The sequence below is a fragment of the Achromobacter spanius genome (assembly GCF_002812705.1).
GTDB classification, from domain to species: domain Bacteria; phylum Pseudomonadota; class Gammaproteobacteria; order Burkholderiales; family Burkholderiaceae_B; genus Achromobacter; species Achromobacter spanius.
Window position 1 is genome coordinate 2,625,950 of sequence record NZ_CP025030.1, and the last position, 225,385, is coordinate 2,851,334.

Consider the following 225,385-nt stretch of genomic DNA (forward strand, 5'->3'; position numbering starts at 1 on the left):
TGGGCGGGGCGGCCTGTGCCGGGGCGCACGTCAAGGCCAAGGCCAAGGCGGCAAGGAGAGCGGTGGCGGGGGCGGCATTGCGGAGGGAGGCAGTGCGGCAAAACGCCCGACGTAGCGGGCGCAGCATGTCCATCAAGGCGGGCATAAAAAGGCGCAGCGAGGGCGCTGCGCGTCAAGAAACTTAGGGTTGGAAAAGCGGGGCAGAAACACCGGGTGGAGAAAAGTATAGCGGCGGCGGCTGACACTTAGCCCACGGCGGGCGCATCACTGGGAAAAGGAAACAGGGGACGTTGCCGGCATGCACATGCGTCACTGAATACGACCCTCATCCCCGCCATTGCCCGCATGCCGGATCAATCTCGGCGGGTGCGCCGTTCACCCAGACTTGCTCGTCATCGCATCGCGCGGCGGCCTCGGGGGCGACGTCGAAGGTGATGCACAGCGTTTGCGCCACGGCGGGGGTGTCGATGGGAAGTTCCCAGCTCAGGAACAACTGCGACAAGTCCTGCTCGGCCGGAAAGTCGGCTTCATCAAAACGGCTCCCATTGCGCGGCACCACGGCGTGGGGCTGGCAGGTATCGAAGACCAGCGCGGTGCCGCGCGCCAACGGGATGCGATGGCCGGTGCCCGGGAAGTGCACGTCCAGCCCCTTGTCTTCGCTCAGGAAAAGATTGCAGAAGGCCGCGCCGCCATATTGCCCGCCGTCGTGGTGGTAGCGCGCGCCCCGGCAGGCCATCAAGGCCATGTCGCTGTGCGCCAGCACGTCTTGCCAGCCCAGCGCGCGCGTCCAGTCCTGCATGGCCTGGACGCAGCGGGCGGTCTCGGGCCAGCGCGCCTGCGTGCGCGCCAGGGGCATCTGCTCGACATCGCCCGCGTCCAGCATCAGGCGGGATGTGATCTCGCGCTGCCAATCGGCCACGAGCCGTGGCGAAGGGGCGGGTATATCCAGGGTGGCGGTCAGCACGTGCGTGCTGACACTGCGGCTGCGCAGCACGGCGCCGCTGCGGAAGAATGAAGTTAACAAGTCTGGCATGTCGGGTTGCCTTATCCCCCGCGATTCTCGTACGCCGCTTGCCCGCCGTTGCTGTCGTCCATGGCGGCTTGGGCGCGCGCGATCAGGTGGCGCTTCAGGCTGGCCAGCGCGTCCGGGGCCCAGTCCGGCGCGCCCGTCACGGCCAGCCAGGCGTCCACATAGTGCTGCGGCGCGTAGACGTGGCCAAAGCCGATGGGCGTCTCGGTGCTGACGGACATGTCCAGCGCCAGTTGCAGCATGGTCACCACCGGCACCCAGCGCAGTTCGGGCGACACGTCGGGGCCGTAGGGCGGGTCCATCCACGCGGGGCGGCGGTACAGGTCGCGGAAGTCGAAGAAGGTGATGGCGTCGCTGGCGTATTGCAGGAACACGATGCGCATCGGCCCCCAGGGCGTGTCGGCCGGCACGGGCGAACCGTGCTGGTTCATGAAGCGCACGAACGCGCCGTCACGAAATTGCGGCAGCCAGGCCGGCGACTCGGGGTTGCGGGCGTCGGTAATGGTGCGCCACACGCGGCTTTCAAATGGAGGGCCGCTCCAGAGCGCGCCCTGGATGGGGTCTCCGATCATTTCGAAAAGCTCGGCCGACCGCGCGGAGTTCATGGCGCCCAGGCTCAAGCCATGCAGGTACAGCTTGGGCCGGCTGGCCTTGGGCAACGTCGTCCAGTAGCCGTAGACCTCGGCGAACAGCGCGCGCGCCGCTTCCGAGCCGTATTCGGGCTGGGCCAGTAGCGACAGCGGGCTGGACAGGTAGGAATATTGCAAGGCCACGCTGGCCACGTCGCCATGCAGCAGGTATTCCAGCGCGTCCATCGCGGCGGGGTCGATCCAGCCCGTGCCGGTGGGTGTCACCACCACCAGCGTGGACCGCTCGAACGCGCCCACCCGTTTCATTTCCGCCAGCGCCAGCTTGGCGCGGGCGGCGGGCGAGTCGGCGCCGGGCAGGCCCACGTAGACGCGAATCGGCTCCAGGGCGTCACGCCCCGTCTGCGCGCGGATCTCTTCAGCGCTGGGGCCCGAGGCAATGAATTCCCGGCCGGCCCGGCCCAGTTGCTGCCAACTGATCAGGGACTCGGGGCCGCCCGTCTTGCCGGGCGCGGTGGGTTGCGGGCGATCGGGTTCCAGCAGCGCGTCGTACTCGCGAAACGAGGCGTCCAGCACGTGCAGCGCCGCGCGGAACAGCACGTTATTGGCCAGCGACCAGAAGATCACGATGGCAATGGCCGCGCCCGCCACATTGGCCACGCGCCGGGGCACCACGCGTCGCACCTGCGCGGCCAGCGCGCGCGTCACCAGCTTGAACAGCCGACCCAGCCCCAGCAGTACGGCAAAAGTGAGCAGGGCGGTCGCGCTGACCTTGAAAGGATGCGCGCTGGTCACGGGTTCCATGTCCATCAGCGCGCGAATGGTGTTCTGCCAATGGGCCGCGCGCCACAGGAACAGCACCAGCACGGCCAGGCAAGCCAGCGTGATCGTCGCGTTGACGATGCGCGCCGCGCGGCCCCGGGGTTCGGGCAGCTCCAGATACGCCCACAGCCAATGCCACAACACGCCCAGCCCATAACCCGCCGCAAGACAGGCGCCCGCCAGCACGCCCTGGGTCAGGTGGGTGCGGGGAACCAGCGTGGGGGTGAGCGAAGCCGCGAAGAACAGGGTGCCCAGCAGCAGGCCCACGCCAGACAGCGATTCCAGGTGCGACTGGAAAAATGCCGGCAGGCGGCGGTGGGGGCCTTGCGGCATGACGGGTCTCCGGGCGAGGGGGCGGCGGCCCTTATTATGCAAGCGAAAAGCCCGGCGGCAGGGCGGACGATGGGCGCGGGTCAGGAAATTTGTTTGCATCAGACGGACGACGATGCCTGCCCCCTATGCCGAATCGATTTAAAACTAATACAGTGTTCAGCAGACCCGTGGCGGCATCGCCACGAAGATTCACAATGAAAACAGGAGACGGGATGGATACGGTAAGCAAGCAAGGCAACAGCGTGGGCGCCGGCGTGCGCGAACAGGTCAGCGCAACGGAGTGGCAGGTGCGCACCGACCTGGCGGCCTTGTACCGGCTGGTGGCGCTATTCGGGTGGGACGACCTGATCTTCACGCACATCACCGCCAAGGTGCCCGGCACCGAGCATTTCCTGATCAACCCCTACGGCATGATGTTCGACGAGATCACCGCGTCCAGCCTGGTCAAGATCGACCTGCACGGCAACAAGGTGATGGATTCGGAATACGACATCAACCCGGCCGGCTTCACCATCCATAGCTGTATCCATGCGGCCCGCAAGGACGCGATGTGCGTGCTGCACACGCATTCCATCAACGGCGTTGCCGTGTCCGCGCAGAAGGCGGGCTTGCTGCCCTTGTCGCAGTTTGCGTTCATTGCGTTGCGTTCGCTGAGCTACCACGACTACGAAGGCCTGGCGCTGAACCCCGAAGAGCAGCCGCGCCTGGTGCACGACCTGGGCAGCAACAACTACCTGATCCTGCGCAACCACGGCCTGTTGACCGTGGGCCAGACCATGGCCGAAGCGTTCCAGGCCATGCACCGCCTGGAAGCCGCCTGCATGGCGCAAGTGCGGGCGCAGGCGGGGGGCGGCGAATTGGTCTTCATTCCGCCCGAGGTGCTGGCGCGCGCCGCCGTCGAATCCCCCGCCGACCGCGCCTACAAGGCGTCGCTGGCCTGGCCGGGCCTGCTGCGCCGGCTGGATCGTCGGAACCCTGGCTACGCGGAATAGTCTGTCTGATTCGCAGTCCGTGCAAAGGCCCCACCCGCGCACGGGCTTGTTCACCGGTGTATTCACCACAAGGAGACTTGATGAAGCTGATCCCGACCCTGCTGGGCGCAAGCGCGCTGGCCCTGTCGCTGTCCGCCGCCGCCGCGCCGGTCACCTACGACATCGACCCCTCGCACACCTATCCCAGCTTCGAAGCCGATCACTTCGGCGGCCTGTCCACGTGGCGCGGCAAATTCAACAAGTCGCAGGGCGTGGTGGTGCTGGACCGCCAGGCCCGCACCGGCACCGTGGAAGTCACCGTGGACATCAATTCGGTGGACTTCGGCCACGACGAAATGAACAAGCACGCGGTCGCGCCCGACATCTTCGACGCCGCCCGCTACCCGACCGCCACGTTCAAGGGCACCTTCACCAAGTTCGACGGCGACCGCCCCGAAGAAGCCACCGGTGACCTGACGCTGCGCGGCGTCACGCGCCGGGTGAAGCTGGACATCGACGACTTCAAGTGCATCAACCACCCCATGGAAAAGCGCGAGGTCTGCGGCGCCGACGTGTCCACGGAATTCAACCGCAAGGACTTCGGCCTGGACTTCGGGCTGGACATGGGCTTCAAGCCGGAAGTGGAATTGAAGATCCAGGTTGAGGCGGGGCGGCGGAAGTAGGGGCGGGTAGTCGCCCGCCATAACGGGTAGATATGTACGAAATATCAGACATTTAATTAAAAAATATCAAAAAAGTCTGTTTTATCGTACATTTTTACCCTCGCTAGGTGTACGGTATAGCCATCATCCGGCCGCCACGGCCCAGGAATGTCGCTTATGCCGTACTTTTCCACCGCCGTTTTCCCCGCGCAGTTCGGCGCGAATTTTCAGCGCGAACGCAAGCAGCGCAAGCTTAGCCAGGCTGCGCTGGCCGAGCGCGCGGGTGTGCCGCGCCAACTCATCATTCAGATAGAGAAAGGCGAGAACGTCGGCCTGCATGCCATCATGCGAGCGCTTGCCGCCCTGAACATGGGGCTACGCATCGACACGGCGGGCCTCAACTACGACGACGTGGAGCGCCTGGACGATGAGTAAGGCCGACAAGATCAAGCGCTTGGAGATCAGCACCCCGCAAGGCGAGTCGGGCTTGCTGGAAAAAGAATCCAGGTTCGTCTTCAACTACACCCACCCCGAGCAGGACCGCGAGGTGTCGTTGATCATGCCGCATCGCGCCGAAAGCTACGCCGATACCGCATTGCCGCCCATTTTTGCGATGAACCGCCCCGAGGGCTATCTGTACGAAAAACTCTGGGAGCGCTTTGGCAAAGCGGTGGCGTTGGACGATATGCGTTTGCTGGCGCTGACGGGCAGCAACCAGATCGGCAGATTGCGATACCGCGAACCTGGGCGCGAGATGCCACCGCTGCGCCCCGAGGTCGGGCTGTCGACGCTCTTGGCCAGCGGGGCCAGCGTTGAACTCTTCGACCATTTGGTCAGCGCTTATCTCACGTCCGGAATCTCCGGCTTCCAGCCCAAGGTGCTGATGCCGGATGCGGAAGGGGAACCGGGACAGGCCATCGTCGACAAGTCGACCACGTTCACGCCTGATCTCATCGTGAAAGCCGCCGGTGAGGACTATGCCTTTCTGGCGCAGAACGAGTTCCTGTGCATGAGCGCCGCGAAAAAAGCGGGCATTCGGGTGCCGGACTTCTGGCTGTCGGATGATGGGTCGCTATTTGTGATGCGTCGCTTTGACCTGGATGGCGGCCAGCCGCTGGGGTTTGAAGACATGGCGGTGCTGTTGCGCAAGACCGCTCGCGAAAAGTACCTGAGCGCTTACGAGACGATTGCGCAACTGATCGGCTTGTTGTGCGGCGCGAACCGCAACGAAAGTCTTGCCCGCTTTTTCGACTACGTGACGCTATCGGTCCTGGTGCGCAACGGGGACGCGCATCTGAAGAATTTCGGCCTGCTGTATCGCCACCCGGGCGCTGCGCCAGCCACCCTGGCGCCGTTGTTCGACGTCGTGACCACAAGCGTGTACGACTTTGAAGACCCGCAATCCGGGCGCATTCTGTCGGATCGCACCTTGGCGCTGAAGCTGAACAAGAAAAGGGAATATCCGACCCGTAAGGCGCTGCTGCAGTTTGGCCGCACGGTGTGCGGCGTCGCGCAGCCGGAAGCCGTCATCGACCGAATCGCCACCGCCATGCAAGAGGTGCTGCACGACGAAAAACATCGTGTCGACGGCGACTTCCTGGGTCGGATGCGCAAAGAGTGGGAAGGGGGCTGCGATGCGGTGCGGCCGGCCATGGTGTTCCAGGGTGGCCGCGCGTCGTAGCGCTTTACGGGTTCCCCTTCCGGGGTCTTGGGGCCTCGGGGCTTATTCCGACACGTCCGGTTCCACCAGCGTCGCCAACTGCATCAACGATTCCTGCCAGCCCAGGTAGCACATTTCGGTGGGAATGGCGGCGGGGATGCCGCTTTGCTCGATGGCGATTTCGGTGCCGCAACTGACCTTGCGCAAGGTCACCGTGGTGATCATCTCGCCCGGCATGTTGGGGTCGTCGAAGCGGTCTGAATAGCGCAGCTTTTCCGAGGGAACCAGTTCCAGGTATTCGCCGCCGAAGGCGTGGATCTGGTTCGACCCGAAATTGCGGAATGACATCTTGTAGATGCCGCCCACCTTTGCGTCCAGTTGGTGGACCTGGCAGACAAAGCCGTAGGGGGGCAGCCATTTGGCGACGGCGTCGGCCTCAAGGAAGGCGCGGTAGACGCGGTCGGGGGTGGCGCGCAGAACGCGGTGGAAAGTGACGGTGCCGGTAGTCATGGTGTGTTCGCCTTTGAAGTGAGTGGGTCGTACTGATACGACGAACAGACGACACCAGAATCGACAACGATTCGATCAGGGAAAACCCGGGCTGCGTAATCTGTCCACGTAAGCCGACAAGGCTTCGGCATGGGCGTGGTCGGCGCGCAGCCCGACGTGGCCGTCCGCGCGCACCACCAGCAGCACCATGCGGTTCACGTCCAGCAGCTCGGCGGCTTCAGGCGCCAGGTAGGCGTCCACCCCGGACACCTCGACGTTGGCCGTCAAGGCGACCACGATTTCGATGATGGCGCCGTCCGACAGCGGCGCCATGTCGCGCCGGGTCTGCGCCAGTTCTTCCTGCGGGGTGGCGCTGCCCCCGATCAACAGCGCGGTGTGGCCCAGGCGCCTGGCGTAGTCGTGCAGCTTGCCCGCGCCGCCCGTCGCGTATTCGATGGATAGATGGTCGGGCAGGCGCTGCCCGGGCCAGACGGCGTGCCGGGGCTCGCCCATGACGATGGGGGAATCGGCGTAATCGATGTCCAGCTCGGCTTCGGCTACGGCTTCGTGATGGCGCGTGGCAGGGTCGGCCAAGGCGCCGCGAATGGCGGCGTCGCGTTCCTGCCGGGCGGCGGGGTCCGACATCATCTGGGCGCTTTCGGCGGCATCGCCGGAAGCCATGACGTGGTCCGCCACCGGCCGCCGCTCGGCGTGATAGCTGTCAAGCAAGGCGTCCGGGCAATGCCCCTGGCAGACCAGCGCCAGCTTCCAACCCAGGTTGTAGGCGTCTTGCAGGCCGCTGTTCATGCCATGGCCCTGCGCGGGGCTGCACGTGTGCGCGGCGTCGCCCGCTAACAGGATGCGGCCATGGCGAAACCGCTGCGCCACCTTGGTGTGGCAGTCAAAGCGCGTGGGATGCGTTACGTCTTCAAAGCATGCGTCGGGCAGGTAGCCCTGCAAGGTGGCCAGCGCGTCGGCCACCAGGTCCGATTGCGGCGAGCTGGGCCGCAGATACACCCGCCAGCGGCGCCCCGGCAGGGCGGTAAGTATCACGGGCGTGGGATCCAGATAGGCGTAGTTGGCCTCGAACGAATCCGGCCAGCCGCTGATGGCGGCGTCGAACACGGCCCAGGGCTGATGGATGTCGTGGCCGTCTTGCCCGATGCCCATCAAGCCGCGCACGGTGCTGTGATGCCCGTCGCACCCCACCACCCACTGTGCGAATACCTTGGACTGGATGCCCGCGTGTTCCAGCGTGGCCAGCACGCCGTCGGGGCGCTCTTGCAAGCCGACCAGCGTGGTGGCGCGCGTGACGCTGCCGCCCAGCGCCTGCAGATGCTCGGTCAGGAGGGACTCGGTGACTTCTTCCGAGATGCCGATATTGAAGGGGTAGCGGCTGCCGCATAGCGCCAGATCGATGTCGCCCAACACTTGGCCGGCGGCATGAATGCGCGCGCGCCGTTGCTTGACGCCAGCCGCCAGCAGCGGTGTGGCGAGGCCCAGCGCGTCCAGGATTTCGATTGAGCGAGGGTGGACCACGGTGGCGCGGTCCCAATCCAGGGGGCGTTCGTGCGCGTCGATCAGCAGGCAGTCAACGCCGCGCCGTTGCAGCTCGGCGGCGGTGAGCAGGCCGGCGGGGCCTGCACCCACGATCAGAACGGTTGTCGCCATCATCCGGGCTCTCCTGTCGGGGCCTGCCTGCATCACGCAACGTTGCGTCACGCGAACTTAGTGCAGGCCAAGGGAAAGCGTCAACGATGTCGGCCCCCGCCTGACGGGCGAGGGCGGGCTTACCGGTTAAACCAACTTAGTACGTACCCATGTAGTCGCGCTTGCCGACTTCGATGCCGTTGTGGCGCAGGATCGCGTAGGACGTGGTGACGTGGAAGAAGAACTGCGGCAGGCCGTAGTGCAGCAGGTAGGCGCTGCCCGACAGCTTCTTTTCCTTGGGCGTGCCCGGACGCAGCACGATTTCCAGCGAGGCGCTTTGCGCGAATTGTTCCGGCGTGAACGCGCCCACGTGCGCCAGCGTCTTGGCGATCAAGGCTTGCAGGTCGGCAAACGTGGCCTCGCCTTCGGGCCAGGACGGCACGTCGGTGCTGGTCAGGCGCGACGTGATGCCACGGGCGAAGTCGGTGGCGATCTGCATCTGGCGCGACAGCGGGAACATGTCCGGGTACAGACGCGCGCCCAGGTAGGCGGCCGCGTCGATGTTCTTGGCGGTGGCGTGCGCTTCGGCCTTCTTCAGCACGTCGGACAGGGCGGACAGCATCTGCTTGATGACGGGAACGGAGGCGTCGTACAGGGGGTGGGTCATGGGGATTGTCTCGCTTGAACAAGGGAAGGCGGGCGCGGCAAGGGGCCGCGCGGCTGGGGCAAGACTACCAGCAATCGGCTACCCTCGTGCTGGCGCCCATTTTGTATTTTTAATGTATCTGTATCTAGCAAAACCAAGGGTTTGCCCGGGGTATATTCCCGCCTTTTCCCTGCGCTATAACGCTTTATGTATTTTTAATGTATTTACGATGATGAAAATTGCGCTGATTGGTTGTGGGGAAGTTGGCAGTTGCTATGCCGAGGCCTGGCTTGCGGGCGGACATCGGATCGTGGGCATCTGCGAATTGCGGCAAGACGCCCAGATGCAGGCGCGCGCGCAGTCGTTCGGCAGCGCGCTGTACGCGGAACCGGGCGCCTGGCTGCAAGAGGCGGACATGGTGGTCTCGGCCGTGTTCGGGCACGCCGCGCTTGCGGTCGCCCGGCAAGCCTTGCCGCATCTGCGCCCGGACGCGGCCTATGCCGACTTCACCACCGCAAGCGCGGCGGACATGCGCGCGGCGGCCGACGTTGCCGCGTCGGCGGGTATTCCATTTACCGACGTGGCCATCATGGGCGCCATCGCGCTGCTGGGCGCGCGCACGCCCTTGCTCTGCGCCGGAACGGGCGCGGAAGCGGTCGTGGCGTTCACCGCCGGATGCGGCGCGCCGGCCCAGGCCATCGCCGGGCAGGCGGGCGACGCGGTTCGGCTGAAGCTGTTGCGCAGCATCATGACCAAGGGCATGGAAAGCCTGGCCGTTGAATGCATGGTGGCCGCTGAAAGCATGGGCCTGCGGGCTTCCTTGTACGAGGTGTTGTCCGACATGGACCGCACGCCGCTCACCACCTTTGTGGATTCCTTCGTGCGTTCGCACGTGCTGCACGCGCCGCGCCGCCTGGCCGAGGTGCGCGAGGCTCGTGAACAACTGGTGGAAGCCGGCTTGCAGCCCTTGGTGCTGGATGGCGTGGAACGCCTTTTCGCGCGTACCACCCAGGGCATCGAAGCGGCGCGCGAGGCTGGTTCATTCAACGTGCCGGATTCGGTTGAAGCGCGCCTGGCCTGGTTGACGCCGCTTGCGCGGACGTCCTGACCGGGGCTGTTGTTCCGCCTCCGCACCGGCTTCCAACCCGGGCTTTCGACCCGCGCTGTAGCCCCAGGCCTCTGACCCGCGCCGCCCACGCGGCGCGATCGATCCAAGATTCAAGGACCGGCCCCAAAGAGGGCCGCCCGAACCATCCCATACAAAATAGTGAGGAAGACAATGACGTCCCTGAAAAAACTGCTGGTGGCCACCACGCTGCTCGTTTCGTCGGCCGCGGCCGGCGCCGCCGACATGGGCTCGGCCCCGATCACGCTGATCTCGCCCTTTCCCCCAGGCGGCGGCACCGACACGCTGACCCGCATGATCGGCACGGCCATCGCGCAGGACACGGGCTGGAATATCGTGGTGGAAAACAAGCCGGGCGCGGGCGGCAACCTGGCGCTGGACGCCACCGCGCGCGCCAAGCCGGACGGCCACACGCTGGTCATGGCGCAGACGGACAACATCGTGCTGAACCCGTGGCTCTACAACAAACTCAGCTACGACACCTTCAAGGACTTCAAGCCGGTGGGCCTGGTGGCGTCGTCACCCAGCGTGTTCGTGGTGGTGCCGGATTCGCCCTACAAGACGCTGGATGACGTGGTGAAGGCCGCCAAGGCGCGCCCCGGCCAGGTGTCGCTGGGCATTCCCGGCATCGGCGGCAGCGGCGATTTGATTGGCCATCTGTGGCGCAAGGCGGCGGGCATGGAACTGATGCACGTGCCGTATCGCGGCTGGTCGCAAGCGTTTCCCGATCTGGCCAGCGGCCGCATCGACCTCTACACGGGGTCCGTCGCATCGCTGCTGCCGCAGATCCGTGGCGGCAAGGTGCGCGCGCTGGCCGTGGTGGCGGACGCGCGTTCGCCCGCCTTGCCCGATGTGCCCACCTTCGCGGAAAGCGGCTTCAAGTCCATCAACCAGACCATCTGGTGGGGGCTGATGGCGCCGGGCAAGACGCCTGACGACGTGGTGGCCACGCTGAACAAGGCGCTGAACGCATCGCAGGCCAAGCCGGAACTGGTGAAGAAGCTGGAAGACGCCGGCTACAGCGTCATGGCGGGCACGCCCGCCGACCTGGGCAAGCGCCATCGCGCCGACCACGACGTGTTCGGCAAGGTCGTGCAGGAAGCCGGCATTCCGAAGCAATGACCCCAACATCGACAGCAACAGGAGCACCCCATGATCGGCTTTGACATCCACCCGCGCGCGCGTGCGGTCAGCAGCGAAGTGGTAGAGAAATTCCGCCCCATTCCGGTCGCCAACATCAGCGATTGCATGTGGCGCATCACGGCGGGGGGCGCGCGCCTGCGCCCCATGCACGACGGCACTGTGCTGGCCGGCCCCGCGCTGACGGTGCGTACGCGCCCGGGCGACAACCTGCTGGTGCACAAGGCGCTGGAACTGGCCCAGCCGGGCGACGTGGTGGTGGTGGACGCGGGCGGCGACCTCACCAACGCCATCATCGGTGAAATCATGACGACCTACGCGCAAACGCGCGGCCTGGCCGGCATTGTGATCAACGGCGCCATCCGCGATTGCGGCGCCATCCGCCGGGGTTCGTTGCCGGTGTACGCGGCGGGCGTCACGCATCGCGGCCCCTACAAGGACGGCCCGGGCGAGATCAATACGGTGATTGCGCTGGACGGCATGACGATCACGCCGGGCGACCTGATCCTGGGCGATGAAGACGGCCTGCTGTGCGTGCCGTATGAGCAGGTGGACGCGATCTATGCAGCGGCAACGGCCAAGATGGAAGTGGAAGCGCGGATGATGGCGCAGATTGCCGCCGGCACGTTGGACACCTCGTGGATTGACGCGCGGATGAAGGCGCAGGGCTGGAAGCCGTAAGCGCTGGGCTCTGATCAATAAGCGGGTGAAGGCCTGGGCTTCAGTCCCGCTTCAGCCCCAACCTGCGCAGCAGCCGGTCCATCACCGCGCCGCCGTAAGCCCACGACAGTACCGCCAGCACCAACATCGCCACCGTGAAGTAGGCGCGCGCGGCCAGCGGCACCGGGTTGTGTTCGGCAATGCTGCGCAGCGGCTCAATTCCCGTGAAATCGCTGGCGGCCAGCGCGCTGAACAACAGCGCCAGCACCGGCCCCGTGAAGCGCGGAGGCTCGCCGCGCGTGGTCGGGTCGCCTTGTGACGCCCACTGCGCCAGCCGGAACAACTGCACGACGATGGTCACAAGCGGAATGGCCACGGCAAGCAGCAGCACGAACAGGGCAACAAGAATCTGGGGCGAATACATAGGGGACTTCAGGAAAAGAGTCGGCGCAAAGCAATTGGCTTAATGCGCGGAATACGAAGACGAAGATGAAGATGAATACGAAGACGACGACGAATACCAAGACGTGAGCGACGAGAAATACGTGGGCACGACTAAGCGTCCGTCGGCGGCTTGCGCTGGCTGCGAAACAGCAGGTGCGTGGCCGTCAGGTGAAACCGCATGGCAATCTCGGCGCAAGCCGCGTCCCGCGCGCGCAAGGCCGCGATGATCTGCCGGTGGTGTTCCACGCTGCGCAGCATATCGTCCTGCGTGTAGAAGTAGAACGAGCCGATGATGATCGGCATGTCCAGCAGGTTCTCCACCATGTTGCGCACGCGCGCGGACTGCGCCGCGTCCAGCAACGCATGGTGGAAAAGGTTGTTGCAGTGCTGCACGCGCGCCACCTTGTCGGCGTCGTCCGACAGCACCGCGTCCAGCATGCGCTGGTTGATCTCTTCAAGCTGGTCGATCTGTTCGGGCGTGGCGCGTTCGGCGGCGCTGCGCGCGGCGTAGGGCTCCAGCAGCAGGCGCAGTTCGAACGCTTCGTTGATGTCGCGGTCCACCCAGCCTAAAACCTCGGCGCCGCGCCGGCCTTCGCGCTTGACCAGGCCATCGGTAACCAGCCGTTCGATGGCGCTGCGCACCGGTGTGCGGCTGACGGCAAGCTCGGCCGCGATGTGTTCTTCGCGCAGCCGTTCGCCGGGCAGGAACACGCCCGACATCAGCCGGCGGCGAAGTTCCGCATAGACAAGATCGCGGGCGCTGGTCATGGTGGCGCGGGTTTCCTGGGGGGCGGCAAAGAGTTCCAGACTATACCCGAAGGGGCGCGAGAATCTGGGCGAAATGGATGGTGATTCCGACGCCGCGGCCATCCAGTCCCGGCCCCCATTCCACCCGTGCGCCATGGCACGCCGCAATCTGCGCCACCAGCGACAACCCGATGCCGCTGCCCCGCTCGGTGGCGCCGGGCATGCGGTAGAAACGGTCGAACACGCGCTCGCGTTCGGCGACGGCAATGCCGGGTCCGTTGTCCGCCACGGTCAGGTGGGCGCCGCCTTGCGGCAGTGGGCCGCAGCCGACTTTCACGCAGCCGCCTTCGGGTGTGTAGCGCAGGGCGTTGTCCAGCAGGTTGCGCACCAGCACCCCCAGCGCGTCGACGTTGCCGGGGAGCGTGGTGGCGTGGGTGTCCAGGATGATGCGTTGCTGCTTGGTGTTGGCCAGCACTTCGCTGTCGCGCGCAATCATTTCCACCAGGTGGTCCAGCGGCACGGGCTCGATCTCGCCTTCGCCCTGTGCTTGCATGCGCGCCTGTTCCAGCAACTGTTCGGCCAGGCGCGACGTGCGCAACGCCACGTTGCGCAGTTGTTCCACCGCCTGGCCACGCGCCTGCTCGCTGTCGCTGCGCAAGGCCAGGTCCGCGTAGGCGCTTAGCGCCGCCAGCGGCGTGCGTAGTTCGTGCGCGGCGTCGGCCAGAAAGCGCCGTTCCCGGTCCAACGATGCCGACAGGCGTTCCAGCAAGCCGTTGATGGCGCCGACGAACGGCCGCAGTTCGCCCGGCATGCCCGAGGTGGGCACCGGCGTCAGGTCCATGCCGGTGCGGTTGACGATGGCGTCTCGCGCACGGTCCACGGGGCGGAAGGCGCGGCGTATCACCAGCCACGTCAGGCCCGTCAGCGTCAGGAAAAGTGCGCTGAAGAACCACAGCCCGTTCCACATGCGCGTCACGGTGTCGTCCTGCACTTGATCGATCGACTTGGCGAACTGCACCTGCACCAGCCCGTCCGCATCCGACAAGGCATAGACGCGCCAGGATTCGCCGCGCACCGTGACGTCCTGGAAACTGTCTTCAAAGCTCGGCACCATGGGGGCATCGGGCGCGGTCGGCGAGCGCACGATAAGCCGCTTGTCGGCCAGCGACCAGACCTGGAAGTTGGAGGTTTCCCCGTCGAAGTGGGTGGACGCTGGCAACTCGAAACGGTCTTCGTGCAAGGGCTCGGCTTGCAGCAGGCTGGTGGGCAAGGACAGCAGCACCTTTTGTGCGCCGTAGCGCACGCTTTGGTCCAGCATGCCGGTTTCGGCGCGCGTCTGCTGCACATAGACCAGCAAGACCGCAATCAGCCACGTGGCCAGCACGGCCAGCAGCAGGGTGATGGCAAGCCGTCGGCGCAGCGTCGTCATGGCGTCGCGCCCGCCACCATGCGGTAGCCCAGGCCGTGCTGCGTTTCGATCAGCCCGTCGCCCAGCTTGCGCCGCAATTGATGGATGTACACCGCCACGGTGTTGCTTTCGATGGTGCCGCTGCTGCCATAGACCGCCACTTCCAATTGGTCGCGGCTGACGGTGTGGCCCATGCGCTGCATCAGCGCCAACAGCGTGTGATATTCATGCGCGCTCAGGCTGACTTCCTGGCCACCTCGCTTGACGACGCGCCCCGCGGGTTCCAGCACCACGTCGCGGCAACGCAGCGCGGACACCACGCTGTTGCTGCTGCGCCGAAGCACGGCGCGCAGGCGCGCCAGCAATTCGTCCAGTTGAAAGGGCTTGACCAGGTAATCGTCGGCGCCCGCGTCCAGCCCCTGAATGCGTTCGCTGAGTCGGTCGCGCGCGGTAATGATCAGTACAGGGGTAGTGTCGAAACGGCCGCGCAGCGTCTTCAGCAGCGTCAGCCCGCTGCCGGCGGGCAAGCCCAGGTCCAGCAGCACGGCGTGATAGCCGTGATCCACCAACGCCAGTTGCGCCTCGGGCAAGGTGCGTGCCCAGTTCACGTCGGCCCCGTCTTCGGCCAGGCCCGCACGCAAGGCATCGCCCAGCATGGGATCGTCTTCGACAAGCAGGATACGCACGCACACTCCAGAGCGCCGCCGGGTACGGCGCGGTGGGGTCTTAAAGAAATATTAAAAGTTGATCAGGACAATGCAGGCCAATCCCGGGGCGCTTGCCCACGGCCACTGTCATGAACGAAAGGAAGCCCTGATGCGGATGGGTATAGTAGCAAGAGGCCTGATGGCCGGCGCGGTGTTTGGCGGCGCCGGCGCCGCGCAGGCGCAAGCCACGAACGGCATAGGATTAGGGGTCGGAGCCATTCCGGTCTATGAAGGGTCCAGCGAGTATCGCGCGCTGCCCGTGCCGCTCATCAACTACCATTCCGGCAATTTCTTCATCACGCCCCGCATGGGCCTGCCCGCCATGGGCTTGAAGACGTCCCTGGCGCCTGATCTTGACGCAGGCGTGTTCCTGGGCTTGAGCCTGGGACGCAAGGCCGACGACGCCGATCGCACCAAGGGCCTGGACGACATCAAGTTCCACGGCGCCTACGGGGCCTATGTGGAATGGCGGCCCGGCCGCTACTCGCTGGGCGCGGGCTACAAGCAGGCAGCGCGCAGCGGCTATGGCGGCACGCTGGAACTGCGCGCGTCCTACGCGGCGCTCAAGACCGAACAGCATACGGTGCAGGTGGGCGTCAGCACGGAATGGGCCAACCATGACGCCATGCAGACCTGGTTTGGCGTGACTTCATCGCAAGCCGCGCGCAGCCGCGAAGGCCTGTCGACGTATTCGCCATCGTCCGGCTTCAAGTCGGCGGCGCTGTTTACCAGCTGGTCCTATCGCATCAACCCAAGCTGGAGCACGGTGTCCACCATCGGCGTCAACACGCTGCTGGGCGACGCGCGCGACAGCCCGCTGACCGAGCGCAAAAGCAATGTGTTCGGCTCGGTGGGGGTGATGTACCGCTTCTGAGGGAAACCGTCGGGCAAACAGCGGGCCGCGCAGCGATACATCGTTCAATGGCGCGTTCAATCATTCAAGAAGGCGTAGAGGAGGCCGGATACAATTTCGGCGGAATATCCCTCGCCTTCTTGAGCCTTCCCATGCCCGACTTTCCGCCCGAATCCCAAGCCGTCCACAGCCCCACGACGCGCCACGCCATCTTTATCGTGGCCACGATCAACCCCGGCGCCGACGCCGCCGCCACCGTGCGGGCCTGGTGCGAAGACGTGGCGGCCCGTGTGCGTACCGTCAACACGCGCTCGCCCTTGGAAAACCTGTCCTGTGTGTGCGCGTTCGGCTCCAACGCCTGGGACGCCTTGTTCGGGCGGCCGCGCCCGGCCAACCTGCACCCGTTCCGTGTCTTCGGTGACGGCGAGCGCGTGGCCGTGTCGACCCCGGGCGACATCCTGCTGCACATCCGCGCCGACGCCATGGACCTGTGCTTTGAAGTGGCGACCTTGCTGATGGACGGCCTGGGCGACGCGGTGACAGTGGTGGATGAAGTGCACGGCTTTCGCTACTTCGATCGCCGCGCCATCATCGGTTTTGTCGACGGCACCGAAAACCCCGAAGGGCGCGAAGCCGTGCACTTCACCGTCATCGGCGATGAAGACGCCGAGTTCGCGGGCGGCAGCTACGTGCTGGTGCAGAAGTACCTGCACGACATGGCCGCATGGAATGCGTTGACCGTGGAAAGCCAGGAAGGCGTCATCGGGCGGCACAAGCTGTCCAACGTGGAACTGGACGACGACATCAAGCCGGCGTCTTCCCACAGCGCCTTGACCACGCTGGAAGAAAACGGCGAAGAAATCAAGATCCTGCGCGACAACATGCCATTCGGCCGGGCGGGCATGGGCGAATTCGGCACGTATTTCATCGGCTACGCACGTTCGCCCGCGCCGATCGAGCAGATGCTGGAAAACATGTTCGTGGGCCGTCCGGCGGGCAACTACGACCGCTTGCTGGACTACAGCCGCGCCGTGACGGGCGGGCTATTCTTCGTGCCCTCGGCGGATCTGCTGGAGGAACTGGCGTCGCGCCCCGCCGCGGCGGCCGTGGCGCAGGATGACGCCGCGCCGTTGGCGGCGGACGTGCCGGTTCAACAATAGGCGTCCCTGCGGGCGCGTCGGCCTATCAATAAGCGGCGCCCGCCATCCACGACCAAAGACCGATTGCGCGGCGCCTGCCTAAAGGTTCCGCTGCCCCTGCCGTAAGCCCATCGTGGCCGCCGCTTTCTCGTATTCGCTGGCGCGCCGCATCCCCGTGCCGTCCGGCATGGGTCGTGGCAGTCAGAAGGCAAGAATGAAAATCACCTCGTTGCGCAACCGCATTTTATTGATCACCTGCTTTACCGTTGTCGGCGCCCTGGTGCTGTCGGGCGTCACCACCTACCAGATCGTGCGCAGCAACATGATGGCGACCATCTCGGGCAACCTGGACGCCATCGCGGCCGGTAACGCCAGCGCCATCGAGCGCTGGTCGCACGACAAGGCCCAGGCCGTGACCGCCACCGCCGCCGTCGTCGAAAAAGGCGACCCGCGCGGCCTGACCAAACTGATGGGCGAGACCAACGGCTTTCCCATTTCGACCATCGGCTGGTCGGACAAGACATTTTTTTCAACCACGCAAACCGCGGCTGACTACGACCCCACCGCGCGGCCCTGGTACAAGAGCGCGGTGGCGGCGGGCAAGCTCACCGTCACCAAGCCGTATGGCGATTCGGGCACCGGCAAGCTCTACGTGGCCTTCACCGCCCCGATGATCCGGGGCGGGCAGACGACGGGCGTGCTGAGCGGCGCCGTGCCGCTGGACGGCATCCAGAGCATCATCCGCGCCATTCGCCCCACGCCGTCCAGCCTGGCGTTCGTGGTGGCGGCCGACGGCCAGGTCATCTCGCACGTGAACGACAAGCTGGCGTTGAAGCCGTCCACCGACGTGGCCCCGGCATTGACCGCCGCCGCGCTGACGGCCATGGCGCGCGACGGCGCCGAACCCATCACCGTCAACCTGGACGGCGAACCCAAGCTGATCAAGGCGCGCCACATACCCGGCACCGACTGGTCGCTGGTGATTGCGCTGGACCAGGCCGAAGCCACGGCCGGCCTGACGCAAGTGCTGAACGCCACGCTGATTTCGCTGGTGGTGCTGACCCTGGTGGCCGTGGGCATCGCCAGCGTGGTGACGTCGCGCGCCTTCAAGCGCCTGTCGGCCGTGCGCGACGCCATGGACACCATCGGTTCGGGCGATGGCGACATGACGCACCGCCTGGCGGTGGTGGGCCACGACGAAGTGGCGCAGATTTCCGCGTCGTTCAACGCCTTTGTCGACAAAATAAGCAAGGTGATGCTGGACGTGCGCGCGGGCGTGCATTCGATGTCGGCCGCCACGCGCGAGATCGACATGGGCAACCGCGATCTGTCCCAGCGCACGGAAACGTCGGCGGGCTCCTTGCAGGAGACCTCGTCGGCGCTGACGCAGATGACCTCCAGCGTGCGCCAGACGGAAGAAGCCGCTGAACACGCCAAGCGCCTGGCCACGGAAGCCAGCGTGGCGGCCGAGCGCGGCGGCAAGGTGGTGACGGATGCGGTGACGACGATGAGCGCGATTTCGCAGTCGTCGCAGCGCATTACCGAGATCATCAGCGTGATCGACAGCATTGCGTTCCAGACCAACATCCTGGCGCTCAACGCCGCCGTGGAAGCCGCGCGCGCGGGCGAACAGGGCCGTGGCTTTGCCGTGGTGGCGGGCGAAGTGCGCACGCTGGCGCAACGCAGCGCGGCGTCCGCGCAAGAGATCCGCACGTTGATCCAGGCCTCGGTTGAAAACGTGAAGAGCGGCACCGAGCGGGTGCAGGCGGCGGGTTCGACGATGAGCGAAATCGTGGACGGCATTGCCCGCGTGCAGCGCCTGGTGAATGAAATCCACGGCGCCATGACCGAGCAAAGCGTGGGCATCACCCAGATCGACCGCAGCGTGGCCGATATGGACCAGGCCACGCAACAGAACGCGGCCCTGGTGGAGGAATCCGCCGCGGCCTCGGCCATGCTGAGTGACCAGGCGCGCGTGCTGGCGGATACGGTGGGGCTGTTCAAGCTGCGTGGAGACGCGCAGGGGCAGGGCAATCAAGGCATGGGGAACCAAAGTCTGGGGAACCAGCGGCTGGCATTGGGGCACGCGGCATAAGCGCAGCCGTTCAGAGCAACCCCAGCGCAACCCCAGAGCAACCCCCAGACCGTTCCCCCCCCGGGGCCGGCTCGGCCCACCCCCGGGGAGTTGCCCGGCGGCGCGCTTGGCAGCAGAATCCGTCTACCGAGATCGAACCAAGGATGGATGAAGATGGCCGACGCCGCAACGCCCCAGGACGCAATGATCCCCTCCCGCTTGGGCCGCATCCACGCCCGCCGCTGGCCGGGCGCGGACACCCCCATCGTGCTCTTGCATGATTCCCTGGGCAGCGTCGGCCTGTGGCGCGACTTCCCGGCCCATCTGGCCCAGGCCACGGGCCGCGCCGTCATTGCCTATGACCGCCTGGGCTTTGGCCAGTCGGACCCCCACCCCGCCACGCTGAGCGCTGACTTCGTCTTCGCCGAGGCCGAAGACGCCTTCGCCGCCCTGGCCGACCACTATTCACTGTCGCGCTTCATCGCGTTTGGCCATAGCGTGGGCGGCGGAATGGCGGTGGCGATTGCCGCGGCGTTCCCGCAACGCTGCGTGGGCGTCATCACCGAATCCGCCCAGGAATTCGTGGAAGACCGCACGCTGGCCGGCATCCGCGAAGCCGGTGAACAATTTCAGGACCCCGCCCAGCTTGAACGCCTGAAGCGCTATCACGGCGACAAGGCGCAGTGGGTGCTGGATGCCTGGGTGCATACCTGGCAGTCGGCTGAATTCGCCGACTGGAACCTGGACGCGACCCTGCCGCGCGTGAGCCAGCCGCTACTGGCCATCCATGGTGAAAACGACGAGTACGGCTCCATGCGCCATCCGGAAAAGCTGACTGCGCTGGCGGCCGGGCCGACGCGGATGCTGGCGTTGGCGGGCTGCGGCCACGTGCCGCATCGGGAAACTGAAGCCGTGGTGCTGGAGGCGGTGCGAGCGTTTTTGGAACACCATCAGCTTTGATGCAGGGCCAGTTGGGGGGGCTGGGGTCATAGGCCGACCGCGCGGTTAATTTTTCGCCGCGCGTGCCGTTAACGCGTTAGAGACTCCAACAATAATCCGGGCAGGCACTGCCCCATGCGTATGGATGGCCCCCTATGACCGTCATCAGTTCGTTGGGAGGCGCAGCCGGCGTCACCCCCTTTAGTTCGCCTGTTACCGGTTCGTCTGCTACGGGTTCGCCCGCTACGGTGCTGCGCGCGGCGCAGACCGTGGCGCTGGACGGCGCGTCCTCATCCTCCGCCTCGTCCTCGTCCTCCGTGGTGTGGCTGGGTCAGGGGGCGTCCACGGCTGCCAGCTCCACCTACAACCAGGCCGGGGCCTTGCCCGACGCCATCGCCACGGCAATGACGAAGAGCGTGGAAGCTCGCAGCCCGGCCAGCCCGTTCGCGGACGTGGGGGCGGCGGTGCTGAACCGCTTCAGGACGGACGGCACGAATCACTCCCAGTGGGTGCCTTCCCCGCGCTGGGCAGCGTCGGCCGCCTCCGATGCCGGCACCCCCTCGCAGGCCGGGTTGCAAGCCGACCATGCCGTGTCGCTGCGCATCGCCACCGCCAGCGGCGTCAAGGTGAACGTCACGCTGGAAAGCGGCGCGCAAGGCATGGCCGTGCAGATCGACGTGGCCGAAGGGGAGTTGAACGAAGACGAACGCCGCGCCATCGCCGCCTTGTCGGGCGCGTTCCAGGATGCGCTGGACGGCCTGGCCGAAGAGCCGCCGCGCTGGTCGCTGACGAAGTTGGCCAACGGCAGTTCGCCCTTGCTGTCCTCGATCAGCCTGCGTCAAACCCGCATGGTGGACGGCGCCGAGCAGACCGTCGACTTTCAGGCGGATGCCAAGCAAAAGAGCCTGACCGTGTCCAGCGTCATGGGCGTGGTCAAGGTGGATTTGGACCTGACCCGCCCGGTTACGCTGGGCTCGGCCGAGCAACAGTCGGCCGCCGTCTCCAAATATCTGCAGCAGTTTGACCGCGCGCAGCGCCGGGGCTCGGGCGACGAGGCGCTGATGGGCACGTTCAAGGACGTGTTCTCGGCCATGCACACCAGCTACGGCGCGGCACAGGTTCCGGCGGCGGACACCAGCCTCCGCCGCTTGCCCGCCGCCGAGGCGCATCGCAGCCTGTTGTCCGGCCTGGCGGATTTCTCGGCGTCGATCGAGCAGGTGCGAGACGCCAGCAACCCGGCGCGCCCCAAGGAACTCGACGGCTTTTCGTTCCAGGCCTCGCAAAGCAGCCAGGTGTCGGGCAAGGCAGGTTGGGATCTGGCAGTCTCGCAAACGCAGCAGTCTGCGCTGACCGCCAGCTATCACCGGTCGCTGTCACCGGACGTGCAGTTGGCGCTGACCCAGGACGAGAAGTCGCAGAACTACCTGTACTTCCAGATTCATGACACGACCAACAGCAAGACGGACGTGGGCTATCAGGAAGGCGTGCTGGCGACGGCCACGCTGAACGAATCGCGCACGCAAAGCACGCAGGTGTCCAGGTTCATCAAGGGCAAGCAGGTCGACCAGTCCTTCACGCCGTCGTCCGAATCGAATTCGCGCAACCTGCTGTCTTTGGTGCAGGCAGCGAAGCTGGACGAAGCAGAGAACGACCCGATGGCCCCGCGCGACCAGGCGGAAGAGATCCTGCGCCGCAAATACCTGGGTCTGGCGCGCCAGGCCGCTGAGCTGCGGATGGGGTGATCCCGGGTCTGGATCGGGGCAGGGGGTGTCCTTTACTATGGCTCGATGAGCCCACGAAAGCCCCCCGCCAACCCTCGCGCCAAATCCCGCACCAAACCCCGCGCCGATGCCTGCATCCGCGTTCGCGGCGCGCGTGAACACAATCTGAAGAACGTCGATGTGGATATTCCCAGAGACGCGCTCGTCGTGTTTTCGGGGGTGTCCGGATCGGGCAAATCGTCGCTGGCGTTCGGCACGCTGTACGCGGAAGCGCAGCGGCGCTATCTGGAATCGCTGTCGCCCTATGCGCGGCGCCTGATCGATCAGGTGGGCGTGCCGGATGTCGACGCCATCGAAGGGCTGCCGCCGGCGGTGGCGCTGCAACAGCAACGCGGCACGCCCAACGTGCGCTCCACGGTGGGCAGCGTCACCACCTTGTCCAGCATGTTGCGCATGTTGTATTCACGTGCCGGCACCTACCCCGCCAATCAGCCCATGCTGTACGCCGAGGACTTCTCGCCCAACACGCCGCAGGGCGCCTGCCCCAATTGCCACGGCCTGGGCTACGTCTACGACGTGACCGAGGCGTCGATGGTGCCCGACCCATCGCGGACGATCCGCGAGCGTGCCATTGCGTCCTGGCCGCCCGCCTGGCACGGCCAGAACCTGCGCGACATCCTGGTCACGCTGGGCTACAACGTCGACATCCCGTGGCGCGACCTGAAAAAGAAAGACCGCGACTGGATCCTGTACACCGATGAGCAGCCCACGGTGCCCGTCTACGCGGGCTTCACGCCGGCCGAGACGCGCGCCGCCTTGCGCGCCAAGCAGGAACCCAGCTACATGGGCACGTACACGGGCGCGCGCCGCTACGTGATGCACACGTTTGCCACGACCCAAAGCGCGATGATGAAAAAGCGCGTGGCACGGTTCATGACGGGCGCGGCGTGTCCGGTGTGCGACGGGCGCCGCCTGAAGCCCGAGGCCTTGTCGGTGACGTTCGCCGGCCTGGACATCGGCAGCTTGTCGCGCTTGCCCCTGGCGCGGATTGCCGAGGTCCTGGCCCCGGCCGCGCGCGGCCAGTTCGATGCGCCCGCCACGGACGCCGCGCGCAGCCGCGCCACCACCCGCAAGGACAACGCGCGCCGCGTGGCGGCCGGCGGCTTGGCGCACACGGGCAGCACCGATGTGCGCCGCACGCCCGACCTGTCGCCGGAAAAACGCATCGCCGCGCAACGCATCGCGCACGATCTGGTCGAACGCATCGGTACCTTGCAGGCGCTGGGCCTGGGCTACCTGGCGATGGACCGCGCCACGCCCACGCTGTCTCCGGGCGAGCTGCAACGGCTGCGCCTGGCCACGCAGATCCGGTCCAACCTGTTCGGCGTCGTGTATGTGCTGGACGAGCCCTCGGCCGGCCTGCACCCGGCCGACGGACAGGCGCTGCACCGCGCGCTGGACCAACTGAAGGACGCGGGCAATACCCTGTTCGTGGTCGAACATGACCTGGACACGCTGCGCCGCGCCGATTGGCTGGTGGACGTCGGGCCGGGCGCGGGCCAGCATGGCGGGCAGGTGCTGTACAGCGGCCCGCCGGAAGGCTTGAAAAAAGTGCCCGCGTCGTTGACGGCGCGCTACCTGTTCAACGCCGCGCCGGCCGGCAGGGCAGCCGTGCGCGAGCCCTCGGGCTGGCTGTCGCTGCGCGGCATCCATCGCAACAACCTGCACGGCATAGACGCGCGCTTTCCGCTGGGCGCGTTCACGGCGGTGACGGGCGTGTCAGGCTCGGGCAAGTCCAGCCTGGTCAGCCAGGCGCTGGTTGAACTGATCGGCGAACATCTGGGGCAGGAACCGGTCGCGGAAGAAGCCGATGGCGATCTGCCGCAGGCCGATGGCCCGCCGCGCACGACCGGTCGCATCGACTCGGGCGCCGACGCCATCAAGCGCCTGGTGAACGTGGACCAGAAGCCCATCGGCCGCACGCCCCGATCCAACCTGGCCACCTACACCGGCCTGTTCGACCACGTGCGCAAGCTGTTCGCGGACACCCGCGCCGCCAAGTCGCGGCGCTATGGCGCGGGCCGCTTTTCGTTCAACGTGGCGCAAGGCCGTTGCGACACCTGCGAGGGCGAAGGCTTCGTGCACGTGGAACTGTTGTTCATGCCCAGCGTGTACGCGCCGTGCCCGGTGTGCCACGGCAGCCGCTACAACGCCAAGACGCTGGAAATCGAATGGAACGGCCGCAACATCGCCCAGGTGCTGGCGATGACGGTGGACGAGGCGCTGGCGTTCTTCAGCGAAGAACCCGTGGTGCAGCGCCCGCTGTCCCTGCTGCACGAGATCGGCCTGGGCTACCTGCGGTTGGGCCAACCGGCCACGGAACTGTCTGGCGGCGAAGCCCAGCGCATCAAGCTGGCCACCGAACTGCAACGCAGCCAGCGCGGCAGCACCCTGTACGTATTGGACGAACCCACCACCGGCCTGCACGCGGCCGATGTGGATAAGCTGATGGCGCAATTACATGGGCTGGTCGACGCGGGCAACACGGTCGTGGTCGTTGAACACGACCTGCGCGTGGTCGCCAACAGCGACTGGATGATCGACGTCGGCCCCGGCGCGGGCGAAGACGGCGGCCACATTGTGGCCGAAGGCCCCCCGGCGGACGTCAGCCGCAGCGGCAAGGGCGCCACGGCGCCATTTCTGAAACGGGTGCTGGCGGGCGGTTGATGGCGGGCGGGATCACCGGTATGATCGCCGCTGGTAACGTGTAAACGGAGCGGCGAAAGTCGTGCGTTGCCCCCGCCCCAAGAGGGTTGTCACCCAAGCGTGACGATAATCAAGAGGTCCGATTAGCAGGTTGAACTAGGCCCCGTCAGGGGCCTTTTTCTTTTTGAGCGATTCGTCCTCGCTCGCCGCGCCCGCTACAACTCGCTTTCCAGCGTCTTCTGCATGCGCTCCATGCTTTCCTGGCTGACTTGGATGACGCCCGTTCCGGGTTGGTCGATGTCGACGATGAAGGTCAGCACCAGCGCGATCAACGCGGCGAACAGGCCGGTTGATGTCAGCCGCCTGCGGGCGTGCAGGCCGGTGCCGTAGGCGATGAAACCCACCGAGCCGATGCTGACGATGAAGAGCAGGTAGAACACCGGTTCGGGTACATGGTTTTCCAGCGCCACGCGGCGTTTTTCGTTGACTTGCGCCATCTCGTTGATGGCCTGGATGAACATGATGGTGGCGATGGCCGGCGGGTTGTCGGCGTTGGCGGCCGTGATGGTGCGGATCTGGCGTTCGATGCGGCGCGTGGTGACGTTGGCGGCGTCGAAGCGGGCGGTGTCGTTTTCGGCGTCGTGCAGTTCCAGGGCGGCGTTGATGTATTCAAGCAGCAGGCGCGGCACCTGTTCGCGGGCGGCGGGGGCAATCAACTGGGACCGCCAGTAAGCGTTGCCGATGGCGTTGGCCTCTTCCAGCACCAGGTTCTTGCGCGCCTCGAACCGCGTGACGGACATGGCGAAGGTGAAGCCCAGCAGCAAGGCCAGCAGGCCGAGCAGGGCGGTTTGCAGTGCGGTGATGTGGGTCTTGTGCGCTTCGTCGGCCGGCTTGCGCTGCTTGCGGCCCAGCCGGAAGCAGAGCTCGATGACGCCCAGGAGAACGATGACGCCGATGAAGAAGAGATAAGACTCGTTGAAGTTCCTGAGCATGGCGCTCCCCGTCGGACAGTCGCCAGCGTATGCGGATTGCCTGGCGGCGGCAAGATCTGACATGCCCGATGGCTGTCAGCGAAACGCCAACATCTTGGAGTAAGGTGTCGGCTTTCCCCTCTGAAGACCCGCACGGAGCAGAACTTGAAAACCCGCAAACTCGGCCGTACCGACCTGGATGTCAGCCTGATTGGATTGGGCACCATGACCTGGGGTGAGCAGAATTCCGAGGCCGAAGCCCATCAGCAACTGGACTACGCGCTGTCGCGCGGCGTCAACCTGGTCGACGTGGCCGAGATGTACCCCGTGCCGCCCAAGCCCGAAACGCAAGGGCTGACCGAAACCTATATCGGCACCTGGCTGGCGCGCAGCAAGCGCCGCCAGGACATCGTGCTGGCCAGCAAGGTGGCCGGCCCAGTGCGCGACCCCAAGCGCCCCGGCCACATCCGCGACGGCAAGACCTTCCTGGACCGCAAGAACCTGACCGAAGCGCTGGACGCCAGCCTGAAGCGCTTGCAGACGGATTACCTGGACCTGTACCAGTTGCACTGGCCGGACCGCACCACCGCCACCTTCGGCCAGTTGAACTACCCCTGGGTGGAAGACGAGCACACCGTGCCGATCGAAGAAACCCTGTCCGTGTTGCAGGATTTCGTGCGCGCGGGCAAGGTCCGCCACGTGGGCGTGTCCAACGAAACGCCGTGGGGCCTGTCGCAGTTCCTGCGCCATGCGGACACCCAGGATCTGCCGCGCGTCGTATCGATCCAGAACGCCTACAGCCTGTTGAACCGCGTGTTTGAAATTGGGCTGTCTGAGTTTACCCACCACGAACAGGTGGGCCTGCTGGCGTATTCGCCGCTGGCGATGGGCATGCTTTGCGGCAAGTACCTGAACGGCGCCCGCCCCGAAGGCGCCCGCCTGACGCGCTACACGCGATTCACGCGCTACAGCAATCCGCAGGCCGAAGCCGCCACCGCCGAGTACGTGGCGCTGGCGCGCGAGCATGGCGTGTCGCCCACGCACCTGGCGCTGGCCTGGGTGAACCAGCGCCCGTTCGTCACCAGCAATCTGATTGGTGCGACGACGCTGGAACAGTTGAAGGAAAACATCGACAGCGTGGACGTGACGCTGTCGCCGGACGTGTTGAAGGCGATCGACGCGATCCACACGCGCTATCCGAACCCGGCGCCCTGATCTCGGCGCTGCCGTGTTCAGCCCGCGTTGCGCCTTGCCGCAGCGCGGGCTTTTTCATGGGCGGCAGGGATATGGCGATGGGACAGGAAGCTCCGCACCTACGCCTTGAGCGCCCGCCTCAAGTTCTGACGGGCACTTCCCACAGGCGATCAGGCTCGTAGTCGGCCTGTTCGCCTTTCTTGGCATAGCCCAGCGGGTTGGCGACGACGCGGCAGCCGTCCTTGACGTAGTCGTGCGCACAATGCAGGTGGCCGTGCATCCAGCAGTCGGCCAGCGGCAGCAGGTCGTCCAGTGCATTGCAGAAGCCCGCCGTGCCCGGTGTGACGCCGTAGCGCGGGTCGGCGCTGGCCAGCGTGGGCGCGAAGTGGGTGATGGCAAGGGTGGGGCCGTCGAACGGCGCACGCAGGGCGTCGCGCAGCCATTGCTGGCAGGCCAGGCCCTGTTCGCGCATTTGTTCGGCCATGAAGGGCGCGCCATGGCGGCGCATCTGCGCTTTTTCCAGATAGAAGTCGGCGGCGCGAAAAGCCTTGGCGCGCTTGGCCAAGGCCACCCCGATGGGGTCGCTGTCGGCGGCCAGCGCGTCGAAATCCGTCCACAGCGTGGTGCCGACCAGGCGCACGCCGTCGACGACACAGGTTTCGCGTTCCAGCCATTGGATGTCCAGCGCGTGGCAAAGCTCGCGCAGGCGGTCGTGGGCGTCGTCAAAATCCAGATTGTCGTATTCGTGGTTGCCGGGCACGAACACCACGGGCGTGGGCCAGCCGTTGCGGGGGGCGTAGCTACCCAGGCCGAAATCGTTGCTGGTCAGCTTGGAACCCTGGCGGTACGAACCGATATCGCCGGCCAGCACCAGCAGGTCGGCGCCGGGGATGGGGCTCGCCAGGAAAGTGGGGTCGGTTTCCAGGTGCAGGTCGGATAGCAATTGAATCTTCATGGGCGCTATCTTAGGTCACCCGCGCTCGGGCGGCATGCGCGCAAGGGCCTATCCATGCGACACTTTCCCGTCGAACCCATCACAGACATCCAGGAGAAACGCCCATGCGTATCGTGATCGCCACGGCCGCCGCCACTGCGGTGCTGCTCGCGGCCAGTGTGCAGGCGCAGTCGCAGCCGCAGCCGCGGCTGCAGCCGATCAATTGCGGCAACGCCGCCACGCAGACTGACATGAACCTGTGCGCCGACCAGGCCTACCGCAAATCGGACGCGGACCTGAACGACGCCTACCGGACGGTCATGAAGCGTCTGAAAGACGACACCACCAAGACCACGCAATTGCAAAGCGCGCAAAAGGCGTGGCTGTTTTTTCGCGATGCGGAATGTGCCTTCTCGTCCAGCGGCACCACGGGCGGCAGTGTTTACCCCATGGTGCTGAGCCAATGCCTGGACACGCTGACGCAGGCGCGCACCAAAGAACTGCGCGCCTATCTGAAGTGCGAGGAAGGCGACATGAGCTGCCCGGTTCCCGGCGGGCAATGATGACCGTTGAGGGCAACGTGGCGGCCAGGGAGCAAGACGCCGGGGCACTGGAAGCAGGTGCCCTTGAATCCGCGGGCCTGATCCTGGACGCGCAGGGCGACCCGCGCTGCTTCTGGCAGCCGTCCATGCCGGACTACCATGACCACGAATGGGGCCGGCCCGTGGGCAACGACCGCCGCCTGTACGAAAAGATCTGCCTGGAAGGCTTTCAGGCGGGCATGGCGTGGATCACCATCCTGCGCAAGCGCGAGGCCTTTCGCGACGCCTTCGACGATTTCGATTTCGAGCGCGTGGCGCGTTATACCGAGCGCGACGTGGAGCGCCTGATGGGCAACGCCGGCATCGTGCGCAACCGCGCCAAGATCGTATCCACCATCAACAACGCGCGGCGCGCCGTGGCGCTGGCGGACGAGACGGGTTCGCTGGCGGCGTGGCTATGGCGGCACGAGCCGAAGGCGGACGAACGCCCCCACACGGTGGACCTGGCCTACTGGAACGGCAACCCGGCATCAGCCGCATCGGCCGGCCTGTCGCGCGCCTTGAAGACGCGCGGCTGGACGTTTGTGGGGCCGACGACGATGTACGCTTTCATGCAGGCGGTGGGCATGGTCAACGACCACATGAGCGGCTGCGTCTGCCACGCGAAGATCGACGCCGCGCGCACGAACTTCCAGCGGCCGTGATGACCCCGATGTCGAACGCCTCCGATGCAACGCCGGCTTTTACGCCGGTCCCGCCGCGTCCCGCTTTTGTCCCTGTTCCCCCCGGCAGCCGCGTCGCCGTCATCGGCGGCGGCATCGCCGGCCTGGGCGCGGCTTGGCTGCTGTCTGAAAAGTTCTCGGTCACCTTGTTCGAAGCGGACGACCGCGTCGGGGGGCATACCAATACGGTGGACGCCACGGTCGGCGGCGTCAGCCACCCGGTCGACACCGGCTTCCTGGTGCATAACGACCTGACGTACCCGCACCTGGTGCAACTGTTCAAGCACCTGGCGGTTCCGGTGCACGCCAGCGACATGACGTTCAGCGTATCGCTCACGCAGCCCGACCTGGAGTGGGCGGGCACCAATCTGGGCACGGTGTTCGCGCAACGCCGCAACCTGCTGCGCCCCGCCTTCCTGGGCATGCTGCGTGACATCCTGCGCTTTAACCGCAACGCCGCCGCCTACCTGGCACGCAGCGGCCCGCACGCGCTGCTGGGCGATCTGCTGGACGCCGAAGGCTATGGCCAGGCCATGCGCGACTGGTATCTGCTGCCCATGGCCGGCGCCATCTGGTCCACGCCGCCCAGCATGGTGTTGGCGCAACCGGCCCGCAGCTTCTTGTCGTTCTGCCTGAACCACCGCTTGTTGCAGGTGGCGGGGCGGCCGCAATGGAAAACGGTCCAGGGCGGCGCGCGCCGGTATGTCGAGGCGATGTTGCCGCGCATTGCGCAGGTGCGGGTGTCCAGCCCGGTGCATAGCGTCAAGCGGCTGGCCGATGGCGTGGAAGTTCGCACCAGCGGCCACGTCGACCGGTTTGATGCCGTGGTGCTGGCCTGCCATGCGCCGACGTCGCTGGCGATGCTGGATGCCAGCGAAGCGGAACGCGAGGTGCTGTCGCGCGTGCGCTACCAGCCCAACGTGGCCGTGCTGCATACCGACACCGCGCTGCTGCCGCGCCGCCGCTCGGTGTGGTCGGCCTGGAATTACCTGGCCGGCCCCACGGCGGATGCGCCCATGTCGGTCAGCTACCTGCTCAATGTGTTGCAGCCGCTGCCTTTCAAGCAGCCCGTGGTCGTGACGCTGAACCCGCAGCGCGCGCCTGCGCCGGACACGGTGCTGGGCCGCTACGAGTACGAGCACCCCATCCTGGATGCGGATGCCGTCGAGGCGCAACGCCGGCTGCCCGACATCCAGGGCCGCGCGCGGGTGTGGTTCTGCGGCGCGTGGGCGGGGTATGGCTTTCACGAGGATGGGCTGGCGTCGGCCATTCGCGTGGCGGCGGACTTCGGCGTCAGCCCGCCGTGGGGCAATGCAACATGAACCGCACCCTGCCCGGCGCCGGCCTGATCGAACTGATGCGCGCGCGGGTGCTGCATGTACGCACCCGCCCGGTCGTGCACCGCTTTACGTATCCGGTGTTCTGCCTGCGGCTGCGCATCGACCAGGCCGAACGCTACGACGGCCGCGCGTCCTGGCTGTTCGGGGTCAACCGCCGCCGTCCGGTCGCCTTTCATTTTTCCGACCACGGCGCGCGCGACGGCGGCGACCCCATGGCGTGGTTGCGGTCGCGGCTGGAGATGGCGGGCGCGGACATCGACGTGGGCGCGGTGTGGTTGCAGTGCTTTCCGCGCGTGTTCGGCCATGTGTTCAACCCGGTCAGCTTCTGGCAGGTGCATGACACCGACGGCCATCTGCGCGTGCTGGTGGCCGAGGTCAACAACACCTTTGGCGAGCGCCATCAGTACGTGCTGCGCGCGCCGGACGGCGGGGTGATCCATGACGGGCAGGCGCTGCATAGCGACAAGGCGTTTCACGTATCGCCGTTTTGCCAGGTGACGGGCCGCTACCGGTTTCGCGTCAAAAGCGTCGGTGGCACGCAGATGGCCAGCATTGATTATTTCGATGACCCTGAGCAGGCGCAGCCGCTGCTGCACACCGAGATTCGCGGCGCGAGCGTGCCGCTTGCCGCCGGCGCGCTGTTGCGCGCGTTGGCGGCCATGCCGTTCATGACGCTGGGCGTGGTGTTCCGCATTCACTGGCAGGCGCTGCGCCTGTATCTGCGCAAGGTGCCGTTTCATCGCAAGCCGCCCGCGCCGCTTACCGAGGTGACGGTTCAGAGGTCCAGGAAAGTCGATTGATGGGGTGGTGAACGTCGCGGTGCTTGCTTTAGTTGCGCCTCGCAATTACATTGGTTGCGAACCGCAACTGATAGGCGCGCCCATGGACTTGATCGACTTTCCCTCCCAATCCCGTGAACAGACCATCCGCGACCTGCGGGAGTTTTCCCGCAAGCTGGTGCGCGAACTGGGCTTCATGCGGACCTCGTTGGCCGGCAGCGAACTGGCGCCGTCCGCCGTCCACGCCATTATTGAAGTGGGCCTGCAACCGGGCATCCAGGCGCGCGATCTCGCGGTGATCCTGCGGCTGGACAAATCCAACACCAGCCGCCAATTGGCCAAGCTGGAATCCGCCGGCCTGGTGGCCCGCGAGGTGGACCCCGAGGACGCGCGCTCTTCGCGCCTGACCCTGACCGAGGCGGGGCTGGCCTTGCGTGACCGCATCGACCAGTTCGCCACGGATCAGGTGTCGCATGCCTTGCGCCGGATGACGCCGGACGACCAGCAATCGCTGATCCGCTTCATGTCCCTGTACGCCGATGCGCTCTCGCGCGAGAACCCCAACCTGGCGCCTTCCACCGCCGCCATCAGCGAGCAGATCATCGAAGGCTATGTGCCCGGCTGCATCGGCGACGTTGCCGGCCTGCATGCGCGTTACTACGCGCAGGCTTCGGGCTTTGGCGTGTACTTCGAACGCAAGGTCGCCACGGAATTGGCGGCGTTTGCAGAGGCGCTGCCGGACCACGGCAAGGGCATGTGGCTGTATGCGGAAAATGGGCGCACGCTGGCATCCATCGTGATCGATGGCGATCCCGCTATCGGCCAGGCGCATCTGCGCTGGTTCATCGTGGACGAGTCCTTGCGTGGCCTGGGCGTTGGCCGCCACTTGCTTGCCCGCGCGCTTGCGTTTGCTGACGCGCACTACCGCGAGACCTACCTGTGGACCTTCAAGGGGCTGGACGCCGCGCGCCATCTGTACGAAGACGCGGGCTTTGTCCTGACGGACGAATCCGAAGGCCGGCAGTGGGGCAGCGTGGTGGTGGAACAGCGCTTCTTGCGTCGCCGGCCGTAGTTGGAAAATAGGATTCGGAATTCGGCTGCGCGTCAGAGCACGCTGATGCGCAGTTCGGCCAGCAAGGTGGCCGCCTGGGTCTTGGAAATGGTGGCGCCGGCCAGGCGCGCGGCGGCGGTCAGGTCAAGGCCGCTCAAGTCCACTTCGCGCAGGTCGGCGCCTTCAAAGCGCACGTTTTTCAGATTGGCGTTGCGCAGGCTACCACCGTGGAAGACGGCGTCGCGGAAATCGCTGCCGGCCAGGTCGGCGTCTGAAAAGTCCAACTGCATGATGTTGGTTTTGCGAAACGACACGCCGCGCAGCAGCGCGCCGACCAGCAGGCATTCTTCGACGGTCCAGCCCAGGCAGGCGATGCCATCGAAGTCGGAACCGGTCAGCTTGCAGCCTTGAAGGCGGGCGCCGGCCAGCCGCGCGCGGTGCCACTTGGCGTTGTTCAGATCGCAGTTCTGGAAGGTGGCGTCGCTGGCATCCGCCGACGCGAAGTTGGCCTGCCCGCCCCGGCAGCGCAGCCAGGTGGTGTCGGCCAGCGTGGCGCCCTGGAACGAGGCACCGGCAATGGCGCAGGCCGTGAAGCGCGCGCCGCGCAGATCCAGGCGGGAAAAATCGGCGTGTTGGAAATCGCAGTCGTGGAACGACAGCGCCTGGCCGGCCGCGTTCTCAATCAGGGCCAGCATGGCCTGGCGGTCTACTTCCTGGCCGGTGATGGCTTCAAATACGTCTTGCGTCATGCGGGGTGTCTCGGGTGTGCCTACTGAAAACCTATTGAAAAATTTCGCTTTCCACACAGAACGCCACCAGTTCCTGGTCGGTCTGCACGTTCAGCTTGCGCATCGCGGATATCTTCTGGCCGCTGACCGTCTTGACGCTGCGCTTGAGCGTCTCGGCCACCTGCATCATGGATTCGCCACGGATGAAGTGGCGCAGCACTTCGAATTCCTTGGGCGACAGGCTGTTGATGCGTTCGCCAATGAATTTGCTGCGCGAATCCACCGTGCCATCGCGCTGGAATCCCGGGGGATAGTACTTGCGGCCGGCTTGCAGCGTGTGCAGGGCCGTGACGATTTCAGCCAGGTTGTCGCGCTTGAGCACCACGGCGGCCACGCCCGCGTCATACAGGGCGGAAATGATCATGGGGTTGGACACCATGGTCAGCACCACCACCTGCGTTTTCGGGAAGCGCCGCGTCAGGAACTTGACCAGGCGGATGCCGTCGCCATAGGTTTCGTCGCCAGGCATGGAGTAGTCGGTGATGACCACGTGCGGCAGGTCGTGGGTCAAGTGTTCGACCAAGGCCGTGGGACTGGCCAGCAGCGCCGTGACTTCAACGCTGAGATCTTTTTCCAGCAAATCGCGCATGCCTGCGAGGACCAGCGGGTGGTCGTCGGCGAGGACTATTCGGAGTCGTTCCATTCGGGGGCGCCGGAGGGTGATCGTGGAGGTTGTCGGGGTCATTCTGTACCAAGACTCAAACTTGAGCCAGCAGGTTCCTGAGCTCGTGCGTCAGCCTGACCACGTCTTGAAACACCTCATCGTCCCCGCCGTCGCGCCTGAGTTTGGCCTCAACGGCCTGAAAGTCCGATGACAAGGTAGTCATTTTCACCATGACCAAGGCGCCCCGCATCCGATGCATGGTTTGCAGCGCAACCAGCACGTCGCGGCGGGTGACCGCCTGGTCAAGATTCGCCAGGTCGGTGTCCATGGTGTCCAGGAACAGGCGGCGGTATTTCTCGGGCACCAGCGGCTCGGGCGTGGCGTCGACAGGCACGGGCGGCGCGTCCTTGTAGGGTGACTCGTCGGACACGTAGGGCTCGTCCGGCACGTTCGGCACTTCCGGCAGATCCTGCACATCCAGTACCTCCGGAATATCGGACGCCGCGGGCACGTCGGGCATCTTGGCGCGCACGCGCGTGATGCCGCCCAGGTGGTGGCGCAAGGCGCTCAGCTCAATCGGCTTGACCAGCCAGGAGTTCATGCCCGCGGCCATGCAGCGTGCTTCCTCGTCGCGCATGGCGTTGGCGGTAACGCCGATGATGGGTTGGGCGTAGCCACGCGAGCGCAGTTCGCCCGTGAGTTCGTAGCCGTTCATCTTGGGCATGTTGACGTCGGTCAGCAGCACGTCATAGGTGGCCATGTTCCACATCGACAGCGCGTCCGCGCCGTTACCCGCCACCGTGACGGTGCAGCCCAGTTGTTCCAGTTGGTGGCGCAGCGTGGCCTGGTTGATGGGGTTGTCCTCGGCTACCAGCACGCGCAAATCCAGCGGATCCATGAGGGCGTTGGGGGCGGGCGCCGGTACGGGCGGATCGCCGCGCAGCAGGCGCGAAATACCGAACCCGATGCTGTCCAGGTCATGCCCGTCGATTCGTTCCGGCGCGCCGACGGCAGCCTCACGCGGATCGCCCGCCGACAGGAAGTGGCCCGTCCAGTTGGCGGGCGCGACGTCGGTGGGGCCCAGGATGTCGAGCAACACGTCGTCGGGTTCACCCCGGCCCAGGGGTTCGGGCGCGCGCTGGGCGTCGGCGCCCCAGCGGGTCAGCCACTGGCAAACGTTGTCGGTCAGCTCGCGGTGCGGGCTGCGCACGTAGATGCGGATGCCGTGCAGGTCGGGCTCGTCCACGGGCGGGCCGTCGGCCGGCTGCAAGGCCAGCTCGAGCGAAAAGCTGCTGCCCAGCCCCAGTTCGCTGGTGACGCGGATATGGCTGTCCATCAGCTTGGCAAGCCGGGCGCAGATGGACAGGCCGATGCCCGCGCCGCGCACGGTATGGCTGGCGCTGTCGATCTGGTAGAAGGGGCTGAAAAGCTGGGTCTGGTCTTCCTTGTCGATGCCGATGCCCGTGTCCACCACCTGCAAGGCCAGCACTTGGGTGCCGTCGGCGCGGTCCGAGCCGTGCAGGCGCACGATGACATGGCCGGACTCCGTGAACTTGATGGCGTTGCTGAGCAGGTTGCTGAGAATCTGCCGGATACGAACGGCGTCGCCCGTGACCCATGGCGCCACCGAGCCGTCCACGCAGGCAAAGAGCAACAGGCCTTTTTGCCGGGCCAGCGCGGCGAATGAACGTGCGCAGCTTTCCACCAGTTCACGCGGCCGGAACTGGCTGGATTCCAGCGCCAGTTGCCCGGATTCGATCTTGGTGATGTCCAGGATGTCGCTGATCAGTTGCAGCAGGATCACCGACGAATTCTGGATGCGCTCAAGGTGCTGGCGCTGCTCGGCATTCAGTTCGGTCATGCCCATGAGCTCCAGTGTGCCCAGTACGCCATACAGCGGCGTGCGGATCTCGTGGCTCATGGTGGCCAGAAAGGTGGACTTCGCTTCGCTGGCCTTGTCGGCGTCGCGTTTGGCCTGCGCCAGGGCGCGTTCGATTTCGGCCCGTGCGCTGATGTCCGCGAACGCGCACAGCACCACATCCTGCTTCTTGTAGCGCGTGGGCGAATAGGCCACGTACAAGGGGCGGCCATCGTCGGCGTGGAAGGTTTCGATGGTGCCGGGCGCAGAGGCCGTCAGCACCTGGTCCAGCAGCGGCCGGGCGGCGGGGGAATCGCGCAAGCCCTGGCCCGTGGCGGCGCCCAGCCATTCCAGCGCCAGGCTGTTGGCGAACAGCACGTCGCCATTTGCACGCGCCAGTACGCACAGCGCGATGGGCGCGGTCTGGATCAGGGTGCGGTTGAATTCTTCGCTTTCGGCGATGTCGCGGTGCGCGTTTTGCGCCGGCTCGATCACGCGCCGGGTGTACCAGCGCTGGTAGCCGATGCCGCCGGCAAGGCCCAGCAGCAACAGCAGCGCGGCGGTGATCGGCAGCCAGAGGTTGTCTTCGAAAAAATTGCGATAGCTGACGCGGTAGTACGCGGTCCAGATGCTGGTCGGGTCCGACACTTTCAGGATCAGGCCGTCGCGCGTGGCGCTCAGGCCGCTTTCGCCGGTGGCGGGGAGGGGGCCGTCGCCAAGCATCAGGCCGATGTCGCGATGGGTCAGCCAGAAGCCGTCGTATTGGATCGAGGGCAGCGCGCGGTCATAGATGTTGATCCGCGCGCGGCTGAGCAGCGTGGCGACGTAGACATCCGGTGCGCCGCCACCGCGGTTGGTCCATGCCGCGTCGGAAAAGCCGGCGTGTAGCAGCCCCATCATGCGATCGGGCAGCCCGGGCGGAGAAACCCACAGGATCTGCCCGTCGGCCGCGGCGACGCCGGGCGTGCCGGACGAGGGCATCGTCGAGGCGTCGTCGGCCGTTGCCGGGGCCAGTCGCGTGCGCACGGCGTCATTGACCAGCAGCAGGGTGTCTTCACTGAGCGGCTCGCCATAGCCCGGCTTGACGTTGATGGCCGGCACCGCAATGCCCAGGCTGTCCGTGCGGTTCACCAGGAACGCGGCGGCTGCCGGAAAGTAGGAATTCGCCCAGTACGTGCTGTAGAAATCCGCGAAGTAGCCCGCCGCTGCCGACACGGGGCTATTGGCCACGGGGCATTCCGACGGGTAATTGCAGAACAGCGAAAACGGCATGGCCACCAGCGCGTGCTGCCCGCGATAGATGCGCAGGCCCGGTCGGGTCGAATCCAGCGGCGTGGACAACTTGATGTGTTCAATGGGCGCGCGCCCGTCCAGGCGCTGGTTTTCCTTGCGGAACTGAAGCAGAAAGCCTTCTTGCTCGCGGATGTATCCAACAAGAACGGCGAAGTCCATCAACAGGCGGTCTTCTTCCTGCTTGATGATGCGCTGGGCGCCCCAGAGCAGGGCGCCGATCATGATGAGCGCGACGGGCAGAATGCCGAACAGCGCGATATTCAGCCGGCGCGAGGTACGTGCAATCCTGCTAAACGGCGTTTCCTGCATACGCGGGTAAGGATCCTATAGCGGGTGGGTGGCGTACGGGCGGGGTTCGTCAGCCAGCAAATCGGTGAAGTCATGGGCGTTGACCGCAGCGGATATCAGGAAGCCTTGGGCGAAATCACAGCCGATCTCGCGTAAAAACTCCAGGTCTTTTGTGTTTTCCACCCCTTCGGCGGTGACTTGCAGCCCCAATTGGCGGCCCAATTGCACGGAAGACAGCAAGGCCGCGGCGCGTACGCCGTCTGTCGCGGCGCCGCTGACAAAGGCGCGGTCGATCTTCAACTCGGTAAACGGCGTGGAGATCAGGGTGTACATCGAGTTGTATCCTTTGCCGAAATCGTCCTGCGCCAAACCGAAGCCTTTCAAGCGTAGCCGGCTTGCGCCCATATAGTAGTGCCCGGGTACCGATGTGGTGTCGTCTTCCAGCAGTTCGAAGGTGACATCTTCGAAGGGAACACCGCGCTGCGCGACCAGATTGTAAAGCTGGTCGGGCAAGTCAGGTTGATCCAGCAGGCGGGTGGGCAGATTGACCGACACGGGCATCCTGAACCCCAGGCGACGCCAATCAAGATAGGCGGCCAGGGCATCGTCCAGCATCCGGATGAGCAGGGCATGGTCCAGCCCGTGATGCCGCACCGCACCCAGGAACGAGGCCGGCAGCATGAAGCCGAATTCAAGGTGATGCCAGCGGGCAAGCGCTTCCGCGCCAACGATATGGCCCGTCGCCAGCGCTTTCTTGGGTTGGAACCACGCCTGGATCTGGCCGGTGGCCAGGGCTTTTTCAAGGGTGTGGCGGTCAAACAGAGGCGTGGACAGCAGCGGCAGCGTTTGCGGCAAGGTGCCATCCAGCTTTTCGTTGCATAGCCGCCGGGCCAGCGCCAGTGCCTGCTCGCGCGTGACGGGCTTGGTATAGGCCGCGATCACGGACAGGCCCTTTTCCTTGGCCATGAGGCTGACGCTGTTCATGATGCGGCGCGAGCACGCCGTGGTGATGGCCAGCATCGGGTTGCATTGCAGCCGGGCCAATTCATGGATGAACTGCACGCCGTCCATGCCGGGCATGTTGAGGTCCATCAACACCAACTGGTAGGAATGCTGGCGAACCATCTCCAGCGCCTCATGGGCCGAATTCGCCATGTCGACGTGCTCGAAGCCGGCCTCCAGGAACAGGCTGCGCATTTGCGCGCATTGAAACGCATGGTCGTCCAGGACCAGGACCTTGTACACGGAAAGCATCGTCAACTCCGGAGTTCTTTAACCGTTTGCAGCGTTTGACGCAGGATGGTCAGCGGCAGCGGCTTGACCAGCAGGCTGGTCATGCCGGCGCTCATGCCGCGCCGCTGCTCGTCGGGAAACGCGTTTGCCGTGACCCCAAGAACGGGCCGATCGTGGCCGCGCTTGCGCAGAATGCGCGTGAGCTCGTAGCCGTCGACCAAGGGCATGTTCAGGTCCGTCAGCACGGCGTCGAAATGCATCAGGTCGGGCAGATTCAGCGCTTCCTGGCCGTTGCCGGCCAAGACCACGGTGCAACCCATGTGCTCAAGTTGTTCACGCAGGATCAATTGGCTGATGGGGTTGTCTTCCGTGACCAATATCTTCAAGCCCAGGACTTCCGGCGCCGCCTTGGGATCGAACGACGTGCTGCGCGCCGCGCCGCCCTGGGCCAGGCGCACCGCATGGTGGATGCCGGCCAGGTTGTAGGCGCTTGCGAACCAGTTGCGGTGGCTGTCTTCTACCCGTGGGCGCAGGCCCGGCGGGTGCACGATGACCTGCGGGCCGATCCAGTTGGCGATCTTCTGCGCGTGCGGCCATGCCTGCAGCAGCACCGCGGGTTCGGAGGGCGTCACGCCGTTGGCGGGGTAGGGCAGCCCGACCGCGCCCCAGCGCCGCAACCAGTCGCACAAGTTATGAACGATTTCAGGCACCGCGCCCTGCACGTAGACGACCGTGTCGTCCAGCTCGGGGGCGGCGGTGTCCAGGGCTTCGGGCGCCAGCGGCAGGCGGACCTCGAAGGTAATGCTGGTGCCCAGGCCGGGTTCGCTGACGGCGTTGAGCCTGCCATTCATCATGTCCGACAGGCTTCTGCAGATCGACAAGCCCAGTCCGGTGCCAGGCAGCGTCACGCAGGTGTCGGCGTCCACCTGGTAGTACGGCTCGAACAAGCGGGCCTGATGTTCGGGCGCGATGCCGGAGCCGGTGTCGGCAATCTGGAAGCACAGGTCAACGCTGTCGCGGTTGCGGCTGTTGACCTTCAGGCGCAATACGATCTGCCCGGAATCCGTGAACTTGATGGCGTTGTTGGCCAGGTTGTCGAGAATCTGGCGGATGCGCGTGGCGTCGCCGATCACGGCCGGAGGAGTGTCGGGATCGGCCACGGCATAGCTGCGTACGCCCTTGGCGTGTGCGCGCGCCGCGAAACTGGCCACGACGTTGTTCAGAAGTTCAACGGGGGAAAAGGGAGCGCGTTCGAGCACGGTGTGGCCGGCCTCGATACGGGACAGGTCCAGCGTGTCGTTGATGGTGCGCAACAGCGTCGCCGATGACTGCTGGATGGTTTCAAGGTACTGCGCCTGCTGACCGCTCACGCGGGTCAGCGAGAACAGTTCAAGGGTGCCGAGAATGCCGTAGAGCGGCGTGCGGATCTCATGGCTCATGGTGGTCAGGAATACCGTCTTGGCCTGGTTGGCGGCTTCGGCGTCACGCTTGGCCTGCAGCAAGGATTGCTCGATCCGTTTCAACGCGGAAATGTCGCTGATGCCGCACAGCACCACCGCCTCGCCACGGTATGTGGTGGGGGCAAAACTCAGGTAGGCGGTGCGGCCATCGTTGAGCCGGTGTTCGCGGCCGGCCTCGTCGCCGTGGGATGACAGGATGTCAGTGCGCCAGCCCGGCGTGCCCTGGAACCAGCGGCGCGCCATGTCGTTGGATAGCACCACCGCGCGGTCCGAGCGCCGCAGCAGGCACAGGCCCACGGGCGCCACTTCAATCAGCTTGCGGTTCAGCGACACGCTGTCGGCCAAGGCCTCGTATTGGCGCAGCGCGGGCAGCACCAGGCGACGGCGGATGTAGCGCACCCGCAAGATGACCGTGATGATCAGCAACAAGGACGCAATGGCGGCGGTCTGGAAGGCCAGGGCGTTGTCGCGCAGCACGTGCGCCATCGGCGTGTAATACACCAGCCGCCAGCCATCTTCGCCGACCGATTTGCTCAGCACCAGGTAGTCGGGCAACCAACCCTTGCCCTGCAGGCCAAACGCATCTTCTCGGGTGGTGTGCGGCAAGGCCTGGTTGGTGGTGCCCGCGCCCGCGCTGCGCAGCACCGGCCGGCTCATTTCGTCGAACAGCACGTAGTCGCCCGCGCCCGAGCGCGGCGCGCTGATGGCGGATTCCACCCCATGGACCTCAAGGCCGATCCACGCAGCCTCCGGGTGGACGGCATCCAGAGGCGTGAACAGGAACAGGCGCTTGACGGTGTCGTGCGGCGGATGCAGCCAGACAATAGGGGGCAGCCCCTTGGTGGGCGCGCGGGTCTGCACGTCGGCCAGGGTCAGGGCGAGCCATTGCTGGATGGAAGGGGGAATGCCCGGCGAGGCAGGCTGGTCATGCGAACCCACCGGCATGGTATTGGCATGGCGCAGCGCGCTGTAGACGATGCGGGTGTTGGCCTGGGCGATGCGGCGCAAATCGCGCGGGGTCAGCACCAGCGCCCAGTCGTAGGCGTCCGGGCCTTCTTGCAGCGGCAACACTTCCACTTGACCCGTCTTGCCAAAATGGGTGGGGGTTTTGCTGATGGGGTCTTGGTTGGTATTGCGCACCGCGGAGGCGGAGATGGAACGCAAGAGGGATTCGCGCTGGTCGAAGAAGTGCTGCGCTTCGTAGGCCGCGGCGTTCATGTGGCGTCGGTAGTTGGACACCACGTTGCTGAACGCCCAATACAGGTAAAGGGTGGCGCCGGCCGCGATACAGACGAGCAGCGCCACTGCAAGAAAGTGCAGCAACAAGGAGGCGGCGCGCGGCGCGGCCTGGGGTTCTAGGGCGGGAGCGCCATGGTCTTCTACCAGCATTTGACGCATGGTAGAAACACCTGCTTACCCAGAGAATAAGAAGAATCTCAAAGTGGGGTACAGCGTAAAAACGGGTGAATTCCGCCCCCAGATACCGACTCTGAAGGTCATCCGCGAACGTCGCGGAAGTGGCTGTCGTGCATGCACGGTCAACCAGGGTAATTAAGAAATTTCTTGTTCTTTTGGCCGACGGCGTTGGGCACTATTCGTGAGATACCGGACTTCGCCAAGATGCTGCAGCGCGGCGGGTTCACACGTCGGGTGGCTTGCGTCACCACGGCGGTTAGACGTTAATCGAGAACAGCATGATATTGACCCGGATCCGCCCTCCTGCGCACCTCAACCTTCGGGTCACGCCATGAAAGACGACGCCCGCTCCTGGGCTCTGTCCGAAGAGTCCATCACGCTGCGCTTTCAACCCGTGTTCACGGCGCAGGGTCAAGTCCATGAATACGCCGTCATCGGACGTTGCCGGCCGTCTCCCTGGAGTGGCTTGAACCCCGTTGGGCAGGGCGCGGGCCTGCTGGCCGGCGTAGCCTTCTTCAAGCACTTCAAAACGCCCATCGAACTATCCTACGAGCACGCGCTGGATGTGCGCGGGACCGGCGACCTGGCCGAACGCCTGTGCGGCGAGCTGGGCATCGGCCTGCTGGACAGTTCGGTGTGGGTCAACAAGCACGCGCGCTACGACGATGCGCCGCCGCTGCTGATTCCCGCCAAGCGCATTACTTTCACCTTGCCCCTGACGGACCGCCTGTCGGATCACGCCGAAGTGCTGGCGCGTTATCCGGAATTCCAGGCCCGTCTGCGCGCGCGTCTGCTGCCCAGCGCCAGCCGAAGCAAGTCAACCGGCCATGGCACCTTGCGTGCCGACGGCCTGCATGTGCAAGTCCCGCTTGGCTTATCCGAAAACCGCGCGCTGCAAGGCCGCTTCTTTACCTTGATGGAACGTGCCTGGAGCGCCAACTTGCATGTGGTGGCGGGCGGCGTGGAAGACATTCGGGATTTCGCCTGGATGCGATTGCACAGCGATCTTCTCTTCCGAGGCGGCGCCTTGTCCGCGCCGCTCAGTTCCGAATGCCTGGGGATCTGGCTTCAAGCCGACAGCAACGCATGGCGGTCGTTCAATGCGTCCACCACACGCTTTGCCGGCGTTGAAGACGTCTAGCTGCTGGCCTCGGATTGCAGGCGGCCCAGAATGAAACCATCTACCGAACTGGTACGGCCACGCCACAGCGTCGGCTGTCCTGAAACGGGCGTGCCGTCGGCCATGAAGAACAAGGCATCGGCCAGGTGGATGTAATTGGGCAGCGGATCCGCCGGCTGAGGCACGCGGAAAACATCGCCCAGTTCTGCCAGCGAACGGCGCACGCCGTCGCGCGTGTCGGCGTCCAGCGTGTTAAGCGATCCCGTGAAGCTGGCGGCGAAGCGGTCGAAATATTCCGCGCCTGACACAATCGACCCGGACACCAGCATCCCGCCCATCTGCAACGTGACGCCGATGCTTTCAAGCTGGCTGCCGTTGTTCACCAGGTTGACCAAAAACTGAAGAAAGGCGTCCGCGCTGGGGGCGGGGTTTGCTGTGGCGCTGGAAGGTTCGATGGGCATGGCGGTGTCGTGGAAAAGGTCGTTGAAGACGCACAAGATACTCGAATCGCGCGAAAAATACCTACCAACCCCAGCAGGTACCCGCCGCCGGCTTGCCGCAAGCGCGGTAATGCACGGCGAACCACAGCTTGCCGGCGTTGCGTGGCGAGCCATCGGCCTTGACGTCAATGCGCGGCAGTTCTTCCAGCGCGTCGCGCTGATCCTTGATGGACACGCCCGCCGCCACGTTCGCGGCCAACGGAATGCGCCCCAGGCTGGCGGCCTGGCGATCGTCGAACACGATGTCGGTGTCGGCCAGCGCGCCCATCTTTAGCGAGGCATCGCGCACGGCGGCGGCGTAGCTGTCGTTCGCGCCCCCGGGCACAAGCGACGCATTGAGCGTGCTGGCCGCCAGGATCTGTGCGGGCGTGGCGGGCGCCACCATGCGGTACTGGTCCAGCGTGGGCAGTTGGCCGCCCGCGGCTTGCCGGCGCAGCCAGTCACCCCACAGGAATTCCGCAAACTCCGGCAGACTGCCGTTCTCGTAGGCGATGTCGCGCGTGAAGTACACCAGCGAGCGGTAGCGGTCTTCCTGCATGCCGCCCGCTTCGTCGGCGCTGGCCAAGCCCAGGCGGGTGGGCAACTGGTCGACGGTAATGGGTTGGTTCTGGCCGTCGCGCAGCCAGGCGCGGCGTTCATCGACCATGCGTTGCCAGAACGCGGCGGCGGTCGTCAGGTCACTGTAGTTGGCGTCCACCTTGACCCACACGGGAAGCTTGGGGCCGCCATCAAAAATTTCTCGCAATGACGAAAACGTGTGATGGCCATCGGTCAGGTACAGGTTGCCGTCCCAGCCCACCACCACGGTCTTCAAGTTTTCGGTGTGCGTGCCGGGCGCGTCCAGGCAGGTGAACGTGCTGGGGTCATCCAGGCGTGCCGCTTGGGCGGCCGCCAGGTCGGCAAACGCGGCCGCGCGCTCGGTGCCGCCCATGTCTTCGCAATAGTCGTCAAACTTCTTGCCGACGGTACGGTCCAGATAATCCAGTTTGCGGGCATCGTCGCCCGCCCAGGAACGGTTGAAGTCGCCTTGCCAGCGGCCCAGTTTGTAGTAGATCTGGTCGTAGCCGATGGCCGCCTGAGTGGGTCGCAATTCCTCGATGCGCACCTGGATGACGTCGCCGGCCTTGGTGTTCAGGTAGGCCGTGTTGCGCGTAGGAGCTTCGGCGGGTTGCTCAACCGGCGGCGCGGCAGCTTCGTTGTCATCGCCGCCGCCGCCATTGCACGCGGCCAGCGCCAGCGGCAGAAATAAGGCGGCCAGCAGGCGCGCGACAGGATGTAGTGGCAGGAAGCGGGCGGGTTGAGAAGTCATGGGGGCAGGGGCGATGTTGCGATAGAAAAGTATCCAATCATGACTGGATCGTGTTTCTTCCATATTGCACTGACCAGGATGGCGGACAGATTTCCCATCGGCGGGGGGCTTGTCCATAATCAGGCCTCGATTCAAACGGGAGGATACGGGCAATGGCAACCCTCAGACACTGGCGGGTAGTTTTCGTTTTGATGCTGGGCGCCCTGGGCTCGCAAGCCGGCGCCGCCGTGAATCCGGCAGCACAGTTAAGAGAGGCCGCCGCGCAAGGCGACACCGCGCGCGTGCGCGAATTGTTGGCGCAGGGCGTGCCGCTGGATGGGCGCGATGGCGAGGGCAACACGGCCCTGTTGCGCGCGACCCAAGGCAACCAGGTGGAAACGGCGCGCGTGCTGATCGAGGCGGGCGCGGACGTGAACGCGCAGAACCGCTTGCAGGACAGCGCCTACCTGCTGGCCGGCGCCCAGGGGCATCGCGAGATCCTTGATTTGACGTTGCGCCACGGCGCTGATTTGCGCAGCACCAACCGCTATGGCGGCACGGCACTGATTCCGGCCTGCGAGCGCGGGCATGTGGATGTCGTCAGGACCCTGCTGCAAGCGGGCGTGGACCCGAATCATGTGAACCGGCTGGGATGGACGGGGCTGCTCGAGGCCATCATTTTGAGCGACGGCGGCACCCGGCATCAGGCGATTGTTGCGCTGCTGATCGCGGCCGGCGCCGATGTGAATCTGGCCGACCGCGAAGGCCGGACGCCCTTGCAGCACGCCCGGCTGCGCGGGCAGGCAGAGATCGTGCAACTGCTGGAACGCGCGCAGGCGCGTTGAACGCTAGCGGGGCCCGCCGTGTTGGTTTGCACGGCGGGCCCCGCTTGGCAGACCCCGCTTAGAACTGGTGGCGGATGCCCACGCCAGCGGCGGTGCTCTTCAGGCCGTCGATGAACGCGTAGTCCGTACCGTACGAACCGTAGGCATACAGGTTGGTGCGCTTGGACAGGTCGTAGGTGTAGCCCACGCTGTAGACGTTCATGTTGGCGTCGCCGCCCGTCAACTTGTCATTGGACGGGGCCACGTGCTGCCACGACGCGAACAGGCTGCCGGAAGCGCCGGTGGGCAGGGTCGCGCCCAGCATGTAGGCGTTGGCCTTGAAACCGTTCACGAAGCGGTTGGTGCCGAATTCGTCGCTGAAGGGCGTATCGGCCGGCAGGTCCTGGCCAACGAACCAGCCGTCGGTGGTGCGGCCGTAGGCGGCGGCAAGTTTCACCACTTCCAGGTCGTAGGACACGCCCAGCGCGTATTGGCGCGGCGTGGCGTCGTTGTCGATCGTGGTGCTGCGGTTGGAACCGTTCAATTGGTCGTACGTCAGCGCCACGTTCAGCGGGCCTTGCACGTAGCGCAGGCCGGCGGTGATGCCGCGCGTGTTGTCGGCGGTGCGGAAGCCCGTCTGGTCGGCGTTCGTGTCGTCCGCGTTGAACGAGTAGCCGATCCCGAATTCAAAGCCATTCACCGACGGCGTGCGGTACATGACCATGTTGTCCCAGCGCATGGTGTTGGCCGCGCTGAAACCCAGGCCCAGGTTGGACTGGGTGTAGCTGGTGTAGAAGGGGTCGATGTCGGCCAGGTAGTTCGAGCCGATCGTGGCTTGGCGGCCGAAGTCCAGTTGGCCCCAGGCGTCGTTGGCCAGGCCGATGGTGGCTTGGCGGCCGAACAGACGGCCCGATTGGCCGCGCTGGCCGTTGGCGGAGTCAAAGCCGCTTTCCAGCTTGAAGACGGCGCGCAGGCCGTCGCCCAGATCTTCGGATCCGCGCAGGCCCCAGCGGGAGCCGGCCTGGATACCGTTGATCATGCCGAGCTTGCTACCGCTGTAGCCGTCGCCCTTGATTTTGTTGTAGCCGATACCGGTGTCGATGACACCATAGAGGGTGACTGACGGTTCTGCCTGCGCAATGCCTGTAAAAGCGGTCAGCATCGCGGCGGCGAGCAGCGTCTTTTTCATCCGGGAAACTCCTTGGGATTAGGGTGGGAAAAACAAAGGGAACAGCACGCTCGGCAGTGAGCCGAGCGGTGTTCCCGGCGGGAAGTATAAAACAAACCCGTTACTTTCTGCGTCATTTGCTGTTTATTGCCTGGGATGTTCCGGCTATTTCGCTTAATTCATGGCCGCTGAATTTCAGCCGATGCTGCGTCATCCTTGCGGAATTTGACGACCGCACGCCATAGTGGCATCTTGCCCCGAAGCTGCAAACCTGGAACCCGCCCGTGGACTACCCACTACCTCTTGTCACCGTCGACGCCGTCCTGCTTACCTTGCGGGCAGGCGTCCTGGAAATTGCCCTGCACCAGCGTGACCGCGCGCCGTTCAAGAACGCCATGGCCTTGCCGGGTGGCGTGGTGCACGTGGACGAAGACGGCGATACCGACGCCAGCATCCGCCGCGTCCTGCGGGAAAAGACCGGCTTTGAACCGCGCTACCTGGAACAGTTGCAGGTGTTCTCCGGCAAAGACCGCGACCCGCGCCAGTGGTCGCTGTCGGTCTCGTATGTGGCGCTGGTGCCGGCGGCGGAATTGGAAGCCGCCACGCAAGCCGACTTCCGTTTCATCAGTGTGGACGCGCTGCCGCCGCTGGCGTTTGATCACGCCGATATCGTCGCGGCCGCCGTCGCCCGCCTTCGCGGCAAGTCCAGCTATTCCACCTTGCCGTTTTTCCTGCTGCCCGAACGCTTCACGCTGACGGAACTTCAGCACACCTACGAAGCGATCTTGCAGACGCGGCTAGAGAAATCGAACTTCCGCCGCAAGATGGAAGCGTGGGGTGTGCTGGAAGCCACCGGCGATCAAGTGGGCGGCGCGCAGCGGCCCGCGCGCCTGTATCGCCTGAAGGACTTCACCCTGTTCGACCGTAGCGTCGGATAACACTGGGCGACCGCCATCCACTACTTAGTTGCATATAAACAATAAGTAGATTTATACTTGCCTCACTTAGTTTTGAAATGCCACTAAGGGCTGATCATGTTCACCATCACTGCGGTAGTAGAAGGACAACGCCACACCGGCACGCCGGCTGCGTTTGTATTTCCCGGCGGCGAAAGCCAGGTCACGGTGCCGGCCAACCTGCGGGCCCAGGCCGATGCCGCCAGCGCGTTCCGTATCCACGCCTTGCTGAAGTCGGCCGACGACGTCATGCAATTGCTGATGCTGACGGACGCCTTGCGCCGGTTGAACCCGGCGGTGCCGGTGCATTTGGACATGCCCTACGTGCCGTATGCGCGTCAGGACCGCGTCTGCAACCCCGGAGAAGCCTTGGGCGCCGCCGTGTTCTGCAAGCTGATCAATGATCAGCAATACGCCACCGTGACCGTGGTGGAACCGCACAGCGACGTGACCCCGGCGCTGTTGCAGCGCTTGCGGGTGGTGGACGCCGCGGCGTTCCTGAAGAACGCGTTGGCCGCGCCCGCCTTTGCCCACGGCGTCACGCTGATGGCCCCGGATGCCGGCGCCCGCAAGCGCGTGCAGGCCCTGGCCAAGACGCTGGGCGTGGCGGACGTGCGCTACGCCGAAAAGGTGCGCGACACGCAGACCGGCCGCATCACTGAAACGCGCGTGCCTGAGGATATTCCTGATCAGCCCGTGCTGGTCGTGGACGACATCTGCGACGGCGGCCGCACGTTCCTGGAACTGGCCGCCGCCCTGGGCGAAAAGACCCGTCAACCGCTGTACCTGTATGTCACGCACGGCATCTTCAGCAAGGGCTTGGCCGAACTGAACGCCCGCTACGCCGGCATCTTCACCGCGTACGACTGGACGGACGCCGAAGGCGCGAACGCGCCGGCGCTCGTGAATATTGAAAACTGAAATGCTGAAAACTGAAACGTCCAACACTGAACGTCTGGAAGGAACCCGCACCATGAATGCCCCCGAACCCCTCACCGTCAAGAACGGCATCAACCCCTTCCTGCAAGCGGACTTCTACAAGACGGGCCACCCGTTTCAATACCCCAAGGGCACCAACAAGATCCTGGCCAACTTCACGCCGCGCTCGGCGCGCCTGGCCCCGGTGCTGCCTGAATTGTTCGACGACAAGATCGTCTGGTTCGGCCTGCAAGGCTTCATCAAGGAAATCCTGATTGATCTGTTCAACCGCGAATTCTTCGGCAAGCCGGCAGGCGCCGCCGTGCGGCAGTATCAGCGCCGTGTGGATAACGCGTTGGGCAAGGGCGCGGTCACCGTGGACCACTTGCAGGCCTTGTACGAACTGGGCTATCTGCCGCTGGAAATCCGGTCGGTGCCGGAAGGCGCGCGTATTGATATCCGCGTGCCGCCCGTCACCTTCATCAACACGCACCCCGACTTCGCGTGGCTGGTGACGTATATCGAAACCCTGTTCAGTTGCGAATCGTGGAAGCCTTCCACGGTGGCCACCATCGCCTTTGAATACCGCAAGCTGTTGACGTATTTCGCCCGCCTGACGGGCAGCCCGATGGACTTCGTGAACTGGCAGGGCCACGACTTTTCCATGCGCGGCATGTCGGGCCTGTACGACGCCCGCAAGAGCGGCGCGGGCCACTTGCTGTCATTCACGGGCACCGACACGATTCCCGCCATCGATTATCTGGAAGACATCTACGGCGCCGACTCCGACCGCGAACTGGTCGGCGGCTCGGTGCCGGCCACCGAGCACTCGGTCATGTGCCTGGGCAGCAAGGAAGGCGAGATCGAAACCATTCGCCGCCTGGTCACGCAGGTGTACCCGGCGGGCATCGTGTCGGTGGTGTCGGACACCTGGGACTTCTGGCAGGTGGTGACGGATTTTGCCGCTGCGCTCAAGCCGGAAATCCTGTCGCGCCGGCCTGACGCCTTCGGCAACGCCAAGGTGGTGTTCCGCCCGGATTCCGGCGACCCCGTGAAGATCCTGACGGGCTACTTCTGCACCGATGTACCCAGCGTGGACGATGGCGCCGCGCTGGCCGCCGCCCGCCGCGACGGCGCAGAGGCCGTGCGCGATGCCGGCACTGGCGAGTATTGGCTGCTGGACGACAAGGCCCACGCCACCCAAACGCTGCGCGAGGCCGAGGTCAAGGGCGCCGTGCAGTGCCTGTGGGACCTCTTTGGTGGGGTAGAGACCGAGCGCGGCTACAAGCTGCTGGACCCGCACGTCGGCCTGATCTACGGCGACTCCATCACCTTGGCGCGTGGCCGCGACATTCTGGTCCGGCTCGAAAGAAAGGGCTTTGCGTCGGGCAACGTGGTGCTGGGCATCGGTTCCTACACCTATCAGTACCTGACGCGCGACAGCTTTGGCTGGGCGTTGAAGGCGACGTATGCCGAAGTCAATGGCGTGCCCGAAGAACTGGTGAAGGACCCGGTGACGGATTCCGGCGTGAAGCGTTCGGCCAAGGGTTTGCTGCGGGTGGAAGAAACCGCCACGGGGTATGTGCTGCACGACCAGCAAACGCCCGAGCAAGCGGCGGGCGGCGCGTTGGTGCCGGTGTTTCGCGATGGCCAGTTGCTGGTTGAGCAGAACCTGGCGCAGATCCGCGAGCGGCTGCAAGGCTCGTGGGTCTGCCCCGAGCCGGGCAGCATTGCCTGGCCGCTGCGCTGAACCCTTGCACTGAATTCCTGCGCCACCCATGAAAAAGCCGCGCCGCCCAAGAAGGGCGGCGCGGCTTTTTTCTACCGGCTTGGCGTCAGCCCTTGCCGCGTCCGCGCTTTTCTTCGCGCACGAAAATCACTACGCCAACAATGATCATCAGCGCCAGGGCATACCAGGTAATGGCATAGACCAGGTGATTGTTCGGGAAGGTCAGCACGGTCAGCCCGCCGACCGGCGCTTGGGCCGGGTCGCGGCTGGGGCTGGACGCGGCATCGGCATCAATGAAGTAGGGCGCCACGTCCGTCAGCCCGCGCGCCGCGGCGATGCCCGGCAGGTCACGCGAATACCAGAGGTTGGCGGCGGGGTCGTTGTTGCGCAGAAAACCGCTGCCCGGCTCGCCCATGCGCAGCAGCCCGGTGACGCGGGCCTCGGCGGCGGGCTGCGGGGGGGATACCGCCTGATTCTTGCGCCATTGCGGCAGCACGAAACCCCGGTTGACCAGCACCGTGCCGCCGCCATCGGCCAGTTGCAATGGGGTCATGACCCAGTAGCCGCTGCCCAGTTCGGTGGCGGCCTGCACCAGCGTCTGGCGGTCGTACTGGTAGGTGCCCGTTGCCGTCACGTGGCGGTATTCGGCGTTGCCGGCGGTCAGGCCGCGCCAGTCCGGCTTGCCCGGCGCCGGCGAAGTAGGCGCATGCGCGCGTTGCTGCACCTGCGAGATCAGCTCTTTTTTCCAGGCCAGGCGATGCACCTGCCAGGTACCCAGGGCGCACAAGCCCGCGAAGAGCACGGCAGCAACCACCCCCAGGATGACCAGGGTGGTTTTGCTGCGCGGTTTACGGGGGGAGTCGCTGCGTGTGGAGTCTTTTACCGCTGCCATCAGGGCATTTTCCGCATGTCGTGTATGGACATGGGCATCATATTGGAGTTCAAGTGATACATGATCCAGATTGATCCGCTGAGCGTGATTACGACCAGCACCAGCGTGAATATTAACGCCAACATGTTCCAGCCGCTTTCGGACTTGGTGTCCATGTGCAGGAAGTACACCAGATGGACCACGATCTGCACCATGGCGAACGCCAGGATGATCAGGGCGGTGGTGCGTGAATTCTCGAACACGCGGTCCATGACCAGCCAGAAGGGGATCGCGGTCAGGATGGCCGCCAGGATGAACCCCGTGACGTAGCTCTTCATGGTGCCGTGGCTGGCGCCGTCGTCGTCATGGTCGTCATGGTGGTCATGGCCGTGGCCATGGTGGCCGCGGTCAGCCAGGTTATCCATGTGCGAGCTCATGGCAGCACTCCCATCAGATACACGAAGGTGAACACGCCCACCCAGATCAGGTCCAGGAAGTGCCAGAACAGCGACAGGCACATCAGGCGGCGGCGGTTCTCGGGGATCAGGCCGTGCATGCGCACCTGGATCATCATCGTCACCAGCCAGACGATGCCGAAGGTGACGTGCAGCCCGTGCGTGCCGACCAGGGTGAAGAAGGCCGACAGGAAGGCACTGCGCTGCGGCCCCGCGCCCAGGTGGATCAGATGCGCGAATTCGTAGATTTCCAGCGCCAGGAAGCCCAGGCCCAGGATGCCGGTGATGCCCAGCCACAACTGCGTCGCGCCGATGCGGTTGCGCCGCATCTCCAGCATGGCGAAGCCGTAGGTAATGGACGACAGCAGCAGCAAGGATGTATTCACCGCCACCAGGGGCAGGTCGAACAGGTCGGCGCCGGACGGACCCGCCGCGTAGCTGCGACCCAGCACGCCGTAGACGGCGAACAGGCAGGCGAAGATGAGGCAGTCGCTCATCAGGTAGACCCAGAAGCCCAGCAGGGTGCCGTTCTTGGGATGGTGTTCGCCCGGGACGTAGAACACGGGCTCGGAGGGCGGCGCGGCGCCGCCTTGCAGGGTGGGGGCCAAGGTATCAGACATGTTTCGCTAACAACCTCGTGCGGGCGTCTTCTTCGCGCACGACCTCGGCGGTCGGCACGTAGTAGTCGCGCTTGTAGTTGAAGGTATGAATGATGGACACCAGGATCAGCGCCACGAACGACAGCACGGCCAGCGGCCACATGTGCCAGATCAACGCAAAGCCCATCACCACGCTGATGGCCGCCAGCACGATGCCGGCCCAGGTGTTCTTCGGCATGTGGATGGGAATGAAGCCCTGCTGCGGCCGCTCGTAGCCGTGCTGCTTCATCTGCCACCAGGCGTCCAGGTCATGCACGCGCGGAGTGAAGGCAAAGTTGTAGTTGGGCGGGGGCGACGACGTGGACCATTCCAGCGTGCGGCCGTCCCAGGGGTCGCCGGTGTCGTCGCGCAGTTGGTCGCGGCGGCGGTAGCTGACCACCAACTGGATGATGAAGCTGGCGATGCCGCAGGCGATCAGCAGCGCGCCAAACGCCGCGACCTGGAACCAGATCTGCAACGACATGTCTTCAAAGTGGCTCACGCGGCGGGTCACGCCCATCAGGCCCAGCACGTACAGCGGCATGAAGGCCACGTAGAAGCCCACCAGCCAGAACCAGAACGAGCACTTGCCCCAGAACGGGTCAAGCTTGTAGCCGAAGGCCTTGGGGAACCAGTAGGTGATGCCGGCCATCAGCCCGAACAGCACGCCGCCGATGATGACGTTGTGAAAGTGCGCCACCAGGAACAGGCTATTGTGCAGGACGAAATCGGCGGGCGGCACGGCCAGCAACACACCTGTCATACCGCCAATCACGAAAGTGACCATGAAGCCCATCGTCCACAGCATGGGAACTTCAAACTGGATGCGGCCACGGTACATGGTGAACAGCCAGTTGAAGATCTTGGCGCCGGTCGGGATCGAGATGATCATTGTCGTGATCCCGAAGAACGAGTTCACGCTGGCCCCCGACCCCATGGTGAAGAAGTGGTGCAGCCAGACCAGGTATGACAGCACCGTAATCACCACGGTCGCGTACACCATGGACGCATAGCCGAACAGGCGCTTGCGGCAGAACGTGGCAACCACCTCCGAGAATATGCCGAAGGCGGGCAGGATCAGGATGTAGACCTCGGGGTGGCCCCAGATCCAGATCAGGTTCACGTACATCATGGCGTTGCCGCCGAAGTCCGCCGTGAAGAAGTTGGTGCCCACGTAGCGATCCATGGACAGCAGCGCCAGCACGGCGGTCAACACGGGGAAGGCCGCCACGATCAGCACGTTGGTGCACAGCGCGGTCCAGGTGAAGATGGGCATGCGCATCATCTTCATGCCGGGCGCGCGCATTTTCACGATGGTGACCAGCAGGTTGACGCCGGATAGCAGGGTTCCCACCCCGGCAATCTGCAAGGCCCATATGTAGTAGTCGACCCCGACGTCCGGGCTGTGCAATATGCCTGACAGGGGTGGATACGCCAGCCAGCCGGTGCGCGCGAATTCGCCCACGAACAGCGACATCATCACCAGGATCACGCCGCCCGTCGTCATCCAGAAACTGAAGTTGTTCAGGAAAGGAAAGGCCACGTCGCGCGCGCCGATCTGTAGCGGCACGATGTAGTTCATCAGCCCCGTGACCAGCGGCATGGCCACGAAGAAGATCATGATCACACCATGCGCGGTGAAGATCTGGTCGTAGTGGTGCGGGGGCAGGTAGCCGGTGGAATCGCCAAAGGCCACGGCCTGCTGCATGCGCATCATGATGGCGTCGGCAAAGCCGCGCAGCAGCATCACAATGCCCAGAATCACATACATGATCCCGATTTTCTTGTGGTCGATGCTGGTGAACCACTCATGCCACAGATAGCCCCATTTCTTGTAGTACGTGATGGAGCCCAGCACCACGATGCCGCCGATGGCCACCATGAAAAAGGTGGCAAGCAGAATGGGGTCGTGCAGGGGGATGGCGTCCCAGGTCAGTCGACCGAAGATCAGCTTGGTGAGGTCTGGTTGATCAGGCATCTTGATTCCAGCGTAAAGACCACGATTTCATGAAACCCCTGCGTCATCCGATTCGGATCGCGGCAGACGCGCGGCGCTACAACACCAGCCCTTCGGTGGACGTGCACATGGAACCCACATACATGCGCGGCGGCGTGCCGGTCAGGCCCAGGCGCTCGCGCGTGGCCGGGTCCAGGGTGGTGATGTTGAGCGCGCCGGGTATGCCCATGCCCCCTTGCGAGTCGATGGCCATGGCGTCTTTCATGCACATGCGGTTGCCTTCCACGCAGCGGTTCACGATGGCGTCGAACAGGCCCGGCGCCACCGAGGCGTAGCGTTGCACGGGGTTGCGTTCGCTGGGCTGTTCAAGCTTCAGGTAGACGTCGCGGCTGAGCGTGGTGCTGGAGGCGCGCGCGTCGGCCACCCATTTGTCGAAGCCTTGCTGATCCACGCCATGGAACTTGAAGCGCATGGCCGAGAAGCCCGGGCCGCTGAAGTTGGCGGACAGGCCTTCGTATTCGCCGGGGTGGTTGATGACGGCGTGCAAGGTGGTCTGCATGCCGGGCATGGCGTAGATCTGCCCGGCCAGCGCCGGTACGAAGAAAGAGTTCATCACCGATGACGAGGTGATCTTGAACTGGATGGGGCGGTCGACCGGCGCGGCCATTTCGTTGACGGCGGCCACGCCTTGCTCGGGATACAGGAACAGCCATTTCCAGTCCAGCGCCACCACCTCGACCACCAGCGGCTTGGTGCCCGCGGGCACCTCGCGGCCTTCGGACAAACGGGCCAGCGGTCGGTAGGGATCCAACTGATGGGTGCTGACCCAGGTGAGCGCGCCCAGCGCAATGATGATCAGGAGCGGCGCGGCCCAGATCAGCAGCTCCAGCATCGTGGAGTGGTTCCATTCCGGGTCGTAGTGAGCGTCCTTGTTGCTGGCCCGATAGCGCCATGCAAACAGGAACGTCAAGAAGATGACCGGCACGATGATCAGCAGCATCAAGCCGGTTGAGATGATGATCAGATTGCGTTGCTGCACTGCTATGTCGCCTGATGGCGAGAGCAGCACCGCATTGCATCCAGCAAGCAATGGCAGGGCGGCAATCAAGATCAATCCGCGGAGCCTTGGGAGGGACGACATGGCCATACCCCGAAACGTAACCGTGGGAAGTAAACGCAACACTACGCTGGAAGCCGCGAAAAATCTAGGGTAAAAGAACAAAAGTGTGCACGGCATTGTGCGCGCGGCAGGGCGCTATCCCTGTGTGGATGCGGCTTGGCGCGTGGTGGCTTCGTCGCGCGCCGGCAGGTTGCAAGATCGTAGACAAGGCAGTTTCGAACTTCCAACAGCGAGCAAATCCATGTCGACCTCCACGCGGTATCCCGGTCATGCCCCTTCCGTTCCCGGCCCGGGGGCAACGTCCGGCGGGGCGAGCCATGCCAAGGTGGCTCCCGGCGAAATCGCCGTCGGCGTGGTCGTGGGGCGCGCCTCTGAATACTTTGATTTCTTCGTATTCGGCATCGCCTGCGTGCTGGTCTTTCCCAAAGTTTTCTTCCCCTTTGAAGCGCCGCTGGAAGGCACGCTCTGGGCGTTTGTCATCTTCTCGTTCGCGTTCATCATGCGGCCCATCGGCACGGCGCTGTCGATGGCGATCCAGCGACGTTGGGGCCGCGCCACAAAACTGACGGTGGCCTTGTTCGTGCTGGGCACCGCCACGGTGGGCATGGCGTTTTTGCCCAGCTACGAAACCATCGGCGCGCACGCGATTACATTGCTGGCGGTATTTCGTTGTTTGCAAGGGCTGGCGTTCGGCGGGTCATGGGATGGCCTGCCGTCGTTGCTGGCGCTGAATGCGCCGCCGCATCGGCGCGGCTGGTATTCGATGATGGGGCAGTTGGGCGCACCGGTGGGGTTCCTGGTGGCCAGCGCGCTGTTCCTGTATTTGCACGTGACGCTGACCGAGGCGGACTTCATCGAATGGGGTTGGCGCTATCCGTTCTTCGTGGCGTTCGCCATCAACGTGGTGGCGCTGTTCGCGCGGCTGCGGCTTGTGGTCACCGAGGAATACACGCAACTGCTTGAAGAGGGCGAGCTTGAACCCATCAGCATTGCAGAAATGGTGCGTTCACAAGGCTACAACCTGTTCATCGGCGCGTTCGCCGCCTTGGCCAGCTACGCGCTGTTCCACCTGGTCACCGTGTTTCCGCTGTCCTGGATTGCCATCAGCGCCACGCAGCAGATTACGGACGTGCTGATCGTGCAGATCTTCGGCGCCATCCTGGGCATTCTGGGTACGGTGGCCTCGGGCTGGCTGGCCGACCGTATCGGCCGGCGCACCACCTTGGGCATGCTGGCGGTAGCGATCGCCATCTTCGCGCTGTTCACGCCGTGGCTGCTGGGTGGCGGTCCGGTCGCGCAGGACGCCTTCATCCTGGTGGGCTTTGTGTTGCTGGGCCTGTCGTATGGGCAGGCGTCCGGCACCGTGACCGCGAACTTCACGCGCCGCTTCCGTTATACCGGCGCCGCGTTGACGTCCGACATGGCCTGGCTGATCGGCGCGGCGTTCGCGCCGGTGGTGGCGCTGGGGCTGTCGGCCCGCTTCGGGCTGGTGGCGGTCAGCATCTATCTGCTGTCGGGCGCCGCGTGCACCCTGCTGGCGCTGCGCATCAACAAGGTGCTGGAAACTCGGGATTAAGCGAGAGAAAGCAAGCGCGGAATCAAATCCGGGCGCGGGGGCGGCTCAGCCGCCCGCGCCCTCAAGCACGTTGGCCACATTGATCCCCACATCCGCCACGGCGTAGCCGCCTTCCATCGTGAACACGGTGGGCAGGCCCAGGCCGGCCAGCATGCGGCCCACTTCAAGGTAGTCCGCGCTTTTCAGCTTGAACTTCGAGATGGGATCGCCCTCGTAGGTGTCCACGCCCAGCGCCACCACCACGGCATCGGCCTTGAATGCCTGGATGGCGGAAATCCCTTGCTGCAAGGCTTGCGTCCAGGTGGCGAAGTCGGTGCCGGCCGCGAGCGGCAGATTCAGGTTGGCGCCAAAGCCCGCACCTTCGCCTTCCTCGTCGGCATAGCCCAGAAAGAAGGGGTATTCCGTGGTTGGGTCGCCGTGTACCGACACCGTCAGCACGTCGCCACGTTCATAGAAAATGCTCTGCGTGCCATTGCCGTGGTGGTAGTCCACATCAAGAATCGCCACGCGCGCGGCGCCCGCATCGCGCAGGGCTTGCGCGGCCAGCGCCGCGTTATTCAAGAAACAATAGCCGCCGAAAAAGTCGGCGCCCGCATGGTGGCCGGGCGGGCGGGTCAAGGCCATGGCGGCGCGCGGGCCGCCCGGGGCCATCACGGCGCGTGCCGCGTCGACGGCGCAGGCGGCGCCGGCAGTGGCCGCTTCCCAGGTGCCGGCCGTCAGCGGGCAGCCGCTGTCAAACGAGAACAGCCCGACGCGCGCGGCGAAGTTGGTGGGTTCGATGTCATGACGAAAGCCGCGCACCGGCCAGACGGACGGCAGGATGTCCAGGTCTGCGTTGGCCGGGTCCAGCGCCACCCAGTCTTGCCAGGCGCTGGCCAAAAAGTTCACGTAGCGCGGGGTGTGTACGCGCTTGATCAGGTTCATGTCGGGTGCTGACGGCGCGCGCAGTTCGCCGATGCCGCGCTGGCGCAGCGCGTCGAGTACATATTCCAGTCGCGCCGGCGTTTCGTGGCAGGGCACGAGCTTGCCGCGGAACATTTCCTGGCGGCCAGCATGTTTGTCATGGACGGGGTTGTGGAAAATCAGCACGGCGTGGGTCCTTGAAGGGGCGGGCAATGAGGGGTGACGGACGACGAATAAGGAATGGCGGACGTCACCAATACGGGATGACGGACGTCACTATAGCGACCGCCACCCGTACCACGCTATGGCGGGCAGCTCGCGGAAGACGGAATACAGGTCACGCCATTCAAAAAACCGGGGATACCCGCCGCTGACATCCGCCACGCCATGCCGGCGCAAGGCCAGCATGGTGCGCGGCACGTGGAAGTATTGCGTGACGGCCAACGCGCTGGTGTAGCCGTGCTCGCGCATATAGGCGCTGGCGTGGCGTGCGGTGGCCCAGGAATTGTTGCCCGCGCTGTCTGTGACGATGCGGTCGGCGGGCACACCGCGCGCCAGCAGGTAGCTACGCATCACGGCGGCTTCATCGGCGCCAGCCGGGTCGATGCCGCCGCTGACGAAAAGGATGCGGCATTGCCGCGCCGCAAAGCAGTCGTAGGCGCGATCCAGGCGCGCGGCCAGGCGGGGCGAGGGTTCGCCGCTGGGCAGCACGGTGTTGCCCAACACGATGGCCACGTCGGCGGGGCGCGTGCGGGTGAGCAGGCCGGTGGTGGCCAGGGCGGCCGCGGCCAGCAGGGTCAGCGCGATCACGACGGCTAACAGCAGGGCGGCTAGGCGGAGGGCTGAAACTCGTGGGGCTGAAACTCGGCTCCAGCGGGCGTGATCAGCTCGAAGAAGCTTGAACGGCATGGGTGGCACGCTGGCGGATGAACATCAAAACCCGCCTATTGTGAGGCGGGTGGCCGTTGCGGCAACGGGTAATCGAACCCGATTTCGTTGGACACGATGGGCTGGGCAAGATTGCCCGGGTCGGTCAGTACGACGGCCGCTCGGTACTTGCCCGGCGCCAGCGCGGGCAGGAACGGCACATTGCTATAGCCGTTGTCGTTCACCTGGTAGGCCGGCTTGCCGTCTTCCCCCGCGGCCCAGACGATCGGGTCGCGCGCCAGGCCCAGCGGGTTGGCGGGATGCAGGGTGTCGGCGTCGCGTTGGTAGAGCGGGTGCACGATGCGGTGACCCTGCGCGTTGGTCAGCAGTAGCCAGACACGCGGCGCATTCAGGGCCACTGGCGCGTCACTGGTGTTGGCCACGCTGGCAATGAACTGGCCGCCGTCCTCGCCATTCCAGTCGGCCAGCGTGTCGGCAAGATCCAGCGTCAGGGGGCGAGGCGACGACGGCGCTACCAGCCGGTGCTTGTCCACGCGCAGATCCGCATAGCGCACCCACTTCAGCACAACGCCCGCCGTCTTGCTGGCGTAGCGCACTTGCAGCCAGTCGGGCGGGCGCAGGGCCACGACGTCCAGGTGTTCGCCTTCGGTGGCGGCCATGGTGGGGGTGGCGTTGACGTCTGGGGTGTCGGTCAGATCCAGCTTGCTGACCGGCACGGCGCCGCCTTCCAGTGGCGAGCCTTCGCCTTCGATGTCGATGCGGTCAATCGACCCGTCTTCACGAAAGCGGTAGCTGAGTTCGGCGCCCTCGCTCTCCAGGCCGAACAGCGCCTGCGTGCCCCAGGACGTGGCACGCGCCGTGCCGTCGGATCGCAGCACGTAGTCTTCGAAGCCGTTGCTGGCGGCGCCATAGCGGCATGCCACATGAATCACGGCTTGTTTTTCGTCGATGACCGGGTTGACGAAGCCTCGGCAAGGGCTGGATGGGTCGGGGTGCTGGATTTCCTGGAAAGTCCCATGGTCAGGCCGGTATAGGAAGAGCCGGGCGATAAGCTGCGTGCTGCCGCCGCTTTGGCCCAGTATCAGGTCGCGGTAGCCGTCGTGGTTGATGTCCACGGCCTGGATCTGGTCGACCGCGTCGGCATCGAAGCTGCCCAGTGGCTGCTCGGGGCCATCGCCCACGCGCACGGTGGCTTGCTGCGTATCGCCAGTACTGATGGTGACCACGCCCGGCAGGTCCGCCTTGATGGAAAACGGAACGTTGCGTGGGGCGGCTTGCGCCTGCGCCTGCACCTGCCCCGCCAACGCAGCCAGTGCGGCCGCCAGAAAAATCCGTTTCACGCGCCTCTCCCAGCGTCGATCAAGGGGGGCAATATACCGCAGCGTCGTGCGGGAAAACGAGCAGCGCACGGCGGCGGGCGGCTTGGCATCTTGAGTAGAATTGATGGTCTGGTGTTGTCCACGCCTGGTGCGTCATCGCGCGTTTTTTCGCCATGAACTTTCCCTTTCCCATCCGCCAAGAATGTCCGCCGGGCGCCTGTATGTGCGACCGCGACACCCTGTTGGCGGACCCTGCCGCGGATATCCGCATCCTGCGGCTGACCAAGGAAGAAGAAAAAAAGCTCGTCGCGCGCTTGGAAAACATCAGCAGCCTGGACGACCTGCGCGCCATGCAGGGCCGCATCCAGGCGCAGTTGGGCATCGTGATTGTGATTACGCCCAGCGATAACGAAGTGCGCACGTCGCGCGGCATTGCGATTCAGTTGGAAGACGCGCCGGGCCTATGCCGCAAGACGCGCACCGCGCTGCCCGCCGCCATACGCCGGGGTTTCGAGAACAAGCCAGAAATCGTCTATGCGCTCTTGAACGAGCGCGACCTGCTTGCCGGCACCTGATCAGTCTTGATTGCACGGCGCCAGCGGCGCTACCGCCGTCGGCGTGCGGCCGGCCTCGGGCCGCGTGGCGGGCTGTTTGCCGCTGCGCACCGGGTAGCTCAGGATGACGGCGCTGCCGGCCTCCAGCCTGGCGGCATTGGGCGAACCATACGCCACCGTCCAGCCGCGCACGGCCAGCGGCGCCAGCGTGTATTGCAGCGCGGAGCCGGGTGACACGTGCGCCACCTTGCCCGCGAAAAGCTCTTGTTGGGGCGCGGGCTTTCCGTCGACCAGGGTATAGGTGACGATGCGATCCAGGGCGGCGGATTCGCCGCGCCGCGCCAGGATGGCCGTTTTGTATTTGCCGGGGGGAATGTCCGTCAAACTGACGTTGAGCGGTTCGGTTGCCTGGCCAGAGGCGTTCAGGCGCACGCCGGTGACGTCGACGCGCGCCAGCGGCGCGGCCCCCGTATTGCGTACCCGTACGCTGTACTGCCCTGACGTGCCGGCGACGGTGCAGACGTCCACGCCGGTGTCGCGGGGCGATACCGGCGTGGCTGCCGTGGCGCCCGGGGGTAGCAGGCAAGCCACGGTCAACAAGGCGGCAAAAGTCGGGGCGGGGACAGTTCGGGTGGGCAAGGCACGCTCCTGTATAGGGGCAGCGTACCGGGCGGCGCGTTGCCTGCCGGTATTACACCACTTGGCGGCCAGGCGCCGCGTTGGCCTGTTCGCGCTTGCCCGCCAGCCAGTGCAAGACCATGGCCAACGCCAGCAGGCCGACCATGATGAAGCCCCAGAAGATCCAGCCGACCACCGCGATCAGCGTGCCCAGGCTGCCCGCCACCGGCAAGATCTGGTTCAGGCCCTGCGCGGCCCACACCAGGCCGCCTTGCAGCGACGCCAGCCAGGTCGGGTCCAGCCAGCCCGCGGCCCACGCGGGCGCGACCCATTGGGACGTGTCCAGCGCGGTGCCGGGCACCTGCGCGGTGGCGATGGTTGCCAGCACCCAGTCGGTCAGTTGCAGGGTCAGCGCCACCAACCCCGTCCAGAGCGCGGCAAGCACGGCGAAGGTGAGCCAGATGATTTTCTTCATTGCAGTGGTACTCCGATTCAAAAGAGGGTCCACGATAAAGCGGATTCTATTTCTAAAAAACCAGAGTACGTGTGACAAACATTAAGAAAAAACCGAAGTCTTGGCGTGCGCCAGCACCGCCTGGACCAAGGGATGGTGCTGGCCTCGGCGGTTGCGGATGGCGTGGATTTCTTCATGCACGCCGTCGCAGCGGGCCAGCGGACGCAGGCCGCGCAGCAGGCCGATATCGTCGCCACCCAGCCGGCTGAGCGGGAATACGCCCAGCCCACGCGCGGCAAACACCGACATCAGCGCGCTGTCTTCGAATTCGCCCACCACATTGGGCAGCACGCCCTGTTCGCCGAACCAGCGGTCCAGCGTCTGGCGCAACACGGAATGGCCGGTGGGCAGCAGCACGGGCAGCCGCTCCAGGCAGCGGGGGAAATCCAGCGTATCGGCCTTGCGAACTAGCCGCGCCGGGCCGTACCAGTCCACCGCCGACGACACCAGGCGGTCGCTGGTCAGGCGCAGGTTGGGGTTGGCGGGGGCTCCCTGGCCAGCCAGCACCAGGTCCAGATGGTGTTGCGCCAGTTCACCCAGCAGCTCTTCCACTTCGCCTTCATGGCAGGTCAGGCGCAGGTCGGGCGTGTCCAGCACGGGGCCCAGCAAGGCGTGCGCCGCCAGCTTCGAGATGCCGTCGGACAGGCCCACGGACAGCCGGATGACGGGCTTGGTGGCGGCCGCGCGCACTTCCTGCGGCAGCACATGGCCGATCTGGAAGATCTCTTCGGCGCGCGCGAAAGCGGCCTTGCCGGCGTCCGTCAGGGCGACGCCGCGCCCGGCGGGTTTCAGCAACTGGTGGCCCAGGTTTTTTTCCAGATCGCGCACTTGGGCGCTGATGGTCTGGATGGCCATGTCCAGCCGTTCGGCGGCCCGGGAAAAGCCGCCTTCCTTGGCAACCATCCAGAAGTAATACAGGTGTCGGTAGTTCAGCATGTGCTCGTCTTTACTTCGGTTTTTTCGAACCTTAACTCACTTTCAGGCTGATTTCTCGGTTGGCCTCAAATCTGGATCATGGGCACCTTCGAACACAGCGGGGCAATCATGGACACTTTGATCACATTCTTCACCAACGACTTTTTAGGGACACCGACCTGGGCCTGGCTCCTGTTCGTGAGCATTGTCGTCAGCCTGCTGGCCTTTGACCTGGGCGTGCTGCACAAGGAAGACCGCGAGATCGGCGTGCGTGAAAGCCTGTTGCTGTCGGGCGGTTACATCACCGCCGCGCTGCTGTTCGGCGGCTGGGTGTGGTGGCAGTTGGGCGCGACCAGCGGCATGGCCTATTACACGGGCTTCATGATCGAGAAATCGCTGTCCATGGACAACGTCTTCGTGATCGCGCTGATCTTCAGCTTCTTCGCGATTCCCCGCCAGTACCAGCACCGCGTGTTGTTCTGGGGCATTCTGGGCGTGATCGTGCTGCGCGCCATCATGATTGGCCTGGGCGCCGCGTTGGTCAGTAACTTTGGCTGGCTGCTGTATTTGTTCGGCGCGTTCCTGGTGTTCACGGGCATCAAGATGTGGATGATTGCCGACCAGACGCCGGACATCGCCACCAACCCGATCCTGAAGTTCCTGAAGCGCCATATGCGTGTGACGGAAGGCCTGCGCGGCAATGCGTTCGTGGTCACCGAAACGGACCCGGCCACCAACAAGAAGGTGCGCTTTGCCACCCCGCTGCTGCTGGCTCTGGTGCTGATCGAGTTTGTTGACCTGGTGTTCGCGGTGGATTCGGTGCCTGCCATCTTCGCCATCACGACGGACCCGTTCATTGTCTACACCAGCAACATCTTCGCCATCCTGGGTCTGCGTGCGCTGTACTTTGCCCTGGCTGCCATGATCCACCGCTTCCACTACCTGAAGTACGCGTTGGCTCTGGTCCTGGTGTTCATCGGCACGAAGATCTTCCTGGTCGGCTTCATCGGCAAGGTGCCTGCGGCGGTATCCTTGGGCGTGACCTTCAGCCTGATCCTGGGTGGTGTGCTGTTCTCCTTGTGGAAAACCCGCTCGGATACGTTGACGACGCAGTAAGCGATATCTACGCAGTCCCCAAACCGCCGGCTGGTCCGGCGGTTTTTCATTCCCACCCGCCGGCTTTGTCCGGCGGTTTTTCTTTGTGCTCTGCCATAGGCGTTCGATATGAAAATTGGCGCGGCTAGATATTTGAAATATGACGCGGCCAGGCGTAGAGTCCCTGCGTATTCGTCCTTCCGCAAGGAGCCGCCATGAGTCACACCACCAGCAACAACAGTTGGTCCGCCAAGCAATATTCCGCCTTTGAAAACGAACGCACCCGGCCCGTGCGCGACCTGGTTGCCGCCTTGCTGAACCAAGCCGTCGGGCAGGCGGTGGACCTGGGCTGCGGGCCGGGCAATTCCACCGAAGTGCTGGCCGCGCGCTATCCCGACGCCGTGGTCACGGGCATGGACAGCTCTCAGGACATGATCGAGGCCGCGCGCAAGCGCCTGCCGGGCGTGCAGTTCGAATTGGCCGACATTGCCACCTGGAACCCGCCCCGGCAGTACGACGTGATTCTGGCGAATGCCGCGCTGCAATGGGTGCCCGACCACGCCACGCTCTATCCGCGACTGGTCGGCAAGCTGGCGCCTGGCGGCAGCCTGGCCGTGCAAACGCCCGACAACATGGAAGAACCCGCGCACCGCCTGGCGCGCCAGGTGGCCGGCGAGGCGCCGTGGGCCGCGAAGACGGGTGGCGTGAAACACCCGCCGCGCCACAGCGCGTCGTGGTACTACGAATTGCTGAAGCCGCATTGCGGTGTGCTGGATGTGTGGCGCACCACCTATCACCATCCGCTGGCCGGTGCGGCGGCGGTGGTGGAATGGTTCAAGGGCACGGCGCTGCGGCCGTATCTGGACAAGCTGGACGCCGCCGAACAGGCGAGCTTTCTGGCGCGCTACCAGACGCTGATCGCCGAGGCCTATCCCGCGCTGGCGGATGGCACGGTGCTGCTGCCGTTCCCGCGCTTGTTCATCGTGGCCGGGCCTAAGCACGGCTAGGCGCGTCGAGCGATGCCGGTCCTAAGCCGGACTATGCGCGTGCGGGCGATGCCGGCTCCTGCGCCTTATCCGCGAAATAGCGGGCCGGGGTTTTGCCCAACGTCTTCTTGAACATGGTGATGAAGGCGCTGACGGATTCATAGCCCAGGTCTTCGGCGGTGCGCTGCACGGACACGCCTGCCGACAGGCGCTGCAAGGCCACGATGATGTGCAGTTGCTGGCGCCAGCGCCCGAAGCTCATGCCGACTTCCTGCTGCACCAGTCGCGCCAGCGTGCGTTCGCTCATCGCAACGCGCTTGCCCCATTGCGCCACCGTGCTGCGGTCGGCGGGATCCGCATTCAGCGCGGTGGCGATCTCGCGCAGCCGGGGGTGGTCGGACAGCGGCAGATGCAGGCGTTCAGTGGGCATGCGGCGCAGTTGTTCGATCAGCACGTCCGCCAGTTGCCGGTTGGCGCCGGCGGGCACCTCGGCCGGCGCCAACGCGGCCAGGTGCACGATCAGTTCGCGCACCAAGGGCGTGATCGCCAGCGTGCAGCATTCGTCGGGCAGGCCCGAGGCGTCGGATGGAACGAACAGGAAGTAGACGCGGCCATTGGCGGTAACGCGGTTGCTGTGCGGCACGCCGCTGGGAATCCACACGCCGCATTGGGGCGGCACCATCCATAGCCCTTGCGGCACCGAGCAGGTGACGCCGCCGCGCAGCGCCAGCACAAGCTGGCCCATGTGGTGGCGATGCTTGGGGGATTCGTTGTCGCGGTCCGCCCCGTCCACCGGCATCGCGAAGGCGGGCTGCGAGCTGGAGTCAGGGTCGAAGGGCGTGGGCGGGAACGGATGCATGCGCGGGGGAAGAGGGGGGGCGCCGGACTTGGTTTGGCTGAATTTCGGGATAGTTTGTCATTGTCTCGAAATTCGGTAAAGGCGCGCCTGCGTAAGCTTGCGGCATGAATCGAATTCCCTCATCTCTTCGTTCCGGCAGCCGTCCGGTGTGGCTCGTCCTGGGCATTCTTTGCATCGCCATGGCGTTGCGCGCGCCCATTACGGGCGTGCCGCCGCTGATCGGCATGATCCGTGAACAACTGGGCCTGACGTCCACGGCGGCCGGCATGCTGATCACCTTGCCCTTGCTGGCGTTTGCGGTGGTGTCGCTATTCGCCGCGGGCCTGGCGCGCCGTCATGGCTTGGAGCGCACGCTGTTCGGCGCCATGGTGCTGATTGCGGTCGGCATCGTGGTACGCACGCAGGGCACGGCTGCGGGGCTGTATGTGGGCACGGCCATCATCGGGTCTGGCATTGCCATCGGCAATGTGCTGTTGCCCAGCCTCCTCAAGCGCGACTTTCCGCAGCGCGTTGCCGGGCTGACGTCGGCCTATGTGTTGACGATGAGCATCGCGGCGGGCGTGGCGTCGGCCGTTGCGATTCCGCTGGCGGGCTTGTCCTGGGGGCTGGCCGTGGATGGTTGGCGCTTTTCCACGTTGTGCCTGTTGGTCTTGCCGGTGGCCAGCATGCTGTTGTGGCTGCCGCAGTTGACGCATCACACGCCGCCGGCTTCCACCACCGCGCACGCGCCGCACGGCGGCCGCCTGTGGCATTCGCCGCTGGCCTGGCAGGTGACCTTGTACCTGGGCATCAACTCTTTCGTGTTCTATGTGGGCGTCAGTTGGCTGCCGGCCATTTTGCGCGATGCCGGCTATTCGGCCGAGCGCGCCGGCTCGCTGCATGGGCTGCTGCAACTGATGTCCGCCGGCCCCGCCTTGTTCCTGGCGCCGGTGGTGCGCCGTCTGAAAGACCAGCGCGGCGCGGCATTCTGCGCGGCCGCGTCGTCCTTGGTGGCGTTCGTGGGCCTGATCGCCGTGCCGGGTTGGGCAACGGCGTGGATCGTGTTGCTGGGGCTGGGCACGGGCGGCGGCATCATTTTGGGTTTGGCCTTCGTGGGCCTGCGTGCGCGCCACGCGCAGCAGGCGGCGGCCTTGTCGGGCATGGCGCAGTGCGTTGGCTATCTGTTCGCCGCCAGCGGCCCCGCCTTGATGGGTGCGCTGCATGACCGTCTGGGCGGATGGAGCGTGGCCTTGGGGCTGTGCGCGGCCTTGTGCGTGGCGATGGCGGTCATTGGGTTGTATGCGGGCCGCGCCATCCAGATCGGCGGGCCGCACGCGTCGGCGCCGCAGCCGGTGTCCACGGCGCGCTAGGCGGCGGACGCGGCCGGGGGGCAATGCGGCAGTGGCAACGCTACAGCCGGCAATGCGACAGGTGGCAACGTTGTAGACGGCAATGCTACGGGTGGCCCAGCGGTCAGCTTATGGGCGCCGCGTGCGCCTTCCATAGCCGCATCAGCGTGTCGGGCGCGTCAGCCTCGGGCACGTCGAAACTGATGGCGCTTTGCTCGTCGCGGTCCAGCACGATTTCGATGTGAAAGTAGCGTTGGTCCCCGCCCGCTTGCGCGCAGTCCGCCACGGCACGCGGAGCCGCGCTTTCCAGCACATTACCGACTTCCTGGCGCACCTCGGGGGCGCAGGTGGCCAGGTTGATGCTGCGCGGCTGCGTCAGCGCGGGCAGATACGCCACGCCACCTTCGCGGGTCAACCGCACCAGCAGCACCAGGTCCAGGGGAGGCAGTTCGATCATGGCAGGACTCCTACGGCGGCCCAGGCTTGCGCCACGGCGGTTTGCACGTCGGCGTCCTGGCGTTCGGCGGCCACGGTCGACGTCAGGGTGGCGAAGGCCTTGAAGTCGGCGTCGTGGCGCAGGCGCTTGTCGCACAGCGCGTCGTACCAGACACGTCCGGCGCTTTTCCACGCGGGACCGTCCAGCGACGTGGCCGCCAGGAAAAACGCGCGGTTCGGAATGCCGGAATTGATATGGACGCCGCCGTTGTCGCGCGGGGTATCCACGTAATCGCGCATGTGGGCGGGCTGCGGGTCCTTGCCCAGCGCCGGGTCGTCGTAGGCGCTGCCGGGTTCCGACATCGACCGCAACGCGCGCGCATTGACCTTCTCGGTGAACAGCCCCGCGCCCACCAGCCAATCCGCTTGCCGCGCGTTCTGGCCCAGCGCGTACTGCTTGACCAGCGCGCCGAACACGTCGCACAGCGATTCGTTCAAGGCGCCGGACTGGCCTTGGTAGAGCAGGGCGGCTTCGGAGTCGATCACGCCGTGCGTGAGTTCGTGGCCGATGATGTCGACGGCCACGGTGAAGCGGTTGAAGATCTCGCCGTCGCCATCACCAAAGACCATCTGCGCGCCGTTCCAGAAGGCGTTTTCGTAGTCCTCGCCGTAATGCACGGTGCCCACCAGCGGCAGCCCGTGGCCGTCGATGGAATGGCGCTTGTAGATGTCCCAAAACAGTTTGTAGGTGGCGCCCAGGTGCGCATAGGCCTCGTCCACCGCCACGTCGCCGCTGGCCGGGCGGCCTTCGGCGCGCACCAGCGTGCCGGGCAATGTGGTGGTGTTTTGCGCGTCGTGTACCGCGCGTTCCGGCACGCCGGGAGGCGAGCGCGAGGCCGACGGTGATGGCGTGGCGCGCGAGGGTTGCGCCGACATTTCGCGCAAGCCCCGCTGTTGCTGGTCGATGATCAAGGTCTTGACGGCGGGCATGCTGACGCGCGCGTCGCTGTGTTGCGCCAGGCGGTCCAGCACGTAGGGGGGTATCACGCCAATCAATGGGGTGGACTCGGAAGGACGTGGCATTCGGTCTCCATCTTTGGCGCCGGACGCTTGCCGGCGGGGGCGAAACTTCACGGTAGCAGATGGCCCAAAGCCGATGGCGTAACAGTCTGCGGCCTGATGCGAGCAAGCGTGCGAGGGGACGCGCGCGGCGCTGTCGAACCCATGCGATCACCGTCATTCGATGGCTCGCAACGTCTAGAAATGTCTGGCAACATTGCGGGCGCATTGGATGCTTAATCCGTCCCTTTCAGGGGCTAGAATCCGGTGCTTCTTTTCCGGGGGGGACGCGCGATGAGGTATTTCCTGATCTTGGTAGGGGCGGCCGTGGTCGCTTATTTGCTCGCGCGCGGCATCGCGGCCGTGCTCTCGGACCGTAAACGTACAAAATCAGAAAAGGACTCGAAGTGAAGCCGACAGATATTCAGATGGTCAAGACGATTGGCGCGGTCAAACCGCGCAACATCAAGGTCGCCATCATTACCGGCGTTCTATTTCTGCTGATCCTTTTCATTGCTTTCGGTTCATGGTTCCAGGTGGATCAGGGCGAGCGCGGCGTGGTGCTGCGCAACGGCAAGCTGGTGCGCGTGTCGGAACCCGGGCTGGATTTCAAGACGCCATTCATCGACAACGTGATGATGGTGTCGGTGCGCGACCACACGTTTGTGTTCGAGAAGCTGGAAGCCTACAGCTACGACCAGCAGCCGGCGCAACTGCGCGTGTCCGTCACCTATCGCGTGCCGCCCGAGCACGTGGCCGAGCTCTATTCGGAATACGGCACCATCGACAATCTGCAGATGCGCGTGCTGGAACGCAAGACGCCCGACGCCGTGAAGAATGTGTTCGGCCAGTACACCGCCGTGCGCGCCATCCAGGAACGCCAGAAGCTGGGCTTGGATGTGAACACCGCCGTGCTCAAGACGATGGACGGCGCGCCGGTGCAGGTGGTGGGCGTGCAGATCGAGGAAGTGGGTTTCTCGCAGGCTTACGAGCATTCCATTGAACAGCGCATGCTGGCCCAGGTGCAGATCGAGACCACGCGCCAGCAGAAGGAAACGGCCATGATCAACGCCGAGATCCAGGTGGTCAAAGCCCGTGCCGAGGCCGATGCGCGCCGCCAGCAATTCACGGCCGAGGCCGATGGCATCCGCATGCGCGGCGACGCCGAGGCGGCGTCGATTCGCGCCAAGGCCGAAGCCTTGGCCGCCAACACCAATCTGGTGAGCCTGAACGCCGTTGAGAAATGGGACGGCGTACTGCCGGCCACGCAGGTGCCCGGCTCGGCCCTGCCGTTCATCGGCATTAAATAAAGGCGTACCTGGCGTAATCCTAGGGATATCCCTCTGTCAGGAATTGCAAAGCGGGCGCAAGGTGGCTCCATGGGCGCTCGATGCACGCTTTACGATGAAGCGGCGTCGGGCCATGAAGGGGCCGGCGCGCTTGCCTAACCGCTTCAGCAAAGGAGACGTGGATGTCGCAGTTGGATTGGACGTCCGGCGATACCGCGCCGGACCGGCAGGGCTACTACGAGACACGCTTCGATACGGGACGCACCGCCATCACGCTCTACAGCGTGCTGGGTTGGATGCCGGTGAAGACGCCCGGCAACATGGTGAGCTGGCGGCCATTGCCACCCGCGGCCGAGCGGGAAGAGGCCGAACGCCACATTCAGGAAATACGCGCGGCGCAGGCCCATATCCCGATGGATTACTAGCCGGACCATCGGGCGCTTGAAATCAGTGGTTGCGATAATGAGAATTATTTGTAAAATTCGCCACCCTGGTTTTTTGACCGTTCCCGTCCGGCCCATGTCCCGCTCTTCCTCCCCTCGCACCGGCTGGCTCGCCTATTACGACGAGCTGGTGGGCGTATGGAGCCGGCGCACGGGCAACCGACACGACGCCGAAGACGCCGCGCACGACGCCATCGAACGCCTGCTGAAGGCCGACGCCAGCGTGGCGCTGAAGGCGCGCGGGTATCTGTTCCAGGCGGCGGGGCATCGGCTGATTGATCGCTGGCGGCGGCAGGATCGCGCCGAACACGTGCCGTGGGACGAACTGGACGAAGCCGATCAGCTGAGGGTGGATGACCCCGAGGCGTCCTTGCGCGCGTCGCGGCTGGCCGACGACCTGGCCAATGTGCTGACGGAATTGCCGCCCAAGTGCCGCCAGGCTTTTGTGCTGAACCGCATCGAAGGCTGGACGCAGGCCGAAGTGGCGCAGCATATGGGCCTGTCCAAGAATATGATCGAGCGCTACGTCATGCGCGCCATCGAGCATGTGCGCGACCGGCTGCGTGACCACACCCCATGACGATGTCTTTCATGAACAACCGCGATGAATCGCGCGAACCCGCTACCGCCGCGTGGTGGTTCGCGCGCTGGCATTCGGGCGAGCTGACGCGCCGCGACCGGCGCGCGTTTGCCCGGTGGCGGCGCGAGCACCCCGAGGGGGCGCGCGAGTTCGACCGCATGCAGCAGTTGGGAAGCGCGGCGGCGGGCCTGTCGCGCAACCAGGTGGAATCCCTGCTTGGTGGACCGGTGCCGGCGCGGCCGGGCGCGGGGCGGCGGCAAGCGCCATCCCACCGCCTGTTCTCCTTGCGCATTGCCCTGGCCTGTGCGGCCGTGGCCGTGGTGGCCTTGGGCGTGTGGTGGAGCATGCCGGTGCAGGCGCCCACGTTTACCACCCTGGTCAGCACCGAACGCGGTGAACGGCGCCAACTGAGCTTGCCTGATGGCTCCGTGCTGGAAGTCAACGGCGGCACGCGCGCCCAGGTCAAGCTGTATGCCGGACGCCGCGACGTGGTGCTGGACCAAGGCGAAATCAATTTCACCGTCGCCGCCGATGCGGCGCGTCCCTTCACCGTGGATGCCGGCAGCGGCGTGGTGCGCGTGACGGGCACGGTGTTCGACGTGCGCCGTGACGCCGATCAGGTGCGGGTGCTGGTGGAGTCGGGCACGGTACAGGTGTCGGGGGGCCATTGGTGGAATCTGGGCCACGCGGTGCTGCGGGCGGGCCATGGCATCCGCGTGCCGGGCAGCGGCGCGATCGGCGTGCCCGCACCCGCCGATGTACCGACCGCCACGGCTTGGCGCGAAGGCCGCGTGGTGTTCAAGAACGCGCCGCTGGCCGACGTGGTGCAGGAAATGAACCGCTATTTGGCGACGCCGCTGCGACTGGCCGACGACAAGGCGGGGCGCCTGCGCGTGTCGGCCTCGTTCACGCTGGACCGGCCCGAGGCGCTGGTCGACGCCTTGCCCGCGGTGGCGCCGGTGCGGCTGACCCCGCGCCCCGGCGGGCCGATCGATATTCATGCCAACACCCACGCCAATCCCGACGCCGCCGCCACGGTTACAAAATAAATGGGAATGAGATTCAGGTTTATCCGCGTTTGATTCGTTCTACGAAGGAAGGCGCTGCCGCCAGGCTTCTTTGACCGGCCCCGCCACCCACCCCGTCCCTCGTTGAACCGAAACAGCAGGTAGTCGTGACTCTCTTTGCACACAGGTATTCCCATGCGGCGCCGCGCCGCGCCGGCGCAGCCCCGCGCTTCATGCATTCTTCCCTGGTGGTGGCGTTGAGCCTGGCGCTGGGGGTGGGGCTGGGCGTGATATCGGATTCCGCGCACGCGCAGAACGCGCCGGTGTCGATCAATATCGGCGCGCAGCCCTTGGGCGACGCGCTGCTGCAATGGGCGGCCCAGACCAAGGTGCGCGTGTTCTACGCGCCCGACGTGGTCGCCGGCCTGAACACCCGTGGGCTGCGCGGCAGCCTGCCGCCCGAAGAAGCCTTGCGCGGCCTGCTGCAAGGCACGGGCGTGACGTACCGCTGGCAAGGCGACAGCATCATCCTGGCGCGCGACGCCGGCGTAGCCAGCCTGGCGCCCGTGACGGTGCTGGGCAATTCGGATCCGGCAGTGACCGAGGGCACGGGTTCGTACACCACGCCGGCCTCGTCGGCGGCCACCGGCCTGACGCTGTCGCTGCGCGAGACGCCGCAGTCCGTCAGCGTGGTGACGCGCCAGCGCATCGATGACCAGAACCTGCGTTCGCTGGACGAGGTGATGGGCAACGTGGTGGGCGTGCAGGTCGTCAGCGAAGACACTGACCGCACCGACTTCTGGTCGCGCGGCTTCTACATCGACAGCCTGCAATACGACGGCGTGCCCACGACCATCGGCCTGTCCATGTATGGCGAATCCGATAACGATTCCTTCATCTATGACCGCATTGAAGTGGTGCGCGGCGCAACGGGCCTGATGACCGGCGCGGGCAACCCCGGCGCGTCGATCAACCTGGTGCGCAAGCACGCCAACAGCAAGACCTTCACGGGCTCGGTCAGCGCGGGCTTCGGCTCGTGGAACCAGTATCGCGGCACGCTGGACATGACCACGCCGCTGAACGAGGCAGGCACGGTGCGCGCCCGCATGGTCGCGCTGTACCAGGGCCGCGATTCCTACATCGACCTCTACCAGGCCAACAAGAAGGTGTTCTACGGCGTGATCGACGCCGACCTCACGCCCAACACCACCTTGAGCGTGGGCGCGGACTACCAGGACAAGCGTCCGCGCGGCTCGACCTGGGGCAGCCTGCCCGTGGTGTTCAGCGATGGCACGGCCACCGACTGGCGGCGCTCCAAGACCACGGCGGCGGACTGGACGTATTGGCACACCACCAACCAGACCATGTTCGCCACGCTGACGCACCGCTTTGATAGCGACTGGGAAGTGCGCGCGGACTGGTCGCAGCGCAAGAGCAAGTACGACGCCAAGCTGCTGTATCTGTACGGCGCGCTGGACCGCGAGACGGGCACGGGCCTGCGGGCGCTGCCGGGCTACTGGAATTCCTACGCGCAACAGACCTCGCTGGACGTGCAGGCCAAGGGCCCGTTCAGCTTGCTGGGCCGCAAGCACGAAGCGGTGGTGGGCGCCATGCGCAGCCGCTATGGCGAAGACTTCTATCGCTACGGCTTCGACAGCGCGTCGCTCGCCAGCACCGGCAACTTCTATCAATGGGAGGGCTCGTTCGCTCAACCCACGTGGACGGACGCGACCCTGACCGGCACGGTCACGCATCAACAGGGCGCGTACGCCGCCGTCCGCTGGTCGCTGACCGACAGCCTTACCGCCATCACGGGCGGCCGCTACGCCACCTGGCAATCCAAGTCCGACACCCGCGACCAGAAAGATTCGCAGTTCATTCCCTACGCGGGCGTGGTCTACGACATCAACGACACGTATTCCACCTACGTCAGCTATACGGATATCTTCCAACCGCAGGAGAACCGCGACCGCAACGGCAATTACCTGGACCCGGTGCAAGGCCAGAACTACGAAGTGGGCGTCAAGGGCGAATACCTGGACGGCAGATTGAACACGTCGATTGCGCTGTTCAAGGTCAAGCAGAGCAAGGTCGCGGTGCTGGACGGCGACGCGCTGGTGCCAGGCTCGTTCGAACAGGCCTACACCACCGCCGACGGCGTCACGACCAAGGGGGTGGAATTGGAGGTAAGCGGCATGCTGGCGCCGGGCTGGAACGCCTACGCGGGCGGCACGTACTACACCAGCCGCGATGCCCAGGGCGTGTCCGTGAACACCGAGCGCCCAAGAGCAATGGCCAAGCTGTTCACCACCTACCGCCTGCCCGGCGACTGGAGCAAACTGACCGTGGGCGGCGGCGTCAACTGGCAGATTTCAACGTATAGCCAGGTCAGCGCGGGCAGCGATACGGTCACCGCCAAGCAAAAGGCCTATGCGATTTACAACCTGATGGCACGGTATGACTTCAGCTCGGCCTTGTCGGCGCAGTTGAACGTGAATAATTTGTTCGACAAGAAGTACTACCTGGGCGGCGTGGCGAGCCAGGTGTATTACGGCGAACCCAGAAGCGTGTTCGTGAACCTGACGGCGAAGTTCTGACAAGGCGGGTGATGGGGCGGGTGATGGGGCGGGGGTGATGGGGCGGGGGATGATGAGGCGGGGGTGATGGGGTGGGGGATGATGAGGCGGGGAATGATGGGTTCCGCGCGTTCGGCGGAATCTCCTTGCCAACGCCAACCCGCGCTGCACCCATCCTACATTCGGCAACGCGCCGGCACGATCGTTCCGACGCGTAACGGCACGATCGTTCCGACGCGTAACGGCACGATCGTTCCGACGCGTAACGGCACGATCGTTCCTACGTGTGCCGACGCGATCATTTGGCCATGTGTTGACACGATCATTGCGTCGTATGCCGGCACGATAATTTGGCCGCATGCCGACGCGATGATTCCGCCACATGCCGACATGATCGTTCGGTCGTGTGTTGACGCGATCATTCGGTCGTGTGCCGGTACGATCATTCCGTCACGTGCCGGCACGATCGTTCGGTCGCATGCCGGCACGATCATTCCGCCGCGTGCCGACATGATCATTGCGTCGCATGCCGGCACGATCGTTCGGTCGCATGCCGACGCGATCATTCCGTCACGTGCCGGCACGATCATTCGGTCGCATGCCGACATGATCGTTCGGTCGTGTGTTGACGCGATCATTCCGTCGCATGCCGGCACGATAGTTCGGTCGCATGCCGATGCGATCATTCCGTCGCACGCCGGCACAGTCGTTCGGCCGCATGCCGATGCGATCATTCCGTCGCATGCCGACGCGATCATTCGGTCGTGTGTTGACGCGATCATTCCGTCGCATGCCGGCACGATAGTTCGGTCGCATGCCGATGCGATCATTCCGTCGCACGCCGGCACAATCGTTCGGCCGCATGCCGACGCGATCATTCGGTCGCATGCCGGTACGATCATTCGGTTGCGTGCCGATGCGATCATTCCGTCGCATGCCGGCACGATAGTTCGGTCGCATGCCGATGCGATCATTCCGTCGCATGCCGGCACGATCATTTCGGCGCATACCGGCACGATCGTAGGATGGGTGTAGCGCGAGATTGTTCGAAGAAGAAAGAAATCGCACAACGCGCAAACCCATCAAGCAACGTTTAATTCCCAACCGGATCGGCCACAACGCGCGTGATGGGTTCCGCGCGATCGGCGCTATCTTCTTGCCGACGCCAACCCGCGCTGCACCCATCCTACACTCCGCCACGCGCCGCACGTCGGCACGATCATTCCGCCACGCGCCGCACGTCGGCACGATCATTCCGCCACGCGCCGCACGTCGGCACGATCATTCCGCCGCGTGCCAACACGATCATTCCGCCACGCCCTCGGGACGCGTTCCGCCCGCGCCCGGATTTCCCCGCCTTGAAAACGATTCAAAGATATTTATAATTGCGAATCATTTTCATTTTGTTTGGGATTCTGGCGGCGACGCCGGGGCGCCGCCATGCCATCCTCATCCTTCGCTCCTCATGCCGAGGTGCAATCCGTCTATCAGGCTCACCACCAGTGGTTGCGCGGCGTGCTGCAGCGCAAGCTGGGCAATGCGTCCGATGCGGCCGATGTGGCGCACGACACCTTTGAACGGCTGATCCGAGCCAATGTGCGGGAACCGCTGGGCGAACCGCGCGCCTACTTGCGTACCATCGCCACGCGCCTGTTGATCGGGCGCGCCCGGCGCGCGGCGATCGAGGCGGCCTACATGGAATCGCTGGCCTTGCAGCCGGTGGCGGTGGAGCCGTCGGTGGAATCGCGCGCCTTGATCCTGGAAGCGCTGGAGCAAATCTGCGAACTGCTGGACACGCTGCCCATGACCAGCCGCCGCATCTTCCTGATGGCGCAGTTGGAGGGTATGTCGTACGCCGACATCGGCCAGCAACTGGGCCTGACGGCCAACGCGGTGCAGAAGTCGCTGGCGCGCGCGTTGGTGCACTGCTACACGATGGTGTACGGGTGAACAAGCCGTGAACCAAAGCGCAAATCCAGGCGTAACTCCGGGTGCAAACCTGCGCGCAATCCCAGGCGCAACTCCACACGCAACTCCAAGCGCAACTCCAAGCACAACTCCAAGCGCAACTCCAAGCACAACTCCAAGCGCAACTCCACACGCAGCCCCACACTCAACCCCAGGATCCACGGACACCCTCAAGCTGCTGCGGCCGCATGCGCCCGAAGCTGGCCGTATCGATCCCAGAATCGTGCGTCAGGCCGCTGACTGGTGGGCGCGGCTGCGCGAGGGCGCAAGCGATGACGACCGGCTGCGCTTTGAACACTGGCGGCAGGCTCAGCCCGCGCATGAGCTGGCCTGGCTGCGGCTGGTGGCCTTGACGCGCGACGTGGACCTGGGCGTGGCCGAAGCGGGCCACGACGTGGCTGCCCGCACGCTGCGGCAGGCGCCGCTGATCCAGTCGCGCCGCAATGCAATGCGCTGGATGGTGTCGGCCGCGGCCTTAAGCTTGGGCGCGTGGGCGGTGGCTGAACGCGGCGCCATTGTTCGCCTGGCCGCCGACCTGCGTACCAGCACCGGCGAACGGCGCGCGCTGACCTTGCCGGACGGCACGCGGCTGGAACTGAATACCGCCAGCGCCGTGGACCTGCGCTACACCGCCAGCCAACGTGAAGTGGTGCTGCTGGAAGGCGAAATCCTGGTGACGACCGCGCAAGACCCGCAAGGCCGGCCGTTCACGGTGCGCACGCGCGGCGGCATCCTGACGCCGGTGGGCACGCGGTTTCTGGTGCGCGACCTGGATGACGGCCACGAAGGCAGAGCCGGTGTGCGGGTGGCGGTGCTGGAAGGCGCGGTGGATGTGCGCGGCCTGGACCCGGTCGATCCGCCCCGGCGCGTGCATGCAGGGGAACAGGCCGAGGTGTCGGCGGCGGGCGGCTTTGCGTTGCAGAAGCTGCAAGCGGCCACCTCCGCCTGGATCAACGGCATGTTGATTGCCAACGAGATGCCGCTGGCCGCTTTCCTGCAAGAACTGGCACGCTATCGGCCCGGCCGGTTGAGCTGTTCGGACGAGGCTGGCGCATTGCGCGTGGTGGGCGCATTCCCCTTGGCCGACAGTGACAAGGTGCTGGCCATGCTGCAAGAGGTGCTGCCCGTGCGAGTGCGTCAATACACCCGCTATTGGGTCACGGTTGGGCTGGCCTGAGTCGGCCGTCCGGTCCGTCCGGTTCGCCCGCCCGTCCGCCCGTCCGCCCGTTCGCGATCGATTTGTAACCGGAACGGCGTAAGTCCCGAATCAGCGCGTCATGTAAGGAAAGCAGCCCGGAAGCCTCTTCCCGCCGAGTCTGCGTCCTTCCTTCATGAGCCAGGAAATCTCTACATGTCTTCTCGTCCTGCCCGCGCAGAGTGGCTTGCCCGCCCGTCGCCTGTCCGTCTGCTTGCCCGGCCGTCACTTGCCCGCCCGCTTGCCCACCACGCGTCAATGGCCAAGCTCTCTACGCCGCATCGCCGCTTGTCGCCGCGCACCCGCCTGAGCCTCGCCTTGCGTGTGGCCTTGCCCGCGGTCGTGCTGGCCGCGCCGTGGTCGTCGGCAGTGCAGGCCCAAGCCCAAGCCCAAGCCCAAGCCCAAGCCCAGGCAGCCACCCCCCTGCGCCAATCGGTCACCTTCGACATTCCACCCGGCCCACTTGGCGCGGCGCTGGGCGCGTTCGGCATGCAGGCCGGCGTCATGGTGGCGTCCGACCCGACGCTGGCGGCGGGCGCTCGCACCGGCGGCGTGTCCGGCACTTACCCGGTGGACGCGGCGCTGGCCCAATTGCTGGCCGGCACCGGCTTGCAGGCCGTTGCCCGCGCCGAAGGTGGCTACCGCTTGCGGCAGGCGCCGGCCCCCGGCCAGGCGGCGATGCTGGCGCCCGTGACCGTCACGGGCAGCTACAACCCCACCACGGACGGCACCGGCTCGTATACGTCGCCCGCCATCACCATCGGCAAGACCACGCAGGCGCTCAAGGACATTCCGCAATCGGTCACCGTGCTGACGCGCCAGCGCATGGATGACCAGCTCATGACCAGCCTGCCAGATGCCGTCAACAACACGGCCGGCATGGTGGGCGTGCAAGGCGTGGGGCCGGGCGTGGCGATCAATGCGCGCGGCTTTCCGGTGGACCTGCTGCAGTACGACGGCGTGGCCCTGCTGCGCAACAGCTACAGCCTGGGCAACTGGGAACAGGACTCGCTGGTGTTCTACGACCGCGTGGAAATCCTGCGTGGCGCGGCCGGCCTGCTGCAAGGCGCGGGCAGCCCTGGCGGCGCGATCAACCTGGTGCGCAAGCGTGGTGGCGCCGAGCCGTCGGTGGTGCTGTCGGGCAAGGCCGGCTCGTGGGACCACTACGGCCTGACGCTGGACGCGGGTGGCCCGCTGAACGACGCGGGCACGCTGCGCGGCCGGGTGGTGGTCGATGAAGACCAAAGCCATTCCTACATCGACTACGTGTGGGACAAGACGCGCAACCTGTACGCCGCGCTGGACTTCGACGTGACGGAAGACACCACGGTGGGTATCGGCATCAGCAACCGCTACAGCCGCTCGCGCCCGATGATCGTGGGCTACCCGCGCTATGCGGATGGCGGCGACATCGACCTGCCGCGTTCCACCTTTACCGGCTCCACCTGGAACCGCGCCAAGAATGATCAGACCATCTTCAATGCCGACGTCACGCATCGCTTCAACGACGCCTGGCGCTTCCGGCTGGCCGGCGTCGCCATGAACGAAAAGAACACGACGGTGCACCAGCGTGTGGCGGGCGAAGTGCAGCCCGACGGCAGCGGCTTGTCCTACGGCAACTTCGGCGTGGACTTCGCCAGCAAGCAACGCGGGCTGGACATGTCGGTCAGCGGCAACTTCACGGCGCTGGGCATGGAGCAGGAAGTGGTGCTGGGCGCCAACTATTCCAAGCTGACCACGCAGGACCGCTTCACGCGCGCCTGGGAAACCGGCGGCAACATCTTCGACATCGACCACCATCGCCCATGGCAGGACATCGATTCCATCGCCGAGGCCAGCGGCTACGATTCGCGCAGCGCCTACGACATCCGCCAGAAGGGCATCTACGGCACCTGGCGCGTCAAGCCCACCGAGTCCCTGGCGCTGATCGGCGGCGGCCGGGTCGGCTGGTTCGACTATTCCTACACCGGCTCCGGCAGCACCTCCACGTCCAACACATCGGGCAAGTTCATCCCGTATGCCGGCATCGTGTATTCGCTGACGGACAACTGGTCGGCCTACACCAGCTACACCACGGTGTTCGAACCGCAGACCGCACGCAGCGTGGACGGCAGCCTGCTCAAGCCTATCGAAGGCAATAACTACGAAGTGGGCATCAAGGGCGAACTGGCCGACGGCCGCGTCAACACGATGCTGGCGCTGTTCCGCTATGACCACAAGAACCGCGCCGTCAACGATTACGATGCTGGTTTCGCGTGCGACGGCTGGTATTGCTCGCGCGCGTCGGGCAAGGTGCGCAGCCAGGGCGTGGAAGCGGAAGTGTCGGGCGAAGTGGTGAAGGGCCTGGAGCTGTATGCGGGCTACACCTACAACACCACCAAGTACCTGGAAGACCCCGACAACAAGGGCCAGGTCTTCAACACCTGGACGCCCAAGCACATGCTGCGCCTGTGGGCCAACTACAAGCTGCCGGGCATGATGAACCGCCTGAGCGTGGGCGCGGGCGTCAACACGCAAACCGCCACGGTCAGCTCGGACCGCGAATTCAAGCTGGCGGGCTTCACCATCTGGAACGCCCGCGTGGGCTATCAGGCCACGCCGGAACTCAGCATCGGCCTGAACGTCAACAACGTGTTCGACAAGAAGTACTACGTGCCGTCGTACAACACGCTGGGCGGCAACAACTACTACGGCCAGCCGCGCAACTTCATGCTGACGTTCCGCTACGCGCCCAAGCTCTAGGTCAGGCGCTCATCAGCATATGGACCTTGCGCGCCAGTTCGTCCAGCGCGAAAGGCTTGGGCAGGGTGGGGGCGCCGGCTTCGGCCAGCGCCTGCACGCCCGAACCCGTGATGAACAGCACCTTCAGCGTGGGCCGCAACAACCGGCCCGCGTCGACGACCTGGCGGCCGTCCATGCGGCCGGGCAGGCCCAGATCGCAGATCAGCAGATCAATCTGGCCCGGGGCCGACAAGGCGCGCAGCGCGCTGGCGCCGTCGGTGGCCTGGATCACGGCATAGCCCAGTTCGGCCAGCGTCTCCACCATGACGGCGCGTACCGCCGTATCGTCTTCGGCGATCAGGACGGTCGCGCCCGCAGCGGCGCGCGGCGGCTCCAGCCGCGCCGACAGTTCCACCGTCGTCGGCGCCCCGTCGAATCGCGGAAAGTACAGGCTCATCGCCGTGCCTTCGCCCGGCCGTGACATGACCTGCACCTGCCCGCCGGACTGCCGCACAAAGCCATACATCATCGACAGGCCCAGGCCGGTGCCCTCGCCGGGTGATTTGGTGGTGTAGAACGGTTCGAAAATGCGCTGCACGATTTGCGGCGTCATGCCGCAGCCGGTATCCGTCACGGTCAGGCGCAGGTAGTCGCCGGCGGGCAGATCGCGTTCGCGCGCCGTCTGGGCGTTCAGCGTGACCTTGGCTGTCTCGATGCCAAGACGGCCCTGTCCTTCCATGGCGTCGCGCGCGTTCAGGCAAAGGTTGAGCAGCGCGTTTTCGAATTGGTGCGGGTCCACCCAGGCGGGCCAGAGCCTGGGTTCGCAGGCCAGGTCCAGCGCAATGCCCGGCCCCACGCTGCGGCGCAACAGGTCTTCCATGCCGCGCACCAGTTGGTTGATGTCCACTGCTTGCGGCGACAGCGGTTGATTGCGCGAGAACACCAGCAAGCGGTGGGTCAGGGCGGCGGCCCTTTCGGTGCCGCGCCGCGCCACATCGATGTGGCGTTCCAGTTCGCCCATGCGCTGCTGCGCAATACGCAGGCTGATCAGTTCCAGGCTGCCCGCGATGCCCATCAGCAAGTTGTTGAAATCGTGCGCCAGCCCGCCCGCCAGTTGGCCCACGGCTTCCATCTTCTGGCTTTGGCGCAAGGTGTCTTCGGCCTGCCGCAAGGCTTCGGCCTGCGCGCGTTCGGCTTGCACCCGCGACGTGGTTTCGATGACGGTGTCCATCATGCCGACCACGTTCCCGTGCTCGTCGCGCACCGGGCTGTAGCAGAACGTGAAGGTGGCTTCTTCGGCTTGACCGAAGCGCTGGAGCACCAGCGGATAGTCTTCGATGAAGGTGGCCTCGCCCGCGAACGCGCGGTCGGCGATGGGGCCGATCATGGACCAGACCTCGCTCCAGACATCGCTGAACGGGCGGCCCAGCGCTTCGGGCTTGGCGCCCAGGATGGGGCGGAAGGCGTCGTTGTAGATGGTGATGAGTTCGCGGCCCCAGACCAGGCAGCACGGAAAGCGGGACGAGAGCACCATGCCGACGGCCACGCACAGCGCCGGGGGCCAGTCGGCAATCGGGCCGAGCGGCGTGGAGGCCCAATCGTACGCCGCGACCCGTTTGCCCATCTCGCCGCCGCCAGCAAGAAAAGAAGGCTCGAAAGTCTGGATCTGCATGGCGGCGTCTACGGTCGGATGGAGGCTTGAATGGGTGCTTGATTCTATCCGACCGTCCCTATGAAGTTAAGCAATTCAGCATGCCGGATATCAAGGCGGCGGCAGGTTTTTTAACAGGGCGTGGGTGGCGGAAAAAAAGCAGATAAAATAGAAATCGTTCCCATTTGCAATATTGCGCCAGGTGCGTCTTGTCTGCCTTTGAACCCCACGCCACCGATTCCGTCACGAAGCTCTATCGTGACCATCACAGCTGGCTGTCGATGTGGTTGCGCAAGAAGCTGGGCAACTCGTTTGACGCCGCCGACCTGGCGCACGACACCTTTGTCCGCCTGATCAGCGCGCGCCGCCACGACGCGGGACCCGAGCCGCGCGCCTTGCTGACCCATATCGCCAAGGGCCTGGTCGTGGACCACTGGCGCCGCCGCGCGCTGGAAGAGGCTTATCTGGCTGCCATTGCCTGCCTGCCCGCGCGCGAGGCGCCGTCGCCCGAAGTGCGCGCGCAAATTCTTGAAACCCTGCACGCCATCGACGCCACCTTGCGGACCCTGCCCACGAAGACGCGCAGCATCTTCCTGTTGTCGCAGTTCGATGGCATGGCGTATGCCGACATCGCGGTGCGGGAACGGGTGTCGCTGGCCACCGTCAAGCGCCATATGCAGCGCGCGCTGACGGCGTGCCTGATCGCCTATCAGGTGCATGCGGCATGACAGGCGCCTCTAACCCCGCAACGAATCCTGCAACGAATCCCGCGAGCCATCCCGCGACCCATCCCGCCATCGACCCCGCCATTCTGGAACAGGCGGCCGGCTGGCTGGTGCGCTTCCAATCCGAAACATTGTCCGCCGCCGACCGCGCCGCCTTCGACCGTTGGCGCACGCGCAGCGCGGCGCATGGCGCGGCCTGGGCGCGGGTGGAAGACATGCTGCGCGGCTTTGGGCAGGTGCCGCCCGACATCGTGCGTGACACCTTGCGTCGGGCCGATCAGCATTCCCGCCGCGCCGGCCGCCGGCAAGCCCTGCGCGCACTGGGTGCGCTGCTGGTGCTGGGGCCGGCGGCGCTGGCCGGCTGGCGCATGTTGCCTTGGCGCGAATGGGCGGCGGATGCGCGCACCGCCACGGGCGAACGGCGCCAGATGGATCTGGCCGACGGCACGCGGCTGGTGTTGAACACGGCCAGCGCGGTCGACATCCAATACACCGCCGACGCGCGCGTGCTGTGGCTGCGCGCGGGCGAAATATTGCTGACCACGGGCCACGATCCGTCGCCCGTGTATCGGCCCTTTATCGTGCATACCTCGCAGGGCACGATACGCGCGCTGGGCACGCGCTTCATGGTGCGCGACGACGGCGGCAGCATTCGCGTGGCGGTGTTTGAAGGCGCCGTCCAGATCCAGCCGCAAGACGCGGACGTTGCGGCGGTCATCCTTCCCGCCGGGCAGCACACGGTGTTCACCGCGCGCCAGGTGGCGCCCATGACGACGGTGGACGCCGTGTCCGCGTCATGGGAGCAGGGCATGTTGGCGGTGCGCAATTGGCGCTTGGCCGACCTGGTGGATGAACTGGGCCGTTATCGCCGGGGCGTGCTGCGTTGCGATCCGGCCGTGGCCGGGCTGCGCGTGTCGGGCGCATTCCCTTTGGCCGATATCGACGGCAGCCTGCGCCTGTTGGAAAAAACCCTGCCGGTGCGGATAAGCCGCGTGACGCCTTTCTGGACCACGGTCGCGCCACGCGCGGGCGTTACAAATTAATCGCCATTGGTTTGAGCCTTTTCTGCGCCTCGTCCGGTGTACCGGGTGAATCGTCGCGACACGCGAGCCACCCCGTCCCCTACGAAGGATCGTTTCATGGTTTCCCGAAATTCCCATTCGCAGCGCCTGCCCCGTGGCATGGCCGCCCTGTCGCCCGTGGCGGCCATGATGCAGTCCGCCGGTATGGGCTTGATGCTGCTGGCCGTGTCGGGCGCGCCCGCGTCGGTCAGCGCCGCCGAAGCCGCTGGCGTCGCGGCGGCCGCCGATGCGCGCAAGTCCTACGCAATTGGCGCGGGTTCGCTGGGCGATGTGCTGGCGCAGTTCGCGGCGGCGGCGGGCGCGCCGCTGTCGTTCGACCCGGCCTTGCTGGCGGGCCAGCGCAGTGCAGGGCTGTCGGGTTCGTACACCGTGCGCGAAGGGTTCGCGCAATTGCTTGGGGGTTCCGGCTACGCGGTAGCGGAACAGGGCGCGGGCGCGTATTCCTTGCAGAAGCTGCCCCAGGCAGAGGGCGGCGCGGCCACGCTGCTGCCCAGCATCACGGTGGCGGGATCGGTCGTCAGTGCGTCCAGCTTGCCGCCGGAATTCGCGGGCGGTCAGGTGGCGCGCGGCGGCCGCATGGGCTTCCTGGGCAACCGCGACGTCATGGACACGCCGTTCAACATCACCAGCTACACCTCGGAATTGCTGGCCAACCGCCAGGCGGTGACCTTGGCCGACGCGCTGAACGCCGAGCCGTCCGTGCGCTTTACCGGGCAGATCGGCGGCGTGACCGACTCGTTCTACATTCGCGGCTTTCCCATCGGCGAAGGCAACCTGGGCGAAATCGCGTTCGACGGCGTCTATGGCGTGGCGCCCAACTATCACGTCTTCACCGACTACATCGAACGGGTGGAAGTGCTGAAAGGCCCGGCCGCCTTGCTGTACGGCATGTCGCCCAACAGCGGCGTGGGCGGCGTGATCAACATGGTGCCCAAGCGTTCGCTGCCGCAAGACCTGACGCGGCTGTCCGCCGACTACGTGGGCAGTTCGCAGTTTGGCGGCCGCGTGGACCTGAGCCGGCGCTTCGGCAACGACGGCGAATGGGGCGTGCGCGTCAACGGCATGCATCGCCAGGGCGACACGCCGCTGGACAACCTGTATTCGCGCACCGACATCGGCGCCTTGTCGCTGGACTACCAGGGCGAGCGCCTGCGCGCGTCGCTGGACCTGTTGACGCAGCACGAAAAAGTGGACGCCCCGACGCGCCCGTTCCTGGTGGCATCCGGGATAGACGTGCCGCGCGCGGCCGATGGCCGCCGCAACGCCACGCAGCCCTGGGGCTGGTGGAAGTCCGACGGCCAGTCGGCGCTGCTGCGCGTGGAATACGACATCAGCGACCGCCTGACCGTGTTCGCCGACGCGGGCGGCTCGGACACCGTTGTGTCGCGCCTGTCGGACCAGACGCCCACCATCGTGAACGGCGCCGGCGACACGCTGGTGACGCCGAACAATTTCCGCTTCAAGGTTGAACGCAGCACGTACAACGCCGGCCTGCGCGCCAAGCTGGACACCGGCCCCGTGCGCCACGCGATCAGCTTCATGGGCAGCTTGTACAGCGACCGCAACCTGCAGGCCAGCGTGTTGGGCACGCCGCTGACGTCCAACATCTACCACCCCATTACCCGCCCCGAGCAGCACATTCCCGCGCCGCGCAACGTGCCCAAGGTCTCGTCGTCGGACCTGTCCGGCCTGGCGCTGGCCGACACGATGAGCATCCTGGACGAACGCGCGCAACTGACGCTGGGCCTGCGTCAGCAGCGCATCGAGTCGCGCAACTTCAATGCGGTGACGGGCGTGCGCACCGTCAGCTATGACGAAAGCGCCACCACGCCGCTGGCCGGCCTGGTCGTCAAGCCCTGGAGCCATGTCTCGCTGTACGCCAACTACGTCGAAGGCCTGAGCAAAGGCGATGTGGCGCCCGCCACGGCGTCCAACGCCGGCCAGGTGTTCAAGCCCTACAAGGCCAGGCAGAAGGAAGTGGGCGTGAAGGTGGAGTTCGACAGCGCGATGCTGAGCCTGAGCGCCTTTGAAATCACCAAGCCCAGCGGCCAGTTGACCAACGGCGTGTACGGCGCGGACAGCGAACAGCGCAATCGTGGCCTGGAAATGAACCTGTCCGGCGAGCCCCTGCGCGGCCTGCGCCTGTTGGGGGGCGTGACCTGGCTGGACGCCGAACTCACGCGCACCAACAGCGCCGCTACGCTGGGCAACCAGCCGGTGGGCGTGCCCAGGTTCTCGGCCAACCTCAGCGCCGAATGGGACACGCCGTGGGTGGCGGGCCTGACGCTGACGGGCGGCATGGTCTACACCGGGCGCGAATATATCAACCAGGCCAACACGCAATCGGTGCCGTCATGGACCACCTTCGACCTGGGCGCGCGATACGCCACGCGGGTCCAGGGCAAGGACGTGACCTTGCGGGCCAACCTCGTCAACGTGACCAACCGCGCGTACTGGTCCGGCGTGGCATCCTACGGCACGATCTCGCAAGGCGTGCCGCGCACACTGATGTTGTCGGCGTCGATGGATTTCTGACGGGCGCCAGGGGCTGGCGTGCAGGCGCCCTGCACGTCAGACGCACCGCGCGGCATCAGGCCTGGGGGCGGGCAAACACCATGCAGACAGGGCTGCCCACGCGGACCTCATCGCCGTCGCGCGTCAGCGTGCCGTCTTGTGCATCGACCGCAAAGCGCACCAGCGTGTCGCTGTCTTCGTTCAAGGCGAACAGGAAGCGGCCATCGGGCGACAGCGTGAAAAAGCGGGGCGTCTTGCCGCCCGACGGCACGTGCTGCACCGGCGTCAAGCGGCCATTGGCCGGGTCCGCGCGAAACACGGCGATGCTGTCGTCGCCCCGGTTTGACACATACAGGTGGCGGCCCTGCGCGTCCAGCGCGATGCCGGCCGCGCGGCTGTTGCCGGTATAGGTGTCGGGCAGCGTCGGCAGCACCTGGAAGGGCCGCAACGCGCCCTCCGCAAGCGTATAGGCGGCCACGGTGTTGTCCAGTTCGTTCACCACGTACAGCCAGCGGCCGGTGGGGTGGAACACCGCATGACGCGGGCCGGCGCCTTCGCGGCTGTTTGCCACGCTGTGCGGCTGCGCGCCGATGCCGTGCTCGTCCAGCGCAAAGAGGAACACGCGGTCCAGCCCTTTGTCGGGCACCGCCACGTAGCGTCCGGTGGGGTCCACCACGTTGTAGTGCGGCTTGGCGAATGGCTGCTCTTTGCGATGCGGACCGGGTTCGCCCGGCATGGCCACGGTTTGCGTAACGCTGCCCAGCGCGCCGTCGTGCGCCACGGGCAGTGCGGCCAAGGTGCCGCTAAGGTGGTTGGACACCATCAGATAGTGCCCGGACGGAGCCAGGGCCAGATGCACCGGGTTGCGGCCCTGGCAGGGCTGTTGATGCCACGGCGTGAGCGCGCCGGTCTTCGGGTCGCGGTGCAGCGCGCTGAGTTCCTGGCTGTCGCCGTGCACGGTGTACAGCACGGGCAGCGCCGGATGCGGCAGCAGGTAGGACGGGTTGACCAGGCCGCCGACCACTTGCGTGAGCGTCAGCGCGCCGCTGTCCGTGTCGTAGGTGTAGACGCTGATGCCGTCGCCGCGCGCATTGCGTTCGCGTGTGGTGCGAGAGCCGATATAGACGTGCATGGGCTTGCCTTTGACCAGGAAAACAAAAGGGCCCGGCTTGCCATCGCGTATGTCATCGCGCTTGTCATCGCGTCTGCTCGCGTTTCAGGCCGGGGAAACCAGGATGCCGCTGATGCGCGCCAGATTGTCCAGCGTGCTGCGCAGGTGGCTGGACAAGGCGGCCGCGGCCTCGTCGTTGCGTTCGCGTTCCAGCAAATCAAGAATGGCCAGATGCTGATCGCAATGCTGCTGATAGCGGCTGCGGTCCTGCATCGAGCGGTACGACAACAGGCGGCGCACGCGGTTGACGCGCTTGATCGTGTCGATGAAGAACGGGTTGCCGGACGCCTCGACCAGCGACTCATGAAAACGCACGCCGCGCTCGTGCAACTGGTCGGCCGTGTCGGTGGCGATACCGCCTTCCAGCAGATGTCGTTCCGCCGCGCGGCAGCGTTCGATGACGCTTTTCTCGATGCGGAACGTGGGTTCCAGCAGGGCGGCCGGCTCCAGCGCCAGGCGCAGGCGGTACGACTGCAACAGGCTGTCGGGCGTGGTCATCATGGACGAGAATTCCCAACCATAGCCAGGCCGGCGCTGCGCCCAGCCCTCCTGCGACACCCGCGCCAACAGCGCCTGCGTTTGCGCATTGGTCAGGGCGTAACGCACGCGCAGCTGCGCCTCGCTGCATTGCATGGGCAGTTGGCCGCGCAGCAGCTCGTCGGCCAGCTTGAAATAGCTTTGCGTGACGATGTCGTCGGCCGAAGGCGGCGCCAGTTCCGCCAGGTCGGCGGGGGCGTCGGGCAGGGCGTCGAAGTCTTGCCGCAGAAAGTAGCCACGGTTGGGTTTGCGCGCCACGATGCCGTGCTGCTCCAGCACACCCAGCGCATCGTTGACCGGCGAGCGCGACAGGCGCAGGCGGTCGGCCAATTTTTGCGCGGTCAGGTGCGCGCCGCCTTGCAGGCGGTCTTGCCGGATCAATTCCAGGATTTTGGTGACGGTGTTGGTCTGCGCGCTCATGGGGTCATTGCAGGCGAGGTCGTTGCCGGCGGGGGCGTGCCCGGCCGGAGGATATCCGACAGGATAGCGGGAATGACGCCTCCCATCCGCAACAGACGCACCTCCAACTGCGTTTCGACGGCGGCCGTGGCTTGCAGCGCATCCACCGTTCCGTCGGCCCGCAGAATGCGTATCGGCACCGGCATTCGTGGCGCCAGCGCACCGGCCGGCGCGTCGATTTCAATGCGGTCGCCGGATTGCACGGCCAGCGTGTCGGGCGTGACGCCGTCAGGCAGGCGCAGCGGCAGGATGCCCATGCCGATCAAATTCGAACGGTGGATACGTTCAACGCTCACGGCCAGCACCGCGCGGATGCCCAGCAGCCGCTGGCCCTTGGCGGCCCAGTCGCGCGAAGACCCCGTGCCAAAGCGCGCGCCGGCCAGCAACACCACCGGCTGCTGGTCCTGCCTGTACTGCGCGGCGGCGTCCCAGATGGGTTGCACGCGGCCGCTGGGTGCATGCCGCGTGTGACCCACGGGCGCGTCGGGGCAGAGCCGGTTCACCAGGCTCTTGCTGTAGAACGCGGCCCGCATCATGACTTCCCAATTGCCTCGTCGGGACGCAAACACGTTCAGGTCGTTGCGGTCGTCGCCGCGCGCCACGAGAAAGTCGGCGATCAGGCTGTCGGGCGGAATGGCGCTGGCGGGCGACAGGTGGTCGGTGGTGACGTCGTCGCCCAGCACCAGCAGCGGGTGGGCAATGTAATGGCCCAACTGGCCGGCTTCATCCGTGGACGCAAAGGGCGGGCGGCGCAGCGCGGTGGAGGCCGGGTCCCACGGAAAACGCGGACTGTCCGGCGATTGCAAGGCCTGCCAGGAGGGATTGGCGCTGGCGATCTTGAAGGCGGCGCGGTAGTCATCTGGCCGTAGCCCTTGCGCCAGCGCGGCGTCGATGTCGGCGTCAGCGGGCCACAGGTCGCGCAGGTGAACGGCGCGGCCATCGGCCGTTGTCTGCACCGGCTCCAGGCTCAAGTCGCGCTCGGCGTCGCCCGCCAGCGCAAAGGCGATGACCAGCGGCGGCGACATCAGAAACCCCAGGTCCAGGTCCGGGTGGATACGGCCGGTGAAGTTGCGATTGCCCGACAGCACCGCCACCGGATGGACCGCGCCGGCCGCCATGGCGTTGCGCACCGCGCCGGGCAGGGCGCCGGAATTGCCGATGCAGGTGGTGCAGCCATAGCCCACGATGTCAAAGCCCACCGCCGCCAGGTCGTCCAGCAAGCCGGCGCGCGCCAGGTAGTCGGCGGCGGCGGGCGAGCCCGGGCCCAGCGATGTCTTGACCCAGGCCGGCACGCGCAAGCCGGCCTGTCGTGCCTTGCGGGCCAGCAGCCCGGCTGCCATCAGCAAGCGCGGGTCCGACGTGTTGGTGCAACTGGTGATGGCCGCGATGGCGACGGGGTAGCGTGGCATGCCGCCTTGCGCGGGCGCGGCCGGCTGGAAGTTCAGCGTCGACAGAATCGCTTTGGTCTGCCCGTAGGGGTGCAGGTCTTGCGGCCGCTTGGGGCCGGCCACGTGCATGCCGACCTGGTCCAGGGCAATCTCGACGACGCGGGTGTAGCGCGGCGTGGCTTGCGGGTCGAACGCGATGCCGGCGTGTTCGGCATAGGCGGCCACGCGCGCGATGTGCGCCTCGCCGCGGCCCGTTTGTCGCAGATAGTCCAGCGTGGCGCCGTCGATGGGAAAGTAGCCGGTGGTGGCGCCGTATTCGGGCGCCATGTTGGCGACCACGCAGCGGCTGCCGGCCGACAGCGTGCTGACGCCGGGGCCAAAGAACTCCACGAATTCGCCTGATACGCCGATGGCGCGCAAGCGTTGCGTGACGGTCAGCGCCAGGTCGGTGGCTGTGACGCCCGGGCTTAGCGAGCCGGTGAGGCGCACGCCGATCACATCCGGAATGCGCAACAGCGTAGGCATGCCGAACATCACGGTCTGCGCTTCCAGCCCGCCCACGCCCCAGCCCAGCACGCCGATGCCGTTGATCATGGGCGTGTGGCTGTCGGTGCCGATCATCATGTCGGGAAACAGCGCGCCGTCGGCGCCCTGGCACACCACGGTGGCCAGTTGCTCCAGGTTGATGGTGTGCATGATGCCGGTGCCCGGCGGGTGGATGCGCACGTTGGACAGCGCCTTGGAGGCCCAACGCAGGAAACGGTAGCGCTCGGTGTTGCGGCGCAATTCCAGGTTCAGGTTCAGCGCGGCGGCGTCGGCCTGTGCGTAAGCCTCGACCGCCAGCGAATGGTCCACCGAGACGTCCACGGGCAGCACGGGGTTCAGCACGCCGGGGTCGCGGCCGGCTTCAGCCAGCGCGTCGCGCATGGCGGCGATGTCCACCAAGGCCGGCGTGCTGGTGGTGTCGTGCATCAGCACCCGGCCCGGCTGGAAAGCGATCTCGGCGTCGCTGGTGCCGTGGTCCAGCCAGCGCAAAAGCGCGGACACGGCGGCGTCGCGTTCATCGCCCTGCATGTTGCGCACCGCGTTTTCCAGCAGCAGGCGCAGCACAACCGGCAGGCGGAAGTACTCCGCGCCGAAGATCGCGGGCAGGTCCGTGCAGGTATGGGCGGCCCCGTTCAGCGTGAAACGGGCAAGGCGCGACAAGGCATTGGTGTTTTCCATAGCTGCAAGTTTTGCATATTGAACATATAAAATGCAATTAAGTAAAAACCCGGCCGTCATACGAACAGGCCACCTCAGGAGACAACCCATGCCCCATCACCGACTTCTTCGCGCTGCCCTGGCCTTGGCGCTGACCGTGGCCGCGCCTTTCAGCCCTGCCTATGCGGCCGACGCGGGCCGTCCCATCACCCTGATCGTGCCCTTCGCCGCGGGCGGTGGGGTGGACGGCATGGGGCGCTTGCTGGCCGAACGGCTGCGCGGCGACATGCCGCAGGGCGTGGTGGTGGAAAACAAGCCGGGCGCCAGCGGCATGCTGGGCGCGCAGACGGTGGTGCGTTCGGCGCCGGATGGCACCACCTTGCTGTTGGGGTCGGCGGGCGAAACCGCCATCAACCCGCTGGTGTTCAAAACCAAGATGCAATATCAGCCTGAGAAAGATCTGGTGCCGATTGCATTGATCGCGCGGGTGCCCAATGTGTTGTTGGCCACGCCGGCGCTGCCGGTGGCCAATGTGGAACAACTGGTGGCCTATGGCCGCGCGCATCCCGACAAGCTCACCTACGCCACCAGCGGCGTGGGCAACCCCCAGCACCTGAACGGCGAACTGTTGCAGTCGCTGGCGGGTATCAAGATGGTTCATGTGCCGTACAAGGGCGCGTCGGCGCAGCTGGTCGACGTGGCCTCGGGTAACGTCGACCTGACTTTCGTCAGCCTGGCCGGCGCCTTGCCCTTCATCAAGAGCGGCAAGGTCAAGCCGCTGGCGGTGACGTCAGCCAAGCGCGCGTCGTTTGCGCCCGACATCCCGGCCGTGGCGGAATACGCGCCCTTGAAGGACTATGCGCTGGAAAACTGGTTCGGTGTATTCGTGGCGGCCGGCACGCCGCCCGAGGTGCAGCAAAAGCTGGCCAGCGCCATCGACCATGCCCTGCGCGATGAGAAATTCGTGGCCAGCATCCGCGATCTGGGCGGCGAGGTGCAGCCGATGAGCCAAGATGAATTCCGCGCCTTCATCAAGGCGCAGACGGCGGTGTTTGCGAAGGTGGTCGCCGACGGCCACATCACGGCGGAAAATTGAGCGGATCGCGCCATCAACGCCCGTCGTGCAGCACTAGTTCCAGCCCCACGCGCTGCCCGGCGCGCACCCGGCTGATCGCCTGCCGCGCGGTGACCCGATACACGTTATTGGCGCCCCGCACCGGGCGGTGCGACACCGCGATTACCGCCGCGTCACCGCAGCGCAAGGGCAGCACCATAGGGCGCGATTGCATGCGAGGGCGTTGCTCGGTCATGACGAATTCGCCGCCGGCAAATGCGGTGTCCGGATCGGACAGCAGGGCGACAAGCTGCAACGGAAACACAGCATCTCCGTCCGCGTGCTGCGTCAGCGCTTGGTAGTCGTCCTGCCCCAGCCGCTGGATGGCGGACAAGGGGCGGGTCTGGCCCGCGTTGCGGTTGTGTTGCATCCAGAGGGTGAAGTCATCGGGATACGGCGCGTCTTGTTGCAGTGCGTCCGCCCAGGCGCGGGCGATGGGCAGCAGGCGGCGGTACAACGATGCCCGCAGCGCTTCAAGCGTGGCGGTGCTATCGGATTGAGCGAGCTTGCGCGCGGCCTCCTGCGGAAAGAGACCGGGCAACAGCGCCCAACCTTCTGCGTTCAACTGTTGGCCGATAAGGGGCCAGTCGTAGCGGTCCAGCGGCAGGTGGGGCGGCGCGGCTAAGAGGGAAGTCATGGCGGGGTTGTCATTGCGAAAAGGGAGGCGGAAAGCGCGGCATAAAGCGCGGCATAAAGCGCGGCGATACCAGCGGCAGCAAGGGTTGTAAAAACGCGCGGCATACCCGATCAGCCAGCTTAATCGCGCGCTGCCGTGCGCGTCACTCCGAAGCTTGCGGCCGGGGCGGGCCACAAGGTTGGCCCCGAACCATGAAGTATGCTTACCCGCTTCATGAACCCCCTGATTGCGCCCGCCCCATGACTGATTTTCCGTTTGACGCCGTGCTGTTCGATTGTGACGGCGTGCTGGTTGATTCCGAACCCATCACCAGCCATGTGCTGGCCCAGATGCTGAACGAGCTGGGCTGGGACATCACCCACGAAGAAACCATGCGCATCTTCACGGGCAAAGCCGTCAAGGACGAGCTGCCGATGATTGAGGCGCGAACCGGCGCCAAACTGGGACCCGACTGGTTCGGCGAATTCCGCCAGCGCCGCAACGCCGCGCTGGATCGCGACCTGCTGGAAATTCCCGGCGCGCCCGACGCGGTGCGCGCCTTGCACCGCACGCTGGACGGCCGCATCGCCGTGGCGTCCGGCGCCGACCGCCACAAGGTGGAACTGCAATTGGCCAAGGTCGGTATCGCGGCGTGTTTTGACGGCCGCGTTTTCAGCGGTCACGAGATGCCGCGCAGCAAGCCGTTTCCGGACGTGTACCTGGCGGCCGCGCAAGCGCTGGGTGTTGACCCCAAGCGCTGCGCCATTGTTGAAGACACGGTCACCGGCGCCACCGCCGGGGTGGCCGCGGGCGCCACGGTGTTCGGCTACAGCCCCGACGCCAACGGCCACAGCGGCGCCGAGGCGCTGCGCAATGTGGGCGTGGCTCACGTGTTCACCGACATGACGCAACTGCCCGCGCTGCTGGCGGGCTGGCAAGCCGCCGCGCGCTGATTTATCTGGCCAGGTCAAACGCTGCCCAAACGCGATTAAGCGTGGACTTAAGCGCGACCTAAGCACGACCTAAGCGACTAAGCGCGACGCAAGCGCGGCCCGACACGCCGGCCAAGCGCCGTCCGCCGCGTTACTTCGCGTAATTGGCGTATTGCTCGCCGCCGTCCAGGTCAATCACGGTGCCGCTCAGGTAACCGGCGCGCGGCGACGCGCCGAACACAATCATGTCGGCCACTTCGTCGGGTTCCATCAGCCGGTTGAAGGGCAGGTCCGACAGCGTTTCCTGCCACCGCGTCTCGTCGCCCCAGCGCGCTTGCGCGCGTTGCCGGGCAAGCGTCAGCACGCGGTCGGTTCGCGTGCGCGAAGGGTTGACGCCAAAGACACGCACGCCGTGGCGCGGCGCTTCGCCACCCAGCGCGCGGGTGAACGCAATCAATGAGGCATTGGCCGCCGCGCCGCAGATGTAGTCCGCGCGCGGCGCCGCGCCCGCCATGCCGATGATGTTGGCGATGACGCCCGCGCCCGCCTCGCGCATGTGGGGGTAGTAGCAGCGCGCCAGGCTGATGTAGCCGTGTACCTTCAGTTCCCACCCCGCGCGCCAGCGCTCGTCTTGCACCTGGTCCAGTGCGCCGCCCGGTACCGCGCCCGCGTTGTTGACCAGTATGTCGATGGGCCCGGTTTCCTTGGCCAGCTTTTCCGCCGCGCCGGGCAGGGCCAGGTCCAGCGTGATGGCATGCGCCGCGCGGCCGCTTTGTTCAAGGATGGATGCCGTGGCGTGATGCAGCGCCGCATCGTCGCGCGCCACCAGAATCGGGTCGGCGCCCTCGCGCGCGAAGGCCGCGGCGCAGGCCAGGCCGATGCCCTTGGATGCCCCCGTGATCAACACACGCTTTCCGTCAAGCTGCAAGTCCATGTATGGCTCCTGTGGTGTCACGCCCGCACGCGCGGTGCACGCATTGGTTGTAAACCAGTTGTGCGGCCGGTGCCAGCGCGGACATGGCGCGGGCGCGGCCGCGCCTGCTATGCTCGACCCACCTCATCACGTTGACCTTGTTGCCTTCACCCCCACACTCTTCAACCCGTGCCTTTCAGGATGCAACAGATGGCGGAAGTCTGGTTTGAAATCTGGTCCACCGTGCGTAGCGAATTCGCGGATATTCCGGATGTCGGCGAAGCCACGCGCATTGTGTTGCGCTTGGGCATGGCCGTGATCCTGGGTGGCCTGCTGGGTTTTGAGCGCGAGCGCAGCGGCAAGGCCGCGGGCCTGCGTACTCATATGCTGGTCGCGCTGGGCGCGGCCATTTTTGTATTGGTGCCCTTGCAGGGCGGCATGGAAGTCGGCGACATCAGCCGGGTGTTGCAGGGCGTGATCGCCGGCATCGGCTTTCTGGGCGCGGGCGCCATCATCAAGCTCAGCGATGAACGCGAGATCCACGGGCTGACCACCTCGGCCAGCATCTGGATGACCGCCGCCATCGGCGTGGCGGCAGGCATGGGCCGCGAAGCCACGGCGCTGGTCAGCACCTTGTTGGCGTTGTTCGTGCTGGCGGTGCTGCGCCGCGTCGAGGCGCGCATTTCCGACGGCCCGGAAAAAAAGGGCGTCATCGCCACCGACGACAAGCCTCGCGGCAACGGCTGACGTCCCGGCCAGACCCGTCAAGCCCCAGCCCAGCCCAGCCATGCCATGCCAAGTCTGGCCTAGCCTGGCCGAGCGGAGCCGAGCCGCTCGGCCAGGCTTCACGTACCGCCGGAGACGTCGATGAACGAGCCGCTGGTATAGCCGGCTTCTTCGGAAAACAGCCACATGACGGCGCCGGCCACTTCTTCCACCGAGCCGCCGCGCCGCAGCGGGATCACGCTTTTCAGCCGATCCACCCGGCCCGGCTCGCCGCCGCTTGCGTGCATGTCGGTGTAGATGGTGCCGGGGCGCACGCCGTTCACGCGGATGCCTTCGGGCGCCACCTCTTTCGACAGCCCGATGGTCATCGTGTCCAGCGCGCCCTTGGAGGCCGCGTAGTCCACGTATTCATTGGGCGAACCCAGGCGCGCCGCCGCCGACGACACGTTGACGATGGCGCCGCCCTGGCCGCCATGGCGCGTCGACATCCGGCGCACGGCTTCGCGCGCGCACAGGAAAGCGCCGATGACGTTGGTGGACAGCACGCGCAGCAGGCGGTCGGCTTCCATCTGGTCCAGCCGCATCTGCGTTTCCAGGATGCCGGCGTTGTTGACCAGGGCATCGATGCGGCCCAGTCGCTCGTCCAGCGTGCGGAACATGTGCAGCACATCATCTTCCTGCGACACGTCGGCCTGGATGGCCAGCGCGGTGCCGCCCGCCTGCTGGATCTCGGCCACGACGGCGTCGGCGGCGTCCGAGTGGGTGCGGTAATTGATGCCGACCGCGTAGCCGCGGCGCGCGGCCAGCTTGGCGACGGCGGCGCCGATGCCACGGCTGCCGCCGGTAACGAGCATGACTTTGGGCATGGTGTCCTCCTGGGGGGAATTCACGGTAGCAGAATCACGGGGGAAAGATCCAGACGTCGTTTGGCGCACTGCGCTCGCCGCCCTGGTCGCCGGTATTGGGCACGCCGCAGGGTTCCACCAGCATCAGATGCGCTTCTTCGACAGCACAGGGTTTGTGTTCCACGCCCTTGGGGATGACGGTCATGTCGCCGGGCCCCAGGTCGATATGGCCGTCGCGCAGGTCGATGCGCAATCGGCCGCTGATTACGATGAAGGTTTCGTCGGTATCGGCATGGCTGTGCCAGACGAAGTCGCCTTGCACCTTGACCACCTTGAATTGGTAGTCGTTCATCTGCGCGATGACCTTGGGGCGCCAGTGCTCGGAAAACAACGCAAGCTTGCCGGCGATATTGATGGCGGAAATGGGGGGCATGGTGGAACCTGGACAAGAAGAGAGAGGTACAGATTAGGGCGCGACGGGCATCGCGTCTTGTACGTTCTTGCAGGTTTTGCAGGTTTTGCCGGCTTGCGCGGGCATGTCGTAGCCATGACCACCGAAATAGGCTTCGATGCGCTCGACGTGGCCGGAGGTGGCCGCGCGGAGAATCCAGTCCTGTTTCGGGTTGGCCAGGGTCATGGCGGTCTTGCCTGGCGCCAGGAGCGCTAGGGGCGCTTCATTTGCACCAGTATGAATTCATTGCCGTACAGGTCAATGAAGTGGGCATAAATGGTGGTGTCGTCATGGATGGGCTCCTTGGTGAAGCGCACCCCGCGCGCGGTGAAGTTGCTGTGGTCGCGCATGACGTCGTCGGTGTAGAACACCCCAACCGGCTGGCCGCCGGTCTGGTCGCCGACGCGGTCGCGTTGCGCCTGGGTCAGGGCTTGCAACAGCCAGACGCCCACGGCGGGCTGGGACGGCAGGCGCAGGTGCACGTAGCGCTGCTGGCCCACGGGCATATCTGCGAACACCTCCATGCCCAGCTTGTCTTGATAGAAGGAAATGGCGGTGTCGTAGTCGTTCACGAGAAGGACGAGACGGCCCAGCGAATGCATGTCAGGACTCTCTTTGAGGTTAAGCGTGCGGCTATGCTAACCCGGCCGCGCCGCTTTTCCCTCAATTGGCCCTGCGCAATGGCCCCGGGGTGGGCGGCCGCCAGGCTCAACCCGCCTTGCGCAGGGTGAAATTGACCCGTTGGCTGCCCAGCCGGGGGTGAGGCGCGTCCTTCATCGGCAGCACGCCGTGATAGCGCAGCCGGTCCACCCCGCCCCAGACGACGACGTCGCCATGCAACAACGGCACCCGCGCGGCCTTGTCCGTGCGCGCGTGGCCGCCGAACAGGAACAGGGCGGGCATGCCCAGCGACACCGACACGATGGGCGCGTCGTAATCGCGTTCGTTCTTGTCCTGGTGCAGCGACAGGCGCGAGCCGGGTTCGTAGCGGTTTACCAGGCAGGCATCGGGGGTAAAGGCCGGGAAGCCCGCATCGGCCGCGGCGGCCTGCGCCAGCCGCAGAAAGGCGTCGGGCAGATCGGGCCAGGGCTGGCCGGATAGCGGGTCGATGCGCGTGTAGCGGTAGCCGTGCGCGTCCGACGTCCAACCCAGGGTTCCGCAATTCGTCAGCGCCACAGACATGGTGTAGCCGCCCGGCGTGTGCATGTGGCGAAACGGCGATTGCGCGGCCACTGCGTCCACGCCTTGCAGCAGCGCGTCCGTGTAGGGCAGTGCAAACCCGCGCAGCACGAAAGATTGCGGGCCGATCTGCTCGCGGCCGTGCTGGGCGGTGTCTTCGTCGTTGAACAGTTCCAGCGTCATGGCGTGCGGTTACTGTGCGTCGTGAAAGATCAGGCCCAGCGTATGGCGGCGGCCGCTGCGCAAAGCGCTCACGCCGTGCCGCATCGCCACCTTGCGCCAACTGCGCGTACCCGGCACGGGCCGCTGGTTCACGGTGAAGATCAGCGCGTCGCCTTGTTGCAGCGACAGCACCTCGGCGCGCTGCTCGCGGCTGCTGGTTTCCTGCATGACGAATTCGCCGCCCGTGAAATCAACACCCGGGCGAGACAGCAGCACCGCCACTTGCAGGGGAAACACGTGTTCACCGTACAGGTCTTGATGCAGGCAGTTGTAGTCGCCGGGGCCGTATTGCAGGATCAAGGGCGTGGGCCGCCGTTGCCCGGCGTCGTGGCAACGTTGCAAAAAGGTGGCGTGATCATCGGGGTATTGCACGGCGATACCCATCTGCCGGTTCCACCGGTTGGCGATGGGCGCCAGGCGGGGGTACAGCGCGGTGCGCAGGTCTTGCAGCAGGGGCGGCAGCGGGTACGAAAAGTACTGATATTCGCCGCGCCCGAAGCCATGTCGCGCCATCACGATGCGGCTGCGGTAGCGGTCCGTGGCGCAATAGGCATTGGCCAACTCGGTGCATTGGGCAGGGGTCAACAGGCCGGGCAAGATCGCATTGCCGTGCGCGTCCAGGGACTGCGTGACGGCGGTCCAGTCCAGGTCGGGCAAAGGCGGGCGGGGCGGGGCGTGCATGATGGGGGGCAAGGCGTGTGTTGGGCTGAAAGGCAGCGGCTGAAACGCAGGGGCCGAACAACAGCGGCTGAAAAGATCAGTCTACGTCCGCCGCCGTCGCCGTGAACTCCGCTTGTTGCGATGGCGTCACAGCATGGATTCCAGCGGCAACAGCGACACGAACCACACCGAGAACCGCTTCCACACCGACGTGCCCGGCTCGGTGTTGTGCCGCAGCGTCTTGCCGTCGCGCTGTTCCAGCCAGTACAAGCTGCCTTGCTCGTCCAGGCATACCCGATACGCTACCTTGGGTACTTCTTCTTGAAAGGCCTCGGCAATGCGGCCGGCCATCGTGGGGCTGTCGATCACAAAACCCAGCTCGGTGTTCAGCATGGCCGAACGCGGATCAAAGTTGAACGAGCCAACGAAGATGCGTTGACCGTCCACCGCGAAGGTCTTGGCGTGCAGGCTGGAACCCGAACTCCCAAACGGCCCCATGCTCTTGTTGCGCTCGGCCCCACCCGCTTTGCGCTTCATTTCATACAGCTCGACGCCGCTGACCAGCAGGTCCTTGCGGCGCTTGGCGTAGCCGGAGTGCACCACTGCCACGTCGGTGGCCTCCAGGGCATTGGTCAGCACCCGCACCTTCACCCCGTTTCGCGCCAGCCTTGCAAAGGACTGGGTGCCGTCGGCCGTGGGCACAAAATAGGGCGACACCAGTTCCATGTCTTGCGTGGGCGTGCCGATGATGTCGTAAAGCTGGTGCGGCAGCATGGCTTCGCGTGGCGCGGTGCCCAGAGTCTTGCGCGGGTCGTCGCTGACCATGCGGGTCTCGGCCCATTCCAGGTCCAGTTCGCCTTGCAACAGTTGCCGGATGAAGGGCAACTGCTTCAGCGCCTGGGCATACGTGGCGGCCTCGGGCGACCGTTCGACCTTGCTGGCCTGCTCCTCCAGCGCTTCCAGTTCGCCGGGCAGGGCCGGCTTCAGCAAGCGGTCCACCGGGTAGGCGGAATCGCTGGCCCAGTAGCGGTCGAAGTCCCGCGACACATCATTGACCGCTGCGCCGATCGCCAACACGTCCAGGTCGGCGAACAACACCCCGCTGCCCGCCCCAAAATACTCATCGCCGATGTTACGGCCACCGATGATGGTGGCCTGGTTGTCGGCGGTGAATGACTTGTTGTGCATGCGCCGATTCAAGCGGCTGAAATCCGTTAGGTAGCCCAAGGGTTTCGGCCAGCGCAGCACGAAAGGGTTGTATAGCCGCACTTCAATATTGGGGTGCGTATCCAGCGCGGCCAGCACCTTGTCCAGACCAGCGGTGCCGTTGTCGTCCAGCAGCAGGCGCACGCGCACGCCCCGGTCGGCGGCTTCGTGCAGCGCTTCCAGCAGCATGGTGCCGGTCATATCGTTGTGCCAGATGTAGTACTGCACATCCAGGCTGCGCTCGGCCGCGCGCGCCAGCATCATGCGGGCGGCAAAGGCGTCATGGGCATCGCTCAAGGGATGGATACCCGATTTTCCGGGATGGGCGGCCGCCTTCGGCGCAATGCCGCGACCCAGCGGCGTGGCGAGCGACTCGTCAGGCGTCAAGGCCTGCGATTCGCTGCGCTTGTCCAACGGCGGCAGGGCGCAACCGCCCAAAAACGATAGGCAAAGTAGGGACATGAGTAGGATTCTGGCCAAAGGCATGCCGTATTGTGCCGAAGTTTTATTTAAGTTCCGATCTTGCTGGTTTTTCGTATGTGAGATAAATTCCCATATATGGAAAATGCACCCGTCGATACTGATCTGGACCGCCGCATCGCCCAGCGGCTGAAGGCGCTGCGGCATGAGCGCGGCTGGTCCCTGGACGAGCTTGCCGGCTTGGCGGGGGTCAGCCGCGCCACCTTGTCGCGCCTGGAAAATGCCGACGTCAGCCCCACCGCCGCCGTGCTGGGCAAGCTGTGCGCCGCGCACGGCCTGACCATGTCGCGCCTGATGATGATGGTGGAAGACGACTTCGCGCCGCTGGTGCCCGAACACGCCCAGGCCGTGTGGGTCGACGACAGCGCGGGTTTTCGCCGCCGTTCGGTATCCCCGCCCGCGCAGCAACTGGCCGGCGAAGTCCTGGCCTGCGAACTGGCGCCCGGCGCTCGCATTGCCTACGACCAATCGCCCCGGCCCGGCCTGGAACATCATCTGCTGATGCTGGAAGGCGAATTGAGCATCACCGTGGATGGGCAGTCGCACACCCTGGCGCCTGGCGATTGCCTGCGCTACCAACTGTTCGGCGCCAGCCTGTTCGTTACCCCGCCGCAACGCGGCGCCCGCTATTTGCTGTTCATCGTCTGAGCCCACCATGCCCCAAGACAACAACCGCCTTGAAGTGTCCCTGTTGACGGCCGACGCCGCAGAAGCCTGCCTGGCCGAACTGGGCGGCCTGCTGCACGCCTGCGTGCAGGACGGGGCCAGCGTCAGCTTCGTCCTGCCATTTTCGACCGACGACGCCTATGCCTTCTGGCGGGCAAAAGTACTGCCCGCGGTTGCGCAAGGTGGTTTGTCGTTGTGGATCGCGCGCGAGGGCGGCCGCCTGGCCGGCGCCGTGCAACTGGACTGCGATACGCCGCCCAATCAACCGCATCGGGCCGAGATCCGCAAGCTGCTGGTCCATCCGGACTTCCGCCGCCGCGGCATCGCCCGCCGCCTGCTTGCCGAAGCCGAAACGCAGGCCGTGACGCTGGGCCGCAGCCTGATCACCCTGGATACCCGCACCGGCGATAGCGCCGAACCCTTGTATACGTCGGCCGGCTATATCGCGGTGGGACAAATCCCCGGCTTCAGTCGCGACCCGCATGACGCGGGCAAGGTGGATGCGACAACGATCATGTACAAGCGGGTTTGAACCTGAGCCCGATCAAGTCAATGTTGGCCCGCTTGCCCTGCGGCGCGCGCCGCAGGCAGGGGATTTATCGCATCAAGCCAGCGGCTTGATCCCCACGCTGTAAGGGGGGGCGTTGCCGCGCGCGGGGGCCTTGATCTTCAGCATCGAGCCGCCGGGGGTGAACTCGAATTCCTGGAACGGTACTTCAAACCATTGGTGAAAGCTGGTGCGCGAGAACTCGGGCACCCAGACCTTGGGGCGCTTGGCATCGCAATGGAATTCGACCAGGGTGCGGTCGATGCCCAGCGGACGGGTGTTGCCGATGCGGTAGCTGACGCGCAGCTCGGCGCTTTCGGTCGAGCCGGGGCGCCAGGTCAGGCCGATGGATTCCATGAAGTGTTCAATCGCCTGAATGCCGCGATGCATAGTTGACTCCGAATGCTGTCGGGCGCGTCACGCGCCCACAAAAATCCGCCGCGTTGCGCGGCGGGAAACAGACGGATTATCCGCCATTCCGTGGCGGGCTGCCCGGCAGGGGGGCATTGCCGGGTGCCGCGCAGAACCGCAGGATGGCATCCGCCACGGCCTGCGGGGCTTCCCGCTGGGGGAAATGGCCCACGCCGTTCAGCACAAGGCGTTCGTAAGCGCCGCTGAAAAAGTGTTCCTTGCCGTCGGACGTGGCGGGGTGGTTGGCGGCATCGGCCCCGCCGTGCAGCACCAGCGTTGGTACCGTCAATACGGGTGCGGGGGTGAGTCGGGCGGTGTCGGCCGCGTAGGCCGGATCGCCTTCGGCGTGCCCCCAGCGGTGCCGATAGGAATGCAGCACGACGTCGGCCCAATCGGGGTTGTCGAACGCGCGCGCCGCTTCGTTGAAATCATCCGGCGCGTACCAGGCGCCGGGCGACCAGGTGTCCCACATCATGCGGGCAAAGGCCTGACGGTCGTCGCGCACGGTGGCCGCGCCCCGGGGCGTGGCCATGTACCAGTGGTACCAATAGTTGCGCGCCTGCATAAGCGGCAGTACCTGGTTCGGGTCGTTGGTGCCGTAGCCCACCGACAGCAGGATCAGTTGCGTTGCCACGCCGGGCCGCAGGCCGCAGGCGTTGGCGGCGGCGCGCGCGCCCCAGTCGTGGCCGACCAGGGTGGGGCGGTCCAAGGCCAGCGCGTCGATGAAGTCCAGCAGATCGCGCCCCAGTGCGGCCAGCTCGCCGCTGCGGGGCGTGGCGGCGTGCCGAAAGCGCGTCGGTCCAAAGCCGCGCAGCGCGGGGCACAGTACGCGGTAGCCGTCGGCGGCCAAACGCGCCGCGACCGGGGTCCAGCATTCCGGGCTGTCCGGCCAGCCATGCACCAGCACGGCGGTGCGCGACCCGGCGGGGTTCCATTCCAGGTAGGCGATATCCAGCAAGGGCGTTAGTACCTGGGCGTAGGCGGACATGGCGGTGGCTCCTTGGGTTGGGATGACGCTGTCACGATACCGGGTCGAGTTGTCATGATTCATGATGAATGAAAGGCTATTATCAATGCTTCGTGAATTAACAGGCAGTGGTCATGGATACCCTCAACGACTCGGCAGGCGCAGTGTTGGACCTGACCTTGTTGCGCACCTTTATCGAGGTGGTCGACTGCGGCGGCTTTGCGCTGGCCGCCGATGCGCTGGCGCTCACGCCGTCGGCGGTCAGCGGCCACATCAAGCGGCTTGAAATGCTGGCCGGCGCCACTTTGCTTGCGCGCACCACGCGCAGCTTCGAACTGACGCCCGCCGGCCAGACGCTGTACGCCTATGCCCGCAACATCGTCGACCTGGAACGCGAGGCCCGTGCCCGCCTGAGCGGCGCACGCTTGAAGGGCCGCCTGCGTATCGGTTCGTCCGAAGACTTTGCAGGCGCGTGGCTGGCGCAAGTGCTGCAAGCCTTTCATCGGGCGCACCCGGATGCGTCGATCGAGCTGAAGGTGGGCATCACCGCCGACCTGCTGCGCCAGCAGGCGCGCGGCAAGCTGGACGTGGTCTTCGGCAAGCAATGCGCGCGCGTGCAAGATGAGGGCGAACTGCTGTGGGAAGAGGATTTGGTGTGGGCCTGGGGCGAAGACCAGCCCTGGGAACCCGATGCGCCCGTGCCCTTGGCGGTGTTTCCGGATCCGTGCGTGTACCGCGCGGCGGCCATCGCAGCGCTCTCGCAGGCGGGCAAGCCGTGGCTGCCGGCGTTTGAAAGCGGCAGCATGGCGGGCTGCCTGGCTGCCGCGCAAGCAGGCTTTGCCGTGGCGCCGGTGGCGCGCAGCCAGTTGCGCGAGGGCCTGCGCGCCTTGTCGCAAGAGGACGGCATGCCCGATCTGCCGGCGGCGCGCTTCTACGCCTATTTGCGTTCAGAGGAATCCGCGGTGCAGGGTTTGGTGTCGGCGGTTCGGCAGACCGGCCAGCGGCGGCGGTTTTCGCGCTGAATGCCGCGTCGAGCCCGCCTTGGCTCCAGCTTGGCGCCGCATCGACACCGCATCGAACCCGCGTCGTCTCCACATGGGTTCCTGCTCGGGCCTTGGCGCCGCGCCTACCCCGGTGCGCGGCATCAACGTAGGAATAGGCAGGTTTCCAGCAAGAACGAGCCTGTACGCACCCGCGCTCGATTCTTAATATCCCTTCCAGGCTAGGGGTTGATGTTTTCGTCATGGAAAGCGTTGTCCCGAGCCGGCCGCCAGGCATCTTGCCGGAGGCCGCAAGCACGACAAGCAAGGGAAGGGAATCGCATGAAATCCGAAAAAATCTGGTTGGTGACGGGCGCATCGACGGGCCTGGGCCTGGCATTGGTGCGGATGCTGCTGGACCTGGGGCACAAGGTGGCGGCGACGTCGCGGGATGGCGATGCATTGCTGGACGCGGTGGGCGCGAAGCTTGAAGGGCAGTTCCTGCCGCTGACGGTGGACGTGGCGGATGAACGCAGCGTGCGCCGCGCGGTGGCCGCCACGCTGGCGGCCTTTGGCGGGGTGGACGTGTTGGTGAACAACGCGCGGGCGGCGTGCCCGGGCTCGTTGGCCGAGCTGTCCGACGCCGACGTGCGCGCCGCGTTTGATATCAATGTCTTCGGTGCGCTCAATATGATCCGCGCCGTATTGCCGCGCATGCGGGCGCAGGGCAGCGGGCATGTGATCAATGTCTCGTCGATCTTGGGCTTTGATGGCAGGCATGCCGAGTGGGGCGCCTACAGCGCCGCCAAGTTCGCGGTGTGCGGCATGACCGAGGCGCTGGCGGCGCAAGCCGCGCATTGGGGCGTGCGCGTGTCGCTGGTGTACCCGGGCGCCATGCGGGCGGTATCGCCGCGTGATGGCGGCGGCTCTCCCGAGCGGGCCGCGCGCGCCGTCCAGGCGCATGACGGCGGCGATGCGGCCAAGGCGGCGCAGGCGTTGATTCAGGCGGCCGAAGCGCAGTACGCGCCGCTGCACCTGTTTCTGGGGCGCGATGCGTTTGACCAGGCGCGCGGCAAGATCCAGTCGGTGCAGCAGGAACTGGCGCGCTGGCGCGACATGTCGGTGTCCATCGGCTTCGTGGACGAGCGGCGCCTGGCGGCATGACGAGTGGTGCGCATTGGGCGCGGTAGGCCGTCAAGCCGCGCGCCACGCGTGGTTTACCTGATCAGGCCGCCCGCCAAGCGTGGTGTACCCGATCAAGCCGCGCGCCGAATGCGGCTTAGCCCGCCCAGCCTTGGGCCACTTGCCACGCGCCCAGCAAGGCCAGGCTGATCATGAAGCACAGCTTGAATGTGCGGGCCGACAGTTTTCCCCGCAGCCATTGCCCCAGCGCCATGCCGGCCAGCGCGGGTAGCAGCATCAACAGGGATGCGCTGGCGGCGCCCGGGCTGTAGCCGCCGTTGAGCCACAGCCCCGCCGCCAGCGCCACCGTAGACACCGTAAATGAAATGCCCATGGCCTGGATCAATCCGTCCTTGCCCAGGTTCAAGGCTTGCAGGTAGGGCACGGCGGGAATCACGAACACCCCGGTGGCCGCCGTGATCACGCCGGTGATCGTGCCCACCAGCGCGCCCAGCACGCGCTCGTGCCGGCGCGGCACGCTGGGCGGCGAACCGAACAGGCCCCACGCGGCATAGGCGATCAGCGCCAGCCCCAGGCAAACACTGGCCCAACGCCCGCTGGGCGCGCCCAGCCACATCGCACCGGCCAGCGTTCCCACGCACACGCCGACCTGCATGGTGCCGATGCGCCGCAGGGTAGGCGCCAAGTGGGCCAGGGTCGCGCCTGCCACAGGTTGGTGATCAAGGATGGCACGATCAGCAAGGCGGCGGCCTGCGCGGGCGCCATCACCAAGGCCAGCATTGCCATGGAAATAGTGGGCAGCCCCAAGCCCACCACGCCCTTGACCACACCGGCCAGGACGAACACGGCGACGACGGCGGCCAGTATTGCCGGGGTGCCGCCGGGCAAGAGATCCATCGTCGTCATGTCGCCACCGTGTGGTGGGCAGGGCTATGGCCTTGCCTGATGCTGACCACGAATGGGCGGAGGTCAGCCGGGCAGGCGTGCTTGCCGGCGGGATGTGGGCTTGGCGTGGAATTCGTCATTTTTTAAGGCCATTCAAGTCATTGATAGACGAATTCTGCTCCGCATTGCGCCGCCATCGATATCGGGATCTTGCATAGCCGTCCTATGGCTGAGCCATAGGCTCGCATGCTACGCTGGCCGCATGCGATTCGACCTGACCGACCTTCGTCTTTTCCTCAACGTGCAGGAATCGGGCTCCATCACAGCGGGCGCCAAGCGCAGCTATATGACGCTGGCGTCGGCCAGTGAACGCATCCGGGGCATGGAAGGCGACCTGGGCGTGCCGCTGTTGCTGCGCGCGCCTCGCGGCGTGGAGCCCACCCCGGCCGGCCAGACGCTGGCGCATCACGCGCGCGTTGTGCTGGCGCAGATCGACCGCATGCGCGGCGAGCTCGACCACTTTGGCCACGGCCTGAAAGGGCATGTGCGCGTGCTGTGCAACACCACGGCCTTAAGTGAATACCTGCCGCCCGTGTTGGGCGATTTTCTGCGCGACCATCCTCGTGTGTCGGTGGACCTGGAAGAAAAATCCAGCCTGGAAATTGCCGATGCCTTGCGCGCGGGCACCTGCGATATCGGGGTGCTGGCGGACTCGGCGGACCTGCATGGGCTGCATCCCCAGACCTTTCGCCATGATCCGCTGACCGTGATCGTGCCGCGTGGCCATGCGCTGGCGCAGCGGCAGTCGGTCACGCTGAGCGAGGTAACGGACGAGGCTTTCGTGGGGCTGGTCGAAGGCAGTGCCTTGCAAGACCATATTGCGCATCACGCGCGGCGTAGCGGCAAGGTGTTGTCGTACCGCGTGCGTTTGCGCGGCTTCGATGCGGTGTGCCGGATGGTGGGGCAAGGCGTGGGCATCGCGATCGTGCCGCGCGTGGCGGCCGTGCGCCTGGGTCGGGCGGCGGGCGTGCAGCGCGTGGCGCTGGCCGATGCCTGGGCCGCGCGCAACTTGGTGTTGTGCGTGCGTGACGCGCTGCCGCCGTATGCCGCCGAACTGGTGACGTACGCGCTGCGCGATGCCCCGGTTACGAACGCACCAAGGGGCGGGCCTTTTGCAGATGGCCCGGCGCAAACCACGAGCCGGAAGCGACCGCGGCCAGAATGATCAAGCCGTACAGGCACATCGCCACGGCCGCCACCAGGAAGAACACCGTCAGCGACCCGGTCAGGTGCAGCGCGATGGCGCCCGCGCCCACCGCCGTCACCAGGCGCAGGCCGCCGGCCACCAACGGCCACTTCAAGCGCCCCGCGCCTTGCGAGGCGAAGTACATCGAAAACCCCAACGCAAAGAATCCGTACACAGGACCGACGGTGCGCAGGTAGTCGGCGCCGGCTTGCAGCATGTGGTCTTCGGCGCCGAACAGCCGCAGCCAGGCCTCGGGGAAAAACGCCGCCGTCAGCCCGATGGCTTCGGCCAGCACGAAGGCCATGGCGCCGCCCGTCAACGCAATACGCATTGCGCGCTCGGGCCGCCCCGCGCCGATGTTGGACGCCACCATCGCAACCATCGGTGCGCCCAGCCCGAAGGCAATGGGCATCAGCAAATATTCCAGCCGCACGGCAATGCCGTAGCCGGCCACGGCGGCCGTGCCGGCATAGGCGCCGACCAAGGCCGCCGTCAGCGCCACCACGGCATTGGTCAGCAGCGGGTTCAGAGTTGCCAATGCGCCCACGCTAAGAATGCTGCGCATCAGTGTCCAGTGCAGCCGGCTCGCGACCAGCCGCGCGGGGTTGCGGCCGCTGGCGCAGTAGAGTCCCAGGATCAGCGCGCCCACGCCGTAGTAGATGACGAGTGCCCAACCGCCGCCCGCTACGCCCAGGGCGGGAAACGGACCCCAACCGAAGATCAGGCAGGGCGACAAGGGCACCAGCAGCAAGGCCCCGCCGCAGATCACCGCGCCTGGCACCAGCATGTTGCCGGTGCCCCGGATGACGCTGGCAAAAGCGTTCATCAGCCACATCAGGACGATGCCGCCGAAGATCACGTTGGAATAGGTCAGCGCGGCGTCCAGCGCTTCGCCTTGTGCGCCCAGCGCGCGATACAACTGCGGCCCGAAGGCCAGCATCAGCACACAGAAGAGCATGCCCAAGATCGCGTTGAGCACCACGGCGTGCAGCACCAGTTGGTCTGCTTCCTGCCGGCGCCCCCCGCCCAGCGCGCGCGCCACGGCCGCAGAAATGCCGCCGCCCATCGCGCCTTGCGACATATTGCCCATCAGGAACAGCACCGGCACCACCAGCGCCACGCCAGCCAGCACCGAGGTGCCCAACCGCGCCAGGAACCAGGTTTCGATCAGGCTGGTGGCGGACTGCGCCGTCATCATCAACACATTGGGCCAGGCCAGGCGGGCCAGCGTGGGGGCAATGGGCGCGTCAAGCATGGCTTGCAGGCGCGGGTTGGTGGAGCTTGCCGTGGGGGAGGGTGATGGGGGGCTGGCTGACATGAGCGTAGGCCGGAATGGAGTGCGATAAAATTTACGTGCATATGCCAATATCTGTCAAGAATGGGCTGGACGCGAGGCGACCCCGGCAGTAGGGTATTGACCTGCCTGACCCGGTTTGCTGTCGCTGTCGCTGCGCTTGCCTTCGCCTTAAGTCCTTGTCCTTGTCCTTGCCCTTGCTGTTGTTCTATTCCTGCCCCCATGTCCGACGCTGAACCCTCTGCCCCCGCCACCATCACGGACCCGCTGGTCTGCAACGGCGCCGCCTTGCGCAAGGCGACCCGGCGCGTGTCGCAGTTGTATGACACGGTGCTTGCGCCTTGCGGCTTGAAGGTGTCGCAGCATTCCATCCTGATCCACATTGCCCGCGCGGGTTCGCCGTCCATGACCGACCTGGCGCGCGCGCTGGTGCTGGACCGCTCGGCGCTGGCGCACAACCTGAAGCCGCTGGAACGCGACGGTTATGTGGAAATGTCGCGCGACGAGCGTGATGGGCGTAGCCGCCGCGTGGCGCTGACCGACGCTGGCCGCGCCAAGCTGGCCGAGTCCAAACGCTTGTGGAAAGATGCGCAAAGCCGTTTCGAAGCGGCGTACGGCGCTGAGCGCGCCGCCGCGTTGCGCCATGCGCTGGCGGACATTTTTTCCGACGAGTTCGCGCTGGCCTTTAGTCGCGGCTAGTGCTTAGCGATTAGTGGCCGGCGGCTAGCGCGCGCGGCCAGACCCTGCATCAACACGCCGGCCAGCACGCACCCCATGCCGGCCGCTTGGGCCAGCGTGACCGTTTCACCCAGCACACTGGCGGCCAGCAGCACCGCGCACACAGGCGCCAGCGCGGTGAACAGCGCCGCTTCCGATCCGCGCACGCGCGCAGCACCCGCATACCAGAGCAGAAATCCCCCCACCGTGGGCACGAGCGCGTAATAGCCCACCGCCATCACGGCGTCGGTCGACATGTTCAATGTCCAAGGCGACTCGGCCAAACTTGCCAGCGCCGAAAATGCCAGGCCGAATCCCGCCATCACCGTCGACAGCGCCAGCGGCGGTACGGGCACGCGCAAGCGCTTGTTGAGCAGGACGAAAAGCCCTTCGCACACGACCGCGCCCAGAATCAGTGCATTGCCGGTCCACGACGTGGCCCGGTCCGCGTTTGCGCCGTCACGAGCCATGAGCCAGACGCCGAAAGCCGCCATGGCGATGGCGCCCAGCGTGGCCTTGCCCGGGCGTTCGCCCAGCACCAGCACGGCGATGGCGGCGGACACCAGCGGCAAGGTGCCCAGGATGATGCCGCCATCCACGGCCGAGGCGCGTTGCAAGCCAGCGATCAACAGCGTCGTATAGCCCACGCTGCCGGCAATGGCCTGCGCCGCCAGCAGCAGCCAGTCACGCCTTTGCAGGCGGGGCAGGCGCGCGCCGGTAGCGGCCATCAGCAAGGCGAAGCAGGGCAGCGCGATGGCGAAACGCAGGGCGGTGGCGGTGAAGGGCGGCATGCCCGCCCCGATGATCTTGCTGGCGATGACCGTGCTGCCCACCAGCGCCATGGCCGCAGCCAGAAAGCCATAACCCCACATTCGTTTGTTCGTGTCCATTGCCGTGCCAAGTGTGGAAAGCATGCAGCGTAGGGCGCATGGGCACGGCCGGTCTTGAACGAAATTGCAGCGGGTGAGTGCAGGCGCGGGTTTAGATCAGGCGCTGATCCACGCGCGGATCCGGGCTTAGGCTCGGGTCCAGGTCCAGCTCCAGGTCTGGGAGCGGGTCCAGGCGCGGAGCCAAGCTCAGATCCCGGCTCAGGCCGGGCAAGCCGCAATCGCGTAGTGGCCAGGCGACACGCCGTAGGTGCGAACGAACAGCCGCGTCATGTGGCTTTGGTCGGCAAAGCCGCTGGCGGCGGCGGCGTCGGCCAGCGTCATGCCGCGCCGAATCAACTGGCGCGCCAGCAGCAGGCGCCGCTGTATTTGATACGCATGCGGCGTCAGGCCCGTGGCGTGGGCAAAGGCGCGCAGCACCTGATAACGGCTAAGCCCGCTGGCGGTGGCCAGGTCCGCCAGCGACAGCGTGGCGGCGGGGTCGTCGTCGATCAGGCTGCGCGCGTGGCGCAGGGAGGCCGGCGCGCCCAGGCTGGCCTCAAGCGCCAGGCACCGCGTGCCGTCGCCGCGCGCCTGTGCCAGGATGCGCAGCAACAGCGCGTCGCAGGCCAGCGGCGCGGGGACGCTGATGGCGTGTGCGTACAGCGTCAAGACGTCGCGCGCCAAGGCGGGCTGGCGTTGCGCGGGGTGTTCGAATTCGTAGATGGCGCCGGCGCGGCCGTCTTCATCCAGATCGCTGGCCGCTTGCGCCACCACGCCGGGGTCCAGGTACAGCATCTGCCAGGCGCGTGGGGTGTCGCCGATGGGCGCGCCGTCATGGACTTCGCCCGGGTTGACGGTGATGACGTGGCCCGGGCCGGCGCGAACCTGCCCGCGTCCGCTGTGCGACACCTGCGCGCCCTGGCGCATCACGCCAATGCCGAACTGGTCATGCGTATGCCGCGCAAAGGCATGGCGGCTGCGCGCGGCCACGGCCTGCACGCCGGCAAGCGCGCTGCGATGCATCAGGAATTGGTCAGAGGGCATGGGTGTCGGGCAGGAAAGGTTCAGGCAGCAGGCCGCGCTCCCTTGGTATACACCTCGCGCAGGGCGGACGCAAAGAGCGCGTCCACGTTGCGCCGCAGGCCGTCGGCGCGGGTAAACAGCGAGATCGGCGGCAAGGTCCAGTCAAACGAGTAGGGCACGATGGCCGCGCCGGCAATCCGCACCAGTTCGTCGGCGATGTCGGCGGGCAGGATCGACACCGCGCGGTCGCTGGCGACGATCATTTCGCCGATCAGCTTGGACGAATCGCTTTGCACCGACGGCGGGGGCGGCGCCAGGCCGGCGCGCAGGAAAATGTCGGCCACCTGTTCACGGATGGGGCTGCCCGGCGTGCCCAGGATCCAGTCCAGATCCGCGAGCCGGTTCCATTCCAGCCGCGACCGCCCCAGCCGAGCCGCCAGGCGCCGGCTGGCGATCAGGCGCGGTTGCTGGTGGTAGAGCACTTCAAAATCGATATTGCTCAGGTCCACCGACGGCGTGGCCCAGCCCACCACGATATCCAGCGTGTGGTCGCGAAGTTGGCGCAGCAGGGCCGGCCCCTGGCCTTCGTGGATGGTGGCGGTGATGCGCCGCCCTTGCGGCAAGGTCCGGCTGATGGCGGCAGACAGCATCTGGCCCGACACGAACGGGATGACGCCGATATGCAGATGGGCGGCATGGCCGGCCGCCACCGCCTCCATTTCCTGCACCAAGTGGCCCAGGTCGTGGACCAGGCCCCGCGCGCGCGCCAGCACCACCGCGCCCAAGGGGGTCGGGGTCATGCCCCGGACCGAGCGGTCGAACAGCGGCACGTCGAACATGCTTTCCAGTTCGGCCAGGGCGTTCGTGACGGCGGGCTGGCTGGTGGCCATGTGCTCGGCCACCCGGGTCAGCGACCCGTGCTGCTCGATTTGCAGCAGCAGCATCAGGTGGCGCATCTTCAGCCGCGAGGTCAGTTTCCGGATAACGGCATCCGGGTCAAAGGCCGTCATAGACACGTCATAAGGTAAAGGTAATGGGACGATATTAAATCCGAATCATCACCTTATGCCTGTCCGCCTAGAATTTTTCCCATATCGAAGCCCGGCCTACGCGCCAGCATTCCCGTCACCTATTCAAGTCAAACGAGGCTACCGCCACATGAACTCGCCCTCCGACCGCCAAGCAGCCCTGGACTATCACGAGTTCCCGACCCCGGGGAAGATTTCCGTGGTGGCGTCCAAGCCGCTCGTCAACCAGCGCGACCTGGCGCTGGCCTATTCGCCGGGCGTGGCGGCGGCCTGCGAGGAAATCGTGGCCGACCCCTCCAATGTCTACCGCTACACGGCGCGCGGCAACCTGGTGGGCGTGATCACCAACGGCACGGCGGTGCTGGGCCTGGGCAATATCGGCGCGCTGGCCTCCAAGCCGGTCATGGAAGGCAAGGCGGTGCTGTTCAAGAAGTTTGCCGGCCTGGATGTGTTCGACATCGAAATCAATGAAACCGATCCCGACAAGCTGGTGGAAATCATCGCCGGTCTGGAAGCCACCTTCGGCGGCATCAACCTGGAAGACATCAAGGCGCCGGAATGCTTCACCGTGGAACGCAAGCTGCGTGAACGGATGAAGATTCCCGTCTTCCACGACGACCAGCATGGCACCGCCATTACCGTGTCGGCCGCGTTCATCAACGGCTTGAAGGTCGTGGGCAAGGACATCAAGACGGTCAAGGTGGTGACGTCCGGCGCGGGCGCTGCCGCCTTGGCTTGCCTGGACCTGATGGTGGACCTGGGCCTGCCGCTGGAAAACATCTGGGTGACGGACATCGAAGGCGTGGTCTACGAAGGCCGTGTCGAGCTCATGGACCCGGACAAGGCGCGTTTTGCGCAAAAGACGGAAGCCCGCAAGCTGGCGGAAGTGATCCAGGACGCCGACGTGTTCCTGGGCCTGTCGGCGGGCGGCGTGCTCAAGCCGGAAATGGTCGCGGCCATGGGCTCGCGCCCGTTGATCCTGGCGCTGGCCAACCCCACGCCGGAAATTCTGCCGGAGGTGGCGCACGGCGTGCGCGATGACGTGGTCATGGCCACGGGCCGGTCCGACTATCCGAACCAGGTCAACAACGTTCTGTGCTTCCCGTATATCTTCCGTGGCGCGCTGGACGTGGGCGCCACCACCATCACGCGCGAAATGGAAATGGCGGCCGTTTACGCCATTGCCCAGTTGGCGGAAGAAGAGCAGAACGAAGTCGTGGCCGCCGCCTACGGTACCTACGACATTTCCTTTGGCCCTGAATACCTGATCCCCAAGCCGTTTGACCCGCGCCTGATCGTGCGCATTGCGCCGGCGGTGGCCAAGGCGGCCATGGACGGCGGCGTGGCCACGCGCCCGCTGGCCGACCTGGAAGCCTACGAAGAACAATTGCAGCAGTTCGTGTACCACTCGGGCGCGTTCATGAAGCCGCTGTTCTCGGCCGCCAAGCGCATCGTGCGCGGCGGGGGCAAGGCGCGCATCGTCTTCACCGAGGGCGAAGACGAACGCGTGCTGCGCGCGGTGCAGGTGGTGGTTGACGAAGGCCTGGCTCGCCCCATCCTGGTGGGCCGCCCCGCCGTGCTGCTGTCGCGCATCGAGAAGTTCGGCTTGCGCCTGCGCCTGGGTGAAGACGTTGAAGTCACCAACCCGGAATACGACGAACGCTTCCATCAGTACTGGACCACGTACTGGGAACTGATGTGCCGCCGCGGCATCACCAAGGAAATGGCGCGCGTGGAAATGCGCCGCCGCCTGACTTTGATCGGCGCGATGATGGTGCACCTGGGCGATGCCGACGGCATGGTTTGCGGCACGGTCGGCGCGTATCACGACCACCTGCGTTTTGTGAACGAAGTGATCGGCCGTCGTCCCGGCGCCAACGTGTATGCCGCCATGAACATCCTGCTGCTCAACGAGCGCACGGTGGTATTGGTGGATACGCATGTCAACGATGAACCCACCGCCGAACAGATCGCGGAATTCACGGTGATGGCCGCCCAGCAAATGGCTCGCATGAATCTGGCGCCGAAGGTAGCGCTGCTGTCGCGTTCGAACTTCGGTTCCGGCAGCTCGGCCTCGGGCGCCAAGATGCGCCAGGCGCTGGAGCTGGTGCGCGAAGCCGCGCCTGAACTGGAAATCGACGGCGAAATGCACGGCGACTGCGCGCTGGACGAAGCGCTGCGCATGCGCATCCTGCCGTCGTCCACGCTGAAGGGCGAAGCCAACCTGCTGGTGTGCCCGAACGTGGACTCGGGCAACATCGCCTACAACCTGCTCAAGACGGCGGCGGGCGGCAACGTGGCGGTGGGCCCGATCCTGCTGGGCGCGAACGCACCGGTGCACATCCTGACCTCCAGTTCCACGGTGCGCCGCATCATCAACATGACGGCAATGACCGTGCTGGACGCGAACCGGGTGGAAACCGCCTAGGGCAGATGCGCCAACAGCCGCTGCGGCAGCGAATAGCTGTCGATGTGGTCGCGCAAGGCTGTAATGAACAAGTCCTCGGCGGGGCTGCGGTGCGCGTCGCGGTGCCACAGCAGGTGCAGGTCCGCCGCGCACACACCCTCGCCGGGCGGCAACCGCCACAATCGGCCTTCGGCAAGGTCTGCCTCGACACTATGTTCAGGCAGGCAGCCGATGCCAAAGCCCGCCACCAGCAAGCGCTTGACCTCGTCGTGCTGGGATGACGTGGCGATGATGCTTCCCGAGAACCCGCGCTGATCGCGAAAGATCGTCAGCGGCGACAGGCTGTCGCCCAAGGCGTCACTGGCGAAAGACACGAAGTTCTCGTGCAGCAGGTCTTCCATGCGGATGTCGGCACGCCCGAACAGCGGGTGGTTCTTGCCGCAGAAAAGCGCATAGCGCTGCTGCAGAAAGAGCTTGTGGCCCAGGCGCTTGGGAATCTGCCGGCATAGCGCGATGCCCGCCGTGGCGGCCCGCTGCTGCAAGACATTCACGATTTCACTGCTGGGCAACACGTCCAATTGCACTTCAATGCGCGGGTGCGCGCGGTGAAAGCGCGCCCAAAAATCGTCATACACCGCCGAATGGATGCGGCTGGCCACCAGCAGATGCACGCGGCCCACCGTTTGTTCTTCGGCCTGCGCCACGTCGCTAAGCAGTTGCGACACGCTTCCGTGTATGGCCTGCGCGGCCTGGCGCACCTCTTCACCCGCCTGGGTGATGGCGAACTTGGCGTGGTGCCGCTCGATCAACCTGCGGTCCAGCTGCGCTTCCAGGCGGCGCAAGGCCTGGCTGACCGCAGACTGGGTCAGATGCAGTTTGATAGCAGCGCCGCTAATGCTGCGCTCTTCCGCGATCACCAGGAATGTACGTAGAAGATTCCAATCCAGGCGCTCTCCCATGCGAGGGCTCGTTGCTGTGGCAATGGACTTTTCTTTCATGGCGCTATGAACGGGAAGAGATGATTGGAGTGGATGGTTGCGATAGGTTCGCAGCCGTCGCCCCCTATTTCAACATTAATTTTCCTTAAGTTGATGATAAAAAAACGGAAATTGACGGTCGTTCCGCAGCAGGCGATAAAGCCCCAGGCACTGCCATTTCCTCTTCGCTCAAGGACACCTCATGGACAACGCAATGGCTCCCGCGCCGCTGACCGCGGAACAGACGCGCCGCATTCTGCAGGCGGTTGACGATCACTTTGACGCGCAACTGGCGTTCACGCAGGATCTGGTTCGCTTTCCGTCGCTGCGCGAGCAGGAGCACACGGCGCAGGACTTCCTGTACGAGGCGATGCGCAAACGTGGCTTTGCCATGGACCGCTGGAAAATCGACGTGGAAGACATCCGCTCGCATCCGGGCTTCGGGCCGGTCACCGTGTCGTACGAAAATGCGTTCAATGTGGTGGGCACCTACCGGCCCGAGGTTCAGACCGGGCGCTCGCTCATCCTGAACGGGCATGTGGACGTGGTGCCGACGGGGCCGCAGGAAATGTGGAGCCGCTCGCCCTGGGACCCGGCCATCATCGACGGCTGGATGTATGGCCGAGGCGCCGCCGATATGAAGGCCGGACTGGCCGCCAATCTTTTCGCCTACGACGCCCTGCGCGCGGCGGGCTATGCGCCGGCGGCGCCCATTTATTTCCAGTCGGTGGTGGAAGAAGAATGCACGGGCAATGGCGCGCTGGCCGCGCTGCTGCGGGGGTACAAGGCCGACGCGGTCCTGATTCCCGAGCCCGAGGAAAACATGTTGGTGCGCGCCAACGTCGGCGTGTTGTGGTTCAAGGTCCGCGTGCAAGGGCATCCCACGCACACGCGCGAAATGGCCAACGGCTTCAACGCCATCGACGCCGCCTACGCCACCATCGAAGCATTGCGAAAATTGGAGGGCAAGTGGAACGCGCAGCATCATTGCCACCGGCATTTCGAGCACCTGGATCATCCCATCAACTTCAACATCGGCAAGATCGCGGGCGGTGACTGGCCGTCGACCGTGCCGCCCTGGTGCGAGTTCGACGTGCGCGCCGCCATCTATCCAGGCACGACCGCGGATGAGGCCCGGGCCGAGATCGACGCCTGCCTGCGTGATGCCGTGTCGGACCCGCGCCTGGGCGGCACGCCGCCCGAGGTCACGTACACCGGCTTCTATGCCGAAGGCTACGTGCTGGAAGAGGGCTCCGATGCTGAAAACACCTTGCGCGATTGCCATCGCCAGGCGTTCCAGAGCGATTTGCAGACGTTCACCACGCCGGGTTATCTGGACGCGCGCGTGTTCGTCATCTACGGCGACATGCCGACCTTGGTCTATGGGCCAAAGTCCCTGGACATCCATGGCTTCGACGAGCGTGTGCATCTGGAATCGGTGCGCTTGATCACCAAGACCATCGCGCTGTTCATCGCGCAATGGTGCGGCGTGCAGCCTGCGCAATAGCATCCATTGCGCCTCTCCCAAAGAAAAATGCCCCCGTGTGAACTGACCCCCGAAAGTTGGAGATATATCCAACCTTCGGGGGTTTTTACATGGCGAAGTACGACGAGCGTTTTAAGGTCAAGGTGGTCAAGGACTACCTGTCAGGCTCACTGGGTTTCAAAGCTGTGGCAGCGGTTCACGGCCTTAGGCACGCAACCGTTGAGCGGTGGGTGAACGGCTATCGCGAGCACGGTGTCTCGGGCTTGCGCCGCAAGGGCGCAAGCTATGACCAGGCCTTCAAGCTGAAGGTGCTCAAGCGGATGTGGCAGAAGCACTGGTCACAGGCCAAGACAGCGGTGGTGTTCGACATTCGCAGCGCGGCGCACATCGGTAAGTGGGCACGCCAGTATGATGCAGGGGGTATCGACGCACTGCGTTCCCGTCGAAAGGGGCCCCGCATGACCATGAGCAACAAGCCACCCAAGCCTACCTCCTCGGTCGCTGAACTGGACGACAAGCAGATCATTGCTCGGCAGAACAAGGAGTTGATCCTGCTGCGCGCCGAGGTCGCGTACTTAAAAAAACTCGATGCCTTGATCCAGGAAAAGCGTGCGGCTGCGCAGAAAAAGCGCAAGTCGTGACTGGATTAAGGCAACAACATCCGCTGTCAGCCTTGCTCCAAGTGGCAGGTCTGGCATCGAGCACTTACTACTACCAAGTGAAGATGGCCCAGGTCGCTGATCGGCATGCCACCCTCAAGGCCAGCATCGGCAAGACCTACGTGTACCACCAGGGACGCTATGGCTACCGGCGCATCACGGCCGCGCTGTGCCAAGCCGGGCAGCATGTGAACCACAAGACGGTACAAAAACTGATGCAAGTGCTAGGACTGAGGTCCGTGGTACGACCGAAGAAATATCGCTCCTATCGGGGCCAGGAGGGCCGTGTGGCGCCTAATCTGTTAGCGCGCCAGTTCGATGCCGACAGGCCGAACCAGAAATGGGTCACCGATGTGACGGAATTCAATGTGCGTGGCCAGAAGCTGTACCTGTCGCCCGTCATGGACCTCTACAACGGCGAAATCGTGGCTTACCAGACCAGTCTGCGGCCCATGTTCCAGCTAGTTGGCGCTATGCTGAAAAAGGCGCTCATGCGGCTCAAACCCGCCGACCACCCGATGCTGCACTCTGACCAGGGGTGGCACTACCAGCAGCCTCAATACCGGCACATGCTGGCCACTCGATCAATAACACAGAGCATGTCACGCAAGGGAAACTGCCTGGACAATGCCGCCATGGAAAGCTTCTTCGGCACATTAAAGGCCGAGTTCTTCTACCCGAACCGCTTCGAGACCATCGAACAGTTGCAGGCCGGCATACGTCTGTACATCCGTTACTACAATTACGAACGCATCAAGCTCAAGCTAAAAGGCCTGAGTCCGGTTCAGTACCGAACTCAGGCCTTCGGCCCTTAGCTTCTGACTCTCCAACTTCTGGGGGTCAGTTCACGTGGGGGCATTTTTTTCATGGGGCAGCTTTACGTGCTGCTGGCCTTCCAGGTGCCGTCCGGTTGCTTGCAGAACCAGAACTTCCAGGTTTCGGTGGTGCTGGTGCGCGCAAAATCCGCCACCAGGAAGCGGCAGACGCGGTCGTCCTTGACCTTGGAGGTTTGCGTGGGCGTCAGTTGCACCGTGATTGGCGCGGCGCGCTTGGCCTGGGCCTTGCTGGTCCATTCCGTGCGCTGGCCATCGGCCGAACTGTTCAAGGCCTGGGCCACGGCATCATGGAAAGAGGTCCGGTCGCCTTTGGGAATTTGCGTGATGAGCGAGTTGTTCAGCATCACGGGCGGCGCGGCGACCGCCGCTGCCGACATGCCGCCTGCAACCAGCAGCGCGGCGAGAACGCGGGTGTATTTCAAGATGGGCTCCCTTCTGATTAGTCAGATTTTTATCTTGCACTGGAGCCGATAGTACGCGAAGCCGTTGCGTTTGCCACGCAGGGACGGCTGACAAAAAAAGGCCGCCTGAGGGCAGGCGGCCAAGGGTACAACAAGGGGAGGGGTAATCGTCGTGCGTTCGTTGCCTGAGCGTTGCGGGTGCGCTGCCCAAGCGTTGCCGGTCAGATCAGTTGCTGTGATAGACGCCGGCGAAGGGCATGTCGTTCGGTTCAACGTTGGACACCAGGCCGGCAGCCTTGGCGGTCGCTAGTTCAGCTTGAACGTCAGCGCGGGTCTTGCCCGTGTGCGGGGTGCCGTAGACGCCTTGGAACGGCACATTGTTCGGTTCAACGTTGCTCACCAGGCCGGCTGTGCGGGCTTCAGCCAATTCGGCTTGAATCTGGGCGCGGGTCGGGCCTTCATAGGGCGTGCCGTAAACGCCTTGGAACGGCACGTTGTTGGGTTCGGTGTTTTCTGATGCGTAGGCGCCGGCGCTCAGGGCGGCAAAGGACAACATCAAAGCGGTAGCGAGGGTCTTCTTCATGGTAAATCTCCGATTTCAAGAGCCGTGGGAGCGAATCCGGCGGCCTATCCGTCGTGGTTCGTTGCTGTTTCCCGATGACTGAATTCTGCGCCGATCGAAGCTAGGGATAAACCCGTATATCCGTAAAAGATATTTCCATGAATGGAAGGGTCATGTTCGATTTTCTTCATAGTCTCCATTCATGGAATCGATAGCGTCCAACCGTCATCATTGGCTGGCACCCGCAATGGCCAGGTTCAGTTGGCTCGCGGAAGGAGATCGGCTGGATCGGGGGTATGCAGCGGCTATCGCGGCGGTGGCGCGTGGCGTGGCGGCGACGGATGGGGCGCTTGCCGCGTACCGCTACTAGCGGCGCGGCGTCGGTAGGGCCGCGTCAATCATGCCGCTTCAGTAGTGCGGCGGCAGTTCGTCGCGCAGGCTGCGAAAAGGCGCGGCGCCTTCGGGTGCCTGCTGGCGCAGGTCGGCCACTTCGCGTTGCAGGCGGTCTATCTGCTGTTGCTGGCGGACGATAATCTGGTTGAGCTGTTCCAACAGATCATCCGCAAAGCTGGATTTGATTTCCAGCTCTTGCAGGCGGCGTTCGATGTCTTGCATGGGTTCCATGGCGGCTATTAGAACCTATTCCAATGACGGTTTTCCAATGGCATAGGCAATAGCCAGGCATTTCAACAGGGAGATGGTTTTGACGCAGGCGGTCGGACGTTGCGGCAGGGCGCGGCAGAAAGATATCGGACTCGGCGACGCCAGGCGCGGACTGCGCCCAGGCTTGCGGTGGGTGATGCAGGCGGCGGGCTTGACGGCCGGTCTGACGGCCGGTCTGACAGCAGGGCTGGACCACGGCGCCTGGGCGCAGCCGGCGGACGCCATCCTGGCCCCCGTGGTGGTGACGGGCACGCGCCTGGGCACATCGATACTGGACACGCCCGCGTCCGTGGACGTGGTGGACGGCGTGCGCATGCGCCAGGGCCAACCGCAGATCAACCTGTCCGAAGGCCTGGCCGGGGTGCCGGGCCTGCAGATCCAGAACCGGCAGAACTATGCGCAAGACCTGCAGATTTCCAGCCGTGGCTTTGGCGCGCGGTCGACCTTCGGCGTGCGCGGCGTGCGTCTGTATGTCGACGGCATTCCGGCCACGATGCCGGACGGGCAAGGGCAGACGTCGAATATCGACATCGCCACGCTGGGCCGCGTCGAAGTCATGCGCGGGCCGTTTTCGGCGCTGTACGGCAATTCGTCGGGCGGCGTGATCCAGGCGTTTACCGAAGACGGCGTTGCGCCGCCCTCCGTGACGGCCAGCGCCTGGGGCGGCAGCTACGGCACCTGGCGCTATGGCGTGCGCGCCAGCGGCGCCACGGGTTCGAGTTCGGGGTCGGATGCGGGCCCCGGCCCCGGCGACATGGACTATGTGGTGGGCGCCACGCGCTTCACCACCGACGGCTATCGGGACCACAGCGCGGCCCGCAAGAACCTGGCCAACGCCAAGCTGGGCCTGCAACTGGACGACGCCAGCCGCTTGACGATCGTGGTCAACAGCGTGGACCTGACCGCGCAAGACCCGCTGGGCCTGACCTATCAACAGTTTCAGGACGACCCCCGCGCGGCCCCCCTGGCCGAGCAGTACAACACCCGCAAGACGGTGCGCCAGACGCAAGGGGGCCTGGTCTACGAACGGCAGGTGGACAGCCGCAACACGTTGCGGGTGATGGCTTATTACGGCCAGCGCGACACGACTCAGTACCAGTCGATACCGCCCGCCGTGCAATTGGCGCCGACGCAGGCGGGGGGCGTCATCGATCTATCGCGCCAGTACGGCGGCGCGGATGTGCGCTGGACGTCCGAGCTGGACGTCGCCGGGCGGCCGCTGACGCTGGTGGGCGGCATTGCCTACGATGCGATGCGGGAAGATCGCAAGGGCTATCAGAACTTCACCGGCACGGTGGCCAACCCGCAACTGGGCGTGCAGGGCGCGTTGCGCCGCGATGAGACCAACAGCGTGTACAACGCCGACCCGTATCTGCAAGCATCCTGGCAAGTGACTTCGCGTTGGACGCTGGACGCCGGCCTGCGTTACAGCACCGTCAGCTTCGATTCCAACGACCACTACATTGCCAGCGGCAACGGCGACGACAGCGGCACGGCGCGCTACCGCAAAGCCCTGCCGGTTGCGGCGCTGCGCTATGCGGCAAGCGACGACGTCAGCCTGTATGCGTCCTACGGACGCGGTTTTGAAACGCCCACCTTCAACGAAATCTCGTATCGCCCAGGCGGCTTGCCGGGCTTGAATTTTGGCTTGGCGCCGTCGCTCAGCACCAACCTTGAAGCAGGCGTGAAGGCCCGCATGGCGGGCGGGCTGCTGACCGCCGCCGTGTTCCACACGGGTACCGATGACGAGATCGTGTCGGCCGGCAGTTCAGGCGGACGCACCACGTACCAGAACGCGGGCCGCACGCGGCGTGACGGCTTGGAGTTGGGCTGGTCCAGGGAGCTGGCGCCGCACTGGCGCACGCAGTTTGCCTATACCTGGTTGAACGCGCGCTACGCCGACGACGGCTCGGGCGGCATCCGCGCGGGCAACAAGATTCCGGGCATTGCGCGGCAGTCGGTGTTTGCCTCCGTGGCCTGGGCGCCGCCGGAAGGCTGGCAGGCCGCTCTGGAAGGTCGTTTGCTCAGCAAGATCTATGTGAATGACGCCAACGACCAGGACGCGCCCGGCTACTTCGTGGCGGCCTTAAGCGCCGGCTATATCAAGCAGGTGGATGCCTGGGAACTCAGCGCCTATGCGCGGGTGGACAACCTGTTCGACAAGCAATACGTGGGCTCGGTGATCGTCAACGAAAACAACGGCCGGTATTACGAGCCGGCCGCGGGGCGCAGCCTGGGGCTGGGCCTGGGCGCCACCTATCGGTTCTAAGACTTTCAGTTCGACGCGCCCTCAGTCGGGCGTGTTGGCGTAGCAGACGTCGTGGTCTTCGCACTGGGGGCAGCCGGGTGCGGCCGACGGCGGCAAGCCCGCATGTTCGCAGGCCGAGTAGGCCAGGAATTGCTTCCAGCGCAGGTTGCGCGTGTTGCGCATTACCAGCCCGGGATAGTGGCGCGCCAGCAGGAAGGTCACGTCTTCACGGCCGGACAGGCCCAGGTCGCGCCACAGATGGTCGGGGCGCAGGCAGGCGTGCACCAGCACACCGGTGACCCAGGGCGTGGTGAGGGTATCGGGGGCACGGTAGGCTTCAAGCAGCACGCGCATCAGCAAGGTAAAGCCGGGCTTGGGGTCGCCCCGGCCGCGTGCCGCGTAGGCGCTGTATTGCTGGACCAGATCCGCCAGCCTGGCGTCCGGGGAAGCGAGTGCGCCCGGGAACAGATAGTGCAGCAGTTCCGCCAGTTCTTCGGGGCAAAGGCCGCTGCGCGCCAGGTCATGATGCGCGAGACTGGTGCCGATCACCGTGGCGAAGAAGCCCGCATCAGGGTGGCCCGGCGGCGCGTGGTGCAACAGGGCGCGGGCAAACCGCTGGGCCGGCATGGCAATGTCGGCATGAGCGGTAGTAGGGGTCAGCACGGCGTCCATGGCGGTAGCGGCAGTCGCGGAAGTAATTCTGATGTTAATGAACTCGATATGTTGCGAAATATATAACGAAAGCCATGTCAGCCTGACGATATTGTGGACAAAATCGTCTCAGGACATACCCGAAGAGCCGGCCATGACGGGTGGCAAATGTCTGCGCGCGGACGAGTATCATCGGCGTCCCTGATTCTTCTGGCTTCGTCCCCGCATGCCGCGCAGCTTCCGTCCCGCAGTTTCCCGAATGTTCGGCGCCGTCCTGGTGGCCTTGGCAGGTTTTTCGGCGGCGCCTCGGCCCGCCGTGGCGTACGACATCGGAGCCGTCATCGACGCCATGCGCCTGTCGCGCTACCCGCTGCGCGAACCCGAGCGGCGTGTCTGGGGAACCGAGAACGTCAAGGACGCGGTGCTGGTCGGGCAGATGGAGAACCGGCTTTACCTGTATCGGTACGTGCGCGGCGCGGGCAAGGAATTCAGCCTGGATTTCCGCTCGCAGCCGCTGGTGATCGACCCGGCAAGCTGGCAGGCAACGCGTGAAGAAAATGTGCGTGTCAGGGCGCCGCGCGATGCGCAAACCCAGTACTGGGTGGGCTACGCCTATCCGGGCTCGGACGACACGCGGGCCGATGGCTTTCTGGTGGATGCGGAGGGCGTGGCGGCCACCGTCCAGGCCGACACACGGCTGATCGTCGTGACGGCCGACCGGCCCTGGAACGATGAACGCAAGACGCAGGCCCTGGCCACGCTGCGCCCGGCGCTGACCGACTACCCCGTGCGCATGCCGGCGTTTCCCGCCGATGTGCGTTTTGAATACCGCACGCCGGTGGATGTGACCGCCACCTTCCGCACGCTGCATCAGGTAGCGCGCGCCGTGCCGCGCGCCAAGACGGCCGAGTTCAGCCGCGCGCTGGCCGATCTGCGCCGCTTTGTCATGGAGCAGGACTACCGCGAGATCGACCCCAACGGCAAAGATCCCGAGATGCTGACGGCGTTGAACGACTACGGCTTCTGGCTGGCCGAGTCGGGCGATACCGAGCAGGCCGACCGCATCCTGACCGACGTGTTGCGGCGCGACCCGGCTCGCACGGCGGCCTATTTGAACCGGGCTGATGCGCGCTGGAAGCAAAGCACGAAGACGCGCGACAAGCGCGGTTATTTCGAAGCCCTGGCGCGCGAGGACTACCGCCTGTATTGCGCGCGCAGGCTGGCGGCCAATGAACCCATTCCTGGCAACATCGCCACGCGGATCGGCGCGGCGTTGAATGACAATGCGCCGCTGAACGCCCAGATCTGCCGACCCCGGCTCGCCATCTTCAAGGCAATCCAGGCAGACGACCTGGACGCCGTGCGCGCAGAGCTGGCGGCCGGGCAAGACCCCAACGGCGTGAACGAGAACGGCACGTCGGCGCTGGCGGTGGCCGTGTCCCGCAAGCAGTTGGAGACGGTGCGGGTGCTGCTGGCCGCCGGCGCGCGCGCCGACGGGCCCAACAACGGCTATGTGCTGCTGGCCAGCGCACTGCCCGACGTCCGCGACACCCGCCCCGCCGCCGAACGCTATGCGCTGGCCGACACCCTGATTGCGGCGGGCGCGCCTTTGGATGCAACGGACTCCAACGGCACGCCGCTACTGGTGCGCCGCATTTCGTACTACAGCGAAGACAAGGACACGCTCAGCTATCTGCTGGCCAAGGGCGCCAACCCGAACGTACGCGAAAAGAACGGGCGGTCGGCGTTGCATGCCGCGATGCAAAGCCCCAAGACATTCTGGTTTGCCCAGGCGCTGCTGGCCAAGGGCGCCGACATCAATGCCGCCTATGTGCGCATGGTCTACGGCAACCAGAACATGTGGGAAACGCCCCTGCTGGAAGCGCTGCGCGGGGCCATCAGCGGCGAGTTCACGCCCACCGTGGTGTATCCCATCCCCGAGCGCGTGACCTTCGCCCTGGCCCAGGGCGCGGACGCGGCGGTGGGCGGCTATAGCGCCAGCAAGACGCCGGAACGCAATGGCCTGAATGAAGCGCTGACGCTGGCCGCGCGCACCCTGCAGCCGACGCTGGTGGATCAATTGGCAGCAGCCGCCAAGCCGCCGCGCCAGGCCTTGACGCCGGAATCCCTGTCCAGCCTGTTGAGCGTGTGGAATCAGTTGGAAATTCGCGCGGCCATCAAGCAGAACAGCCCGGAATGGGACGGCCAGCGCGCCAAGCTGCGCGCCACTGCCGACCGTCTGCTGGCGGCCGGCGTGCCGCTGACCTGGGCGCAGGATGCCACCGGCCTGGGCAACAATCGCCTGGCGCCGCTCAGCCTGCCGTGGCTGCCCGACGACCTTTATCTGCAATGGCTGGAACAGGGTGCCGATGCGTCGGACCGAACCGACTCCGGCGTGCGCCTGGATGGCGTCGTGAATGCCGACGCCTTGCCGCTGGTGATCATGCTGCGTGTGGGCAACGACGCCAAGGCGCAGATGCTGCTGGCGCACGACGCCGGGCTGTATCGCACCCCCTGGCGTTGCGGCATGGCGGTGGCCGACGTGCTGGCCTGGCAACTGAGCAACACCGGCCCCATCAGCCCGACGGGCGCGCGGGCGATCCGGCAGGTGCTGGAAGGCGCGCAGGGCGCGGCCAGTTGCGATCTGGACCAGGCCTCGCGCGTGCAGCCGTTTGTGGGCGTGTCCGCCCGCGATCTGGCCACGCGCGCCAACGTGACGCTGACGGTGAAGGCGCCGGGCTAGGCGGCCGCGCACGGTGCATCCGCTCCAAAACAAAACAGGCGCCCGAAGGCGCCTGTTTTTTTGCGTTGACACCGGCTAACCGCGCCGGCGGCAAGCCGTCATTACATGGCGTGGCCCATGTTGACGTTCATGTTGTACAGCACCCATGCCGACCCGCCCACGATGATGGCGATGATCATTACGGTGAAGACGAACGCGGCGAGGTTGTCGCGCGCCGACTTCGACGCGCCCATGTGCAGGAAATACACCAGTTGCACCAGCAACTGGAGCACGCACAGGGCAACGACGCCGACGATGGTGATGGTGTGCGACAGCGCGCCGTGCATCACCAGGCCGAAAGAGCCGAAGGTGAGCAGCAGCGAGAGCACGAAACCGATGATGTAGGACTTCAGGCTGCCGTGGTCGGCAGCGTGATCGTCGTGGCCGTGTGCGGCCGCAGCGGAGTGCGACATCAGAGGGCTCCCAAGAGATAGACGAAGGTGAAGACGCAGATCCAGACGATGTCCAGGAAGTGCCAGAACAGGCTCAGGCACGCCAGACGACGCTTGTTGATCGAGTCCAGGCCATGGCGGCGGATCATGTCGAGCATGACGATGATCCAGATCAGGCCGAAGGTGACGTGCAGGCCGTGCGTGCCGATCAGCGTGAAGAACGCCGACAGGTAAGCACTGCGGCCCGGGCCGGCGCCTTCAGTGATCAGGTGATGGAATTCCCAGACTTCCATCGCGATAAAGCCCGCGCCGAACAGGAACGTGACCATCAACCAGCCCATCGCGCGGGACTTGTTGTTGGCGTGCACGTTCAGGTTGGCCATGCCGAAGGTGAAGCTGGAGAACAACAGCAACAGCGTTTCGACCAGCACGAACTTCAGGTCGAACAGTTCCTTGCCCGTGGGGCCGCCCGCGGTGGCGTTGGACAACACCGCGAACGTGGCGAACAGCACCGAAAAGATCAGCAAGTCGCTCATCAGATAGACCCAGAAACCGAAAACGGTCTTGGATCCATCGTCGTGATGCGCGTGATCGTCGTGACCCGCGTGGGGGTGAGTGGCTACGGCTTGAATCATGGCTCAGGCGGCCTTCTGCATTTTGTCAAAGTGAGCGTTTTCGATGCGTTCGACTTCCGCGGCCGGGACCCAGTAATCGACGTCGCGGTCGTAGGCACGGGCGATGAACGCACCGATCATGCCGACGAAACCGGCGGCGGCGAGCCACCAGATGTGCCAGATCAGCGCAAAGCACATGATCAGGCCGAACAGACCGATGTAGACGCCGGCGCCGGTGTTACGCGGCATGTGGATGTCTTCGTACTTGGCCGGGCGCTTGTAGGCCTTGCCGTTCTGCTTGTCTTCCCAGAACTGGTCCAGCTCATCAACGTGAGGAACGTGGGCGAAGTTGTAGAAAGGAGCCGGCGACGAAATCGACCATTCCAGGGTGCGGCCATCCCAGGGATCGCCGGTGACGTCCTGGTTTTGCTTGCGTTGGCGAACCGACACGAACACTTGCTGCAGCAGGAACCAGATGCCCAGCATGATCAGCGCGGCGCCAGCCAGCGCAACCAGCAGGTAGGGCTGCCATTCGGGGTTGTCGTAGTGGTTCAGGCGACGCGTCATGCCCTTGAAGCCCAGGATGTACAGGGGCATGAAGGCCATGAAGAAACCAACGAACCAGCAGTAGAACGAGTAGCGGCCCAGGCGTTCATTCAGCGTGAAGCCGAATGCCTTCGGGAACCAGTACGTCATGCCCGCGATACAACCGAACACCACGCCACCGATGATGGTGTTGTGGAAGTGAGCGATCAGGAACAAGCTGTTGTGCAGCACGAAGGACACGCCGGGGATGGCCAGCATCACGCCGGTCATGCCGCCGATGACGAAGACGATCATGAAGCCCAGCGTCCACAGCACCGGCGTCGTGATGCGCAGGCGGCCGCGGTAGATGGTGAACAGCCAGTTGAAAATCTTCGCGCCCGTCGGGATCGAGATAATCATCGTTGCAATGCCGAAGAAGGCATTGACGTTGGCCCCCGCACCCATCGTGAAGAAGTGGTGCAGCCAGACCAGGAACGACAGCACGCCGATGGCGGCCGTGGCGTAAACCATGGACTTGTAGCCGAACAGCGTCTTGCGGGCAAAGGTGGCAACCACTTCCGAATACACGCCGAACGCCGGGAGCACCAGGATGTAGACCTCGGGGTGACCCCAGATCCAGATCAGGTTCACGTACATCATGACGTTGCCGCCCATGTCGTTCGTGAAGAAGTGCGTGCCCAGGTAGCGGTCCATGGTCAACAGCGCAAGCGTTGCGGCCAGGACGGGGAAGGCGGCGACGATCAGCACGTTGGTAACCAGCGAGGTCCACGTGAAAATCGGCATCTTCATCAGGCTCATGCCCGGTGCGCGCATGCGCAGGATGGTCACAATGAAGTTGATGCCGCTAAGCGTTGTGCCCAACCCGGATATCTGGAGCGCCCAGATGTAGTAGTCCACCCCGACGCTTGGGCTGTAATCCAGCCCAGACAACGGCGGATAGGCGAGCCAGCCGGTCGCGGCGAATTCGCCCACGAACAGCGAGATCATCATCAGCGCGACGCCGGCGCCGAACAGCCAGAAGCTCAGCGAGTTCAGGAACGGGTAGGCCACGTCGCGGGCGCCGATCTGCAGCGGCACCACGATGTTCATCAGCCCGGTAATGAAGGGCATCGCCATGAAGAAAATCATGATGACGCCGTGGGCGGTGAAGATCTGGTCGTAGTGGTGCGGTGGCAGGAAGCCGGCGGAGTCGGCGGAAGCCACCGCCAACTGGGTGCGCATCATGATGGCGTCGGCAAAGCCGCGCAACAGCATGATCAGCGCGACGATGATGTACATCACGCCGATGCGCTTGTGGTCGACGGAGGTCAACCATTCCGTCCAAAGGTACTTCCACTTGCCGAAGTAGGTGATGGCGCCGAAGACCGCTAGGCCTCCCAGGCACACGGCGGCCAGCGTAACCATGACGATAGGTTCATGGTACGGAATGGCCTCGAGGGTGAGTTTCCCGAGCATTGTTAGTTAATTCCTGCGATCAGATTGTTCGACGTGGACGTGCACGTGGCGGAGTCCACACCGGCCATCTTGGACATCGTGCTGCCCAAGACGAAATCAAACATGGCGGGAGGCGCCGACGAATACTTGACGACCGGGTTGCGTTCGCTGCGCTTGGTCAGCTCGGCATAAACCTCGGGGGTCAGGGCCGTGGGCGAAGCCTTGGCTTCCTTGACCCAGTTGTCGAACCCTTCTTGCGGCATCGCGATGGCCTTGAAGCGCATGCCGGAGAAACCGGCGCCGCTGTAGTTGGCCGAGATGCCGGCGTAGGTGCCGGCTTCGCGCGCATTCAGGTGCAACTTCGTTTCCATGCCGGCCATCGAGTAGATCTGGCTACCCAGTTGCGGAATGAAGAACGAATTCATGACCGAGGCCGACGTGATCCGGAAGTTGACCGGAACGTCCACGGGGAACGCGATCTCGTTGACCGTGGCGATGTCGTATTCGGGGTAGATGAACAGCCACTTCCAATCCAGCGACACCACCTCGATGGTGACGGGCTTGTGTTCGGAAACGAGCGGCTTGTAGGGATCCAGCGCGTGCGTGGAGCGCCAGGTGATCACGGCAAGAATCGCCACGATGATACAAGGAACGGTCCAGACCACGACTTCAATCGCCGTGGAATGGGCCCACTTGGGCTGGTAGTCAGCTTTGGTATTGGATGCGCGATATTTCCACGCAAACGCCACGATCATGAACAGTACTGGAATCACAACGATGAGCATCAGCCCCGTCGCCGTGAACAGCAAAGTCTTTTCCTGGGCGCCAATATCTCCCTTGGGCGAGAGAATTTCCATGTTGCAGCCGCCAAGCAGCATGACCGCGCCGACGCCAAAAATGCGCGTTAGGGTCGCAAGGAGGGGGTGTTTCACGTACAGCCTTGGATGGAGGGTTGGAAATGCTGCGTAGCAGCGGGGCGAAATGCTGCCAAGCAGCAACGTCCATCCTATCGGCTTGATATCCGTCAAGCATGCGACACATGGTCGCATTGCCTGGAAGGAATCAGCCCCCAGCGGGGCAGATTCAGGGTTTTCCTAGGGGGGCAGTTGCCCCGGAGGAGATGCAGGGGGTGCGACGTTATGTCGCACCTGCACAATGGGGTGTTGTAAAGATGTGTCGCACCCGCACAAATCAGTCGACGATCACTTCGCGTTCCGGCCCCGGTTTCTTGGCCAGCTTGCGCTGTAACGAGCGCCGATGCATGCCCAAGAGGCGCGCCGCCGCCGAAACATTGCCGCCGGTTTCGTGCAGGGCCTGATGAATGTGCTCCCATTCTAGGCGGTGCAACGGCGTCATGGTCGTTTCGATGGTAACGGATTCTGGCTTCACCAAACCCAGCGTGCGCAGGATCATCGGCGCGGTGGCGGGCTTGGGCAGGTAGTCGTCCGCCCCGCGCTTGATGGCCTCGACGGCTGTGGCCACGCTGGCGTAGCCGGTGACCAGCAGGATCCGCATGTCCGCGCGCAGGGCGCGCAAGGGGCGGATCAGCGTCAGGCCGGAGTCTTCGCCCAGGCGCAGGTCCACCAGGGCAAACGCCGGACGAATTTCCTCGGCCACGCGCAGCGCTTCGGCGATGCCCGTGGCGGTTCGGGTTTCCAGGCCGCGACGCGACAGGCTGCGCTGCAAGGTGCGCACATACAGTTCGTCGTCGTCGATCAGCAGGCCAAGGTCGGTAGGGTTCATCACAATCAAGTTCCGGGGTTGCCCAGGGGCAGGTAAAAGCGGATGCGGGTGCCTCCCCCAACGGCGGCGGTCATGGTCATTTCGCCGCCTAGCTGTTCCACGGTGGCATGCGACAGCGCCAGGCCCACGCCCAGCCCGCCCGGCTTGCCGCTGTTGAACAGGCTGGTCACGGGCAGCAGGGTCTGGTCAGGGTCGAAGCCCCGCCCGTAGTCCCGCACTTCACCGCGCAAGGCGCCATAGCCGTATTCCAGATGCAGGTCCACGCGCAGCGTCTCGGCGGCTTCGCCGGCGTCCGCCGCGTTGTTCAACAGCGCCTGCAACAAGTGGGCGATCGCCGGATCCACCCGCAGACTGGGGGGCAAGGCGCCCGAGCGTTGCAGGTCGATCGTTGGCCGGATCAAGCGCCACTGGCCCACCACACGAACCAGGTCCACGGCGGTTGGGACCGCCAGATTGCGAATGCGTTCCCGGCACAGGGCCAGCAGTTGGCTCAGGGTGGACACATCTTCGCGCAGGTCTTCGTCCTTGACCTCGGCGGCGATCTCGTCGGCCAGCAAGGTCATGGTGGCCAGCGGGGTGTTCAGTTCATGCGCCATCGCGGCGGCGTGGGTGGCCAGCGCAACGATGCCTTCGTTGCGGGTGAAGCGTTCGCGCAGGCGGGCCAGTTCGCGCTCGCGGGCGCGCAGGTCAGAGGCCAGGCGGGTGGAAAACACCAGCACCACGACTACCGAAATCAGGAAATTGGCGCCCAGGCCCCACAGCAGCAGGGTGTGCGTGTCCACATCGCCGCGCAAGGGCTGGCCGAAGATGCCCGCCGCCGCGTAGCCGCAAATACCGGCCAGCGCCGCCGCCAGCGCCCAATTGCGCGGCAGCGCCAGGGCCGCCAGCGCGGTCAGGATCAGGAACATCATGCCGAACGGATTGCTGATGCCGCCGCTCCAGCCAATCATCCATGACAAAGCGGCCATGTCCACCAACAGATGGCCGAAGGCGGTGGCGTGGGACAGGTCGCGGGGATGGCGCAGCCGCAGGCTGGCGTAGGCGTTGAAGCCGATGAGCACGCCCACGCCGATCCACAGAGGCTCAAGCGGCAGGGCAATGCCCAGCACGCTGCTGGCGAGCAGAATGGTGGCGGCTTGGCCGGCGATGGCGAGCCAGCGCAGGCTGCAAAGGGTACGCAGGAATGAAAAAGCGGAACTACCGGGCATATCCAGACACAGAGTTGCCGGCGGCCCGCCGGCGGGTCAAGCGCCCGGCGGCGCGGAACGCAGGCATCCGGCGCGCGGCGCAAGTGGCCGGCTGCCGTCGGGCCTGGAGGTCAGGCGCCGACGGTGGACGTGCAGGCATTGTATGGCGATTCAGCGCGACACGCTGGCGGGGCGGGGCCGTGTGCGTCCCCGATTTTTGCCGCCGACTATCCTCGTCTAGCTGAATGCCCTCTATATATAGAGCGCGTCAGTGGCCATGCCCGTGGCCGGCTGCGGGCGCGGCGCCGGCCTTCGCGTTGAGCGCGCGCGCTTCGGCTGTTACCGGCACGCGGTGCTGTTGCTGCTTGACGTCTTCGACGATCAGCGTCAGTTGCACGTGCTCGCCCGGGGTGATCTGGCGGGCCAGGTCGATCAGCATGACGTGGTAGCCGCCCGGCTTCAGGTCCACGGCCTGGCCGGCGGGCAAGTCGATGGCGGGCACTTCGCGCATTTTCATGACGTTGTCCTGCATCGCCATTTCGTGGACTTCCACATGCTTGGCGGCATCGGATTCCACGGCCACCAGGCGGCCCGCGTCCGGCGAGGTCAGGCGCATGAAGACCCCCGTGGCGTGCTGGTTGGGAACCGTGGCGCGGACCCAGGCGTCTTCCACCTTGATGGTGGCGTCGGCAGCGAGGGAAGTGGACGCAAAGCCTGTCAGCACGGACAGGGACAGGGCGGTGGCAAACGTGCGCAGCGAGAAGTTCTTCATGATGGGGTCTCTGTATTTATATGGATCTGGGGATTCGTAGGGATATGGGGATAGGGCATCCATAGGGATCCCTGGGCGCAGTCGGCGCGCGGCGTTACAGCACGGTGCGCAGGTCTTCCACGCATTCGGCGGCGGTCTGCGCGTGGCGCAGCGCCAGGCGCAACTTGCCCTGGGCGTCGATCACGTAGGTGAGCGCGGTGTGGTCCATGGTGTAGGACGAGCCGGTGGGAACCTTCTGATAGAACACCTTGAAGGACTGGGCAGCGGCGCGGGTTTGTTCCGCCGTGCCGCGCAGGCCCACGAAGCCGGGGTCGAAGGCCTCGGTGTAGGCGCGGAGGATCTCCGGCGTGTCGCGCTCGGGGTCGACGGTGATGAACAGCACGCGCAGCTTGTCGGCATCGGCGCCCAGCAGATCCTTCATTTCCAGGGCGCGGGTCAGCGCCGTGGGGCAGATGTCGGGGCATTGGGTAAAGCCGAAGAACAGCAGGATGGGGTGGCCACGGTAGTCGGCCAAGGTGCGCGCTTGACCGGTTTTGTCCTGCAATTGGAAATCGCCCGTGGGCATGCCGGACAAGTCCATGCCATGGAGCTTGGGGGCGTCGGGGCCGCAGCCGGTCAGGGCCAGCAGGGCCAGGGAAGACAACAGCAGGCGGCGCCGGGGATCGGGCGCGTGGGAAGGCGCGGCGCCAACGGGCGCGCGCAATGACATAGAGCGCGGGAAACGCATGAAAACCTCTTGGGTTGACGTGTGGCTAGGCGCGCGGCGGGGCCGCGCGTTCAGTCGGAGTCAAGCCAAGAAGGGCGGGGCGCGCGAACCCAGCGGCGGGCCGTGGGCGGCCAGTGGAGGCAGGGCGCGATACGTGGCGGCGGGCGGCGCGGGCCGGCCAACGGGCAACAGAATGGGGGTGACGGTGGGGGTGGGTGCCGGCGCCACATGCGCCAGCAAGCCGAAGGGACATTGCGCGCCGGTTTCGGCGGCATCGTGCGAGGTCGGCCCACCCGGAGTGCGCTTGTCCAGCACCAGATCCAGCGTGGACAATTCGCCGGCGGCCGAGCAGAAGGTGACTTCCAGCCGGCCTTCATGCAGCGCGTTGGCATCCGGCATGTAGCCGGTAGGCACCAGCGCTCGCAAGGTCAAGGCCAAAAGCGCCAGCCACAACACACCCCGGGCGCGCACGGCGCTCCTGAAGCGGAAGAGGTGGGTGAATTCGGACATAGCGGCATTCTAGTCGATGCTCGGTGCGGGCCTGCGTGGCCCGGAGCGCGGCCCGGCGCGGCTTGGCACGGCAAGATCTGGCGCACAGCACGGCTCAGCGCACAGCATGGCCCAGTGCACAGCATGGCCCGGCGCGGCACCGGCCACGCAAAAATCTTGGTACCCTTCTTGCTAGCCGGCTGGCTGTCCCGCTTGTCAACCGGCTTGCTCGCGCTTGCTATTGTTTAACGCGCGTACGTTGATTTCTGCGTGTCTAGCGGGTTTTTGCCGTTCTTGCTCGTTCCTATCCGATCGTTCAGCCCCAACCATTGCCTATCTCTGTGCCCCAAGTTTCAGTGCTTTCCCTGTCCATCCCGACCGTGTCCGTGCCTGTTCTTGCAACGTCCTCGACGGCGCAGTTCCGTCCGACGCGGACCTGGGCGCGCTTATGGATTGGCCTCTGCATCGTGGTCCTGGCTTTGCTCTTGTCGGCGTGCGGCACCACCAAGGTCCAGCCTGGCTACTACCGGGTGCAGTCGGGCGACACGCTGACTCAGATCGCGCGCAAGCAGGGCACCTCCGTCAGCAACCTGGTGCGCTGGAACCGCCTGTCGAATTCGAACACGATCGAAGTGGGGCAGATGCTGCGGGTGGAACCACCCGCCGGACAGGCCCGCACCTCCACGCCCAGTAAGTCGGCATCAAAACCCGCCGGCTCGTCGCGCGCATCCGCATCGTCCGGCAAGCGCCGCACGGCGCCACCCGGAGCGATCTCGCTGGTATGGCCGGCACAAGGCAAGGTCACGCGCGGGTATGACGGCGGCGGCTCCAACGGCATCGTCATTTCCAACAGCTCGGGTACGCCGGTGGTGGCCTCCGCCAGCGGCACCGTGGCCTATTCCGGCAGCGGCCTGCGCGGCTATGGCCACCTGGTGATCGTCAAGCACAACGCAAGCTTTTTGAGTATCTACGCGCACAACCGCAAGCTGCTGGTCAAAGAAGGCCAGAGCGTAAAACAAGGCCAGAAAATCGCCGAAATGGGCAACAGCGACAGCAAGCAGGTAGGCCTGTATTTCGAGCTGCGCTACAACGGCCAAGCGGTTGATCCGGCAGGGAATTTGCCGCCACGATGATGCGGGCGGTCGGGGAACGGTAGGATGGGTGCAGCTACGACGGACGAGCGGCTGATCCTACCGGTAGGATGGGTGCAGCGCGGCAGGCTGTGGCCAGGAACACGATCATGAATCGCGCGAACCCATCATGCAACGATGGTGTTCTTCACCATCGCGGCCACCACGCATGTTTTTTTGCAGGGTGGTTCTACGTTCACCGCCGTTTGATGGGTTTCGCGCGAACGGCAACGGTGTTCTTGCGTAGGGTTGTTCGCGCTGCACCCATCCTACGACGGACGAGCGGCTGATCCTACCGGTAGGATGGGTGCAGCGCGGCAGGCTGTGGCCAGGAACACGATCATGAATCGCGCGAACCCATCATGCAACGATGGTGTTCTTCACCATCGCGGCCATCACGCAGGTTTTTTTAAGGGCGGTTCATCGTTCACCGCCGGTTGATGGGTTTCGCGCGAACGGCAATGGTGTTCTTGGGCAGGGTCGTTCGCGCTGCACCCATCCTACGACGGGCGAGCGGCTGATCCTACCGGTAGGATGGGTGCAGCGCGGCAGGCTGTGGCCAGGAACACGATCATGAATCGCGCGAACCCATCATGCAACGATGGTGTTCTTCACCATCGCGGCCATCACGCAGGTTTTTTTAAGGGCGGTTCATCGTTCACCGCCGGTTGATGGGTTTCGCGCGAACGGCAACGGTGTTCTTGGACAGGGTTGTTCGCGCTGCACCCATCCTACGACGGACGAGCGGCTGCTCCTACCGGTAGGATGGGTGCAGCGCGGCAGGCTGTGGCCAGGAACACGATCATGAATCGCGCGAACCCATCATGCAACGATGGTGTTCTTCACCACCGCGGCCATCACGCAGGTTTTTTTAAGGGCGGTTCATCGTTCACCGCCGGTTGATGGGTTTCGCGCGAACGGTAATGGTGTTCTTGGGCCGGGCCGTTCGCGCTGCACCCATCCTACGAGGGATTATCTTGCGTCAGCGTTGAAATGAACGCCGCCGTCCGTTGATCCTTTGGCCGGGAAAATAGCGTGCGGGATTCTCCGGCTTCCACCACCACGCCATCCAATATAAACACCACCTCGCGCGATACGCTGGCGGCCAGGCGCAGGTCGTGCGTGGCCATCAGCATGGTCATGCCTTCGGTGGCCAACTGGCGCAGCACATCCACCACTTCGGCCGCCAGGCCGGGGTCCAGCGCGGACGTGGGTTCGTCGCACAGCAGCACGCGCGGCGCCGGTGCCAGCGCGCGCGCAATCGCCACGCGCTGTTGCTGTCCGCCAGACAGGTTGGCGGGCCAGGCGTCGGCCTTTTCGGACATGCCCACTTTCTTCAGCAATTCTTCCGCGCGCGCGCGAGCCCTGTCCAGCGGCCACTTCTGCACGGTCAGCAGGCCTTCCATGACGTTGCCGATCACCGTCTGGTGCGGAAACAACTGAAAGTTCTGGAACACCATGCCGGTCTGCCTGCGCACGCGCTGCACCTGTTCCCGCGTCAGCTTCTTGCCGGGCTCGAAGTCGATGGTTTCCGGGCCGATGGCAAGCGTGCCTCGGTCAGGTACTTCCAGCAGGTTCACACAGCGCAGCAGCGTGCTCTTGCCGCTGCCGGACGGGCCGATCAGCGCGGTGACGCTGCCTTCGGCGATGCTCACGTCCACCTGCTTGAGCACCGGATTGCCGCCAAACGCCTTTTCGATTTTCTGCAGCCGTATCATCGGGTCTTCTCGGAAAAAACCGCGTGCTGGCCAAAGCGCCGTTCCAGGCGCACTTGCGCGGCGGACAACACGGAACTGAACACCAGGTAGATCAGCGCGGCTTCGGTATAGAGGATCAACGGTTCATACGTAACCGCCGCGATGCGCTGCGCCGCCTGGAAAATCTCGGGCACCGTCAGCACCGCCGCCAGCGACGTGTCCTTGACCAGTGCAATGAACGAGTTCGACAGCGGCGGCACCGCCACGCGGGCGGCTTGCGGCAGGATCGTGCGGCGCAACGCCTGGCCGCGCGTCATGCTCAGCGAGTAGGCGGCTTCCCATTGGCCCTTGGTAATGGATTCGATGGCGCCCCGGATGACTTCGGAGTTGTAGGCGCCCACGTTCAGCGTGAAGCCGATCAGCGCGGCGGGCAAGGGATCCAGCACGATGCCCACGCTGGGCAGGCCGTAGAAGATCACGAACAACTGCACCAGCAGCGGCGTGCCCCGGATCAGCCACACATAGAATCGCACCAGCGCCACCAGCGGCGCCGGCCCGAACAGCCGGATCAGCGCCACCACGAACGCCAGCGCCAGGCCCAGCGCGAACGACATCAAGGTCAGCGGCACGGTGAATACCAGCCCCGCGTGCAGCAGCGGCCAGAACGAATCGGCCATCAACTGCACCCAGGCCGGCACGGTCCATGACCCGATCTGCGCCAATAGCCAATCGGGGATGACGGCCTGGAGCCAGGTAGGTAGCGTCATGTGCGTGTCCGCGGCTTACTGCGCCGACAAGTCCGTGCCGAAGTATTTGACCGAAATGGTCTTGTAGGTGCCGTCAGCCTTGATGTCCGCCAGCGCCTTGTTGATGGCGGCTTGCAGTTCGGGGTTGCCCTTGCGGATCAGCACGCCCGAGTTGCTGAATTCAGCGGTCTTGTCGGTGGCGGCGATTTTCACCTTGGCATTCGGCTTTTGCTTCTTGAAGTCCAGGAACGACAGGTTGTCGTTGACCGTGGCTTCCACGCGGCCCGAAGTCAGCAGGTCGATGGCTTCGTTAAAGCCCTGCACCGCGACCACTTCCGCGCCGTGGCTTTGCGCCAGCTTGCCGAAATTGCTGGTCAGCGTGTTGGCCGACTTCTTGCCCTTCAGGTCGGCGAACGACTTGATGCTTGTGTTGTCGTCACGCACGATCAGCACGGCGGCCGACGAGATGTAGGGATCAGAAAAGTCGTATTTTTGTTTGCGCGCGTCGGTAATGCCCACTTGATTGATCACGGCGTCATAGCGCTTGGCGTCAAGGCCGGCAATGAGGCCGTCCCATTTGCCTTCGACGAATTGGGCTTTGACGCCCAGGCGTTCGGCAATGGCGCGCCCAATCTCTACGTCAAACCCGGTAAGCTGCCCCGATGCGTCGTGGAAGGTGAAGGGGGCGTAGGTGCCTTCGGTGCCAATCTTGAAGGTGCCCGCGGACTTGATCTGGTCCAACCCGGATTGGGCATGGGCGGCGCCCAGGGCGGTGGCCTGGATCAGGCCGGCGATGAACAACGAGCGTAAGAGTTTCATGGCAATGCTCCGGAAGATCGGTGTCATTTTGAAGGGCACCGTGATGCACGGGGCCCCCGTCATAGCCGCACTCTAGCAACGCGCCTATTTTTCCACAAAGCATAAGGAATAGTAAAAATATAGCTTCCAGTCATTAACAAGTTCCCGATCGGCATGAGGCGGTTCGGGCGCAGACAGCGAAATCGCAGGTGAACTTCAAGTAAACGGCAAGCAAAGGGAGATGGGTTTGGAACAGCAATGGAACAGGCGGACCTTCATGGCGGCCGCCGCGGGCGCGGCGGCATTGGCGGGCGGCATGCCCGCCCAAGCCAATGGCTCGCGGCTGCTGCCCGGGGGCGGCAGCATCACCCAGGTTGCGGGCCTGCGCGTGGGGCATTACACCGACACGCGCCGCCCCACCGGCTGCACGGTCATCATTGCCGAAGCGGGCGCGATTGGCGGCGTGGATGTGCGCGGCGCCGCGCCCGGCACCCGTGAAACCGACCTGCTCAACCCCGTCAACATGGTGGAAAAAGTGCATGCCATCGTCCTGTCGGGCGGCAGCGCGTTCGGGCTGGACGCCGCCGGCGGCGTGATGCGCTACCTGGAAGAAAAAAAGATCGGCTTTGACGTGGGCGTGGCGCACGTGCCCATCGTGCCGTCGGCCATTCTGTTCGATCTGGGCGTGGGGGATGCGTCGATCCGCCCGGACGCGGCAGCGGGCTACCAGGCGTGCAAAACGGCGTCGACCGATGCGCCTGAAGAAGGCAACGTCGGGGCGGGCGCGGGCGCTACCGTGGGCAAACTGTATGGACCGAAGCGCGCCATGAAGGGCGGCATCGGCAGCGCGTCGCTGACGGTGGCGGGCGTGACGGTGGGCGCCATCGTGGCGGTCAACGCGGTGGGCGACGTGCTGGACCCCGCCACCGGCCGCATCCTGGCTGGCGCGCGCACGGCGGACGGCAAGCAATTTCTGGATACGCGCGCGGCCATCCTGGCCGGCGACCTGCCCCGGTCGATGCGCGCGGGCACGGCCACCACCATCGGCGTGGTGGCCACCGACGCCACGCTGACCAAGGCGCAGGCGCAGAAAATCGCCGGCATGGCCCACGATGGCCTGGCCCGCAGCATCAACCCCATCCACACCATGCTGGACGGCGACACCATTTTTGCGCTGGGCACCGGCACGTCCGGCAAGCCGGGCAACGTCATGCTGCTGGGCGTGATGGCGGCCGAAGCCATGGCCATCGCGGTGCAGCGCGCCATCCTGGCGGCGCGCGCGGTGGAAGGCTTTCCCGCCGCGGTGGATTTCATCGCCTGACCTTCGGGCGCGGCCCGCCGGTGACCTCAAGCTGTCACACGGCGGGCACATGATGTCCGGGGCCGGCATGGCACCGGCGCGCTGGGAGGACACATGTACGAAGGCGAACGATTCAATGGCGCCACGCATCTGGCGGGTCTGGCGATGGCCGTGGCCGCGTCCGGCGCGCTGATCGCGCGCGCGGCGGAACTGAAAGTGGATACGCGGCAGATCATCAGTTGCGCCGTGTTCGCGGCGTCGATGATTGCCGTGTACGCCTCGTCGGTGCTGTATCACTGCACGCGCGGCCGTTACAAGGCGCGCTGGGCCAAGGCCGACCACTGCGCCATCTACCTGTTGATTGCGGGCACCTACACGCCGCTTGCCTTCGGGCCCGTGGACCACGCCTGGAGCGCGGCCATGGGCGTAGCGATATGGCTGCTGGCGGCCATCGGCATCAGCCGTGAACTGTGGTGGGCGCGCGGTGCCGCGCCGGCCCTGCCGCTGTACCTGGCCATGGGGTGGCTGGGGGTGATATTCGCCGCCCCGATCGCGGGCGCTCTGTCGTCGGCGGGCCTGACCTGGTTACTGGCGGGCGCGGCCGCGTACACGGTGGGCACGCTGTTCTATGTGAAAGACCAGCGCTGGCGGCATGCCCACGGCATCTGGCATCTGTTCGTGATGGCGGGCTCGGCCTGCCACTTCGTCGTGGTATTCGGATTTTTACGATTCGGTGCGGCTTAGCGCCACGCCGCCAGCGGCAGCATGCCGCCCCGGTCTTTCACTTTGCGCATGACGATATGCGAACACAGATCGCGCACCCCCGCGATCTTGCTCAGCTTGTCTTCGACAAACTGCGAGAACGCCGCCAGGTTGCGGGTGCGCACCGACAAGATGTAATTCGACGCGCCGGTCACGATGCTGGCTTCAGTGATTTCGTCGTGCGCCGCGATGCCGGCCAGAAAGGCCTCGTGCCATCCCGGGCGGGACTGGTCCAGCGATACGTGGACGATGGCTTCCAGTTCAAACCCCAGCTTTTCGGCGTCCAGCACGGCCCGGTAGTTGCGGATGAACCCGGCTTCTTCCAGCGCCCGCACGCGACGCAGGCAAGCCGATGGCGACAGCGCCACCTGCTCGGCCAGGTCCTGGTTGCTGATCTGGCTGTTCTCTTGCAGGCGGACCAGGATGCGGTGGTCGGTGGCATCTAGATGCATGGTGCAATCCAATTCGAATAATGGAAATCTGGCGCAATTGAATGCGGAATCCTAGGGTAAGCCACGCCTGGTTTTGCAATTTTCAGGCCCCATGGCGCTGCTATCCTGTTTGCAGCATATTGCCCGAAGGAGCACCGCATGACTACCCGCGAAGACTGCGTCGCCGCAGACCGGAAAGACCCCCTGGCCCCCCTGAAAGACCGCTTCGAGCTGCCGCCCGGCGTGCTCTACATGGACGGCAATTCTTTGGGCGTGATGCCCAAGGGCGCCGCCGCCCGCGCCGCCGGCGTGATTACGCAGGAATGGGGCACCGACCTGATCCGTAGCTGGAACACGGCCGGCTGGTTCGAATTGCCCGCGCGCCTGGGCAACAAGCTGGGCAGCCTGCTGGGCGCGCGCGACGGCGAAATGGTGGTTACCGACACCACCTCGCTGAACATCTTCAAGGCGCTGGCCGCCGCGCTGCGCATCCAGCAGCAACAGCAGCCGGCACGCCGCGTCATCCTGTCCGAACGCGACAACTTCCCGACCGATCTCTACATGGTGCAGGGCATGATCGACCTGCTCCAGCAGGGCTACGAGATGCGCCTGATCGATGACGAACTGCCGCTGGACAAGGCGCTGGACGACTCGGTTGCCGTCATGCTGCTGTCGCACGTCAACTATCGCAGCGGCCAGATGCACGACATGGCCTCGGTGACCGCGCTGGCGCACGAGCGTGGTGCCCTCACCATCTGGGATCTGGCGCACGCGGCCGGCGCGGTGCCCGTGGACCTGAACGGCGCCAACGCCGATTTCGCCGTGGGTTGCACCTATAAGTACTTGAACGGCGGCCCCGGCTCGCCGGCTTTCATCTGGGTGGCCCCGCGCCACACGAAAGACTTCTGGCAGCCGCTGTCCGGCTGGTGGGGCCACACGCGGCCGTTCGACATGGCCGTGGCCTACGAGCCGGCCGGCGGCATCCGCCGCTACCTGTGCGGCACCCAGCCCATTGTGTCGTTGTCGCTGGTGGAATGCGGGCTGGACGTGGCGCAAGCCGCCGACATGGCGCAGGTGCGCGCCAAGTCGCTGGCGCTGGGCGACCTGTTCATCAAGCTGGTCGAGGAACGCTGCGCGGACCACCCGCTGACGCTTGTCACGCCGCGCACGCACGCCGAACGCGGCAGCCACGTGAGCTTCCTGCATCCCAATGGCTACGAAGTCATGCAGGCGTTGATCGCGCGCGGCCTGATCGGCGATTACCGCGAGCCCGAAGTGCTGCGCTTTGGCCTGACGCCGCTGTACTTCGGCCATGCCGACGTCTGGGACGCCGTGGACATCCTGAAAGACGTGCTGGACACGCGCGCCTGGGACAAGCCGCAATACAAGCAACGCTCAAGCGTGACCTGAACGCCAGAGAGCGTGGCCCAACCTCGCTGGGCCGAACCGGCATCACAACCATAAAGCGAGCGCAATACAGGAGGAGACAATGAAAAAACCACAAGGATTCGGCCAGATCGCCGAACGCGAACAGGGGCTCAAGCGGCGCTTGACCTCGGGCCAGATGAGCATGATCGCCATCGGCGGGGCCATTGGCACGGGCCTGTTTCTGGGCAGTAAATTCGCCATCGGTTTCGCCGGGCCCAGCGTCATCCTCAGCTATGCCATTGGCGGGCTGATCACGCTCTTGCTGATGGGCTGCCTGGCGGAAATGACGGTGGCGCATTCCACCTCGGGGTCGTTCGGCGCCTATGCCGAACACTACATAGGCCCCCTGGCCGGCTTTCTGGTGCGCTATGCGTACTGGTCCTGCGTGGTGCTGGCGGTGGGCACCGAGGTCACCGCCGTGGCCGAGTACATGCATTTCTGGTTCCCGGATGTGCCGGGTTGGCTATGGGTGTGCGTGTTCTCGGGGGCGCTGATCCTGGTGAACGCGATGAGCGTCAAGGCGTTCGGCACCATCGAATACTGGTTCTCTACCGTGAAGATCACCGCCATCGTGGCCTTCATCATCCTGGGCGCGTATGTCGTGTGGGGCAACCCGCAGTACGGCGTGGCGCAGTACACGGCGCACGGCGGCTTCTTTCCGAATGGGCTGTGGGGCATGTGGATTGCCGTGGTGATCTCGATCTTCAGCTACCTCAGTGTCGAGATGATCGCGGTGGCCGCGGGCGAGGCCGAAGACCCCGAACGCGCCGTGAAGAAAGCGTTTCGCGCCACCATCGTGCGGCTGGTTGTGTTCTACCTGCTGACCTTGACGTTGATATTGGCGATCGTGCCCTGGAACGAAGCCGGCAAGGAAGGCAGCCCCTTCGTGAAGGTGATGCTGGCGCTGGACATCCCGGGCGCGGCGGGCGTCATCAACTTCATCGTGCTGGTGGCGGCCTTGTCGGCCATGAACAGCCAGCTTTACATCACCACGCGCATGATGTTCAGCCTGTCGCGCGCGGGCCATGCGCCGTCATTGTTCGGCCGCCTGACCAAAAGCGGCACGCCGCTGAACGCGCTGCTGCTGTCCACCAGCGGCATCGCCATCGCCGTGGTGCTGAAGGTGATGTACCCCGACACGGCCTTCACCTTGATGATGGCCATCTCGATGTTCGGCGCGCTGTTCACCTGGATGATGATCTTCGTGACGCACTACTTCTTCCGCCGCCGCTGGGCACGCGAAGGCGGCGGCGCGCTGTCGTTCCGCATGCCCGGCTTTCCGGTGCTGACGTTGCTGGGCGCGGTGGCGATGCTGGCGATTTTGGTCACCACCTATTTCACCAACGTGTTCCAGATGACGCTGGTGTTCGGCGTGCCGTTCCTGCTGATCCTGGCTGTGCTTTACGGGGTGCTGTTCAAGAAGCGCGGCGAAGCCGTTGTGCTTCAGGCCCGCCAGCAGCGCGGCTGATCGGCCGCCTGCGTGGTATCAGAGGGCATGCGCGGCCACGGTGTCGGCGGGTTCCGCCACCGTGGCCGGTTCGCGTGCCGGCGCAAACACGCGCAGGCGGTGACCGTCGGGGTCCAGCGCCACGAAGGTGCGGCCGAAATCCATGTTGGTTGGCGCTTGCAGAATGGGCAGGCCGTGCAGGCTCCAGTCAAGGTGGCGCTGGTTGAGCGCGTCGGCATCCGCCACGCAGAACGCCAGTTCAGACGCGCCGCCCCGGCCCGCCGCGGCTGGCTCCACCGTGTAGCGCGACCACAGGCCCAGCTTCAAGCCAGAGTCCAGCACAAAGAGCGCAAACGTGGGCGAGCTTTCAACGGGCGGACGTTGCAGCAGGGCGCTGTAGAACGCCGCGCTGGTCTGCGGCTTTTCAACGTAGAAGATGACGAGATTGGTGTCGGCGGGGTTTGTGCGAGGCATGACGCGCTCCTGGGTGAGGGATGCACGTATCTTAGGCAGGGGTACTGTCAGTTTTTGGCAGTAGCGTGCGTCGCCAAATCAACAATTCAGCAACTCAGCCATTCAGCAATTCTGCGTATCGTGCGAGATGGCGCGCCACTCTTTCAGCAGCACGTGGCGGCGGCGGGGATAGCGCTCGCCGGGGGTCAGCGTGGCGATGCGGTCGGTGCGGAAATGGCGGAAGTCCTGCCGCAGTTCGCACCAGGCCATGACGATGCGCACGCTGTCGAAAAAGCCCAGGGCAAACGGCCATATCACCCGGTCGGAGTCCGACCCCTTGTCGTCGCGGTAGCTGATGTGCAGGGCGTGTTCCGTGCGTATCGCCTGGCGGATCTGCGCCACGTCCACCCGGTCCACCACCGCGATGGCGCTAGGCGCCACCAAGAGCGGAATGGCGTCCAATTCATCGCGCAGTTCCTGCGGCAACACCGCGCCGATCTTGGCCAGCGCGTTGCGCGCCGCCATGCCCAGGCGCTCGTCCGAACGCCCGGCCACCCAGCGCGTGCCCAGCACCAAGGCCTCGATTTCTTCGGTGCTGAACATCAGCGGCGGCAGCATGAAGCCGGGGCGCAGCACGTAGCCCACGCCCGGCTCGCCTTCGATTTCCGCGCCCTGGCATTGCAGCGTCGCGATATCGCGGTACAGCGTGCGCAGGCTGACGCCCATTTCGGCGGCAAGCCGATGCCCGCTGACGGGCAGGCGGTGGCGGCGCAGGGTCTGGAGCAGGTCCAGAAGTCGTTCGGTGCGGGACATGGGGAAAGGGCGCGTGACGGGGATGGCGTAATGCTGCCACGGAATGGCAGCAGTCGGCAGCCTGTTCCTTGCCCAAAGCAGCCCATGCCGTGGCCGACCCAATCCAACCCAACCCGATCCGGCCCGTCCTGCGCCGGCCTGACTGCGTTCAGGCGCCGATCTTCTTGCCAGTGGCCACGTCAATCACCGAGCCGTTTTCCAGGCTGACGCGATAGATCTCGCGCACGACGTTGCCGGCAAAGCCGATTTCCACAATGGAAACGTCCTTGAACGTGGTGTTGATGCCGTCGGGCAGCACCGCGTTGAACTTGGCGGATTCCTGCTTCATGGCGTCCTGCAAGCGGGTGTCGTAGCGCGCCATGCTGTAGACCAGCGTGGTGTGCGGGTTGTGGGCGCGCAGTTCCTTGCCGTCTTGCATCACGTTGACGCCGCTGACGCCCATGGTCTTGACCAGCGCGCGGCCGGCGTCGCTCATCTTGGCGTAGACGGGGCCGGTCACGCGCGGCAAGGGGCCGTCGCGCAAGGGCGCCAGCGCGGCGGTGGCCACGGTGTTGTAGCGCATCATGTCTTCGAAACCCTGGCCGCTCTTGACCACGCCCAGGTCCAGCCACCACGGGTGCCCCGCGTCCTTGGCGGCTTCGGTCGGGTAGAAGGTTTTCAGCGTGACCTGCAAGGGCGCGGGCGGCTTGGGCAGCGCTTTCAGCATGCGGGCGGGGGTGGCGGGGTCGGCGCTGTGGATATGCACCACCGTCACGTGCGGCAGGTTGGGCGTGTCGGCCTCGGTTTTCAGGCCCAGCGCCAGCAGGTCCTGCTTCAAGGCGCCATTCACCTTGGCGTCCAGCACGGCGTTGACCTCTTGCGGCAGGCGGTACACCACGCCGTAAGTGGCCTTGTGGCTGCGGAACTCGGGCTTGTCCAGCGAGCTGTTGTCGATGGCGTCGGCGGCGTGGGTGGCGAACGGGGCAGCGAACGAGGTGGCGAACAGGCCGAGGGCGGCCAGGTGCAATGCGCGTTTGATCATGGGGAATCCCTTATCGTTGTTGACGTGACCCGCGAGAGTCATGCCCAGTGTGTCCGCCACGGATGTACGGCGTATTGCACCAAACGAAAGAATTCCGATACCAGCCGCTGCCCGGCCGATGGCTGGCTACGCCAGGAACGCCACACCCACCACGGCGATGCCCAGCACCAGGTTCACGCCCACCCAGCGGCGCATGCCCGTCATGGCCTGGCCGCCCTTGGGCCAGTCCGACGCGGCCACCGCAAGCGCCAGGCGCTTGTACAACGCGAATCGGATATGGCCGAAGATGGCCATCATCACCAGCCCGCCTGTGGCCATCAGCGTCCAGCTGCGCGGCATGAAGAACGTGCCGCCGCTTTGCACCGCCTGGCTGGCTGACTGCCCGATCATCCATGCGCCCGTCAGCAGGATCAGCACGATCGCCACCAGCACCGCGTTCAGAAAGGGCCGCAGCACCGAGGCCATCAACGTCAGGCGTGTCTTGGGTTCCAACTGCGCGGCCGCCGGCCGCAGGAAACAGTGCGCGAACAGCATGCCGCCCACCCATAGGATCACGGCGATCACGTGGATGAATTTCAAGACGCTATAGATCATGGAGCCAGCTCGGTCGGTAAGGGGGCCGCGGGGCGCGGCCGGTCTGTCCGCATGATATCCCCGCCGCCGTGTTTCGCTTGGACTTGACCGGAAACCTGGTTTTGCAATTAGAATGAGATTGATTGTTATTTGTGTTTTAGCGTACTGGGAGCCCGTCGTGCCGAACCCTGTGCTCGCTTCAGGCGACACCGTCCAATGTCTGTACCGCAGCCACCACGGGTGGCTGCAAAATTGGTTGCGCGCGAAGCTGGGCAACACCTTCGACGCCGCCGACCTGGCCCAGGACACTTTCGTGCGTGTGCTGCGCCATCGTTACGACCTGGACGCGCTGCGTGAACCGCGCGCCTATCTCACCACCATCGCCAAGCGCCTGCTGCTGAATCATCATCGGCGCCGCTCGGTCGAAAACGCCTATCTGGAAGCGCTGGCGCTGATGCCGGAACAGATTGCGCCGCCCGCCGAGCAGCGCCTGATCATTCTGGAAACGCTGCAGGAAATTGACGAAATGCTGGCAGGGCTATCGCTGCCCGCGCGCCAGGCTTTCCTGATGGCGCAGTTGGAAGACCTGAGCCATGGAGAAATCGCCCAGCGGCTCAACGTGTCGCTGCGCACCGTGCACCGCTATATCGCCCGAGGGTTCGAGCAATGCATCATGGCGGTGAGTTGAACGGCGTGGGCGGCGAACTGCCCGCCGTCGAACGCAATGTGGCGCGCGAAGCCGCGCGTTGGCTGCTGCGCTTGAGCTCGGGGCGCGCCACGGATGCCGATGTGCATGCTTGCGATCAATGGCGGGCCAGCAAGGCCGAACACGAACACGCCTGGCAGCGCGCGCAGCGGGTCAACGAACGTTTTGGATTGATCCCGTCTGCGCTGGGCATGGCCACCTTGAACCGGCCCGCACTGTCATCGCGCCGCGCGGCCTTGAAGACCTTGGTGGCGCTGGTGGTGGCGGGGCCGGTGGGCTGGGCGGCGTGGCGCGCCGACCCCATGAATTGGACGGCCGACTACCGCAGCGGCGCCGGCGAGCGGCGCGACGTGGGGCTGGCCGACGGGTCCACCCTGCAACTGAACACCGCCAGCGCGGTGGACGTGGTCTTCGATGCCACCACCCGCCTGCTGCGGCTGCGCGCAGGCGAAATTGCGGTGCATGTTGTGGCTGACGTAGTGGGCAATTCAGTGGCAAATTCCGTGGCCGATGCCGGGGCATATCCCGGGGCCAATTCCATGGGAACCCCCTTTGCCCAACCGCGCCCCTTCGTCGTCCGCACCCGCCTGGGCGATATCGAAGCCCCGCCGTCGCGCTTTTGCGTGCGGCAGGACGGCGTGCAATGCCAGGTCAGCGTGCAGGAAGGCCGTGTGCGTCTCAGCCGGGGCGGGCAAATCCTGAACCTGGCGGCGGGCCAGCAGGGCAGCCTGAGCGATGCCGGCGTGTCCGACCCGTCGCCCGCCGATCCGCACGCCGCGGACTGGATGCGCGGCGTGCTGCACGCCAGCCAGTTGCGTCTGGATGCCTTCGCCGTGGAGCTGGGCCGATATCGCCCGGGCGTGTTGCGCTGCGACCCCGATGTGGCGCATCTGCGGATATCCGGCGCCTTCCAATTGAACGACACCGACGCCGTGCTGGCCGCCTTGCCCGCGACCCTGCCGGTGCAGGTGCGCTATCGCACGCCCTATTGGGTGACCATCGGTCCGCGCGCGTCTTCAGCGTGAATGAGTCTCTGTTACAAAATACCCGCGCGCGCGCTGTCCGATTTCCAAATCACGCGGGTCATGGTCTGTATAGGCAAACGAATGCCGATACCCGTTGGATCGAAAGGACGACCATGGCTTATCTTCCCGCCGGCCGCGCAAGCGGCTCCCGACCCGCGCAGGCTGCGCATCGCGTCACTCACCTGACTTGCGCCGTGCGTGCCGCCTTGGCGTTTGCCGCCGTGTCCGCCGCGACGCTGCCGCTGGCCGCCGCCCAGGCGCAATCCACGCAATCCACGCAAGCCAGCGCCAGCGCCGCGCGCAGCTATCGCATTCCGGCGGGCACGCTGGCCGAGGCGCTGCCGCGTTTTGCCGACAGCGCGGGCGTGACCGTGTTGTTCGATGGCGCGCTGGTGGGCCAGCGCCGCACGCCGGGGCTGTCAGGCACCTACTCCGTGGCGGACGGCTTCGCGCGCTTGCTGGAGGGCAGCGGCCTGGCCGTGCAGGAACGTAGCGTGGGCGTCTTCGTGCTGCGCGCCGCCCCGCAGGCCGGCGTGACGCAACTGGCGCCCGTCAAGGTGGAAGGCGAGGGGGCATTGATCACGCCCGCCTGGGAAACCAGCACCGACCGCCAGCGCATGGACGACTTGCAGATCAAGAACTGGAGCGACCTGGGCAAGCGCGCCGAAGCCGGCGTGAGCTTCAACCGGACCACCAACAGCATCAACATTCGCGGCCTGGACCAAGATCGCGTGCTGACCCGCGTGGACGGCATCCGGCTGCCATGGCTGGATGACGGCGCGCGTGGCGTGAAGGGCGGCCTGGAAGCCGTGGACTTCAACAGCCTGTCGCGGCTGGACATCGTGCGCGGCGCGGACGCCACCGGCGGCGGTTCCGGCGCCATCTCGGGCATTGCCGACCTGCGCACGCTGGACCCGTCCGACCTGCTCACCGACGGCAAGACCTTCGGCGCGCTGGCCAAGACCGACTACGATTCCGCAGATTCAAGCTGGGGCGCCAACGCGGCGCTGGCGGGGCAGATCCACAGCAATACCTTCTGGCTGGTGCAGGCCGGCGTGCGCAACGGCCACGCGCTGGACAACCGGGGCGACGTGGGCGGCTACGGCCCGCAGCGCAGCGAACCCAGCCCCGAAAACTACGACCAGCGCAGCTTCCTGCTGAAGCTGCAACAGCGCGTGGAAGGCGGCCACCGCTTCGGCCTGACGGGCGAAACCTTCAAGCGCAATGCCGACATCGACAACATGTACGAGCAAGGTGCGGGCACCAGCTACCTGTACGGCGAAAACAGCACCAAGAAAGAAACCGAGCGCGAGCGCGTGTCGTTCGACTATTCCTACCAGGCGCCCAACGCGGGTGGCCTGATCGACACGGCCACCGCCATCGTCTACTGGCAGCGCGTGCGGCTGGACAATTCACTGGACGGCGTGCGCAGTGTGGATTCGCGCGCCCGCATCATTCCCGGCGATCCGTTCCGCTACGGCTTTCCCAGCGGCCCCTACGGGCGCAGCAACTCCATCCAGCAGACGCTGTTCGGCGTGAACGGCGAACTGACCAAGCGCTTTGCCGGCACGTCCGTGTCGCAACTGTGGACGCTGGGGGGCGAATGGTACGGCAACAAGACCGAGCAGAATTCCAGCGGCTACGACAATTGCCCGACCATCCGCCCGGGCCTCCCCGCACGATTCGGCCCGCGTGCCTGCGACATGCTGCACACCAACCAGGCCGACGTGCCGCAGTCCAAGGGTGACCAATGGGCGCTGTGGGTGCAAGACGAGTTCAGCTTTGCCGACGGCCGCTACACCGTCATGCCGGCCCTGCGCTACGACCACTACGAACAAAAGCCGCAGTCCACCGACAGCTACGACAGCAATCCCAACGCGGGCGCGCTGCCGCCGTCCAACAGCGGCAGCCGCTTCTCGCCCAAGCTGCTGGCCACGTGGAAGGCGATGGACGAACTGAGCGTCTATGCCCAGTACGCCTACGGCTTCAAGGCGCCCAGCGCCAGCCAGCTTTACACCAACTACGGCGGCCCCGGCACCTATCTGCGCGTGGGCAATCCGTACCTGAAACCCGAGACCAGCAAGGGCTGGGAACTGGGCGCCAAGATCGGGTCTGACGCGCTGGGTGGTGCGGTATCGTTCTTTGATAACCGCTATCAGAACTTCATCGATAGCAATCAGCCGCTGGACCCCAATTCGCCGCAATGGCAGGCGGGTTGGGCGGGGCAATATCCGCTGGGAATCACGGGCAACGTCAACCGCGCCAAGGTGCGCATCTATGGCGCCGAGGCCAGCGCGCACTGGAAGTTCTCGCCGGGTTGGCGCACCTGGGGTTCGCTGGCGTGGGCCGTGGGCAAGGATGAAGGCACCGGGCGATACCTGAATTCGGTGGCGCCGCTGAAGGCCATTCTGGGCGTGGGCTACGGCCGGGATGTGTGGGGCGTGGACGCCATGCTGACCACCGCGCTCAAGCGTGACAAGGTCGAATACCCGGACGCATCGGCCACCGCGCCCAATGCCGACTTTCAAGCGCCGGGCTATGGTGTGGTGGACTTGATGGGTTATTGGCGGCCCGCCGCCGTGAAGGGGCTGCAAGTGCAGGCAGGCGTGTTCAACCTGTTCGACAAGAAGTACTGGGAAGCCATCAATGTGCCCACGGCGGGTTCGCTCGCCTTGCCGCGCACGGTGGATTGGTACACGGAACCGGGACGCAGCGTGCGCGTGTCGCTGACGTACCAGTATTGATCTCGCGCCGCCGCCTGGCACTTGCTTCAGGCGGCGGCAGTTTGCAAATCGAAGCGAAAGCGACACCCAAGGCTGGAGGCCTACGATGACGAATCAAGATTTCAACACCCGCGCTGAAGCACTGCGCGCCCGCAACGAAACGCTGGCCGCGTCGCAACCGGGCCTGCGCGCCCGCAACCTGGCGCAGGCGCTGGGCGTGTCCGAGGCGGAGTGGATTGCGGCGGGCTGTGGCGGCGTGAGGTCCACCGCGCTGCACGGCGCGCCGCAAGACATCTTCCGCGAACTGGGCACGCTGGGCGAAGTAATGGCCCTGACGCGCAACGACTGGTGCGTGCACGAGCGCCACGGCGCGTATCTGGATATCCAGGCCGACGGCCCGGTGGGCCTGGTGCTGGGGCCCGACATTGACCTGCGCGTGTTCTTCACCGCGTGGAAATCCGCTTGGGCGGTTGAGCAGGACGGCCGCCACAGCCTGCAATTCTTCGACGGCGCCGGCGTGGCGGTGCACAAGGTCTACCGCACCGAGGCCACCAATGCCGCTGCCTACGACGCGCTGGTGCAAAAGTTCGCGGGCGACGCGCAATGGCCCACCCTCGAAGCCTATGCGCCCGCCACGGATGCGGACGAGGTTGATGACGCGGCAAGCTGGCGCGAAGCCTGGCTGGGCATGAAAGACACGCACGAATTCTTCCCGCTGTTGCGCAAGTTCAAGGTGTCGCGCCTGGCGGCGTTGGCGGCGGCCGGTGAAGACCTGGCGCAGCCCGTGCCGGCGGAATCGGTTGAACGCATGTTGCAGTCGGCGGCGGAATCGGGCCTGTCCATCATGTGCTTCGTGGGCAATCGCGGCATGATCCAGATCCATACCGGCCCCGTCCAGCAACTGCGCCGCACCGGCCCTTGGTACAACGTGCTGGACCCGAAGTTCAACCTGCATCTGGACACCACCGCCATCGCGTCGGCCTGGGTGGTGAACAAGCCCACGTCCGACGGCTGGGTGACCTCGCTTGAGGTGTATGCCGCCACGGGCGACCTGATCGTGCAGTTCTTTGGCGAGCGCAAGCCCGGCAAGCCGGAACTGACGGGCTGGCGCGAATTGATGGTGGGCCTGTGCGGCGCGCCGCTGGCGGTTTGAAGACAATCCAAGGACGCTTGATGAAAAAATGGTTGGCAATTGCGTTGGGCTGGGTCGTCGCGGTGGGCGTGCATGCCGCCGAACCCAGCCGGGTGGTGAGCCTGGGCGGTAGCGTCACGGAAATCGTTTATGGCTTGGGTGAGGGCGACCGGCTGGTGGGCGACGACCTGTCCAGCCTGTATCCCGAAGCCGCCACCAAGCTGCCGCGCGTGGGCTATTACCGCGCCGTGCCGGTGGAAGGCGTGCTGTCGCTCAAGCCCGACCTGGTGCTGGCGTCCGAACAGGCGGGGCCGCCGGACGCGCTCAAGCGGCTGGCCGGCGTGGGCGTGCGCGTGGTCACCGTATCGGATGCGCCGTCGGTGGATTCACTGAAGGCGCGCATCCGCGCGGTGGCCGAGGCGCTGGGCGTCGCGCCCGCGGGCGAGCGCATGGTGGACGAGGTCACCCGCGAACTCGCGCGCGCCGAAGCCATCCCGGCCACGCGCGCGCGCGCCTTGCTGCTACTTAACCGCACCGGCACGCCGCAGGGCGCGGGCCGCGACACCGCTGCCAACGAAGTCATGCATCTGGCGGGGCTGGTCAACGTGCTGGACGGGCAGCAAGGCTACAAGCCCTTGTCCGCCGAGGCCATCGGCGCGCTGGGGCCGGACCTGATCGTGGTGACGAAGGCGTCGCTGGACGCCGGCGGCGGCATGGAAAAATTCCTGGCGCAGCCGGGTATCGCCGGGTCGCAGGCGGCCGCCAAGCGCCGCGTGGTGGTCATGGACGACCTGCTGATCCTGGGCATGGGGCCGCGCCTGCCCTTGGCGCTGACCCAGCTCAAGCAAGAGGTTGCCCATGTCATGGCGCGTTAGCGCGCCCTTGGCCTTGGGCCTCTTGGCCGTGGCGTTGGTAATGGCCGTGCTGGCCGCCAGCGCCCACGGCGCGGTGTCGATACCGCTGCGCGAACTGCCCGCGCTGCTGTGGGGGCCGGCCACGCCGGACAACGCCCTGTGGCGCAATGTGCTCGTCGACATCCGCCTGCCGCGCGTGCTGTTCGCGGTGGTGGCGGGCGCGGGGCTGGCGATATCGGGCGCGGCCATGCAGGCGCTGTTTCGCAACCCGCTGGCCGAGCCCGGGTTGATCGGCATTTCCGCGGGCGGGGCCTTGGGGGCGGTGGCCGCCATCGTGCTGACTTCGGGCGGCTTCTGGATCACCGCGCCGTCGGCCTTCGTCGGCAGCCTGGTGGCCACAATGTGCGCCTACGCCGTGGGCCGGCGCGTGCCGGGCGTGGCGGGCCTGCTGCTGGCCGGCGTGGCCATCACGGCGATGTCGTTCAGCGTGATCGGGCTGTTCACCTTCGTGGCCACCGATGCGCAACTGCGCGACCTGACGTTCTGGAACATGGGCAGCCTGGGCGGGGCCAACTGGAATGTGCTGGCCTTCCTGGGGCCGTGGGTGCTGCTGATGAGCGCTTGGCTGATCAGCCAATGGCGCGTGATGAACGCCTTGCTGCTGGGCGAGCGCGAGGCCCAGCACCTGGGCTATGCGCTCAAGCGCGTGCGCGCGCAACTGGTGCTGGCCAGCGCGCTGATCGTCGGCCCGCTGGTGGCGGCTACCGGCACCATCGTTTTTGTAGGGCTGGTGGTGCCGCATCTGGTGCGCATGACGCTGGGCGCCAATCACCGCTGGCTGCTGCCCGCCACGGTGCTGGCGGGCGGCCTGGCGCTGGTGCTGGCCGATTGGATGGCCCGCACGGTGGTCGTGCCCGCCGAATTGCCGATCGGCCTGGTCACGGGGCTGGTGGGCGGCCCGTTCTTCCTGTGGCTGCTGGCGCGCGGACGGAGGCTGGGATGACGCTTGCCGCACACCAACTGACGCTGTCGCGCGGTGGCACGCGCATCCTGACTGATGTGTCGCTGGCGGTACGCCCCGGTGAAGTCGTGGGCTTGCTGGGGGCCAACGGCGCGGGCAAGTCCACGCTGCTGGGGGCGCTGGCGGCCGAGCTGTCGGCGGAGGCCGGCCAGTTGAGCCTGGACGGCGCGGCGCTTGCCGACATGGCCTTGTCACGGCAAGCACGGCGCCGCGCCGTCCTGCCGCAAAAGCCGGGCCTGACCTTCGACCTGGACGTGCGCGAAGTGGTCGCCATGGGCGCGTACCCCTTTCCCGAACTGGCGCCCGCCCAGGTCGATGCGCTGGTCACCCAGGCGCTGGACCTGGCCGATGCGGCCCACCTGGGCGGCCGCCGCTATCCCGAACTGTCGGGCGGCGAACAGCAGCGCGTGCAGTTCGCGCGCGTACTGGTGCAATGCCACGCCGCGCGCGCGCCCGGTGAAGCGCGCTACCTGCTGCTGGACGAGCCCACCGCCAGCCTGGACCCCAAGCATCAAACCGACTTGCTGCGCCGCGCCTGGCAACTGGCGCACACCGGCAATACGGGCGTACTGGTGATCCTGCATGACATGAACCTGGCCGCGCGCTGGTGCGACCGCCTGCTGCTGCTGAGCGGGGGCCGCGATATCGCGCAGGGCAGGCCGGGGGACGTATTGAGCGCCGCCAACCTGTACCTGGCGTTCGGCATCGACGCGCAGGTGATCCCGCATCCACTGCAACCGGACCGCCTGTTGGTGTTGACGATGTGAAGCCCGCTCCAGGGCCGGTAAAATAGGCGGCTTAATTTCACTCATCACCAACAGGACCCGTGTCATGCCTACTTTTGACGTCGTCTCCGAAGTCGACAAACACGAACTCACCAACGCCATCGACCAAGCCAACCGTGAACTCGCCACCCGTTTCGACTTCAAGGGCACCGAGGCCAAGTTCGAACTGGATGGCTTTGTCGTGACCCAGGTTGCCACAAGCGCGTTCCAGCTCAAGCAGATGCTCGACATCTTGCGCGGCCGCCTGTCGGCGCGCGGCATCGACGTGCGCTGCCTGGACGTGGCCGACCCGCTGGAAAACCTGGGCGGCGCGCGCCAGAAAGTCACCATCAAGCAGGGCATCGAACAGCCCGTGGCCAAGAAGCTGATCGCCGCCATCAAGAACGCCAAGCTCAAGGTGGAATCGCAGATCAACGGCGACAAGCTGCGCATCACCGGCAAGAAGCGCGACGACCTGCAAGCCGCCATCGCGCTGCTGAAAAAAACCGACGTAGACCTGCCCCTGCAGTTCGAGAACTTCCGCGACTAGGCGCCCCGGCCGATCGCCATGGGGCACTCCAGCGAACTGCAACTGGTGGTTGAGCTGGCGCGCGCGGGCGGCATGTCCGCCGCCGCCCGGCAGTTGGATGTGACCCCGGCGGCCGTCAGCAAACGGCTTGCGCAGATCGAGGCGCGGCTGGGGGTGCGCTTGTTCAACCGCAGCACCCGCCGTCTGAGCCTGACCGCCGAAGGCGAGGTCTACCTGGAAAGCGCGCGCCGCATCCTGGATGAAATCGAAGACCTGGACCAGCTTATCGCCAGCCGCCAGGACAGCCCGCGCGGGCGCCTGAAGGTCAACGCGCCCTTGGGCTTTGGCCGCAGCTACATCGCACCCGCCATCGCCGAATTCGCGCAGAAATACCCCGACGTCACGCTGCAATTGCAGTTGACAGACAGCCCCGCCGACTTCGTGCGCGATGCTTTCGACGTGGCGATCCGGTTCGGCGACCTGCCCGATACACGTCTTATCGCCCGCAAGATCGCGCCCAACCGCCGACTGGTGTGCGCGTCCCCCGGCTACCTGAAGACGCATGGTGTGCCGACCACGCCGCATGACCTCGCGCGCCATCAGTGCATCGTGCTGCGGCAAAACGAAGATGCCTACAGCCTGTGGCGGTTTACCAAGGGGCGCCGCAGCGAAACCGTGAAGGTGCGCGGCGCGCTGAGCAGCAACGATGGCGAAGTGACGCTGACCTGGGGCCTGGCGGGCCTGGGCATCTTGCAGCGTGCCGAATGGGATCTGGCGCGCTACCTGCGCAGCGGCCGGCTGGTGCGCGTGCTGGAAGACTACGCGCTGCCGCAGGCGGACATCTACGCGGTGTTCCCCGAACGCCATCACCTATCGGCCAAGGTCCGCATCTTCGTGGACTTCCTGGTCGGCTATTTCCAGCAGGAATCGCAAGCGCGCTGGTAGGCCGGATGGGGTTCAGCCTGGATCCGGTTCAGCTCCAATGCGGTTCAGCCCGGATGCAGTTCAACCCTCAGCCCGCCGACCACAAATGCTGCGCGGCATAGGCCCGCCAGGGCCGCCATGAGTCGGCACGCGCCAGCAGTTGCCTGGGCGTGTAGGCGCGCGATTCCAATTTTTCCAAGGCCCGGATCAGGCCGATGTCCGCGCTGGGGAACGCATCCGGCTCACGCAGTTGCCGCAAGGCGATGTATTGCGCCGTCCATTCGCCGATGCCCCGGATGGCGCGCAACCGCGTGACGGCGTCTTCCAGGCTGCTGCCGGGTTCGAACAATTGCGGGTCGGCCACCGCCGCCGCGGCCACGGCGGACAAGGTGGCCGCGCGGCTGCGCGGCATGCCCAGCACGGCCAGCTCGGCGGGCGCCACCACCTCGGGCGTGGGGAATACATGTGTCAGCCCATCTTCGGGCTGCGCAAGCAAGGCGCCGTGCGCGGCCACCAGCTTGCCCGCCAGCCGGATGGCCGCCAACACCGTGATCTGCTGGCCCAGCACGGCGCGCATCGCCAATTCAAAGCCGTCCCACGCGCCCGGCACCCGCAGCCCGGGGCGCGCGGCGATCAGCGCGGACAATACCGGGTCGTGCGCAAACCGCGCGGCGAGCGCCACCGGATCACTGTCCAGATCAAACACCCGCCGTATCCGCGCAACGATGGCCGGCAGCGCATCCGCGCGCGCCACGCGCACCGTGGCCTGCAACGCGTTGCCCTTGGCAGGCTGCACGCGGATCGTGCCCTGCATGCCATCCAGGCTGATCGTGCGGGAATAACGGTCGCCGTCCACCCGCTCGATGCCAGGAATGGCGCGCAGGCGCAGAAAGCCCAGCATGGCCTCCCAGTCGTAGGGCGGGCGGTAGGCAAGCCGTATGGATTCTTCGTGGATGTCGGGGGCGAATGTCATGCGGGCCATGCTAGCGCGATCGGGTTTTCAGCAGAAGGTCGTATCTTGCAAACCCTTGTGACAGGTCTGAATGACTTTGTAGCGTGTTAACGATGGCGGCGGCATATGATGCGTTCCCTTTTTCGGAGAACAGATGTTTATGTCGCGCCCCTTGTGCATGTCCGCCCTTTTAGCCGCCACGTTGATGCTCGCCGCGTGCGGCGACGACAACGCCAAGCCGGAAGCGAAAACCGCCGAAGCCAGCACCGCCCAGGCCGAGATCGTCAAGTACAACCAGTACGTCGATGCGGCCAACAGCATCAACCAGTCGTTTGAAGAAACGCTGGACCAGTACGAGCAGTACATGGTGCCCAAGCTGGCCGACAAGAAGCCCGTCAAGGACTACGTCATCGGCAACGACATCATGGTGTTGCGCACCAAGGAAAAGCTGGAAAAAGCCTTGGCGATGCAGCCCGCCATTCCCGAGATCGACGCTGCCGCCAAGGACTTCGCGCAGGCCTTGGGCAAGCTCGCCCCGCTTAGCACCGACCTGCAGAACTACGCCGCCGCCAAGACCTTCCTGTCTGACAACGGCGCGCTGGCGCGCGAGAAAAGCCCGGCCTACGTGGCTGCGCTGACCGAGGTGGCCAAGGCGGAAAGCGCCTTCTATCACGGCATTTCCGTGAAGGACACCGCCAACACCAAGGAAGCGTTTGAAAAGGCCAAGAAGGACACGGTGGCCTACTACCGCGCCGGCATGGTGTATTACGGCAAGTCCACGCTGAATCAGGCGACCGGCATTTTTGACGGCACCGGCCTGGGCGACAAGAAGGACGCCTTCAAGCAAGACCTGGACAAGCTCAACGAGATGGCGCTGGGCTTTGACAAGAAGACCCGCGAAGCCGACCCCAAGGGTTGCGCCAGCACGATGATGCAAGCCAACGCCTTCCTGGCGGCGGGACGCAAGGTGCTGGAGCACACGGAAAGCGGCCGCTACAAGGAAGACGCCGCGCGCACGGGCGCCTTCAAGATGATGCGCCCCACCATCGTCGACGACGCCTACAGCCTGCGTCAGACATTCAACAACCTGATCAACAACCTGAACGTCAGCCGCTGCTGATCCCCGGCACAACATCTTCAACCTGAAGTTGAAGATGTTGTGAATGGCGCTGCGCGCACGGCGCGCGGCGCTCGGTACATTGCCGACAGACCCTTATCAGCAAGGAGCCCTGTCGGCCATGAAGACCTATCGCATTGCAACCATTCCCGGCGACGGCATCGGCAAGGAAGTCATTCCGGCCGGCCAGCGCGTCTTGCAGGCCCTGGCCGACGAAGGCGGACTGCATTTCGAGTTCCAGAATTTCGACTGGGGCGGCGACTACTACCGACAGCACGGCGTGATGATGCCGGCCGATGGGCTGGACGCCTTGCGCGACAAAGATGCGATTCTGTTCGGCTCGGCGGGCGACCCCGACATTGCCGACCACATCACCCTGTGGGGCTTGCGCCTGAAGATCTGCCAGGGCTTTGACCAGTACGCCAACGTGCGCCCCACGCGCATCCTGCCCGGCATCGACGCGCCGCTCAAGCGCTGCACGCCCGAGCAACTGAACTGGGTCATCGTGCGCGAAAACTCCGAAGGCGAATACTCCGGCGTGGGCGGGCGCGTGCACCAGGGCCATCCCATCGAGGCTGCCACCGACGTGTCGATCATGACGCGCGCCGGGGTCGAACGCATCCTGCGCTTTGCCTTCAAGCTGGCGCAATCACGGCCGCGCAAGCTGCTTACCGTGGTCACCAAATCGAACGCGCAGCGCCATGCCATGGTGATGTGGGACGAGATCGCGCTGCAAGTCAGCCGTGAATTTCCGGACGTGACCTGGGACAAGGAATTGGTGGACGCGGCCACCGCGCGCATGGTCAACCGGCCCGCGTCGCTGGACACGCTTGTCGCCACCAACCTGCATGCCGACATCCTCAGCGACCTGGCCGCGGCCCTGGCCGGCAGCCTGGGCATTGCGCCCACCGGCAACATCGACCCCGAACGCCGTTACCCGTCCATGTTCGAACCCATCCACGGGTCGGCGTTCGACATCATGGGCCAGGGCTTGGCGAATCCGGTCGGCACGTTCTGGTCGGTGGTGATGCTGCTTGAGCACTTGGGCGAACTAGATGCGGCGGCACGCTTGATGCAAGCCATAGAACAAGTCACGGGCACGCCCGCGCTGCACACGCGCGACCTGGGCGGCCAGGCCACCACCGAAGCTGTCACGGCCGCGGTGTGCGCGCGGCTGGCGCAGGGCAGGGCAGTGAAAGCGGCATAGCGCTGGAGGGCGCCTGGCCGGCAATACAACAAGAAGCGAAGTCCATTCGTAGTCCAAGGAGACAAGCATGTCCAAGCAAATTACCCGCGCGCGCGCGTTGGCGTTCGCGTGCCTGTTCAGCCTGCCGCTGGCAGGCGGCATGGCCGTTGCACAGACGTATCCCGCCAAGCCCATCAGCCTGGTGGTGCCGTTTCCGGCGGGCGGCACCACCGATGTGCTGGCGCGCGCGCTGGGTCAGGAGCTAAGCAAAAGCCTGGGCCAGCCGGTGGTGGTGGAAAACAAGCCCGGCGCGGGCTCGACCCTGGGCGCGGACTACGTTGCCAAGGCCGCGCCCGACGGCTACACCTTGCTGATGGGCGCCGTGCATCACACCATCGCCACCAGCGTCTACAAGAGCCTGCACTACGACTTCCAGAAGGACTTCGCGCCGGTCACCACGGTGGCGCTGGTGCCCAACGTGCTGGTCGTCAACCCCAAGCTGGACGCGACCACCGTGCAAGGCTTGTTGAAACTGGCGCAGGCCGCGCCCGGCAAGCTGACCTTCGGGTCCAACGGCATGGGCACCGGGCAGCATTTGATTGGCGCGCAGTTTGAGCAGCAAGGTCACGTCAAGCTGCTGCACGTGCCGTACAAGGGCAGCGGGCCGTTGACGACAGACCTGCTGGGCGGCCAGATCGATATGTCGTTCGACACCATCACGCCCGTGCTGGCGCATATACAAAGCGGCAAGTTGCGGGCGCTGGCCGTCACCACCAACCAGCGTTCAGCGGCGCTGCCCAACGTGCCGACGATGGAAGAGGCCGGTCTGAAGCCCTTCAACATGGGCACCTGGTTCGGCGTGTTGGCGCCGGCGGGCGCGCCCAAGGACGTGGTAACGCGCCTGAACGCCGAGATGGTGAAGATCATCCAGTCGCCCGATTTCTCGCGCCGCATGGCCGAGATTGGCGCGGTGCCCATCGGCGACACGCCGGAGCAGATGCGCGCCCGCATCGGCACGGATACCGCCAACTACGCCAAGCTGGTGAAGGACGCGAAGGTGGCGATCAACTGAGCTTGCGGGTTCGCTGCTCGGTCCGCTGCTCGGTCGGCAATTGAAGCCGCTACGCGCGGATCCAGCCGCGCGCAATCGGCATGGCCAGCAGCTTGCGGTAGAGGGCTTGCGCGGCCTGGGTCAGCGGCGCGCCGACGCGGTTCCACACCGCCGCGGTGGCCGCTGACACGATGGGCGCCAGGATCAGGCCGCCCGCGATGTCCAGGGGAAAGTGCACGCCCAGGTACACGCGTGACGTGCCCACGACCAAGGCGGCCAGCAGCGCCGCCCAACCCCAGCCCGCCCAACGTCGGTCAAAAATCAGCGCGAACGCAAACGTGGCGATGATGATGGTGTGGTTGCTGGGGAATGACGAGGTGGCCTTGTGCGGGAAAAACGCATGGCCCAGGCCCAGCACAAAGGGACGCGGCTGCGGCCACAGCGCGCCGCACAGGTAGCTGATGAACAAGGCGGCGCCGATGCTGGTCAGCGCCTTCAGGGCCAGGCTGCGTTGCGCCTGCCCGCCCCACAGCCACATCGCCACCAGCGCGGCCGGCACGAACAGGATCAAGCGGTTGGCCAGCAGCAAGGCGGCCTGGATCTGCCAGGCGGCGGTGGCCGGGTCGGCGTTGATCGACAGAAACAGGGCATGGTTCAAAGCATCCAGAGCATTCATGACACGTCATCGAAGCGTAATAATCAATAGCCGCGATGGTAGTGGGCTTACCCGTCAGTTCGCTTACAAAATGCGGCTGAATGCGGGCTTTTACTTCTGGACACGCGCTTCGCGATTTACCTGAACCGTGCTTCGGGATGAGACTTCAGCCTCATCCATCTGCTTGATACTTCTGCTTCATCCTGCTGCTTCATCCGCCTCGCAGCTTCTTGCCCAGCCGACGCCACCCAATCACAACACCCGTCAGACTCAACGCCGCGCCGCCCACGCTCAGGACGATCAGCAAGACGTCCCATAGAGGTCGGCGTGACAACAGGCCGGTCCAGTCCCAACTGTGCAGAAACGAGAACAGCCAGCGGCTGACCCGGTTGCTGCGGTCTTGGCGGCCCACGATCTGGCTGGTGGCCGGGTCCAGATAGACCCAGGTGGCTTGCGGGTTGTCGTAGATCACGCGCCAGACGGGCAACGGCTTTTCCACATGGCCCAGCATGGCGTGCGCGTCGCGTGCGTAGTAATAGAAGTCGTAGTGGGTCAGCACCTGAACATCACGCACCGTTGCGCCCGGCAGCAGGCGCGTGGCGGCCTCGCGCAAGTCGCTTTCCGCGAACGCGGTGGGTGTGGCGTTGGTGGCCGACAGCACGCGCGGCGTGCCTGCGGTGGTGCGCGCCAGCGCCACGTCCTGGCCGGCCGCGCGGGTCCACACCAATTCGCGGGGGGCGCTGGGCAGGGCGGCGATCAGGTCGCGCGGCGCGGCCAGCGGCGCGTCGGCCGGGGGGCCGGCGTAGGCGCTGTGTGCCAGCGGCGCGGCCGTGCTGGTGAAGAGCTTCCACGGGTTCATCGACATCAGGCCGCTGAAGATCCAGGTAATGGTGATGGCGGCAAACAGCAGGCCGCTGATGTGATGCCATCGCATCATGCGTTCGCGGTAGGGCGAACGGCTGCCCGTGGCGTAGGGGCGCGAAAAGCGCCAGCGCAGGATGCCCACGACCGTGCCCGTCAGCGCCAGCACGACACCGGCCACCGACAGCCACACGACCACGTCGTGCCACCAGCGGTCCAGCGCATTGCCGCGCAGCGGATACAGCCAATGGATCCACGCGCCTGCGTAGTTCCACGCGCGTTCGTTGCGAGTGGCGTCCAGCACCACCGCGCCGGTTGCCGACGAGACGTACAGCCGGGTGCGCGCCGGGTCATCCATGTCGATGCGGTGCAGCGGCCGGTGCACATCCAGCGACCCCGAGTGGGTGTAGACGTCTTCGTCCAGCGTCTCCTGATGGCGCGCGGCGTATTGGCCGCCGAACCACGCCAGCGCTGACGCCTTGGCCACGGCGGCATCAGCGGGCGGGAGCAGGGCGCCGCTGGCGGCATCCACCACCGTGGGCGCCGTGCGCGCGGCGCCAGGCACCAGATAGACCGGCGCGCCGGCACGCGTGGCGGCCAGGCTCAAACCGCTTGTGTCACGGGCGCCCGCCGCCGCCAGCGCCTGGGCGGGCGTAATGGCGATCGCGGCGGCATCCAGCGGCGCCAGGTGCGTCAGCCTTTCCTGCGGCGTCAGCTTGGGGTAGCCCACGTACATCATCACCACGCCGGAAATAAACCACATGGCAAAGAACAGGCACAGCACGATGCCGGCCCAGCGATGGGTCAGGTAGAGCCATCGCTTGAGGCGGGAAGACAGCGGCGGCCCGGCGCGGCGGGTGGGCTTCCCTTCCGGCTTCATTGCGGGCGCCCTTGCGGGCTTACCTGCGGCCGTACTTGCGGCTTGGCGTGTGGACGTGGCGCTCATGGCATTCCCCTTAGGCGCGTTCGTCAGAACCGCATTTGCAAGGTCAGTTCCACCGAACGCGGCGCGCCCAGGTAGTACATCGTGGGGCTACTGTTCGCGGCGTAGACCTTGTCGGTCAGGTTGCGTACGCGGAAGGTGGCGTCCACGTTGCGGTTGATCCGGTGCGACAGCGCCGCGTCAAACACCATGTAGGACGGCGCCCACACCGTGTTGGCCGCGTCCGCATACGCGCGGCCCACGTAGCGCGCCGCGACGCTGGCGTTCCAGTCCGGCACGAAGGCGTAGTCCACCCACACGTTCGCCAGGCGGCGCGGCGTGTTGGTCGGCACCTTGCCGTTGCGCGATACCGATACCCCACCGACCGACTGCGTGAAGTCGTCGTACTTGGGGTCCACAAAGGCCACGTTGCCTTGCAGCGACAGCTTGGAGGTCAGTTGCAAACCGCCCGCCAGCTCCACCCCGCGTGCGGACTGCGCACCCACCGGCACGCTGACGCCGGGGTTGTTGGGGTCAGACGTCGCCAGGTTCTTGCGCTTGATCTCGTAGACCGACACGGTGGCCGCGCCGCGCCCATCCCAGAAGTTGAACTTGCCGCCGACTTCGGCCTGCGTGCCGGTGGTGAGCTTGTCGTTGTTCAGCACGTCGGCGAATGACGCGGTGGCCATCAGGCCCGACGGGGGATCCGCCGCCGTCGCGTACTGCGCGTACAGCGATGCTTCCGGGCTGATCTCCCAGTTCACGCCCAGACGTCCGGTCAAGGGCGAATAGCTGCGCTGCGCGCTGGCGGGTGACGTGGCGGTGACCGCGCGGCGGTTGGTCAGGTCCAGGTCGATGAAGTCTTTGCGCAGCGCCGACACAATCGCCACGCCGGGCAGCACTTGCGTGCGGTTTTCAAGCGTCAGCGCAAAGGTGCGGATGCGGTTCTCGCGGTCGGGTTTGTGGCCGCGCGTCATGCCGGGGATGTCGTAGAAATCGCCCGCCGAAAAATCGTAGGGGTCCACGGCGTCCACGGTGCCGGACAGGCTGGTGGGAAAGCGCGTGACCTTGTTCTGGCTGATGTCGGCGCCGAACGACCAATCGCTGCGCAGGCCCGCGATGGACGAGCGATACAGCCCTTCGACGCGGTTGCCCACCAGACGCTGTTCGTGCCGTTGCAGCAACGCGCCCGAACGTAGCACCAGGCTGTTGTCGGCGTTGAAGCGATAGCTTTCCAGGTTGCGGAAGTCGCGGTCCGCGCGGTAGTGGTACAGCGTGTTCTTCAACGTCAGGTTCGAACCCGCGCGCCATTCGGTCACGGAACGCGCCCACAGCACCGACTGCTCGTACAGGCCGTCGTTGACGTTGTAGTTCTTGAAGCGCGTGCCATCCATGATGTGGCCCGCGCCTTGCACCACGCCGTTGGCGTTGGTCTTCAGCGGCGTGCCCCAGTAGGGGCGGTCGACTTGTTCGCGCTGGAACTCAAAGGCGAAGGTCTGGGTCACGTCGGCGCCCAGGTCCGACAGCAAGGACGCGGCCACCTGGGTGGCGCGGCTATGGTTGCCGTCGACCCAGCCGTGGCTGGAACCGGTGTTGGCGTCAATGCGCAGGTAGTGGCCTTGGCCGCCTGCATCGCCCGCCAATTGCTGGTTCAGGCCGATGGAATATTGGCGGCTGTCGAACGAACCCAGGCGGAACTGGGCGTCATAGAAGGTGTCGCGCTCGGGCAGCTTGGTCACGTAGTTGATGGCGCCGCCCACCGCGCCCGCGCCGAACAGAAAGGTGGCGGGGCCGCCGATGGCCTCGACGCGATCGTAGATCCAGCTATCGATGGGGCGCCCGGCGATGGCGTCGTACTGCACGGAAATGCCGTTGAACAGTTGCGACACCTGGCCGCCTGAAAAGCCGCGATAGCTGACCGCGCCGGCATTGCCCGGGGGCGAGGCGTTGTCCACGCCGGGGATGCCGCGCGCAATTTCCTGCGTGTTCAAGGAACCACGCGCTTCGATCTGCTCGCGCGAGATCACGGTGACGCTGGCCGGCGTTTCGCGCAGCGTCAGGCCCAGGCGGCTGCCGGTATTGTCGTGGGCGTCCAGGTCGATCACGCCATTGGGCGCGGGTGCGGCGTAGCCCGCGCCGTAGACGGTGGTGGGCGCCAGGGTCTTCACGGCGGGTTCGGCGGCCAGGGCCGGGCTGCCGGCGATGGCGCCCAGCAGCAAGGTGTAGAGAGTCGTGTGTTTCATGTCGGAGGTCGGCAAACGAGCAAACGAGCAAACGAGCGAGCGCATCCAGCGCGCCGCTAGCGATAAGCGGGGCGCGACGAGTCGCAAGGGGCTGATGTCGACGGCGCTAAGCCTGGCGGCCGAAACCGCTAGTCGTGCGTGTCAGGGGAAGACGGTGGCGTGGGCGCATGGCGCTGCCGCAAGCAATGACGGAAAACCGACGTGTCGGAAAACCAATGCGGCGAACAACCGAAGCCCAGCTCAGTTTGCGGGCGGTGCGCGCGGCTGTACCGCGCTCCAGGCATGAAGGGAGTTTTCCGCCAGGAAGAACAGCGGCGGGTAGGTGATGGCGCGGCCCACGGGGGCGGGCACCACGGGCACGGGCGCAGGCAGGATGCTCACGTCGGCTTGGGGGTTGCGGCACAGCGGGCAATGATGGTCGCCATGGGCGTCATCGGCCTTGCTGCCGTGCGGGCTATCGTGCAGGTCGTTGTGCGATTCGTTGTGCGGCACTTCCAGCGTCAGGGTGCCGCTGGCGTCCCCTTCGCTGGCGCAGTACTCCACGCTGATGCGATGAATGTGATGGCCGTCGGGCGACAGGCTCAAGGCATGGGCTAGCGACGGCGCCAACGACGCCCACAGGATCGCGGCAAGCGCGATCCACAGGTTGGGGCGGGTCAGGAAAGTAGCGAAGCACATGGAGCGGAATTATATCGGAGCAGTTTTCCGATGCGTGCGCAGTATCAAGGAAATCTTAAGACGCCCGCCCGCGTCTTTTTCCTCATGGTGTTTCCGTTAGCCCTCGGCTATACCGACAAGTGCCGGCGCACGTCCTCGCCATCGATGGTGCTGCGGTCGCCGCTGGCCACCACTTCCCCGCGCGACAGCACGACGAACTGGTCCGCCAGCTCGCGCGCGAAATCGAAGTACTGCTCGCACAGCAGAATGGCGATGTCGCCGCGTTCGCGCAGCATGTGGATCACGCGCGCGATGTCCTTGATGATGGACGGCTGAATGCCTTCGGTGGGTTCGTCCAGGATGATGAGCTTGGGCTCGGCCACCAGCGCGCGCGCAATCGCAAGCTGTTGCTGCTGGCCGCCGGACAAGTCGCCGCCGCGCCGCGACAACATGCTTTTCAGCACGGGAAACAGTTCAAAGACCTCTTCCTTGATGCGGCGCGCGCGCGCGGCGGGCTTGGTCGCCATGCCCATCAGGATGTTCTCTTCCACCGTCAGCCGCGCAAAGATGTCGCGGCCCTGCGGCACATAAGCCATGCCGCGCGCGGCCCGCTGGTGCGGCGCCAGGCGCGTGATGTCGGCGCCGTCGAACGCGATGTTGCCGCTGGCCACGGGCAGCACGCCCATCACGCATTTCAGCAGCGTGGTCTTGCCCACGCCGTTGCGCCCCAGCAGCGCCAGGCATTCGCCCTGGCGCACCGACAGCGACACGCCGCGCAGCGTGTGGCTGCCGCCGTAGTATTGGTTGATCGTGCTTACGTCCAGCATCTTTAGCGCCCCAGGTAGACTTCGATCACGCGCGGGTCGGCCTGCACCTTGCTCATCGGCCCTTCGGCCAGTACCGAGCCTTCGTGCAGTACCGTCACCTTGCCGTCGCCCGCGATCTGGTTGACGAAGTCCATGTCGTGTTCCACCACCATCAACGAATGGCGGCCGCGCAGTTCGTTCAGCAATTCGCCGGTGCGTTCGGTTTCGGCGTCGGTCATGCCGGCAACCGGTTCGTCCAGCAGCAGCAACTGCGGTTCCTGCATCAGCAGCATGCCGATTTCCAGCCACTGCTTCTGGCCGTGCGACAGCAGGCCGGCAGGGCGTTGCACTTCGGGGCGCAGGCGGATCAAGTCCAGCGTTTCGCCGATCTTGTCGGCCTGTTCGCTGGTCAAGCGCGAGAACAGCGTGGGGCGCACGCGCTTGTCCGTCTTCATCGCCAGCTCCAGGTTTTCAAACACGCTGTGCTGTTCAAACACCGTGGGCCGCTGAAACTTGCGGCCGATGCCCGCGTGCGCGATCTGCGCTTCGTTCAAGGTCGTCAGGTCGATGCTCTGGCCAAAGAACGCGGTGCCGGCGGTGGGTCGCGTCTTGCCGGTGATGACGTCCATCATCGTGGTTTTGCCCGCGCCGTTGGGGCCGATGATGCAACGCAGTTCGCCCACGCCGATGTCCAGCGTCAGGTCGTTCAGCGCCTTAAAGCCATCGAAGCTGACGGTAATGCCTTCCAGATACAGGATGGCGCCGTGGCTGGTGTCCAGGCCCTTGGGGCTGACGCGGCCGTAGCCGGCGTCGCCGCTGGGGCCGCCGTCCAGCGTGGCCAGTTCGGTGTGCGTGCTGGTCATGCCTTCTTCTCCTGCAAGCGTGCCGTGATGCGGCGGGCCAGGCCGACGATGCCGGTGGGCAGGAACAGCGTCACCAGCACGAAGATCAGGCCCAGCGCATACAACCAGAATTCGGGCAACACGCTGGTGAACCAGGTCTTCAGGCCATTGACCGCGCCCGCGCCGATGATGGGGCCGATCAACGTGCCGCGCCCGCCCGTGGCCACCCAGATCACCATTTCAATCGAGGTCTCGGTGGACATTTCGCTGGGGTTGATGATGCCCACCTGCGGCACGTACAGAGCGCCCGCGATGCCGCACAGCACGGCCGACAAGGTCCACACGAATAGCTTGAAACCCAAGGGGTCGTAACCGATGAAGCGCAGCCGGCTTTCGGCGTCGCGCACGGCGGTCAGCACGCGGCCCAGCTTGGATTGCGTGACGATGCGCGCCAGGATCAAGGCGCCGGCCAAGGCGGCCAGCGTGATCCAGTACAAGGTGGCGCGCGTGCCCGGCGCGGTGATGTCAAAGCCCAGGATGCGCTTGAAATCGGTAAAGCCGTTGTTGCCGCCAAAGCCCGTGTCGTTGCGGAAGAACAGCAGCATGGCGGCGAACGTCAGCGCCTGCGTGATGATCGAAAAGTACACGCCCTTGATGCGCGAGCGGAAGGCGAAGTAGCCGAACACAAACGCCAGCACGCCCGGCACCAGCACCACCAGCAGCATGGCGTACCAGAAGTGTTCGGTGAAGGACCAGTACCAGGGGTAGCTCTTCCAATCCAGGAACACCATGAAGTCGGGCAGGTTGCTTTGGTAGACGCCGTCGCGGCCGATGGCGCGCATCAGGTACATGCCGTGCGCGTAGCCGCCCAGTGCAAAGAACAGGCCGTGCCCCAGCGACAGGATGCCCGCATAGCCCCACACCAGGTCCAGGGCCAGCGCGGCCATGGCGTAGCACATGAACTTGCCCAGCAGCGCCACGGCGTAGGCCGACACGTGCAGCGCATGGCCCGGCGGAAACACCAGGTTCAGCAGCGGCAGCAGCGCCAGCAGCGCGGCCGCCACGGCCAGGGCTGTCCAGGCGCGGCCCGAAAAAAGCGGGCGACGGGTCAGCAGGGTCAGATCGGTCAGCGCGGTCTGTTTCATTCAACGCTCCGGCCGCGGGGGGCGAACAGGCCTTGCGGCCGTTTTTGGACAAACAGCACAATCAACACCAGGATGGTGATCTTGGCCATGACGGCGCCCGCATAGGGCTCCAGGAATTTGTTCACGCCGCCCAGGCCCATCGCGGCGATGACGGTGCCGGCCAACTGGCCCACGCCGCCCAGCACCACCACCATGAAGGAATCCACGATGTAGCCACGGCCCAGGTCCGGCCCCACGTTGCCCAGCTGCGACAGGGCCACGCCCGCCAGCCCGGCGATGCCGGAGCCCAGGCCAAAGGCCAGCATGTCCACGCGCCCGGTGGGCACGCCCACGCAATCGGCCATGCGTCGGTTCTGCGTAATGGCGCGCACGAACAGGCCCAGCCGCGTGTGGTTCAGCAGCACCCACACCAGGAACACCACGAAGAAGGCAAAGCCGATGATGACGATGCGGTTGTAGGTCAGCACCAGCCCGCCCAGCACGTTGATGCCGCCGGACATCCAGCTGGGGTTGCCCACTTCCACGTTCTGCGCGCCGAACAGCGTGCGCACGCCTTGCATCAGCATCAGGCTGATGCCCCAGGTGGCCAGCAGCGTTTCCAGGGGGCGTCCGTACAGCCAGCGGATCACCGTGCGTTCCAGCGCCATGCCGACCAGCGCCGTCACCACGAACGCCAGCGGCAGCGCGGCCACCACATACCAGTCCAGCCAGCCAGGGAACCAGGCGCGGAACAGCGTCTGCACCACATAGGTCACGTAGGCGCCGATCATCAGCAATTCACCGTGCGCCATGTTGATGACGCCCATCAGGCCGAAGGTAATGGCCAGGCCCAGCGCGGCCAGCAGCAGCACGCTGCCCAGGCTGATGCCATAAAAGAGGTTGCCCGCCCATTCGATGGTGGCCAGATGGCGGTCGATCTGCTTGAGCGCCGCGGCCGCCGCGTCGCGCACGGTCGCATCGGGCTCCGTGTAGACGCCGTCGCGCTGCTGCGTCAGCGAGGCCAGCACGGGGCGGAAGGCGGCGTTGCGTGTTTCGCCCAGTACCTCCACGGCATGCAGACGCTTGGCGGGGTCGGTGCTTTTCAATTCCAGGTTGGCCTGCGCGATCAACAGCGCCTCGCGCACGGCCTCGTTCTTTTCTGTAGCCAATGCTTTTTCAAGCATGGGCAGACGCGCCGGGTCGCCCGTTTGTTGCAGGCGGCGCGCGGCATCCAGGCGTTCGTTTGGCTGGTCCGAGAACAAGCGCGAACCCGCCAGCGCGGCCTGGATGGCGCGGCGCAGGCGGTTGTTGATGCTGACGGTGCCGGAACCCGCAGGCAGATCCACGGCCGCGCCCGTCGTCGGGTCGGTGGCGCGCGTGCTGTCGATGCCGATCAGCACGCGGCCATCGGCCGTTGCATAGAGCTGGTCATTGCCCAGCGCTTGCAAGACCGCGGCCGCGCCCGGGTCAGGGTACTGGCCCAGCGCGGCAATCGCTTGCAGCTTGGCGTCCGTGTCGTCGCCGGTCAGCGGCGCAAGCAGGGCCGGGTCCACGCCCGCCGCCGCCGCGGGCGCGGTCAGCAGTGGCATGGCCAGCAGCCACGCAAGAATGAAACGACGCAAGAAATGGGCGATTGCCGCGATGTGCATGCTAGCTCCGCTTAGAGGCCTTGCTTGCTTTCATTACCCGGGATGTACGGGCTCCAGGGTTGGGCACGGATCGGGCCCTTGCTCTTCCACACCACGTTGAACTGGCCGTCCGCCTTGATTTCACCGATGTAGACCGGCTTGTGCAGGTGGTGGTTGCTCTTGTCCATTTCGATGGTGTAGCCATCCGGCGCGCTGAACTTCTGGCCGCCCATCGCCGCGATCACCTTGTCCACGTCGGTGGTCTTGGCCTGTTCCACGGCCTGCTTCCACATGTGGATGCCGACGTAGGTGGCTTCCATCGGGTCGTTGGTCACGACCGTGTTGGCGTTGGGCAGGTTCTTGGCCTTGGCATAGGCCTTCCACTTCTTGATGAAGTCTTCGTTGACCGGGTTCTTCACCGACTGGAAGTAGTTCCATGCCGCCAGGTGACCGACCAGGGGCTTGGTGTCCACGCCGCGCAGTTCTTCTTCACCCACCGAGAACGCCACGACCGGCACGTCGGTGGCCTTCAGGCCGGCGTTGCCCAGTTCCTTGTAGAAGGGCACGTTCGAATCGCCGTTGATGGTCGAGATGACGGCCGTCTTGCCGCCGGTGGCGAACTTCTTGATGTTGGCGACGATGGTCTGGTAGTCGGAGTGACCAAACGGCGTGTAGACCTCGTCGATGTCGCTGTCCTTCACGCCCTTGGAATGCAGGAAGGCGCGCAGGATCTTGTTGGTGGTGCGCGGGTAGACGTAGTCGGTGCCCAGCAGCACGAAGCGCTTGGCGCCGCCGCCGTCTTCGCTCATCAGGTATTCCACGGCCGGGATCGCTTGCTGGTTGGGCGCGGCGCCGGTGTAGAACACGTTCTTCTCAAGCTCTTCGCCTTCGTATTGCACGGGGTAGAAGAGCAGGCCGTTCAGTTCCTTGAAGACCGGCAGCACCGACTTGCGCGACACCGAGGTCCAGCAGCCGAACACCACCGCCACCTTGTCTTGCGACAGCAGCTGGCGCGACTTCTCGGCAAACAGCGGCCAGTTCGACGCGGGGTCCACCACCACGGCTTCCAGCTTCTTGCCCATCACGCCGCCGTTGGCGTTGATTTCGTCGATGGTCATCAGCGCAACGTCTTTCAGCGACGTTTCCGAGATGGCCATGGTGCCCGACAAGGAATGCAGGATGCCGACCTTGATGGTGTCTTCGGCGGCGAATACCTGCGGCATCCAGCCGGACATGGCCAACAGGCTCACGGCGGTCAGTTGCTTAAGGGCTAGTCTGCGTTTCATGGTGACTCCTGATTGGTATGTGCCGGGTTGGCCGGCAGGAACGATCTCTGAAAACAGTCGACAACAAGGACTTCAAGGACATCAAAGCAAAAGGCATGCCAAGTGCCGAAGGCCGGGCGGGCCGCTGTATGAAGAGGGGGTGTTTACGCGAATACGGCTGGGTCTTGCGCGCGTGGCGTGGTCGGATCAAAACCGTGCGCCATGCACAAAACAGGTGCGCATCCTGCCCGCTTGCGGTGCGGGCGTAGCGGCCGGTAAGCCGCGTGCCATGCGTGTTTGACGGCATCGGCGCACGGCGCCATAGGGAAGGCCGACCAGCCGCCAAACATGGCACGCAGATTGCTTGGGAATCCGTACTTGTATACAAGAAAGGATTCCAGCATGAACGCCGCAGCAACGCAGACGAGCCCCATCGGTTGGACCATCGCGCAATGGCAAGCCGCCTATCGCGAAGGCGGGGCCCAGCCCGAAACGCTTTTGGCGGACTACGCCGCGCCGCAAGACGGGCCCGTGGACAACGCCTGGATACAGCGGGTGGACCGCGTCACGCTGGATGAACAGTTGGACGGGCTGCGGCTGATGCTGGCCGCCGCCGGCGGCGACCTGGCGCGCCTGCCGCTGTATGGCGTGCCCTTCGCCATCAAGGACAACATCGACGCGGCCGGCTGGCCCACCACCGCCGCCTGCCCCGAATTTGCCTACACGCCGGGCGAGGATGCGACCGTGGTGCAGCGCCTGCGCGCGGCGGGCGCCATCCTGATCGGCAAGACCAATCTGGACCAGTTCGCCACCGGCCTGGTGGGCACGCGCTCGCCGCATGGCGCGGTGGCCAACACCTTCAACGCCGACTACGTCAGCGGCGGCTCAAGCTCCGGTTCCGCGTCGGTGGTGGCGCGTGGCATCGCGGCGTTTTCCTTGGGCACCGATACGGCGGGCTCGGGCCGCGTGCCGGCGGGCTTCAACAACATCGTGGGTCTGAAGCCGACCAAGGGCTGGCTCAGCACGGCAGGCGTGGTGCCGGCGTGCCGCACGCTGGATTGCGTGTCGATCTTTGCGCTGACCGTGGCCGATGCCGAACTGGTGGCCGAGGTGGCGGGCGGCTTTGACGAACGCGATCCCTATTCGCGCAAGATGCCTGCCGGCGCCTCGCTGCCCTGGCCGCGCGCGCCCAAGCTGGCCATCCCCGCCACGCTGGAATTCTTCGGCGACGCGCAGGCGGCCACGGTGTTCGACGACGCCGTGCGCGCCTTGAAGGCCACCGGCGCCGAGGTGGAAACGATAGACTTCGCGCCCTTCAATGAACTGGCCGCGCTGCTGTATCAAGGGCCGTGGGTGGCCGAACGGTTCGCGGCGGTGGAAGACCTGTGGAAGCAGACGCCGGACGTCATCAACCCCGTCGTGCGCGGCATCGTCGAGCAAGCCGCGAACTACAGCGCGCTGGATGCCTTCAAGGCAGAATACCGCCGCGCCGATCTGACGCGGCGCATCCATCAGGCGCTGGCGGGCTTTGATGCGCTGGTGGTGCCCACCTCACCGTCCATCTACACCATCGCGCAGCTTCAAGCCGACCCGGTCACGCTGAATTCGCGGCTGGGTGTCTATACCAACTTTGCCAACCTGGCCGACTTGTCGGCGCTGGCGGTGCCGGCCGGCATGCGCGCCGACGGCCTGCCGTCGGGCATCACGCTGATCGGCCTGGCCTGGCAGGACCGCGCGCTGGCGCAGTTCGGCCGCCTGTGGCAAGCGCAGCGTGGCCTGCCGCTGGGCGCCACGGGCGCGCCGCTGCCGGCCGGCATGGACGTGGCGACCCCGCCCGCCGACACCGTGCGCGTGGCGGTGGTGGGCGCGCACCTGACCGGCATGCCGCTGAACCATCAACTGACATCGCGCAATGCGGTGCTGGTGGAAAAGACCCGCACGGCGGGCGACTACCGCCTGTATGCCTTGGCCAACACCACGCCGCCCAAGCCGGGGCTGGTGAAGTCCGAGTCCGGCGCGCCGATTGAAGTGGAACTGTGGGATGTGCCGGTGACGGCGTTCGGCGCCTTCGTGGCCGAGATTCCCGCGCCCTTGGGCATCGGCACGCTGGAGCTGGAAGACGGCCGCCTGGTCAAGGGCTTCATCTGCGAACCGCGCGGCCTGGATGGCGCGCGCGACATCACCACCTTTGGCGGCTGGCGCGCTTATCTGGCGAGTCTTAGTGCTACCCCCAGTGCTGCCGCCGGCGCCAACGCCACCCCCCGCTAACCCCGCAAGCCACTGGGAGCCGAACCGTGTTCGATACCGTTCTGATTGCCAACCGCGGCGAGATCGCCGTCCGCGCCATCCGCACCCTGAAGCGGCTGGGCATCCGCAGTGTGGCCGTGTATTCCGACCCCGACCGCAACGCCGCGCACGTGCGCGAGGCCGATGTGGCCGTGGCCTTGGGCGGAGAAAAAGCCGTCGACAGCTACTTGCGCATGGACCTGCTGCTGGCGGCCGCGCGCGAGCACGGCGCACAAGCCATCTACCCCGGCTATGGGTTCCTGTCCGAAAGCGCGGAATTCGCCGAAGCCTGCGAAGCGGCGGGCATTGCGTTCGTGGGCCCCACGCCCTTGCAGATCCGCGAGTTCGGGCTGAAGCACCGTTCCCGCGAACTGGCGGCCGAAGCGGGCGTGCCGATGACGCCGGGCACGGGGCTCTTGGCCAGCCTGGGTGAAGCGCTGTTGCACGCGGAACGCATCGGCTACCCGGTCATGCTCAAGAGCACGGCGGGCGGCGGCGGCATCGGCTTGTCGCGCTGCGAGAACGAAGCGGAACTGACCGTGGCGTTCGACAGCGTGCAACGCATGGGCGAACACTTCTTCCGTGATGGCGGTGCGTTCATCGAACGCTATGTGGACAACGCGCGCCACGTGGAAGTGCAGATCTTCGGCGATGGCGCGGGCCGCGTGCTGGCGCTGGGCGAACGCGATTGCTCGGTGCAGCGGCGCAATCAGAAAGTGATCGAGGAAACGCCCGCGCCGCTGCTGCCGGCCGCGACACGCGCGGCCTTGCTGGCGGCGGCCGTGCAGTTGGGCGAGTCGGTGAACTACCGTTCCGCCGGCACCGTTGAATTCATCTACGACCCGGCCCGCGACAGCTTTTATTTTCTGGAGGTCAACACGCGCTTGCAGGTCGAGCATCCGGTGACGGAGGCCGTTACGGGCCTGGACCTGGTGGAATGCATGCTGCGCGTGGCCGCGGGCGAAGCGCTGGATATCGCCGCGATGTCGCGCGCGCCGCAGGGTGCATCCATCGAAGTGCGCCTGTACGCTGAAGACCCGCTGCGCCAGTTCCAGCCGTCGCCGGGCGTGCTGACCGAGGTGTCCTTCCCTGAAGGCGTGCGGGTGGATGGCTGGGTGGCGACCGGCACCGACGTGCCGGCGTTCTACGACCCCATGCTGGCCAAGCTGATCGTGCACGCGGACACGCGCGATGCGGCCTTGGACAAGCTGGCGGACGCCTTGGCGCGCACGCGGCTGCACGGCATTGCCACCAACCTGGATTACCTGCGCCAGATCGTTGCCGACGCACGCTTCCGCGCCGGCAAGCTGTCCACGCGCTTCCTGGAAAGCTTCACGTATCGGCCCGCCGCCATTGAAGTGCTGGAGGCCGGCACCTATACCAGCGTGCAGGATTATCCTGGCCGCACCGGCTACTGGGACATCGGCGTGCCGCCCTCGGGCCCGATGGACGACTATGCCTTCCGTTTGGCCAACCGCATCGTCGGCAATGCGCCGGACGCGGCCGGCATCGAGGCCACGCTGATCGGGCCGACCTTGCGCTTTCACGGCGACGCCATCGTGGCGCTGACCGGCGCCGAATGCGCCGCCACGCTGGACGGCGAACCCGTGCCGATGTGGCAGCCGATTGCCGTGCGTTCGGGTCAGGTGCTGGCCACCGGCCGCGCGCTGTCGGGCTGCCGCAGCTACCTGGCCGTGCGCAACGGGCTGGACGTGCCGGTTTACCTGGGCAGCCGCTCGACCTTTGCGCTGGGCCAATTCGGCGGACACGCCGGCCGCACGCTGCGCGTGGGCGACATGCTGCCCTTGGTGCGGCCCGAGCTGGGCGAGGCGGGTGCTGCCGTGCCCGTGGCAGAGCCGATGCCCGCACCGGCCGAGCTGATTCCCACCTACGGCAACACCTGGGAAATCGGTGTGCTGTACGGCCCGCACGGCGCGCCGGACTTCTTCCAGCCCGAAGCCATCGACACCTTCTTCGCGGCGGATTGGGAAGTGCATTACAACTCGAACCGCCTGGGCGTGCGCCTGATCGGCCCCAAGCCCACCTGGGCGCGCGAGAACGGCGGTGAGGCGGGCCTGCACCCGTCCAATATCCACGATTGCGAATACGCCATCGGCAGCATCAATTTCACGGGCGACAGCCCCGTCATCCTGACGCGCGACGGCCCCAGCCTGGGCGGCTTTGTGTGCCCCGTCACCATCGCGCGCGCCGAACTGTGGAAGGTGGGCCAGGTGAAGCCGGGCGACCGCATCCGCTTCGTGCGCATGGACTATCCGCAAGCCGTGGCGCTGGAAGCCGCGCAAGACCAAAGCGTGGCGGCGCTGTCGGCGGTAGCGCCTACGGCAACGGCGCCATCGCCCGTGCCCGCCACGGTGTCCGAAACCATCGTCGCCGCCTTGCCGGCCGAGGGCTCGCGCCCGTCGGTGTCGTACCGCCAGGCGGGCGACGGCTACCTGCTGCTGGAATACGGCGACAACGTGCTGGACCTGGCGCTGCGCATGCGCATTCACTTGCTGATGGAGGCGTTGAACGCCGACCCGATCGCGGGCGTGCAGGAATTGTCGCCGGGCGTGCGCTCGTTGCAGATCCGCTATGACAGCCGCCAGATTCTGCAAGGCGCGTTGATCGAACGCTTGTTGAAGATCGAGGCCGGCCTGGCCGACGTGGCCACGCTGAAGGTGCCCACGCGCGTGGTCTACCTGCCCATGGCCTTCGAGGATTCGGCCACGCTGGGCGCGGTGCAGCGCTATCAGGAAACCGTGCGCGCCAACGCGCCCTGGCTGCCGAACAATGTGGACTTCATCCAGCGTATCAACGGGCTGGCCAGCCGCAACGACGTGCGCGACATTGTGTTCGACGCCAGCTATCTGATCATGGGCTTGGGCGACGTGTATCTGGGCGCGCCTTGCGCGGTGCCGATCGATCCGCGCCATCGCCTGCTGACGTCCAAGTACAACCCGGCGCGCACGTTCACGGCGGAAGGCACGGTGGGCATCGGCGGCGTGTACATGTGCATCTACGGCATGGATTCGCCGGGCGGGTATCAGTTGGTCGGCCGCACCTTGCCCATCTGGAACAAGTTCTTGAAGAATCCGGTGTTCCAGGATGGCAAGCCGTGGCTGTTGCGCTTCTTTGATCAGGTGCGCTTCTACCCGGTTACCGAGGCCGAGCTGGACGTGCTGCGCGAAGACTTCCGCGAAGGGCGCGCGACGGTGCGCATTGAAGAAGAAGTGTTTGACTTCGCCGCGCACCAGCGCTTCCTGGCCGAGCAGGCGGACAGCATTGCCGTGTTCCAGACGCGCCAGAAAAGCGCCTTCGACGCCGAAGTGGCGTTGTGGAAGAGCGAAGACGTGGCGGTGGAGCAAGAGGCGCCGGCTCAAGAGGCCGAGGCCGATACGGCGCTGCGCGAGGGCGAACGCCTGGTCAGCGCGGATATGTGCGGCAACATCTGGAAGATTCCGGTCCAGGTGGGGCAGAGCGTATCGGCGGGCGACACGCTGGTGGTGGTCGAGGCCATGAAGATGGAGCTGTCGGTGATTGCGCCCGCGTCGGGCACGGTCACGGCGATTCGCTGTGTGCCGGGCAAGCCGGTGAACGCGGGCGACCCCTTGGTGGTGCTGGCGGAAGACGCCACCTGCACCGTGGCGGGATGATGCGCCTGGAATCCGTCCAGGTCAGCCCGGCGATCCGACAGGCGCCGGCGCTGGCCGGGTCACTGGCTGACCAGGCGTATCAGCGCATCAAGGACGATTTGTTCGATTTCCGGATGCTGCCGGGTGAACGCTTTACCGAGGCGGATCTGGTGGCGCGGCTGGGTGTCAGCCGCACACCGGTGCGGCTGGGCCTGGCCCGCCTGGAGCGCGAGGGCTTCGTGCTGGCCAGCCCACGCAGCGGCTGGCAGGTGCGGCCTTTTGATTTTGAACGCTTCGAAGCGCTATACGACGTGCGGGTGGTGCTGGAACAGGCGGCGGTGGACAAGCTGTGCACGCGCGAGCAGATGGACGAATCCGGCATTCTGGGTGCGCTGAAGGACGTGTGGCTGGTGCCTCCGCCTCAGCGGATTCTGGACGGGCGGCTGGTGGCGCAGTTGGATGAGGCGTTCCATTGTTCATTGGTGGCGGCGGCCGGGAATCCGGAGATGGCGCAGATACACCGGGACGTGACGGAGAAGATTCGTATTGTGCGACGGCTGGATTTCACGAAGGATTTCCGGGTGGATGCGACGTATGACGAGCATGCAGCGATTTTGCGGGCCGTGCTGGCACGGCGCGGGGATGAGGCGGCAAGGATGCTGAAGTCGCATATTGAGATGAGCAAGGCGGAAGTAAGGAAGATCACGCTGCATATGCTGCATGAGGCAAGGGAAGGGGGGCGGTGAGGGGGGATGCATCCATCCCGATGCGCGGTTGCTTGATGGGTTGCGCGCGATTGGCGGTGGAGTCCTTGCGGAGATGATTTCGCGCTTCACCCATCCTACGGGGCGGCGGTTTGATGGGTTACGCGCGATGGGGGGTGGGGATTTTGCGGCGGGGTTTTCGCGCTTCACCCATCCTACGATGCGGTGCCGGGAATGTAGGATGGGTGAAGCGCGGGAATGTCTTTTGAAAAACACTGGTGTTGATCGCGCGTAACCCATCGGACGGTGCTCGCGAAGAAACCCATCGGGCGGGGGTGTCCGCGGCGTCATCCATCGGCGGGGCTCGCGCCGTAACGGGATGGACCTATCCGTGATTTTGTGTGCGAGGCATATCATGAGGACTAAAGACCATGGATATGCCGATGAAGAAGAGACGCACAGCAGCTGCTCAGGCAGCGGCCCGCGGGCCGCTGCCTGAAGTGCCGGCCGAGTTGCTGGATCATCTGGTCAAGGGACCGATGACGCCCAGCGAGGTTCAAGACCTGTTCCTGTCGTTCCAGAAGGCCGTGATCGAGCGGACGATGGCCGCAGAGATGAATTTGCATCTGGGATATCGGCCAGGCGAGGACAAGCCCGAAGGCCAGGCCAACGAGCGCAACGGCGCCAGTGGCAAGACGGTGCTGACCGAGCATGGCCCGGTGCGCGTGGAACTGCCGCGCGACCGGGACGGCTCCTTCGCGCCGATCCTGATCCCCAAGCACGAGCGGCGCTTCACCGGGTTCGATGACCGGATCATTGCCATGTACGCCCGGGGCATGAGCGTGCGCGAGATCCAGGCGTTCCTGGCCGAGAGCTACGGCACCGAGGTCTCGCCTGACTTCATCAGCTCGGTCACCGACGAGGTCATGACCGAAACCATCGCCTGGCAGAACCGGCCACTGGAGGCGATGTACCCGGTGGTGTTCTTCGATGCGTTGCGGGTCAAGATCCGTGACGACGGCGGGGTCAGCAACAAGGCGGTGTATCTGGCGCTGGGCGTGCAGGCCGACGGCCAGCGCGACGTGCTGGGCCTATGGGTTGAGCAGACCGAAGGGGCCAAGTTCTGGCTCAAGGTCTTCAATGACCTGAAGACCCGTGGCTGCCAGGACATCCTGATCGCGGTCGTCGACGGCCTGAAGGGCCTGGCCGATGCTATTGGCGCAGCCTTCCCGCGCACGACGGTACAGACCTGCATCGTGCATCTGATCCGCAACAGCCTGGATTACGCGGGATGGAAAGACCGCAAGGCAGTGGCCGCTGCCCTGCGTCCGATCTACGCTGCCGCCAGCGAACAAGCGGCCGAGCAGGCGCTGCAAACGTTCGCCGATGGACCCTGGGGGATCAAGTACCCAACGATCGTCCAGGCCTGGCAGCGGGCCTGGGAGAACGTCACGCCGTTCTTCGTCTTTCCGCCAGACATCAGACGCGTGATTTACACCACAAACGCCATTGAAAGTTTGAACATGCAGTTGCGCAAGATCATCAAGACGCGGGGGCACTTCCCCAACGATGAGGCCGCCATCAAGCTCCTATGGCTGGCGCTACGCAATGTGCTGGCCAAGTCCGTCAGGGCGACCTTCGACTGGAAAGCCGCCATGAACCAGTTTGCTATCCTGTTCGGTGAACGGTTTACTGCGGTGCGGGGATAACAACTTTTAAAACGCCTCGCCCACAAAAATACGGACAGGCCCAACGGGATCGGCTCCGCCACTACCCCTGCAACTGCCTATAAACCTCTTGCGATACGCGTTGCAGCTCATCCCGGCTGACGGCGCCGGACAGGGCGTAGCCGAACTGGCCTTCCACCCAATAGAACACCCGCACCGACCCTTCCTGCGTGAACTGGAACGCGGTCTGCCCGCCCGCGGCTTCGCGGGTGACGTACAACGTCAGCCTTTGGCCGTCCGCCCCGCCGTACATGAATTGGGCCACCGGGCCAGAACCGCCGGGCAGCAAGCGGCCGCCCACCAGTTCATATCCTGCTTGCGATAGCGATGGCGCCCGTACCGGTGCGCCCATGCGCTTGGTCAACCACGTGACCAAACCCTTTTCATTGTCGGCGCTGACTTCCACCGGGCGGCCCATGTCGGGGGCATACACCGCATGCGCGATGGCGGCGCGTTGGGCGTAACCGCCCGCCGCGCGGTCCGGGCCGGCGGTGGCCAGCACGGTTTGCAGATGGCGCGCATCCATCGCGCCGCGTACCGTCCACGCCGCGCCCGCGCTGACTGCCGCGATCGCTACGCCGGCCGCCAATGCACGCCACGGCAACTGCCGTGTCGGCGCCTTCAGAGGCAGCCGCAAGGGCAAGGGCTCGTCCAGCACCGGATCCAGCAGCGCATGCAGCGCGCGGCGTTGCGCCTGCCAGTCCGCCACGCGGGTCTGATCCTGCGGATGCGAGGCCAGGAAGGCGTCGACCTCGGCATGGCGGGCAGGGGCCAACTGGCCGTCCGCATAGGCATGCAGATCGGCTTCGGTGATGGGACTGCCCGAGCTGGGCACCGGATGGAGGGATTTTTCGTTCATGTCATTTCACGCGATGCAAGCGGCTGACCGAATCGTGTCCGCGCATCAGCGCAGCCAACTTCTCACGGGCGCGCGACAGCCGGGACATGACCGTGCCGATGGGCACGTCCAGCACGCGCGCGGTGTCCTGGTAGGACAGGTCTTCCACGCAGATCAGCAACAGCACTTCCCGCTGCTCGGGAGGCAGGGCTTGCAGGCAGCGGTCCAGGTCGCGCACCTCCAACTGGTCGGTCTGCGTGGCGCGCACCGGCAGGTCGGGCAGGTCGCCCGGGGCGGTCTGATCCGCCCGCCGGTTGTTGGCGCGCACGCCGTCGATGAAATGGTTGTGCATGATGCCGAACATCCAGGCCCGCAGCTCGCCGCGTTTTTGCCATCGCGAATAGCGGCTCCAGGCGCGCTCCAACGTGTCCTGAACCAGGTCATCGGCCCGATGCGGGTCGCCCGTCAGCCCGCGGGCGTATCGCCGCAGGCTGGGGATGCAGGCCAGGATCAGGGCCTCGTCGTCGGCGCGCATGGCAGCCAGACAGGAGCCGTCGCGGATCAGGGCTTGATGACGTGCCAGACTTCCTTGAAGTTGTCGCCCGTCTTGTCGCCCGGCTTGGTGTCCTTCACGTACAGGTACACGGGCTTGCCTTTGTGGGCCCATTGCTTGGAGCCGTCGTCGCGGGTGATGACGGTCATGTCGCCCATGGGCTTGGCGTCGGCGGGGGCGGCGACGGGCGGCCAGACCTTGGCGCACCCGTCGTTGCAGGCGCTTTTGCCCGCGGCGTCTTTGTCGAAGGTGTAGAGCGTCATGCCCGCGCTGTTGACCAGGATGCCGTCTTGCGTTTTGACGGCTTGGGCGTGGGCGCCGACCGAGAACAGGGCGGCGGAGCCAAGAACCAGGGCGGCGGCGATATGTGTGCGCATGTTGAGCCTCGTACGTAGATGGGGAAAGGGATGACTGCCCGCTACAGACGCCGGCCATGGCGGGAATATTCCCGCAAGCCCAAAATATTCTGCAACGCTCAGCCGACCGGCCGGACGGCGCCGGGTTCGTAACGCATTTCAAACTCCAGGTCGGTCTCCTTGACGGGGATGAAACCCAGGGCCGCATAGAGCCGCTGGGCGGGGTTGCCTTTCAGCACACTCAGCGTGACGGGCGCGCCTTCCGCGTCCGCCCGGTCCAGCACGGGCTCGATCAGGCGGCGGCCCAGGCCCATGCCCTGGAAATCCGGCGCGATCTGAATCTGCACGATGCGCCATCCGTCCGTATCGCGGTAATGCTTGAACAGGCCGGCGGGGCGGCCATCCACCCAGACAATTTGCGCGTCGTCGAAGTGGTACTGGATGCGGGCCAGATGATGCGCGTCCGTTGCGGGCGCGCCGGCGCGTTCCATATGTTCCTGCATGGTGGCTTTGCGCAGCGCCAGCAGAAAGGGCACGTCTTCTTCGGTGGCGGGTTGCAGCGCCAGGGAATGATCCGGGGTGGCGTTAGACATCATGAAATTAGGGTTTCGAAATGGGTTCTGCAGACGGCGTTTTGCGTTTGGCTGTCTTGCCGGCCTGATGGATCAAGTTATAAAGCTGTTGCGCGGCGGGCGCCAGGGGGCGGCCGCGCCGGGCGATCAAGCCCAGCGTGCGCGTGACGCGCGGGTGTTCCAGCTTGACGCTCGTCAGCGTGGCATGCCCCGCCAGCGGCATGGCCAACTGCGGCACGGCGGCCACGCCCAGGCCCGCTTCCACCAGACCCAGCAAGGTCATCACGTGGCTGACCTCAAACGCGCTGACGGTACGCTTGCCGCTCTTTGCCAGCGCATCGTCAATCAACAGGCGGTTGCCGCTTTCCTTGGCTACCGTCATGAAGCGTTCCTGCGACAGCGCTTCCCAGGACACGCTGCGGCGGCCGGCCAGCGGGTGGTCGCGCCGCACCGCCAAGACGAAGTCTTCACGCAGCACCGCCTTGAAATCCACATCCGGTTCCTGGGTGCCGAAAAAACTGATGCCGAAATCAGCGCGACCCGTCACCACGCTGTTGAGCACCGTGTTGGCGGTTTCGTCGATGATGCGCACGCGGATGCGCGGGAAGCGCTCGGTGTAATCGCGGATGACAGACGGCAGGAAGTAATAGGCCACGGAGGGCACACAGGCCACCGTCACCAGTCCACCGCGCTGCGCGGCCAGGTCGCCGATGCTGAGCACGGCGCTTTCCAGTTCGTCGATGGCGCTGCGCGCGCGCTCCAGGAATACGCGGCCCACCTGCGTCAAGGCCACGCGCCGTGTAGTGCGTTCCAGCAAGCGCGCGCCCAGGATGCTTTCCAGCTTGTCGATGCGGCGGCTGAGCGCGGGCTGTGACAAATGCAGGTCTTCAGCGGCGGCGCGAAAGCTGGCGCGTTCGGCTACCGCGACGAAGGCCTGCAATTCCTGCAAATCGAAATTGATGCGTGCCATGCATTAATCCATCCGTAAGTTGCAATTCAAATAATAGCCGCCAAGTCGCAGAATGGCTTCCATGGAAACCGAAATCCCTTGCGTACTGATGCGCGGCGGCACGTCGCGCGGCCCCTTTTTTCTGGGCGACTGGCTGCCGGCCGACCCGGTGCAGCGCGACCGCCTGCTGTTGACCGCCATGGGTTCGCCCCATGCGCTGCAAGTTGATGGCATCGGCGGCGGCAACACGCTGACCAGCAAAGTGGCCATCGTGTCGCGCTCGACCCGGCCGGACTGCGATATCGATTACCTGTTTGCGCAGGTGTCGGTAGACCGCGCCATGGTCGACACCCGGCCCAACTGCGGCAACATGCTGTCGGGCGCCGCGCCCTTTGCCATTGACGAAGGCTTGGTCGTGCCGCGCGATGGCGTCACATCGGTGCGGGTGCACAACGTCAACACCGGCGCGGTGATCGAAGCCGTGGTGCAGACGCCGGGCGGCCACCTGACCTACGAAGGCGATGCGCGCATTGATGGCGTGCCGGGCACGGCGGCACCGGTGCGGCTGAACTTTCTGGAGGCTTGGGGCGCAGTCACCGGCAAGCTTTTTCCCACCGGGCAGCGGCAGGAATACATTGATGGAGTGGCGGTGACGTTGATCGACGCCGCCATGCCGATGGTATTGATGCGCGCCCAGGACTTCGGCCTGCGTGGCGACGAAACGTCCGCGCAATTGGACGGCAACGCGGGTTTGCTTGAACGCATGGAGCGCATTCGCCTGGAAGCGGGCCTGCGCATGGGGCTGGGTGACGTGTCGCAGAGCGTCATACCCAAACCGGTGCTGGTGGCGCCATGCGATAGCGCGGGTGCGTTGGCCTTGCATTCACGCTATTTCACGCCTCGCGCCTGCCATCGCGCCCACGCGGCAACGGGTGCAGTGGGCGTGGCCAGCGCGTTTCTGATGCCGGGCACCGTGGCGCATGCTTGCGGCGGGCCGCCCGTGGTGGCGGGGTATCGCACGGTGCGCATTGAACATCCGTCCGGAGGCATGGACATCGATGTCGATCTGGACACGGCCAGTGGCGAGGTGCGCGCGGCGGGCTTGGTGCGGACGGCGCGCAAGATCATGAAGGGGCTGCTGTATGTGCCCGGCCACTATGTGCTGGCCGGCGCCGAGCCGATGCGCGCGGTTGCGTAACGCGCCAGTTTGAAATTATCCATCAACCCGATTTTTTTACCGCCGAAGCGGCCCGCAAAGAGGCTGTCACAACACGGCCATCGCTATATCTGGAGACAAGCAATGAAGCATCATCCCATCAAAGCCCTCTGTGCCGCCGCCATGCTGCTGGCCGCAAGCGCCGTGGCGCAGGCTGATTACCCTGAACGCGCAATCACCCTGGTCGTGCCCACTGCCGCGGGCGGCGGCAACGACGTGCTGGCGCGCGTGGTGGGCCAGAAGGTTGGCGAACTCCTGGGCCAGACCGTCATCGTGGTGAACAAGCCCGGCGCGCAGGGCGCGATTGCGTCCGACTACGTGGCCCGCCAGCCGGCGGACGGCTACACGCTGATGCTGGGCTACATCGGCACGCATGGCATCAACCCCGCCATGCAGAAGCTCAACTACGACCCGGTCAAGGACTTCACGCCCATCGGCATGGTGGCCGATTCGCCCACCATCATGGTTGTGTCCAAACGCATACCGGTGAAGGACGTGGCCGGCCTGGTGAAGTACGGGCATGAGCATCCTGATGGCCTGAACTTCGCCTCCGCCGGACCCGGCACCGCGCCGGCGATCGCGGGCGAACTTTTCAACCAGGCCACCGGGATCGCCATGCTGGACGTGCCGTACAAAGGTTCCGCCCCCGCGCTGAACGACACCTTGGCCGGCGTGACGCAGGTGATGTTCCCCAGCTTGTTCAGCGTGTACCCGCACCTGAAGTCTGGCGCGATCCAGGCGGTGGCGGTAGCAGGGTCAAGCCGTATCGCGGCACTGCCCGATCTGCCGACCTTGGCAGAAGCCGGCGTGTCCGGCGTGGACGTGCCGCAGTGGTACGCCATCTTCGCTCCGGCCAAGGTCGAGCTGGCGGTGGTGGATAAGCTGAACAAGGCGCTGAATCAGGCATTGTCCGACCCGGTTGTCGCGACGAAGATAGCTGAGCAAGGCGCGGAAGTTCGCCGCAGTACGCCCGCTGAACTGGGGGCGTTCGTGCAAAGCGAGGCCGTGCGGTGGAAACAATTGGCCGATAAGCGAAAGTTGGCGGCGCGGTAGGGGCGGCGGCGCCCTGTCGCAAGCCGTGGGTGTGGCGACGCGGTAGGGGCTGGCATGCGCCTGTCGCAAGGCGCGCGGGTGATGGCACGCCAGGACGCGGCCTGCGCTGATCGCGAGCGGTGGGATGGCGGCACGTTAGGACGCTGACGGTGTAGGTCGCAAGTTATGGGTGTGACGGCAAGCGCTGCGCCAAGCGATTTGCCGCCGTTGCCAAGCGTGAAACGTCGTGTGCTCCCAGGCGTCGGGCGTGGTCACATGGCCATGCTTGATGGGATTCATGTGGATGTAGTGGATGCAGGCGGACAGCTCGCGCTCATCGCGGATGACATGCTCCCAAAAGCGCCGTTGCCAGATGCCGCGCTCGCCTTTGCGGTAGACGCTGCGGCGGACGGTGCAAGGGCGCAGCGCCCGGGAACACCGCGTCTTTATCCTGCGCCAGCGGCCAGAGTAGTCGGCATCGCTTGCGGGCAGCCGCCAGATCATGTGCAGATGGTCAGGCAGCAATACCGCCGCCAACACCGCGAACGACGCGATCTGTTGTTCAGCCCGTATGCAGGCCTTTAGCCAGGCTGCGTGAACGATCAGATCCTGATGTTCCCGATCCTGCGCGGTGACGGTGAAGAAGTAAGTGCCACCGGGGATATACAAACGCCGATACGCAGTCATTTCCGCCTCCGGAGTGAAAAGGGAAGCATAAGGAATTGGCGTAACGCGTGCCGCGATAGAGAGATGATTTCGGCACGTATCGCGGATGCCGTGCGTTCATATGGCGCGCGGTGTTCCATGGCGGCAGATGGGTTGCGCGCGATCCGCGCCTTTTTCTTGCCACGGCCATCCTCGCGCTTCACCCATCCTACGATGGCTGCATGACACGTTGATCGTAGGATGGGTGAAGCGCGCGCAGCCCGGAAAAAGAACCCAAGCGCAAATCGCGCGCAACCCATCAAGCAGCGCCGCCCGCAACGCAACGCCAGCCACAGCGCCAACGAGCCACGCGGTGTTCCATGGCGCCAGATGGGTTGCGCGCGATCCGCGCCTTTTTCTTGCCACGGCCATCCTCGCGCTTCACCCATCCTACGATGGCTGCATGACACGCGGATCGTAGGATGGGTGAAGCGCGCGCAGCCCGGAAAAAGAACCCAGGCATCAATCGCGCGCAACCCATCAAACACTCCCCCCCATCACCCCCACCCCACCCGCATCAAAATTCCTCAAATTCGGAAACACCATCCCCAATTCCTCCTTCCCCGCACCAAACCACCCGCCCAGCGCTGCCCCCAATTGATCCACCGCCAGCGTCGGCAACAACCGCCCGTTATCCACAAACCCCGGGCCGTCCAGCGCAATTTCCGGATGCGTGCCGTAATAGCGGCCGCCCTTGACCGCGCCGCCCATCACGAAATGGTGCGAACCCCAGCCGTGGTCCGAGCCGTTGCCGTTTGATCCCAACGTGCGTCCGAACTCCGACGCCGTAAACGTCGTGACCTGGTCCGCCACACCCATCGACGAAAGCGCCTGCTGGAACGCCGCCATCGCTTGCCCCAGCTCGCGCAGCAGGGCAGGGTGCGTATCGTTCAAACCCGTGTGATTGTCGTACCCATTCTGCGACACAAAAAACACCTGCCTTCGCGCGCCCAAAGCCTGGCGGGCGCCGATGATGCGGGCCACGATCTTCAATTGCTGCGCCAAGGGTGACGAAAAATCCCCCGGCACCGCCACATCCGCCAGCGCCGCGCGCAATTGCGTGTCGGCGCTGATGGACTGCGCGGCGATGCGCGCCATTTCTCGTTCCATCAAGTGTTCGCGTGGTTGCGTGATCAACTGCCGCAACAGCGCGGTGCAGGCGCTGGAGCCATACATATCCCGGCCCAACAGATCAATCGACGTGGACCCATTGATGCCCACCCGATACCCCGCCACCTTGCGCCCGGCCAGCAGCACCGTGCTGCCGCCCGCCGTGATGCCCGTGAAGGTGCGCTGCGCGTTGGCGCCGGCAAACAGATCTGTCAGCCGGCCCGCCCAGCCAGACGACGCGCCTTCGGGCGCCAGCGCCTGCCAGTACGCTTGCTGGTCGTTGTGGGAAAACAGTTTCGGCGGCAACGGCACGCGCGCGCTGATGTACTCCGCTTTGGACGTGGGCGTGACCAGTGGCCCAACATTGAGCAGCACGGCCAACTGTCCGCTTTCATACAGCGGCGCAAGCGGCGCCAGCGCGGGGGCCAAGGCAAACTGCCCTCCACCAGCGGCGGGCGCTTTGCCGCGCAAGACAGTCGCTTGCAGCGCATCGCGTTTCAATCCGATATCACCACGCGCGGCGGCATAGGCACGATAGGCGTCGGTGTCGTAGGGCACGACGGTGTTGTAGGGGTCGTTGCCGCCATACTGGAACACGCAGACCAGCGCCTTGTACGAGGCCGGGGCGGACTGCGCCGCCGCTGCGCCCAAGGCCGCCAGGTTCAAGGCCAGCGGCGCGGCGGCGCCCGTGGCGCCCAATGCGCAGGCGCGCAACAGGAAGGCGCGGCGGTCGGCGTCGTGGGATCGCTTCATTTCTGCACCAGGTATTCAGGGCTGGCGGCCACCAGCAGGATGGCCGCCCGCACGCGGTCGCGTGGTCGATTGGCGGGCACGGTGGCGACGGCCTCTGCGATGGCTTCGGCGGTGCGCGCGCTGAAGGCGTCGCCGGCCAGCAGCAGCACGACGCGCGCCACCAACGCTTGCGGGTCCTTCGCCAAGGCGATCTCTGGCGCGTAGCTGGTCTGCAAATCTTCCCACCCGCGATCCGCGTAGATCGCCAGAAAATTCAAGTAACCCGCGATGCTGGTCTCATCGGTAATCTGTAGCTCGGGCGCCACCAGATGGCGCTTGGCGAGTTCCGTGACCGGGGGCGAGTAGCGAGGGCGGAAGAAGTTGAACACCGTTGCCGACCGCATGGGGCTTTGCGCCAGCCGGATGGTGTTGTCGGTGGTATCCGGCATGGCCCAGGCGCCATTGACGGACGTGGCGCCAAAGGCGCGCGCCCAGCCCGAGAAGCGCAGGATGGGTTCGCGCACCTTGCCCCAGGTTGGATCGCTCAGGTCAGGCGAACGCGCCTCGGGGTCCAGCAAGATGGCGCGCAGCACCGCCTTCAGATTGCCGCGCACGCCGCTGCCGTCGTCGTCGAACACCGCCGACACGCGCCGCACATAGGCCGGGCTGGGGTTGCTGGTGACCAGCCGCTGAATCAGTTGCATGCCGATGAAAGGCCCCACATTGGGATGCGCGCAAATCACGTCCATGGCTTTTTGCAGTGACAGACGCCCGTCGGTGCCCGCCGGAATCACCGCGCCCAGGAACCGCTTTTCACTCATCGAATGCAGGGCATTGTTCAGCGCCATGGGCCGTCGGTGGAATTCCACATTGGTTTCAGGGCCGTTGATGTCCCAGCCGGTGAAGACGCGCGCCAGCCCCTGCACATCCGCATTGGTATAGGTTTCCACCGGCGCCCCGTTCACGAGCTTCACGGTGCCGTCCGGCTCCAGCATCAACAGCCCGATGCTGAACAACTGCATGACCTCACGTGCGTAGTTCTCGTCGGGATGGCGACCGGTCTTGGGGTCTTCCTTGCGGTTGCCGCGATAGGTCAGCATGCAGCCCATCGACAGGTTCTTGGTGACGGCGGTCAGCAGCGCCTGGTAGCTGCCCAGCGCGTGTTCGGCCAGCAGGTCCATGAAGCCCGCCGCGCCAAACAGCGGCCACGAGGCGGTAATGGACTGCACCCCCACCACGAAAATCTCGGACAGGGCGAAGGCCATGCGCGTGCGCACCTGGTCTTCCGCGCTGATGAACTTGCGCCACAGCGTGGACTCCAGCGGCGCGTTGATGCCGTTGCCCTTGAACGCTTCGGTATTCTTCCGCTGTTGCAGCAGCCAATCAAAGTGCGTCTGCGAAGGCGGCATCGCCAACTGGGCATCTAGCCAGTCGGCGTAGCCGTCGCGCACCACGGCATCGATCAGGGCGGGAGTGGGCCCGAACGTGGCCTGCGCCAGAAAGCGCGAGGCCTGGCCGGGGGTAACTGTCATCGCAAGCCTCTCGTCGTATGCGATTGACTACGGTACTGAACCGCGCCGCGCGCTTCAATACCGTCATACGGACGAGAGGATTAATCCCAAAGCATGAGGCTCAGATCGAGCGCGTGATGCCGCCGTCGATACGGATGTTCTGGCCAGTGATGTAGGACGACGCGTCGGATGCCAGGAAGGCGATCAGGTCCGCCACTTCTTCGGCGGTGCCGTAGCGGCCCATGGGGATGCGGGTGCGGCGGTCTTCTTTTTCGGGCAGGCTGTCGATAAAGCCGGGCAGCACGTTGTTCATCCGCACATTGTGTTCGGCGTACTCATCCGAAAACACCTTGGTGAAGGCGGCCAGGCCGGCGCGGAACACGCCCGACGTGGGAAACAGCGCTTCGGGTTCGAAGGTGGCGTAGGTGGAGATGTTGACGATGGCGCCGGATTTCTGCTGCTTCATCACGGGCGCGACCAGGCGCGTGATGCGCACCACGTTCAACAGATAGAACTCCATGCCCAGATGCCAGTCGTCGTCGCTGATGGAGAGCAGCGGGCCCTTGGGACCGTGGCCGGCGCTATTGACCACGGCGTCTACGCGGCCCCATTTATCCAAGGTGGTTTCAAGCAGCCGGGCCAGGTCGTCGGTCGACCGGTTCGAGCCGGTGACGCCGATTCCGCCCAGTTCGCCCGCCAGGGCCTCGCCCTTGCCGGACGATGACAAAATGGCGACCCGATATCCGTCGGCCGCCAGTTTGCGCGCCGCGGCCGCGCCCATGCCACTGCCGCCCGCCGTCACGATCGCTACTTTTTCGGTGCTCATGCCTGCTCCTGTCGGGGTGTACGAAGAGCAGCCATTGTAGGGGGATCCCCTTCATTGAAACGGGCCCCGCGCCCCGGATTTCCCGGAGGGCGGAGCCCGTGCGGCGCAGCGCTTGCGCGCCGGCTTAGTCGACCAGCTTCAAGCTGCCTTTCATCAGCGCGAAGTGGCCGGGGAAGGAGCAAAAGTAGGTGTAGGCGGTGCCGGCGGCCAGCTTGCTGACGTCGAAGGTGACGGAATCTTTTTCGCCACCGCCGATGACCTTGGTGTGCGCGATGACGCGGGCGTCACCGGGCTTCACGTAGTCCTTATCCAGCCCGGCAGCCATGCCGTCGTTCACGGCGCCTTGCATGTCGGCCGTGGTGGTCAGCACCCAGTTGTGGCCCATGACGTTCTTGGCCAGCTTGCCCGGATGCGTCAGGTTCACGGTGAACTGCTTGCAGCTTTTGCTGACCGTGATTTCCTTTTTGTCGAACTGCATCTGGTCGTTGCCGGCGATATCCACCGAGCATTCGGCGGCCAGGACCGGGGCCGACGCGACAGCCAGGACTGCTGCCACGCACAATTTCTTGAACAACATATTCGTGCCTCCAACGTTTCGCAAAAAGCGGATGTCCGGCCCGTGCAATGTATGCACGGAACCGGTTTCAAGACATTCTCACCCCGCTACCGGTCAGAATGCCAACGCCCGCAAGGGCGCATTTGATACAACGCAAGCCGGTGCGAATTACCGCTGCGGGCTGACGCGCCAGATCACATTGCCGACGTCGTCCGCCGTCAGCAGATCACCCCGGCTGTCGATGGCCACGCCCACCGGCCGCCCTTGCGCCTGGCCTTGTTCGTTCAGAAACCCTGTCAGCACGTCGCGTGCCGGGCCGCTGGGCGTGCCGTCGGAAAACGGCACGAAGATGACTTTGTAGCCACTGCGCGGATCGCGGTTCCATGATCCGTGCTGGCCCACGAACATGCCGCTCGTGTACGGCGCCGGCAGCCGGGTCTTGCCCGACCAGACCAGCCCCAGGGATGCCGTGTGCGGACCCAGCGCGTAGTCGGGCACGATGGCGCGCGCGACCAGGTCCGGGCGCTGCGGCGTGACGCGGGTGTCCACGTGCTGCCCGAAATAGCTGTATGGCCAGCCGTAGAAACCGCCGTCTTTCACCGACGTCATGTAGTCGGGCACCAGGTCGCTGCCCAGCTCGTCGCGTTCGTTGACCGCCGTCCACAAGGTCTTGCCGTCTGGCGCCCAGGCCATGCCGACCGGGTTGCGCAGGCCCGTGGCATAAAGCCGCTTGTTGCCGCTGGCCACGTTGATTTCCCAGATGGCGGCGCGGCCTTCTTCGATGTCCATGCCGTTTTCCGCCACATTGCTGTTGGAACCCACCGACACGTACAGCTTGCTGCCGTCGGCGTTGGCGATCAGGTTCTTGGTCCAATGGTGGTTGATGCCGGCGGGCAGGTCGGTCACGCGCACGCCGGGTGCCGTGATCTGCGTCTGACCCGTTTCGTACGGAAAGCGCAGCACGGCGTCGGCGTTGGCCACATAAAGCTGATTGCCGACCAAGGCCATGCCGAATGGCGAATTCAGGTCTTGCAGCAAGACGCTGCGGGTTTCAGCCACGCCGTCGTGGTCGGCGTCGCGCAACAGGGTGATGCGGTTGGCGCTGGGTGTCTTGGCGCCGGCGCGCTTCATGACGATGCCCGCCGCCCATGCTTTCAAGCCACCACCGGCGCCTTCGGGCTTGGGCGGGGCGTTGGTTTCGGCGACCAGCACGTCGCCGTTGGGCAGCACATAAAGCCAGCGCGGATGGTCCAGGCCGCTGGCGTAGGCGTTCACGGCCAGGCCGGCGGCGGCCACGGGCTGTGCGCCATCTGCCCAGCCGACGGCGCGAGCGGTGTTGACGGTGGGGATCAGGGTGGTGTTGGGGGCGGGCAGCGTGGGCGCGGGGCCCATGCCCGCTTCCACGGGCAGGGTGGCCATTTCGCCGCAGGCGGCCAGGACGCCAAGCGCGGCAAGCGCCACGCCGGCCGCCAGGGCACGCGCGATTCGCAGGGGTGGCATGAGGCGACTCCAAGGCGGTTGGACTGCCCCATCATACTCACCCGCGCGGGCCGCGCGGCCGGACCGATCAGTCGTCGAAGCGGCTGCGCGTGACGGCGCCGGATTGCGGGTCGACGTAGAGCTTCACCCGCTGGCCTTGCGGGTCATAGGCCTTGACCTCGTAGCCATGCTTGCGCGAACGCTCGATCTCGGAAATGTTGCGGTAGCCCGCGGCTTCCATCTTGTCGTAGACCTGGCGGATGGTCAGCATCGGGGCGGCGGGGGTGGTGGCGGCGGGCGCGGCGGGCGCTGGCGCGGCGGTCTGCGCCTGCACGGCGGTGCCGGCGACCAGGGCGGAAGCGCCAATTGCCAATGCGGCCAAGGTTTTCTGAATGCGCGTCATGATGGGTAGCTCCTAGCGATAATGGAAAGGGTAGGGGAAAAAGGCAACTGAAAAAAGGTAGTGAGAAAATCAGGTCGTTTCGTTAACCCTGTGGCCATTATTGGGGTCGCCGCATGAACCTTTTCTGAAGCCTTTGTTCATGTGCGGTTCATCGGCGGCGCGGTATAAATGGCGGTCCATTCCCCACATTTTTCAAAGGCCCTGCATTGCGGCAACCCCCATTCTTTCGGCGCAAACGCGGCGGCATCCTGTTGTCGGGCTGCGTGCTGGCCTTGGCGCTGATGGCGGGGCCGGTCAGCGGCCTGGCCGACGACAATGACCACGAACGCGCGCGCCAGGCGCTGGAAGCCGGCAAGGTGCTGCCTCTGGGCGCGGTGCTGGATATCGTTGAACGCGAGTTCCCCGGCCAGGTGGTCAAGGTGGAGTTCGAAGAGGATGATGACGAATTCATCTACGAGATCCGCGTGCTGCAAAGCGGCGGCGGCATCCTGAAACTGAAGATCGACGCGCGCGACGGCACCTTGCTGGCCGTGAAGGGGCGCGACATCAAATTCAAGGGCAAGGACTGATGCGCATCCTGGTAGTGGAAGACGAGCCCACGCTGGCCGCCCAATTGGCCGATGCCCTGCACGCGGCGGGTTACACGGTGGACAAGGCCGGCGACGGGGAATCCGCGCGATTTCTGGGTGACGTCGAAGCGTTCGACGCCGTGGTGCTGGACCTGGGGCTGCCCGTCATGGACGGCCTGACCGTGCTGAAGCAGTGGCGCGCCGCGCAGCGCAACATGCCGGTGCTGATCCTGACGGCGCGCGACAACTGGCATGAGAAGGTGGCGGGCATCGACGCCGGCGCGGACGATTACCTGACCAAACCTTTTCACATGGAAGAGCTGCTGGCCCGCGTGCGCGCGCTGTTGCGCCGCAGTACGGCGCATGCCAGCGCGCAGTGGCGTTGCGGCCCGCTGATGCTGGACACGCGCCAGGCCAAGGCCACGGTCGACGGCCAGGCGCTGTCGTTGACCAGCCACGAATTCAAGGTGCTGTCCGTGTTGATGCAACGCGCGGGCGAGGTCGTGTCGCGCACGGAATTGATCGACCACATCTACGCACAGGACTTCGACCGCGACTCCAACACCATCGAGGTCTTCATCGGCCGGCTGCGCAAGAAGCTGCCGCCCGACACCATCGAAACAGTGCGCGGGCTGGGCTACCGGCTGGCGGCGCGCGGATGAAGCCGGCCCGCGCCGGCATGCTGGGCTCGCTGCGCTTGCGGCTGCTGGCGGGCACCCTGGCCTGGATCGTGGGGTCGGTGGTGCTGGCCGGCTGGGGCTTGGCCAGCTTGTTCCGCCAGCACGTCACGCAGCAGTTCCAGGCCGAACTTGCCCTGCATTTGAATCAACTGACCGCCGCCGTGAACGTGGGCGCGGATGGGCGGCCGGTGGTGTCCCCACCGCTGAGCGACCCCCGGCTGGAGCAGCCCTTGTCGGGCCTGTACTGGCAGGTGGACAGGCTGGCGGATGGCGCGCGTCCGGCCGCCATCGGCGTGGCGCGCTCGCGCTCGTTGTGGGACCAGACCTTGCCCCCGCCTGCGCCGTCGGCGCTGCACGCCACCGAATCCGGCGATCAAACCTATGACACGACGGGGCCGGCCGGACGCGAGCTGACCGCGTTGGCGCGCACCTTGAAACCCGCCGAGGAAGACGCCGCGCCGTTGCGCCTGGTGGTGGCCGCCGACCGCCGCGTGCTGGCCGAGCCCATCGGCCGGTTCAACGGCATGCTGGTCATGGCGCTAGGCGCGCTGGCTGCGGGGTTGACGGCGGCGGCGGTGGTCCAGGTGGTGGTCGGCCTGCGGCCCTTGGCGCGCTTGCGTCAACAGTTGGCCAGGCAGAACGCCGGCAGCAGCCGTATCGACGGCCGCTACCCCAGCGAAATCCAGCCCCTGGTGGACGACTTCAACCAGGTGTTGGCGATGAACGCCGAGATCGTGCAGCGCGCGCGCACGCAGGCCGGCAATTTGGCGCACGCGGTCAAGACGCCGCTGACCATCCTGGCCAATGCCGCGTCGCGCGAGGCCAGCGTGCCGGCATCCTTGGTGAACGAACAGGTTGCCATGGCGAACCGCCAGATCGACCACCACCTGGCACGCGCCCGCGCCGCAGCCTCATCGGGCGCCGCGGATGGGCGCGCGCCGCTGCGCGAGGCGACGCAAGGGCTGGTGCGCGTCATGCAGCGCTTGTATGCCGAACGCGGCCTGCATATCGAGATGCAGGGTTTGTCCGACGCGATGGTGTTTCGGGGCGACCCGCAGGACTTGCAGGAAATGTTGGGCAATGTGCTGGACAACGCCTGCAAATGGGCGCGCAGCCACGTGCGGGTGACGGGCGAAATGCCCGGCGCGGGGCATTTGCTGATGCACATCGACGACGACGGCCCGGGCATCGACGACCATGCGCGCGAACGGATCTTTCTGCGCGGCGTGCGCATGGACGAGCAACTGCCGGGTTCCGGCCTGGGCCTGGACATCGTGCGAGACCTTGCCGGCACCTATGGCGGCGAGGTGCACGCGGGGCGTTCGCCGCTGGGCGGGCTGCGCGTCACCCTGCGGCTGCCCACGGCCTGAGCTTTTACTTCACCAAGGTCACCGGCACATCCGTCAGTTGCAGCACCTGATTGGCGACCGAGCCGATCAGGATGTTGGTCAGTGTGCCGTTGCCGCGCGTGCCCATCACGATGCGGGCGCAGCCGTGGTCGCGCGCGTAGCCGGCGATTTCGGTGGCGGCGTGGCCGAACGCCGTGTGGCTGGTGTAGTGGGTGCCGGTCACATCCAACAGTTTGCGGGCTTCCCGCGTGGCCTCCTGGCCTTGTCGAAGGTAGAACTCATCGATCATGTCTTGCGTGATCAAGCGCGACAGGCCGGCGCGCCCGTGCGTGGGCGTTTGAATGTTAAGCAGATGGACGCGCGCGTCGGATGCGCCCTGGGCCAGTTCGCGGGCATACAGCACGGCGCGGTCGGCATTCTCGGAGCCGTCGACGGGGACAAGTATGTTCAGCATGGTTGCTCCTTGATGCGTTACTTGACCAGCGTGACGGGCAGGTCCGTCAGGTGCAGGACGCGGGTGGCGATAGACCCCATGAACAGCGACGACACCGAGCCCAGCCCGCGCGATCCCATGTAGATTTCATCGGCGTTGGATTCACCGGCCACGCGGACGATGGTTTCGGCCGCTTCGCCGATCTCCACGCGCACGTCGAACGGCACGCCGGCTTTGGACAGCAGGTCGCTGGCGGCTTGCAGCGCGGCGGCGCCCTCGTCCTGGTAGTAGGCATCGATATCGGCCTGAGACAGGCCACGGCCGATCTTGCCGGATTGCAGTGGAATCTGCACCGTCAACAGCGCCACCCGTTCGACCGGGTCATATGCGCGCGCCGCCAGTAAAGCTTGCACGGCATGCAGCGAGGGCTGCGAACCGTCAACGGGGATCAGGATGCGTTTCATGCGCGTCTCCTTTGTTATGCGAGCCTGGGTAGGCGGGTCGTTCTACTGTATTCGAATTAATTTCCAGCGAGCGGCCCGTTTCGCCGGTTTTGCCGACCGAAAGATGCGCTTGATCAACCCCCGTTCACAATCTTGCGCCTAGCGCCAGCGTTCGGGCGTTTCTCCGATGTCCAGGCCCGGCGCCAGCAGCTTGCTGGTCAAGGCCGCCAAGGTGGGTGCATGGCCGGTGGTCTCCAGGCGCAGCGTGCCCGCGCCGTCGGTGCGCAACAGGCCATGCTGGTGCAGTTGATGCTTGAGCCAGCGCGCCACGGGGGCGCCCGTTTCCAACAAGGGCACATCGGGTCCGGCGGCTGCCTGGATGGCATCGCGCAGAAAGGGAAAGTGGGTGCAGCCCAGCACCAACACATCGGCGCCCGCCGCGCGCAGGGCGGCCACCGGCCCGCGCACGGCGGCATCCACTTCAGGGCCGGACAGCTTGCCTTGCTCTACCAGCCGCACCCATTCCGGGCAGGGGTGCAGCACGATGCGTACTTCGGGTGCTTCGCGTTGGACCAAGGCGGCGAACTTGGGGCTGGCCAAGGTGCCGGTGGTGGCGAACACGCCCACCACGCCGCTGTGCGTCAGGTGCGCGGCGGGTTTGATTGCCGGTTCCACGCCGATGATGATCAGGTCGGGATGGCGCTGGCGCAGCGGCGCGATGGCGGCGGCGGTGGCGGTGTTGCAGGCGACCACCATGGCCTTGGCCTGGCGCGAAACGAAGTAATCCGCCAAGGCGTAGGCACGCTCCAGGACAAACGCCTGCGTTTTGTCGCCATACGGCACATGCGCCGAATCGGCCACGTACAGCAACTGTTCTTGCGGCAGCGCCTCGCGGATGGCACGCAGCACGCTCAGGCCGCCCACGCCGGAGTCGTACACGCCGATAAGGGAATCACTGGACATGATGGGAATGCCCCTCGTCCAGGCCCTCGGCGCGATGGCGGCGCACTTCGTCGATCAGTTTGCGCGTGGCGCCCGACAGCGGCGCGTCGCGCCAGATCAGGTTCAAGCCGGCGCGCAACGCCACGGGGCCGGTCACGTTCACGTACACCACGCCTTCGATGTTGACCCGCCGCAAGGACGCGGGCACGAGTGACACGCCCAGGCCCGCCGCCACCAGGCTCAGCGTGGACAACATGCGCGGCGCTTCCTGCACCACGCGCGGGCTGAATCCCGACGCGCTGCACGCCGTGATGATGGCGTCGTACAGGCCGGGGCCGCTGTGGCGGCGGTACAGAATCAGCGATTCCTCGGCCAGTTCCGACAGCGCAATCTGCCGCCGGTCGCGGCCCTTGACGAAGGGGTGGTCCGCGGGAAAGGCGGCCAGCATGGTTTCTTCCAGCACGGTTTCCTCGGACACGCCCGGCGTGGTCAGGACCGTGCCCCGAATGAAGGCCACGTCCACGCGGCCTTCGCTGACCGCGTCGCGCAGTTCGCCCGTGCTGCTTTCTTCCAGCACCAGCCGCACGTTGGGCGCGCTTTCGCGAAAACGGCGGATGACCGAGGGCACGAAGGGATGGAACGCGGCCGATCCGGTAAACCCCACCGTCAGCCGGCCGGCTTCGCCTTGCGAGACGCGGCGCACCCCGTCCACGGCCTGATCCACCAGTGCCAGGATGTTGCGGGCATCTTCCAACAACGCGCGGCCGCTTTCGGTAAGTTCCATGCCGCGCGGCAACCGGTTGAACAAGGTTACGCCCAGCTCTTGTTCCAGCACACGAATCTGTTGGCTAAGGGGAGGTTGGCGAATGCCCAGCCGCGCCGCGGCCTTGGTCAGGTGGGCCTCTTCGGCAACGGCCAGGAAGTAGCGCAGCAGGCGGAGATCAACTGATGCCATATGCAGTGAATATGAGTGTCGATGGGGTCATATATTAGACATTATCCGGGGCCAAGAGTAGGCTCCCGCCTTGTTATTTCTGCTGTGCGCTGCAATGCGCCAGCCCTTGCTCGCCGGCTATGCACCGGCTCTTCGTCCCATGAATGCAGCACCCTCCACCCTTGAGGCCGCCAACCGGCCGCCACCCACCTGTGGGCAGTTGTTCACCGGTTTTCTCATGCTGGGCCTGACCGCTTTTGGCGGAGCGCTACCCCTGGCGCGCCGCATGGTCGTTGAAAAGCACGGCTGGCTCAGCGGCGCTGAGTTTACCGACCTGCTGGGCCTGTGCCAGTTCCTGCCGGGCGGCAACATCATTAACCTGTCTGTCGCGCTGGGGATGAAATTTCGCGGGCCGCGGGGCGCTTTCGCGGCCTTGATGGGGCTGATCCTGGCGCCGTCGGCCATCGTCATTCTGTTGGGCATGGTGTACGACCGCTTTCAACACGACCCGCATATCCAGCACCTGTTCGCGGGCCTGGCGGCCGCGGCGGCGGGGCTGCTGATTTCGATGGCGGTCAAGATCGGCGTGCCGGTCATCAAGCGGCGCGACTGGCTGGCGGGCGTGGTGGCCACGCTGTGCTTCGTGGCCATTGCCGTGCTGCGCATTCCGCTCTTGCCCACCATGGCGGTGCTGACGCCGTTGAGCATTTTGCTGGTCTGGAGGCAACGTCGATGATCCATACCCTGATTGCGCTGGCCCTGATCTTTTCCCAGCTTTCCGTGCTGGCGTTCGGCGGTGGCAACACCATCCTGCCCGAGATGCAGCGCCAGGTCGTGGACGTGCATGGCTGGATGACCGCCGCTGATTTCTCCGCGCTGTTTGCGCTGGGCCAGGCCGCGCCCGGCCCCAACCTGATGGTGGTGACGCTGGTGGGCTGGCACGTGGCCGGGTGGTGGGGCATGCTGGTGACCACCATCGCCAAGTTCGGCCCGTCGTCGCTCATCACCATCCTGGCGCTGGGCTTGTGGGAACGCTTCAAGGACCGCCCGTGGCGCGGCGTGATCCAGGCGGGCATTTTCCCGATGACGGTGGGCCTGGTAGCCGCCAGCGCGGCGCTGATCACCGAGGCGTCCGTACATAGCTGGCTGCTGGGCGCGATCACGGCGGTGGTGGCCGTGCTGGGCAGCGCCACGCGCATCCATCCCTTGTGGCTCTTGTTCGGCGGCGCGCTGGTGGGTTTGCTGGCGTTCGGTTAGCGTTGGGCTCTTGTCGCAAGCGGGACCTTCGCACGTGGCCACCCGCACTCGGAGCCTTCATGACCAAGCCGATTCCGGACGAACCGCAGCCCGACGACGCCGCAACGGCCGTCGACCGCTTGCCTTTCTTTCACGCGCATCGGCGCCTGGTGCTGTGTGGCCTGTTATTCCTGGCGGTGGGCGCCGCGTCCTACGTCTGGAGCCGTTCCGCCGGCCTGGCGCTGCTGCTGGGTTTTGATGCGGCCGCGCTGGTGTTCCTGGTGCTGACGGCGCGGGTATTCGGCCAGGCCAGCCCGGCGTCCCTGCACGTACGCGCCAAGCAGCAGGACGTGGGCCGTGTCGGCGTGTTGTGGAGCAGCGTGGCGCTGTCCTGCATGGTGTTGATGGCGCTGTGGGTTGAGCTGCATGGCGAAAACAGCCCGGGCGGCGCGTTGGCGGTGTTGGCGGCCGGCGCGACCATCGTGCTGGCATGGCTCTACATGAACATGATCTTTGCGCTGCACTATGCGCATGGCTATTACGGACATGGCACGGGGGCGCACAAGGGGCTGGATTTCCCCGGTACGCAGGAGCCCGACTACTGGGACTTTGCGTATTTCGCGCTGGTGCTGGGAATGACGTTCCAGGTGTCCGACGTGCAGATCGTCAACCGCCGCGTACGCCGAATGGCGCTGATGCACAGCGTCATCGCGTTCTTCTTCAATGTGTTCATCATCGCGATCAGCGTGAACGTGGCGGCGGGTAAAGCATAGTGTGTGGGGCAAGGCCCCACACACCTAGAGGGCATGGGTCACCGCTGGCAATCAGGCGGCGGCGCCCAATCTCCACAAGGACGTGACTTCCTTCGAGCGCGCGGCGTAGAGCGGGTCGCTGGGGTCTTTGGCGCGGCTGTGGGTGGGCCGGGTGTCGATGCGTTCGATGACACGCAGGCCGGCGGCGTCGATCATTTCCAGCAACTGTTCGCGGGTGCGCAGGCCCAGGTGCTCGGCCAGGTCCGACAAGATCAGCCAGCCCTCGCCATTGGGCGTCAGGTGCGCCGTCAAACCGTTGAGAAAGCCGCGCAGCATGCGGCTGTCGGGGTCGTACACGGCTTGCTCCAGCGGCGAACTGGGGCGCGCGGGCAGCCACGGCGGGTTGCAGACGACCAGCGACACGCGGCCTTCGGGGAACAGGTCCGCCTCGACCACATCAACCTGCTTGGACAGGCCCAGTCGTTCCAGGTTTTCGCGGGCGCAAGCCAGCGCGCGCGGGTCCAGATCGGTGGCGATGACGCGCTTGCCGCCCCGGCGCGCAATCACGGCGGCCAGCACGCCGGTGCCCGTGCCGATATCAAACGCCACGCTGCCGCGCGGCATCGGCGTGTTCGCCACCAGGTCGACATATTCACCACGCAGCGGCGAAAACACGCCGTAGTGCGGGTGGATGCGGTTGTTCAGGACGGCGATCTCGACGCCTTTCTTGCGCCATTCAAAGGCGCCGATCAGGCCCAGCAATTCGCGCAGCGACGCCACATAGGGTTCGTCGGCCGGGCCGTGGGCTTCTTCGCAGGCCTGGCGCGCATCCGGCGCGCGGCGCAGCGAAATGCCGTGGCCGGCGTCAAACGGAATCAGCAGCATGCCCAGGATGCGGGCGCGTTGGGATTGGATCTGGCGGTGCTGGTTGAAGGCTTCCAGCATGGTCTCGACGGGCTTGCGCGGACGCTTGTCCACGCGCCGGGTCACGGCCAGCAGCAACTGGCGGGCGTTCTGGAAGTCTCCGCGCCACAGCAGGCCGACGCCTTCGCAGGCTTGGCGATAGGCCATGTCGGCGGTCAGCTTGTCGTCCACCACCACCACGCGCTTGGGCGGCGTTGCGCCGGTTTCAGAGCGCCAGCGGGCGGAATGGGAGACGTCGTTTTCTTCCCAGTGCAATTCGGGGGCGCTCAATGTGTCGCTCCGGCAAAGACGGGGGAATGGGTAAGAATCATGGGGACCAATAAAAAAAGATAGGGCGCGGGCTGCCAATGTAGCAGCTTCGCGCCCTGGGGCGGAGCACGGCGCGCCAGGCGCCGTGCGGTCAGATCGGGGGCAGGCCGGGGGCAGACCCGGTCTCAGGCGGGATCAGTGGAACAACACCACCGCCTTCTGCAATGTGATCCAGATGCCCCAGGCCAGCGGAATGCCCACGCAGGCCCAGGCGAACAGCACCAGCGCCATGGGCGTGCGGAAGGTGGACGCGCCCACGCCGTGGGCTTCGGCGGCCACGGCGCGCTCGTGCGCCAGCGCCTTTTCCTGGGCCAGTTCTTCGTCCGTCATGAAGTACTTGGGGTTGACCGGGCGTATCGCCAGATTGCACAGGAAGCCCAGCACCAGCATGCCCGCCAGGATGTACATGGTGATGTCGTACACCTGCGCGCGCGGCACGCCAATCGACAATTGGTATTCGCGGATGTAGTTCACCAGCACCGGGCCAAAGATACCGGCCGCCGACCACGCGGTCAGCAGGCGGCCGTGGATGGCGCCCACCATCTGGGTGCCGAACAGGTCCGCCAGGTAGGCGGGCACCGTGGCGAAACCGCCGCCGTACATGGACAGGATCACGCAGAACGCGGCCACGAACAGGGCCAGCGCGCCGATGTGCGCCGTCCAGGGAATGGCGGCGTACAGCACGAAGCCCAGCACGAAGAAGATCAGATAGGTCATCTTGCGGCCCAGCTTGTCCGACAGGCTGGCCCAGAAAAAGCGGCCACCGATATTGAACAGGCTGAGCAGGCCGGTGAAGCCGGCAGCAATGGCTGCAATGGCGGCCAATTGTTCCTTGTCCAATTGCCCAAAGCCCAGTTCGGGCTTGTTGATCAGCCCGCCGCCAAACACTTCCTGCAGCAAGGGCGAAGCCATGCCCAGAATGCCGATGCCGGCCGTGACGTTCAGGCACAGCACCAGCCACACCAGCCAGAACTGCGGCACGCCCCAGACGCGCTTCACGTGGACGTGGCCCTTGGTGATCATCGCGTTGTTGGCATGCTTGGCCGGCGCGGTCCAGCCTTGCGGCTTCCAGCCCGTGGGCGGCACGCGGTAACCCAGCGCGCCCGACATCATGAACACGAAGTACACCAGCGCCATGGTCAGGAAGGTTTGCCAGACGCCGGCCGAGGTGGGCGTGGCGAAGTGGCGCATCAGCATGTCGGCCAGCGGCGCGCCGATCATCGCGCCGCCGCCGAAGCCCATGATGGCCATGCCGGTAGCCATGCCGCGGCGGTCGGGAAACCATTTGATCAGCGTGCTGACGGGCGAGATATACCCCAGCCCCAGCCCGATGCCGCCAATGACGCCTGACCCCAGCCACAGCATCCACATCTGATGCAGGTACACGCCGATGGCCGAAATGACCAGCCCGCCGCACCAGCACACCGCTGACACTACGCCTGCCTTGCGCGGGCCGGCGCGTTCCAGCCAGCCGCCCCACAGCGCCGCCGAACAACCCAGCAGCACGAAGAACAGCGTGTACATCCAGCCCATGGTGGAAATGCGCCAGTCGCAACTGGTCGTGAACAACTCGGCGGCCAGGCTCATGTCGGCGGGGCAGGCCAGCGGCTGGGCGCCGCCCACCACCTTGGACAGCGGCAACCAGAACACCGAAAAGCCGTAGGCCATGCCGATGCACAAATGGATGGCCAGGGCGGCCGGCGGCACCAGCCAGCGCGAGAAACCCGGCCCGGCGATGGTGCGTTCTTTGTCAAAAAAACCCGGCTTGGCGCCGGGCAAATCCAAGGTGGCGGTGCTTTCCATACAGTCTCCTCTGGGGTGCGGCTTTGTTGCCGCTTTGTTTGTTTTTTGTTTTGCTCGCCCGCTAGCCCACGCGGGGCGCGGGCGTCAGGCGCTGGCGGTTCTGCGTGACCGCTTCCAGCACCAGCGGGTGCAATTGTTCGTCGCCGGCGTCGCCGTCGGGGGTGGCCGCCAGGAAGCCGAGCAGCTCGTTGCGCATGCGCGGTTCCCAGAACTTGTGGATATGGTTGGCCACGCCTTCCAGCGCTTCGTGGCGGTCCGGCATCGCGTCAAAGAATTGGCCGATGCGGTTGGCCATGCGGATCAGGTTGCCGATTTCCATTACGTGTCTAAGTCCAATTCAGGGTCCGATTCTGAGACCGGTTCAAGGTCCGGTTCATGGATCGGTTCAAGGCCCAATTCAAGGCCCGATTCAGGGGATGATTCGTTCAGGGTGGGAATACAGCGTGGCGTCGTCACCGCGCATGAAACCCACCAGGCTGACGTTGGCGTCGTGCGCCAGGCGGATGGCCAGGGCGGTGGGGGCGGACACCGCCGCCAGCACGGCCACGCCGGCTGCCGCCGTCTTCTGCACCATTTCAAAACTGGCGCGGCTGGACACCAGCACGATGCCGTTGCCGGCGTGCATGGCCTGGCGCGCCAGCGCGCCGATCAGCTTGTCCAGCGCGTTGTGGCGGCCCACGTCTTCGCGCACCAGCGCCACCGCGCCATCGGCGCCCGCCCAGCCCGCCGCGTGCGTGGCGCCCGTGATGTCGTGCAGCGCCTGGCGCGCGCGCATGTCGCGCATGGCGTTCAGCACGGCCTGGATGCGCACGGTCGAGCCGTTCGTTACGGGTGCCACCGGGCGCAGCACTTCGGGCAGCGTCTCCACGCCGCACAGGCCGCAGCCGGTGCGTCCGGCCATGGCGCGTCGCCGCGTTTTCAGGCGCACTTCGCAGGCGCTGGATATTTCCACCTGCACCACGATGCCGTCGCACTGCGGCGGCAGCACGTCGATGCCGCGCACATCGCTGACGCTGTCGATGATGCCTTCCGACAACGAAAAGCCCACCGCAAAGTCTTCCAGGTCGGCGGGGCTTGCCAGCATGGTGGCGTGGCTGATGCCGTTGAACTCCAGCGCCACCGGCGTTTCCTCGGCAACGAAGTCAGACTCGGCGGCCGGGGCGATGGCCCCGGCCCGCACGCGCGTAACCTGGGTCGGCGTGCAGTCGGGGCGAGAGGACGGGGGCGTGGGGGCGGTCATGGCATCCAGAGCTGTAGGGCGTTATTTCCCGGTCAGCGCCGCTTCGTTTTCGCGCGATCGCTCGCGCAGCAGCTTTTGCTGGATGTCGGCAAAGCGCGACCATTGGCGCTGCCATTCCGAAGGCTGCGACACGCGCGTGACTTGCACGGCCGTGACCTTGTATTCGGGGCAGTTGGTCGCCCAGTCGGAGGCATCCGTCGTGACGACGTTGGCGCCGGACTCGGGAAAGTGAAACGTGGTGTATACCACGCCCGGTTGCACCCGGTCGGTCAGTGTGGCGCGCAGCACGGTCTCGCCCGCGCGGCTTTGAATGCCCACCCAATCGCCTTCGGCCACGCCACGGTCCTCGGCGTCTTGCGGATGCAGTTCCAGCACGTCTTCGCTATGCCACATGACGTTGGGCGTGCGCCGGGTCTGCGCGCCCACGTTGTATTGCGACAGGATGCGGCCGGTGGTCAGCAGCAGCGGGAAACGGCGCGTGCTGCGTTCATCGGTCGGCACGTACTTGGTGATCATGAACTTGCCCTTGCCGCGCACAAAGGTATCGATGTGCATGATGGGCGTGCCTTCCGGCGCGTCGTCGTTGCACGGCCATTGCAGGCTGCCCAGCTTGTCCAGCTTGTCGTAGCTGACGCCCGCGAATGTCGGTGTCAGCCGCGCGATTTCTTCCATGATCTGGCGCGGGTGCGTGTAGTTCATGGGATAGCCCAGCGCGTTGGACAAGGCCACCGTCACTTCCCAGTCCGACTTGCCGTTCTTGGGCTCCATCACCTTGCGCACGCGCGAGATGCGGCGTTCGGCGTTGGTGAAGGTGCCGTCCTTTTCCAGGAACGACGAACCCGGCAGGAACACGTGCGCGTACTTCGCGGTCTCGTTCAGGAACAGGTCCTGCACCACGATGCATTCCATGGCCGCCAGCGAGGCCGCCACGTGCTGCGTGTTGGGGTCGGACTGCACGATGTCTTCGCCCTGGCAGTACAGGCCCTTGAAGGATCCGCCCAGCGCCGCTTCAAACATGTTCGGTATGCGCAGGCCGGGTTCCGGTTGCAGCGTTACGCCCCAATCCTTTTCGAATTGCGCGCGCACCGTGTTGTCGGAAATGTGGCGGTAGCCGGGCAGCTCATGCGGGAACGAGCCCATGTCGCACGAGCCCTGCACGTTGTTCTGGCCGCGCAGCGGGTTCACGCCCACGCCCTCGCGGCCGACGTTGCCGGTGGCCATGGCCAGGTTGGCAATCGCCATCACGGTGGTGGACCCCTGGCTGTGCTCGGTCACGCCCAGACCGTAATAGATGGACCCGTTGCCGCCGGTGGCGAACAAACGCGCCGCGCCGCGCACGTCTTGCGCCGGCACGCCCGTGATTTCCGCCATGGCTTCGGGCGAATTCTCGGGCAAGGACACGAAGTCGCGCCATTCATTGAAGGCCTTGGTTTCGCAGCGCTCGGCCACGAAGGCGTCATCGATCAGGCCTTCGGTGGCGATCACGTGGGCCAGCGACGACAGCAGCGCGGTGTTGGTGCCCGGCCGTACTTGCAAATGGAAGTCGGCCTTGATGTGCGGCGAGCTGACCAGTTCGATGCGGCGCGGGTCAATCACGATCAGGCGCGCGCCTTCGCGCAGCCGGCGCTTCAGGCGCGAGGCGAATACGGGGTGGCCGCTGCTGGGGTTGGCGCCCATCACGATCACCACGTCGGTATGCATGACGGAGTCAAAGGTTTGCGTGCCGGCGGATTCGCCCAAGGTCTGCTTCAGGCCGTAGCCGGTGGGCGAATGGCAGACGCGCGCGCAGGTGTCCACGTTGTTGGTGCCGAAGGCCGCGCGCACCAATTTTTGCACCAGCCAGGTTTCTTCGTTGGTGCAGCGCGACGACGTAATGCCGCCCACCGCGTCGCGGCCGTACTCGCTTTGGATGCGGCGGAATTCAGAGGCCGCGTAGTTGATGGCCTCGTCCCAGGACACTTCCTTCCAGGAATCGGTGATGTGCTTGCGGATCATGGGTTTCAGCACACGTTCCTTGTGCGTGGCGTAGCCCCATGCAAAGCGGCCCTTCACGCAGGAATGGCCGCGGTTGGCCTGGCCGTCTTTCCAGGGCACCATGCGCACCACTTCCTGGCCTTTCATCTCGGCCTTGAAGCCGCAGCCCACGCCGCAATAGGCGCAGGTGGTCACCACCGAGTGCTCGGCCTGACCCATCATGATGACGGTCTTTTCTTGCAGGGTGGATGTGGGGCAGGCCTGCACGCAGGCGCCGCAGGACACGCATTCGCTATCCAGGAAGGGCTGGTCCTGCCCGGGCGACACGCGCGACTCAAAGCCCTTGCCGGATATCGTCAAGGCGAAGGTGCCCTGCGTTTCTTCGCAGGCGCGCACGCAGCGGTTGCAGACGATGCACTTGGAGGCGTCGTAGCTGAAGTAGGGGTTGGAGTCGTCGACCTTGGCGTCCAGGTGGTTGGCGCCGTTGTAGCCGTAGCGCACGTTGCGCAGGCCCACCACGCCGGCCATGTCCTGCAATTCGCAGTCGCCGTTGGCGGGGCAGGTCAGGCAGTCCAGCGGGTGGTCGGAGATGTACAGCTCCATCACGCCGCGACGCAGTTCGTGCAGCTTGGGTGTTTCGGTAAAGACCACCATGCCGTTTTCCGCCGGCGTGGTGCACGACGCGGGATAGCCGCGCCGGCCTTCGATCTGCACCAGGCACAGGCGGCAGGATCCAAATGGTTCCAGGCTGTCGGTGGCGCACAGCTTGGGGATGTTGATGCCGGCCTCGGCGGCCGCGCGCATCAGGGACGTGCCTTCGGGCACGCGGATTTCCTGGCCGTCGATGGTCAGGGTGACGGTGTTCTCGGATACGCGGGCCGGTGTGCCCAGGTCGCGGTCGCGCTTGATAACGGTTTCCAGCATGGTCGCCTCTCGGGTTCAGGCCGCGTGCGCGGCAGACTGCGAGGACTCGATGCCGAAGTCCTGCGGAAAGTGGTTCAGCGCGGACAGCACGGGGTAGGGCGCCATGCCCCCCAGCGCGCACAGCGAACCGCCCATCATCGTGTCGCACAGGTCGCGCAGCAGATGCACCTGCTGTTCGCGCTGCCGGGCGTCGGCCCCGGGCGCCGCGATCTTGTCGATGGTCTCGACGCCGCGCGTCGAACCTATGCGGCAGGGCGTGCATTTGCCGCAGGATTCAATGGCGCAGAATTCCATCGCGTAGCGCGCCATGCGCGCCATGTCGACGGTGTCGTCAAAAGCCACCAGCCCGCCGTGGCCGATCATGGCCGAGATCTGGATATAGGCCTCGTAGTCCAGCGGCACGTCCCATTGCGATTCGGGCAGATAGGCGCCCAGCGGCCCGCCCACCTGCACGGCGCGCAGGGGCCGCCCCGAGGCGCTGCCGCCGCCGAATTCATAGAGCAGGTCGCGCAGGCTCAGGCCGAAGGCCTTCTCCACCAGCCCGCCTTGCTTCAGGTTGCCCGCCAACTGGAAGGGCAGCGTGCCATGCGAACGGCCCACGCCGTAATCGCGGTAGTAGTTGGCGCCCTTGGCCAGGATGATGGGCACCGTGGCCAGCGAGATCACGTTGTTGATCACGGTGGGCTTGCCGAACAGGCCCGAGATGGCGGGCAGCGGCGGCTTGGCGCGCACCACGCCGCGCTTGCCCTCCAGGCTTTCCAGCAACGAGGTTTCTTCGCCGCAGATGTAGGCGCCCGCGCCCTTGCGCACTTCCAGGTCGAAGCGGCGTCCGCTGCCGTGCACGTCCGCGCCCAGCCAACCCACGCTGCGGGCGCGCGCGATGGCCGCTTCCAGCGTGGCGATGGCGTGCGGATATTCCGAGCGTACGTAGATATAGCCATAGCTTGCGCCCACTGCGAGGCCGGCGATGGTCATGCCTTCGATCAGCACGTAGGGGTCGCCTTCCATCAGCAGGCGGTCGGCGAACGTGCCCGAGTCGCCTTCGTCGGCGTTGCACACGATGTATTTCTGGTCGCTGGGTGTGCCCGCTACCGTCTTCCATTTGATGCCGGTTGGAAACGCCGCGCCGCCACGCCCGCGCAGGCCCGAGGTGACCATTTCGTCAATGATTGCTGCCGGCTCCATCGCCAGCGCCCGCTTCAACCCGGCCAGGCCGCCGTGCGCGGCATAGTCCTGCAAGGACAGCGGGTCGATCACGCCAACGCGGGCGAAGGTCAGGCGTTCCTGGTGTTTCAGGTAGGGGATGTCTTCGGTCAGGCCCAGGCACAGGGGGTGAGAGGCCGTGCGGGTGTTCGTCAGCCAAGCGGCGTCAAACAAACCGGCCACGTCTTCCGGCGCCACCGGGCCGTAGGCCACGCGGCCATCGTGCGTGGTCACTTCCACCAGCGGTTCCAGCCACAACAGCCCGCGCGAGCCGTTGCGCACCACCTGCACGGCCACGCCGCGTTCGTCGGCGATGCGTTCAATTGCTTGGGCCACGGCATCGGCGTCCATGGCCAGCGCCGCGGCGTCGCGCGGCACGTAGATGACGACGGGGGCGCTCATGGCGTGACCTCCGGCGTGCGATCCAAAGCGCGATTCAACGTTTGGTCCAAAGTTCGGTCCGAAGCGCGGTCCAGCGTGCGCGCCAACAGCCGGTCCAGCTTGTCTGGCGTAACGCGGGCATGCGGCTGGCCGTCGATCATGACGGCGGGCGACTGGGCGCACAGCCCCAGGCAGTAGACGGGTTCCAAGGTGAAGTTGCCGTCGGCCGTGCTGGCATGAAAGTCGCAGCCCAGGCGGGCGCGGGCATGCGCCGCCAACGGCTCGCTACCCATGGCCTGACAGGATTCGGCGCGGCAGACTTCCAGCGTGTGGCGCGCGGCCGGCTGGCTGCGAAAGTGCGGGTAGAAGGTGATGACGCCGTGCACTTCAGCGCGGGACAGGTTCAGGGCCTCGGCGATGGTTTGCACCGCCTCGGCCGGAATACAGCCCAATTCATGCTGCACCTCGTGCAGTACCGGCAGCAGGGGGCCGGGCAGGTCTTTCAGCCGCGCAAGAATGCGCGCGGTGGCTGCGATGGCGGGGGTGGCGGATGCCTGGGCGGCGTCCAGCGCCAGTGGGCCGCCGCGGGCGCCGCCGCTGGATGCCAGGTCGGATTTTGCCTCGCGCTGATGCACGGTGATCTCCTCCAATGTTGCGGGCCCCGTTCAGGGGTCTGTGGTTCGGGTCAGGTCCTGATGGCTTTTAATATGTTATTAAAAACATAATAAAAGCCCGGCCGCCGCGTTATTTGTGTACTCTAACCACGTACTTGGCTGTCTTCAATAAGAAAGAAATGACATATAAGTTTCGTATCGGCCTGCGGCCGCAGTGGACCTTGGGCGGGGGTGACGACACGTCGCCCGTGCCTTTGCAAGACATGCTTGCGCTGCTTGCCGCCATTGACGCCACCGGCAATATCTCGGGCGCTTGCCGCGCCTGCGGGCTGTCGTATCGGCATGCCTGGGGCGTGCTGCGCCGGTTCGAAACCACCTTCGGCACCCAGTTGCTGATCACGAATCGGCGCCAGGGCACGCAACTGTCGCCGTTCGCGCAGCGCCTGCTGTGGGCCAACCGCCGCATCGAGGCGCGCTTGATGCCCACGCTGGACAGCATGGCGTCGGAATTACAGGAAGAGCTGGAACGGCTGCTGCCCGAAAGCGGCCCGCATCTGCGGCTGCACGCCAGCCACGGCTTCGCGGTGGAATCGCTGATGCAGCACATGGGCGACCGAAAACCCGGGCTGGAACTGCGTTATCGCACCGCGATCGAGGCGTTGGCCTCGTTGGAGCGCCATGAGTGCGACCTGGCCGGGTTTCAGGTGCCGCTGGGCGATTTTGAGTCGCCCATCATGGAGCGCTATGCGCAGTGGCTGCACGCCGACGACTACCTGCTGATCCATCTGGCCGTGCGCAATACCGGCCTGTTTGTCACGGCCGGCAACCCTAAGCAGATCCGTGGCATGGCCGACCTGGCGCGTCAGGACGTGCGCTTCGTGAACCGCCAGATCGGGTCCAGCACCCGCTACCTGGTGGGTCTGATGCTGCAACGCGCCGGGGTGTCCATCGGCGAGGTCCAGGGCTACGAAACCAATGAATTCACGCACATGGCCATTGCCGCGCACATTGCCAGCGGCATGGCGGACACGGGTGTGGGGGTAGAGACGGCCGCCTGCCGGTTCGGGCTGGACTTCATTCCGCTGGTGCGCGAACGCTACTTCTTCGCCATCCGCAAGTCGTCGCTGGAGACGCCCGCCATGCAGGACCTGCTGTCCATCATGCGCAGCGCCGATTACGTGGGCTATGTGGGGCAACTGGTGGGCTACGACGCCCAGGACACCGGCCGTTTGCAAACCCTGGAAGAGGCTTTCGCGTAGGCGGGGCCGCCCGGACCCTGGCCGCCGATATATGATCGCCCCATGAGCAAAGTGATATTCCTTGCCGATGAGCGGGCCAAGCCCGGGGCTAAGCCCGGGTCCACGCCCGGATCCGACCGCTCGGCCTGGCCCGCGCCGGGCGAGCTGCCGCCGGACGGCCAGCCCGCGCTGGACCAGCGCGCGCGTCCGCTGCGCGATCTGCGTATCTCCGTCACCGACCGCTGCAACTTCCGCTGCACCTACTGCATGCCGCGCGAAGTGTTCGACGCCAGCTATACCTTCATGCCGCATTCGGCGCTGCTGTCCTTTGAGGAAATCAGCCGTCTGGCCGGCATTTTCACGCAGTTGGGCGTGGAAAAAATCCGGCTGACGGGCGGCGAGCCGCTGCTGCGCAAGCACCTGGAAAACCTGGTGGGCCAACTGGCGGCGTTGCGCACGCCGGCAGGCCTTCCGCTGGACCTTACCCTGACGACCAATGGCAGCGTGCTGGCGCGCAAGGCGGCCGATCTGAAAGCGGCCGGACTGACGCGCGTGACCGTCAGCCTGGACGCGTTGGACGCCTCCATGTTCCAGGACATGAGCGACAGCGGCTTCACGCCCGACGACGTGCTGCGCGGCATCGACGCCGCGGCCGAGGCCGGCCTGGCGCCGGTGAAGGTCAACATGGTGGTGCGACGCGGCCTGAACGACGGGCAGATCCTGCCCATGGCCGAACGCTTCCGCCACAGCGGCCACATCCTGCGCTTCATCGAATACATGGACGTGGGCAACACCAACGGCTGGAACCTGACGGAAGTGGTGCCCAGCCAGGAAGTGCTGGACCGTATCGGCGCGGTGTACCCGCTGGAACCCGTGCAGACGGACGACATGGGCCGCGTGGCCGAACGCTGGCGCTATGCCGACGGCGGCGGCGAAATCGGCGTCATTTCCAGCGTCACGCAGGCCTTCTGCGGCGGCTGTACGCGCGCGCGCCTGTCGCCCGAGGGCAAGCTTTATCTGTGCCTGTTCGCGCACGAGGGCTTTGATCTGCGCGCGCCCTTGCGCGATGGCGCAAGCGACGCCGAACTGGCCGCCATCGTGGCGGGCATCTGGGCCGGCCGCCACGACAATTATTCAGAATTGCGCGGCCGCAACATGGCGGACCCCACGCCAACTCCGGGCCGCAAGGTCGAGATGAGCTACATCGGTGGCTGACCAGCCTTTGCCGTTAGCCTCGGCACGCATTGCCGGGTTGATCCTGGCGGGCGGGCAGGGCGCGCGCATGGCCCATCAGGACAAGGGCCTGGTCTTGTTGCACGGCGCGCCCATGGTGGCGCACGTGGCGCGCCGGCTGGCGCCGCAGGTGGGCCGGCTGATCATCAGCGCCAACCGGCATGCCGAACGTTATGCGCAATACGGAACGGTGGTGGCGGACGGCGAGCCCGCGCTGGGCGACTTTCAAGGCCCGCTGGTGGGCGTGGCGGCGGGGTTGGCCGCTGCTTTAAACGCAGGTTCGGCTGTTGCTTCAACTGCTGACGACGACTGGCTGGTAGCCGTGCCGTGCGACACGCCCTTCCTGCCGGCCGATCTGGCGGCGCGGCTGATTGCCGAGGCGGCTTCCGCCCAGGCCCCGCTGGCCTATGCCATGGCAGGCGGCCAACGCCATGCCGCCTGCATGGCGTTGCGCCTATCGCTGCTGCCAGACCTGCGCGCCTATCTGCTGGCGGGCGACCGCAAGGTGGGCTTGTGGCAGGCCCGCGTTGGCGGCGTGGCGGCGTGTTTTGACGACGCGCCAGACGCCTTCATGAACGTGAATACGCCCGAAGAACTGGCAGCTGCTGAACGCTACGTCGGCTTCGCCAGCTAAGTCAGCGACACCGGCTACACCAGCTACGCCAGCCAGTGCCGCATGTCGTAGTAGGGCACGCGGTCGCCGTCATTGACCAACACATCAGCCGGCAAGCGCGCCAGCCCTGTTGCCCAGGGCATGGAACTGATCACCCCCGACCCTTGATGGCCATACGGCACGAGCTCGGCGGTGCCGTCTTTCGCCACGCGGCGCTGCACGCGCAGGAATTCCTCCCGCCCGTCCTGGCGCGGATGGTCGGTGCGCAGCGGCAACAGGTTGACGGGCGGGAAGATGTCTTCGCGGCCTTGCATGCGCCGCACCAGCGGCGATACCAGCATGGCGAAGACCGCATAGGCCGATACCGGATTGCCGGGCAGGCTGACCACGGGCTTGCCGCCGATCTGGGCCAGCGCCACCGGCTTGCCGGGCTTCATGCGGACTTTCCACAGCGATAGCTCGCCGCCCAAGGTAGCCAGGGCGGGCTTGACCAGATCACGTTCGCCCACCGACACCCCGCCCACGCTCAACACCAGATCGCAATCAGCCAGCAAGGTCTTGAACGCGGCCAGCAGTTCTTCTTCGGTGTCGCGCGCATGCAGCACGTGCACGGGGACGGCGCCCAGGCCGCGCGCCAGCGCGGCCAGCATGGGGCCGTTGGAGTTGTAGATCTGTTCCGGCGCGCGCGGCGTGCCGGGCGGCACGAGCTCGTCGCCCGTGGTCAGGATGCCCACGCGCAACCGGCCCATCACCGGCACGGTGGCCAGCCCTTGCGAGGCCAGCAGCGCCACATGCGCGGCTTGCAGCATGGCGCCGGCCGCCAGCAAGGGGGCGCCGGCCATCGTGTCTTCACCCCGGCGGCGAATGTGCTGGCCGGGGGCGGGCGCGCGCGTGATCTCTACCTGGTTGTCGGCTTCGACCGCGTCTTCCTGCATGACGACGGTGTCCGCGCCATCGGGAATCAGGCTACCGGTAAACAGGCGGATGGCGTGGCCGGGCTTGAGCGGCTCGGGCACGTCGCCCGCGTAGCAGCGCTGCTGGATGGGCAGGCGGGCGCCGGCGCGCCAGTCGGCCACGCGCAGCGCGTAGCCGTCCATGGCGCTGTTGTCGGCCGGCGGAATATCCACCGTGGCTTGCAGGTCGGTCGCCAGCACGCGGCCGGCAACCTCATTCAGTTCAATTTCTTCGCGGCGTTGCAGCGGCCCGGCCGCATTGGCCAGCAGGGTCTGGGCGTGATCAAAATCCAGCATGGGTCAGTGGTCTTCTTTTTGGGGCTTGAAGTGCGAAGCGAAGTTGCACGGGCGGTGCCTGCTGTCGAGCTGCTCGCGCAGGATCTGCGCCCAGGCCGTTTCGCAGGCGTTGTTCGAGCCGGGCAGGCAGAAGATCAGCGTCTGGTTGGCCGAGCCCGCGAACGCGCGCGACTGGATCGTGGAGCTGCCGATCTCTGTGTAGGAGATCTGGCGGAACAGTTCGCCAAAGCCGGGTATCTCGCGATCGAGCAGGGGCAGGATCGCCTCGGGCGTGTGGTCGCGATGCGAAAAGCCCGTGCCGCCGGTGGTCAGGATGATCTGCACCTCGGGGTCGGCGATCCAGTCGCTGATGATGCGGCGGATTTGGTAGATGTCGTCGCGGACGATGTCGCGGCGTACGCACTCGTGGCCCGCATGCGCCAGGCTGTGGGCCAGCAGGTTGCCGGAGGTGTCGTCGCCCGCGCTGCGGGTGTCGCTGACCGTCAGCACGGCGCAGGCCAGCGAGACGGGAATTTCTTCGCTCATGGGCGTTCCTTGGTGGGGGCGGTGTCTTCATCCCAGGCGTCGGTACGGTCCTGGTCGGCCTGGCGTTGTTCTACCCAGAAGCTGCGGCCGCCTGCCAGCGTTTCGCGCTTCCAGAAGGGGGCGCGGGTTTTCAGCGCGTCGATGATGTATTCGCAGCCGCGGAAGGCGTCGCCCCGGTGGGCGCTGGCGGCCGCCACGAACACGATCTGCGCGTTGCGCGAGAGCGCGCCCACGCGGTGCACGATGACTGTGCCGTCCAGCTTCCAGCGCTGGCGGGCGGTGTCGGCAATGGCTTCAAGCTCGCGCTCGCACATGCCGGGATAGTGTTCAAGATAGAGCGTGTCGGTGGGTGCATCGGGCGCGTAGTCGCGCACATAGCCCACGAAGGTGACGATGCCGCCTACACCGGACCCGGCGTTTTCACGCAGCGCGGCCGTCAGGGCGGCGGCGTCGAAATCGGCTTCCTGGACGCTGATCATGGCGTTCAACCTCCGGTGACGGGTTCAAACACGGCGACTTCGTCGCCCGGGCGGATCGGCGCCGTCGGCTTGGAGTGGGTTTGGTTGATGGCCAGCTTCAAGCGCGCCGCGGGGGCCAGCTGGGGATACCGTTCGCCCAGCGCGGCCAGCAGTTCGGCGCCGGTGGATTCGCCATCCAGCGGCCAGTCTTCGCCGCGCTTGCCGACCAGTTCGGCCACGCGGGCGAAGTACAGCAGATTAATCGTTGCGCCATTCACCGCTTTTTCCTCCGGCCTTGTACTTAAGGCGTACTTGTTCGACCACGATGCCTTTGTCGGCGGCCTTGCACATGTCGTAGATGGTCAGCGCGGCCACGCTGCACGCCATCATGGCTTCCATTTCCACGCCCGTCTTGTAGCTGGTGCGGCAAGTGGCCTGGATGTCGATGCGATGCGCGGCGTCGTCCAGCGCGAAGTCCACGCCCACGAACGCCAGCGGCAGGCTGTGGCAAAGCGGGATCAGTTCCGCGCAGCGCTTGGCGGCCAGCACGGCGGCCACGCGCGCGGTGTTGAGCACTTCACCCTTGCCCTGGCCCGGCTGCGTCAACAGGCCGTAGGCCACGGCATTCATGCGCACGCTGGCCACGGCGATCGCCACGCGCTCGGTGTCCGACTTGGCGATGACGTCAACCATGCGCACCTGGCCGGCTTCGTCCAGGTGGCTCAGGGAAGGGGGGGAAGATGACATTGGGAATCGGGATCGAGAATTGTTAATGTTTGAAAACTGCCGCGCCAGCGAGCCGGGCGGGGACGTGGTTCCGCCTATGATAGACGAGCCCTAACCAGGGCGCGATAATCGCCATCAACTCGTATCAGGAGAACTCGCGATGCCCTTGCGGCGCCCCAAGTTTCGGTTCACCCGGCGCGCCGGCAAAATCCTACTGGGCCTTGTGGCGGTCGCGCTGATCCTCTGCGGCATTGCCGCCTGGCAAGTGCCGAAGGTCTTGCACAACGTGCTGACCACCGACGTCGCCAAGATGATCGGCCGCGATGTTTCCGTGGGCAAGATCAGCTTCAACCCCTTCACGCTGACGGTGCGCGCCCGCGACCTTGCCGTGGCGCAACCCGGGTCGCAGACCCCGCTGCTGACCTTGGCCGAACTGGATGCCAGCGCCGCCTGGAGCTCCCTGTTCTGGTTCGCGCCCGTCGTCGACCGCTTGACGCTGCGCGAGCCCAGCATTGCCATCGTGCGTGAAGACGTCACGCGCTTCAATTTTTCTGACATCCAGCAACGCGTCGCGGACATGGCGGCGGCCAAGCCTGAAGAACCGCCCGAACCCGACGCCGGCCTGCCGCGTTTTTCGCTGAACAACATGGTCATCGAAGGCGGGTCCATCACGCTGGATGACAAGGTCACCGGACGCAAGCAGGTAGTGGATGAACTGGGCCTGGGCGTGCCGTTCATTTCCAACTTCGGCTACGCCACCGACATCGACGTGCAGCCTCGGCTGCACCTGCGCATCAACGGCAGCCCGTTCGACCTGACCGGCGTGGCGCGCCCGTTCGACAAGGTGCCGTCGTCTACCCTGCGCGTGGCCTTCAATGGCTTGCAGCTTGAAAAGTGGGCGGACGTCTGGCCGATGCCGCTGCCCTTCAAGCTGGAAAGCGCGCTGCTGGATTCCAACCTGCAAGTGGTGTTTGAACAGCCCAAGGACGCCGCGCCCAAGATTCGCGTGGTGGGCGATCTGGGGCTGCGCCGGTTTGACCTGCGCGACACCAACGGCGACCCCCTGGCTGCCTGGAGCGCGCTGACCGTCACCCGCCTGGAACTGGAACCCATCGCGCGCCAGGCTTATGTAGGCGAGATCGGCCTGTGGGCGCCGCAGGTCCATGTGCGGCGCTACGCCAATGAACACCTGAACTGGCAGGACGTCGTTGTCAAACTGAAGGCGCTGGCGGGCGTGGCGCCCACCGAGACGCCAGTAGCCGACAAGCTGCGCCGCGACATGGGGCTGAAGGACAAGCCGAAACCCGACGCTGCCGAACCCGCTCCTGATGCCACGCCAGCCACGCCGTCGCCCGCAGCTTCGGCGCCGGCCACCCCGGGTGTTGCCCCCCCAGGTACTGCCACCCCCGCGCCTGCCCCCACCCCGGACTCGTCGGACTGGAAAGTCACGCTGGACGCCTTCAACCTGCACGAAGGCGAGCTCACCCTGACCGACGCGATCAGCAAGCTGGACTACGTCGTGACCGGCGTGGGCGCCACCGTTGAAGGCGTGACCATCCCCGAGGTCAAGGACCAGCCGGTCAACCTGTGGCTGAACGTGGATAACAGCACCGACGGCGGCTGGATCCGCGCCAAGGGGCCGCTGGAGCTGAAACCGCTGTCGCTGGAACTGGCCGTGCGGATGGGCAACGTTGCCCTGGCGCCCTTGGCCCCGGCTGTGCGCAACGCGGCGCCGATCTTGCTGCTGGATGGCCGTCTAGGTGCATCCGCCCAGATCCATGTCAGCGAAAAGGCCGGCGCCATCGACGCCTACGCCACGGGTGTCCAGGCCGACCTGACCCAGTTCAAGGCGCGCGACGAGGCACAGAAGCCCGCGCTGGACATCGCCCTGCAATCGTTGCGCCTGACGGCGGACCGACTGGCCATGGGCCCCGGGAAAAGCAATTTCACCTTGGCGGCCGCGGGCATCCAGGGCGACGGCGCGCTGAACCTGAAGGGCTCGTTCACGCCGCAGCCGCTGACGCTGTCATCCTCCGTGGACCTCTCTGACCTGAACGTGGCGCCGTTCGCGCCCTATGCGGCCGGCAGCCTGAACGCCACCGTGCGCGCCATCACGCTGGCGGCCAAGGGCGACGTGGCCTTTGCCGCCGCCACCGGCAACGCGCCCATGCGGGTCAACTGGAAGGGCGGCGTCGACATAACCGGCGTCGACCTGCAAGACCGCGTCAACAAGGACGACTTCCTGAACTGGAAGCGCCTGGCGTTTGCCGGCATGGATGTGTCCGTGGCGGGCGACAAGGTCGCTGCCAAGCTCGGTGACATTGCGCTGGAAGACTTCTATGGCCGCATCCTGCTGAACGCGCAGGGCCGCTTGAACGTGATGGACCTGGTTGCCGCGCCCGGGCAGGCCGGCGGTTCCATCACGCAAGATACGCAAACGCCGGGCCGGCAAGCGCCCGCCGCGCCGGTTTCCTCGAATAAAGACGCCAAGAGCGATGCCGGCGCCGCCATGCCCGATATCTCCGTCAACAGCGTCACGCTGTCGCGCGGCCGCATGACGTTCACCGACCGCTTCGTCAAACCGAACTACGTGGCGGAACTGTCGGCCATCGAGGGCGCGATCTCGGCGGTGTCGTCCACCAACCCGCAGCCCGCCAACGTGAAGGTGACGGGGCGGGTGTACACCACGGCGCCGCTGTCCATCAGCGGCATCGTGCAGCCATTCGCCAAGTATTTGACGCTGGACCTGAAGGCGTCGGCCAAGGGCGTGGACCTGCCGCGCTTCAACACCTATTCGGCCAAGTACGTGGGCTACCCGATCAAGCGCGGCAAGCTGTCGGTGGACCTGGAATACAAGATCAAGAACCGCGCCTTGCAGGCGTCCAACCACGTGGTGCTGAACCAACTGACCTTCGGCGACAAAACCAACAGCCCCGACGCGACCAAGCTGCCGGTGCTGTTGGCGGTGGCGCTGCTGAAGGACTCGCGCGGCAATATCGACATCAACCTGCCCGTGTCCGGCTCGCTGGACGATCCGGAATTCTCGGTGGGCGGCATCGTGGTGCGCGTGTTGCTGAACCTGGTGGTCAAGGCGGTGACCTCGCCGTTCAGCCTGTTGGCCTCGGCCTTCGGGGGCGGTGAAGAACTGTCGTATGTGGAATTCGCGCCGGGCAGCGCGGTGCTGACGGAAGATTCCATCCAGCGCATCGACACGCTGACCAAGGCCTTGACCGAGCGCCCCGCGCTGAAGATGGACATCAGCGGCCGCGCCGATCCCAAGACCGACATGGAAGGCCTGCGCCAAGCGTGGGTGGACGCGCAGATCCGTGCCGCCAAGGCCGCGGACACGGCCCCGCGTGGCAAAAAGCCGAACCCGGCCGGGGTGCAGGTGTCGGCCGCCGAGCGCGCCAAATACCTGGAAGACGTCTACGACGACACGGACATCAAGGACAAGCCGCGCAATTTCGTCGGCATGGCCAAGTCCGTGCCGGCCGAGCAGATGGAATCCATGCTGCGCGGCGTGGCGCCGGTGGGCGACGAGCAATTGCGCCAATTGGCCGATGCCCGCGCACAGGCAGTTTATGAGAAGTTGCAAGCCCAGGAAGGACTCGCGGATCGTGTCTTCATCGTTGCGCCGCAGTTGGACGCGGACGGCATCAAGGACGAGGGGCAACCCTCGCGCGTGGACTTCTCCCTGAAGTGAACCCGCTAGGCCGACGACGCGCGCCGCGTGCCGCGTCTTGGACCAGCTTTTTTGCCAGGAGATTCTTCATGAACGATCAGGACGCGCACTTCGACAGCCTGTTGCCGCCCTTGCGGCTGGACCGTCGGGGCTTCATCGCCACGACGGTCGCGGCGGGCTTTTCGCTGGCCGCGGGGCCGGCCGTGGCGCAGACCGCCATCGCCACCGACACGAAGGGGCTGACGGCCGGCAAGGTCGACATCCCCACCAAAGACGGCAAGATGCCGGCCTATCGCGCGGCACCGGAAGGCAAGAAGAACCTGCCCACCGTGCTGGTCGTGTCCGAGATTTTCGGCGTGCATGAATACATCCAGGACGTGTGCCGGCGCCTGGCGCACCTGGGCTACATGGCCATTGCGCCGGAACTCTACGCGCGCCAGGGCGACCCATCCAAATACACCGAAATCCCGAAGCTGCTGGCCGAGGTCGTGAGCAAAGTGCCCGACCTTCAGGTGCAGAACGACCTGGACGCCACCGCGACGTGGGCGGCGGCCAATGGCGGCAACCCCGACAAGCTGGGCATCGTGGGCTTTTGCTGGGGCGGCCGCCAGGTCTGGCTGTATGCGGCCCACAACCCCAAGTTGAAAGCCGGTGCGGCGTTCTACGGCCAACTGGCCGGCGAACCCACCGACCTCAAGCCCAAGTCGGCCTTGAGCCTGGTTAACGACCTGAAAGCGCCGGTGCTGGGCGCGTATGGCGGCAAGGACGCGGGCATTCCGCTGACGGACGTCGACCGCATGCGCGTCGAACTGGCGAAAGGCTCGGCGGCGGCGAAGGCCTCACGGATCGATGTGTACCCCGAAGCGCCGCATGCGTTCCATGCGGATTACCGTCCGTCGTACCGCAGGCCGGAGGCCGAGCAGGCCTGGACCCGGATGCTGGATTGGTTCAAGCAGAACGGACTGGCGGCGTAGACGGAGTCGGGTTTGGACATCGGGCAGAACGGGCTGACGGCGTGGACGGAGTCTTCACCGGACATCAGGCAGAAGGGCGGGCGAGGGCCAGGGAACCTATCAGGTCACTGCCGGGCACCTACTTGGCTTTTTCCCCCGGCAGGCCGTCGCTGACTTCCGCCAAGGCCTTTTTCATGCGCTCGTAACTGATGGCGCGCTCGTGCTGGAAGCTGCCCAGCACGCCCTGGCACCCGTCCACACCCGAGCGCTTCATGTCGTCCATCATCGTCTTGCCCTCGGCCAGGCCCTTCTGGAACGAGGCCTCGTAGGACGCCATCGAGAAGCCATATTCCTTGGCGAACTGCGTCAGGTTTTTCTGCGCCGTCGCCCGGTGTTGGGCCAGGTCGGGTTCCGACGCGCCGCAGGCGCGCGCGGCACCGTTGGACGCCCCGGCGGCAATGACGAAGGAATCGTACTGGGTCTGTTCGCTTGCATCCGGCGCGGCCCAGGCCGGCGCGGCGGCCTGGGCCAGGACCCAGGCCAGGCCAGTCAAGATCTTGTGCATCGGTAAGTCTCCGATAGATGCCCGCGGGCGGCTTTCGGCCCGGGCGGGCGTGGGTCACGCCTGCATTATGGCAAGCAGCCGTTTCCAGGCGATGTAGCCGGGGTATGGAGTCGTTTCAGACTGTGCGTGATTTTTTCGCGCCGGTCTGGCGCAGCGGGCAGGGCGCGCACGCACTATGATGTCGGGTGTGAGGCGATCCCGCCTCAATGCATTACCCCACTTTTCCCTGGAGATTCCCCATGACGATCAACGTCGGCGACCGCGTGCCTGAAGGCACCCTGACCGAATTCATCGAAACCGAAACCGCCGGCTGCTCGCTGGGCCCCAACGCGTTCCAGGTTTCCGACCTGACCCGCGGCAAGACCATCGCGCTGTTCGCCTTGCCGGGCGCCTTCACCCCCACCTGCTCGGCCAAGCATCTGCCGGGCTATGTGGAACAAGCCGCCGCCTTGAAGGCCAAGGGCGTGGATGAAATCTGGTGCGTGGCCGTCAACGACGCTTTCGTCATGGGCGCCTGGGGCCGCGAGCAAAAGACCGAAGGCAAGGTCCGCATGCTGGCCGACGGCTCGGCGCTGTGGACCAAGGAACTGGGTCTGGAACTGGACCTGATCGCGCGCGGCATGGGCGTGCGTTCGCAACGCTATTCGGCCTTGATCGTCGACGGCGTGGTCAAGCAACTGAACGTGGAAGGCCCTGGCAAGTTCGAAGTCAGCGATGCCGCCACGCTGCTGTCGCAAATCTGACCTAACGTAGTTCCTGTTTTACCGCTCAACACGGCAGGCTGCCTTTGCAGCCTGCCGCGCTAATGCCAGCAGCGGTTGCCAACGCCATGCTCGCCACCCTCTCCTCATTCTCGTCCCTATACTTCGCGACCTTGCTGATGCTGATCGGCACGGGTCTGTTCAACACCTACATGGGCCTGCGCCTGACCGCGCAGTCCGTCAGCGAAGTGTGGATCGGCGCCTTGATCGCCGGCTACTACCTTGGCCTGGTGTGTGGCGCCCGACTGGGGCACAAGCTCATCATCCGCGTGGGCCACATCCGCGCGTTCGTCGCGTGCGCGGCCATCGCCACCAGCATGATCCTGGCCCAGACGCTGGTCGATTCCATGCCGCTGTGGTTGGTGTTCCGGCTGATTTCCGGCGTGGTGATGGTGACCGAATTCATGGTCATCGAAAGCTGGCTCAACGAACAAACTGAAAACCACCAGCGCGGCCGGGTGTTCTCGGTTTACATGGTGGTGTCCGGCCTGGGCACGGTGCTGGGGCAATTGGCGCTGACCGCCTATGCCACGCTGGACTTGCGGCCGTTGACGCTGGTGGCCATGTGCCTGGTGCTGTGCCTGGTGCCCATTGCCGTGACCGCGCGTTCGCACCCGCCCACGCCGCTGCCCGCGCCGCTGGACATCCGCTTTTTCATGCGCCGCGTGCCGCTGTCGATGACGGTGCTGTTCGTGGCGGGCAACCTGTCCGGTGCTTTTTATGGCCTGGCCGCCGTCTATGGCGCCAAGTACGGCCTGACGACCTCGCAAGCCGCCATCTTCGTGGCTGCCGCCGTCACGGCTGGCTTGCTGTCGCAATGGCCGATGGGCTGGCTGTCCGACCGCATCAACCGCGCGGGCCTGATCCGTTTCAACGCCTTGCTGCTGGTGCTGCTGCCCACGGTGATGTGGGGCTGGCTGACCTTGCCGTATTGGGCGCTGGTGGCCTTGTCCTGCGTGTTCGGCGTGCTGCAATTCACGCTGTACCCGCTGGGTGCGGCATTCGCCAACGACCACGTGGAGTCCGAGCGCCGCGTCAGCCTGTCGGCCGTGTTGCTGATGACCTACGGCGTGGGCGCCTGTATCGGCCCCATGGTCGCGGGCCTGCTGATGTCGCTTGCCGGCCCCAGCATGTATTACGTGTTCATTTCGGCTTGCGCGCTGATCCTGGTGTGGCAGGTGCGCCCGACGCGCGTCACCGGCGCGCACCAGGTCGACGAGGCGCCGACGCATTTCGTACCCATGCCCGACACCCTGCAAAGCTCGCCCGCGGCGGCAGTGCTGGATCCGCGCGTGGATCCGGAAAACGATATTTCGATGGAAATGGTGCAGCCCGATCCGGCGGCGGCAACGGTGGCAGCGGGTTCGGCTACGTCGGAGCCGGCGGAATCGGCGGAGTCATCGGAAACATCGGAATCATCGGAGCAGCCCGAGCAGTCGCAGCCTTCGGAGCCGCCACCCGTCGCTGCGCCGCTCACTCAAGAATGGCCGGCCGATGCAGCGGCAGCGCCGGCAGCCGACGCTGCGGCAGCCGACGCTGCGGCAGCCGATGGCACCGCGACCGACGCAGCCGCCTCTTCAACCAGCTCAACCAGCGACGCGGACGATGCTGCCGAGCGCGAGCGCCGCACCGGCACATAAAACCGGCCCGGCGCGGGCTACCAAGGCGCCATCAGCACGATGGCGGCCAGCGCCAACGCGATGCCCAAGCCGTTGACCCGCGTCAGCGGCTCGCGAAACACCAAGGCCCCGACCAGCGTGCCCAGGGTGATGACGCCCATGTTCATCGACGCGAAGACCAGCGCCGGGTGCTCGGGCAGCGATTGGTGGGCGCGGATGTAGGTCAGGATATTGCCGAAGTTGAAAGCGCCCAGCGCCACGCCAGCCAACAGGTGGCGGCGTTGCCAACGCACCCGGCGCGCCAGCAGATAGGCCAGCATCAGCCCTCCCGCCAACACCAACGCCAGCAGCAGCCCCGAGGCAAACGCGGTGCCGGCGCGCGCCACCTGCTTGAACAGGATATCGATCACCCCATAGCCCGCCCAGACCACCAGCGGCCATAGCCAGATGCCTCGGCCCGGCGCTGTTCCGGTGCCTGTGCCTGTGCCTGTTCCGGTGCCTGTTCCGGTGCCTGTGCCTGTGCCGGTGCCTGTACCGGCGCCTGTGCCTGTGCCGGTGCCGGCCGACGGACGGCGCAGCAGGCAGGCCAATGCGCCGAACGCCAGCAGGATGGCCACCAGCTTGCGGCCGCTGACCGGTTCGCCAAACAGCAGAAACGCCGCCAGCAAGGGAATGAACAGCGACAGGCGCTGCGCGGCGTCGCTGCGCACGATACCGGCGTGGCGCACCGCCGCCGCCATCGCCAGGAAAACGCTGGGCAGCAGCACGCCCAAGGCCGCCAGCACGGTCCACGGCGTGTGCGGCGCCAGCAGCGCGGCGGGGTCGGGCTTCAAGACGGCCCAGCAGAGCAGGGCGGCCACCGCGTAGTTCATGGTGATGGCCTGGCGCACGTCCACGTCATAGCGGCGCGCCAGCTTGAGCAGCACGGCCACGGTGACGCTGCACGTCACGCTGGCCAGCAGGTACAGGATGCCCGGCGTCAACGGCATGTCGGGGTCTGCTGCTGCTGCGCTCCGGCGGGCGCGGGGTGGTCGCCTGCTTCCACATGCATGCCCAGGCGTTGCAGCAGGCGTTGGTCGGCCTGCATTTGCGGGTTGGCGGTGGTCAGCAGTGCGTCGCCGTAGAACATCGAGTTGGCGCCCGCCATGAAGCACAAAGCCTGCAACGCGTCGTCCATGGCTTCGCGGCCCGCGGACAGGCGCACCGCCGCGCGCGGCATGGTGATGCGCGCCACGGCAATGGTGCGTACGAATTCAAAGGGGTCCAGCGCCTCGACGTCGGCCAGCGGCGTGCCTTCGACGTGCACCAGGTTGTTGATCGGCACCGACTCGGGGTAGGGATCCATGTTGGCTAGTTGGGCGATCAGCCCTGCGCGCTCTTGCCTCGATTCGCCCATGCCGACAATGCCGCCACAGCACACATTGATACCGGCGTCGCGCACGCGGTCCAGCGTATCCAGCCGGTCTTGATACGTGCGGGTGGAAATGATCTTGCCGTAGAACTCCGGCGATGTGTCCAGGTTGTGGTTGTAGTAGTCCAGCCCGGCGTCCTTCAGTTGCTCGGCCTGGCCGTCTTTCAACATGCCCAGCGTGACGCAGGTTTCCAGGCCCAGCGCCTTGACCGCGCTGACCATCTGCGCCACGGCTTCCAGGTGATGCGGCTTGGGGCTGCGCCAGGCCGCACCCATGCAAAAACGCTGCGCACCGCCCGCCTGCGCTGCCCGGGCGGCGGCCACTACGTCGTCCAGCGGCATCAGCTTGTCCGCATCCAGCCCGGTGTCGTAATGCGAGGACTGCGGGCAATAGGCGCAGTCTTCGGGACAACCACCCGTCTTGATCGACAAGAGGCTGGACAACTGCACGGCGTTCGGGTCGAAGTAGGCGCGGTGCACCTGTTGCGCGCGGTGTACCAGGTCCATGAACGGCAGCGCGTAAAGCGCCAGGATGTCGGCGGTGCGCCAGGCCGGGGCGGGCAAGTGCTTGGACGTCGTCGGGACGGGAATGGTGGCGATATGCAAGGCGGGCTCCTGTCGGTCTTACGGAAACGCGGGAAATCGCGCCGCTTGCCGAAGCAGGCAAGGGCGGATCGGCGGATCGTAAGAACCTGCGCAGGGTTTACGCAACGTGTGCCTGCAACCCGAAAATGAAGGGGACTTGCAGGGCTAATTGCCGCGGATGCGGGATTTAATGGCGCGGCGTGATCTAACTCGTTGGCATCTTCGCCGATGCCGGAACCCTGGATATTTTGATTCTAATTGTAAATCCGAGGGGTCCGACCTCGCCTTGATCAGTCCTTTGCGGGCTTGTCGCGCACCCGGGCGGTCTCATGGCCCGTAATACCGCGATCCCGCGCCCACACGATGGCCGCGCTGCGCCGATGCACGCCGATCTTGCTGTAGATCGTGGCCACATGGTTGCGCACGGTATTGCGCGACAGCTTCAGGGCCTTGGCGATGGCGTCGTCATCGTGGCCTTGGCAAAGCAGGCCCAGCACTTCCCGTTCGCGGGTAGTGAGTTGCGCCAGTTCCGCAACGTCGCGGGAGGCGGGCGCGGGCTGGCGCAGTTGCGCGAGCTTTTCGATGATGCCGCGGCTGAACCAGGACGTGTCCTGCATCACCGCTTCAATCGCGGCCAGCAATTCAATTTCAGAGCGCTTGCGCTCGGTGATGTCCTGCATGACGATCAGCAACCGGCGCTGGCCGCCGATCATCACCGGCTCGGCCGACACCAGGCAGTCCAGCCTGCCACCGTCCGGGGTGGCCAGCGTGGCCTCGCGGTTGCGCGCGCTTTCGCCGCGCTTCAGGCTTGCGGCCATGCCTTCATAGGGTTGCAGGCCGATGTCGGTCAGGGCCTCGCCCGTGCTGGTTTCCAACGAGGCGCCCGTGACCGCCGCAAAGGCATCGTTGAAGTCCAGCACGCGCAGCGAATCGCCTTCGCACACGGCCATGGGCACGGGGGCCAGCTTAAATGCCTTCGAGAAGCGCTCTTCGCTTTCGCGCAGCGCCGTCTCTGTTCGCTTGCGCGCTTCCAGGTCAATAAAGGTGAACAGCATGCAGGGCTCGTCGTGCATGTCGATGGGCTGGCCGGCGACCATCACGAACTTCGTCTCACCGTTTGCCAGCTTCACCACGCCTTCGCGCTGCGGAATGGTCTTGCCTTCGTTCAGATTGGCCACCGCCTCTTCTTTGTTTTCGCCGCCGTCCAGTACGTCGAGTTCGTAGGCCGACTTGCCCAGCACGGTCTCGCGCGTGTAGCCCGTCATTTCCAGGAAGCCCTGGTTCACTTTCACGTAGCGCAGGTCGGATAGCCGGCAGATCAAGGCGGGCGCGGGGTTTGCGCCAAACGCGCGTTCGAAGCGTTCTTCGGCGTTGATCTGGTCGGTTTGGTCGTGCAGGATCAGCACGCGGTAGTCGGCGTCCTTGTCGCCTTCCAGCTTGAGCCCGCGCGCACGCAGGTTGCGCAGGAATTCGTCGTCGTCCTTGCGCCCCAGGTCCAGCAGCAGGTCGTCAAACGTTT

General features: G+C 65.6%; 208 protein-coding genes and 1 pseudogene (2 of these 209 cut by a window edge). 91 read left to right on the forward strand and 118 right to left on the reverse strand.

Annotation, left to right across the window (positions count from 1 at the left end; all coding sequences use genetic code 11):
* The 3 genes from CVS48_RS11870 to CVS48_RS11880 all read right to left on the reverse strand — a co-directional run.
* On the reverse strand, nt 1–145 hold the start of the coding sequence (locus CVS48_RS11870; protein ID WP_242001306.1) for a DUF8189 domain-containing protein. 2,132 nt of this gene lie to the left of the window's left edge; only the first 145 of its 2,277 coding nucleotides appear in the window; it begins with the start codon at nt 143–145; its stop codon lies off the left edge, out of view.
* A 180-nt stretch (nt 146–325) separates the two neighbouring features.
* Entirely contained in the window at nt 326–1,033 is a 708-nt protein-coding gene (locus CVS48_RS11875; protein ID WP_100854631.1) for a hypothetical protein, read from the reverse strand.
* Between the two features lie 11 nt (nt 1,034–1,044).
* On the reverse strand, nt 1,045–2,772 hold the full coding sequence (locus CVS48_RS11880) for an alpha/beta hydrolase (protein ID WP_100854632.1): 1,728 nt from the start codon (nt 2,770–2,772) through the stop codon (nt 1,045–1,047).
* 212 nt (nt 2,773–2,984) lie between these two features.
* Between CVS48_RS11880 and CVS48_RS11885 the strand changes: the two genes are divergently transcribed.
* The 4 genes from CVS48_RS11885 to CVS48_RS11900 all read left to right on the forward strand — a co-directional run bounded on the left by CVS48_RS11885 (nt 2,985) and on the right by CVS48_RS11900 (nt 6,086).
* Nucleotides 2,985–3,764: a class II aldolase/adducin family protein gene (locus tag CVS48_RS11885; protein WP_100854633.1), complete on the forward strand. Its 780-nt coding sequence runs from the start codon at nt 2,985–2,987 to the stop codon at nt 3,762–3,764.
* Nucleotides 3,765–3,844: 80 nt separating this feature from the next.
* Nucleotides 3,845–4,426 (forward strand): YceI family protein, encoded by a 582-nt coding sequence (locus CVS48_RS11890; RefSeq protein WP_100854634.1) that lies wholly within the window; start codon nt 3,845–3,847, stop codon nt 4,424–4,426.
* 156 nt (nt 4,427–4,582) lie between these two features.
* Nucleotides 4,583–4,840 carry a helix-turn-helix domain-containing protein gene (locus tag CVS48_RS11895; protein ID WP_157814464.1) on the forward strand — a complete coding sequence of 86 codons (258 nt, stop codon included), beginning with the start codon at nt 4,583–4,585 and terminating at the stop codon, nt 4,838–4,840.
* A complete protein-coding gene (locus CVS48_RS11900; RefSeq protein WP_100854636.1) occupies nt 4,833–6,086 on the forward strand; it encodes a type II toxin-antitoxin system HipA family toxin in 1,254 nt (417 codons plus the stop codon). The genes CVS48_RS11895 and CVS48_RS11900 overlap by 8 nt, the downstream gene beginning before the upstream one ends.
* A gap of 42 nt (nt 6,087–6,128) precedes the next feature.
* Here the strand turns inward: CVS48_RS11900 and CVS48_RS11905 are convergent, their stop codons facing one another.
* From CVS48_RS11905 to CVS48_RS11915, 3 genes are all read right to left on the reverse strand, one after another.
* Nucleotides 6,129–6,575 carry an SRPBCC family protein gene (locus CVS48_RS11905; protein ID WP_100854637.1) on the reverse strand — a complete coding sequence of 149 codons (447 nt, stop codon included), beginning with the start codon at nt 6,573–6,575 and terminating at the stop codon, nt 6,129–6,131.
* Nucleotides 6,576–6,650: 75 nt separating this feature from the next.
* Nucleotides 6,651–8,225, reverse strand: a complete 1,575-nt coding sequence (locus tag CVS48_RS11910) for an FAD-dependent monooxygenase (RefSeq protein ID WP_242001305.1) — start codon at nt 8,223–8,225, stop codon at nt 6,651–6,653.
* Nucleotides 8,226–8,361: 136 nt separating this feature from the next.
* Nucleotides 8,362–8,871 (reverse strand): DUF1993 domain-containing protein, encoded by a 510-nt coding sequence (locus CVS48_RS11915; RefSeq protein WP_100854639.1) that lies wholly within the window; start codon nt 8,869–8,871, stop codon nt 8,362–8,364.
* Nucleotides 8,872–9,079: 208 nt separating this feature from the next.
* Here CVS48_RS11915 and CVS48_RS11920 point away from each other — a divergent pair, with 208 nt between their 5' ends.
* The 3 genes from CVS48_RS11920 to CVS48_RS11930 all read left to right on the forward strand — a co-directional run bounded on the left by CVS48_RS11920 (nt 9,080) and on the right by CVS48_RS11930 (nt 11,797).
* The gene (locus CVS48_RS11920; protein WP_244191395.1) at nt 9,080–9,958 is read left to right on the forward strand and encodes an NAD(P)-dependent oxidoreductase; all 879 of its coding nucleotides are present in this window, start codon (nt 9,080–9,082) and stop codon (nt 9,956–9,958) included.
* Nucleotides 9,959–10,129: 171 nt separating this feature from the next.
* A complete protein-coding gene (locus CVS48_RS11925; RefSeq protein WP_100854640.1) occupies nt 10,130–11,098 on the forward strand; it encodes a Bug family tripartite tricarboxylate transporter substrate binding protein in 969 nt (322 codons plus the stop codon).
* A 30-nt stretch (nt 11,099–11,128) separates the two neighbouring features.
* Entirely contained in the window at nt 11,129–11,797 is a 669-nt protein-coding gene (locus CVS48_RS11930; protein WP_100854641.1) for an RraA family protein, read from the forward strand.
* Nucleotides 11,798–11,837: 40 nt separating this feature from the next.
* Here CVS48_RS11930 and CVS48_RS11935 read toward each other — a convergent pair whose 3' ends face one another.
* The 4 genes from CVS48_RS11935 to CVS48_RS11950 all read right to left on the reverse strand — a co-directional run bounded on the left by CVS48_RS11935 (nt 11,838) and on the right by CVS48_RS11950 (nt 15,061).
* Nucleotides 11,838–12,200, reverse strand: a complete 363-nt coding sequence (locus CVS48_RS11935; protein ID WP_100854642.1) for a hypothetical protein — start codon at nt 12,198–12,200, stop codon at nt 11,838–11,840.
* A gap of 131 nt (nt 12,201–12,331) precedes the next feature.
* Nucleotides 12,332–12,988 carry a GntR family transcriptional regulator gene (locus CVS48_RS11940; RefSeq protein ID WP_100854643.1) on the reverse strand — a complete coding sequence of 219 codons (657 nt, stop codon included), beginning with the start codon at nt 12,986–12,988 and terminating at the stop codon, nt 12,332–12,334.
* A gap of 40 nt (nt 12,989–13,028) precedes the next feature.
* Nucleotides 13,029–14,396 carry an ATP-binding protein gene (locus CVS48_RS11945; RefSeq protein WP_100854644.1) on the reverse strand — a complete coding sequence of 456 codons (1,368 nt, stop codon included), beginning with the start codon at nt 14,394–14,396 and terminating at the stop codon, nt 13,029–13,031.
* A complete protein-coding gene (locus tag CVS48_RS11950) occupies nt 14,393–15,061 on the reverse strand; it encodes a response regulator transcription factor (protein ID WP_100854645.1) in 669 nt (222 codons plus the stop codon). The genes CVS48_RS11945 and CVS48_RS11950 overlap by 4 nt, the downstream gene beginning before the upstream one ends.
* A gap of 130 nt (nt 15,062–15,191) precedes the next feature.
* Here CVS48_RS11950 and CVS48_RS11955 point away from each other — a divergent pair, with 130 nt between their 5' ends.
* The 6 genes from CVS48_RS11955 to CVS48_RS11980 all read left to right on the forward strand — a co-directional run bounded on the left by CVS48_RS11955 (nt 15,192) and on the right by CVS48_RS11980 (nt 24,535).
* A complete protein-coding gene (locus CVS48_RS11955; protein ID WP_100854646.1) occupies nt 15,192–15,956 on the forward strand; it encodes a MipA/OmpV family protein in 765 nt (254 codons plus the stop codon).
* A gap of 131 nt (nt 15,957–16,087) precedes the next feature.
* Nucleotides 16,088–17,095 carry a Dyp-type peroxidase gene (locus CVS48_RS11960; protein WP_100854647.1) on the forward strand — a complete coding sequence of 336 codons (1,008 nt, stop codon included), beginning with the start codon at nt 16,088–16,090 and terminating at the stop codon, nt 17,093–17,095.
* Between the two features lie 193 nt (nt 17,096–17,288).
* Complete coding sequence (locus CVS48_RS11965; RefSeq protein ID WP_242001303.1) at nt 17,289–19,169, forward strand: methyl-accepting chemotaxis protein; 1,881 nt, start codon at nt 17,289–17,291, stop codon at nt 19,167–19,169.
* A gap of 153 nt (nt 19,170–19,322) precedes the next feature.
* The gene (locus CVS48_RS11970) at nt 19,323–20,108 is read left to right on the forward strand and encodes an alpha/beta fold hydrolase (protein ID WP_167400979.1); all 786 of its coding nucleotides are present in this window, start codon (nt 19,323–19,325) and stop codon (nt 20,106–20,108) included.
* A 134-nt stretch (nt 20,109–20,242) separates the two neighbouring features.
* The gene (locus CVS48_RS11975) at nt 20,243–21,829 is read left to right on the forward strand and encodes a hypothetical protein (RefSeq protein ID WP_100854649.1); all 1,587 of its coding nucleotides are present in this window, start codon (nt 20,243–20,245) and stop codon (nt 21,827–21,829) included.
* A 45-nt stretch (nt 21,830–21,874) separates the two neighbouring features.
* Nucleotides 21,875–24,535 carry an excinuclease ABC subunit UvrA gene (locus CVS48_RS11980; protein WP_242001302.1) on the forward strand — a complete coding sequence of 887 codons (2,661 nt, stop codon included), beginning with the start codon at nt 21,875–21,877 and terminating at the stop codon, nt 24,533–24,535.
* Nucleotides 24,536–24,729: 194 nt separating this feature from the next.
* Here the strand turns inward: CVS48_RS11980 and CVS48_RS11985 are convergent, their stop codons facing one another.
* The gene (locus CVS48_RS11985) at nt 24,730–25,506 is read right to left on the reverse strand and encodes a bestrophin-like domain (RefSeq protein WP_100854650.1); all 777 of its coding nucleotides are present in this window, start codon (nt 25,504–25,506) and stop codon (nt 24,730–24,732) included.
* 144 nt (nt 25,507–25,650) lie between these two features.
* Here CVS48_RS11985 and CVS48_RS11990 point away from each other — a divergent pair, with 144 nt between their 5' ends.
* Nucleotides 25,651–26,700: an NADP(H)-dependent aldo-keto reductase gene (locus CVS48_RS11990; RefSeq protein ID WP_100854651.1), complete on the forward strand. Its 1,050-nt coding sequence runs from the start codon at nt 25,651–25,653 to the stop codon at nt 26,698–26,700.
* A gap of 118 nt (nt 26,701–26,818) precedes the next feature.
* On the opposite strand, the gene CVS48_RS11995 is transcribed toward CVS48_RS11990, so the two are convergent.
* Nucleotides 26,819–27,634 carry a metallophosphoesterase gene (locus CVS48_RS11995; protein WP_100854652.1) on the reverse strand — a complete coding sequence of 272 codons (816 nt, stop codon included), beginning with the start codon at nt 27,632–27,634 and terminating at the stop codon, nt 26,819–26,821.
* A 104-nt stretch (nt 27,635–27,738) separates the two neighbouring features.
* Here CVS48_RS11995 and CVS48_RS12000 point away from each other — a divergent pair, with 104 nt between their 5' ends.
* The 5 genes from CVS48_RS12000 (at nt 27,739) to CVS48_RS12020 (ending at nt 32,068) form a co-directional block, all read left to right on the forward strand.
* Nucleotides 27,739–28,176, forward strand: coding sequence for a lysozyme inhibitor LprI family protein (locus CVS48_RS12000; protein WP_100854653.1), 438 nt, complete (start codon nt 27,739–27,741; stop codon nt 28,174–28,176).
* A gap of 125 nt (nt 28,177–28,301) precedes the next feature.
* A complete protein-coding gene (locus CVS48_RS12005) occupies nt 28,302–28,859 on the forward strand; it encodes a DNA-3-methyladenine glycosylase I (RefSeq protein ID WP_419191459.1) in 558 nt (185 codons plus the stop codon).
* Nucleotides 28,860–28,867: 8 nt separating this feature from the next.
* Nucleotides 28,868–30,199, forward strand: coding sequence for an NAD(P)/FAD-dependent oxidoreductase (locus tag CVS48_RS12010; RefSeq protein ID WP_100857617.1), 1,332 nt, complete (start codon nt 28,868–28,870; stop codon nt 30,197–30,199).
* Nucleotides 30,196–31,017: a DUF1365 domain-containing protein gene (locus CVS48_RS12015; RefSeq protein ID WP_242001301.1), complete on the forward strand. Its 822-nt coding sequence runs from the start codon at nt 30,196–30,198 to the stop codon at nt 31,015–31,017. The genes CVS48_RS12010 and CVS48_RS12015 overlap by 4 nt, the downstream gene beginning before the upstream one ends.
* Nucleotides 31,018–31,099: 82 nt before the next feature.
* The gene (locus tag CVS48_RS12020) at nt 31,100–32,068 is read left to right on the forward strand and encodes a bifunctional helix-turn-helix transcriptional regulator/GNAT family N-acetyltransferase (RefSeq protein WP_100854655.1); all 969 of its coding nucleotides are present in this window, start codon (nt 31,100–31,102) and stop codon (nt 32,066–32,068) included.
* 32 nt (nt 32,069–32,100) lie between these two features.
* Here CVS48_RS12020 and CVS48_RS12025 read toward each other — a convergent pair whose 3' ends face one another.
* The 5 genes from CVS48_RS12025 to CVS48_RS12045 are packed head-to-tail and all read right to left on the reverse strand — an operon-like array spanning nt 32,101 to nt 40,969.
* A complete protein-coding gene (locus tag CVS48_RS12025) occupies nt 32,101–32,796 on the reverse strand; it encodes a pentapeptide repeat-containing protein (RefSeq protein ID WP_100854656.1) in 696 nt (231 codons plus the stop codon).
* A 31-nt stretch (nt 32,797–32,827) separates the two neighbouring features.
* A complete protein-coding gene (locus CVS48_RS12030; RefSeq protein WP_100854657.1) occupies nt 32,828–33,478 on the reverse strand; it encodes a response regulator in 651 nt (216 codons plus the stop codon).
* A gap of 55 nt (nt 33,479–33,533) precedes the next feature.
* Nucleotides 33,534–36,899, reverse strand: coding sequence for a hybrid sensor histidine kinase/response regulator (locus tag CVS48_RS12035; RefSeq protein WP_100854658.1), 3,366 nt, complete (start codon nt 36,897–36,899; stop codon nt 33,534–33,536).
* Nucleotides 36,900–36,914: 15 nt separating this feature from the next.
* A complete protein-coding gene (locus CVS48_RS12040; RefSeq protein WP_100854659.1) occupies nt 36,915–38,132 on the reverse strand; it encodes an EAL domain-containing response regulator in 1,218 nt (405 codons plus the stop codon).
* A 2-nt stretch (nt 38,133–38,134) separates the two neighbouring features.
* On the reverse strand, nt 38,135–40,969 hold the full coding sequence (locus tag CVS48_RS12045; protein ID WP_318269956.1) for an ATP-binding protein: 2,835 nt from the start codon (nt 40,967–40,969) through the stop codon (nt 38,135–38,137).
* Nucleotides 40,970–41,318: 349 nt separating this feature from the next.
* Between CVS48_RS12045 and CVS48_RS12050 the strand changes: the two genes are divergently transcribed.
* Nucleotides 41,319–42,128 carry a hypothetical protein gene (locus CVS48_RS12050; protein WP_100854661.1) on the forward strand — a complete coding sequence of 270 codons (810 nt, stop codon included), beginning with the start codon at nt 41,319–41,321 and terminating at the stop codon, nt 42,126–42,128.
* Here CVS48_RS12050 and gvpU read toward each other — a convergent pair.
* Together gvpU and CVS48_RS12060 are read right to left on the reverse strand one after the other, a co-directional pair.
* Nucleotides 42,125–42,568: a gas vesicle accessory protein GvpU gene (gene gvpU, locus CVS48_RS29475; RefSeq protein ID WP_172616198.1), complete on the reverse strand. Its 444-nt coding sequence runs from the start codon at nt 42,566–42,568 to the stop codon at nt 42,125–42,127. The genes CVS48_RS12050 and gvpU overlap by 4 nt on opposite strands.
* Nucleotides 42,569–42,629: 61 nt before the next feature.
* Nucleotides 42,630–43,916, reverse strand: a complete 1,287-nt coding sequence (locus CVS48_RS12060) for a ParB/Srx family N-terminal domain-containing protein (protein WP_100854662.1) — start codon at nt 43,914–43,916, stop codon at nt 42,630–42,632.
* A 191-nt stretch (nt 43,917–44,107) separates the two neighbouring features.
* Between CVS48_RS12060 and CVS48_RS12065 the strand changes: the two genes are divergently transcribed.
* A complete protein-coding gene (locus CVS48_RS12065; protein ID WP_242001393.1) occupies nt 44,108–44,740 on the forward strand; it encodes an ankyrin repeat domain-containing protein in 633 nt (210 codons plus the stop codon).
* Nucleotides 44,741–44,798: 58 nt separating this feature from the next.
* Here the strand turns inward: CVS48_RS12065 and CVS48_RS12070 are convergent, their stop codons facing one another.
* Nucleotides 44,799–45,908, reverse strand: a complete 1,110-nt coding sequence (locus CVS48_RS12070) for a porin (RefSeq protein ID WP_100854664.1) — start codon at nt 45,906–45,908, stop codon at nt 44,799–44,801.
* A gap of 263 nt (nt 45,909–46,171) precedes the next feature.
* On the opposite strand from CVS48_RS12070, the gene CVS48_RS12075 reads away from it, so the two are divergent.
* The 3 genes from CVS48_RS12075 to CVS48_RS12085 all read left to right on the forward strand — a co-directional run bounded on the left by CVS48_RS12075 (nt 46,172) and on the right by CVS48_RS12085 (nt 49,511).
* Nucleotides 46,172–46,825, forward strand: coding sequence for an NUDIX hydrolase (locus tag CVS48_RS12075; protein WP_100854665.1), 654 nt, complete (start codon nt 46,172–46,174; stop codon nt 46,823–46,825).
* 96 nt (nt 46,826–46,921) lie between these two features.
* On the forward strand, nt 46,922–47,764 hold the full coding sequence (gene prs / locus CVS48_RS12080; protein ID WP_100854666.1) for a ribose-phosphate diphosphokinase: 843 nt from the start codon (nt 46,922–46,924) through the stop codon (nt 47,762–47,764).
* A gap of 52 nt (nt 47,765–47,816) precedes the next feature.
* Nucleotides 47,817–49,511, forward strand: a complete 1,695-nt coding sequence (locus CVS48_RS12085; protein ID WP_100857620.1) for a nicotinate phosphoribosyltransferase — start codon at nt 47,817–47,819, stop codon at nt 49,509–49,511.
* 85 nt (nt 49,512–49,596) lie between these two features.
* Here CVS48_RS12085 and CVS48_RS12090 read toward each other — a convergent pair whose 3' ends face one another.
* The 5 genes from CVS48_RS12090 to cyoA (CVS48_RS12110) all read right to left on the reverse strand — a co-directional run bounded on the left by CVS48_RS12090 (nt 49,597) and on the right by cyoA (CVS48_RS12110) (nt 54,552).
* Nucleotides 49,597–50,382, reverse strand: coding sequence for an SURF1 family protein (locus tag CVS48_RS12090; protein WP_100854667.1), 786 nt, complete (start codon nt 50,380–50,382; stop codon nt 49,597–49,599).
* Nucleotides 50,382–50,798, reverse strand: coding sequence for a cytochrome o ubiquinol oxidase subunit IV (gene cyoD / locus CVS48_RS12095; RefSeq protein WP_167400980.1), 417 nt, complete (start codon nt 50,796–50,798; stop codon nt 50,382–50,384). The genes CVS48_RS12090 and cyoD (CVS48_RS12095) overlap by 1 nt, the downstream gene beginning before the upstream one ends.
* A complete protein-coding gene (cyoC, locus tag CVS48_RS12100) occupies nt 50,795–51,436 on the reverse strand; it encodes a cytochrome o ubiquinol oxidase subunit III (protein WP_100854669.1) in 642 nt (213 codons plus the stop codon). The genes cyoD (CVS48_RS12095) and cyoC (CVS48_RS12100) overlap by 4 nt, the downstream gene beginning before the upstream one ends.
* Entirely contained in the window at nt 51,429–53,432 is a 2,004-nt protein-coding gene (gene cyoB, locus CVS48_RS12105) for a cytochrome o ubiquinol oxidase subunit I (RefSeq protein ID WP_100854670.1), read from the reverse strand. Before cyoB (CVS48_RS12105) ends, cyoC (CVS48_RS12100) begins: the two co-directional genes overlap by 8 nt.
* A 76-nt stretch (nt 53,433–53,508) precedes the next feature.
* A complete protein-coding gene (gene cyoA / locus CVS48_RS12110) occupies nt 53,509–54,552 on the reverse strand; it encodes a ubiquinol oxidase subunit II (protein ID WP_100857621.1) in 1,044 nt (347 codons plus the stop codon).
* A gap of 220 nt (nt 54,553–54,772) precedes the next feature.
* On the opposite strand from cyoA (CVS48_RS12110), the gene CVS48_RS12115 reads away from it, so the two are divergent.
* Entirely contained in the window at nt 54,773–56,107 is a 1,335-nt protein-coding gene (locus tag CVS48_RS12115) for an MFS transporter (protein WP_100854671.1), read from the forward strand.
* A gap of 45 nt (nt 56,108–56,152) precedes the next feature.
* On the opposite strand, the gene CVS48_RS12120 is transcribed toward CVS48_RS12115, so the two are convergent.
* From CVS48_RS12120 to CVS48_RS12130, 3 genes are all read right to left on the reverse strand, one after another.
* Entirely contained in the window at nt 56,153–57,196 is a 1,044-nt protein-coding gene (locus CVS48_RS12120; RefSeq protein ID WP_100854672.1) for a histone deacetylase family protein, read from the reverse strand.
* A 90-nt stretch (nt 57,197–57,286) separates the two neighbouring features.
* A complete protein-coding gene (locus CVS48_RS12125) occupies nt 57,287–57,820 on the reverse strand; it encodes a YdcF family protein (RefSeq protein WP_242001300.1) in 534 nt (177 codons plus the stop codon).
* A 134-nt stretch (nt 57,821–57,954) separates the two neighbouring features.
* On the reverse strand, nt 57,955–59,238 hold the full coding sequence (locus tag CVS48_RS12130; protein WP_100854674.1) for an XAC2610-related protein: 1,284 nt from the start codon (nt 59,236–59,238) through the stop codon (nt 57,955–57,957).
* Between the two features lie 152 nt (nt 59,239–59,390).
* On the opposite strand from CVS48_RS12130, the gene CVS48_RS12135 reads away from it, so the two are divergent.
* Entirely contained in the window at nt 59,391–59,792 is a 402-nt protein-coding gene (locus CVS48_RS12135; protein WP_100854675.1) for a hypothetical protein, read from the forward strand.
* On the opposite strand, the gene CVS48_RS12140 is transcribed toward CVS48_RS12135, so the two are convergent.
* From CVS48_RS12140 to CVS48_RS12150, 3 genes are all read right to left on the reverse strand, one after another.
* Nucleotides 59,793–60,410 carry a hypothetical protein gene (locus CVS48_RS12140; RefSeq protein WP_100854676.1) on the reverse strand — a complete coding sequence of 206 codons (618 nt, stop codon included), beginning with the start codon at nt 60,408–60,410 and terminating at the stop codon, nt 59,793–59,795.
* 52 nt (nt 60,411–60,462) lie between these two features.
* Complete coding sequence (locus tag CVS48_RS12145) at nt 60,463–60,864, reverse strand: hypothetical protein (RefSeq protein ID WP_100854677.1); 402 nt, start codon at nt 60,862–60,864, stop codon at nt 60,463–60,465.
* Between the two features lie 81 nt (nt 60,865–60,945).
* Nucleotides 60,946–61,839 (reverse strand): LysR family transcriptional regulator, encoded by an 894-nt coding sequence (locus CVS48_RS12150; RefSeq protein WP_100854678.1) that lies wholly within the window; start codon nt 61,837–61,839, stop codon nt 60,946–60,948.
* A gap of 108 nt (nt 61,840–61,947) precedes the next feature.
* Here CVS48_RS12150 and CVS48_RS12155 point away from each other — a divergent pair, with 108 nt between their 5' ends.
* Together CVS48_RS12155 and tam are read left to right on the forward strand one after the other, a co-directional pair.
* Entirely contained in the window at nt 61,948–62,934 is a 987-nt protein-coding gene (locus tag CVS48_RS12155) for a TerC family protein (protein WP_100857622.1), read from the forward strand.
* Nucleotides 62,935–63,128: 194 nt separating this feature from the next.
* A complete protein-coding gene (gene tam, locus CVS48_RS12160; protein WP_100854679.1) occupies nt 63,129–63,920 on the forward strand; it encodes a trans-aconitate 2-methyltransferase in 792 nt (263 codons plus the stop codon).
* Between the two features lie 31 nt (nt 63,921–63,951).
* Here the strand turns inward: tam and CVS48_RS12165 are convergent, their stop codons facing one another.
* Entirely contained in the window at nt 63,952–64,758 is an 807-nt protein-coding gene (locus CVS48_RS12165) for an AraC family transcriptional regulator (RefSeq protein ID WP_100854680.1), read from the reverse strand.
* 104 nt (nt 64,759–64,862) lie between these two features.
* Here CVS48_RS12165 and CVS48_RS12170 point away from each other — a divergent pair, with 104 nt between their 5' ends.
* Nucleotides 64,863–66,107, forward strand: coding sequence for an MFS transporter (locus CVS48_RS12170; protein WP_145964663.1), 1,245 nt, complete (start codon nt 64,863–64,865; stop codon nt 66,105–66,107).
* 103 nt (nt 66,108–66,210) lie between these two features.
* On the opposite strand, the gene CVS48_RS12175 is transcribed toward CVS48_RS12170, so the two are convergent.
* Both CVS48_RS12175 and CVS48_RS12180 read right to left on the reverse strand, forming a co-directional pair.
* Nucleotides 66,211–66,543: a protealysin inhibitor emfourin gene (locus CVS48_RS12175; RefSeq protein ID WP_100854682.1), complete on the reverse strand. Its 333-nt coding sequence runs from the start codon at nt 66,541–66,543 to the stop codon at nt 66,211–66,213.
* Nucleotides 66,540–67,604 carry a M4 family metallopeptidase gene (locus CVS48_RS12180; RefSeq protein WP_100854683.1) on the reverse strand — a complete coding sequence of 355 codons (1,065 nt, stop codon included), beginning with the start codon at nt 67,602–67,604 and terminating at the stop codon, nt 66,540–66,542. Before CVS48_RS12180 ends, CVS48_RS12175 begins: the two co-directional genes overlap by 4 nt.
* 404 nt (nt 67,605–68,008) lie before the next feature.
* Between CVS48_RS12180 and CVS48_RS12185 the strand changes: the two genes are divergently transcribed.
* The 9 genes from CVS48_RS12185 to CVS48_RS12225 all read left to right on the forward strand — a co-directional run bounded on the left by CVS48_RS12185 (nt 68,009) and on the right by CVS48_RS12225 (nt 79,380).
* Nucleotides 68,009–68,890: a prohibitin family protein gene (locus CVS48_RS12185; protein ID WP_100854684.1), complete on the forward strand. Its 882-nt coding sequence runs from the start codon at nt 68,009–68,011 to the stop codon at nt 68,888–68,890.
* Nucleotides 68,891–69,051: 161 nt separating this feature from the next.
* On the forward strand, nt 69,052–69,294 hold the full coding sequence (locus tag CVS48_RS12190; protein ID WP_050450109.1) for a hypothetical protein: 243 nt from the start codon (nt 69,052–69,054) through the stop codon (nt 69,292–69,294).
* Between the two features lie 94 nt (nt 69,295–69,388).
* Nucleotides 69,389–69,892 (forward strand): RNA polymerase sigma factor, encoded by a 504-nt coding sequence (locus tag CVS48_RS12195; RefSeq protein WP_100857623.1) that lies wholly within the window; start codon nt 69,389–69,391, stop codon nt 69,890–69,892.
* Nucleotides 69,893–69,903: 11 nt separating this feature from the next.
* Nucleotides 69,904–70,941, forward strand: a complete 1,038-nt coding sequence (locus CVS48_RS12200) for a FecR family protein (RefSeq protein ID WP_242001299.1) — start codon at nt 69,904–69,906, stop codon at nt 70,939–70,941.
* A gap of 191 nt (nt 70,942–71,132) precedes the next feature.
* The gene (fhuE, locus tag CVS48_RS12205; RefSeq protein ID WP_167400982.1) at nt 71,133–73,496 is read left to right on the forward strand and encodes a ferric-rhodotorulic acid/ferric-coprogen receptor FhuE; all 2,364 of its coding nucleotides are present in this window, start codon (nt 71,133–71,135) and stop codon (nt 73,494–73,496) included.
* A 93-nt stretch (nt 73,497–73,589) separates the two neighbouring features.
* Nucleotides 73,590–74,510: a hypothetical protein gene (locus CVS48_RS12210; protein ID WP_100854687.1), complete on the forward strand. Its 921-nt coding sequence runs from the start codon at nt 73,590–73,592 to the stop codon at nt 74,508–74,510.
* Between the two features lie 405 nt (nt 74,511–74,915).
* Entirely contained in the window at nt 74,916–75,425 is a 510-nt protein-coding gene (locus tag CVS48_RS12215; RefSeq protein WP_100854688.1) for a sigma-70 family RNA polymerase sigma factor, read from the forward strand.
* Between the two features lie 241 nt (nt 75,426–75,666).
* Nucleotides 75,667–76,620 (forward strand): FecR domain-containing protein, encoded by a 954-nt coding sequence (locus tag CVS48_RS12220; protein WP_242001298.1) that lies wholly within the window; start codon nt 75,667–75,669, stop codon nt 76,618–76,620.
* Nucleotides 76,621–76,896: 276 nt separating this feature from the next.
* Nucleotides 76,897–79,380, forward strand: a complete 2,484-nt coding sequence (locus CVS48_RS12225) for a TonB-dependent siderophore receptor (RefSeq protein ID WP_100854689.1) — start codon at nt 76,897–76,899, stop codon at nt 79,378–79,380.
* A 1-nt stretch (nt 79,381) separates the two neighbouring features.
* On the opposite strand, the gene CVS48_RS12230 is transcribed toward CVS48_RS12225, so the two are convergent.
* Complete coding sequence (locus tag CVS48_RS12230) at nt 79,382–81,031, reverse strand: ATP-binding protein (RefSeq protein WP_242001296.1); 1,650 nt, start codon at nt 81,029–81,031, stop codon at nt 79,382–79,384.
* Nucleotides 81,032–81,219: 188 nt separating this feature from the next.
* On the opposite strand from CVS48_RS12230, the gene CVS48_RS12235 reads away from it, so the two are divergent.
* The 3 genes from CVS48_RS12235 (at nt 81,220) to CVS48_RS12245 (ending at nt 85,352) form a co-directional block, all read left to right on the forward strand.
* On the forward strand, nt 81,220–81,738 hold the full coding sequence (locus CVS48_RS12235) for a sigma-70 family RNA polymerase sigma factor (RefSeq protein WP_100854691.1): 519 nt from the start codon (nt 81,220–81,222) through the stop codon (nt 81,736–81,738).
* Entirely contained in the window at nt 81,735–82,778 is a 1,044-nt protein-coding gene (locus CVS48_RS12240; RefSeq protein WP_100854692.1) for a FecR domain-containing protein, read from the forward strand. Before CVS48_RS12235 ends, CVS48_RS12240 begins: the two co-directional genes overlap by 4 nt.
* 96 nt (nt 82,779–82,874) lie before the next feature.
* Nucleotides 82,875–85,352 (forward strand): TonB-dependent receptor, encoded by a 2,478-nt coding sequence (locus CVS48_RS12245; protein ID WP_100854693.1) that lies wholly within the window; start codon nt 82,875–82,877, stop codon nt 85,350–85,352.
* Nucleotides 85,353–85,407: 55 nt separating this feature from the next.
* Here the strand turns inward: CVS48_RS12245 and CVS48_RS12250 are convergent, their stop codons facing one another.
* The 3 genes from CVS48_RS12250 to acnA form a co-directional block, all read right to left on the reverse strand.
* Nucleotides 85,408–86,463 (reverse strand): lactonase family protein, encoded by a 1,056-nt coding sequence (locus CVS48_RS12250; RefSeq protein WP_100854694.1) that lies wholly within the window; start codon nt 86,461–86,463, stop codon nt 85,408–85,410.
* A gap of 84 nt (nt 86,464–86,547) precedes the next feature.
* The gene (locus CVS48_RS12255) at nt 86,548–87,459 is read right to left on the reverse strand and encodes a GntR family transcriptional regulator (protein WP_100854695.1); all 912 of its coding nucleotides are present in this window, start codon (nt 87,457–87,459) and stop codon (nt 86,548–86,550) included.
* Complete coding sequence (gene acnA, locus CVS48_RS12260) at nt 87,456–90,110, reverse strand: aconitate hydratase AcnA (protein WP_100854696.1); 2,655 nt, start codon at nt 90,108–90,110, stop codon at nt 87,456–87,458. Before acnA ends, CVS48_RS12255 begins: the two co-directional genes overlap by 4 nt.
* 88 nt (nt 90,111–90,198) lie before the next feature.
* Between acnA and CVS48_RS12265 the strand changes: the two genes are divergently transcribed.
* Nucleotides 90,199–91,185, forward strand: a complete 987-nt coding sequence (locus CVS48_RS12265; RefSeq protein ID WP_100854697.1) for a Bug family tripartite tricarboxylate transporter substrate binding protein — start codon at nt 90,199–90,201, stop codon at nt 91,183–91,185.
* Between the two features lie 13 nt (nt 91,186–91,198).
* Here the strand turns inward: CVS48_RS12265 and CVS48_RS12270 are convergent, their stop codons facing one another.
* Entirely contained in the window at nt 91,199–91,840 is a 642-nt protein-coding gene (locus tag CVS48_RS12270) for a 2OG-Fe(II) oxygenase (RefSeq protein ID WP_100854698.1), read from the reverse strand.
* A gap of 239 nt (nt 91,841–92,079) precedes the next feature.
* Here CVS48_RS12270 and CVS48_RS12275 point away from each other — a divergent pair, with 239 nt between their 5' ends.
* Complete coding sequence (locus CVS48_RS12275) at nt 92,080–92,772, forward strand: HAD family hydrolase (RefSeq protein ID WP_100854699.1); 693 nt, start codon at nt 92,080–92,082, stop codon at nt 92,770–92,772.
* Nucleotides 92,773–92,902: 130 nt separating this feature from the next.
* Here CVS48_RS12275 and CVS48_RS12280 read toward each other — a convergent pair whose 3' ends face one another.
* Nucleotides 92,903–93,685 carry an SDR family oxidoreductase gene (locus CVS48_RS12280; RefSeq protein ID WP_100854700.1) on the reverse strand — a complete coding sequence of 261 codons (783 nt, stop codon included), beginning with the start codon at nt 93,683–93,685 and terminating at the stop codon, nt 92,903–92,905.
* A gap of 189 nt (nt 93,686–93,874) precedes the next feature.
* On the opposite strand from CVS48_RS12280, the gene CVS48_RS12285 reads away from it, so the two are divergent.
* Nucleotides 93,875–94,411, forward strand: coding sequence for an MgtC/SapB family protein (locus CVS48_RS12285; protein ID WP_100854701.1), 537 nt, complete (start codon nt 93,875–93,877; stop codon nt 94,409–94,411).
* A 98-nt stretch (nt 94,412–94,509) separates the two neighbouring features.
* Here CVS48_RS12285 and CVS48_RS12290 read toward each other — a convergent pair whose 3' ends face one another.
* The 7 genes from CVS48_RS12290 to CVS48_RS12320 all read right to left on the reverse strand — a co-directional run bounded on the left by CVS48_RS12290 (nt 94,510) and on the right by CVS48_RS12320 (nt 99,439).
* Nucleotides 94,510–95,256: an SDR family oxidoreductase gene (locus CVS48_RS12290; RefSeq protein WP_100854702.1), complete on the reverse strand. Its 747-nt coding sequence runs from the start codon at nt 95,254–95,256 to the stop codon at nt 94,510–94,512.
* A gap of 34 nt (nt 95,257–95,290) precedes the next feature.
* Nucleotides 95,291–95,668 (reverse strand): cupin domain-containing protein, encoded by a 378-nt coding sequence (locus CVS48_RS12295; protein ID WP_100854703.1) that lies wholly within the window; start codon nt 95,666–95,668, stop codon nt 95,291–95,293.
* A 33-nt stretch (nt 95,669–95,701) separates the two neighbouring features.
* Nucleotides 95,702–95,872 carry a hypothetical protein gene (locus CVS48_RS29595; RefSeq protein WP_242001295.1) on the reverse strand — a complete coding sequence of 57 codons (171 nt, stop codon included), beginning with the start codon at nt 95,870–95,872 and terminating at the stop codon, nt 95,702–95,704.
* A gap of 26 nt (nt 95,873–95,898) precedes the next feature.
* The gene (locus CVS48_RS12305; RefSeq protein ID WP_100854704.1) at nt 95,899–96,288 is read right to left on the reverse strand and encodes a VOC family protein; all 390 of its coding nucleotides are present in this window, start codon (nt 96,286–96,288) and stop codon (nt 95,899–95,901) included.
* 106 nt (nt 96,289–96,394) lie between these two features.
* The gene (gene alkB, locus CVS48_RS12310; protein WP_100854705.1) at nt 96,395–97,048 is read right to left on the reverse strand and encodes a DNA oxidative demethylase AlkB; all 654 of its coding nucleotides are present in this window, start codon (nt 97,046–97,048) and stop codon (nt 96,395–96,397) included.
* A gap of 9 nt (nt 97,049–97,057) precedes the next feature.
* Nucleotides 97,058–97,768 carry a 2OG-Fe(II) oxygenase gene (locus CVS48_RS12315; RefSeq protein ID WP_100854706.1) on the reverse strand — a complete coding sequence of 237 codons (711 nt, stop codon included), beginning with the start codon at nt 97,766–97,768 and terminating at the stop codon, nt 97,058–97,060.
* 126 nt (nt 97,769–97,894) lie between these two features.
* Nucleotides 97,895–99,439 carry a phospholipase D family protein gene (locus CVS48_RS12320; protein ID WP_100854707.1) on the reverse strand — a complete coding sequence of 515 codons (1,545 nt, stop codon included), beginning with the start codon at nt 99,437–99,439 and terminating at the stop codon, nt 97,895–97,897.
* 72 nt (nt 99,440–99,511) lie between these two features.
* Here CVS48_RS12320 and CVS48_RS12325 point away from each other — a divergent pair, with 72 nt between their 5' ends.
* Both CVS48_RS12325 and CVS48_RS12330 read left to right on the forward strand, forming a co-directional pair.
* Nucleotides 99,512–100,081: a helix-turn-helix domain-containing protein gene (locus tag CVS48_RS12325; RefSeq protein WP_100854708.1), complete on the forward strand. Its 570-nt coding sequence runs from the start codon at nt 99,512–99,514 to the stop codon at nt 100,079–100,081.
* A gap of 7 nt (nt 100,082–100,088) precedes the next feature.
* On the forward strand, nt 100,089–100,631 hold the full coding sequence (locus tag CVS48_RS12330) for a GNAT family N-acetyltransferase (RefSeq protein WP_100854709.1): 543 nt from the start codon (nt 100,089–100,091) through the stop codon (nt 100,629–100,631).
* 72 nt (nt 100,632–100,703) lie between these two features.
* Here CVS48_RS12330 and CVS48_RS12335 read toward each other — a convergent pair whose 3' ends face one another.
* Complete coding sequence (locus CVS48_RS12335; protein ID WP_100854710.1) at nt 100,704–101,036, reverse strand: hypothetical protein; 333 nt, start codon at nt 101,034–101,036, stop codon at nt 100,704–100,706.
* A gap of 76 nt (nt 101,037–101,112) precedes the next feature.
* Nucleotides 101,113–102,045: an alpha/beta fold hydrolase gene (locus CVS48_RS12340; RefSeq protein WP_100854711.1), complete on the reverse strand. Its 933-nt coding sequence runs from the start codon at nt 102,043–102,045 to the stop codon at nt 101,113–101,115.
* Nucleotides 102,046–102,158: 113 nt separating this feature from the next.
* On the opposite strand from CVS48_RS12340, the gene CVS48_RS12345 reads away from it, so the two are divergent.
* Both CVS48_RS12345 and CVS48_RS12350 read left to right on the forward strand, forming a co-directional pair.
* On the forward strand, nt 102,159–103,046 hold the full coding sequence (locus CVS48_RS12345) for a LysR family transcriptional regulator (protein WP_100854712.1): 888 nt from the start codon (nt 102,159–102,161) through the stop codon (nt 103,044–103,046).
* A gap of 300 nt (nt 103,047–103,346) precedes the next feature.
* Nucleotides 103,347–104,168 (forward strand): SDR family oxidoreductase, encoded by an 822-nt coding sequence (locus tag CVS48_RS12350; RefSeq protein WP_100854713.1) that lies wholly within the window; start codon nt 103,347–103,349, stop codon nt 104,166–104,168.
* Nucleotides 104,169–104,283: 115 nt separating this feature from the next.
* Here CVS48_RS12350 and CVS48_RS12355 read toward each other — a convergent pair.
* A pseudogene (locus CVS48_RS12355) lies at nt 104,284–105,053 on the reverse strand (sulfite exporter TauE/SafE family protein).
* Nucleotides 105,054–105,294: 241 nt separating this feature from the next.
* Between CVS48_RS12355 and CVS48_RS12360 the strand changes: the two are divergent.
* Nucleotides 105,295–106,257 (forward strand): LysR substrate-binding domain-containing protein, encoded by a 963-nt coding sequence (locus tag CVS48_RS12360; RefSeq protein WP_100854714.1) that lies wholly within the window; start codon nt 105,295–105,297, stop codon nt 106,255–106,257.
* Here CVS48_RS12360 and CVS48_RS12365 read toward each other — a convergent pair.
* Nucleotides 106,178–107,533 carry an MATE family efflux transporter gene (locus CVS48_RS12365; protein WP_100854715.1) on the reverse strand — a complete coding sequence of 452 codons (1,356 nt, stop codon included), beginning with the start codon at nt 107,531–107,533 and terminating at the stop codon, nt 106,178–106,180. The genes CVS48_RS12360 and CVS48_RS12365 overlap by 80 nt on opposite strands.
* 261 nt (nt 107,534–107,794) lie before the next feature.
* Between CVS48_RS12365 and CVS48_RS12370 the strand changes: the two genes are divergently transcribed.
* Nucleotides 107,795–108,271, forward strand: coding sequence for a MarR family winged helix-turn-helix transcriptional regulator (locus CVS48_RS12370; protein WP_100854716.1), 477 nt, complete (start codon nt 107,795–107,797; stop codon nt 108,269–108,271).
* On the opposite strand, the gene CVS48_RS12375 is transcribed toward CVS48_RS12370, so the two are convergent.
* The 3 genes from CVS48_RS12375 to CVS48_RS12385 all read right to left on the reverse strand — a co-directional run bounded on the left by CVS48_RS12375 (nt 108,268) and on the right by CVS48_RS12385 (nt 111,191).
* Nucleotides 108,268–109,179 (reverse strand): DMT family transporter, encoded by a 912-nt coding sequence (locus CVS48_RS12375; protein WP_167400983.1) that lies wholly within the window; start codon nt 109,177–109,179, stop codon nt 108,268–108,270. The genes CVS48_RS12370 and CVS48_RS12375 overlap by 4 nt on opposite strands.
* 198 nt (nt 109,180–109,377) lie before the next feature.
* Nucleotides 109,378–110,202, reverse strand: a complete 825-nt coding sequence (locus CVS48_RS12380; protein WP_100854717.1) for an AraC family transcriptional regulator — start codon at nt 110,200–110,202, stop codon at nt 109,378–109,380.
* Between the two features lie 20 nt (nt 110,203–110,222).
* Entirely contained in the window at nt 110,223–111,191 is a 969-nt protein-coding gene (locus tag CVS48_RS12385; protein WP_100854718.1) for a LysR substrate-binding domain-containing protein, read from the reverse strand.
* 148 nt (nt 111,192–111,339) lie between these two features.
* Between CVS48_RS12385 and CVS48_RS12390 the strand changes: the two genes are divergently transcribed.
* Nucleotides 111,340–113,637 carry an NADP-dependent malic enzyme gene (locus tag CVS48_RS12390; protein WP_100854719.1) on the forward strand — a complete coding sequence of 766 codons (2,298 nt, stop codon included), beginning with the start codon at nt 111,340–111,342 and terminating at the stop codon, nt 113,635–113,637.
* Here the strand turns inward: CVS48_RS12390 and CVS48_RS12395 are convergent.
* Nucleotides 113,634–114,614: a LysR family transcriptional regulator gene (locus CVS48_RS12395; RefSeq protein ID WP_100854720.1), complete on the reverse strand. Its 981-nt coding sequence runs from the start codon at nt 114,612–114,614 to the stop codon at nt 113,634–113,636. The two genes, CVS48_RS12390 and CVS48_RS12395, sit on opposite strands and share 4 nt — an antisense overlap.
* 181 nt (nt 114,615–114,795) lie before the next feature.
* Here CVS48_RS12395 and CVS48_RS12400 point away from each other — a divergent pair, with 181 nt between their 5' ends.
* On the forward strand, nt 114,796–116,100 hold the full coding sequence (locus CVS48_RS12400; RefSeq protein WP_100854721.1) for an ArgE/DapE family deacylase: 1,305 nt from the start codon (nt 114,796–114,798) through the stop codon (nt 116,098–116,100).
* Nucleotides 116,101–116,189: 89 nt separating this feature from the next.
* Nucleotides 116,190–117,553 (forward strand): IS3 family transposase gene (locus CVS48_RS12405; protein WP_100853427.1). Its coding sequence is split into 2 segments (ribosomal slippage): nt 116,190–116,664 and nt 116,664–117,553, totalling 1,365 coding nucleotides; the frame shifts between segments, so codons are not numbered across the junction.
* A gap of 62 nt (nt 117,554–117,615) precedes the next feature.
* On the opposite strand, the gene CVS48_RS12410 is transcribed toward CVS48_RS12405, so the two are convergent.
* The 3 genes from CVS48_RS12410 to CVS48_RS12420 all read right to left on the reverse strand — a co-directional run bounded on the left by CVS48_RS12410 (nt 117,616) and on the right by CVS48_RS12420 (nt 119,161).
* The gene (locus tag CVS48_RS12410) at nt 117,616–117,996 is read right to left on the reverse strand and encodes a hypothetical protein (protein WP_100854722.1); all 381 of its coding nucleotides are present in this window, start codon (nt 117,994–117,996) and stop codon (nt 117,616–117,618) included.
* 205 nt (nt 117,997–118,201) lie between these two features.
* Nucleotides 118,202–118,558 (reverse strand): DUF4148 domain-containing protein, encoded by a 357-nt coding sequence (locus CVS48_RS12415; protein WP_100854723.1) that lies wholly within the window; start codon nt 118,556–118,558, stop codon nt 118,202–118,204.
* A 387-nt stretch (nt 118,559–118,945) separates the two neighbouring features.
* Nucleotides 118,946–119,161, reverse strand: coding sequence for a SlyX family protein (locus CVS48_RS12420; RefSeq protein ID WP_046805159.1), 216 nt, complete (start codon nt 119,159–119,161; stop codon nt 118,946–118,948).
* Nucleotides 119,162–119,336: 175 nt separating this feature from the next.
* Between CVS48_RS12420 and CVS48_RS12425 the strand changes: the two genes are divergently transcribed.
* Complete coding sequence (locus CVS48_RS12425) at nt 119,337–121,469, forward strand: TonB-dependent receptor (RefSeq protein ID WP_100854724.1); 2,133 nt, start codon at nt 119,337–119,339, stop codon at nt 121,467–121,469.
* Between the two features lie 21 nt (nt 121,470–121,490).
* Here CVS48_RS12425 and CVS48_RS12430 read toward each other — a convergent pair whose 3' ends face one another.
* Entirely contained in the window at nt 121,491–122,120 is a 630-nt protein-coding gene (locus CVS48_RS12430) for a nitrogen fixation protein NifQ (protein ID WP_100854725.1), read from the reverse strand.
* Nucleotides 122,121–122,358: 238 nt separating this feature from the next.
* Between CVS48_RS12430 and CVS48_RS12435 the strand changes: the two genes are divergently transcribed.
* A complete protein-coding gene (locus CVS48_RS12435; protein WP_100854726.1) occupies nt 122,359–124,842 on the forward strand; it encodes an ankyrin repeat domain-containing protein in 2,484 nt (827 codons plus the stop codon).
* 101 nt (nt 124,843–124,943) lie between these two features.
* On the opposite strand, the gene cyoD (CVS48_RS12440) is transcribed toward CVS48_RS12435, so the two are convergent.
* From cyoD (CVS48_RS12440) to CVS48_RS12480, 9 genes are all read right to left on the reverse strand, one after another.
* The gene (cyoD, locus tag CVS48_RS12440; RefSeq protein ID WP_046805162.1) at nt 124,944–125,294 is read right to left on the reverse strand and encodes a cytochrome o ubiquinol oxidase subunit IV; all 351 of its coding nucleotides are present in this window, start codon (nt 125,292–125,294) and stop codon (nt 124,944–124,946) included.
* Entirely contained in the window at nt 125,294–125,908 is a 615-nt protein-coding gene (cyoC, locus tag CVS48_RS12445) for a cytochrome o ubiquinol oxidase subunit III (RefSeq protein ID WP_100854727.1), read from the reverse strand. Before cyoC (CVS48_RS12445) ends, cyoD (CVS48_RS12440) begins: the two co-directional genes overlap by 1 nt.
* A gap of 3 nt (nt 125,909–125,911) precedes the next feature.
* On the reverse strand, nt 125,912–127,888 hold the full coding sequence (cyoB, locus tag CVS48_RS12450) for a cytochrome o ubiquinol oxidase subunit I (protein ID WP_100854728.1): 1,977 nt from the start codon (nt 127,886–127,888) through the stop codon (nt 125,912–125,914).
* Between the two features lie 2 nt (nt 127,889–127,890).
* The gene (gene cyoA / locus CVS48_RS12455) at nt 127,891–128,799 is read right to left on the reverse strand and encodes a ubiquinol oxidase subunit II (protein ID WP_054422651.1); all 909 of its coding nucleotides are present in this window, start codon (nt 128,797–128,799) and stop codon (nt 127,891–127,893) included.
* A 259-nt stretch (nt 128,800–129,058) separates the two neighbouring features.
* Nucleotides 129,059–129,610 (reverse strand): response regulator transcription factor, encoded by a 552-nt coding sequence (locus CVS48_RS12460; protein ID WP_100854729.1) that lies wholly within the window; start codon nt 129,608–129,610, stop codon nt 129,059–129,061.
* A gap of 5 nt (nt 129,611–129,615) precedes the next feature.
* Nucleotides 129,616–130,818 carry an ATP-binding protein gene (locus CVS48_RS12465; RefSeq protein WP_100854730.1) on the reverse strand — a complete coding sequence of 401 codons (1,203 nt, stop codon included), beginning with the start codon at nt 130,816–130,818 and terminating at the stop codon, nt 129,616–129,618.
* Nucleotides 130,819–131,065: 247 nt separating this feature from the next.
* On the reverse strand, nt 131,066–131,569 hold the full coding sequence (locus tag CVS48_RS12470; RefSeq protein WP_100854731.1) for a copper chaperone PCu(A)C: 504 nt from the start codon (nt 131,567–131,569) through the stop codon (nt 131,066–131,068).
* Nucleotides 131,570–131,663: 94 nt separating this feature from the next.
* Complete coding sequence (locus CVS48_RS12475; RefSeq protein ID WP_100854732.1) at nt 131,664–132,296, reverse strand: SCO family protein; 633 nt, start codon at nt 132,294–132,296, stop codon at nt 131,664–131,666.
* A gap of 60 nt (nt 132,297–132,356) precedes the next feature.
* Complete coding sequence (locus CVS48_RS12480; RefSeq protein WP_100854733.1) at nt 132,357–132,785, reverse strand: DUF2946 family protein; 429 nt, start codon at nt 132,783–132,785, stop codon at nt 132,357–132,359.
* Nucleotides 132,786–133,216: 431 nt separating this feature from the next.
* Here CVS48_RS12480 and CVS48_RS12485 point away from each other — a divergent pair, with 431 nt between their 5' ends.
* Nucleotides 133,217–133,897 carry a peptidoglycan DD-metalloendopeptidase family protein gene (locus tag CVS48_RS12485; protein WP_100857626.1) on the forward strand — a complete coding sequence of 227 codons (681 nt, stop codon included), beginning with the start codon at nt 133,217–133,219 and terminating at the stop codon, nt 133,895–133,897.
* A gap of 959 nt (nt 133,898–134,856) precedes the next feature.
* On the opposite strand, the gene CVS48_RS12490 is transcribed toward CVS48_RS12485, so the two are convergent.
* From CVS48_RS12490 to CVS48_RS12500, 3 genes are all read right to left on the reverse strand, one after another.
* On the reverse strand, nt 134,857–135,612 hold the full coding sequence (locus CVS48_RS12490; protein ID WP_100854734.1) for an amino acid ABC transporter ATP-binding protein: 756 nt from the start codon (nt 135,610–135,612) through the stop codon (nt 134,857–134,859).
* Entirely contained in the window at nt 135,609–136,289 is a 681-nt protein-coding gene (locus CVS48_RS12495; protein ID WP_039884473.1) for an ABC transporter permease subunit, read from the reverse strand. The genes CVS48_RS12490 and CVS48_RS12495 overlap by 4 nt, the downstream gene beginning before the upstream one ends.
* A gap of 84 nt (nt 136,290–136,373) precedes the next feature.
* Nucleotides 136,374–137,156, reverse strand: a complete 783-nt coding sequence (locus CVS48_RS12500) for an amino acid ABC transporter substrate-binding protein (RefSeq protein WP_100857627.1) — start codon at nt 137,154–137,156, stop codon at nt 136,374–136,376.
* 256 nt (nt 137,157–137,412) lie between these two features.
* Here CVS48_RS12500 and CVS48_RS12505 point away from each other — a divergent pair, with 256 nt between their 5' ends.
* Together CVS48_RS12505 and trhA are read left to right on the forward strand one after the other, a co-directional pair.
* Entirely contained in the window at nt 137,413–138,456 is a 1,044-nt protein-coding gene (locus CVS48_RS12505) for a P1 family peptidase (protein WP_100857628.1), read from the forward strand.
* Nucleotides 138,457–138,549: 93 nt separating this feature from the next.
* Complete coding sequence (trhA, locus tag CVS48_RS12510; RefSeq protein WP_100854735.1) at nt 138,550–139,179, forward strand: PAQR family membrane homeostasis protein TrhA; 630 nt, start codon at nt 138,550–138,552, stop codon at nt 139,177–139,179.
* Here trhA and CVS48_RS12515 read toward each other — a convergent pair.
* The gene (locus CVS48_RS12515; RefSeq protein WP_100854736.1) at nt 139,176–139,649 is read right to left on the reverse strand and encodes an Lrp/AsnC family transcriptional regulator; all 474 of its coding nucleotides are present in this window, start codon (nt 139,647–139,649) and stop codon (nt 139,176–139,178) included. The genes trhA and CVS48_RS12515 overlap by 4 nt on opposite strands.
* Nucleotides 139,650–139,787: 138 nt before the next feature.
* Between CVS48_RS12515 and kynU the strand changes: the two genes are divergently transcribed.
* Nucleotides 139,788–141,038, forward strand: coding sequence for a kynureninase (gene kynU, locus CVS48_RS12520; RefSeq protein ID WP_100854737.1), 1,251 nt, complete (start codon nt 139,788–139,790; stop codon nt 141,036–141,038).
* 79 nt (nt 141,039–141,117) lie between these two features.
* On the forward strand, nt 141,118–142,524 hold the full coding sequence (locus tag CVS48_RS12525; protein ID WP_100854738.1) for an amino acid permease: 1,407 nt from the start codon (nt 141,118–141,120) through the stop codon (nt 142,522–142,524).
* A gap of 18 nt (nt 142,525–142,542) precedes the next feature.
* Here CVS48_RS12525 and CVS48_RS12530 read toward each other — a convergent pair whose 3' ends face one another.
* The 4 genes from CVS48_RS12530 to CVS48_RS12545 all read right to left on the reverse strand — a co-directional run bounded on the left by CVS48_RS12530 (nt 142,543) and on the right by CVS48_RS12545 (nt 145,384).
* Complete coding sequence (locus tag CVS48_RS12530) at nt 142,543–142,977, reverse strand: VOC family protein (protein ID WP_100854739.1); 435 nt, start codon at nt 142,975–142,977, stop codon at nt 142,543–142,545.
* Between the two features lie 102 nt (nt 142,978–143,079).
* Nucleotides 143,080–143,769, reverse strand: a complete 690-nt coding sequence (locus CVS48_RS12535; RefSeq protein WP_100854740.1) for a helix-turn-helix transcriptional regulator — start codon at nt 143,767–143,769, stop codon at nt 143,080–143,082.
* A 148-nt stretch (nt 143,770–143,917) separates the two neighbouring features.
* Nucleotides 143,918–144,790, reverse strand: coding sequence for a hypothetical protein (locus CVS48_RS12540; protein WP_100854741.1), 873 nt, complete (start codon nt 144,788–144,790; stop codon nt 143,918–143,920).
* A 126-nt stretch (nt 144,791–144,916) separates the two neighbouring features.
* A complete protein-coding gene (locus tag CVS48_RS12545) occupies nt 144,917–145,384 on the reverse strand; it encodes a CopD family protein (RefSeq protein WP_100854742.1) in 468 nt (155 codons plus the stop codon).
* A 157-nt stretch (nt 145,385–145,541) separates the two neighbouring features.
* On the opposite strand from CVS48_RS12545, the gene CVS48_RS12550 reads away from it, so the two are divergent.
* From CVS48_RS12550 to CVS48_RS12590, 9 genes are all read left to right on the forward strand, one after another.
* On the forward strand, nt 145,542–146,051 hold the full coding sequence (locus tag CVS48_RS12550) for a sigma-70 family RNA polymerase sigma factor (protein WP_100857629.1): 510 nt from the start codon (nt 145,542–145,544) through the stop codon (nt 146,049–146,051).
* Complete coding sequence (locus CVS48_RS12555) at nt 146,030–147,094, forward strand: FecR domain-containing protein (RefSeq protein ID WP_100854743.1); 1,065 nt, start codon at nt 146,030–146,032, stop codon at nt 147,092–147,094. Before CVS48_RS12550 ends, CVS48_RS12555 begins: the two co-directional genes overlap by 22 nt.
* A gap of 113 nt (nt 147,095–147,207) precedes the next feature.
* Nucleotides 147,208–149,838, forward strand: a complete 2,631-nt coding sequence (locus CVS48_RS12560; RefSeq protein ID WP_100854744.1) for a TonB-dependent receptor — start codon at nt 147,208–147,210, stop codon at nt 149,836–149,838.
* Between the two features lie 85 nt (nt 149,839–149,923).
* Nucleotides 149,924–150,970 carry a hemin-degrading factor gene (locus CVS48_RS12565; protein WP_100854745.1) on the forward strand — a complete coding sequence of 349 codons (1,047 nt, stop codon included), beginning with the start codon at nt 149,924–149,926 and terminating at the stop codon, nt 150,968–150,970.
* Between the two features lie 20 nt (nt 150,971–150,990).
* The gene (locus CVS48_RS12570; RefSeq protein WP_100857631.1) at nt 150,991–151,824 is read left to right on the forward strand and encodes a heme/hemin ABC transporter substrate-binding protein; all 834 of its coding nucleotides are present in this window, start codon (nt 150,991–150,993) and stop codon (nt 151,822–151,824) included.
* Nucleotides 151,808–152,806, forward strand: a complete 999-nt coding sequence (locus tag CVS48_RS12575) for a FecCD family ABC transporter permease (RefSeq protein ID WP_167400985.1) — start codon at nt 151,808–151,810, stop codon at nt 152,804–152,806. The genes CVS48_RS12570 and CVS48_RS12575 overlap by 17 nt, the downstream gene beginning before the upstream one ends.
* Complete coding sequence (locus tag CVS48_RS12580) at nt 152,803–153,591, forward strand: heme ABC transporter ATP-binding protein (RefSeq protein WP_100854746.1); 789 nt, start codon at nt 152,803–152,805, stop codon at nt 153,589–153,591. Before CVS48_RS12575 ends, CVS48_RS12580 begins: the two co-directional genes overlap by 4 nt.
* A 64-nt stretch (nt 153,592–153,655) precedes the next feature.
* Entirely contained in the window at nt 153,656–154,138 is a 483-nt protein-coding gene (locus CVS48_RS12585) for a YajQ family cyclic di-GMP-binding protein (protein WP_100854747.1), read from the forward strand.
* An 18-nt stretch (nt 154,139–154,156) separates the two neighbouring features.
* The gene (locus CVS48_RS12590) at nt 154,157–155,062 is read left to right on the forward strand and encodes a LysR family transcriptional regulator (RefSeq protein ID WP_100854748.1); all 906 of its coding nucleotides are present in this window, start codon (nt 154,157–154,159) and stop codon (nt 155,060–155,062) included.
* 67 nt (nt 155,063–155,129) lie between these two features.
* Here CVS48_RS12590 and CVS48_RS12595 read toward each other — a convergent pair whose 3' ends face one another.
* On the reverse strand, nt 155,130–156,014 hold the full coding sequence (locus tag CVS48_RS12595) for a DNA-3-methyladenine glycosylase family protein (RefSeq protein ID WP_100857632.1): 885 nt from the start codon (nt 156,012–156,014) through the stop codon (nt 155,130–155,132).
* Between the two features lie 157 nt (nt 156,015–156,171).
* On the opposite strand from CVS48_RS12595, the gene CVS48_RS12600 reads away from it, so the two are divergent.
* The 3 genes from CVS48_RS12600 to CVS48_RS12610 all read left to right on the forward strand — a co-directional run bounded on the left by CVS48_RS12600 (nt 156,172) and on the right by CVS48_RS12610 (nt 159,368).
* Nucleotides 156,172–157,113: a DUF3829 domain-containing protein gene (locus CVS48_RS12600; RefSeq protein ID WP_242001292.1), complete on the forward strand. Its 942-nt coding sequence runs from the start codon at nt 156,172–156,174 to the stop codon at nt 157,111–157,113.
* 118 nt (nt 157,114–157,231) lie between these two features.
* A complete protein-coding gene (locus tag CVS48_RS12605; protein WP_100854749.1) occupies nt 157,232–158,317 on the forward strand; it encodes a tartrate dehydrogenase in 1,086 nt (361 codons plus the stop codon).
* A gap of 67 nt (nt 158,318–158,384) precedes the next feature.
* The gene (locus tag CVS48_RS12610; protein WP_100854750.1) at nt 158,385–159,368 is read left to right on the forward strand and encodes a Bug family tripartite tricarboxylate transporter substrate binding protein; all 984 of its coding nucleotides are present in this window, start codon (nt 158,385–158,387) and stop codon (nt 159,366–159,368) included.
* 49 nt (nt 159,369–159,417) lie between these two features.
* Here CVS48_RS12610 and CVS48_RS12615 read toward each other — a convergent pair whose 3' ends face one another.
* The 9 genes from CVS48_RS12615 to urtA all read right to left on the reverse strand — a co-directional run bounded on the left by CVS48_RS12615 (nt 159,418) and on the right by urtA (nt 170,371).
* Complete coding sequence (locus CVS48_RS12615; protein WP_100854751.1) at nt 159,418–160,023, reverse strand: phosphatase PAP2 family protein; 606 nt, start codon at nt 160,021–160,023, stop codon at nt 159,418–159,420.
* A 190-nt stretch (nt 160,024–160,213) separates the two neighbouring features.
* The gene (locus CVS48_RS12620) at nt 160,214–161,743 is read right to left on the reverse strand and encodes a PepSY domain-containing protein (RefSeq protein ID WP_100854752.1); all 1,530 of its coding nucleotides are present in this window, start codon (nt 161,741–161,743) and stop codon (nt 160,214–160,216) included.
* Nucleotides 161,744–161,832: 89 nt separating this feature from the next.
* On the reverse strand, nt 161,833–164,028 hold the full coding sequence (locus tag CVS48_RS12625) for a TonB-dependent receptor (protein WP_100854753.1): 2,196 nt from the start codon (nt 164,026–164,028) through the stop codon (nt 161,833–161,835).
* Nucleotides 164,029–164,268: 240 nt separating this feature from the next.
* The gene (locus CVS48_RS12630) at nt 164,269–164,706 is read right to left on the reverse strand and encodes a DUF2946 domain-containing protein (protein ID WP_100854754.1); all 438 of its coding nucleotides are present in this window, start codon (nt 164,704–164,706) and stop codon (nt 164,269–164,271) included.
* A gap of 107 nt (nt 164,707–164,813) precedes the next feature.
* Nucleotides 164,814–165,512: an urea ABC transporter ATP-binding subunit UrtE gene (urtE, locus tag CVS48_RS12635; protein ID WP_100854755.1), complete on the reverse strand. Its 699-nt coding sequence runs from the start codon at nt 165,510–165,512 to the stop codon at nt 164,814–164,816.
* A gap of 2 nt (nt 165,513–165,514) precedes the next feature.
* Nucleotides 165,515–166,354, reverse strand: a complete 840-nt coding sequence (gene urtD, locus CVS48_RS12640) for an urea ABC transporter ATP-binding protein UrtD (RefSeq protein ID WP_100854756.1) — start codon at nt 166,352–166,354, stop codon at nt 165,515–165,517.
* A complete protein-coding gene (gene urtC / locus CVS48_RS12645; protein ID WP_100854757.1) occupies nt 166,351–167,478 on the reverse strand; it encodes an urea ABC transporter permease subunit UrtC in 1,128 nt (375 codons plus the stop codon). Before urtC ends, urtD begins: the two co-directional genes overlap by 4 nt.
* Complete coding sequence (urtB, locus tag CVS48_RS12650) at nt 167,475–169,106, reverse strand: urea ABC transporter permease subunit UrtB (RefSeq protein WP_100854758.1); 1,632 nt, start codon at nt 169,104–169,106, stop codon at nt 167,475–167,477. The genes urtC and urtB overlap by 4 nt, the downstream gene beginning before the upstream one ends.
* 11 nt (nt 169,107–169,117) lie before the next feature.
* Nucleotides 169,118–170,371, reverse strand: coding sequence for an urea ABC transporter substrate-binding protein (gene urtA / locus CVS48_RS12655; RefSeq protein ID WP_100854759.1), 1,254 nt, complete (start codon nt 170,369–170,371; stop codon nt 169,118–169,120).
* A gap of 381 nt (nt 170,372–170,752) precedes the next feature.
* On the opposite strand from urtA, the gene atzF reads away from it, so the two are divergent.
* The 4 genes from atzF (at nt 170,753) to CVS48_RS12675 (ending at nt 178,681) form a co-directional block, all read left to right on the forward strand.
* Entirely contained in the window at nt 170,753–172,618 is a 1,866-nt protein-coding gene (gene atzF, locus CVS48_RS12660) for an allophanate hydrolase (RefSeq protein ID WP_100854760.1), read from the forward strand.
* Nucleotides 172,619–172,644: 26 nt separating this feature from the next.
* Nucleotides 172,645–176,289: an urea carboxylase gene (uca, locus tag CVS48_RS12665; protein ID WP_100854761.1), complete on the forward strand. Its 3,645-nt coding sequence runs from the start codon at nt 172,645–172,647 to the stop codon at nt 176,287–176,289.
* Nucleotides 176,286–177,014 carry a GntR family transcriptional regulator gene (locus CVS48_RS12670; RefSeq protein WP_100854762.1) on the forward strand — a complete coding sequence of 243 codons (729 nt, stop codon included), beginning with the start codon at nt 176,286–176,288 and terminating at the stop codon, nt 177,012–177,014. Before uca ends, CVS48_RS12670 begins: the two co-directional genes overlap by 4 nt.
* A gap of 395 nt (nt 177,015–177,409) precedes the next feature.
* A complete protein-coding gene (locus CVS48_RS12675) occupies nt 177,410–178,681 on the forward strand; it encodes an IS256 family transposase (RefSeq protein WP_100857483.1) in 1,272 nt (423 codons plus the stop codon).
* A 61-nt stretch (nt 178,682–178,742) separates the two neighbouring features.
* Here CVS48_RS12675 and CVS48_RS12680 read toward each other — a convergent pair whose 3' ends face one another.
* The 5 genes from CVS48_RS12680 to CVS48_RS12700 form a co-directional block, all read right to left on the reverse strand.
* Nucleotides 178,743–179,558 carry an anti-sigma factor family protein gene (locus tag CVS48_RS12680; RefSeq protein ID WP_100854763.1) on the reverse strand — a complete coding sequence of 272 codons (816 nt, stop codon included), beginning with the start codon at nt 179,556–179,558 and terminating at the stop codon, nt 178,743–178,745.
* Between the two features lies 1 nt (nt 179,559).
* On the reverse strand, nt 179,560–180,072 hold the full coding sequence (locus CVS48_RS12685; RefSeq protein ID WP_100854764.1) for an RNA polymerase sigma factor: 513 nt from the start codon (nt 180,070–180,072) through the stop codon (nt 179,560–179,562).
* 26 nt (nt 180,073–180,098) lie between these two features.
* The gene (locus CVS48_RS12690) at nt 180,099–180,467 is read right to left on the reverse strand and encodes a COG4315 family predicted lipoprotein (RefSeq protein WP_100854765.1); all 369 of its coding nucleotides are present in this window, start codon (nt 180,465–180,467) and stop codon (nt 180,099–180,101) included.
* A gap of 98 nt (nt 180,468–180,565) precedes the next feature.
* A complete protein-coding gene (locus tag CVS48_RS12695) occupies nt 180,566–181,042 on the reverse strand; it encodes a GNAT family N-acetyltransferase (RefSeq protein WP_100854766.1) in 477 nt (158 codons plus the stop codon).
* A gap of 4 nt (nt 181,043–181,046) precedes the next feature.
* Complete coding sequence (locus CVS48_RS12700; RefSeq protein ID WP_100854767.1) at nt 181,047–181,988, reverse strand: LysR family transcriptional regulator; 942 nt, start codon at nt 181,986–181,988, stop codon at nt 181,047–181,049.
* Nucleotides 181,989–182,049: 61 nt separating this feature from the next.
* Here CVS48_RS12700 and CVS48_RS12705 point away from each other — a divergent pair, with 61 nt between their 5' ends.
* Nucleotides 182,050–183,165, forward strand: a complete 1,116-nt coding sequence (locus CVS48_RS12705; RefSeq protein ID WP_100857634.1) for a 4-oxalomesaconate tautomerase — start codon at nt 182,050–182,052, stop codon at nt 183,163–183,165.
* Between the two features lie 102 nt (nt 183,166–183,267).
* Nucleotides 183,268–184,236: a Bug family tripartite tricarboxylate transporter substrate binding protein gene (locus CVS48_RS12710; RefSeq protein WP_100854768.1), complete on the forward strand. Its 969-nt coding sequence runs from the start codon at nt 183,268–183,270 to the stop codon at nt 184,234–184,236.
* 135 nt (nt 184,237–184,371) lie between these two features.
* Here the strand turns inward: CVS48_RS12710 and CVS48_RS12715 are convergent, their stop codons facing one another.
* The 7 genes from CVS48_RS12715 to CVS48_RS12745 form a co-directional block, all read right to left on the reverse strand.
* Entirely contained in the window at nt 184,372–184,902 is a 531-nt protein-coding gene (locus CVS48_RS12715; protein WP_100854769.1) for an REP-associated tyrosine transposase, read from the reverse strand.
* Nucleotides 184,903–185,400: 498 nt separating this feature from the next.
* The gene (locus tag CVS48_RS12720) at nt 185,401–186,783 is read right to left on the reverse strand and encodes a DUF1501 domain-containing protein (protein WP_100854770.1); all 1,383 of its coding nucleotides are present in this window, start codon (nt 186,781–186,783) and stop codon (nt 185,401–185,403) included.
* On the reverse strand, nt 186,780–188,294 hold the full coding sequence (locus CVS48_RS12725; RefSeq protein WP_100854771.1) for a DUF1800 domain-containing protein: 1,515 nt from the start codon (nt 188,292–188,294) through the stop codon (nt 186,780–186,782). Before CVS48_RS12725 ends, CVS48_RS12720 begins: the two co-directional genes overlap by 4 nt.
* 100 nt (nt 188,295–188,394) lie before the next feature.
* The gene (locus tag CVS48_RS12730; protein WP_100854772.1) at nt 188,395–189,099 is read right to left on the reverse strand and encodes an SDR family oxidoreductase; all 705 of its coding nucleotides are present in this window, start codon (nt 189,097–189,099) and stop codon (nt 188,395–188,397) included.
* A 124-nt stretch (nt 189,100–189,223) separates the two neighbouring features.
* Nucleotides 189,224–189,676 (reverse strand): azurin, encoded by a 453-nt coding sequence (azu, locus tag CVS48_RS12735; protein ID WP_167400987.1) that lies wholly within the window; start codon nt 189,674–189,676, stop codon nt 189,224–189,226.
* A gap of 147 nt (nt 189,677–189,823) precedes the next feature.
* Nucleotides 189,824–191,155, reverse strand: coding sequence for a PQQ-dependent sugar dehydrogenase (locus CVS48_RS12740; RefSeq protein WP_100854773.1), 1,332 nt, complete (start codon nt 191,153–191,155; stop codon nt 189,824–189,826).
* Nucleotides 191,156–191,222: 67 nt separating this feature from the next.
* The gene (locus CVS48_RS12745) at nt 191,223–191,537 is read right to left on the reverse strand and encodes a PepSY domain-containing protein (protein ID WP_100854774.1); all 315 of its coding nucleotides are present in this window, start codon (nt 191,535–191,537) and stop codon (nt 191,223–191,225) included.
* Nucleotides 191,538–191,743: 206 nt separating this feature from the next.
* On the opposite strand from CVS48_RS12745, the gene CVS48_RS12750 reads away from it, so the two are divergent.
* From CVS48_RS12750 to CVS48_RS12760, 3 genes are read left to right on the forward strand one after another with little or no spacing between them, the layout of a single operon-like run.
* Nucleotides 191,744–192,106, forward strand: coding sequence for a PepSY domain-containing protein (locus tag CVS48_RS12750; protein ID WP_404976364.1), 363 nt, complete (start codon nt 191,744–191,746; stop codon nt 192,104–192,106).
* Nucleotides 192,106–192,768, forward strand: coding sequence for a response regulator transcription factor (locus CVS48_RS12755; protein WP_100854775.1), 663 nt, complete (start codon nt 192,106–192,108; stop codon nt 192,766–192,768). Before CVS48_RS12750 ends, CVS48_RS12755 begins: the two co-directional genes overlap by 1 nt.
* The gene (locus tag CVS48_RS12760) at nt 192,765–194,156 is read left to right on the forward strand and encodes a sensor histidine kinase (protein ID WP_100854776.1); all 1,392 of its coding nucleotides are present in this window, start codon (nt 192,765–192,767) and stop codon (nt 194,154–194,156) included. Before CVS48_RS12755 ends, CVS48_RS12760 begins: the two co-directional genes overlap by 4 nt.
* Nucleotides 194,157–194,160: 4 nt before the next feature.
* Here the strand turns inward: CVS48_RS12760 and CVS48_RS12765 are convergent, their stop codons facing one another.
* From CVS48_RS12765 to CVS48_RS12780, 4 genes are all read right to left on the reverse strand, one after another.
* Entirely contained in the window at nt 194,161–194,589 is a 429-nt protein-coding gene (locus tag CVS48_RS12765) for a universal stress protein (protein ID WP_100854777.1), read from the reverse strand.
* Nucleotides 194,590–194,606: 17 nt separating this feature from the next.
* On the reverse strand, nt 194,607–195,032 hold the full coding sequence (locus CVS48_RS12770) for a universal stress protein (protein WP_100854778.1): 426 nt from the start codon (nt 195,030–195,032) through the stop codon (nt 194,607–194,609).
* Between the two features lie 138 nt (nt 195,033–195,170).
* The gene (gene murI / locus CVS48_RS12775) at nt 195,171–195,974 is read right to left on the reverse strand and encodes a glutamate racemase (protein WP_100854779.1); all 804 of its coding nucleotides are present in this window, start codon (nt 195,972–195,974) and stop codon (nt 195,171–195,173) included.
* Nucleotides 195,964–196,908, reverse strand: coding sequence for a LysR family transcriptional regulator (locus tag CVS48_RS12780; protein ID WP_100854780.1), 945 nt, complete (start codon nt 196,906–196,908; stop codon nt 195,964–195,966). The genes murI and CVS48_RS12780 overlap by 11 nt, the downstream gene beginning before the upstream one ends.
* A 139-nt stretch (nt 196,909–197,047) precedes the next feature.
* On the opposite strand from CVS48_RS12780, the gene CVS48_RS12785 reads away from it, so the two are divergent.
* Genes CVS48_RS12785 through CVS48_RS12795 form a run of 3 tightly spaced genes read left to right on the forward strand, consistent with a single transcriptional unit; the run spans nt 197,048 to nt 198,896 of the window.
* Complete coding sequence (locus tag CVS48_RS12785) at nt 197,048–197,623, forward strand: chromate transporter (protein ID WP_100854781.1); 576 nt, start codon at nt 197,048–197,050, stop codon at nt 197,621–197,623.
* On the forward strand, nt 197,620–198,144 hold the full coding sequence (locus tag CVS48_RS12790) for a chromate transporter (protein ID WP_100854782.1): 525 nt from the start codon (nt 197,620–197,622) through the stop codon (nt 198,142–198,144). Before CVS48_RS12785 ends, CVS48_RS12790 begins: the two co-directional genes overlap by 4 nt.
* Nucleotides 198,145–198,203: 59 nt before the next feature.
* The gene (locus tag CVS48_RS12795; RefSeq protein WP_100854783.1) at nt 198,204–198,896 is read left to right on the forward strand and encodes a DUF1345 domain-containing protein; all 693 of its coding nucleotides are present in this window, start codon (nt 198,204–198,206) and stop codon (nt 198,894–198,896) included.
* 51 nt (nt 198,897–198,947) lie between these two features.
* On the opposite strand, the gene CVS48_RS12800 is transcribed toward CVS48_RS12795, so the two are convergent.
* The 7 genes from CVS48_RS12800 to CVS48_RS12830 form a co-directional block, all read right to left on the reverse strand.
* Complete coding sequence (locus tag CVS48_RS12800) at nt 198,948–200,069, reverse strand: methyltransferase (protein WP_100854784.1); 1,122 nt, start codon at nt 200,067–200,069, stop codon at nt 198,948–198,950.
* A gap of 174 nt (nt 200,070–200,243) precedes the next feature.
* The gene (locus CVS48_RS12805) at nt 200,244–201,911 is read right to left on the reverse strand and encodes an OFA family MFS transporter (protein ID WP_100854785.1); all 1,668 of its coding nucleotides are present in this window, start codon (nt 201,909–201,911) and stop codon (nt 200,244–200,246) included.
* Nucleotides 201,912–201,972: 61 nt separating this feature from the next.
* On the reverse strand, nt 201,973–202,230 hold the full coding sequence (locus tag CVS48_RS12810; protein WP_100854786.1) for a formate dehydrogenase subunit delta: 258 nt from the start codon (nt 202,228–202,230) through the stop codon (nt 201,973–201,975).
* Between the two features lie 90 nt (nt 202,231–202,320).
* Entirely contained in the window at nt 202,321–203,151 is an 831-nt protein-coding gene (fdhD, locus tag CVS48_RS12815; RefSeq protein WP_100854787.1) for a formate dehydrogenase accessory sulfurtransferase FdhD, read from the reverse strand.
* A gap of 21 nt (nt 203,152–203,172) precedes the next feature.
* Nucleotides 203,173–206,049: a formate dehydrogenase subunit alpha gene (fdhF, locus tag CVS48_RS12820; protein WP_100854788.1), complete on the reverse strand. Its 2,877-nt coding sequence runs from the start codon at nt 206,047–206,049 to the stop codon at nt 203,173–203,175.
* A 15-nt stretch (nt 206,050–206,064) separates the two neighbouring features.
* The gene (locus tag CVS48_RS12825) at nt 206,065–207,654 is read right to left on the reverse strand and encodes a formate dehydrogenase beta subunit (RefSeq protein ID WP_100854789.1); all 1,590 of its coding nucleotides are present in this window, start codon (nt 207,652–207,654) and stop codon (nt 206,065–206,067) included.
* Nucleotides 207,651–208,268 (reverse strand): formate dehydrogenase subunit gamma, encoded by a 618-nt coding sequence (locus CVS48_RS12830; protein WP_242001291.1) that lies wholly within the window; start codon nt 208,266–208,268, stop codon nt 207,651–207,653. Before CVS48_RS12830 ends, CVS48_RS12825 begins: the two co-directional genes overlap by 4 nt.
* 158 nt (nt 208,269–208,426) lie before the next feature.
* On the opposite strand from CVS48_RS12830, the gene CVS48_RS12835 reads away from it, so the two are divergent.
* Genes CVS48_RS12835 through mobA form a run of 3 tightly spaced genes read left to right on the forward strand, consistent with a single transcriptional unit; the run spans nt 208,427 to nt 211,352 of the window.
* Nucleotides 208,427–209,506, forward strand: a complete 1,080-nt coding sequence (locus CVS48_RS12835; protein WP_100854790.1) for a substrate-binding domain-containing protein — start codon at nt 208,427–208,429, stop codon at nt 209,504–209,506.
* Between the two features lie 42 nt (nt 209,507–209,548).
* Nucleotides 209,549–210,700, forward strand: coding sequence for a GTP 3',8-cyclase MoaA (gene moaA, locus CVS48_RS12840; protein WP_100854791.1), 1,152 nt, complete (start codon nt 209,549–209,551; stop codon nt 210,698–210,700).
* A complete protein-coding gene (mobA, locus tag CVS48_RS12845; protein WP_279629471.1) occupies nt 210,693–211,352 on the forward strand; it encodes a molybdenum cofactor guanylyltransferase MobA in 660 nt (219 codons plus the stop codon). Before moaA ends, mobA begins: the two co-directional genes overlap by 8 nt.
* A gap of 23 nt (nt 211,353–211,375) precedes the next feature.
* Here mobA and CVS48_RS12850 read toward each other — a convergent pair whose 3' ends face one another.
* Genes CVS48_RS12850 through moaC form a run of 5 tightly spaced genes read right to left on the reverse strand, consistent with a single transcriptional unit; the run spans nt 211,376 to nt 214,311 of the window.
* Nucleotides 211,376–212,581, reverse strand: coding sequence for a molybdopterin molybdotransferase MoeA (locus tag CVS48_RS12850; RefSeq protein WP_100854792.1), 1,206 nt, complete (start codon nt 212,579–212,581; stop codon nt 211,376–211,378).
* A 3-nt stretch (nt 212,582–212,584) separates the two neighbouring features.
* Nucleotides 212,585–213,106, reverse strand: a complete 522-nt coding sequence (moaB, locus tag CVS48_RS12855) for a molybdenum cofactor biosynthesis protein B (RefSeq protein ID WP_100854793.1) — start codon at nt 213,104–213,106, stop codon at nt 212,585–212,587.
* Nucleotides 213,103–213,585 (reverse strand): molybdenum cofactor biosynthesis protein MoaE, encoded by a 483-nt coding sequence (locus CVS48_RS12860; RefSeq protein ID WP_167400988.1) that lies wholly within the window; start codon nt 213,583–213,585, stop codon nt 213,103–213,105. Before CVS48_RS12860 ends, moaB begins: the two co-directional genes overlap by 4 nt.
* A 5-nt stretch (nt 213,586–213,590) precedes the next feature.
* Complete coding sequence (locus CVS48_RS12865) at nt 213,591–213,842, reverse strand: MoaD/ThiS family protein (RefSeq protein ID WP_100854795.1); 252 nt, start codon at nt 213,840–213,842, stop codon at nt 213,591–213,593.
* Nucleotides 213,823–214,311, reverse strand: coding sequence for a cyclic pyranopterin monophosphate synthase MoaC (gene moaC, locus CVS48_RS12870; RefSeq protein WP_100854796.1), 489 nt, complete (start codon nt 214,309–214,311; stop codon nt 213,823–213,825). The genes CVS48_RS12865 and moaC overlap by 20 nt, the downstream gene beginning before the upstream one ends.
* 139 nt (nt 214,312–214,450) lie before the next feature.
* On the opposite strand from moaC, the gene CVS48_RS12875 reads away from it, so the two are divergent.
* Both CVS48_RS12875 and CVS48_RS12880 read left to right on the forward strand, forming a co-directional pair.
* On the forward strand, nt 214,451–217,993 hold the full coding sequence (locus tag CVS48_RS12875; protein ID WP_100854797.1) for a DUF748 domain-containing protein: 3,543 nt from the start codon (nt 214,451–214,453) through the stop codon (nt 217,991–217,993).
* A 68-nt stretch (nt 217,994–218,061) separates the two neighbouring features.
* The gene (locus tag CVS48_RS12880) at nt 218,062–218,946 is read left to right on the forward strand and encodes a dienelactone hydrolase family protein (RefSeq protein ID WP_100854798.1); all 885 of its coding nucleotides are present in this window, start codon (nt 218,062–218,064) and stop codon (nt 218,944–218,946) included.
* A 118-nt stretch (nt 218,947–219,064) separates the two neighbouring features.
* Here the strand turns inward: CVS48_RS12880 and CVS48_RS12885 are convergent, their stop codons facing one another.
* On the reverse strand, nt 219,065–219,490 hold the full coding sequence (locus tag CVS48_RS12885; RefSeq protein ID WP_100854799.1) for a hypothetical protein: 426 nt from the start codon (nt 219,488–219,490) through the stop codon (nt 219,065–219,067).
* A gap of 239 nt (nt 219,491–219,729) precedes the next feature.
* On the opposite strand from CVS48_RS12885, the gene CVS48_RS12890 reads away from it, so the two are divergent.
* Together CVS48_RS12890 and CVS48_RS12895 are read left to right on the forward strand one after the other, a co-directional pair.
* Nucleotides 219,730–220,233 (forward strand): peroxiredoxin, encoded by a 504-nt coding sequence (locus CVS48_RS12890; RefSeq protein ID WP_100854800.1) that lies wholly within the window; start codon nt 219,730–219,732, stop codon nt 220,231–220,233.
* Nucleotides 220,234–220,319: 86 nt separating this feature from the next.
* Nucleotides 220,320–221,891, forward strand: a complete 1,572-nt coding sequence (locus CVS48_RS12895; RefSeq protein ID WP_100854801.1) for an MFS transporter — start codon at nt 220,320–220,322, stop codon at nt 221,889–221,891.
* A 17-nt stretch (nt 221,892–221,908) separates the two neighbouring features.
* On the opposite strand, the gene CVS48_RS29205 is transcribed toward CVS48_RS12895, so the two are convergent.
* The 3 genes from CVS48_RS29205 to CVS48_RS12910 form a co-directional block, all read right to left on the reverse strand.
* Nucleotides 221,909–222,853, reverse strand: coding sequence for an EamA family transporter (locus tag CVS48_RS29205; RefSeq protein ID WP_167401107.1), 945 nt, complete (start codon nt 222,851–222,853; stop codon nt 221,909–221,911).
* The gene (bioB, locus tag CVS48_RS12905; RefSeq protein ID WP_100854802.1) at nt 222,850–223,887 is read right to left on the reverse strand and encodes a biotin synthase BioB; all 1,038 of its coding nucleotides are present in this window, start codon (nt 223,885–223,887) and stop codon (nt 222,850–222,852) included. The genes CVS48_RS29205 and bioB overlap by 4 nt, the downstream gene beginning before the upstream one ends.
* Nucleotides 223,888–224,156: 269 nt before the next feature.
* Nucleotides 224,157–225,385 carry the 3' portion of a helix-turn-helix transcriptional regulator gene (locus CVS48_RS12910; protein WP_100854803.1) on the reverse strand. The gene runs 265 nt beyond the window's last position, so 1,229 of the gene's 1,494 nt are visible here — the last part of the coding sequence; the start codon falls outside the window, past its right edge — the gene reads right to left on this strand; it ends in the stop codon at nt 224,157–224,159.

Bases quoted from the DNA above. Each gene is read 5' to 3' on its own strand.
- CVS48_RS11875 (WP_100854631.1), bottom strand. From the start codon at position 1,033: ATGCCAGACTTGTTAACTTCATTCTTCCGCAGCGGCGCCGTGCTGCGC.
- CVS48_RS11880 (WP_100854632.1), bottom strand. From the start codon at position 2,772: ATGCCGCAAGGCCCCCACCGCCGCCTGCCGGCATTTTTCCAGTCGCAC.
- CVS48_RS11885 (WP_100854633.1), top strand. From the start codon at position 2,985: ATGGATACGGTAAGCAAGCAAGGCAACAGCGTGGGCGCCGGCGTGCGC.
- CVS48_RS11890 (WP_100854634.1), top strand. From the start codon at position 3,845: ATGAAGCTGATCCCGACCCTGCTGGGCGCAAGCGCGCTGGCCCTGTCG.
- CVS48_RS11895 (WP_157814464.1), top strand. From the start codon at position 4,583: ATGCCGTACTTTTCCACCGCCGTTTTCCCCGCGCAGTTCGGCGCGAAT.
- CVS48_RS11900 (WP_100854636.1), top strand. From the start codon at position 4,833: ATGAGTAAGGCCGACAAGATCAAGCGCTTGGAGATCAGCACCCCGCAA.
- CVS48_RS11905 (WP_100854637.1), bottom strand. From the start codon at position 6,575: ATGACTACCGGCACCGTCACTTTCCACCGCGTTCTGCGCGCCACCCCC.
- CVS48_RS11910 (WP_242001305.1), bottom strand. From the start codon at position 8,225: ATGGCGACAACCGTTCTGATCGTGGGTGCAGGCCCCGCCGGCCTGCTC.
- CVS48_RS11915 (WP_100854639.1), bottom strand. From the start codon at position 8,871: ATGACCCACCCCCTGTACGACGCCTCCGTTCCCGTCATCAAGCAGATG.
- CVS48_RS11920 (WP_244191395.1), top strand. From the start codon at position 9,080: ATGATGAAAATTGCGCTGATTGGTTGTGGGGAAGTTGGCAGTTGCTAT.
- CVS48_RS11925 (WP_100854640.1), top strand. From the start codon at position 10,130: ATGACGTCCCTGAAAAAACTGCTGGTGGCCACCACGCTGCTCGTTTCG.
- CVS48_RS11930 (WP_100854641.1), top strand. From the start codon at position 11,129: ATGATCGGCTTTGACATCCACCCGCGCGCGCGTGCGGTCAGCAGCGAA.
- CVS48_RS11935 (WP_100854642.1), bottom strand. From the start codon at position 12,200: ATGTATTCGCCCCAGATTCTTGTTGCCCTGTTCGTGCTGCTGCTTGCC.
- CVS48_RS11940 (WP_100854643.1), bottom strand. From the start codon at position 12,988: ATGACCAGCGCCCGCGATCTTGTCTATGCGGAACTTCGCCGCCGGCTG.
- CVS48_RS11945 (WP_100854644.1), bottom strand. From the start codon at position 14,396: ATGACGACGCTGCGCCGACGGCTTGCCATCACCCTGCTGCTGGCCGTG.
- CVS48_RS11955 (WP_100854646.1), top strand. From the start codon at position 15,192: ATGCGGATGGGTATAGTAGCAAGAGGCCTGATGGCCGGCGCGGTGTTT.
- CVS48_RS11960 (WP_100854647.1), top strand. From the start codon at position 16,088: ATGCCCGACTTTCCGCCCGAATCCCAAGCCGTCCACAGCCCCACGACG.
- CVS48_RS11965 (WP_242001303.1), top strand. From the start codon at position 17,289: ATGAAAATCACCTCGTTGCGCAACCGCATTTTATTGATCACCTGCTTT.
- CVS48_RS11970 (WP_167400979.1), top strand. From the start codon at position 19,323: ATGGCCGACGCCGCAACGCCCCAGGACGCAATGATCCCCTCCCGCTTG.
- CVS48_RS11975 (WP_100854649.1), top strand. From the start codon at position 20,243: ATGACCGTCATCAGTTCGTTGGGAGGCGCAGCCGGCGTCACCCCCTTT.
- CVS48_RS11980 (WP_242001302.1), top strand. From the start codon at position 21,875: ATGAGCCCACGAAAGCCCCCCGCCAACCCTCGCGCCAAATCCCGCACC.
- CVS48_RS11985 (WP_100854650.1), bottom strand. From the start codon at position 25,506: ATGCTCAGGAACTTCAACGAGTCTTATCTCTTCTTCATCGGCGTCATC.
- CVS48_RS11995 (WP_100854652.1), bottom strand. From the start codon at position 27,634: ATGAAGATTCAATTGCTATCCGACCTGCACCTGGAAACCGACCCCACT.
- CVS48_RS12000 (WP_100854653.1), top strand. From the start codon at position 27,739: ATGCGTATCGTGATCGCCACGGCCGCCGCCACTGCGGTGCTGCTCGCG.
- CVS48_RS12005 (WP_419191459.1), top strand. From the start codon at position 28,302: ATGCCGGACTACCATGACCACGAATGGGGCCGGCCCGTGGGCAACGAC.
- CVS48_RS12010 (WP_100857617.1), top strand. From the start codon at position 28,868: ATGTCGAACGCCTCCGATGCAACGCCGGCTTTTACGCCGGTCCCGCCG.
- CVS48_RS12015 (WP_242001301.1), top strand. From the start codon at position 30,196: ATGAACCGCACCCTGCCCGGCGCCGGCCTGATCGAACTGATGCGCGCG.
- CVS48_RS12020 (WP_100854655.1), top strand. From the start codon at position 31,100: ATGGACTTGATCGACTTTCCCTCCCAATCCCGTGAACAGACCATCCGC.
- CVS48_RS12025 (WP_100854656.1), bottom strand. From the start codon at position 32,796: ATGACGCAAGACGTATTTGAAGCCATCACCGGCCAGGAAGTAGACCGC.
- CVS48_RS12030 (WP_100854657.1), bottom strand. From the start codon at position 33,478: ATGGAACGACTCCGAATAGTCCTCGCCGACGACCACCCGCTGGTCCTC.
- CVS48_RS12035 (WP_100854658.1), bottom strand. From the start codon at position 36,899: ATGCAGGAAACGCCGTTTAGCAGGATTGCACGTACCTCGCGCCGGCTG.
- CVS48_RS12040 (WP_100854659.1), bottom strand. From the start codon at position 38,132: ATGCTTTCCGTGTACAAGGTCCTGGTCCTGGACGACCATGCGTTTCAA.
- CVS48_RS12045 (WP_318269956.1), bottom strand. From the start codon at position 40,969: ATGCGTCAAATGCTGGTAGAAGACCATGGCGCTCCCGCCCTAGAACCC.
- CVS48_RS12050 (WP_100854661.1), top strand. From the start codon at position 41,319: ATGAAAGACGACGCCCGCTCCTGGGCTCTGTCCGAAGAGTCCATCACG.
- gvpU (WP_172616198.1), bottom strand. From the start codon at position 42,568: ATGCCCATCGAACCTTCCAGCGCCACAGCAAACCCCGCCCCCAGCGCG.
- CVS48_RS12060 (WP_100854662.1), bottom strand. From the start codon at position 43,916: ATGACTTCTCAACCCGCCCGCTTCCTGCCACTACATCCTGTCGCGCGC.
- CVS48_RS12065 (WP_242001393.1), top strand. From the start codon at position 44,108: ATGCTGGGCGCCCTGGGCTCGCAAGCCGGCGCCGCCGTGAATCCGGCA.
- CVS48_RS12070 (WP_100854664.1), bottom strand. From the start codon at position 45,908: ATGAAAAAGACGCTGCTCGCCGCCGCGATGCTGACCGCTTTTACAGGC.
- prs (WP_100854666.1), top strand. From the start codon at position 46,922: ATGTTCACCATCACTGCGGTAGTAGAAGGACAACGCCACACCGGCACG.
- CVS48_RS12085 (WP_100857620.1), top strand. From the start codon at position 47,817: ATGAATGCCCCCGAACCCCTCACCGTCAAGAACGGCATCAACCCCTTC.
- CVS48_RS12090 (WP_100854667.1), bottom strand. From the start codon at position 50,382: ATGGCAGCGGTAAAAGACTCCACACGCAGCGACTCCCCCCGTAAACCG.
- cyoD (WP_167400980.1), bottom strand. From the start codon at position 50,798: ATGAGCTCGCACATGGATAACCTGGCTGACCGCGGCCACCATGGCCAC.
- cyoC (WP_100854669.1), bottom strand. From the start codon at position 51,436: ATGTCTGATACCTTGGCCCCCACCCTGCAAGGCGGCGCCGCGCCGCCC.
- cyoB (WP_100854670.1), bottom strand. From the start codon at position 53,432: ATGCCTGATCAACCAGACCTCACCAAGCTGATCTTCGGTCGACTGACC.
- cyoA (WP_100857621.1), bottom strand. From the start codon at position 54,552: ATGTCGTCCCTCCCAAGGCTCCGCGGATTGATCTTGATTGCCGCCCTG.
- CVS48_RS12115 (WP_100854671.1), top strand. From the start codon at position 54,773: ATGTCGACCTCCACGCGGTATCCCGGTCATGCCCCTTCCGTTCCCGGC.
- CVS48_RS12135 (WP_100854675.1), top strand. From the start codon at position 59,391: ATGAACTTTCCCTTTCCCATCCGCCAAGAATGTCCGCCGGGCGCCTGT.
- CVS48_RS12145 (WP_100854677.1), bottom strand. From the start codon at position 60,864: ATGAAGAAAATCATCTGGCTCACCTTCGCCGTGCTTGCCGCGCTCTGG.
- CVS48_RS12150 (WP_100854678.1), bottom strand. From the start codon at position 61,839: ATGCTGAACTACCGACACCTGTATTACTTCTGGATGGTTGCCAAGGAA.
- CVS48_RS12155 (WP_100857622.1), top strand. From the start codon at position 61,948: ATGGACACTTTGATCACATTCTTCACCAACGACTTTTTAGGGACACCG.
- tam (WP_100854679.1), top strand. From the start codon at position 63,129: ATGAGTCACACCACCAGCAACAACAGTTGGTCCGCCAAGCAATATTCC.
- CVS48_RS12165 (WP_100854680.1), bottom strand. From the start codon at position 64,758: ATGCATCCGTTCCCGCCCACGCCCTTCGACCCTGACTCCAGCTCGCAG.
- CVS48_RS12170 (WP_145964663.1), top strand. From the start codon at position 64,863: ATGAATCGAATTCCCTCATCTCTTCGTTCCGGCAGCCGTCCGGTGTGG.
- CVS48_RS12175 (WP_100854682.1), bottom strand. From the start codon at position 66,543: ATGATCGAACTGCCTCCCCTGGACCTGGTGCTGCTGGTGCGGTTGACC.
- CVS48_RS12180 (WP_100854683.1), bottom strand. From the start codon at position 67,604: ATGCCACGTCCTTCCGAGTCCACCCCATTGATTGGCGTGATACCCCCC.
- CVS48_RS12185 (WP_100854684.1), top strand. From the start codon at position 68,009: ATGGTCAAGACGATTGGCGCGGTCAAACCGCGCAACATCAAGGTCGCC.
- CVS48_RS12190 (WP_050450109.1), top strand. From the start codon at position 69,052: ATGTCGCAGTTGGATTGGACGTCCGGCGATACCGCGCCGGACCGGCAG.
- CVS48_RS12195 (WP_100857623.1), top strand. From the start codon at position 69,389: ATGTCCCGCTCTTCCTCCCCTCGCACCGGCTGGCTCGCCTATTACGAC.
- CVS48_RS12200 (WP_242001299.1), top strand. From the start codon at position 69,904: ATGAACAACCGCGATGAATCGCGCGAACCCGCTACCGCCGCGTGGTGG.
- fhuE (WP_167400982.1), top strand. From the start codon at position 71,133: ATGCATTCTTCCCTGGTGGTGGCGTTGAGCCTGGCGCTGGGGGTGGGG.
- CVS48_RS12210 (WP_100854687.1), top strand. From the start codon at position 73,590: ATGATGGGTTCCGCGCGTTCGGCGGAATCTCCTTGCCAACGCCAACCC.
- CVS48_RS12215 (WP_100854688.1), top strand. From the start codon at position 74,916: ATGCCATCCTCATCCTTCGCTCCTCATGCCGAGGTGCAATCCGTCTAT.
- CVS48_RS12225 (WP_100854689.1), top strand. From the start codon at position 76,897: ATGGCCAAGCTCTCTACGCCGCATCGCCGCTTGTCGCCGCGCACCCGC.
- CVS48_RS12230 (WP_242001296.1), bottom strand. From the start codon at position 81,031: ATGCAGATCCAGACTTTCGAGCCTTCTTTTCTTGCTGGCGGCGGCGAG.
- CVS48_RS12240 (WP_100854692.1), top strand. From the start codon at position 81,735: ATGACAGGCGCCTCTAACCCCGCAACGAATCCTGCAACGAATCCCGCG.
- CVS48_RS12245 (WP_100854693.1), top strand. From the start codon at position 82,875: ATGGTTTCCCGAAATTCCCATTCGCAGCGCCTGCCCCGTGGCATGGCC.
- CVS48_RS12250 (WP_100854694.1), bottom strand. From the start codon at position 86,463: ATGCACGTCTATATCGGCTCTCGCACCACACGCGAACGCAATGCGCGC.
- CVS48_RS12255 (WP_100854695.1), bottom strand. From the start codon at position 87,459: ATGAGCGCGCAGACCAACACCGTCACCAAAATCCTGGAATTGATCCGG.
- acnA (WP_100854696.1), bottom strand. From the start codon at position 90,110: ATGGAAAACACCAATGCCTTGTCGCGCCTTGCCCGTTTCACGCTGAAC.
- CVS48_RS12265 (WP_100854697.1), top strand. From the start codon at position 90,199: ATGCCCCATCACCGACTTCTTCGCGCTGCCCTGGCCTTGGCGCTGACC.
- CVS48_RS12270 (WP_100854698.1), bottom strand. From the start codon at position 91,840: ATGACTTCCCTCTTAGCCGCGCCGCCCCACCTGCCGCTGGACCGCTAC.
- CVS48_RS12275 (WP_100854699.1), top strand. From the start codon at position 92,080: ATGACTGATTTTCCGTTTGACGCCGTGCTGTTCGATTGTGACGGCGTG.
- CVS48_RS12280 (WP_100854700.1), bottom strand. From the start codon at position 93,685: ATGGACTTGCAGCTTGACGGAAAGCGTGTGTTGATCACGGGGGCATCC.
- CVS48_RS12285 (WP_100854701.1), top strand. From the start codon at position 93,875: ATGGCGGAAGTCTGGTTTGAAATCTGGTCCACCGTGCGTAGCGAATTC.
- CVS48_RS12290 (WP_100854702.1), bottom strand. From the start codon at position 95,256: ATGCCCAAAGTCATGCTCGTTACCGGCGGCAGCCGTGGCATCGGCGCC.
- CVS48_RS12295 (WP_100854703.1), bottom strand. From the start codon at position 95,668: ATGCCCCCCATTTCCGCCATCAATATCGCCGGCAAGCTTGCGTTGTTT.
- CVS48_RS29595 (WP_242001295.1), bottom strand. From the start codon at position 95,872: ATGACCCTGGCCAACCCGAAACAGGACTGGATTCTCCGCGCGGCCACC.
- CVS48_RS12305 (WP_100854704.1), bottom strand. From the start codon at position 96,288: ATGCATTCGCTGGGCCGTCTCGTCCTTCTCGTGAACGACTACGACACC.
- alkB (WP_100854705.1), bottom strand. From the start codon at position 97,048: ATGACGCTGGAACTGTTCAACGACGAAGACACCGCCCAGCACGGCCGC.
- CVS48_RS12315 (WP_100854706.1), bottom strand. From the start codon at position 97,768: ATGCACGCCCCGCCCCGCCCGCCTTTGCCCGACCTGGACTGGACCGCC.
- CVS48_RS12320 (WP_100854707.1), bottom strand. From the start codon at position 99,439: ATGCCTTTGGCCAGAATCCTACTCATGTCCCTACTTTGCCTATCGTTT.
- CVS48_RS12325 (WP_100854708.1), top strand. From the start codon at position 99,512: ATGGAAAATGCACCCGTCGATACTGATCTGGACCGCCGCATCGCCCAG.
- CVS48_RS12330 (WP_100854709.1), top strand. From the start codon at position 100,089: ATGCCCCAAGACAACAACCGCCTTGAAGTGTCCCTGTTGACGGCCGAC.
- CVS48_RS12335 (WP_100854710.1), bottom strand. From the start codon at position 101,036: ATGCATCGCGGCATTCAGGCGATTGAACACTTCATGGAATCCATCGGC.
- CVS48_RS12340 (WP_100854711.1), bottom strand. From the start codon at position 102,045: ATGTCCGCCTACGCCCAGGTACTAACGCCCTTGCTGGATATCGCCTAC.
- CVS48_RS12345 (WP_100854712.1), top strand. From the start codon at position 102,159: ATGGATACCCTCAACGACTCGGCAGGCGCAGTGTTGGACCTGACCTTG.
- CVS48_RS12350 (WP_100854713.1), top strand. From the start codon at position 103,347: ATGAAATCCGAAAAAATCTGGTTGGTGACGGGCGCATCGACGGGCCTG.
- CVS48_RS12360 (WP_100854714.1), top strand. From the start codon at position 105,295: ATGCGATTCGACCTGACCGACCTTCGTCTTTTCCTCAACGTGCAGGAA.
- CVS48_RS12365 (WP_100854715.1), bottom strand. From the start codon at position 107,533: ATGCTTGACGCGCCCATTGCCCCCACGCTGGCCCGCCTGGCCTGGCCC.
- CVS48_RS12370 (WP_100854716.1), top strand. From the start codon at position 107,795: ATGTCCGACGCTGAACCCTCTGCCCCCGCCACCATCACGGACCCGCTG.
- CVS48_RS12375 (WP_167400983.1), bottom strand. From the start codon at position 109,179: ATGGACACGAACAAACGAATGTGGGGTTATGGCTTTCTGGCTGCGGCC.
- CVS48_RS12380 (WP_100854717.1), bottom strand. From the start codon at position 110,202: ATGCCCTCTGACCAATTCCTGATGCATCGCAGCGCGCTTGCCGGCGTG.
- CVS48_RS12385 (WP_100854718.1), bottom strand. From the start codon at position 111,191: ATGACGGCCTTTGACCCGGATGCCGTTATCCGGAAACTGACCTCGCGG.
- CVS48_RS12390 (WP_100854719.1), top strand. From the start codon at position 111,340: ATGAACTCGCCCTCCGACCGCCAAGCAGCCCTGGACTATCACGAGTTC.
- CVS48_RS12395 (WP_100854720.1), bottom strand. From the start codon at position 114,614: ATGAAAGAAAAGTCCATTGCCACAGCAACGAGCCCTCGCATGGGAGAG.
- CVS48_RS12400 (WP_100854721.1), top strand. From the start codon at position 114,796: ATGGACAACGCAATGGCTCCCGCGCCGCTGACCGCGGAACAGACGCGC.
- CVS48_RS12415 (WP_100854723.1), bottom strand. From the start codon at position 118,558: ATGAAGAAGACCCTCGCTACCGCTTTGATGTTGTCCTTTGCCGCCCTG.
- CVS48_RS12420 (WP_046805159.1), bottom strand. From the start codon at position 119,161: ATGGAACCCATGCAAGACATCGAACGCCGCCTGCAAGAGCTGGAAATC.
- CVS48_RS12425 (WP_100854724.1), top strand. From the start codon at position 119,337: ATGCAGGCGGCGGGCTTGACGGCCGGTCTGACGGCCGGTCTGACAGCA.
- CVS48_RS12430 (WP_100854725.1), bottom strand. From the start codon at position 122,120: ATGGACGCCGTGCTGACCCCTACTACCGCTCATGCCGACATTGCCATG.
- CVS48_RS12435 (WP_100854726.1), top strand. From the start codon at position 122,359: ATGTTCGGCGCCGTCCTGGTGGCCTTGGCAGGTTTTTCGGCGGCGCCT.
- cyoD (WP_046805162.1), bottom strand. From the start codon at position 125,294: ATGTCGCACTCCGCTGCGGCCGCACACGGCCACGACGATCACGCTGCC.
- cyoC (WP_100854727.1), bottom strand. From the start codon at position 125,908: ATGATTCAAGCCGTAGCCACTCACCCCCACGCGGGTCACGACGATCAC.
- cyoB (WP_100854728.1), bottom strand. From the start codon at position 127,888: ATGCTCGGGAAACTCACCCTCGAGGCCATTCCGTACCATGAACCTATC.
- CVS48_RS12460 (WP_100854729.1), bottom strand. From the start codon at position 129,610: ATGAACCCTACCGACCTTGGCCTGCTGATCGACGACGACGAACTGTAT.
- CVS48_RS12465 (WP_100854730.1), bottom strand. From the start codon at position 130,818: ATGCCCGGTAGTTCCGCTTTTTCATTCCTGCGTACCCTTTGCAGCCTG.
- CVS48_RS12470 (WP_100854731.1), bottom strand. From the start codon at position 131,569: ATGAAGAACTTCTCGCTGCGCACGTTTGCCACCGCCCTGTCCCTGTCC.
- CVS48_RS12475 (WP_100854732.1), bottom strand. From the start codon at position 132,296: ATGCGTTTCCCGCGCTCTATGTCATTGCGCGCGCCCGTTGGCGCCGCG.
- CVS48_RS12480 (WP_100854733.1), bottom strand. From the start codon at position 132,785: ATGTCCGAATTCACCCACCTCTTCCGCTTCAGGAGCGCCGTGCGCGCC.
- CVS48_RS12490 (WP_100854734.1), bottom strand. From the start codon at position 135,612: ATGATACGGCTGCAGAAAATCGAAAAGGCGTTTGGCGGCAATCCGGTG.
- CVS48_RS12500 (WP_100857627.1), bottom strand. From the start codon at position 137,156: ATGAAACTCTTACGCTCGTTGTTCATCGCCGGCCTGATCCAGGCCACC.
- CVS48_RS12505 (WP_100857628.1), top strand. From the start codon at position 137,413: ATGGCGGCCGCCGCGGGCGCGGCGGCATTGGCGGGCGGCATGCCCGCC.
- trhA (WP_100854735.1), top strand. From the start codon at position 138,550: ATGTACGAAGGCGAACGATTCAATGGCGCCACGCATCTGGCGGGTCTG.
- CVS48_RS12515 (WP_100854736.1), bottom strand. From the start codon at position 139,649: ATGCATCTAGATGCCACCGACCACCGCATCCTGGTCCGCCTGCAAGAG.
- kynU (WP_100854737.1), top strand. From the start codon at position 139,788: ATGACTACCCGCGAAGACTGCGTCGCCGCAGACCGGAAAGACCCCCTG.
- CVS48_RS12525 (WP_100854738.1), top strand. From the start codon at position 141,118: ATGAAAAAACCACAAGGATTCGGCCAGATCGCCGAACGCGAACAGGGG.
- CVS48_RS12530 (WP_100854739.1), bottom strand. From the start codon at position 142,977: ATGCCTCGCACAAACCCCGCCGACACCAATCTCGTCATCTTCTACGTT.
- CVS48_RS12535 (WP_100854740.1), bottom strand. From the start codon at position 143,769: ATGTCCCGCACCGAACGACTTCTGGACCTGCTCCAGACCCTGCGCCGC.
- CVS48_RS12540 (WP_100854741.1), bottom strand. From the start codon at position 144,790: ATGATCAAACGCGCATTGCACCTGGCCGCCCTCGGCCTGTTCGCCACC.
- CVS48_RS12545 (WP_100854742.1), bottom strand. From the start codon at position 145,384: ATGATCTATAGCGTCTTGAAATTCATCCACGTGATCGCCGTGATCCTA.
- CVS48_RS12555 (WP_100854743.1), top strand. From the start codon at position 146,030: ATGCATCATGGCGGTGAGTTGAACGGCGTGGGCGGCGAACTGCCCGCC.
- CVS48_RS12560 (WP_100854744.1), top strand. From the start codon at position 147,208: ATGGCTTATCTTCCCGCCGGCCGCGCAAGCGGCTCCCGACCCGCGCAG.
- CVS48_RS12565 (WP_100854745.1), top strand. From the start codon at position 149,924: ATGACGAATCAAGATTTCAACACCCGCGCTGAAGCACTGCGCGCCCGC.
- CVS48_RS12570 (WP_100857631.1), top strand. From the start codon at position 150,991: ATGAAAAAATGGTTGGCAATTGCGTTGGGCTGGGTCGTCGCGGTGGGC.
- CVS48_RS12575 (WP_167400985.1), top strand. From the start codon at position 151,808: ATGTCATGGCGCGTTAGCGCGCCCTTGGCCTTGGGCCTCTTGGCCGTG.
- CVS48_RS12580 (WP_100854746.1), top strand. From the start codon at position 152,803: ATGACGCTTGCCGCACACCAACTGACGCTGTCGCGCGGTGGCACGCGC.
- CVS48_RS12585 (WP_100854747.1), top strand. From the start codon at position 153,656: ATGCCTACTTTTGACGTCGTCTCCGAAGTCGACAAACACGAACTCACC.
- CVS48_RS12590 (WP_100854748.1), top strand. From the start codon at position 154,157: ATGGGGCACTCCAGCGAACTGCAACTGGTGGTTGAGCTGGCGCGCGCG.
- CVS48_RS12595 (WP_100857632.1), bottom strand. From the start codon at position 156,014: ATGACATTCGCCCCCGACATCCACGAAGAATCCATACGGCTTGCCTAC.
- CVS48_RS12600 (WP_242001292.1), top strand. From the start codon at position 156,172: ATGTCCGCCCTTTTAGCCGCCACGTTGATGCTCGCCGCGTGCGGCGAC.
- CVS48_RS12605 (WP_100854749.1), top strand. From the start codon at position 157,232: ATGAAGACCTATCGCATTGCAACCATTCCCGGCGACGGCATCGGCAAG.
- CVS48_RS12610 (WP_100854750.1), top strand. From the start codon at position 158,385: ATGTCCAAGCAAATTACCCGCGCGCGCGCGTTGGCGTTCGCGTGCCTG.
- CVS48_RS12615 (WP_100854751.1), bottom strand. From the start codon at position 160,023: ATGAATGCTCTGGATGCTTTGAACCATGCCCTGTTTCTGTCGATCAAC.
- CVS48_RS12620 (WP_100854752.1), bottom strand. From the start codon at position 161,743: ATGAAGCCGGAAGGGAAGCCCACCCGCCGCGCCGGGCCGCCGCTGTCT.
- CVS48_RS12625 (WP_100854753.1), bottom strand. From the start codon at position 164,028: ATGAAACACACGACTCTCTACACCTTGCTGCTGGGCGCCATCGCCGGC.
- CVS48_RS12630 (WP_100854754.1), bottom strand. From the start codon at position 164,706: ATGTGCTTCGCTACTTTCCTGACCCGCCCCAACCTGTGGATCGCGCTT.
- urtE (WP_100854755.1), bottom strand. From the start codon at position 165,512: ATGCTGGACGTAAGCACGATCAACCAATACTACGGCGGCAGCCACACG.
- urtD (WP_100854756.1), bottom strand. From the start codon at position 166,354: ATGACCAGCACGCACACCGAACTGGCCACGCTGGACGGCGGCCCCAGC.
- urtC (WP_100854757.1), bottom strand. From the start codon at position 167,478: ATGAAACAGACCGCGCTGACCGATCTGACCCTGCTGACCCGTCGCCCG.
- urtB (WP_100854758.1), bottom strand. From the start codon at position 169,106: ATGCACATCGCGGCAATCGCCCATTTCTTGCGTCGTTTCATTCTTGCG.
- urtA (WP_100854759.1), bottom strand. From the start codon at position 170,371: ATGAAACGCAGACTAGCCCTTAAGCAACTGACCGCCGTGAGCCTGTTG.
- atzF (WP_100854760.1), top strand. From the start codon at position 170,753: ATGAACGCCGCAGCAACGCAGACGAGCCCCATCGGTTGGACCATCGCG.
- CVS48_RS12670 (WP_100854762.1), top strand. From the start codon at position 176,286: ATGATGCGCCTGGAATCCGTCCAGGTCAGCCCGGCGATCCGACAGGCG.
- CVS48_RS12675 (WP_100857483.1), top strand. From the start codon at position 177,410: ATGCCGATGAAGAAGAGACGCACAGCAGCTGCTCAGGCAGCGGCCCGC.
- CVS48_RS12680 (WP_100854763.1), bottom strand. From the start codon at position 179,558: ATGAACGAAAAATCCCTCCATCCGGTGCCCAGCTCGGGCAGTCCCATC.
- CVS48_RS12685 (WP_100854764.1), bottom strand. From the start codon at position 180,072: ATGCGCGCCGACGACGAGGCCCTGATCCTGGCCTGCATCCCCAGCCTG.
- CVS48_RS12690 (WP_100854765.1), bottom strand. From the start codon at position 180,467: ATGCGCACACATATCGCCGCCGCCCTGGTTCTTGGCTCCGCCGCCCTG.
- CVS48_RS12695 (WP_100854766.1), bottom strand. From the start codon at position 181,042: ATGATGTCTAACGCCACCCCGGATCATTCCCTGGCGCTGCAACCCGCC.
- CVS48_RS12700 (WP_100854767.1), bottom strand. From the start codon at position 181,988: ATGGCACGCATCAATTTCGATTTGCAGGAATTGCAGGCCTTCGTCGCG.
- CVS48_RS12705 (WP_100857634.1), top strand. From the start codon at position 182,050: ATGGAAACCGAAATCCCTTGCGTACTGATGCGCGGCGGCACGTCGCGC.
- CVS48_RS12710 (WP_100854768.1), top strand. From the start codon at position 183,268: ATGAAGCATCATCCCATCAAAGCCCTCTGTGCCGCCGCCATGCTGCTG.
- CVS48_RS12715 (WP_100854769.1), bottom strand. From the start codon at position 184,902: ATGACTGCGTATCGGCGTTTGTATATCCCCGGTGGCACTTACTTCTTC.
- CVS48_RS12720 (WP_100854770.1), bottom strand. From the start codon at position 186,783: ATGAAGCGATCCCACGACGCCGACCGCCGCGCCTTCCTGTTGCGCGCC.
- CVS48_RS12725 (WP_100854771.1), bottom strand. From the start codon at position 188,294: ATGACAGTTACCCCCGGCCAGGCCTCGCGCTTTCTGGCGCAGGCCACG.
- CVS48_RS12730 (WP_100854772.1), bottom strand. From the start codon at position 189,099: ATGAGCACCGAAAAAGTAGCGATCGTGACGGCGGGCGGCAGTGGCATG.
- azu (WP_167400987.1), bottom strand. From the start codon at position 189,676: ATGTTGTTCAAGAAATTGTGCGTGGCAGCAGTCCTGGCTGTCGCGTCG.
- CVS48_RS12740 (WP_100854773.1), bottom strand. From the start codon at position 191,155: ATGCCACCCCTGCGAATCGCGCGTGCCCTGGCGGCCGGCGTGGCGCTT.
- CVS48_RS12745 (WP_100854774.1), bottom strand. From the start codon at position 191,537: ATGACGCGCATTCAGAAAACCTTGGCCGCATTGGCAATTGGCGCTTCC.
- CVS48_RS12755 (WP_100854775.1), top strand. From the start codon at position 192,106: ATGCGCATCCTGGTAGTGGAAGACGAGCCCACGCTGGCCGCCCAATTG.
- CVS48_RS12760 (WP_100854776.1), top strand. From the start codon at position 192,765: ATGAAGCCGGCCCGCGCCGGCATGCTGGGCTCGCTGCGCTTGCGGCTG.
- CVS48_RS12765 (WP_100854777.1), bottom strand. From the start codon at position 194,589: ATGCTGAACATACTTGTCCCCGTCGACGGCTCCGAGAATGCCGACCGC.
- CVS48_RS12770 (WP_100854778.1), bottom strand. From the start codon at position 195,032: ATGAAACGCATCCTGATCCCCGTTGACGGTTCGCAGCCCTCGCTGCAT.
- murI (WP_100854779.1), bottom strand. From the start codon at position 195,974: ATGTCCAGTGATTCCCTTATCGGCGTGTACGACTCCGGCGTGGGCGGC.
- CVS48_RS12780 (WP_100854780.1), bottom strand. From the start codon at position 196,908: ATGGCATCAGTTGATCTCCGCCTGCTGCGCTACTTCCTGGCCGTTGCC.
- CVS48_RS12785 (WP_100854781.1), top strand. From the start codon at position 197,048: ATGAATGCAGCACCCTCCACCCTTGAGGCCGCCAACCGGCCGCCACCC.
- CVS48_RS12790 (WP_100854782.1), top strand. From the start codon at position 197,620: ATGATCCATACCCTGATTGCGCTGGCCCTGATCTTTTCCCAGCTTTCC.
- CVS48_RS12795 (WP_100854783.1), top strand. From the start codon at position 198,204: ATGACCAAGCCGATTCCGGACGAACCGCAGCCCGACGACGCCGCAACG.
- CVS48_RS12805 (WP_100854785.1), bottom strand. From the start codon at position 201,911: ATGGAAAGCACCGCCACCTTGGATTTGCCCGGCGCCAAGCCGGGTTTT.
- CVS48_RS12810 (WP_100854786.1), bottom strand. From the start codon at position 202,230: ATGGAAATCGGCAACCTGATCCGCATGGCCAACCGCATCGGCCAATTC.
- fdhD (WP_100854787.1), bottom strand. From the start codon at position 203,151: ATGACCGCCCCCACGCCCCCGTCCTCTCGCCCCGACTGCACGCCGACC.
- fdhF (WP_100854788.1), bottom strand. From the start codon at position 206,049: ATGCTGGAAACCGTTATCAAGCGCGACCGCGACCTGGGCACACCGGCC.
- CVS48_RS12825 (WP_100854789.1), bottom strand. From the start codon at position 207,654: ATGAGCGCCCCCGTCGTCATCTACGTGCCGCGCGACGCCGCGGCGCTG.
- CVS48_RS12835 (WP_100854790.1), top strand. From the start codon at position 208,427: ATGACATATAAGTTTCGTATCGGCCTGCGGCCGCAGTGGACCTTGGGC.
- moaA (WP_100854791.1), top strand. From the start codon at position 209,549: ATGAGCAAAGTGATATTCCTTGCCGATGAGCGGGCCAAGCCCGGGGCT.
- CVS48_RS12850 (WP_100854792.1), bottom strand. From the start codon at position 212,581: ATGCTGGATTTTGATCACGCCCAGACCCTGCTGGCCAATGCGGCCGGG.
- moaB (WP_100854793.1), bottom strand. From the start codon at position 213,106: ATGAGCGAAGAAATTCCCGTCTCGCTGGCCTGCGCCGTGCTGACGGTC.
- CVS48_RS12860 (WP_167400988.1), bottom strand. From the start codon at position 213,585: ATGATCAGCGTCCAGGAAGCCGATTTCGACGCCGCCGCCCTGACGGCC.
- moaC (WP_100854796.1), bottom strand. From the start codon at position 214,311: ATGTCATCTTCCCCCCCTTCCCTGAGCCACCTGGACGAAGCCGGCCAG.
- CVS48_RS12875 (WP_100854797.1), top strand. From the start codon at position 214,451: ATGCCCTTGCGGCGCCCCAAGTTTCGGTTCACCCGGCGCGCCGGCAAA.
- CVS48_RS12880 (WP_100854798.1), top strand. From the start codon at position 218,062: ATGAACGATCAGGACGCGCACTTCGACAGCCTGTTGCCGCCCTTGCGG.
- CVS48_RS12885 (WP_100854799.1), bottom strand. From the start codon at position 219,490: ATGCACAAGATCTTGACTGGCCTGGCCTGGGTCCTGGCCCAGGCCGCC.
- CVS48_RS12890 (WP_100854800.1), top strand. From the start codon at position 219,730: ATGACGATCAACGTCGGCGACCGCGTGCCTGAAGGCACCCTGACCGAA.
- CVS48_RS12895 (WP_100854801.1), top strand. From the start codon at position 220,320: ATGCTCGCCACCCTCTCCTCATTCTCGTCCCTATACTTCGCGACCTTG.